Annotated in this window: 183 protein-coding genes, 1 tRNA gene and 1 riboswitch; of the genes, 100 read left to right on the top strand and 84 right to left on the bottom strand. The window is 71.3% G+C overall.

Annotated elements, in window-relative coordinates; translation table 11 throughout:
• Positions 1-117: 117 nt before the first annotated feature.
• A complete protein-coding gene (locus tag ACWGKQ_RS07550) occupies positions 118-1209 on the top strand; it encodes a SagB/ThcOx family dehydrogenase (RefSeq protein WP_453290933.1) in 1092 nt (363 codons plus the stop codon).
• Positions 1206-2450, top strand: a complete 1245-nt coding sequence (locus ACWGKQ_RS07545) for an MFS transporter (protein ID WP_453290932.1) — start codon at positions 1206-1208, stop codon at positions 2448-2450. The genes ACWGKQ_RS07550 and ACWGKQ_RS07545 overlap by 4 nt, the downstream gene beginning before the upstream one ends.
• A gap of 46 nt (positions 2451-2496) precedes the next feature.
• Here the strand turns inward: ACWGKQ_RS07545 and ACWGKQ_RS07540 are convergent, their stop codons facing one another.
• Positions 2497-4344, bottom strand: coding sequence for a BTAD domain-containing putative transcriptional regulator (locus tag ACWGKQ_RS07540; RefSeq protein WP_453290931.1), 1848 nt, complete (start codon positions 4342-4344; stop codon positions 2497-2499).
• Positions 4345-5876: 1532 nt separating this feature from the next.
• Here ACWGKQ_RS07540 and ACWGKQ_RS07535 point away from each other — a divergent pair.
• The 3 genes from ACWGKQ_RS07535 to ACWGKQ_RS07525 all read left to right on the top strand — a co-directional run bounded on the left by ACWGKQ_RS07535 (position 5877) and on the right by ACWGKQ_RS07525 (position 7490).
• Positions 5877-6320: a helix-turn-helix domain-containing protein gene (locus ACWGKQ_RS07535; protein WP_453290930.1), complete on the top strand. Its 444-nt coding sequence runs from the start codon at positions 5877-5879 to the stop codon at positions 6318-6320.
• A gap of 77 nt (positions 6321-6397) precedes the next feature.
• Positions 6398-7030, top strand: coding sequence for a hypothetical protein (locus ACWGKQ_RS07530; RefSeq protein WP_453290929.1), 633 nt, complete (start codon positions 6398-6400; stop codon positions 7028-7030).
• A 109-nt stretch (positions 7031-7139) separates the two neighbouring features.
• Positions 7140-7490, top strand: coding sequence for a DUF2516 family protein (locus ACWGKQ_RS07525; protein ID WP_453290928.1), 351 nt, complete (start codon positions 7140-7142; stop codon positions 7488-7490).
• An 89-nt stretch (positions 7491-7579) separates the two neighbouring features.
• Here the strand turns inward: ACWGKQ_RS07525 and ACWGKQ_RS07520 are convergent, their stop codons facing one another.
• From ACWGKQ_RS07520 to ACWGKQ_RS07510, 3 genes are all read right to left on the bottom strand, one after another.
• Positions 7580-8890 (bottom strand): PP2C family protein-serine/threonine phosphatase, encoded by a 1311-nt coding sequence (locus ACWGKQ_RS07520; RefSeq protein WP_453290927.1) that lies wholly within the window; start codon positions 8888-8890, stop codon positions 7580-7582.
• Positions 8891-9180: 290 nt separating this feature from the next.
• Positions 9181-10299 (bottom strand): NlpC/P60 family protein, encoded by a 1119-nt coding sequence (locus ACWGKQ_RS07515; RefSeq protein ID WP_453290926.1) that lies wholly within the window; start codon positions 10297-10299, stop codon positions 9181-9183.
• A 203-nt stretch (positions 10300-10502) separates the two neighbouring features.
• The gene (locus tag ACWGKQ_RS07510) at positions 10503-11297 is read right to left on the bottom strand and encodes a class I SAM-dependent methyltransferase (protein ID WP_453290925.1); all 795 of its coding nucleotides are present in this window, start codon (positions 11295-11297) and stop codon (positions 10503-10505) included.
• Positions 11298-11558: 261 nt separating this feature from the next.
• Here ACWGKQ_RS07510 and mshA point away from each other — a divergent pair, with 261 nt between their 5' ends.
• From mshA to ACWGKQ_RS07490, 4 genes are all read left to right on the top strand, one after another.
• On the top strand, positions 11559-12896 hold the full coding sequence (gene mshA, locus ACWGKQ_RS07505; protein ID WP_453290924.1) for a D-inositol-3-phosphate glycosyltransferase: 1338 nt from the start codon (positions 11559-11561) through the stop codon (positions 12894-12896).
• Positions 12889-13398: a YbjN domain-containing protein gene (locus ACWGKQ_RS07500; RefSeq protein WP_453290923.1), complete on the top strand. Its 510-nt coding sequence runs from the start codon at positions 12889-12891 to the stop codon at positions 13396-13398. The genes mshA and ACWGKQ_RS07500 overlap by 8 nt, the downstream gene beginning before the upstream one ends.
• Before the next feature lie 131 nt (positions 13399-13529).
• Positions 13530-15200, top strand: a complete 1671-nt coding sequence (locus ACWGKQ_RS07495; RefSeq protein WP_453290922.1) for a glycosyl hydrolase family 28-related protein — start codon at positions 13530-13532, stop codon at positions 15198-15200.
• Positions 15201-15309: 109 nt separating this feature from the next.
• Positions 15310-16116: a hypothetical protein gene (locus ACWGKQ_RS07490; RefSeq protein ID WP_453290921.1), complete on the top strand. Its 807-nt coding sequence runs from the start codon at positions 15310-15312 to the stop codon at positions 16114-16116.
• On the opposite strand, the gene ACWGKQ_RS07485 is transcribed toward ACWGKQ_RS07490, so the two are convergent.
• Complete coding sequence (locus ACWGKQ_RS07485) at positions 16109-16948, bottom strand: AraC family transcriptional regulator (protein ID WP_453290920.1); 840 nt, start codon at positions 16946-16948, stop codon at positions 16109-16111. The genes ACWGKQ_RS07490 and ACWGKQ_RS07485 overlap by 8 nt on opposite strands.
• Between ACWGKQ_RS07485 and ACWGKQ_RS07480 the strand changes: the two genes are divergently transcribed.
• Both ACWGKQ_RS07480 and ACWGKQ_RS07475 read left to right on the top strand, forming a co-directional pair.
• A complete protein-coding gene (locus tag ACWGKQ_RS07480) occupies positions 16947-17411 on the top strand; it encodes a DUF2000 family protein (RefSeq protein WP_453290919.1) in 465 nt (154 codons plus the stop codon). The two genes, ACWGKQ_RS07485 and ACWGKQ_RS07480, sit on opposite strands and share 2 nt — an antisense overlap.
• A gap of 101 nt (positions 17412-17512) precedes the next feature.
• The gene (locus tag ACWGKQ_RS07475) at positions 17513-18679 is read left to right on the top strand and encodes a hypothetical protein (protein ID WP_453290918.1); all 1167 of its coding nucleotides are present in this window, start codon (positions 17513-17515) and stop codon (positions 18677-18679) included.
• Positions 18680-18774: 95 nt separating this feature from the next.
• Here ACWGKQ_RS07475 and ACWGKQ_RS07470 read toward each other — a convergent pair whose 3' ends face one another.
• The gene (locus tag ACWGKQ_RS07470) at positions 18775-20040 is read right to left on the bottom strand and encodes an MDR family MFS transporter (RefSeq protein ID WP_453290917.1); all 1266 of its coding nucleotides are present in this window, start codon (positions 20038-20040) and stop codon (positions 18775-18777) included.
• A gap of 165 nt (positions 20041-20205) precedes the next feature.
• Here ACWGKQ_RS07470 and ACWGKQ_RS07465 point away from each other — a divergent pair, with 165 nt between their 5' ends.
• Positions 20206-20967: a phosphoglyceromutase gene (locus tag ACWGKQ_RS07465; protein WP_453290916.1), complete on the top strand. Its 762-nt coding sequence runs from the start codon at positions 20206-20208 to the stop codon at positions 20965-20967.
• Positions 20968-21194: 227 nt separating this feature from the next.
• Positions 21195-21968: a calcium-binding protein gene (locus tag ACWGKQ_RS07460; RefSeq protein WP_453290915.1), complete on the top strand. Its 774-nt coding sequence runs from the start codon at positions 21195-21197 to the stop codon at positions 21966-21968.
• Positions 21969-22179: 211 nt separating this feature from the next.
• On the opposite strand, the gene ACWGKQ_RS07455 is transcribed toward ACWGKQ_RS07460, so the two are convergent.
• Positions 22180-22398, bottom strand: a complete 219-nt coding sequence (locus ACWGKQ_RS07455; RefSeq protein ID WP_453291005.1) for a transcriptional regulator — start codon at positions 22396-22398, stop codon at positions 22180-22182.
• Here ACWGKQ_RS07455 and ACWGKQ_RS07450 point away from each other — a divergent pair.
• On the top strand, positions 22366-22785 hold the full coding sequence (locus tag ACWGKQ_RS07450) for a restriction endonuclease (protein ID WP_453290914.1): 420 nt from the start codon (positions 22366-22368) through the stop codon (positions 22783-22785). The two genes, ACWGKQ_RS07455 and ACWGKQ_RS07450, sit on opposite strands and share 33 nt — an antisense overlap.
• A gap of 394 nt (positions 22786-23179) precedes the next feature.
• Here the strand turns inward: ACWGKQ_RS07450 and ACWGKQ_RS07445 are convergent, their stop codons facing one another.
• Together ACWGKQ_RS07445 and ACWGKQ_RS07440 are read right to left on the bottom strand one after the other, a co-directional pair.
• On the bottom strand, positions 23180-23950 hold the full coding sequence (locus ACWGKQ_RS07445; RefSeq protein WP_453290913.1) for a calcium-binding protein: 771 nt from the start codon (positions 23948-23950) through the stop codon (positions 23180-23182).
• Positions 23951-24009: 59 nt separating this feature from the next.
• Positions 24010-24996 (bottom strand): AraC family transcriptional regulator, encoded by a 987-nt coding sequence (locus tag ACWGKQ_RS07440; protein WP_453290912.1) that lies wholly within the window; start codon positions 24994-24996, stop codon positions 24010-24012.
• Between the two features lie 145 nt (positions 24997-25141).
• Here ACWGKQ_RS07440 and ACWGKQ_RS07435 point away from each other — a divergent pair, with 145 nt between their 5' ends.
• Together ACWGKQ_RS07435 and ACWGKQ_RS07430 are read left to right on the top strand one after the other, a co-directional pair.
• A complete protein-coding gene (locus ACWGKQ_RS07435; RefSeq protein WP_453290911.1) occupies positions 25142-26272 on the top strand; it encodes a saccharopine dehydrogenase family protein in 1131 nt (376 codons plus the stop codon).
• Positions 26273-26303: 31 nt separating this feature from the next.
• The gene (locus tag ACWGKQ_RS07430; protein WP_453290910.1) at positions 26304-27485 is read left to right on the top strand and encodes a CapA family protein; all 1182 of its coding nucleotides are present in this window, start codon (positions 26304-26306) and stop codon (positions 27483-27485) included.
• A 338-nt stretch (positions 27486-27823) separates the two neighbouring features.
• On the opposite strand, the gene ACWGKQ_RS07425 is transcribed toward ACWGKQ_RS07430, so the two are convergent.
• The 3 genes from ACWGKQ_RS07425 to ACWGKQ_RS07415 form a co-directional block, all read right to left on the bottom strand.
• Entirely contained in the window at positions 27824-28366 is a 543-nt protein-coding gene (locus tag ACWGKQ_RS07425; protein ID WP_453290909.1) for a DUF4262 domain-containing protein, read from the bottom strand.
• Positions 28367-28458: 92 nt separating this feature from the next.
• Complete coding sequence (locus ACWGKQ_RS07420) at positions 28459-28734, bottom strand: ribosomal protein L7/L12 (RefSeq protein ID WP_453290908.1); 276 nt, start codon at positions 28732-28734, stop codon at positions 28459-28461.
• 114 nt (positions 28735-28848) lie between these two features.
• Entirely contained in the window at positions 28849-29319 is a 471-nt protein-coding gene (locus tag ACWGKQ_RS07415) for a hypothetical protein (RefSeq protein WP_453290907.1), read from the bottom strand.
• Positions 29320-29474: 155 nt separating this feature from the next.
• On the opposite strand from ACWGKQ_RS07415, the gene ACWGKQ_RS07410 reads away from it, so the two are divergent.
• Positions 29475-30218 (top strand): SDR family oxidoreductase, encoded by a 744-nt coding sequence (locus ACWGKQ_RS07410; RefSeq protein WP_453290906.1) that lies wholly within the window; start codon positions 29475-29477, stop codon positions 30216-30218.
• 82 nt (positions 30219-30300) lie between these two features.
• On the opposite strand, the gene ACWGKQ_RS07405 is transcribed toward ACWGKQ_RS07410, so the two are convergent.
• Positions 30301-30936 (bottom strand): nuclear transport factor 2 family protein, encoded by a 636-nt coding sequence (locus ACWGKQ_RS07405; RefSeq protein WP_453290905.1) that lies wholly within the window; start codon positions 30934-30936, stop codon positions 30301-30303.
• 197 nt (positions 30937-31133) lie between these two features.
• Here ACWGKQ_RS07405 and ACWGKQ_RS07400 point away from each other — a divergent pair, with 197 nt between their 5' ends.
• Complete coding sequence (locus ACWGKQ_RS07400; protein ID WP_453290904.1) at positions 31134-31772, top strand: TetR/AcrR family transcriptional regulator; 639 nt, start codon at positions 31134-31136, stop codon at positions 31770-31772.
• A 27-nt stretch (positions 31773-31799) separates the two neighbouring features.
• Here ACWGKQ_RS07400 and ACWGKQ_RS07395 read toward each other — a convergent pair whose 3' ends face one another.
• On the bottom strand, positions 31800-32114 hold the full coding sequence (locus ACWGKQ_RS07395) for a hypothetical protein (RefSeq protein ID WP_453290903.1): 315 nt from the start codon (positions 32112-32114) through the stop codon (positions 31800-31802).
• Between the two features lie 92 nt (positions 32115-32206).
• On the opposite strand from ACWGKQ_RS07395, the gene ACWGKQ_RS07390 reads away from it, so the two are divergent.
• On the top strand, positions 32207-33007 hold the full coding sequence (locus ACWGKQ_RS07390; RefSeq protein WP_453290902.1) for an aldo/keto reductase: 801 nt from the start codon (positions 32207-32209) through the stop codon (positions 33005-33007).
• Between the two features lie 191 nt (positions 33008-33198).
• Positions 33199-34191 carry an alpha/beta fold hydrolase gene (locus ACWGKQ_RS07385; protein ID WP_453290901.1) on the top strand — a complete coding sequence of 331 codons (993 nt, stop codon included), beginning with the start codon at positions 33199-33201 and terminating at the stop codon, positions 34189-34191.
• 33 nt (positions 34192-34224) lie between these two features.
• On the opposite strand, the gene ACWGKQ_RS07380 is transcribed toward ACWGKQ_RS07385, so the two are convergent.
• From ACWGKQ_RS07380 to phoU, 3 genes are all read right to left on the bottom strand, one after another.
• Entirely contained in the window at positions 34225-34476 is a 252-nt protein-coding gene (locus ACWGKQ_RS07380; RefSeq protein WP_453291004.1) for an SCO4226 family nickel-binding protein, read from the bottom strand.
• 155 nt (positions 34477-34631) lie between these two features.
• Positions 34632-34787 carry a hypothetical protein gene (locus ACWGKQ_RS07375; RefSeq protein ID WP_167391710.1) on the bottom strand — a complete coding sequence of 52 codons (156 nt, stop codon included), beginning with the start codon at positions 34785-34787 and terminating at the stop codon, positions 34632-34634.
• A 149-nt stretch (positions 34788-34936) separates the two neighbouring features.
• Positions 34937-35626 (bottom strand): phosphate signaling complex protein PhoU, encoded by a 690-nt coding sequence (gene phoU / locus ACWGKQ_RS07370; protein WP_383700691.1) that lies wholly within the window; start codon positions 35624-35626, stop codon positions 34937-34939.
• Positions 35627-35849: 223 nt separating this feature from the next.
• On the opposite strand from phoU, the gene ACWGKQ_RS07365 reads away from it, so the two are divergent.
• Both ACWGKQ_RS07365 and ACWGKQ_RS07360 read left to right on the top strand, forming a co-directional pair.
• Positions 35850-37106, top strand: coding sequence for a sensor histidine kinase (locus ACWGKQ_RS07365; protein WP_453290900.1), 1257 nt, complete (start codon positions 35850-35852; stop codon positions 37104-37106).
• Positions 37103-37783, top strand: a complete 681-nt coding sequence (locus ACWGKQ_RS07360; RefSeq protein WP_010358452.1) for a response regulator transcription factor — start codon at positions 37103-37105, stop codon at positions 37781-37783. The genes ACWGKQ_RS07365 and ACWGKQ_RS07360 overlap by 4 nt, the downstream gene beginning before the upstream one ends.
• Before the next feature lie 95 nt (positions 37784-37878).
• Here ACWGKQ_RS07360 and ACWGKQ_RS07355 read toward each other — a convergent pair whose 3' ends face one another.
• Positions 37879-38550 carry a DUF461 domain-containing protein gene (locus ACWGKQ_RS07355; RefSeq protein WP_453290899.1) on the bottom strand — a complete coding sequence of 224 codons (672 nt, stop codon included), beginning with the start codon at positions 38548-38550 and terminating at the stop codon, positions 37879-37881.
• 640 nt (positions 38551-39190) lie between these two features.
• On the opposite strand from ACWGKQ_RS07355, the gene ACWGKQ_RS07350 reads away from it, so the two are divergent.
• The 6 genes from ACWGKQ_RS07350 (at position 39191) to ACWGKQ_RS07325 (ending at position 45516) form a co-directional block, all read left to right on the top strand.
• Positions 39191-39673, top strand: a complete 483-nt coding sequence (locus ACWGKQ_RS07350) for a CarD family transcriptional regulator (protein WP_003953493.1) — start codon at positions 39191-39193, stop codon at positions 39671-39673.
• Between the two features lie 251 nt (positions 39674-39924).
• A complete protein-coding gene (gene ispD, locus ACWGKQ_RS07345) occupies positions 39925-40677 on the top strand; it encodes a 2-C-methyl-D-erythritol 4-phosphate cytidylyltransferase (protein WP_453290898.1) in 753 nt (250 codons plus the stop codon).
• Entirely contained in the window at positions 40667-41158 is a 492-nt protein-coding gene (gene ispF / locus ACWGKQ_RS07340; protein WP_453290897.1) for a 2-C-methyl-D-erythritol 2,4-cyclodiphosphate synthase, read from the top strand. The genes ispD and ispF overlap by 11 nt, the downstream gene beginning before the upstream one ends.
• 146 nt (positions 41159-41304) lie before the next feature.
• Positions 41305-42702 carry a cysteine--tRNA ligase gene (gene cysS, locus ACWGKQ_RS07335; RefSeq protein WP_453290896.1) on the top strand — a complete coding sequence of 466 codons (1398 nt, stop codon included), beginning with the start codon at positions 41305-41307 and terminating at the stop codon, positions 42700-42702.
• 99 nt (positions 42703-42801) lie between these two features.
• A complete protein-coding gene (rlmB, locus tag ACWGKQ_RS07330; protein ID WP_453290895.1) occupies positions 42802-43743 on the top strand; it encodes a 23S rRNA (guanosine(2251)-2'-O)-methyltransferase RlmB in 942 nt (313 codons plus the stop codon).
• Positions 43744-43860: 117 nt separating this feature from the next.
• Positions 43861-45516, top strand: coding sequence for a DoxX family membrane protein (locus ACWGKQ_RS07325; protein ID WP_453290894.1), 1656 nt, complete (start codon positions 43861-43863; stop codon positions 45514-45516).
• A 269-nt stretch (positions 45517-45785) separates the two neighbouring features.
• Here ACWGKQ_RS07325 and ACWGKQ_RS07320 read toward each other — a convergent pair whose 3' ends face one another.
• From ACWGKQ_RS07320 to ACWGKQ_RS07310, 3 genes are all read right to left on the bottom strand, one after another.
• On the bottom strand, positions 45786-46517 hold the full coding sequence (locus tag ACWGKQ_RS07320; protein ID WP_453290893.1) for a nucleotidyltransferase family protein: 732 nt from the start codon (positions 46515-46517) through the stop codon (positions 45786-45788).
• Between the two features lie 97 nt (positions 46518-46614).
• Positions 46615-47076: a hypothetical protein gene (locus ACWGKQ_RS07315; protein ID WP_453290892.1), complete on the bottom strand. Its 462-nt coding sequence runs from the start codon at positions 47074-47076 to the stop codon at positions 46615-46617.
• Positions 47077-47300: 224 nt separating this feature from the next.
• Complete coding sequence (locus tag ACWGKQ_RS07310; RefSeq protein WP_453290891.1) at positions 47301-48437, bottom strand: ABC transporter ATP-binding protein; 1137 nt, start codon at positions 48435-48437, stop codon at positions 47301-47303.
• Positions 48438-48658: 221 nt separating this feature from the next.
• Here ACWGKQ_RS07310 and ACWGKQ_RS07305 point away from each other — a divergent pair.
• A tRNA-Thr gene (locus tag ACWGKQ_RS07305) sits at positions 48659-48732 on the top strand.
• Between the two features lie 12 nt (positions 48733-48744).
• Here the strand turns inward: ACWGKQ_RS07305 and ACWGKQ_RS07300 are convergent.
• The 4 genes from ACWGKQ_RS07300 to ACWGKQ_RS07285 form a co-directional block, all read right to left on the bottom strand.
• Entirely contained in the window at positions 48745-50508 is a 1764-nt protein-coding gene (locus ACWGKQ_RS07300; protein WP_453290890.1) for a SpoIIE family protein phosphatase, read from the bottom strand.
• 100 nt (positions 50509-50608) lie between these two features.
• Positions 50609-53857, bottom strand: a complete 3249-nt coding sequence (locus tag ACWGKQ_RS07295) for a Tat pathway signal protein (RefSeq protein WP_453290889.1) — start codon at positions 53855-53857, stop codon at positions 50609-50611.
• 111 nt (positions 53858-53968) lie between these two features.
• On the bottom strand, positions 53969-55387 hold the full coding sequence (locus ACWGKQ_RS07290; RefSeq protein WP_453290888.1) for an NAD(P)/FAD-dependent oxidoreductase: 1419 nt from the start codon (positions 55385-55387) through the stop codon (positions 53969-53971).
• A 10-nt stretch (positions 55388-55397) separates the two neighbouring features.
• Complete coding sequence (locus ACWGKQ_RS07285; protein WP_453290887.1) at positions 55398-56054, bottom strand: rhomboid-like protein; 657 nt, start codon at positions 56052-56054, stop codon at positions 55398-55400.
• Between ACWGKQ_RS07285 and ACWGKQ_RS07280 the strand changes: the two genes are divergently transcribed.
• Positions 56053-56970 carry an aminoglycoside phosphotransferase family protein gene (locus ACWGKQ_RS07280; RefSeq protein ID WP_453290886.1) on the top strand — a complete coding sequence of 306 codons (918 nt, stop codon included), beginning with the start codon at positions 56053-56055 and terminating at the stop codon, positions 56968-56970. The genes ACWGKQ_RS07285 and ACWGKQ_RS07280 overlap by 2 nt on opposite strands.
• A 56-nt stretch (positions 56971-57026) precedes the next feature.
• Here the strand turns inward: ACWGKQ_RS07280 and ACWGKQ_RS07275 are convergent, their stop codons facing one another.
• Positions 57027-58529, bottom strand: a complete 1503-nt coding sequence (locus tag ACWGKQ_RS07275) for an MFS transporter (protein ID WP_453290885.1) — start codon at positions 58527-58529, stop codon at positions 57027-57029.
• A 204-nt stretch (positions 58530-58733) separates the two neighbouring features.
• Between ACWGKQ_RS07275 and ACWGKQ_RS07270 the strand changes: the two genes are divergently transcribed.
• The gene (locus ACWGKQ_RS07270) at positions 58734-59420 is read left to right on the top strand and encodes a pentapeptide repeat-containing protein (protein ID WP_453290884.1); all 687 of its coding nucleotides are present in this window, start codon (positions 58734-58736) and stop codon (positions 59418-59420) included.
• Positions 59421-59509: 89 nt separating this feature from the next.
• Here the strand turns inward: ACWGKQ_RS07270 and ACWGKQ_RS07265 are convergent, their stop codons facing one another.
• Both ACWGKQ_RS07265 and ACWGKQ_RS07260 read right to left on the bottom strand, forming a co-directional pair.
• A complete protein-coding gene (locus tag ACWGKQ_RS07265; protein WP_453290883.1) occupies positions 59510-64492 on the bottom strand; it encodes a hypothetical protein in 4983 nt (1660 codons plus the stop codon).
• Between the two features lie 384 nt (positions 64493-64876).
• Positions 64877-65377, bottom strand: a complete 501-nt coding sequence (locus tag ACWGKQ_RS07260) for a hypothetical protein (RefSeq protein WP_453290882.1) — start codon at positions 65375-65377, stop codon at positions 64877-64879.
• 6 nt (positions 65378-65383) lie between these two features.
• Here ACWGKQ_RS07260 and ACWGKQ_RS07255 point away from each other — a divergent pair, with 6 nt between their 5' ends.
• Positions 65384-66799 carry a M1 family metallopeptidase gene (locus ACWGKQ_RS07255; RefSeq protein ID WP_453290881.1) on the top strand — a complete coding sequence of 472 codons (1416 nt, stop codon included), beginning with the start codon at positions 65384-65386 and terminating at the stop codon, positions 66797-66799.
• On the opposite strand, the gene ACWGKQ_RS07250 is transcribed toward ACWGKQ_RS07255, so the two are convergent.
• The 3 genes from ACWGKQ_RS07250 to ACWGKQ_RS07240 all read right to left on the bottom strand — a co-directional run bounded on the left by ACWGKQ_RS07250 (position 66796) and on the right by ACWGKQ_RS07240 (position 68421).
• Positions 66796-67323, bottom strand: coding sequence for an N-acetyltransferase family protein (locus ACWGKQ_RS07250; protein WP_453290880.1), 528 nt, complete (start codon positions 67321-67323; stop codon positions 66796-66798). The two genes, ACWGKQ_RS07255 and ACWGKQ_RS07250, sit on opposite strands and share 4 nt — an antisense overlap.
• Before the next feature lie 99 nt (positions 67324-67422).
• Positions 67423-67770 carry a hypothetical protein gene (locus tag ACWGKQ_RS07245; protein WP_453290879.1) on the bottom strand — a complete coding sequence of 116 codons (348 nt, stop codon included), beginning with the start codon at positions 67768-67770 and terminating at the stop codon, positions 67423-67425.
• 21 nt (positions 67771-67791) lie between these two features.
• Positions 67792-68421 carry a Uma2 family endonuclease gene (locus ACWGKQ_RS07240; protein ID WP_453290878.1) on the bottom strand — a complete coding sequence of 210 codons (630 nt, stop codon included), beginning with the start codon at positions 68419-68421 and terminating at the stop codon, positions 67792-67794.
• Between ACWGKQ_RS07240 and ACWGKQ_RS07235 the strand changes: the two genes are divergently transcribed.
• On the top strand, positions 68350-68664 hold the full coding sequence (locus ACWGKQ_RS07235) for a DUF397 domain-containing protein (protein WP_453290877.1): 315 nt from the start codon (positions 68350-68352) through the stop codon (positions 68662-68664). The two genes, ACWGKQ_RS07240 and ACWGKQ_RS07235, sit on opposite strands and share 72 nt — an antisense overlap.
• A 70-nt stretch (positions 68665-68734) precedes the next feature.
• Here ACWGKQ_RS07235 and ACWGKQ_RS07230 read toward each other — a convergent pair whose 3' ends face one another.
• Entirely contained in the window at positions 68735-69310 is a 576-nt protein-coding gene (locus tag ACWGKQ_RS07230; protein WP_453290876.1) for a TerD family protein, read from the bottom strand.
• Positions 69311-69490: 180 nt separating this feature from the next.
• On the opposite strand from ACWGKQ_RS07230, the gene arfB reads away from it, so the two are divergent.
• Positions 69491-69919: an alternative ribosome rescue aminoacyl-tRNA hydrolase ArfB gene (gene arfB / locus ACWGKQ_RS07225; RefSeq protein WP_453290875.1), complete on the top strand. Its 429-nt coding sequence runs from the start codon at positions 69491-69493 to the stop codon at positions 69917-69919.
• Positions 69920-69982: 63 nt separating this feature from the next.
• Here arfB and ACWGKQ_RS07220 read toward each other — a convergent pair whose 3' ends face one another.
• A complete protein-coding gene (locus ACWGKQ_RS07220; protein WP_453290874.1) occupies positions 69983-70447 on the bottom strand; it encodes a GNAT family N-acetyltransferase in 465 nt (154 codons plus the stop codon).
• 64 nt (positions 70448-70511) lie between these two features.
• The gene (locus ACWGKQ_RS07215) at positions 70512-71030 is read right to left on the bottom strand and encodes a flavin reductase family protein (protein ID WP_453290873.1); all 519 of its coding nucleotides are present in this window, start codon (positions 71028-71030) and stop codon (positions 70512-70514) included.
• A 374-nt stretch (positions 71031-71404) separates the two neighbouring features.
• Between ACWGKQ_RS07215 and cdgB the strand changes: the two genes are divergently transcribed.
• Together cdgB and ACWGKQ_RS07205 are read left to right on the top strand one after the other, a co-directional pair.
• Entirely contained in the window at positions 71405-73060 is a 1656-nt protein-coding gene (gene cdgB, locus ACWGKQ_RS07210) for a diguanylate cyclase CdgB (protein ID WP_453290872.1), read from the top strand.
• A gap of 118 nt (positions 73061-73178) precedes the next feature.
• A complete protein-coding gene (locus ACWGKQ_RS07205; RefSeq protein ID WP_453290871.1) occupies positions 73179-74135 on the top strand; it encodes a carbohydrate-binding protein in 957 nt (318 codons plus the stop codon).
• Here ACWGKQ_RS07205 and ACWGKQ_RS07200 read toward each other — a convergent pair.
• The 3 genes from ACWGKQ_RS07200 to ACWGKQ_RS07190 all read right to left on the bottom strand — a co-directional run bounded on the left by ACWGKQ_RS07200 (position 74132) and on the right by ACWGKQ_RS07190 (position 77331).
• Positions 74132-75061 (bottom strand): 1-phosphofructokinase family hexose kinase, encoded by a 930-nt coding sequence (locus ACWGKQ_RS07200; RefSeq protein ID WP_453290870.1) that lies wholly within the window; start codon positions 75059-75061, stop codon positions 74132-74134. The genes ACWGKQ_RS07205 and ACWGKQ_RS07200 overlap by 4 nt on opposite strands.
• Positions 75062-75166: 105 nt before the next feature.
• Positions 75167-76297 carry an N-acetylglucosamine-6-phosphate deacetylase gene (nagA, locus tag ACWGKQ_RS07195; RefSeq protein WP_453291003.1) on the bottom strand — a complete coding sequence of 377 codons (1131 nt, stop codon included), beginning with the start codon at positions 76295-76297 and terminating at the stop codon, positions 75167-75169.
• 95 nt (positions 76298-76392) lie between these two features.
• Entirely contained in the window at positions 76393-77331 is a 939-nt protein-coding gene (locus tag ACWGKQ_RS07190) for an ROK family protein (RefSeq protein WP_453290869.1), read from the bottom strand.
• A gap of 157 nt (positions 77332-77488) precedes the next feature.
• Between ACWGKQ_RS07190 and ACWGKQ_RS07185 the strand changes: the two genes are divergently transcribed.
• From ACWGKQ_RS07185 to otsB, 3 genes are all read left to right on the top strand, one after another.
• Entirely contained in the window at positions 77489-78730 is a 1242-nt protein-coding gene (locus ACWGKQ_RS07185) for an extracellular solute-binding protein (RefSeq protein ID WP_453290868.1), read from the top strand.
• A gap of 17 nt (positions 78731-78747) precedes the next feature.
• Positions 78748-78981 (top strand): DUF3263 domain-containing protein, encoded by a 234-nt coding sequence (locus ACWGKQ_RS07180; protein WP_453290867.1) that lies wholly within the window; start codon positions 78748-78750, stop codon positions 78979-78981.
• A 130-nt stretch (positions 78982-79111) separates the two neighbouring features.
• A complete protein-coding gene (gene otsB / locus ACWGKQ_RS07175) occupies positions 79112-79963 on the top strand; it encodes a trehalose-phosphatase (RefSeq protein ID WP_453290866.1) in 852 nt (283 codons plus the stop codon).
• Between the two features lie 90 nt (positions 79964-80053).
• Here otsB and ACWGKQ_RS07170 read toward each other — a convergent pair whose 3' ends face one another.
• The gene (locus ACWGKQ_RS07170; RefSeq protein WP_453290865.1) at positions 80054-81481 is read right to left on the bottom strand and encodes an alpha,alpha-trehalose-phosphate synthase (UDP-forming); all 1428 of its coding nucleotides are present in this window, start codon (positions 81479-81481) and stop codon (positions 80054-80056) included.
• Positions 81482-81602: 121 nt separating this feature from the next.
• Positions 81603-82547, bottom strand: a complete 945-nt coding sequence (locus ACWGKQ_RS07165; protein ID WP_453290864.1) for a glucosyl-3-phosphoglycerate synthase — start codon at positions 82545-82547, stop codon at positions 81603-81605.
• Between the two features lie 157 nt (positions 82548-82704).
• A riboswitch (SAM riboswitch) is annotated at positions 82705-82867 on the top strand.
• 18 nt (positions 82868-82885) lie between these two features.
• Here ACWGKQ_RS07165 and thrC point away from each other — a divergent pair.
• The 5 genes from thrC to ACWGKQ_RS07140 all read left to right on the top strand — a co-directional run bounded on the left by thrC (position 82886) and on the right by ACWGKQ_RS07140 (position 88549).
• Complete coding sequence (gene thrC, locus ACWGKQ_RS07160; RefSeq protein ID WP_453290863.1) at positions 82886-84172, top strand: threonine synthase; 1287 nt, start codon at positions 82886-82888, stop codon at positions 84170-84172.
• Between the two features lie 43 nt (positions 84173-84215).
• Positions 84216-84491, top strand: coding sequence for a ubiquitin-like small modifier protein 1 (locus ACWGKQ_RS07155; RefSeq protein WP_453290862.1), 276 nt, complete (start codon positions 84216-84218; stop codon positions 84489-84491).
• Positions 84492-84966: 475 nt separating this feature from the next.
• Entirely contained in the window at positions 84967-85173 is a 207-nt protein-coding gene (locus ACWGKQ_RS07150) for a cold-shock protein (protein ID WP_007493268.1), read from the top strand.
• 365 nt (positions 85174-85538) lie between these two features.
• A complete protein-coding gene (gene groL, locus ACWGKQ_RS07145; protein WP_189266088.1) occupies positions 85539-87161 on the top strand; it encodes a chaperonin GroEL in 1623 nt (540 codons plus the stop codon).
• 260 nt (positions 87162-87421) lie between these two features.
• Positions 87422-88549: an NADH:flavin oxidoreductase gene (locus ACWGKQ_RS07140; protein WP_453290861.1), complete on the top strand. Its 1128-nt coding sequence runs from the start codon at positions 87422-87424 to the stop codon at positions 88547-88549.
• Between the two features lie 64 nt (positions 88550-88613).
• Here ACWGKQ_RS07140 and ACWGKQ_RS07135 read toward each other — a convergent pair whose 3' ends face one another.
• A complete protein-coding gene (locus ACWGKQ_RS07135; protein ID WP_453290860.1) occupies positions 88614-89078 on the bottom strand; it encodes a hypothetical protein in 465 nt (154 codons plus the stop codon).
• A 204-nt stretch (positions 89079-89282) separates the two neighbouring features.
• Between ACWGKQ_RS07135 and ACWGKQ_RS07130 the strand changes: the two genes are divergently transcribed.
• Both ACWGKQ_RS07130 and ACWGKQ_RS07125 read left to right on the top strand, forming a co-directional pair.
• Positions 89283-90155 carry a metallophosphoesterase gene (locus ACWGKQ_RS07130; RefSeq protein WP_453290859.1) on the top strand — a complete coding sequence of 291 codons (873 nt, stop codon included), beginning with the start codon at positions 89283-89285 and terminating at the stop codon, positions 90153-90155.
• A 110-nt stretch (positions 90156-90265) separates the two neighbouring features.
• Positions 90266-91828 carry a carboxylesterase/lipase family protein gene (locus ACWGKQ_RS07125; RefSeq protein ID WP_453290858.1) on the top strand — a complete coding sequence of 521 codons (1563 nt, stop codon included), beginning with the start codon at positions 90266-90268 and terminating at the stop codon, positions 91826-91828.
• A gap of 146 nt (positions 91829-91974) precedes the next feature.
• On the opposite strand, the gene ACWGKQ_RS07120 is transcribed toward ACWGKQ_RS07125, so the two are convergent.
• Complete coding sequence (locus tag ACWGKQ_RS07120) at positions 91975-92529, bottom strand: cupin domain-containing protein (protein ID WP_453290857.1); 555 nt, start codon at positions 92527-92529, stop codon at positions 91975-91977.
• 104 nt (positions 92530-92633) lie between these two features.
• Positions 92634-93404, bottom strand: coding sequence for an MBL fold metallo-hydrolase (locus tag ACWGKQ_RS07115; RefSeq protein ID WP_453290856.1), 771 nt, complete (start codon positions 93402-93404; stop codon positions 92634-92636).
• Between the two features lie 65 nt (positions 93405-93469).
• On the opposite strand from ACWGKQ_RS07115, the gene ACWGKQ_RS07110 reads away from it, so the two are divergent.
• A complete protein-coding gene (locus ACWGKQ_RS07110) occupies positions 93470-94114 on the top strand; it encodes a TetR/AcrR family transcriptional regulator (protein WP_453290855.1) in 645 nt (214 codons plus the stop codon).
• Between the two features lie 12 nt (positions 94115-94126).
• Here the strand turns inward: ACWGKQ_RS07110 and ACWGKQ_RS07105 are convergent, their stop codons facing one another.
• From ACWGKQ_RS07105 to ACWGKQ_RS07065, 9 genes are all read right to left on the bottom strand, one after another.
• Positions 94127-94921, bottom strand: coding sequence for an SDR family NAD(P)-dependent oxidoreductase (locus ACWGKQ_RS07105; protein WP_453290854.1), 795 nt, complete (start codon positions 94919-94921; stop codon positions 94127-94129).
• Positions 94922-95019: 98 nt separating this feature from the next.
• Positions 95020-95919, bottom strand: coding sequence for a bifunctional helix-turn-helix transcriptional regulator/GNAT family N-acetyltransferase (locus ACWGKQ_RS07100; RefSeq protein WP_453290853.1), 900 nt, complete (start codon positions 95917-95919; stop codon positions 95020-95022).
• Positions 95920-95961: 42 nt separating this feature from the next.
• The gene (locus tag ACWGKQ_RS07095; protein WP_453290852.1) at positions 95962-96537 is read right to left on the bottom strand and encodes a hypothetical protein; all 576 of its coding nucleotides are present in this window, start codon (positions 96535-96537) and stop codon (positions 95962-95964) included.
• Between the two features lie 57 nt (positions 96538-96594).
• Complete coding sequence (locus tag ACWGKQ_RS07090) at positions 96595-96846, bottom strand: type II toxin-antitoxin system RelE family toxin (protein ID WP_453290851.1); 252 nt, start codon at positions 96844-96846, stop codon at positions 96595-96597.
• Complete coding sequence (locus tag ACWGKQ_RS07085; protein WP_453290850.1) at positions 96843-97118, bottom strand: type II toxin-antitoxin system Phd/YefM family antitoxin; 276 nt, start codon at positions 97116-97118, stop codon at positions 96843-96845. Before ACWGKQ_RS07085 ends, ACWGKQ_RS07090 begins: the two co-directional genes overlap by 4 nt.
• Positions 97119-97168: 50 nt before the next feature.
• Positions 97169-98050, bottom strand: coding sequence for a hypothetical protein (locus tag ACWGKQ_RS07080; RefSeq protein WP_453290849.1), 882 nt, complete (start codon positions 98048-98050; stop codon positions 97169-97171).
• Positions 98051-98275: 225 nt separating this feature from the next.
• The gene (locus ACWGKQ_RS07075; RefSeq protein ID WP_453290848.1) at positions 98276-98647 is read right to left on the bottom strand and encodes a nuclear transport factor 2 family protein; all 372 of its coding nucleotides are present in this window, start codon (positions 98645-98647) and stop codon (positions 98276-98278) included.
• A gap of 280 nt (positions 98648-98927) precedes the next feature.
• A complete protein-coding gene (locus ACWGKQ_RS07070) occupies positions 98928-101843 on the bottom strand; it encodes a trypsin-like peptidase domain-containing protein (protein WP_453290847.1) in 2916 nt (971 codons plus the stop codon).
• 1 nt (position 101844) lies between these two features.
• Complete coding sequence (locus ACWGKQ_RS07065) at positions 101845-102162, bottom strand: trypco2 family protein (protein ID WP_453290846.1); 318 nt, start codon at positions 102160-102162, stop codon at positions 101845-101847.
• A gap of 238 nt (positions 102163-102400) precedes the next feature.
• Here ACWGKQ_RS07065 and ACWGKQ_RS07060 point away from each other — a divergent pair, with 238 nt between their 5' ends.
• The gene (locus ACWGKQ_RS07060) at positions 102401-103966 is read left to right on the top strand and encodes a subtype B tannase (RefSeq protein WP_453291002.1); all 1566 of its coding nucleotides are present in this window, start codon (positions 102401-102403) and stop codon (positions 103964-103966) included.
• On the opposite strand, the gene ACWGKQ_RS07055 is transcribed toward ACWGKQ_RS07060, so the two are convergent.
• The 3 genes from ACWGKQ_RS07055 to ACWGKQ_RS07045 all read right to left on the bottom strand — a co-directional run bounded on the left by ACWGKQ_RS07055 (position 103917) and on the right by ACWGKQ_RS07045 (position 107337).
• Entirely contained in the window at positions 103917-105326 is a 1410-nt protein-coding gene (locus tag ACWGKQ_RS07055) for a PTS transporter subunit EIIC (RefSeq protein WP_453290845.1), read from the bottom strand. The two genes, ACWGKQ_RS07060 and ACWGKQ_RS07055, sit on opposite strands and share 50 nt — an antisense overlap.
• 16 nt (positions 105327-105342) lie before the next feature.
• Positions 105343-106272: an N-acetylmuramic acid 6-phosphate etherase gene (murQ, locus tag ACWGKQ_RS07050; protein ID WP_453290844.1), complete on the bottom strand. Its 930-nt coding sequence runs from the start codon at positions 106270-106272 to the stop codon at positions 105343-105345.
• A 135-nt stretch (positions 106273-106407) separates the two neighbouring features.
• Positions 106408-107337, bottom strand: a complete 930-nt coding sequence (locus tag ACWGKQ_RS07045; protein ID WP_453290843.1) for a MurR/RpiR family transcriptional regulator — start codon at positions 107335-107337, stop codon at positions 106408-106410.
• Positions 107338-107392: 55 nt separating this feature from the next.
• Between ACWGKQ_RS07045 and ACWGKQ_RS07040 the strand changes: the two genes are divergently transcribed.
• Complete coding sequence (locus tag ACWGKQ_RS07040; RefSeq protein ID WP_453290842.1) at positions 107393-107776, top strand: hypothetical protein; 384 nt, start codon at positions 107393-107395, stop codon at positions 107774-107776.
• Between the two features lie 24 nt (positions 107777-107800).
• On the top strand, positions 107801-108070 hold the full coding sequence (locus tag ACWGKQ_RS07035; protein WP_453290841.1) for a DUF4031 domain-containing protein: 270 nt from the start codon (positions 107801-107803) through the stop codon (positions 108068-108070).
• Positions 108071-108076: 6 nt separating this feature from the next.
• On the opposite strand, the gene ACWGKQ_RS07030 is transcribed toward ACWGKQ_RS07035, so the two are convergent.
• Both ACWGKQ_RS07030 and ACWGKQ_RS07025 read right to left on the bottom strand, forming a co-directional pair.
• Positions 108077-109123 (bottom strand): GNAT family N-acetyltransferase, encoded by a 1047-nt coding sequence (locus tag ACWGKQ_RS07030; RefSeq protein ID WP_453291001.1) that lies wholly within the window; start codon positions 109121-109123, stop codon positions 108077-108079.
• A gap of 34 nt (positions 109124-109157) precedes the next feature.
• On the bottom strand, positions 109158-109823 hold the full coding sequence (locus ACWGKQ_RS07025) for an HD domain-containing protein (RefSeq protein ID WP_453290840.1): 666 nt from the start codon (positions 109821-109823) through the stop codon (positions 109158-109160).
• A gap of 47 nt (positions 109824-109870) precedes the next feature.
• Here ACWGKQ_RS07025 and ACWGKQ_RS07020 point away from each other — a divergent pair, with 47 nt between their 5' ends.
• Positions 109871-110545: a maleylpyruvate isomerase family mycothiol-dependent enzyme gene (locus tag ACWGKQ_RS07020; protein WP_453290839.1), complete on the top strand. Its 675-nt coding sequence runs from the start codon at positions 109871-109873 to the stop codon at positions 110543-110545.
• 115 nt (positions 110546-110660) lie between these two features.
• Positions 110661-111353: a copper homeostasis protein CutC gene (locus ACWGKQ_RS07015; RefSeq protein ID WP_453290838.1), complete on the top strand. Its 693-nt coding sequence runs from the start codon at positions 110661-110663 to the stop codon at positions 111351-111353.
• 6 nt (positions 111354-111359) lie between these two features.
• Here the strand turns inward: ACWGKQ_RS07015 and ACWGKQ_RS07010 are convergent, their stop codons facing one another.
• The 3 genes from ACWGKQ_RS07010 to ACWGKQ_RS07000 form a co-directional block, all read right to left on the bottom strand.
• Positions 111360-115199, bottom strand: a complete 3840-nt coding sequence (locus tag ACWGKQ_RS07010; RefSeq protein WP_453290837.1) for a WD40 repeat domain-containing protein — start codon at positions 115197-115199, stop codon at positions 111360-111362.
• Positions 115196-115627, bottom strand: coding sequence for a hypothetical protein (locus ACWGKQ_RS07005; RefSeq protein ID WP_453290836.1), 432 nt, complete (start codon positions 115625-115627; stop codon positions 115196-115198). Before ACWGKQ_RS07005 ends, ACWGKQ_RS07010 begins: the two co-directional genes overlap by 4 nt.
• 124 nt (positions 115628-115751) lie before the next feature.
• Positions 115752-117842: a HelD family protein gene (locus ACWGKQ_RS07000; protein ID WP_453290835.1), complete on the bottom strand. Its 2091-nt coding sequence runs from the start codon at positions 117840-117842 to the stop codon at positions 115752-115754.
• A 481-nt stretch (positions 117843-118323) separates the two neighbouring features.
• On the opposite strand from ACWGKQ_RS07000, the gene ACWGKQ_RS06995 reads away from it, so the two are divergent.
• Both ACWGKQ_RS06995 and ACWGKQ_RS06990 read left to right on the top strand, forming a co-directional pair.
• The gene (locus ACWGKQ_RS06995) at positions 118324-118509 is read left to right on the top strand and encodes a hypothetical protein (RefSeq protein WP_453290834.1); all 186 of its coding nucleotides are present in this window, start codon (positions 118324-118326) and stop codon (positions 118507-118509) included.
• A gap of 162 nt (positions 118510-118671) precedes the next feature.
• Entirely contained in the window at positions 118672-119784 is a 1113-nt protein-coding gene (locus ACWGKQ_RS06990) for a glycosyltransferase 87 family protein (protein ID WP_453291000.1), read from the top strand.
• Here the strand turns inward: ACWGKQ_RS06990 and ACWGKQ_RS06985 are convergent.
• The gene (locus tag ACWGKQ_RS06985) at positions 119742-121385 is read right to left on the bottom strand and encodes a DNA repair helicase XPB (RefSeq protein ID WP_453290833.1); all 1644 of its coding nucleotides are present in this window, start codon (positions 121383-121385) and stop codon (positions 119742-119744) included. The genes ACWGKQ_RS06990 and ACWGKQ_RS06985 overlap by 43 nt on opposite strands.
• Before the next feature lie 232 nt (positions 121386-121617).
• Here ACWGKQ_RS06985 and ACWGKQ_RS06980 point away from each other — a divergent pair, with 232 nt between their 5' ends.
• Positions 121618-122166 carry a hypothetical protein gene (locus ACWGKQ_RS06980; protein ID WP_453290832.1) on the top strand — a complete coding sequence of 183 codons (549 nt, stop codon included), beginning with the start codon at positions 121618-121620 and terminating at the stop codon, positions 122164-122166.
• Positions 122167-122321: 155 nt separating this feature from the next.
• Here the strand turns inward: ACWGKQ_RS06980 and ACWGKQ_RS06975 are convergent, their stop codons facing one another.
• Positions 122322-124895: a helicase-associated domain-containing protein gene (locus ACWGKQ_RS06975; protein ID WP_453290831.1), complete on the bottom strand. Its 2574-nt coding sequence runs from the start codon at positions 124893-124895 to the stop codon at positions 122322-122324.
• A 246-nt stretch (positions 124896-125141) separates the two neighbouring features.
• Between ACWGKQ_RS06975 and ACWGKQ_RS06970 the strand changes: the two genes are divergently transcribed.
• The 3 genes from ACWGKQ_RS06970 to ACWGKQ_RS06960 all read left to right on the top strand — a co-directional run bounded on the left by ACWGKQ_RS06970 (position 125142) and on the right by ACWGKQ_RS06960 (position 128731).
• The gene (locus ACWGKQ_RS06970) at positions 125142-126767 is read left to right on the top strand and encodes a PstS family phosphate ABC transporter substrate-binding protein (protein ID WP_453290830.1); all 1626 of its coding nucleotides are present in this window, start codon (positions 125142-125144) and stop codon (positions 126765-126767) included.
• A gap of 70 nt (positions 126768-126837) precedes the next feature.
• Positions 126838-127773: a hypothetical protein gene (locus ACWGKQ_RS06965; RefSeq protein ID WP_453290829.1), complete on the top strand. Its 936-nt coding sequence runs from the start codon at positions 126838-126840 to the stop codon at positions 127771-127773.
• Between the two features lie 310 nt (positions 127774-128083).
• Positions 128084-128731 (top strand): HAD family hydrolase, encoded by a 648-nt coding sequence (locus ACWGKQ_RS06960; RefSeq protein ID WP_453290828.1) that lies wholly within the window; start codon positions 128084-128086, stop codon positions 128729-128731.
• On the opposite strand, the gene ACWGKQ_RS06955 is transcribed toward ACWGKQ_RS06960, so the two are convergent.
• Positions 128704-128958: a hypothetical protein gene (locus ACWGKQ_RS06955; protein WP_453290827.1), complete on the bottom strand. Its 255-nt coding sequence runs from the start codon at positions 128956-128958 to the stop codon at positions 128704-128706. The two genes, ACWGKQ_RS06960 and ACWGKQ_RS06955, sit on opposite strands and share 28 nt — an antisense overlap.
• A gap of 188 nt (positions 128959-129146) precedes the next feature.
• Here ACWGKQ_RS06955 and ACWGKQ_RS06950 point away from each other — a divergent pair, with 188 nt between their 5' ends.
• Positions 129147-129530: a cold-shock protein gene (locus ACWGKQ_RS06950; protein ID WP_093501504.1), complete on the top strand. Its 384-nt coding sequence runs from the start codon at positions 129147-129149 to the stop codon at positions 129528-129530.
• Between the two features lie 26 nt (positions 129531-129556).
• Here the strand turns inward: ACWGKQ_RS06950 and ACWGKQ_RS06945 are convergent, their stop codons facing one another.
• From ACWGKQ_RS06945 to ACWGKQ_RS06930, 4 genes are all read right to left on the bottom strand, one after another.
• Complete coding sequence (locus ACWGKQ_RS06945; protein ID WP_453290826.1) at positions 129557-130408, bottom strand: 1,4-dihydroxy-6-naphthoate synthase; 852 nt, start codon at positions 130406-130408, stop codon at positions 129557-129559.
• Entirely contained in the window at positions 130395-131090 is a 696-nt protein-coding gene (locus ACWGKQ_RS06940; protein ID WP_453290825.1) for a futalosine hydrolase, read from the bottom strand. The genes ACWGKQ_RS06945 and ACWGKQ_RS06940 overlap by 14 nt, the downstream gene beginning before the upstream one ends.
• A 38-nt stretch (positions 131091-131128) precedes the next feature.
• A complete protein-coding gene (locus ACWGKQ_RS06935; protein WP_453290824.1) occupies positions 131129-131602 on the bottom strand; it encodes a DUF2771 domain-containing protein in 474 nt (157 codons plus the stop codon).
• A gap of 62 nt (positions 131603-131664) precedes the next feature.
• Positions 131665-133008, bottom strand: coding sequence for an MFS transporter (locus ACWGKQ_RS06930; RefSeq protein ID WP_453290999.1), 1344 nt, complete (start codon positions 133006-133008; stop codon positions 131665-131667).
• Between the two features lie 604 nt (positions 133009-133612).
• On the opposite strand from ACWGKQ_RS06930, the gene ACWGKQ_RS06925 reads away from it, so the two are divergent.
• The 4 genes from ACWGKQ_RS06925 to ACWGKQ_RS06910 all read left to right on the top strand — a co-directional run bounded on the left by ACWGKQ_RS06925 (position 133613) and on the right by ACWGKQ_RS06910 (position 140245).
• A complete protein-coding gene (locus tag ACWGKQ_RS06925) occupies positions 133613-134539 on the top strand; it encodes a DUF3027 domain-containing protein (protein ID WP_453290823.1) in 927 nt (308 codons plus the stop codon).
• Positions 134540-135074: 535 nt separating this feature from the next.
• Positions 135075-138194, top strand: a complete 3120-nt coding sequence (locus tag ACWGKQ_RS06920) for a sacsin N-terminal ATP-binding-like domain-containing protein (protein WP_453290822.1) — start codon at positions 135075-135077, stop codon at positions 138192-138194.
• Between the two features lie 168 nt (positions 138195-138362).
• A complete protein-coding gene (locus ACWGKQ_RS06915) occupies positions 138363-139286 on the top strand; it encodes a hypothetical protein (RefSeq protein WP_453290821.1) in 924 nt (307 codons plus the stop codon).
• Positions 139287-139459: 173 nt separating this feature from the next.
• Positions 139460-140245, top strand: coding sequence for a hypothetical protein (locus tag ACWGKQ_RS06910; RefSeq protein ID WP_453290820.1), 786 nt, complete (start codon positions 139460-139462; stop codon positions 140243-140245).
• A 141-nt stretch (positions 140246-140386) separates the two neighbouring features.
• On the opposite strand, the gene ACWGKQ_RS06905 is transcribed toward ACWGKQ_RS06910, so the two are convergent.
• On the bottom strand, positions 140387-142786 hold the full coding sequence (locus ACWGKQ_RS06905; RefSeq protein WP_453290819.1) for a cation-translocating P-type ATPase: 2400 nt from the start codon (positions 142784-142786) through the stop codon (positions 140387-140389).
• Between the two features lie 616 nt (positions 142787-143402).
• Positions 143403-143657: a DUF2530 domain-containing protein gene (locus ACWGKQ_RS06900; RefSeq protein ID WP_453290818.1), complete on the bottom strand. Its 255-nt coding sequence runs from the start codon at positions 143655-143657 to the stop codon at positions 143403-143405.
• Between the two features lie 112 nt (positions 143658-143769).
• On the opposite strand from ACWGKQ_RS06900, the gene ACWGKQ_RS06895 reads away from it, so the two are divergent.
• Positions 143770-145221, top strand: a complete 1452-nt coding sequence (locus ACWGKQ_RS06895; protein WP_453290817.1) for an NCS2 family permease — start codon at positions 143770-143772, stop codon at positions 145219-145221.
• Positions 145222-145243: 22 nt separating this feature from the next.
• Here the strand turns inward: ACWGKQ_RS06895 and ACWGKQ_RS06890 are convergent, their stop codons facing one another.
• Positions 145244-145438: a ribbon-helix-helix protein, CopG family gene (locus tag ACWGKQ_RS06890; protein ID WP_453290816.1), complete on the bottom strand. Its 195-nt coding sequence runs from the start codon at positions 145436-145438 to the stop codon at positions 145244-145246.
• Between the two features lie 182 nt (positions 145439-145620).
• On the opposite strand from ACWGKQ_RS06890, the gene ACWGKQ_RS06885 reads away from it, so the two are divergent.
• Both ACWGKQ_RS06885 and ACWGKQ_RS06880 read left to right on the top strand, forming a co-directional pair.
• Complete coding sequence (locus tag ACWGKQ_RS06885; protein WP_189264283.1) at positions 145621-146058, top strand: MarR family winged helix-turn-helix transcriptional regulator; 438 nt, start codon at positions 145621-145623, stop codon at positions 146056-146058.
• A gap of 29 nt (positions 146059-146087) precedes the next feature.
• A complete protein-coding gene (locus ACWGKQ_RS06880) occupies positions 146088-147446 on the top strand; it encodes an MFS transporter (protein ID WP_453290815.1) in 1359 nt (452 codons plus the stop codon).
• A gap of 33 nt (positions 147447-147479) precedes the next feature.
• On the opposite strand, the gene ACWGKQ_RS06875 is transcribed toward ACWGKQ_RS06880, so the two are convergent.
• Positions 147480-148022, bottom strand: coding sequence for a GNAT family N-acetyltransferase (locus tag ACWGKQ_RS06875; protein ID WP_453290814.1), 543 nt, complete (start codon positions 148020-148022; stop codon positions 147480-147482).
• A 59-nt stretch (positions 148023-148081) separates the two neighbouring features.
• Here ACWGKQ_RS06875 and thpR point away from each other — a divergent pair, with 59 nt between their 5' ends.
• Complete coding sequence (gene thpR, locus ACWGKQ_RS06870; protein ID WP_453290813.1) at positions 148082-148654, top strand: RNA 2',3'-cyclic phosphodiesterase; 573 nt, start codon at positions 148082-148084, stop codon at positions 148652-148654.
• 182 nt (positions 148655-148836) lie between these two features.
• Here the strand turns inward: thpR and ACWGKQ_RS06865 are convergent, their stop codons facing one another.
• The 3 genes from ACWGKQ_RS06865 to ACWGKQ_RS06855 all read right to left on the bottom strand — a co-directional run bounded on the left by ACWGKQ_RS06865 (position 148837) and on the right by ACWGKQ_RS06855 (position 151248).
• Positions 148837-149829 carry an aldo/keto reductase gene (locus tag ACWGKQ_RS06865; protein WP_453290812.1) on the bottom strand — a complete coding sequence of 331 codons (993 nt, stop codon included), beginning with the start codon at positions 149827-149829 and terminating at the stop codon, positions 148837-148839.
• Between the two features lie 59 nt (positions 149830-149888).
• Entirely contained in the window at positions 149889-150476 is a 588-nt protein-coding gene (locus tag ACWGKQ_RS06860; RefSeq protein WP_453290811.1) for a Uma2 family endonuclease, read from the bottom strand.
• An 88-nt stretch (positions 150477-150564) separates the two neighbouring features.
• On the bottom strand, positions 150565-151248 hold the full coding sequence (locus ACWGKQ_RS06855) for a GDSL-type esterase/lipase family protein (RefSeq protein ID WP_453290810.1): 684 nt from the start codon (positions 151246-151248) through the stop codon (positions 150565-150567).
• A 100-nt stretch (positions 151249-151348) separates the two neighbouring features.
• On the opposite strand from ACWGKQ_RS06855, the gene ACWGKQ_RS06850 reads away from it, so the two are divergent.
• From ACWGKQ_RS06850 to gcvH, 4 genes are all read left to right on the top strand, one after another.
• A complete protein-coding gene (locus ACWGKQ_RS06850; protein ID WP_453290809.1) occupies positions 151349-152359 on the top strand; it encodes a WD40 repeat domain-containing protein in 1011 nt (336 codons plus the stop codon).
• A gap of 154 nt (positions 152360-152513) precedes the next feature.
• Complete coding sequence (locus ACWGKQ_RS06845; RefSeq protein WP_453290808.1) at positions 152514-153056, top strand: hypothetical protein; 543 nt, start codon at positions 152514-152516, stop codon at positions 153054-153056.
• Between the two features lie 142 nt (positions 153057-153198).
• Positions 153199-154734: a cellulase family glycosylhydrolase gene (locus ACWGKQ_RS06840; protein WP_453290807.1), complete on the top strand. Its 1536-nt coding sequence runs from the start codon at positions 153199-153201 to the stop codon at positions 154732-154734.
• Between the two features lie 135 nt (positions 154735-154869).
• On the top strand, positions 154870-155256 hold the full coding sequence (gene gcvH / locus ACWGKQ_RS06835) for a glycine cleavage system protein GcvH (protein WP_453290806.1): 387 nt from the start codon (positions 154870-154872) through the stop codon (positions 155254-155256).
• A gap of 56 nt (positions 155257-155312) precedes the next feature.
• Here gcvH and ACWGKQ_RS06830 read toward each other — a convergent pair whose 3' ends face one another.
• Positions 155313-155795, bottom strand: a complete 483-nt coding sequence (locus ACWGKQ_RS06830; RefSeq protein WP_453290805.1) for a hypothetical protein — start codon at positions 155793-155795, stop codon at positions 155313-155315.
• A 167-nt stretch (positions 155796-155962) separates the two neighbouring features.
• Positions 155963-157081, bottom strand: a complete 1119-nt coding sequence (gene serC, locus ACWGKQ_RS06825) for a phosphoserine transaminase (protein WP_453290804.1) — start codon at positions 157079-157081, stop codon at positions 155963-155965.
• A 113-nt stretch (positions 157082-157194) separates the two neighbouring features.
• Between serC and ACWGKQ_RS06820 the strand changes: the two genes are divergently transcribed.
• Complete coding sequence (locus ACWGKQ_RS06820) at positions 157195-160203, top strand: FAD-binding and (Fe-S)-binding domain-containing protein (protein ID WP_453290803.1); 3009 nt, start codon at positions 157195-157197, stop codon at positions 160201-160203.
• On the opposite strand, the gene ACWGKQ_RS06815 is transcribed toward ACWGKQ_RS06820, so the two are convergent.
• A complete protein-coding gene (locus ACWGKQ_RS06815) occupies positions 160200-160691 on the bottom strand; it encodes an NUDIX hydrolase (protein ID WP_453290802.1) in 492 nt (163 codons plus the stop codon). The genes ACWGKQ_RS06820 and ACWGKQ_RS06815 overlap by 4 nt on opposite strands.
• A 40-nt stretch (positions 160692-160731) precedes the next feature.
• Here ACWGKQ_RS06815 and ACWGKQ_RS06810 point away from each other — a divergent pair, with 40 nt between their 5' ends.
• Complete coding sequence (locus ACWGKQ_RS06810) at positions 160732-161334, top strand: nucleotidyltransferase family protein (RefSeq protein WP_453290801.1); 603 nt, start codon at positions 160732-160734, stop codon at positions 161332-161334.
• Here ACWGKQ_RS06810 and ACWGKQ_RS06805 read toward each other — a convergent pair.
• Positions 161327-162541: an acyl-CoA dehydrogenase family protein gene (locus ACWGKQ_RS06805; RefSeq protein ID WP_453290800.1), complete on the bottom strand. Its 1215-nt coding sequence runs from the start codon at positions 162539-162541 to the stop codon at positions 161327-161329. The genes ACWGKQ_RS06810 and ACWGKQ_RS06805 overlap by 8 nt on opposite strands.
• Before the next feature lie 104 nt (positions 162542-162645).
• On the opposite strand from ACWGKQ_RS06805, the gene ACWGKQ_RS06800 reads away from it, so the two are divergent.
• The 6 genes from ACWGKQ_RS06800 (at position 162646) to ACWGKQ_RS06775 (ending at position 173028) form a co-directional block, all read left to right on the top strand.
• A complete protein-coding gene (locus tag ACWGKQ_RS06800) occupies positions 162646-163608 on the top strand; it encodes an AraC family transcriptional regulator (RefSeq protein ID WP_453290799.1) in 963 nt (320 codons plus the stop codon).
• 186 nt (positions 163609-163794) lie between these two features.
• Complete coding sequence (locus ACWGKQ_RS06795; protein ID WP_453290798.1) at positions 163795-164925, top strand: lipid II:glycine glycyltransferase FemX; 1131 nt, start codon at positions 163795-163797, stop codon at positions 164923-164925.
• Between the two features lie 308 nt (positions 164926-165233).
• Positions 165234-165362 (top strand): hypothetical protein, encoded by a 129-nt coding sequence (locus ACWGKQ_RS06790; RefSeq protein ID WP_453290797.1) that lies wholly within the window; start codon positions 165234-165236, stop codon positions 165360-165362.
• A 94-nt stretch (positions 165363-165456) separates the two neighbouring features.
• Positions 165457-167661 (top strand): ABC transporter ATP-binding protein, encoded by a 2205-nt coding sequence (locus tag ACWGKQ_RS06785; RefSeq protein ID WP_453290796.1) that lies wholly within the window; start codon positions 165457-165459, stop codon positions 167659-167661.
• A gap of 269 nt (positions 167662-167930) precedes the next feature.
• Entirely contained in the window at positions 167931-172559 is a 4629-nt protein-coding gene (locus ACWGKQ_RS06780) for a nucleic acid/nucleotide deaminase domain-containing protein (protein WP_453290795.1), read from the top strand.
• Positions 172560-172605: 46 nt separating this feature from the next.
• On the top strand, positions 172606-173028 hold the full coding sequence (locus ACWGKQ_RS06775) for a hypothetical protein (RefSeq protein ID WP_453290794.1): 423 nt from the start codon (positions 172606-172608) through the stop codon (positions 173026-173028).
• Between the two features lie 130 nt (positions 173029-173158).
• On the opposite strand, the gene ACWGKQ_RS06770 is transcribed toward ACWGKQ_RS06775, so the two are convergent.
• Positions 173159-174328 (bottom strand): helix-turn-helix domain-containing protein, encoded by a 1170-nt coding sequence (locus tag ACWGKQ_RS06770; protein ID WP_453290793.1) that lies wholly within the window; start codon positions 174326-174328, stop codon positions 173159-173161.
• A 153-nt stretch (positions 174329-174481) separates the two neighbouring features.
• Here ACWGKQ_RS06770 and ACWGKQ_RS06765 point away from each other — a divergent pair, with 153 nt between their 5' ends.
• The 12 genes from ACWGKQ_RS06765 (at position 174482) to ACWGKQ_RS06710 (ending at position 187826) form a co-directional block, all read left to right on the top strand.
• Complete coding sequence (locus tag ACWGKQ_RS06765; RefSeq protein WP_453290792.1) at positions 174482-174718, top strand: hypothetical protein; 237 nt, start codon at positions 174482-174484, stop codon at positions 174716-174718.
• Positions 174719-174726: 8 nt separating this feature from the next.
• Entirely contained in the window at positions 174727-174918 is a 192-nt protein-coding gene (locus ACWGKQ_RS06760) for a hypothetical protein (RefSeq protein ID WP_453290791.1), read from the top strand.
• A 352-nt stretch (positions 174919-175270) separates the two neighbouring features.
• Complete coding sequence (locus ACWGKQ_RS06755) at positions 175271-176122, top strand: hypothetical protein (RefSeq protein WP_453290790.1); 852 nt, start codon at positions 175271-175273, stop codon at positions 176120-176122.
• A 221-nt stretch (positions 176123-176343) separates the two neighbouring features.
• Positions 176344-177324: an EamA family transporter gene (locus ACWGKQ_RS06750; RefSeq protein WP_453290789.1), complete on the top strand. Its 981-nt coding sequence runs from the start codon at positions 176344-176346 to the stop codon at positions 177322-177324.
• 317 nt (positions 177325-177641) lie between these two features.
• Positions 177642-178436, top strand: a complete 795-nt coding sequence (locus tag ACWGKQ_RS06745; protein WP_453290788.1) for a TIGR03084 family metal-binding protein — start codon at positions 177642-177644, stop codon at positions 178434-178436.
• Positions 178433-180124, top strand: coding sequence for an acyclic terpene utilization AtuA family protein (locus tag ACWGKQ_RS06740; protein WP_453290787.1), 1692 nt, complete (start codon positions 178433-178435; stop codon positions 180122-180124). The genes ACWGKQ_RS06745 and ACWGKQ_RS06740 overlap by 4 nt, the downstream gene beginning before the upstream one ends.
• On the top strand, positions 180121-181719 hold the full coding sequence (locus ACWGKQ_RS06735; protein ID WP_453290786.1) for an acyl-CoA carboxylase subunit beta: 1599 nt from the start codon (positions 180121-180123) through the stop codon (positions 181717-181719). Before ACWGKQ_RS06740 ends, ACWGKQ_RS06735 begins: the two co-directional genes overlap by 4 nt.
• 8 nt (positions 181720-181727) lie before the next feature.
• Positions 181728-183572 carry an acetyl/propionyl/methylcrotonyl-CoA carboxylase subunit alpha gene (locus ACWGKQ_RS06730; RefSeq protein ID WP_453290785.1) on the top strand — a complete coding sequence of 615 codons (1845 nt, stop codon included), beginning with the start codon at positions 181728-181730 and terminating at the stop codon, positions 183570-183572.
• An 81-nt stretch (positions 183573-183653) separates the two neighbouring features.
• Positions 183654-184820 carry an acyl-CoA dehydrogenase family protein gene (locus ACWGKQ_RS06725; protein ID WP_453290784.1) on the top strand — a complete coding sequence of 389 codons (1167 nt, stop codon included), beginning with the start codon at positions 183654-183656 and terminating at the stop codon, positions 184818-184820.
• Positions 184821-184867: 47 nt separating this feature from the next.
• Entirely contained in the window at positions 184868-186463 is a 1596-nt protein-coding gene (locus ACWGKQ_RS06720; RefSeq protein ID WP_453290783.1) for a 4-coumarate--CoA ligase family protein, read from the top strand.
• On the top strand, positions 186460-187194 hold the full coding sequence (locus ACWGKQ_RS06715; protein ID WP_453290782.1) for an enoyl-CoA hydratase family protein: 735 nt from the start codon (positions 186460-186462) through the stop codon (positions 187192-187194). The genes ACWGKQ_RS06720 and ACWGKQ_RS06715 overlap by 4 nt, the downstream gene beginning before the upstream one ends.
• Positions 187182-187826: a TetR/AcrR family transcriptional regulator gene (locus ACWGKQ_RS06710; RefSeq protein WP_453290781.1), complete on the top strand. Its 645-nt coding sequence runs from the start codon at positions 187182-187184 to the stop codon at positions 187824-187826. The genes ACWGKQ_RS06715 and ACWGKQ_RS06710 overlap by 13 nt, the downstream gene beginning before the upstream one ends.
• Before the next feature lie 95 nt (positions 187827-187921).
• Here the strand turns inward: ACWGKQ_RS06710 and ACWGKQ_RS06705 are convergent, their stop codons facing one another.
• Positions 187922-189022 (bottom strand): citrate synthase 2, encoded by a 1101-nt coding sequence (locus tag ACWGKQ_RS06705; protein ID WP_453290780.1) that lies wholly within the window; start codon positions 189020-189022, stop codon positions 187922-187924.
• A 145-nt stretch (positions 189023-189167) separates the two neighbouring features.
• Here ACWGKQ_RS06705 and pdxH point away from each other — a divergent pair, with 145 nt between their 5' ends.
• The 3 genes from pdxH to ACWGKQ_RS06690 all read left to right on the top strand — a co-directional run bounded on the left by pdxH (position 189168) and on the right by ACWGKQ_RS06690 (position 192193).
• The gene (pdxH, locus tag ACWGKQ_RS06700) at positions 189168-189860 is read left to right on the top strand and encodes a pyridoxamine 5'-phosphate oxidase (RefSeq protein WP_453290779.1); all 693 of its coding nucleotides are present in this window, start codon (positions 189168-189170) and stop codon (positions 189858-189860) included.
• A 335-nt stretch (positions 189861-190195) separates the two neighbouring features.
• Entirely contained in the window at positions 190196-190657 is a 462-nt protein-coding gene (locus ACWGKQ_RS06695) for a GNAT family N-acetyltransferase (protein ID WP_453290778.1), read from the top strand.
• Positions 190658-190771: 114 nt separating this feature from the next.
• Positions 190772-192193 carry a PAS domain S-box protein gene (locus ACWGKQ_RS06690; RefSeq protein WP_453290777.1) on the top strand — a complete coding sequence of 474 codons (1422 nt, stop codon included), beginning with the start codon at positions 190772-190774 and terminating at the stop codon, positions 192191-192193.
• Between the two features lie 13 nt (positions 192194-192206).
• Here the strand turns inward: ACWGKQ_RS06690 and ACWGKQ_RS06685 are convergent, their stop codons facing one another.
• Positions 192207-192962 (bottom strand): SIS domain-containing protein, encoded by a 756-nt coding sequence (locus ACWGKQ_RS06685; RefSeq protein ID WP_453290776.1) that lies wholly within the window; start codon positions 192960-192962, stop codon positions 192207-192209.
• Between the two features lie 341 nt (positions 192963-193303).
• Here ACWGKQ_RS06685 and ACWGKQ_RS06680 point away from each other — a divergent pair, with 341 nt between their 5' ends.
• Together ACWGKQ_RS06680 and ACWGKQ_RS06675 are read left to right on the top strand one after the other, a co-directional pair.
• Positions 193304-193996, top strand: coding sequence for a metal-dependent transcriptional regulator (locus tag ACWGKQ_RS06680; protein WP_351702825.1), 693 nt, complete (start codon positions 193304-193306; stop codon positions 193994-193996).
• 569 nt (positions 193997-194565) lie between these two features.
• Positions 194566-195426 carry an alpha/beta fold hydrolase gene (locus ACWGKQ_RS06675; RefSeq protein WP_453290775.1) on the top strand — a complete coding sequence of 287 codons (861 nt, stop codon included), beginning with the start codon at positions 194566-194568 and terminating at the stop codon, positions 195424-195426.
• A 112-nt stretch (positions 195427-195538) separates the two neighbouring features.
• Here ACWGKQ_RS06675 and ACWGKQ_RS06670 read toward each other — a convergent pair whose 3' ends face one another.
• From ACWGKQ_RS06670 to ACWGKQ_RS06660, 3 genes are all read right to left on the bottom strand, one after another.
• Positions 195539-197131 (bottom strand): transporter, encoded by a 1593-nt coding sequence (locus ACWGKQ_RS06670; protein ID WP_453290774.1) that lies wholly within the window; start codon positions 197129-197131, stop codon positions 195539-195541.
• A complete protein-coding gene (locus tag ACWGKQ_RS06665; protein ID WP_453290773.1) occupies positions 197128-197901 on the bottom strand; it encodes an ABC transporter ATP-binding protein in 774 nt (257 codons plus the stop codon). Before ACWGKQ_RS06665 ends, ACWGKQ_RS06670 begins: the two co-directional genes overlap by 4 nt.
• A 288-nt stretch (positions 197902-198189) precedes the next feature.
• Positions 198190-198852 carry a bifunctional DNA primase/polymerase gene (locus ACWGKQ_RS06660; protein ID WP_453290772.1) on the bottom strand — a complete coding sequence of 221 codons (663 nt, stop codon included), beginning with the start codon at positions 198850-198852 and terminating at the stop codon, positions 198190-198192.
• A gap of 274 nt (positions 198853-199126) precedes the next feature.
• On the opposite strand from ACWGKQ_RS06660, the gene ACWGKQ_RS06655 reads away from it, so the two are divergent.
• Together ACWGKQ_RS06655 and ACWGKQ_RS06650 are read left to right on the top strand one after the other, a co-directional pair.
• The gene (locus ACWGKQ_RS06655; RefSeq protein WP_453290771.1) at positions 199127-200512 is read left to right on the top strand and encodes a transcriptional regulator; all 1386 of its coding nucleotides are present in this window, start codon (positions 199127-199129) and stop codon (positions 200510-200512) included.
• Between the two features lie 199 nt (positions 200513-200711).
• Positions 200712-202364 carry a hypothetical protein gene (locus ACWGKQ_RS06650; RefSeq protein ID WP_453290770.1) on the top strand — a complete coding sequence of 551 codons (1653 nt, stop codon included), beginning with the start codon at positions 200712-200714 and terminating at the stop codon, positions 202362-202364.
• A gap of 51 nt (positions 202365-202415) precedes the next feature.
• Here ACWGKQ_RS06650 and ACWGKQ_RS06645 read toward each other — a convergent pair whose 3' ends face one another.
• Complete coding sequence (locus ACWGKQ_RS06645; RefSeq protein ID WP_453290769.1) at positions 202416-203732, bottom strand: ABC transporter substrate-binding protein; 1317 nt, start codon at positions 203730-203732, stop codon at positions 202416-202418.
• 118 nt (positions 203733-203850) lie between these two features.
• Here ACWGKQ_RS06645 and ACWGKQ_RS06640 point away from each other — a divergent pair, with 118 nt between their 5' ends.
• Both ACWGKQ_RS06640 and purU read left to right on the top strand, forming a co-directional pair.
• A complete protein-coding gene (locus tag ACWGKQ_RS06640; protein WP_453290768.1) occupies positions 203851-204351 on the top strand; it encodes an SCO4402 family protein in 501 nt (166 codons plus the stop codon).
• 56 nt (positions 204352-204407) lie between these two features.
• On the top strand, positions 204408-205292 hold the full coding sequence (gene purU / locus ACWGKQ_RS06635; RefSeq protein WP_453290767.1) for a formyltetrahydrofolate deformylase: 885 nt from the start codon (positions 204408-204410) through the stop codon (positions 205290-205292).
• The last annotated feature ends 124 nt before the right edge of the window (positions 205293-205416 follow it).

Raw genomic sequence — 205416 nt, 5'->3', positions numbered from 1 at the left:
CTCTGATAGCCGCCCCGTTAAAAGTTCGCCGGGGGGTCCCTGCCGGCGGCCCGGTCAAACGGCACGGACGCGCGACACCGGCCGGGCCGAGCCGCCGGAGACGAGGAGTGGGGGACCGTGAAACTTCGCCTGATCGACCCGGTGTTCTTCAGTGTCCGTGCGGACGGCACCTATATGTCCAGTCCGAGGATCAAAGGACGGCTGAAGGTGCATCCCTCGGTGGCCGGGGTCCTCACCACGGCCGTGCACGGCGTCGACCCGCAGGCACTGGCGGCCGAGTCGGAGGCCGTCGCCCACGCGGTCGAAAGGCTGCGCGGACTCGGTTACCTCGTCCCGGTGGACGACGCCGGGGACGACGAGCTGCCCGGGCCCTGGCGCGAATGGGGCGCGCTGACCTGGCAGTTCCACCAGAGCATCCGCGACACGCCCTTCATCCGCCCGGAGTCCGAGGGGGTCGACGAGTACCACGAGGGGCTGCGGAACCGCGTCCGCCCGGCCAACTCCAAGAAGACGCGGCCCGATGAGGATGTGCTGCTGCTGCCGCGGGTCCGGGCGCGCATGCCGGTGTCCTTCCAGGACGTGCTCGAAGGGCGGCGCACCCACCGGGACTTCACGGGGGAGGCGACCCCGCTCGACGCGTTCGCGACCCTGCTGCACTACAGCTTCGGACCGCTCCGCTTCATCGACGCGGGTCCGATGGGTGTCCTCCAGCTGCGGGCGAACGCGTCCGGCGGCTCACGGCACGAGACGGAGGCCTACGTGGTCGCCCTGAACGTGCGGGGGGTGGAGCCCGGGACCTACCGCTACGACGGCATCCGGCACGGACTCGTTTCCGTGGGGGAGCCCGTGTCGCGCGAGACCATGGAACACCTCACCTTCCGGCAGGGGTTCTTCGAGGCGGCCGGTTTCGGGGTGTTCACCACGGCGTTCGCGACGCGGATGTCCTGGAAGTACCGCAATCCGCGCGCCTACAAGGTGCTGCTGCACAACGTCGGCCACATGGCCCAGGTGTTCTCCATGACCGCCGCGGCACTCGGCCTGGGTGCGGCGATGACGGGCGCCTTCCGGGACACCGAGGTGGAGGGTCTGCTCGGCTCGCCCGGACCGGACGAGTTCGCGACGTTCGCCCTCGCCTGCGGAAGGCCCGTGCTGGGTGACGCCGACCTGCCGGCCCGGTACCGGGTGCCCGTCGTGCCGTTTCCCACGTGAGCGGACCCCTGGCGCACGCGGCCTTCAGGACCACGGCCTGGGGCCGTACCGCCGGCTTCGTCGGCAACGGGATGGCTCCCGTGGCACTTTCCTTCGCCGTTCTCGACCTCACGGGATCCGTGACGCAGCTCGGTCTGGTGGTCGGGGCCCGTTCGCTGGCCGCGGTCGCGACCACGCTCTTCGGCGGTGTCCTGGCCGACCGGTTCCCGCGCCGGATGCTGCTGCGGGGCACGTCCTTCGGTGCGGCCGTCACCCAGACCGTGGCCGGCCTGAGCCTGCTCGGCGGGGTCGCCTCGGTGCAGCTGCTGATGCTGCTCTCCGCCCTCAACGGGGCCTTCGCGGCGGTGGAGCTGCCGACCACCACGGCCCTCGTCGCCCAGACCGTCCCCCCTGACCTGCTGCGCCGGGCCAACGCGCTCCTGCGCACGCTCACCGGCATCGCCACGGTGTGCGGAGCCGCCGCGGGAAGCGTGCTCATCGCCTGGGCGGGGCCCGGCTGGGGGATCCTGGCCGACGCCGCGTCCTTCGCTGTGGCGGGACTGTTCTTCGGCCGGATCCGATTGACGGCGACACCGCGGGGGGCCGGCCGGCGTTCGCTGCTCGGCGACCTGCGGGCCGGCCGGGAGGAGTTCTTCCGCCACCGCTGGCTGTGGACGGTCGTCCTGCACGCCTGCGCCTGGCAGCTGGTCTGGGCGGGCAGCGTTCAGGTCATCGGCCCCGCGGTGGCCGAGGCGCACACCGGGCCACGCACCTGGGGGCTGGTACTGGCATCCCAGACCGCGGGCGCCATCGCGGGCGGAGTGCTCGCGCTGCGCTGGCGGCCTCGTGCGGCGCTCGCCACCGGTGTGCTGCTGACGGCGGTGAGCGCGGCACTGCCCTGGTCCCTGGCGGCCGATCCGCACCCCGAGGCGCTGATACCGGCCGCCTTCCTGGCCGGTACGGCCATGGAGCAGGTCGGCGTTGCACTGACCGTCGCCGTCCAGGAGCGGGTCCCGCCGGGACTGCTCGCCCGGGTGACGTCGTACCAGGTCCTCGGTTCACTGGCCGCCGTTCCGCTGGGCCAGTTCCTGGCGGGCCCGCTCACCGGCGCGTACGGGCAGGGGCGGGTACTGGCCGCGGCGGGCCTCTGTATCGTCACGGTGACGCTGGCCGTGGTGGCCGTACCGGATGTCCGGTCCGTGCGAACCGGGGATCGACCCGGCATGTCTCGCGCGCAGGCACGGAACGGGCCCGCCCGTTGACCGGGCCCGCGGCCAGTGCCGCTCCTCGGCCTCGCTTCCCGGCGGATCAGGCGACGCACCCCCCCACCGGGCCGTTCGCCGCCTTGCCTGCCTCGGCCTCGGCCAGGAGTCTCGCGTACTGCCAGGCGAGAACGTCCATGTGGAGGCGGTTCGCGCCGTCGACATGGATCAGGTGCTCCGCGAACAGGGAATCGAGCATCTCCGACACCTGTGGTCGGGGCAGGCCGGTCAACCTTTCCAGGTCTGTCAGGGAGGAGGCCGGACCGGAGAGCGCGCCGAGAGCTCTGAAGAACGCCACCGCCTCGGGTCTGAGCCGTCGCACGGAAAGGGCGAGCGAGCGCTCCATCGACGAGCTCTGGTCTCCGGCGAGGGCCAGACAGTCCAGCGGATTGCCGTACCGCAGCGCCTCGGCATGGTCGGCGACGCGGCATGCGGGATGCATGACCAGGTTGGCCGCCGCGATGCGGAGCGCAAGCGGGGAGTATCCGCACCGGGAAGCGATCTCGGCTGTGGCGCGGGGCTCCGCCTGGGTGCGTTGAGCTCCGACGACCCGCCTGAGCACCTGGAGCGCGTCGTCGTGGGACAGCGGGCCGAGCTGGAGCATCGCCGCGCCCGCCTTCACCAGCAGGCCGCCCAGGCGGTTGCGACTCGTGACCACGGTGAACGAGCCAGGAGCGGGAGGCAGCAGGGGGAGCACCTGCCGCACGGACGCCGCACCGTCCAGCACGAGCAGGGCGCGGCGATCGGCGAACTCGCTGCGGTACAGCGCCGTAAGTTCGGCCAGGTCGTGGGGCAGACGGGCGGAAGAAAGCCCGTACTGGGACAGCACGCCGCGCAGGATGTCGGCCGAGGTGAGCGGTGGGCGGGCGGCGTGGCCCTGCAGGTCGACGATCGCCAGTCCGTCCGGAAAGTCGCCACGACGCCCTCGGGCCCATTCCAGGGCGAGCGCCGTCTTGCCGTTGCCGGCGGCCCCCACGACCGCGACGGTGCGGGCGTCGTCGCGAACGCTCTCGGCCAGGATCGAAAACCTGTTCAGTTCGGCAGCCCGGCCGATGAACCCGCTGGTGGAGGACAATATGGAGGTCACGGGCACGGCCGTGCGGACCGCAGGCCGGTCCCTTCTGGGCCGAACCCCCACGGTGACCGGTCCCCGCCACCGGTCACCGATCAGATCGCGCGGCCACTCCTTGCCCGTACGGTCGGCCTGCAGGACCAACTCGTGCGCACGTCGCAGCTCGGAATCGGGGTCCAGCCCGAGCTCGTCGGCCAGCCGGGCCCGTGTCTCCTCGTAGGCGGCCAGTGCCTCGCTACGCTGCCCGGAGCTGTACAGCGCCCACATGCGCAGCACGGTGAGCCGCTCGTGGTGGGGGTGTTCCCGTACGGAGTGGGCCAGTTCCTCGAGCAGGCTGTCGTGCTGACCGAGTGCCAGCCGTGCCTCTGCCCGCAGAGTGAGCGCGGAGAGGTACATCTCGTCGAGTCCGGCTCCCAGGCAGTGCACCAGCTCCGATGAGGCGTCGCTGCCCAGGATCGGGCCCTGCCACTCGTCGAGCGCGCGGTCCAGCAGCGCGGCGCACTCACCCGCACTTGAGGCCCGGTCCGCCTGGCGGACGAGTGACCGGAAATGATGGACGTCGACGGACTGGGGCGCGACGTGCAGCGCGTACCCGGCGCCGTCCGAGGAGATGACGGGTCCCTGCTCCTCGGACCTGACTCCCTGTAACAGGCTCCGGAGCCGGGACACGTGCGTGTGCAGACTGGAACGTGCACTACCGGGCACCGTCTCGCCGCTCCACAGCAGTTCGATCAGCCGGCGGACCGGGACGGTGTGTCCCACTTCGAGGAGGAGAAGCCCGAGCAGCAGTCGCTCCCGGCGCCGCCCGATTTTGACCCGCACGTCTCCAATCTGAACCTCAATACGTCCCAGTACTTGAAAATGACACCCCGTGGAAAACATACGGCGATCATGAGCCATCGCCGCAAACCTCTGCAAGCAAAAAAAATGGCTCTTCGCTTCCTTCTACGGGTTGTCGGAGACTTCTTGAGTAGGGTCGGTTATGGTCAAAAGAACTCTTCTCGGTAATGTCTCATGACATTTCGTGATCTTAGTTCAGGTGGTGCGGCCGTGTTCGGTTCCCCATCTGTTTTTCGTCCTGTAGTCAGGAGTGGCGCTGTCGGCCGTGGCAGTTACCGTCGCCTCCGTCGGCCTCGTTGGCCCAACTGGCCTCCATGGCCGCGGCGATGACGCTGAGGGGCGGTCGCGTCAGTCACCGCGACCCTGACCCTCGCGGCGCTGGGCAGGCGCGAAGAACGACAGCCGGCCGTCCCCGGTACACGCACCGGCGTAGTTCGTCGAGGACCCGCTCGGTGAAAGTCGGATAGCTCTTGCAGTGCGAATACGGGTGTCAGTTGAAGTAGGGGTTGACGGTCTTTCGGATCTCTTGGACTAATACCTCGATGCCGGGTGTGCTCTCCATCAACCAGCAGAAGTCGGCCGGGACACCGAACAGTTAGAGGGAAGACGGGATCAGGTCAGTTCGAGCATGTTCGTGTAGTAGGCGGCTTCGGACTCCGGATCGTCGTGACGGACGCTCCGCCTGAGGCCGAGGGCGTCCGTCGGACGCCGACCGGTCTTCCTGTGGAAAATACCGATCTTGTTCCTCTCCCGGCAGAGTCTCTTCGCGGCCTCGCAGGCCGCGCGGACGGCGAGGCGTCCGCGCGCCCAGACGCAGTGGCCCGGGCAGATGACGTCTTCCTGCCGGGCCCGGAAGCGCAACCGCGGCTACGCCCGGCAGCGAATCTTCCGCGGAGATGGCGCCAAGGGACCACACATCTACGACTTGGCTGTCGCCCAGCCGCCCCTCGACATCGTTTTCGATCCGCATCCGCCCGCCCATCACCGCTGGGTGATGGCGCGCCGCAGCCTGGCCCCGATGAGCTCGCCCATTGCCTGGCCTGTGCGCCCGGACCTCGTACTGGTCCTGGCCATGCTCGCGTACGCCTTCCTCGCCGCCATGACCGCGTCGCGGTCGAAAGGGGGGCGGCAGCAACGACGGAGCCGGACGGTCCCGCTCGCTATGGCTGAGGTCGGGCGTCTGCCGGCAGCTGGTGGCCCCTGGCTCGCACGGCATGGGGCCGGTGCACTGTTCTGGTCCCACTGGCGCAGGCGCCACCAGGGCATCGCTCGCGCCTGCCGCTACCGCAGACGAACCCGCCCCCGATCTCCCGTCAGCCCGCTAGGCTCGAAACTACGCCTCTGACCAGCGGTAACGGTGAAGTGCACCGAGCAGTTCCAGTGGGGAACCCGGCACAAGCACCGGGAACGGACAACACCTGTCGTGCCTGACGCTCGGCCGTCCGGGTATGGCGCGGCGCACTTTTGCAAGCAGGTGCTTGCAATTGTTAGCGGGGGTGGGGCAGGGTGGAGGCATGGCATCGCTGAACGTCGGCAATCTCGGTGAGTATCTGCGTGAACAGCGGCGCAACGCGCAGCTGTCGCTCAGGCAGCTCGCCGATGCCGCCGGGGTGTCCAATCCGTACCTGAGCCAGATCGAGCGCGGGCTGCGCAAGCCGAGCGCGGAGGTGCTCCAGCAGGTCGCCAAGGCCCTGCGGATCTCCGCCGAGACGCTGTACGTCCGCGCCGGAATCCTCGACGCCGAGCGGGATCTGAACGAGGTGGAGACCCGTGCGGTCATCCTCGCCGACCCCACCCTCGACGAGCGGCAGAAGCAGGTGCTGCTGCAGATCTACGAGTCGTTCAGGAAAGAGAACGGCTTCGGGTCGGGCGAGGAACGCGCGAGCGACACGGACACCCCCGGCGCCGAGGGCGACGACGCCGACAGCGAGACCGATCCGCGGCGGACGGCCGGATGAGCCGGCCAAGCGCGCCGGCCGCCGCGCCGCGGATCACAGAACCCTCAGTCGAACTTTAATACGGGAGGACCATCACCATGGCCATCACCGACGACCTGCGCAAGACCCTCAGCGACCCGACTCCGTTCTACTTCGCCGCCGGCACCGCCGACCTGGCCCTCCAGCAGGCCAAGAAGGTCCCCGGCCTGGTCGAGCAGCTGCGCAGCGAGGCCCCGGCCCGCATCGACGCGGTGCGTCACACCGACCCGAAGGCCGTCCAGGAGAAGGCCGCCGCCCGTGCCAAGGAGGCCGGTGTCAAGGCCAAGGAGGCGCAGGCCAACCTCCAGTCCAAGGTCAACGACTTCATCGTGTCCCTCGACGGCGACCTCAAGAAGCTCGGCGAGTCCGCCCAGGACTTCGCCCTGCGCGGGGTCGGCGTGGCCGCCGAGTACGCGGTCAAGGCCCGTGAGACCTACGAGAAGGTCGCGGAGCACGGCGAGCAGGCCGTGAAGACCTGGCGCGGCGAGGCCGCCGACGAGATCGAGGACCTGGCCATCGCCGTCGAGGGCAGGCCCGAGCCGGTCGTGGTCAAGGAGGAGGAGAAGAAGGCGGAGGCCCCGAAGGCCGCCGAGGCCAAGCCGGCCGCGGCGAAGAAGGCCCCGGCCGCCAAGAAGACCCCGGCCCCCCGCAAGGCCACCCCGGTCCGCAAGACCACCCCGCCGGCCAAGTAACCGGCCGCGGCGTCAGCAGAACGTACGAGCCGGGCACCCTTGGGGTGCCCGGCCCGTTCTACGGGTACGGTGGCCGCGTAGGGATCGGGAGAGAGCGGGCGGTGGCAGCATGCTGATGTTGGGGTTCGCAGGGTTCCTGGGACTGTTGAAGATCGTCCTGATGGCCCTGGCCGCGTTCGGGCTGGTCGACGCCGTGTTCCGGCGCGAGGACGCCTTCCGCGCGGCCGACAAGCAGAACAAGATCTTCTGGCTGATCATCCTGGCCATCGCCCTGGTCGTCAGCTACCTCTTCTCGATCCTCTCCATCCTCCCGATCGCGGGCCTGGTGGGGAGCATCGTCTACCTCGTCGACGTCCGCCCCGCGGTCAAGCAGGTGTCCGGGGGCGGTGGCGGCTGGCGAGGCCGCCGCGGCGGAAGCAGCAGCGACGGCCCGTACGGCCCGTACAACGGCGGCCGCTGAAGCGCCCCGAAGGGGCGCGGGGAACTGCGCGACCAGCCACGAACCACCCGTACCAGGCTGACGACAGCACCCCTACGGCGAGCCGCCGCTCAAACCCCCCGGTCCAGCAGCACAACGGCCACGTCATCCGTCAGCTCGCCCCCATTGAGCTGCCGCACCTCATTCACCGCCGCCCGCAGCAACGCCTCCCCGGTCAGGCCGGAGGCAAGCTGTCGGCGGACCATCTCGACCATCCCGTCCTGCCCCAGCCGCTCCCCGCCCGAGCCCACCCGGCCCTCGATCAGACCGTCGGTGTAGAGCATCAGGCTCCACTCGGCGCCCAGCTTCACCTGCATCCGCGGCCACCGGGCACCCTTCAGCAGCCCCAGCGCCGGCCCGTTGTTGTCGTACGGCAGCAGCTCGGCCGGCCGCCCGGGCCGGGCGATCAGCGGCGCCGGATGCCCGGCCAGGCACAGCCCGGCCCGGCGCCCGTCCGGCGCTATGTCGACGGTGCAGAGCGTCGCGAAGATCTCGTCGTCGGAGCGCTCGTGCTCAAGGACCTCCTGCAGCGTGCCCAGCAGCTCGTCGCCGCTCAGCCCCGCCAGGGTCAGCGCCCGCCAGGCGATCCGCAGCTCCACGCCGAGCGCGGCCTCGTCCGGGCCGTGCCCGCAGACGTCACCGATCATCGCGTGCACGGTCCCGTCGGGCGTGCGCACGGTGTCGTAGAAGTCGCCGCCGAGCAGCGCACGGGAGCGGCCCGGGCGGTAGCGGGCGGCGAACCGCAGCGAGGAACCCTCCAGCAGGGGCGTGGGCAGCAGGCCCCGCTCCAGCCGGCGGTTCTCCTGGGCGCGCAGCCGCCCCTCCGCGAGCTTGCGCTCGGTCGTGAGGGAACGCTTGCGTTCGACGGCGTACCGGATGGCGCGGCTCAGCAGCCGCCCGTCCATTTCGTCCCGGAAGAGGTAGTCCTGCGCGCCGACGCGCACGGCCTCGGTGCCGCGCTCGGCGTCACCGGAGGCGGTGAGCGCGAGCACGGCGTGCCGGGGCGCGAGCTCCAGCACGTGCTTGAGCACGGCGAGCTCGCCCTCCGTGTCCTTGCCGCCCGGCGCCGGCAGCGCCAGGTCCAGCAGGATGCAGTGGACGTCGTCGGTCAGCAGCCGCTCGGCCTCGGTGAGGTTGCGGGCGGTGCGGACGCGGATCGAGGTGCCGGACGCGTCCTGCAACTCGGGCAGGACCGGCGAACCGGCCGGATCGTCCTCGATCAGCAGCAGTGTGAGAGTGGTGCCGCCGGTGTTCGGTGCGACGGCTTCCGTGCGGTTGGCCTCTTCCTTGAGGAGGCCGCCGCCCTGTGCGGGCGCGACGGCCGGCGCCTGACCACTCTCCACGGCCGGGATCGCTCTCTGCCGCGGTACGGGTACGGGCATCGTGTCGGGTTCCTTCCCTCCCCCCGAGGGCATGGCGGGGCGAGGGACCTCGACCCACCAGACGGGGACCATAGCGGTACTGGCCGCCGCAACGGAATGGTGTGAGCCGCGTCGCTCCGTCTCAAGCCATTGGCATATGCCGCTTGCCGTACCGCAGTTGGACAAGAAGGTCGCCCGGCGGGGATGACGAAGGTCACGTGCCACCCGAGTTTGGGCGGGCGTTGGCGGTGGACTGGGTCACATGACGCAGCTCACGAAAGGGATATCACGCCCAAAGTGCCTGGTAATGCTCAGGCGTCCGGCCGTACCACCCCGAGGATCGGCATCGATCCCGCGCCGCCGATCGACACCGTCCGCCCCGGACGCGGGGCCTGGATGATCGCGCCGTCCCCGATGTACATCGCGACATGGCTGGCGTCGTCGTAGTAGATGATCAGGTCGCCGGGGCGCATGTCCTTGACGTCGATGTGCTTCAGCTGCGCCCACTGCTCCTCGGAAGTGCGCGGAATCGGCTTCCCCGCGCTCGCCCAGGCCTGCGAGGTCAGCCCGGAGCAGTCGTAAGAGTCCGGGCCCTCCGCGCCCCACACGTACGGCTTGCCGAGCTGGGCGGTGGCGAACGCGACCGCCTTCTTGCCGGCCGCGGACGCCTTGCTGTGGATCTCGTCGAGTATCCCGGTGTCCAGCCAGGCGGTCTGCGCCTTGTAGGCGGCCTCCCGCTCCAGTTCGGCGAGACGCTCCTTCTGCTTCTTCTCCAGCGTCGACTGGAGCTTCTCGGCGGCGGCGATCCGCTGCTTGATCTTCTTCTTCGCGGCGGCCTTCGCCTTCCGGCCGGCCTCCAGCCTGTTCCACTGGTCGGCCGCGTCCGCCGCGTACTGCTTCAAGTCCTGCTGGGTCTGCGTCAGTTCCCTGATCAGGGCCTTGGTGGCGCGCTCGCCCTGGAGCACCCGCCCGGCCCCGTCCAGGAACTCGGACGGGTTGTCGCTCAGCATCAGCTGGGCGGTGTCCGGCAGGCCGCCGGTGCGGTACTGGGCGGCGGCCGCCCGGCCCGCCCGCTCCTTCAGCGCGTCGAGCTTCCGCTGCCCCTCGACGATCTTCCTGGCCAGGTCGACGATCTCGGCGGACTGCTTCCGGGCCGCCTCCTCGGCGGCGTTGTACGCGTCGGTGGCGACGGCCGCGTCGTGGTAGAGCCCGTCCAGCTTCTCGCGAACCGCCTCGAGGTCCTTGTCCGCCGGGAGAGTCACGGAGGGACTGGGGGAGGCAGCGGCCGAGGTGCTGGGCGAGGGGGAGGGACTGGGCGCCGCGAACGCCGTGCCGGGTGCCGCCAGCACCGTCACCGCGCAGACCACGGTCACCGCCGTCGCCAGGATCCCGCGCCCACCCGGCCGGACGGTGTGCTTGTCCGGTCCCATGACCCGACCCCCCAAAAAAACTGATTAACCGTCAGTAACTTACGACACGTGGAGGATCGTGCCACGTAGTGCCGCAAAGTGACAGAGGTAAAGCGGCAGACGTAACGACAGGTGGGTTCCTCCCCGGTTTCCCCCCGAGCACGACGATCTCCCCGGCTTTGTGACGAACGACTCACCGAGATCGTTCCCGGCCCGCCGCCCCCTCAGGCCGTGGGCGCCAACGCCCCCCATGCCACCGTCACTTCGCCCTGCCGCCAGCGCACCGCCGAGTCCGTCACCGGCCAGTCGGCCGTCAACTCCCGTACCGCCCGCACCCACCGCTGCCGGGCGCCGTACGACGCGTAGGGCGCGGCCGCCGCCCACGCGCGGTCGAAGTCCCGCAGGAACGCGTGCACCGGCTCGCCCGGCACATTGCGGTGGATCAGCGCCTTCGGCAGCCGTTCGGCGAGGTCCGAGGGCCGCTCCAGGGACCCGAGCCGGGTGGCGAAGGTCACCGTCCGCGGCCCCTCCGCGCCGAGCGCGACCCACACGTGCCGCCGCCCGATCTCGTCACAGGTCCCCTCCACCAGCAGCCCGCCGGGCGCGAGCCGCCCGCACAGCCGCCGCCACACCTCGGCGACCTCGCTCTCGTCGTACTGCCGCAGCACGTTGGCCGCGCGGATCAGCAACGGCCGCGCGGGCACCGGGATCTCGAAGCCACCGTGCCGGAAGGTGAGCCCCTCCCGCTCGTAGGGCTTGGCCGCGACGACCCGCGCGGGCTCGATCTCGACACCGACGACCCGCGCGCGTGGCGCGACGGTACGCAACCGCCCGAGCAACTCCACAGCGGTCCAGGGCGCGGCCCCGTAACCGAGGTCGACGGCAACGGGTTCGTCGGCGCGCCGCAGTCCGGCCCCGTGCGTGGCGGCGATCCACCGGTCCATCCGGCGCAGCCGATTGGGATTGGTGGTCCCGCGCGTCACCGTTCCCACGGGGCGGGAGGCGGCGCGGGCATTCATGCCTATGAGGGTAAAGCGCCCTGAAGTGAGGCGCCCCGAAAGGGGCGCGGGGAACTGCGCGACCAGCCCCCACCCACCCGCACCCGAATCCCCAACCGAACCACCCCACGCATCCCACCCTCGAACGGTTGAGCGACATCAGGCAATGTGTCGGCAAAATCAACCCCCCTCGGAATGGGAATCCCTCCCTCCGCGTTGCACCCCGTTGGAGGGCGGCAGACGTCCTCCCACCGGCATGCCCGCACAAAGGAGGACCGCCACGTGAGCCAGTACATCGGCAGGCTCGGGCGCCACTCCCCGTCGGCCGCCTCCCGGCTCCGCCGGCCCCGTCGCCCCCGCCGCGTCGCGATGCTCTCCGTGCACACCTCACCGCTCCACCAGCCCGGCACCGGCGACGCCGGCGGCATGAACGTCTACATCGTCGAGCTCGCGCAGCGCCTCGCCGCGATCAATATCGAGGTCGAGATCTTCACCCGGGCCACCTCCGGCGGCCTGCCGCCGTGCGTCGAGCTCGCCCCCGGCGTCCTCGTCCGGCACGTCGACGCCGGCCCCTACGAGGGCCTCGCCAAGGAGGACCTCCCCGCCCAGCTGTGCGCCTTCACGCACGGCGTGATGCAGGCCTGGGCCGGCCACCGTCCCGGCTACTACGACCTCGTCCACTCGCACTACTGGCTCTCCGGCCACGTCGGCTGGCTCGCCGCCCAGCGCTGGGGCGTCCCCCTGGTGCACGCCATGCACACCATGGCCAAGGTCAAGAACGCCAACCTGGCCGACGGCGACACCCCCGAGCCCGCCGCCCGGGTCATCGGCGAGACCCAGATCGTGGCCGCCGCCGACCGCCTCATCGCGAACACCTCCGAAGAGGCCGACGAGCTGGTACGGCACTACGCCGCCGCCCCCGCCAAGGTCGCCGTCGTCCACCCCGGCGTGAACCTCGACCGCTTCCGCCCGGCGGACGGACGAAAGGCGGCCCGCGCCCGCCTCGGCCTCCCGCAGGACGCCCTGATCCCGCTCTTCGCGGGCCGCATCCAGCCCCTCAAGGCCCCCGACGTCCTGCTCCGCGCCGTGGCCGTCCTCCTCGACGAGCGCCCCGAGCTCCGCTCCCGGATCGTCGTACCGATCGTCGGCGGCCCCAGCGGCAGCGGGCTCGCCAAGCCGGAGGGCCTCCAGAAGCTGGCCGCGCGGCTCGGCATAGCGGACGTCGTCCGGTTCCGGCCGCCGGTCGGCCAGGAACAGCTCGTGGACTGGTTCCGGGCGGCCTCCGTCCTGGTGATGCCCTCCTACAGCGAGTCCTTCGGCCTGGTGGCGATAGAGGCCCAGGCGGCCGGCACCCCCGTCCTCGCCGCCTCGGTCGGCGGCCTCCCGGTGGCCGTACGGGACGGCGAGACCGGCTTCCTGGTGCGCGGGCACGATCCGGCCGACTACGCGCGAGTGCTGCGCCGTTTCGCCGACGACACGTCTTTGGCGGACCGTTTCGGCAATGCCGCCGCCCGGCACGCCCAGTGCTTCGGCTGGGACACGGCCGCCGCCGCCACCGCCGACGTCTACCTGGCCGCGACCCAGTCGCACCGCCGTCGCGTACGCTCGGCCCATGGGTGACGCTTCACAGGAACGGCAGGCCGCGCAGGTCATCGAGGAGGTCCTCAAGGACGCCGAGCTGGAGTGGGAGAGCCCCGGGTCCGGCAGTTACGTCGTGCAGCTCCCCGGCACCCGCAAGCTGAAGACGACCGTCTCCCTCCTCGTCGGCCGCCACTCCCTGTCCCTGAACGCCTTCGTCATCCGGCACCCGGACGAGAACGAACCGGCCGTCCACCGCTGGCTCCTGGAGCGCAACCTCAAGCTGTACGGCGTGAGTTACGCCGTCGACCGCCTCGGCGACGTCTACGTCACCGCCCGCCTCCCGCTCTCCTCCGTCACCGCCCCCGACCTCGACCGCCTCCTCGGCCAGGTCCTGGAGGCCGCGGACGGCGCCTTCAACACCCTCCTGGAGCTGGGCTTCGCCTCCGCGATCCGCAAGGAGTACGCCTGGCGGGTGTCCCGGGGCGAGTCGACGCGGAATCTGGACGCGTTCACGCATCTGATCGAACGCCCTGCTGACTGACTTCAGGTCCAGACCTGATTGACCCCTGCACGACTCTTTCGAGGTGTCAGGGCGTCATGGCATGCTCACCGCAGACGCAGACATGAACGTCGTTCACAACCATGAAAGCCGCCATGGGAAGGACGTACGGAATGAGCACCACGCACCACGGCATGACCGGCCCCCTGACCGGCCCCATCACCAGACGGACCCTGCTCGCCGGCGCCACGGCCGTGGCCGCGACCGTCGTGACGGGCGGCACGGCCCACGCCTCCGACGGCCAAGTGCCCTCCCTCTGGCGGGAGTTCCAGCGGACCCCCTTCACCCACCCGCAGATCCCCTACGTCGGCCGGGCCGGAGCGGCCCGCATCCGCCGCCTCCCGGTCGTCGCCGACGTCCGCGCGTACGGCGCCGTCGCCGACGGCGTCACCGACTGCGCCCCCGCGATCAACCGTGCCATCGCCGCTGCCGCCAGGGCCGGCGGTGGCACGGTCACCATCCCGCCCGGCACCTTCCGCATCGACGGCATGGTCCTGATCGGCTACGACAACGTGGTGCTGCGCGGCGCCGGCAGCGGCCGTACGACGCTGTACGCGACGAAGAACCTCACCGAACTGATCGGCCCGTACGGCTCCCGTTACGGCGGCACGAAGTCGGCGTGGTCCTGGGCGGGCGGGCTCATCTGGCTGGCCCCGAAGCCCCGTTGGGACTCCCTGGTCGCTGCGGTCAAGGCGCAGGACTGGCCCTTCGAGGGCTGGACGGGCAACAAGCGGGACGAGTGGGAGGAACTGACGCCCGTCGAACCGGCCCGCCGGGGCGACCGGACGGTCACCGTCACCGACCCCTCCCGCCTGCGCCCCGGCCGCCTGGTCCTGCTCCGGGTCGCCGACGACACCGCCCACACCCTCCTCCAGCACATGTCCGGCGGCGGCCCGGGCCCGGCGGCGTACTACTGGGAGGACAAGACCAAGCTGCTGTCGTACGTCCCCTACGAGTGGCCCGTCCGGGTCACGGCGGTGCGCGGTCGCCGGGTGACGCTGGAACGCCCGCTTCCGGTCGACCTGCGCCCCGAGTGGAACCCCCTGTTCACCACCCATGTCCGCGAACTGACCGGCTCCGGCGTCGAGGGCCTGACCCTCGACGTCATGGAGACCCCGCAGTCCCCGCACCTGCTCGACAAGGGCTACAACGGGGTCGTCCTGCAGTGCGCGTACGACTGCTGGGTGGACGACGTCACCGTCCGCAACGTCGACAACGGCTTCGGCCTGGTCGCCGCCTCCGCCTGCACCCTGCGCCGCACCCGGGTCGGCGGCCGGGGCGAGCACCACCCCTACTTCTGCCGCGAGGGCTCGCACGACAACCTCGTCGAGGACTTCACCGTCGAGCAGCGCACGGTCCCCGCCCCCGCCGACACCCAGCTGCACGGCATCAACGTCGAGGGGCTGTCCTCGCACAACGTCTGGTCGCGCGGCGAGATGCAGATGGGCACCTTCGACTCGCACCGCGGCCTGCCGTTCGCCAACGTCCGCACCGACATCACCGTGAACAACAACGGCCGGCACGGCGGCGACGCCAACGCCGGGCCGTTGTTCGGCGCCCGCTTCACCCACTGGAACGTTCGAGTGACCAACGGCCGCGCGGGCCTGATGAGACTGGACGGGCTCGCCCCGTACTCCGCCACGGTCGGCCTCAACACGGTCACCGAGTTCGACCAGATCGACGTACCGGACTTCACCGGCGACCTGAACTCCCGCCTGGAGCTGTACGACACCTGGGACGCGGTACGGCCGCGGAACCTGTACGAGGCGCAGCGGAGGCTCTAGGCGTCGTCGAGGGGCCTCGAACTGACGTCCGTCCCGCTGCTGTTAGCCTGCCGTGGCCCGGGTCCTTACCCGGCATTTACCTTCTCTCTCGTCAGTGAAGAGGTTGTGCATGCGCGCAGGCAGATCTTCCGGCTCGGCGGTGGTGCTCGCGGGGGCGCTGGCCCTGGGGGTCTTCGCGGCACCGTCCGCGGCGGCGGCCGACACCGGGATCACGGTGACCAGGATGGTCGTGAACAAGGGCAGGCCCATCGTGGTGGGCACCAGCGCGACGGTGCAGCCCGGCTTCACCTTCCGCATGACCTGGCCGTCCGGCGTCAAGCTCTCCGACGCACAGGTGCTCCCGTTCCTGTACCACGACACCACGGCCGCCAAGGGCAATGCGGACGGCGGCATCTACATCAGCTCCGTCGGCTGCGGCGAGAACGGCTCCCAGCCCGCCGACTGCGGCGGCGAGTTCTACATCGAGCCGCGCTACACCCTGGACTCCGACAACGACGCGACGACCTGGAAGATCGCGGCGGCCGCGAAGATCTGGGGCTCGGACGACAAGCTCAAGAGCCAGGAGATCCTGACCGGCCTCGGCGCCGTGCAGGTCCTGCGTGCGGCCAGGGTCACCGCCGACGCCACCCCCGAGCCCGTCACCAAGGGCAGGACGCTCACCGTGAAGGGCGCGATCACGCGCGCGGACTGGGTGAAGCACAAGTACACCGGTTTCGGCGGCAAGTCGGCCAGGCTGCAGTTCCGCGCGAAGGGCAGCAGCACCTACACGACGCTGAAGACCGTGAAGGCCGACTCGGCCGGCGCTCTGAAGACCACGGTCAAGGCGTCCGCCGACGGCTACTACCGGTGGACCTTCGGTGCCACGGCCACCACGGGCGGCGCGACCTCCGCCGGGGACTACGTCGACGTCAGGTGACGTACCGCGCGCTGTCGCGGTAACGCCCCGGGGTCACCCCCACCAGCTTCCTGAAGTGCCGGGTGAGATGAGCCTGGTCGTAGAAGCCGGTGGCGGTGGCCGTCTCGCCGGGCGGTACGCCGTCGAGCAGCAGCCGGCGGGCCCGGCCGACCCGGCGGGACATCAGGTACTGGTGCGGGGCGATGCCGTACGCGCCGCTGAACGCCCGTACGAGGTGGGCCGGGTGGGCGTGCAGCAGGCGTGCCGCCTCCTCCAGGGCGAGCCCGTCGGCGACCCGCTCGTCCAGGAGTTCACGCAGGGAGCGCGCGAGGGCCGGGTCGGAAGGCCTCTCGGTCACGAGCCGGGGGCGGAGCAGGCCCCGCAGCCGCTCACCGATGAGGGTGAGCCGGCTCTCGGCCTCCAGTTCGTCGCCGGGGCGGGCGAGGGCGGAGTGCAGTTGGCCGACGCGGCACCGCAGCAGCGGGTCCCGCAGGTCGGGTCCGTCGACGGCCGCGCCGATCAGGTCCTCCCCGAGGAGGGTCCCGTCCAGGTACACCACGCGCTTGCGGAAGCCGTCCGCCGTGGCCGGGGAGCCGTTGTGCGGGACGTGCGGCGGCAGCAGGGACACGGTGTCGCCGGGGGTGCCGTGCTCGTGCCGGTCGAGGTCGTACCGTACGGCGCCGGCGTCCACGATGAGCAGCCTCCAGGCGTCATGGACGTGCATCGGGTAGGCGTACTCGGTGAAGCGCGCGTGGAAGACCTCGGTGACGCCCGGGACCCGGGGGCGCCAGGCGGTGACTTCCTGGGGAACTCCCTGGGCGACTCCCTGAGTGACGTGCTGCCGGGCGGCCATGCAAAGAACGTACAAGACCCGGACGAACGACGCCCGGCAGTCTCGGGGCATGAGCACTTTCGACACGAAGATCGCCGTGCTGCTGCGGGCGGACCTGGAGCCCTGGCAGCGGCTGAACGTCACCGCGTTCCTGGTCAGCGGCCTGGGCGCGACGGCCCCCGAGGTGGTCGGGGAGCCCTACGAGGACGCCGACGGGGTGGCGTACCTGCCGATGTTCCGGCAGCCGGTGCTGGTCTTCGAGGGCACGAAGGAGACGCTGAAGGCGGCGCACGAGCGGGCGCTGGGCCGGGCCCTGCCCCGGGCCGTCTTCACCGCGGACCTGTTCTCGACCGGCAACGACCGCGACAACCGGGCGGTGGTGCGTGCCGTGCCCACCGCGGAGCTGGACCTGGTGGGGCTCGCGGTGTACGGGCCGCGGAACGCGGTGGACAAGGTGCTGAAGGGCGCGCGGATGCATCCGTGAGAGCGGACTCGCTGAGCCGGTAGATGGAATCACATGGCGTGACCGGGTGAGCGGATCATCGTATCTGAGCATGATCTTCGTGAATGTCGCATCTCAGAGTCATGCGATACATCAGACTCTCCAGTTCGGCCGCGGTCGCGGCGGCGGTCGTCACGTGCGTCACGGGCGGACCGGCGGCCGCCGGTGGCGGCGACGATTCCTCGACCCCCGTCGCCTGCAACACGCTTGCGCTGACCACCGCCATCCTCGGCGCCTCCCCGGGCGAGACCCTGTCGCTCTCCTCCGGTTGCATCTACGAACTGACCACTCCCATCGGCAGCTCCGGTGACGGCCTGCCGGCCATTGACCAGAACCTCACGATCCGGGGCAACGGCGCGACGATCGTCCGCACCGGGAGCCCGACCGCCACCTTCCGGATCTTCGAGGTCGTCTCCGGCGGCAACCTCCGCCTGGAGGACCTCACCGTCCGTGGCGGCAGGGCCAACGGCAACGGCGGGGGCATCCTCGTCGACGGCGGCGGCAAGCTCAGGCTGACGGGAGCCGACGTGATCTACAGCACCGCCTCGGGCAACGGGGGCGGTGTGGCGGTGTCCCCCAACGCCACGGCGATCATCCGGCGCGGCTGGCTGGCGTTCGACAACGCGAACAACGGCGGCGGGCTGTACAACCAGGGGACGCTGATCGTGGAGGACTCCGAGTTCAGCCGCAATCACGCCCAGATCGCCGGCGGTGGACTCGCCCAGGCCGGCGGCAACGCCTTCGTCCATGCCAGCGTCATCAGCCGCAACACGTCGACCTTCGGCGGTGCCGGCGTCGCCGACACCGGCGGAATGACGGAGATCAGCGAAAGCAAGATCGTGAACAACACCACCGGCTTCACGGGCGGGGGCCTCTTGAACACGGCGCGGCTGACGCTGGACAAGACGGAACTCAGCGGCAACGTCGCCGCGGCCCCGGGGGGCGACGGCGGCGGCGTCTACAACTCCACGGGCAGCGGCGTGCTCGTCCTCAAAGGCAGCAAGGTCCTCAGCAACAGCGCGAACGGCCCGAGCGTCGGCAGCAACTCGGCCCAGGGCGGCGGCATCTTCAACAACAACGGCGGATCGGTCACCCTCGACCACAGCCACGTCCGCAACAACTCCGCCACGGTGGCCCCCGGAGGCGTCTTCACGACCAACCAGTTCACGGTCAAGGCCTCGACCATCACCCGCAACACCCCGACGAACTGCGCGGGAAGCCCCACGATCGTCACGGGCTGCACGGACTGACGCGCACCGACGCGCGGTGCGGCGGCCCGGCCCCTGCCCTTCGGTTCCCGACCGACCGGGACAGGGGCCGCCCACGCACCGCACCCCCGTAGCCGTCAGGCGCCCACCCCGGCCCTGGCATCCTCCCCTTCCACGGTCCCCGTGACGGAGCCGTGCCGCTCCTCCGGCAGCCGGCGCATCAGCAGCCCGTACCCGAGCGCCGCCGCCGTCCCCAGCACCGCGCACACCCCCCACAGCCAGCGCGCCCCGAACCGGTCGATGACCACCCCGGACAGCAGCGGCGCGACGAGCGCGGCGGCGGACCAGGACAGCGTGTACATCCCCTGGTACCGGCCCCGCCCGTGCACCGGCGAGAGCCGCACCACCAGCCCCGTCTGGGTCGGGGCGTTGACGATCTCGGCGAGCGTCCACACGCACACGGTGAGCGCGAACACCCCGACCGACCCGGCCAGCGCGGTGAGCCCGAAGCCGTACCCGGCGAGGAGGGACGAGACGACCAGCAGGGAGCGCGCATCCCGGTGCTGGATGACCCGGGTCACCGGAATCTGGAGCACCACGATGAGCACCCCGTTCACGGCGATGGCCATCCCGTAGTCGGCGGGCGAGAACCCGGCCTCGCCCATCGCCACCGGCAGCCCGACCGACCCCTGCTGGAAGATCAGGGCGACGAGGAACGACAGCCCGACGACGCCCATGTAGCGCCGGTCGCGCACCACGGTCCCGAGGCTGACCTCGCGGCCCCCGACGGCCTCCGCGGCGGCGCGCTCGGGCCGCGACTCGGGCAGCCGGAGAAAGACGAGGAGGGCACAGACGGCGGTCATCCCCGCCTCGATCAGGAACCCGGCGCGGTAGCTGACCTCGGCGATGAACCCGGCGCCCATGGAGGACACGGCGAAGCCCAGGTTGATCGCCCAGTAGTTGAGCGAGAAGGCCCGGACCCGGTCCTCGGGCCGCACGATGTCGGCCATCATGGCCTGCACGGCCGGCCGGGAGGCGTTGGAGGCGACGCCGACGAGGAAGGCGACCGCGGCGATGGCGACCGGATCCCGGACGAACCCGAGCAGCGCGACGGCCCCGGCGGTGGACCCCTGGGCGAGGAGCAGGGTGGGCCGCCGCCCCAGCCGGTCGGCCAGCACCCCGCCCGCCAGCGAGGACACGACCCCGCCCAGCCCGTGCAGGGAGACGACGAGCCCGGTGTACGACGCGCTGTACCCCCGCCCGACGGTCAGGTACAGGGCCATGAAGGTGGCGACGAAGGCGCCCAGCCGGTTGACGAGGGTGCTGGTCCACAGCCACCAGAACTCCCGGGGCAGACCGGATACGGTCTCCCGGACGGCGCGTCGCAGGGCGGCGGACGGCATGACTCCCCCAGGGGCAAATGTAAGCGCTGCACGTAACGAATGGAACTTACATACCGACCGCTCGCCTGAGCCACTCAATTAACAGATGCAGTCGGCTGTCCGCCCCCTGGGACGGCCCCCGGCCGCCCGCCCTGCGCCCCGAATACGTGGATTACGCTCTGACCCATGGCCGACGCACCGTACAAGCTGATCCTCCTCCGCCACGGCGAGAGCGAATGGAACGCGAAGAACCTGTTCACCGGCTGGGTGGACGTCAACCTGAACGAGAAGGGCGAGAAGGAGGCAGTCCGCGGCGGTGAGCTCCTGAAGGACGCCGACCTGCTGCCCGACGTGGTCCACACGTCCCTCCAGAAGCGCGCGATCCGCACCGCGCAGCTGGCCCTTGAGGCGGCCGACCGCCACTGGATCCCGGTCCACCGCAGCTGGCGCCTGAACGAGCGCCACTACGGCGCCCTCCAGGGCAAGGACAAGGCGGCGACGCTGGCCGAGTTCGGCGAGGAGCAGTTCATGCTCTGGCGCCGCTCGTACGACACCCCGCCCCCTCCGCTTCCGGACGACTCGGAGTTCTCCCAGTCCGCCGACCCCCGCTACGCCTCCATCCCCCCGGAGCTGCGTCCCCGCACGGAGTGCCTCAAGGACGTCGTCAACCGGATGCTCCCGTACTGGTACGACGGCATCGTCCCCGACCTCCTGGCCGGCCGCACGGTCCTGGTCGCGGCCCACGGCAACTCCCTCCGCGCCCTCGTCAAGCACCTCGACGGCATCTCGGACGCCGACATCGCCGGCCTGAACATCCCGACGGGCATCCCCCTCGCCTACGAACTGGACACCGACTTCAAGCCGGTGACCCCGGGCGGCCAGTACCTCGACCCGGACGCGGCCGCAGCGGCGATCGAGGCGGTCAAGAACCAGGGCAAGAAGAAGTAGGGTTTGTGATCATGCCTCCCACCTGCGCGTACGGCGCGGATGGGAGGCATGGTCGTGTCTCGGGACCTGCCTCCCCGGCGGCTTGGCATGTTGGTCGCGCTGGGTGTGATGACCGACGTGCAGGTGGACAATCGGCCAAGTTGGCGTGAACGCAGTACGCTCCCTCCATCCATCGTGGTGCCTGCGGCGGGGGCTCGACCGGCAGGCCTGATTTTCCTGGGGACTACATGCGCTCAATCGCCATAGGTGCCGCTCTGTCCGGCGCCCTGGCACTAGCCGTCGCAAGCGCTCCAACGGCTCAGGCCGACGAGTCGTGGGGCGGCGACACAACGATCACCGGCGTCACGGTCAGCGGCGGCAAGCCCATCGTGGTCGGCATCTCCAACAAGGTCACCTTCTCGGCTTCGGTGACCGCCACCGATCCGGACGGCATCGAAACGGCCCGCGTGTTCGTGTGGCACGGCGGCCCCAAGGAAGAAGACACGGACATGACGGTGCCGTTCGGCCGTCCCACGTGCACAGCCGTCGACGCCACGACGAAGACCTGCGTCGTCCCCTTCACCCTCGACCCCCGCGACTTGGAGAAGAACTCCTGGGCCGGGCAGTGGAGGGTCGGCGTCGACGCCTTCGACAAGGGCAACGGCGGCATCTCCCTGGATACCTACAAGTACACGAACATCCAGCGCTACTCGAAGCTCAGCGTCAACGCTTCACCGGAGCCGGTCGCCAAGGGCAAGACCATCACCGTCACCGGCAGACTGACCCGCGCCAACTGGGAGACCCACGACTACCGTGGCTACGCCAGTCAGCCGGTCAAGCTGCAGTTCCGCAAAGCGGGAACAGGCACCTACACGACGGTCAAGACCGTGTACACCAACAGCACCGGCAACCTGAAGGCCACCACGACAGCTGCCGGCGACGGCTACTGGCGCTACTACTTCTCCGGCACCAGCACGACCCCGGCGGTCAAGACCGCCGGGGACTACGTAGACGTGCGGTAGACAGAGGCATCACGCACTGATCAAGCCCCCTCCACCAACGGGTTCTCCGCCGGTGGAGGGGGCTTGATGCTGTGCTGGGGCCGTCTCGGGGCCGTCCAACGCTGACAACAACGAGCCTGGACGGCGGTATACGGCGGCGCCCGGAAATGGCACCCGCGCACAGGTTGGACCGCAGCCAAGCAGGCGCGGGATCGAACTCCTGAAGCGGTGATCACGTGTCGGGTGTACCGGGCACGGGACGCGGAACGTCAAGGCGTAGCACGAGTGCACGTAGGGCCCGGAGTTCGGCGTCCAGGGCCTGCGCACCTTCACGGGTGAGGGTTACCCATGTTCGGGGGCGTCGACCGGCGTAGCCCTTCTCCACGGTGATCATTCCGGACTCCTCCAGCACCTTCAGGTGCCGGGAGAGATTTCCATCGGTGACGGCCAGTTGCTTCTTCAGGAAGCTGAACTCGACCCGGCGATCGGCATGGAGGCGTGGAACACCCAGGTATCGAAGGACGAGGGCGTTGATGCGGTAGCTGTCAGCAAAGACCCCGTCTTCAACGGCGAGTGCATCATCCAGGCCAAGCGCTACAGCAAGCTCGTGGGTGTCGAGTCCGTCCAAGCCCTCGCCGGAGTGGTCGAGCACAAGCGCGCCGCCAAGGGAATCCTGATCACTACGTCCTGGTTCGGCCGTGCCAGCCATGACTTTGCCCGACAGCATGGCCGACTTCAGCTCATCGAAGGGCCGGAGCTGAAGTACCTGATCAAGGAACACCTCGGCAAGGACGTGATTCCCGGCCCGGTCCCTCCGAAGCAGCGCCCCTCTCGCTGAGACTGGAGCCCTCCTGGGCCGAGATACTGGGCCGTCCGAGGCCGCTAGACAGTGGCCAAGGGCGACCAACGGCAACCACCAAGCGCACGAGCCAACGGCCCCTGCCTGTGATTTCTCCGCCGGTAGGGGCCTTGTCCGTGTGCTGAGGCCGTTCTCTGGGCCGTCAGCCGGTCGATCGGGCCGTGCTCAATGCCTGAGGAACTCCGGCTTCGGTTGTTCTCTCGTCTCCGCCTGGGCTGCCGCATCGCGCAGGGCCAGGACAGCTGCCGCCGCGTCTTCCTGAGGCACACCGTCGAACGACGTCCAGCACACGGACACCTGGGTCGGCGAGCACCACGCGGCCGACCCAGGTGTCCGCGGTTTCCCGAACTCAGGCACCTGGGGCGGGTCCTGGTTACCTCACGTCCACGAAATCGCCTGTTGCCGTGGCGGCGGGCGTGGTGGTCGTGCCCCCGAAGTAGTAGCGCCAGTAGCCGTCGGCGGAGGCGGTGACCGTTGTCCTCGCGTTGCCGCTGCCGTCCGTCCTGACGGTCTTGACGGTGCTGTACGTGCTGCTCCCGGCCTTGCGGAACTGCAGTTTGACCGACTGTCCGGAGTACCCGTGATACAGGTGGTCCTCCCAGTTCGCCCTGGTCAGCTTGCCTGTGACGGTGATCGTCCGCCCCTTGGCGACCGGCTCCGGCGAGGCGTTGACCGTGAGCTTGGAGTAGCGCTGCACGTGGGTGGTGCCAAGATTCGTCAGCTTCGCCGAGTCGCCGTCCTTGGCCTTCGCATAGGCGCCGACGTGCCAGGTGCCCGCGAAGGCGTTGTAGTGCAGGTCGTACTCGGGAACGACGGTGTACGTCGACGTGCAGGTGACCGCGGTCCCCGTCGTGCACGTGGTGCCGCTGTCCGAATCCTGGGTCCAGAAGGCGTCGGGGTCACTCCAGGTGCCGTGGTACAGGTACGTCTGCCCGGAGGAGATCCCGGCCGGGTCGGACGCCTTGAACGTGACCTTGAAGACCACCTTGTTCGTCGTGCCGACGGCGATGCCCTTGCCGCCGTTGACCACTACGTTCGAAACCTGGGTGTCGCCCACCACCGTGTCCGCGTGAGCGACCGGAGCGGTGAAGGCTATGAGTGCCAGCGCGCCGCACGAAGCGGCACCGGTGGCGAGTCTACGCATGGGTTTCCTCAGGAAAAGAGGCCTGTCGCCCGGGTAGGCGTACGGCAGGTGAACGAACCTTAAAGGATGGCCTCACCCCTGGCGCGTGAAGGCCGTTCGGTCGCGCCCCGACCGTCAGGATCTGCGGATGTCGTCTGGCGGCGGTAGGCGCCGGGGGCCAGGCCGTGTTCCCGCTTGAAGGCCGTGCTGAATGCGAACTCGGATGTATATCCGATCCGGCCGGCCACGGTCTTCAGCGGAGCATCGGAGTTGCGGAGGAGCCGGGCTGCGGTGGTCATGCGCCACCAGGTCAGGTACGACAGTGGTGGCTGACCCACCAGGGCGGTGAACCGCCGTGCGAATGCCGCTCGGGACAGCCCGGCCAGTGCTCCCAGCTCTTCCACCGTCCACGGCCGATGCGGGGCGCCGTGGATGCCTTGGAGTGCGGCGTGGACGGCCGGGTCGTGCAGGGCTGCGGTCCAGCCGGTGGTCGCATCGTGCCGGGGCCGCTCATCGAGCCAGGCCCGCATGACGTACAGCAACAGGGCGTCGAGCAGTGCGGGCAGCAGGGCGTCACTGCCGAGACGGGGCTCTGCCAGTTCGGTCGCGAGGAGTTCGGTGGCTCCGCGCAGTGACGAGTGGTGCCCCAGGCGGGCCGGAAGGTGAACGAGCTCCGGGAACTCCCCCAGCAGTGGGTGGGGCCGGGCCCGGTCCATGAGGTAGGCGCCGCAGAGCATCACGGTCCGGGACTCCGCCCCGGTGCCGTCGGGGCGATCCTCCCGGAGGGGATCGGCGAGCGGCGAGGAGGGGAGGCCGGCCACCCGCACGGCGGGATCACCGGCCACGGAGTGGGCACTGCCGTGGGGGAGAAAGGCAACGTCTCCGGCCTGGAGTTCGATCGGTTCGCCGGCCGGAGGGATCAGCCGGCTCCTGCCCTCCAGGACGAGGTGGAAGCCGGCACCGGCGAAGGGCCGGTGGCGTACCGCCCACGGCGCGTGCCGCTCGCTGCGCGCATAGTGCGGCCGCCCCATGCGCATGGCGGCGATCACGTCACTGAGCAGGTCCATTCGGTCAGCGTATTCGGATCCTCGGTGCCCGAGAGGATTGCGTATGCAGAGGAGACGCCGACGAATCAGCCGTCTCGTCCATGAGCCATACGCTGCCTTCGAAGGCCGTCGAAAGGACATCGGACATGTCGAAAGGACGTCGGACATGCGGATCGCGGTGTACGGCGCCGGTGGTTACACCGGCAAGCTCGTCGTCGCCGAGCTGGCCCGGCGGGACATCGAGACGGTGCTGGTCGGGCGGAACGTCGAACGCCTCGGTGAGGCAGCTGCCCGAGCCGGGCTCACCGGAGTCGACCGCGCCGCAATCCGGTGCGCCGCGTCCGGGGACCACGCCGCACTCGTCCATGCCTTCCAGGACTGCGCCGCGGTCATCAACTGCGCGGGCCCGTTCGTTCTGTCCGGCGAAGCGGTCGTGCGGGCCGCCATCGCCGCCGGGTGTCATTACGTCGACATCGCCGGTGAACAGCGCCACCTCGATCGGATCTTCAGCGCCTTCGCCGCGCCGGCCGAGGCGGCCGGGGTGACAGTGGTCCCGGGCGCCAACGACGACGGCCTGCCCAGCGACCTGCTCGCTCACCTCGTCGCCGAACGTGTCCGTCCGGTACGGGAACTCGTCATCGGCCTGGAGCTGGTCCGCAGTGGCGCGATGCCGTCCCGCGGCACTCTCCGGTCGGCGCTGGAGAACATCGATGCGTTCACCGGCGGCGGCCTCGGCTACGAAGACGGCCGCTGGCATCCCGATATCGCCGCACGGCGTACGGCACTCACTTTTCCCGACGACTCCGACGCGGTGCCGGTGGTGAAGTTCCCTCTGCCGGCGGTGGTCACGGTTCCCCACCACGTCGCGGCACGCAGGGTCGAGGGTGTGGTCCGTGCGGAACTGGCGGCCGCATTCTCCGACATCACCCCCGCGCTCATCGACAGCGTTCCCGAAGGACCGCCCGTGGACAGCCGCCGCACCGCGCGCTGGATCATCGTGGTCGAGGCGACCGGCGAGGATGGCCGGTACGCTCGCGGCACCGTCCAGGGCACCGACATGCAGGGGAGCACAGCAGTCATCGCGGTCGAAAGCGCGCGCCGGCTCGTTGCCGACGGCGCCAGGCCTGGTGTCCTCGCCCCGGCCCAGGCCTACCCACCCGCCGACTTCCTGGAGTTCCTCGTCCAGCACGGCGTGCACTGGAGTGTCGATGCCACGGGCGGCGCAAGCGGATGCGGCGCAGATCAGGCGCAGGACGGGAGCGCCGTCGGGAACACGCCAGCCGATGACCCTCCGTGAAGGAACGGTGACCGCTTCGTAGCATGAGCGAATGATCAGGTCAGTCGAACGGCACCCCCGGCAGCGGCGCGAGCGGCAGAAGGCGGTGGGCCGTCGCCGTCTGTTCGCCCTCGGTCTGGTCGGGACCGGCGTGGTGGTTGCCGCGGCGTTCGTGTTCCGCGCCGGCTCCGAGGACGCGGCCTCCGTCGGCTCCACCCGAACCGCCCCGCTACGGACGACCGGGACCACGATGCCGGGGCGACCCGCGCCGCCGCACCCCGCCGGCAACGTGCGGATCGCCGCCGTGGGAGACATCGTCATGGGCTCGCTGCCGGACGACCTGCCGCCGGACGACGGCGCCTCGTTCTTCGACCCTGTCGACGACCTGCTCGCAGGCGATGTGGTGCTGGGGAACCTGGAGGGCACGCTCACCACCGGCGGTTCCAGCAAGTGCGACTACATCGACGGCCCGAGCTGCTTCGCGTTCCGCGCCCCGCCGTCCTACGGCCGCTTGTTCAGGAAGGCCGGGTTCACGGTCCTGAACACGGCGAACAACCACATCGACGACTTCGGGGCGGAGGGTCGCCGCGACACGTTCGCCGCGCTGCGCTCCGCGAACCTGCTGTTCACCGGCCGCCTGGGCCAGATCACCGTCCAGCGGGTACGCGGCACCAGGGTCGCACTGGTCGGGTTCGCTCCCGACCGAGGGGCGAACGACCTCACGGACATCCCCGCGGCAAAGCGACTCACCGCACGCGCCGCGGCGATGGCGGACATCGTGATCGTCACGATGCATGCCGGCGCGGAGGGCTCGGACCGCACCCACGTCGAACCCGGCACCGAGTACTTCCTCGGTGAGGACCGCGGCGACAGCTACCGCTTCAGCCGTGCGGTGATCGACGCCGGCGCCGACCTCGTCGTGGGCAGCGGCCCGCATGTGATGCGCGGAATGGAGTTCTACAAGGGCCGCCTGATCGCCTACAGCCTGGGGAACTTCTCCGGCTACAAGGTGCTCGGCCTCGGCGGCACACTCTCGACCAGCGGCGTGCTGCACGTCACCCTCGGCGCCGACGGCACCTACGTGTCCGGGCGCCTGCACCCGACCCGGATCGTGCCGCCCGGCACACCGGAGCCGGGCGGCGACGCGATCGACCTCGTCTCCAGCATGTCGGAGGAGGACTTCGGCCCGCACGCCGCCCAGATCTCGGCGGACGGGACGATCCAGCGCCCGTAGCCGGCGCCGCCGCCGGCTCGTCACCGCCCACCCGAGCGAAGACACGATCCGCATCTCCTGAGGCGGTGCTCTGCGAAGTTGCGGCGACCCGGAGGCCACGTCTCTCGACACCGATCGCGTGGTGACGGGCCGGCCGGCACAGAGCGAGCGACTCCACCCCGAGATTGTCCTGGGATTCCACGGGCTGTGTCTGGTGAAAGCCGTCAACGACGACGACTGGTACAGGGGCAGCCTGAACGACGACGGGCATCTGGGCGTGCGGAGGTCAAGGCGCGGGGGAGTCTGCCGAACGCCGGTGCCCTCGGTGCGGTGTGCGCCGAGGGCATGACGACTGGCTGTCATCCGACCTGCGACCACGGTCCCTTGCTGTCGGACTTCGGGATCCAGAGCAGTGGTTGACTCGTGCGGCAGTAGTCATTCACGCCGTCCTCCCAGGGGAAGCGCCCGGACTTGTCGGGCCAGAACAACTGCGTGACGGGCAACGGAGGGGCTTGGTAGAAGTCGATGCCGGCACCGAAGAAGTCCCGGTACCAGCTGGGATGAACAGGCCGGACAGCGACGTCGTAGCCGTTGAGGACGTCATCCCTGCGCTGGTCCGGCTCCAGCGGAAGGCCACCGCGGATCCCGGCTCCGGCCGTGTTCACGACGGGCATTGCGACGTCGATCCGCAGACCGAAGACACAGACCTCGGGACTGCGCAGCGTGTGCCACAGCCCGATGGAGTACGCCCAATCGGCGGGTGCGTCGTCGCCGGCGCCGACACCCATGACGTGCCAGCCGAAGTCGGTGACGCTCTGGGCTATCCGGCTGTCTCGTTCTTCCCAGGCCGGGCCGTCTGCCGGTGGTTCGCAGAGGAGGCAGGAGCAGGGGGAGTCTTTCATCAGGGGAGAGTAGATCAGCGTGGGGTCCGGGGCACCGGGGGCTGACCAGTTCCTGGCAGGGCCGGGGGCTTTTGGGTCGGCCCGGCCCGTGTTCAGTGCTTCAGGAAGTCCGGCTCCGGTTGTTCTCTCGTCTCCGCCTGGGCTCCCACATCACGGAGGGCCAGGACGGCTGCCACTGCGTCCTCCTGGGGCACACCGCAGAGAATCAGGGCGGGAACCTGCGTTGCCAGAACCTTGCTGCGCCAGAGACCCAGCCCGGTCAGCCGACGCACGACCTGAGCGAGGTCCAGCACGCGGACACCAGGGTCGGTGAGCACCACGTCATGGGGCACGTCGTCGCACACCAGCAAGAAGTGCTCGTCTGCCATCGCACCCCGCCCTTCTCCGGTTCAGAGCGTACGAGCCGGCGGTCCCGGCCACCGGCCGCCCTCGACCGCGGAAGTCAGGGTCCGTGCGGCAACGACAGTTTCGGTGTACGGAGTTCAGCGCAGAGGCCGTCGCTCGTCCATCCGGCGCGTCGGTACGCCCAGGAACGCGTCAGGCATCCCGAGGCCGTAAAGGATGTTGAACGTCTCCAGCTGATAGGACCAGGCCCCGCCACAACTGCCGACGAACCGGTAGTTGATCTGCCATTGCAACCATTGTCCGGGAGCCAGGCGAACGGCAGGCGGGCGCCGATTGCGTCGTGGCATGGCGAACATGCTCACCTCTGGTGGGTCCACGCGCAGCAGTCCGTCGACCTCGCGAAGGATCACCCCGGGCATCGAGAGATCCCGTACCTGCATACGGGGCTCGAAGGAATCGGACTCCCGCATGGTGACCTCGTGGAGGGCGGAACTCACCCCCGGAGGCAGCGAGAAGACCGTAGCGGCGGCGTTTCTGCGAGCAGCTTCAGGGCCGCCGCGCGACTTCTTCGTCCACGACGTGCGTATCCGCTGAACGACAGCATCCATGAGGCGAATCATCGCCCGGGACGCCGCACGACGGCTACAGGGGTGACGTGCGGAGGGCGACGAGACCCCGCCCGTTCGTTGACAATTGCTTGCGTCGGCAAGTAATCTCGAGTCAAGTGGCCACCTCTTCCCACTGACTACAGCCGGAGAACCCCTTGAATCCCACTGGCAACACCATCTTCGTCGCCGGATCGACCTCGGGTATCGGTCTCGGCCTCGCGCTGCGGCTGCACGCGGCGGGCAACCGGGTCATCGTCTCCGGGCGTCGCGAGGACCGGCTGGCGCGGATCGTCTCGGAGCACCCCGGCATCGAGTCCGTCGTGCTCGACGTGACCGACCCGGCCTCCGTCCAGGACGCCACCGCGCAGCTGCTGCAGCGTTTTCCCGAGCTGAACGTCCTGGTGGCGATGGCCGGCATCATGTTGCCGGAGGATCTGCACGGCAACGGTTTCCTCGCCACGGCGGAGGCGACGGTGGCGACCAACCTCCTGGGGCCCATCCGCCTCGTGGCCGCTCTGACCGAGCACCTCGCCACCCGGCCGCAGGCGACGATCATGACGGTGTCCTCCGGGCTGGCGTTCGTCCCTCTGCCGATCGCCCCGACCTACAACGCCACCAAGGCCGCCGTCCACTCCTTCACCGAGAGCCTCCGCGTCCAGCTGGCGGACACTCGTATCGACGTCCTCGAACTGGTTCCCCCGTCGGTGCGCACCGCCATGATGGGGCAGGAGGACTCGGAGACGGCCATGCCCCTCGACGACTTCCTCGACGAGGTCATGGACATCCTCGGCTCCGGTGAGCAGCCGGACGAGATTCTCGTCAAGGCGGTCGAGGCGGAGCGGTTCGCCGAGGCCCGCGGCGAGTACGCCGACAGGCTGCGCATGCTGTCCGGCCGGTGACGCCAGTGGCGACCGGCTCCGGCGGGTGATGTGCGGCCGGCCGTGCCGGGCATCACCCGCCGTGGAGCGGCCGTAGAGCGACTCAGTGCTTGTTGACCGCGGAGGCCCAGTCGAGGTTCACGCCCATCTGCTGGTACATGGCCGAGTACCCGAGGAAGCAGTTGAACTTCTCGACCTTGCCGTCGTGCAGGTACCAGAAGTCGGCGGTCGGTACGTCGACCTTCGCACCGTTCGGCTTCACGGTGCCCGCCGGCGACTGGAGCGGTCCCTCGAACGTGCCCTGGATCGCCAGCTCGATGCTGACCACGTCCCCGTTCACGGTGATGCTCTTGAGGTCACGGTGTACGTCGGGGAAGAGGCCGGCCATGTAGAGCGGAACGTTGCTGAGCTCCTTACCCCGGTAGGACTGGCCGGCGACCATGTCGTTGAAGGCGCCGTCCTCGGTGAAGTCGGCGACGAACGCCTTGGCGTCCAGGCTGTTGCCCTCCGCCACGTGGTACGCGTCCAGGACGACCGCGAGGTTGGCCCTCTCGCGCTTGGTCAGGTGGCGGTTGGTGAGCGGCAGCTTCGCCAGGTCGCGCGAGGTCAGGTCCGTGTGGGCCGCCGCACCGGTGTGGGCGGGGGTCGCGGCCTGCGTCGGCGCGGCGGCGATGGAAAGACCGCCCAGGACCGCTATCGCGGTCGCTGCGGTGATCGACTTCCGGCTGAGCAGCTTCATGACGTGTTCCTCCACTTTCGTTCGGGTCGTTCTTGGCCGTGCGTGTCGTACGTGGTCCTGCGCGCTCTTGGTAAATCAAGCGCTCGCTTGACTTTATGAACGGCGGCGGCGGGATGTCAAGCGACTGTTTGAATTGTGTGTCGCGCGGCGGAGGGGCCGGTTGACAGTGAAGTCAAGCAGCTGCTTGACTTCATGCTGTGGTAGGGGCGAAGAAGACGGATCTACGCCGAGAGGCCGGTCAGCGAACCCGCGAGGGCCTGCAGACGGCCGCCCTGGAGCTGCTCGCGCAGCGGGGCCAGGAGGGCGTGACGCTCCGCGAGATCACGGATCGCGCCGGAGCCAACGTCGCCGCGGTGAGTTACCACTTCGGATCGCTGAAGGCGCTGTGCGACGCGGCGATCGAGCACGCGCTGGAGCAGTACCTGGATGCTCAGCTCCTGGCGCTCCATTCGCTCGACTCCACGTCGACGCTCCAGGACGTGGCGGCGGCGTTCGCCCGGCCGATGATGCGCGCGCTGGCGGCCGGCGGACAGGACCTGGACATGATGCGGACGGTGGCGCGCGTCGGCATCGATCCGCCCCAGGGGTGGGAGCGGCTGGACGGCAAGTTCGAGCAGAGTCGCCAGGCGGCCCTCCGGGTGCTGACGGCGAACCTCCCCGGAGTCGACGAGCAGGAACTGAACTTCCGTACGCGATGCGCGGCCGGCCTGCTGAACTGGCTCGCGCTGGCTCCCATCGGCGCCGAGCTGGCCGCGATGTCCGCCGAGCAGATCGAGCGGCATCTGGTCCCCGTGGTGACCGGGGCGTTCCGCGGGGACGCCGCCGTCGGGAGCTGACCGGAGCGTTGTGCCGTGCTGGAGCCGTCAGCGGATCGGAGGCAGCTTCCGGCGCTTGCGGCGCTTCCAGGCGGTGCGTCGGTTCCCGAGTGCGCCGTCACGGTTCAACACGAGGTATCCGACCACGCTGAGCGCCGCGGAGCAGAGGGCGAGGACGAGGCCCAGCGGTTGGCGGTCTTCGGTCAGGGAGGCCGCCGCGTGGAGCAACTGCGCCACTCCGAGGGCCAGTGCGGCCCATCCCGCCAGGGTGCGGGCGTGCCGGCGGCGTTGTCGCCGCACCAGCCACCCGCCACCGGCCAGCCAGATGGCACCGCTGACGCCGAACGTCACTGCGATGAACATTTCCCCGCCTCCGGACGGAAGAGTACCGGCCAGGTCCGTTGTTCCTGATAAGCATGCGTAGGCAAGCAAAGAAACAGGGACGGGAGCACGACATGGCGGCAGACGCGATGGACGCGGGGGTGATCTCCATCGCGGGGCGCACCGTGCCGCGCATGGGCTTCGGCGCCATGCAACTGTCCGGGTCGGTCCGGCCCGCGGCTGCCGAGGCCGTGCTGAGCAGGGCCGTCGAGCTCGGAGTCCGGGTGATCGACACCGCGTGGTACTACGGCAGCGATTCCGTCCACCGGTTCATCGCCGAAGCGCTGCGGCCCTATCCGGCCGACCTCGTGCTGGCGACCAAGGCGGGCGCCCGGGCCGACCGCAGCGGCAACCCGCCGTACCCCGACTACCGCCCCGACCAGCTGCGGGCCGGCAACGACCGCGACCGGGCCGTCCTCGGTCTGGACACCGTCCCGCTCACCCACCTGAGATGGCTCGGCCCGGGCGACGCGTACGACGGCGTGACGTTCGACAGCGCCTTCGACACGATGCTGGCGATGCGGGCGGAGGGCCGGATCGAGCACGTCGGCCTTTCGAACGTCACACTCGGCCAACTGCGCCGGGCGCACGCGCGTGGCCCGGTCGCCAGCGTGTCGAACGCGTTCGGCTACGGCCGCCAAGGGGACACCCCGACACTGGAGTTCTGTACGGAGCACGGCATCCCCTATCTGCCGTTCTGGCCGCTCGGCCGTGCCGGCGGCGCCCCGCCCGCCGAACGCGGGCAGACCGCGGCGCAGGCGCGGCTCGCCTGGCTGCTCGCCCGTTCACCCGTCACGGTGGTGATCGCGGGCACCAGCAGGATCCGGCACCTGGAGGAGAACATCGCGGCCGGTGCCCGGAGGAACCCGGTGTAGGGGGCGTCCGTACCGGGACCGGGCACCCGCCCCGGTGATCGGCGAAGGAGCGCGGGACCTTCGGAGGACCCCGCCCGGGATTTGCCGAACCGGCAAACGCGCTCGGCCTTCCGGCGCCCGGCTTCGCATGATCGGTGGAGCGCCGGCAGACCGGCGGCCCCGAAGGGCGACGCGAGCAAGGAGGAGGGCGTATGACAGCGCGGCATCGGCTGGTTTCCACGGCCGGAGGGCGGATCCATCTCGTCGAGCAGGGGACCGGGCCCCTCGTGCTGCTCGTGCACGGGTTCCCCGAGTGCTGGTACTCGTGGCGGCACCAGCTGCCGGTGCTCGCCGCGGCGGGGTACCGGGCCGTCGCCGTCGACGTGCGGGGATACGGCCGGTCCTCGAAGCCGGCCGCGGCCGACGCCTACCGGATGACCGAGCTGGTGGCGGACAACGTCGCCGTCGTGCGGGCCCTCGGCGAGGAGTCGGCGGTGGTCGTCGGACACGACTGGGGCGCGTCCGTCGCCGCGAACTCCGCGCTGCTGCGGCCGGACGTGTTCCGGGCCGTCGGGTTGCTGAGCGTTCCCTACACGCCACGCGGCGGGCCCCGCCCCAGCGACGTCTTCGCGCGGATGAGCGGGGGCGGGAGTGAGGGCGAGGGCGGGAACGAGGAGTTCTACGTCTCCTACTTCCAGGAGCCCGGGCGTGCCGAGGCCGAGATCGAGCCCGATGTGCGGGGCTGGCTCGCGGGCTTCTACGGCGCCCTGTCCGGCGACACCATGCCAGGACCCGGCGCTCCCGATCCGCACTTCGTCGGCGCGGGCGGCACCCTCAGGGACCGGTTCCCGGCCGGCCGGCTGCCCGAGTGGCTCGGCGAACAGGACCTCGACGTGTACGCGGGGGAGTTCGAGCGCACCGGACTGACCGGGGCGCTCAACCGGTACCGGAACATGGACCGCGACTGGGAGGACCTCGCCGCCTACGACAGTGCCCCGATCACCCAGCCGTCGCTGTTCGCCGGCGGCGCCCTCGACGCCTCCACCACCTGGCTGGCCGACGCCATCGAGGCGTACCCGGTCACCCTGCCGGGCCTGGTCTCCTCCCACCTCCTCGACGGCTGCGGGCACTGGATCCAGCAGGAACGCGCCGACGACGTCAACCGGCTGCTCGTCGACTGGCTCGCCGGGCTCCCCGCCACCTGAGCGTCACCGGGAGTCCGGCAGCCGGTAACGGCGCTACCAGATCGACAGCGGTACCTGGTGGACCTCGTCCGCCGGGTGGCCCGTGCGCTCGTGGACGCGCTTGACCGCATCCGCCGAGGGGGCCTCGGAGAGGCAGTAGACGTTGCCGGAGTCGGGGTCCGCCCAGGCCCGTTCGAAGTGCACGCCCTCGTCCTTCTCGACGGCGAGGTCGGCCTCGTGGGCCTCCTTGAGCTGGTCGGCGGTGATGCCCTTCATCCCGTGGTGTACGTCCATGAACTGCGGCATGGCTGCCACCTCCTGTCCTTCCCCGCGCACCGTTCCTTCCGCACCGTTCCCTCTCCATGCTGCGCCCGCGGGTGCCGTCCCGCGCGCCGCCCCTCACCAGTACGAAGGGCCCCCGACCGGAGTCGGGGGCCCTTCCACGAACCTGAAGCGTCCAGTCAGCCGCACTGGCACGGGCTGCCCGACTGGCAGCCGCAGCCGCAGCCCGAGCCGCAGCCGCAGGCGCCGATCACCAGAAGGTTCTTGATCTCGGCGGGCTGGTCGGTCTCGCGCTCCTGCGTGGGGTCGGGCGTGGTGCTGGGGGATTCGGCCATGGATCCCTCCTAGAGGTCCCTAGATGCCCTAGAGGTAGGGCCTTGCCCATTCCATGCCCATTTCGCTGGGCGCATCAACAGCGCACGGCGGCGCACAGGGGTGCCCCGCGCCCGTCCCGCACCCCGCGCGCCCCGGCCGGCCGGGAGCTTTACGCCCCCTCGGCGCCCGTCACCGGCTGGATGTCGGGCTGCAGCTCGTCCGCGTGCTCGCCGGTGACCAGGAAGACGACGCGCTTGGCGACGGCGACCGCGTGGTCGGCGTACCGCTCGTAGTAGCGGCCGAGCAGGGTGACGTCGACCGCGGTCTCGATGCCGTGCTTCCAGCGGTCGTCCAGCAGGTGCTGGAAGATCGTGCGGTGCAGCAGGTCCATCTCGTCGTCGTCCTGCTCCAGCTGCAGGGCCAGGTCGACGTCCTTGGTGATGATCACCTCGGCGGCCTTGGCCATCAGACGCTGCGCGAGCTGCCCCATCTCCAGGACGGTCGCGTGCAGGTCGTGGGGGATGGCCTGGCCCGGGTAGCGGAGCCGGGCCAGCTTCGCCACGTGCTGGGCGAGGTCGCCGGAGCGCTCCAGGTCCGCGGACATGCGGAGCGAGGTGACGACTATCCGCAGGTCGGTCGCCACCGGCTGCTGGCGGGCGAGCAGGGCTATCGCACGCGCCTCCAGGTCGTGGTGGAGCTCGTCCACCTTCTGGTCCGCCTCGATGACGCTCTCGGCAAGCTTGAGGTCGGCGTCGAGGATCGCCGTCGTGGCGCGCCCGATCGCCGATCCCACCAGCCGGGCCATGTCGACCAGGCTGTCGCCGATCGAGTCGAGTTCCTCGTGGTACGCGTCCCGCATCAGGGTTCCCTCTCCTACGTGTGTTCCATGGGGCTCCGGGGGCCGGGGCCCGTGGCCGAAACCAGCTGCGAACCCCACGCTTCCACGTTCCGGTCTCAACGCGACCGTTTCTGCCACCCCAAATGAACCAATACTGGCTCCAAGGTGAACTCTGGGCGACGAGTGTTCGAGCTCGCACGTCCATGGCTGTGGGGATGTCGTACCCCCTGCTTAACCTGTTTGCATGGACGTGAACGCGGCGGTCGCCGCAGCGGCAGCGATCGCCGGGGTGCTTACCGGTGTCATCGCCATGCTGGCGTTCCGCTGGAGCGAACGCGACCAGAAGCGACCGACCAGGACTTCTCTGCACACCGACCCCGTACTGCCCCCGGGCGTGGACACCGTACTGAGCGTGCTGCGCTCCTCCGCGGTCGTCCTCGACGAGGCCGACGCGGTCGTCAAGGCGAGCTCGGCGGCGTACGCCCTCGGACTCGTGCGCGGCGGCAAGCTCGCCATCGAGCCGATGCTCGGGATGGCCCGGGACACCCGGCGGGACGGCGAGATACGCCAGGTCGAGCTGGATCTTCCGCGGCGGGGCACCGGACGGGGCGAGGCACTGGCCGTCTCCGCCCGGGTGGCGCCGCTCGGCTCCCGGCTCGTGCTGCTCCTTGTGGAGGACCTCACCGAGGCCCGCCGCATCGAGGCGGTACGCCGCGACTTCGTGGCGAACGTGAGCCATGAGCTGAAGACCCCGGTCGGCGCACTCTCCCTGCTCTCCGAGGCCGTCATGGACGCCTCGGACGATCCGGAGGCCGTGCAGCGCTTCGCCGGTCGCATGCAGATCGAGGCCACGCGCCTGACCAACCTGGTCCAGGAGCTGATCGACCTGTCGAGGGTGCAGAACGACGACCCGCTGGAGGACGCCGAGCCGGTCCGGGTCGACGAGCTGGTCGCCGAGGCGATCGACCGGTGCCGGCACCAGGCCGGCACCAAGCAGATCACCATGGCCGCCGGCGGCACCGCCGACCTGCATGTCTGGGGCAACCGCGGCCAGCTGGCCGCCGCCCTCGGCAACCTGGTCGAGAACGCCGTGAACTACTCGCCGGCCCGCACCCGGGTCGGGATAGCCGCCCGCCGGGTCGGCGCGCCCGGCGGCGACATGATCGAGCTCGCCGTGACCGACCAGGGCATCGGCATCACCGACAAGGACAAGGAGCGCATCTTCGAGCGCTTCTACCGCGTAGACCCGGCCCGCTCCCGGGCCACCGGTGGCACCGGCCTCGGCCTCGCCATCGTCAAGCACGTGGTCGCCTCGCACGGCGGGGAGGTCACGGTGTGGAGCGCCGAGAACCAGGGCTCCACGTTCACCCTCAGGCTGCCGGAGGCGGGCGCGGCCCGCGACCGCGCGTCGCAGCACCCCGACCCCGACCTCGACGACGAGGCCGGTACCACCGAGTCATCCCCGTACGAACCGCTTCCCGCCCCGGAGGTCCTTCCGTGACCCGAGTGCTTGTCGTCGAGGACGAGGAGTCCTTCTCCGACGCCCTGTCGTACATGCTCCGCAAGGAGGGCTTCGAGGTCGCTGTGGCGGCCACGGGCCCCGATGGACTCGACGAGTTCGAGCGCAACGGCGCCGACCTCGTCCTTCTCGACCTGATGCTGCCCGGCCTGCCGGGCACCGAGGTCTGCCGCCAGCTGCGCGGCCGTTCCAACGTCCCCGTCATCATGGTGACGGCCAAGGACAGTGAGATCGACAAGGTCGTCGGGCTGGAAATAGGAGCCGACGACTACGTCACCAAGCCCTTCTCCTCGCGCGAGCTGGTCGCCCGCATCCGCGCGGTGCTCCGCCGCCGCGGCGAGCCGGAGGAGGTCACCCCGGCCGCCCTCGAAGCGGGTCCGGTCCGCATGGACGTCGACCGCCACGTCGTGACGGTCTCCGGCTCCAAGGTCGACCTCCCCCTCAAGGAGTTCGACCTCCTGGAGATGCTCCTGCGCAACGCCGGCCGCGTCCTCACCCGCATGCAGCTCATCGACCGAGTCTGGGGCGCCGACTACGTCGGCGACACCAAGACCCTCGACGTCCACGTCAAGCGCCTGCGCGCCAAGATCGAGCCGGACCCTGGTGCGCCGCGGTATCTGGTGACGGTGCGGGGGCTGGGCTACAAGTTCGAGCCGTAAACCGCTGAGCCAGCCGCTGAGCTGCGGTGACGGCGCGTACGACGAAGGGCGGCCCCCTGAGGGTGCCGCCCTTCTCGGGTTTCCGGTACGGCTGCTCAGCCCGCGTTCGTCGACTCCGAGGCCGAGTCGGTCGGGGTGGCCGACGCGGACTCCTTGTTCTTCTTGCCGGGCTTGGCGCTCTCGGAGGCCGTCGAGCCCGCGGCCGGGGAGCCGGAGGCCGACGAGGAGGCGGACGTGGAGGCCGAGGGCGAGGGCACCGCGCTCGGGCCCCAGCCCGTGAAGTAGCTCTCGGCCGGCACGACGAACGCGCGCAGGCTCACGTCACCCGTCTTGCTGAAGGTGAACGTGATCTTCTGGGCGTTGCCGTCCGTGATCGCCTCACGGCTGCTGGCCAGCACCGCGGAGGCGTTGCCCGTGCCGCCGAGGATCAGCCGGCCGCCGGCCGCGATGGTCAGCGGCTGCGACTTCGTGGCGTGCAGCTCGGCGGTCTTGCCGGTGCCGGCGACGACGATCGACTGGAGCGTCTCCGGCTCGGCGCCGGTGTTGAAGACGGTCGCGGAGACCACGGCCGGCCCGGTCGACGTGAGGTCGGGCTGGGTGATCACGGTCGCGTTCTGGATCTTGATGGTGCCGACACTCGTCGCGGCGTTGTCCGGCTTGATCTCCAGCGTCTGGGAGTTGTTGCCGGCGCCGCAGGCGGAGAGCGCGGCGACGGAGAAGGCGAGGGCGGAGGCGGCGAGGGCGCCGCGTCGAAGGCTGCTGCTCACGGCGGCGGCAACTCCTTGAACGCACGGGCGGCCCCCTTGTAAAGCCGCCCTAAGTGTCTGTCAGCGGCCTTAGGTTACCGAGCCGTTCCCGCGCTGCCGCACCCGACCCTCCCCAAGGCCCCCGCTTCCCTCTCGGCTTCCCTCGAGCAGGGGGTACCCATGGGCATCCGCAAGTGCCCCTTCGGTCACTTTGGAGCGGCGCTCGTCCGGCATTCACATAACCCGCCCGCAACACCGCGCGCAAAATTTCCGTGAAGGAATGCGCGGCCACCGGGGAAATTGATCACGTACTGCTTCAGGTGCGTCTTCACGTACCGTTCAGTCGGCCCCCGTGATCAATTCCGGAAACGGCCGGGATCCGGCTCCTGCAACCGAACGGAGTAGCGGAAGTCGTACGCTTGGAAGCGGACATATGGGGATGTTCCGCTGCATGGGTGAGCGTCCGGATGTGTGTAACGTGTGCGTTTCACCTCGCCCGGAGAGCCGCTCCGACCTGCGAATACCTGCTTCCGGACAGCCTGCGCAGCACGTTCCTGTTGCTGTTGTCAAGCCCCGAGATATGCCCTGACCTGCGAAAACGCCATTCAGAACCGCCGGTTTCCGTGTTACCCTGGATAGCCACGGAAGGGGTACCTGTCACATGACGTTCAAGGTTGGCGACACCGTGGTCTATCCCCATCACGGGGCCGCGCTGATCGAGGCCATCGAAACTCGCCAGATCAAAGGCGTGGACAAGACCTACTTGGTGCTGAAGGTCGCCCAGGGTGACCTGACGGTACGTGTGCCAGCGGACAATGCGGAGTTCGTCGGCGTGCGTGATGTGGTCGGTCAGGACGGGCTGGACCGGGTCTTCGAGGTGCTGCGCGCACCGTACGCCGAGGAGCCCACGAACTGGTCCCGTCGTTACAAGGCAAACCTGGAGAAGCTCGCCTCCGGCGATGTCATCAAGGTCGCGGAAGTCGTGCGTGACCTGTGGCGTCGTGAGCGCGAGCGCGGACTCTCCGCCGGTGAGAAGCGCATGCTCGCCAAGGCCCGCCAGATCCTGGTGAGCGAGCTCGCCCTCGCGGAGAACACGAACGAGGACAAGGCCGAGGCCCTGCTCGACGAGGTCCTCGCGTCCTGACGCAGACGCCGTCCAGCTCGGCACACTGAGAACTCCGCACACCCGAATGCCGCGGTGCCCGATGACACAGCAATTGTCGCCGGGCGCTGCGGCATCTTTGCGTACGCCCTCGGGGAACCCCCGATACTAGGCGTGCCGGGCCCGGGCTGCTGGCTCGACCAGTGTCACGGAAGGGTCCGGTCAAGGCGTCGCGCCCGGCACTTCCCAGGCCATACCCACGCCAGCCCCGCACACAAACCTGACAGGAACCGATGTCTGACGATTCGCGTCCTTCGCGTCCGGAACCGCGCACGGCGGCCGTGATTCCCGCCGCCGGCCGGGGCGTACGGCTCGGTCCGGGCGCCCCCAAGGCGCTACGCGCGCTGAACGGCACGCCCATGCTCATCCACGCGGTGCGCGCCCTCGCCGCCTCCCGCGCGGTCTCCCTGGTCGTCGTCGTGGCCCCGCCCGACGGCGCGCCCGAGGTCAAGTCCCTCCTCGCCGCGCACGCGCTCCCCGACCGCACCGACTTCCTCGTCGTCCCCGGCGGCGAGTCCCGCCAGGAGTCGGTCAGGCTCGGCCTGGACGCGCTGCCCCCCGACTACGACATCGTGCTGGTCCACGACGCCGCCCGCCCCCTCGTCCCCGTCGACACGGTCGACGCGGTGATCCAGGCGGTCCGCGACGGCGCCCCTGCCGTGGTCCCGGCCCTCCCGCTCGCCGACACGGTCAAGGAGGTCGAGCCGGCCACCACCCCCGGCGACCCGGAGCCGGTGCTCGCCACCCCGGAGCGCGCCCGCCTGCGCGCCGTGCAGACCCCCCAGGGCTTCGACCGAACGATGCTGGTCCGCGCCCACGAGACGGTCACCGACAACGTCACCGACGACGCCAGCATGATCGAGCAGCTCGGCGAGCGGGTCGTGGTCGTCCCCGGTCACGAGGAGGCCTTCAAGGTGACCCGCCCCCTCGACCTGGTCCTCGCCGAGGCGGTCCTGGCCCGCAGGAGGCTCAACGATGGCTTCTGAGATGCTCCTCCCCCGCGTCGGCATCGGCACCGACATCCACGCCTTCGAGGAGGGCCGCGACCTGTGGTGCGCCGGCCTGAAGTGGGAGGGCGAGGGCCCGGGCCTGGCCGGCCACTCCGACGCGGACGTCGTCGCCCACGCCGCGTGCAACGCCCTGTTCTCGGCGGCGGGCCTGGGCGACCTGGGACAGCACTTCGGCACGGGGCGACCGCAGTGGTCGGGCGCGTCGGGCGTGACCCTGCTGACGGAGGCCGCACGCATCGTCCGGGACGCGGGATTCGTGATCGGGAACGTCGCCGTACAGGTCGTGGGCCCCCGCCCGAAGATCGGCAAGCGCCGGGACGAGGCCGAGAAAATCCTTTCGGACGCGGCAGGGGCTCCGGTTTCCGTTTCGGGGGCCACGACGGACGGTCTCGGATTTCCCGGTAGGGGAGAGGGCTTGATGGCGGTGGCAACGGCGTTGGTCGTCAAATCGGCGTGACCGAACCGACCATCTTTTAGGGGCGCGGGGCTGAATCGATTTGCGGCTCCGCCGCGGGGCGCGCCAAGCCCCCACCGAACCGCACCCGACCACGGCGCTGCACATACCGGTGCCGCGCACTACCCTCGGCCCACTACCCTTGTCCCGTGACCATTCGCCTGTACGACACCAACGCCCGGCAGATCCGTGACTTCACCCCGCTCACCGCGGGCTGTGTCTCGATCTACCTCTGTGGTGCCACCGTGCAGGCGGCGCCCCACATCGGGCACATCCGCTCCGGTCTGAACTTCGACATCATGCGCCGCTGGTTCGAATACCGCGGCTATGCCGTGACGTTCATCCGGAACGTCACGGACATCGACGACAAGATCATCGCCAAGTCCGCCGACCAGGGCCGCCCCTGGTGGGCGATCGGCTACGAGAACGAGCGCGCGTTCAACGACGGCTACTCCGCGCTCGGCTGCCTCCCGCCGACGTACGAGCCCCGCGCGACCGGGCACGTGCCGGAGATGATCGAGATGATGCGCGGGCTGATCGAGCGCGGGCACGCCTACGAGGCCGACGGCAACGTCTACTTCGACGTGCGCTCCTACCCGGACTACCTCCAGCTCTCCAACCAGGACCTGGACAGCCTGCGCCAGCCCAGCGGCGAGGGCGAGACCGGCAAGCGGGACCAGCGCGACTTCGCGCTCTGGAAGGCCGTCAAGCCGGGCGAGCCCAGCTGGGAGACGCCGTGGGGGCGCGGCCGGCCCGGCTGGCACCTGGAGTGCTCGGCGATGGCCCACAAGTACCTGGGCGAGGCCTTCGACATCCACGGCGGCGGCCTGGACCTGATCTTCCCGCACCACGAGAACGAGATCGCCCAGGCCAAGGCGTTCGGCGACGACTTCGCCCAGTACTGGGTGCACAACGCCTGGGTCACCATGAGCGGCGAGAAGATGTCGAAGTCCCTCGGGAACTCGGTGCTCGTCTCGGAGATGGTCAAGCGCTGGCGCCCGATCGTGCTGCGCTACTACCTCGGCACTCCGCACTACCGCTCGATGATCGAGTACAGCGAGGAGTCGCTGCGCGAGGCCGAGTCCGCGTTCGCGCGGATCGACGGGTTCGTGCAGCGGGTGGTGGAGCTGGCCGGGGGAGCCGTCGAGCCCTCGGCCGAGGTCCCGCCGGCGTTCGCCGAGGCGATGGACGACGACCTGGGCGTCCCGCAGGCCCTGGCGGTCGTGCACACCACCGTCCGGCAGGGCAACTCCGCCCTCGCCGCCGACGACAAGGAAGCCGCCGTCGCCCGCCTCGCCGAGGTCCGCGCGATGCTCGGTGTCCTCGGTCTCGACCCGCTGGACCCGCACTGGTCCGGCGGCGCGGAGAAGGGCGAGGACCTGCACGGGGTCGTCGACACCCTGGTACGGCTCGTCCTCGACCAGCGCGAGTCCGCCCGGGCCCGCAAGGACTGGGCGACCGCCGACGCCATCCGCGACCAGCTGAACCAGTCCGGTCTCGCGATCGAGGACAGCCCCTCGGGCCCGCGCTGGACCCTCAAGTCCTGACCACTGGTCCATTGAAGATCGACTGTGCCGCCCGGCCCCCCGGGCGGCACACTGCATAAGACGTACGTACGAAACGAAGCTCACGGAGACGGGTAACTCATGGCAGCCAACAACCGCCGCATGTCCGGCAAGAAGGGCGCGCAGGTCGGCAGTGGCGGCCAGCGGCGCCGGGGCCTGGAGGGCAAGGGCCCGACCCCGCCCGCCGAGATGCGCAAGGGCCACAAGAAGAACCGCATCGCCACCGCCAAGGCCAAGCAGACCCAGCGCCGCCCGGTGGCGCGCGGCCGGGGCGGCAAGGGCACGTCCGAGATGGTCGTGGGCCGTAACCCGGTGGTGGAAGCGCTCCGCGAGGGGGTTCCCGCCTCCACCCTCTACGTCCAGCAGTTCATCGACAACGACGAGCGGGTCCGTGAGGCCCTCCAGCTCGCGGCCGAGCGCGGCGGCATCAACCTCATGGAGGCCCCGCGCCCCGAGCTGGACCGCATGACGAACGGCCTCAACCACCAGGGCCTGGTCCTCCAGGTCCCGCCGTACGAGTACGCGCACCCCGAGGACCTGGCCGAGGCGGCCCACGACGAGGGCGAGGACCCCCTCATCGTCGCCCTCGACGGCGTGACCGACCCGCGCAACCTCGGCGCGGTCGTCCGCTCGGTCTCCGCGTTCGGCGGCCACGGCGTGGTCGTCCCCGAGCGCCGCGCGGCCGGGATGACCGCCGGTGCCTGGAAGACGTCGGCCGGTACGGCGGCCCGTACGCCCGTCGCCCGCGCCACGAACCTGACCCGGGCCCTGGAGTCGTACAAGAAGGCCGGCATCGTCGTCGTCGGCCTCGCGGCGGACGGCGAGCACGAGATCGGCGACCTGGAGGCGCTCGGCGGTCCGGTCGTCATCGTCGTCGGCAGCGAGGGCAAGGGCCTGTCCCGACTGGTCGGCGAGACCTGCGACTACCGGGTCCGGATCCCCATGCCGGGCGGCGCCGAGTCGCTCAACGCCGGTGTGGCGGCGGGGATCGTGCTGTACGAGGCGGCGCGGCGCCGGGACTGAACAACCGTGCGCAACCTCACCTGTGCGGGGTATTTCCGGCGTCCAGGACATCCTTGACGCGGTCCGGACACATCCGGCCGGTCAAAGCAGTGTCCTAACTCCACGTCACTCGGTTAGATGAGTGTGGACACCAGAACACCCCGCACACCCACGGGGGACCGCTCGTCGGGATTCCGCTCCGGATTCACTTCCGGGCCAGACGACGCTCCCGCGCTGAGCATGGTGAAGGTGCCGAGCGATCCGGCGCAGGTCATCGTCAACCACGCGAGCTTCCGCGTGCAGCTGGGCGCATCGACACGGCGCACCCAATCCCCCCGGCTCGCACGGCACTTGAGCGCCACCGAGGACACCGCGCGCATCCCGGTCGCCGGCCCGGCGGGCAGAGCGGGCGCGGCGCCCGGCCGGCGCCGCCCAGTCGTCTGGAGCGGCCGCTCCGCGCCCGACGACACCGGCGCCCACCGGCTGCTCCAGGCCGTCCGCGGCGGCAGCGTCCGGCATGTCGAGGAGGCCGCCGAACCGGCCGGTGCGACCCAGGTCATCCCGCGCGTCGGCGACGGCTACGACGAGTTCGACCAGACCGTCGAGACCCCGATGGTCGGCCACCCGCGCTCCCCGGTCTCCGGCGAGCGGCGGCTGCTCCCGGACATGCCGGCGGTCGGCAGCGCGTACGACGACCCGGGCTACGGCGAACCGGGGTACGCCGACGACGAGTTCGAGGACTTCGACGAACCGCGGTCGGCCCGGCGGACCGTCGACGGCGACCCGGCCCGGCACGCCTACTACCCCGGCCGCCGGATGAACCTCGGGGTGGTTCTCCTTCCGCTCCGGATCTTCCTCGGCTTCATCTCCATCTACGCCGGCATGGGCAAGCTGTGCGACCCCGTCTACTTCGACGGCGGCAAGCGCGGCTCCATGGTCACCTGGCTCAACACGCTGCACCCCTGGGAGGTCGCCGAGCCGCTGCGCCAGTTCGCCCTCCAGCACCCGGTCGGCTCCGGTCTCGTCATCGCCTTCTTCCAGGTGATCGTCGGCGTCCTGACCGTCCTCGGCTGCTGGCAGCGGGTCGCCGCGGTGGTCGGCGCGCTGCTCTCCGCCGCGCTCATCGTCACCGTCAGCTGGAAGACCGTCCCCGCGTACGACGCCCCCGACATCATCTACCTCGCCGCCTGGTCCCCGCTGATCATCGCCGGCGCCCCCGTCTACTCCGTGGACGGCCGCCTCGCGGGCAGCGCCTGGCGGCGTCTCGGCCCCCACTCCGACATCTGGGACCTGCGCGCCTACGTACTGCGCCGCGGCGCCCTGGTCACGGCCGTCACCGTCGGCCTCACCCTCCTCGTCGGCTCGCTCCTGGGCGGCGCGGTCCGCGACTCCAGCCGCGTGGTCGTCCCCGGCCCCGGCGAGGCGCCCCGCAACAACCTCCCCGGCTCCCCGCTCCCGGGCGAGCCGACCAAGCCCCGCCAGAACACCCCGTCGGCCTCCACGGCTCCCTCCGGGGGTGCCACGGCGAGCCCCTCGCAGGCGGCGACCACCCCGGGTGCCGACCGCACCACGAGCGGCGCCACCACCACGACCCCCAGCGAGACCCAGGGCACCACCGGGCAGGCTCCGCCGCAGCACACCGCCCCGGCGCCGACCACCGCGGGCCCCACCTCCGGCGGTACCGCAACCGGCGGCACCTCCACCACCGGCGGCGGCACCGGCACCTCCACGGGAACCTCCGGCGGCACCTCCTCCTCCGGCCAGCCGGGCCTGGTAGGCGGCCTCCTCGGCTGACAGCCGCTGCACACTGACGCAGCCCCGCGCTTCAGAGGCGCGGGGCTGCGGCGTACCAGGGGTACCAGGCGGACCGAAGGGGCGCGATCTGCCGTCTGCCGACCGTGGCGCCGTCGTGGCTGGTCGCGCAGTTCCCCGCGCCCCTTACGGGGCGCTGCCGAACCGCCCTCGAAGGGGTCGCGGGGAACTGCGCGCCAAGCCACGGCGAACTGCGCGAACAACCCCCACCCACCCGCAGCCGACGAACCGGCCGTCACCGCCCCCTCGGCCTACCGCCCCAGCGAGGCCAGCTCCTTCGCCGCCTCCGTCAGATCCTTCGCCGTGTCGATCGCACGCCAGTACGCCCCCTGTGGAATCGGGAACCCGGCCAGCCGCCGGCTCCGGGCCAGGTGCGGGAACGTGGTCCGCTCGTGGTCCCCGCGCTCCGGGAGCATCTCGGCGAACTCCGGGGAGAAGACGTACACACCCGCGTTGATCTCGAACGCCGACGGCGGTGACTCGATGAAGTCCGTGATGTGACCGAAGCCGTCGGTCTGCACGGCGCCCCACGGAATCCGCGGACGCGCCAGCGCCAGCGTCGCCACCGCGTCCCGCTCCGTGTGGAAGTCGGCCATGTCGCGCAGCGAGAACCGCGTCCAGATGTCGCCGTTCGTGGCGTACCAGGGCCGGTCGGTGTGCGGGAGATGCGCGGCCGCGTACTTGAGCCCGCCGCCCCGGCCCAGCGGCTCGCTCTCCACCACCGTGGTGACGGACAGCGGCAGGTCGGCCGTCGCCAGCCACTTCTGCAGGACCTCGGCGAGATGCCCGCAGGAGATCACCACGTCCGTGACGCCCTCCTCGGCGAGCCACGTCAGCTGGTGGCCGATGATCGGCGTGCCCGTACCCGGGATCTCGACCATCGGCTTGGGCCGGTCGTCGGTGTACGGACGAAGCCGTGAGCCCTGGCCACCGGCCAGGACCACGGCTTGAGTGGGGCGCAACGCGGCGTTCGGATGGGTCATGCCCCGAACTGTACGACGCGCCCCGGGGTCGGCTTCCCGCCGCGGGCGGCCCCTTAAGGAGCCGTTACCCACTTCCCAACCGGCGTTAGGGCCTGCCCTAGCTGTGCGCGGCCAGCACGCCGGACGCGAAGGACGTGTCGCAGACCGGGCGGGCGTACGACTGGGCGCGCGAGGCGCCGTAGATCCGGACCGCGGCCCGGCCCAGCGCGCGGGCGATGGACGTGCAGTGCTGCGCCAGCGACGGGTGGCCGTTGACCGCCTGCTGGAGGTGGGTGAGGACCTGGCCCGGGTTCTTGTCCTGGAGCTCGGTCATCAGATGGTCGCGCAGTACGTCCTGCGGGGCCTGGGAGACGGCCTTGGAGGAGACGTGCGCGTCGGTCACGTCGGTCGCGGTGAGCACCGAGCTCCGCGGGGACCCGGTCCAGTTGACGCGGGTGACCGCGAGGGTCCCGGAGAGCACCAGGACGACGGGCAGGACAAGGGCGAGGGTGCGGCCGATCCGGCGGGCAGGGCCGCCCCGGTGGCCGCGTCGCGTCTGAGGGGTGGTGGAGTGCTTCACGCGTGTGAGGGTAGCGTGCGGTAATGATTTGGCGACATTTAGTCACCGGTTCGGGGGATGGAGAAGTGCCGTGTTTCGGGTACGGGGTTGACGCACACTGCTCGAAAAGCACCCGCTTGCCGGGGTAAATCGGGGCAACGGAAAGGGCCCCGCAGCAGGTCGCGGGGCCCTTCTCGTCAACCTGGGTGAATTCACCCTGGTCAGAGGTTTCTCCGATTGATCGCTCAGTCGGTGAGACGCTCGCCCGTGGAGGTCGAGAACACGTGGGTCTCGCCCGGCCGCGGCACGACGTGCAGCGTGGCGCCCTTCTCCGGGACCGCGCGGCCGCTGACGCGGACGACCAGGTCCTTGAGGTCGTCGCCGACCTTGGCGCTGCCGTAGACGTAGCCGTCGGCGCCGAGCTCCTCGACGACGTTCACGGAGACCGCGAGACCGGCCGGGGCGTCCTCGGTGTCCTTGGAGAGGGAGGCGGCGGCCTCGCCGTTGTGCTCGACGATGTCGAAGTGCTCGGGGCGGACGCCGACGGTCACCGTGCGGTCGCCCTTGTCCGCGGCGGCCTGGATCGCCTCGCGGTTCACCGGCACCACGCTGTTGCCGAACTTCACGCCGCCGTCGGTGATCGGAACCTCGACCAGGTTCATGGCGGGGGAGCCGATGAAGCCGGCGACGAAGAGGTTGGCCGGGCGGTCGTACATGTTGCGCGGCGAGTCGACCTGCTGGAGCAGACCGTCCTTGAGGACCGCGACCCGGTCGCCCATCGTCATGGCCTCGACCTGGTCGTGGGTGACGTAGACGGTGGTGATGCCGAGGCGGCGCTGGAGCGACGCGATCTGCGTACGGGTCGAGACACGGAGCTTGGCGTCCAGGTTGGACAGCGGCTCGTCCATGAGGAAGACCTGCGGCTCACGCACGATGGCGCGGCCCATCGCGACACGCTGGCGCTGACCGCCGGAGAGCGCCTTCGGCTTGCGGTCCAGGTACTCGGTGAGGTCGAGGATCTTCGCGGCCTCCTCGACCTTCTGCCGGATCTCCGCCTTGTTGACGCCGGCGATCTTGAGCGCGAAGCCCATGTTGTCGGCGACGGTCATGTGCGGGTAGAGGGCGTAGTTCTGGAACACCATGGCGATGTCCCGGTCCTTCGGCGGCAGGTGCGTGACGTCGCGGTCGCCGATGCGGATGGCGCCGCCGTTGACGTCCTCCAGGCCCGCGAGCATCCGGAGCGAGGTGGACTTGCCGCAACCCGACGGGCCGACCAGGACGAGGAACTCGCCGTCCTCGATCGCGATGTCGAGGCCGTCGACGGCGGGCTTGGTGGAACCCGGGTAGATCCGGGTCGCCTTGTCGAACGTGACAGTGGCCATGGCTCAGAGGCCCCCTTCTACCGGCAGGAACGTGCCGGACGATCCGTTGTAGGAAGGTGGTTGGTGTAGTCCACGAGAGTGAACTGGCTCAGGACCGTACCTGGCGTTCACCCCAAATGTCATTACCTGGAGCCCTGTGAACTTCGCGGAAATTTTCGACAGGGCCCGCCCGGGACGTGGGTACACTGCACTGGCACGTCAGCGCCACGCGCGCGTGTCAGGCCTCCTTAGCTCAGCTGGCCAGAGCAACGCACTTGTAATGCGTAGGTCGTCGGTTCGAATCCGACAGGGGGCTCTCCATCGGTTCTCAGCCGTTCCCGCGGCGTTGCCGGGCCGCGAGGAGTGCGATGTCGTCCTCGCAGATTCCGCTGGTCAGCTGGGTCAGCAGGGTGTCGACCAGGAGTTCCAGGGAGCCGCCCGCGGGCAGGCTCAGTTCGGTGAGGCCGCGGATCGCGTCGTCGATGTCCGTGTCGCGCTGTTCCACCAGACCGTCGGTGTAGAGCAGCAGGACCGCGTCCGGTTCCAGGGAGAACGTTGTCATCTCGTAGTCGCCGAGTTCCGTGCCGAGTGGCGGCCCTGCGGTGACGTCCAGGACCTCGGCGCTGCCGTCCGGGCGCAGGACGACCGGTGGCAGATGGCCGGCCGTGGACGCCGTACAGGTGCCGTTCTCGGGGTCGACGAGGACGAGCAGGCAGGTGGCGACCCGGTCGAGGCCGATCCGGGCCGCCCGGCGGTCCGCCTCGCCCAGCATCTCGTCGACCGGCAGGCCGGAGGCGGCCACGGTGCGCAGCACGGAGCGGTACTGGCTCATCGCCACCGCCGCCTGGAAGCCGTGCCCCATCACGTCGCCCATGACCAGCAGGGTGCGGCCGCCCGGCAGGGCGACCGAGTCGTACCAGTCGCCGCCGACCAACGCGCTGCGGCCGGAGGGCAGATAGCGGCTGGCCACCTCGACGCTGGGGTGCGGGCGGTCCGGCTCGGAGAGCAGGGCGCGCTGGAGCTCCAGGGTCATGGTGTGCTCTCCGGTGTAGCGGCGGGCACTGTCGATGGAGGTGGCCGCGCGGGCGGCGACGCCCTGGGCGGTGAGGACGTCGTCCTCGCTGAAGGGGGCGGAGTCGCCGCCGCGCAGCAGCATCACGGTGCCGACACTGCGGCCCGCCGTGGGCAGCGGCACGATCAGGACCGAGTGCATGCCGGCCGTGCGGAAGATCCTCACGCGTTCGGGATCCGCGGTCACCTTCTCCAGGAGTTCCTCGGAGGCCATGTTGCTCAGCCACGGCCGTCCGCTGTCCATGCAGTTGCGGGTGACCCCGCCCCGGGGAAGGTCGATGTACGGCTTCGGACCGCCGAGTTCGTGCAGGTGCAGCCGGACCTCCGGCGCCGCGGTGAGCTTCATCTTCCGCAGCCGCAGCACTCCGGGCGGCGGTGGGGGCGCTCCCAGGAACTCCTCCTCGACGATCCCCACCGCGGCCACGTCGGCCAGTGACGGGGAGAGGAAGTCGGCCAGTTCGGCGCAGGTGGTCTCGACGTCGAGGGTCGTGCCCACCCGGGTCCCCGCGGCGTCCAGCAGGGCGAGCCGCTGGTGTGCGGTCTCCAGGTCGTCGAGGTACTGGCGCAGGTTGCTGACCTCGACGCCGATGCCGCACAGGCCGACGATCCGCCCGTTGGACTCCAGCCGGTGGTAGACCGAGCGCCAGATCCTGCGCCCGACGGGCGAGGGAACCAGGGTGTTCCCGGTCACGGTCACCTCGCGCGGTTTGCCGTCGGCCAGTACCTCGATCAGGACGTCGTCGGGTGTCTGGACGTCGGGCAGCACCGAGCCGAACTTCCTGCCGACCCAGTCGGCGGCGGGGACCCCGGTGACGGCGGTCCAGGCCGGGTTCACGTAGGTGTAGCGCAGATGCTCGTCGACGATGACGACCGGGGCGGAGGTGCCTTCGACGATCTGCCGCAGAAGGCCGGACTCGGAGGGCCTGTGCACGCCGTCGACGTGGGATTGCGGTGTCATCGCCGGCGGAGCGTCCGTGGTCTCGGGGAAGAGCCACGCCGACGGGAGTCGTTCAGCTTCCACCTGTTCTCTCCTGCCCGTCCGGGCCTGGGCGGTCCCTTTCCCATCGTGTGCGGTGGGGTGGTGGGGCGCATCTCCAGACCCGGACGGTGTGACCCGTCAGTCAGGCGGTGACCGTCTTCGTCGGCTTGCTGGCCGCCGTGCCGTTCTGGTGGCCCGTGCGGCGGGCCGTGACCTTCACGGTGATCTTCTTGCCCTTCTGGGCCGCCTTCAGGGTCAGCGTGGACTTGGTGGCACCGCTGATCGCCTTGCCGTTCGCGTACCACTGGTACGTGTACGAGGTCGCCGCCGGGCTCCAGGTGCCGTGTGCCGCCGTCAGCTTCCTGCCGACCTTGGCCGTGCCACCGATCGTCGGTGCCTTGGTGGCCTTCGGCGCGGCCCCCTTCGCCACCGTCACCGCGGCCGAGGTCGCCGACCCGCTCAGCCAGCCGCTCTTCACAGCCGTCACGGTCACCGTGAGCTTCTTGCCGACCAGGGCCGCCGGGACGGTGTACGACGCGGCGGTCGCCCCGGAGATCGCCTTGCCGTCGGCCTTCCACTGGTAGGTGTAGGAGGCCGGGGTGGACGACCAGCTCCCGGTCGTGGCCGTCACCTTGGCGTCCGCCGCGGCCGTGCCGGTGATCTTCGGGGCGGCATTGCTCGCCAGTTGGGGCGAGGTCACCGTGAAGGAGCCGCTCGGGTACTCGCAGCACGTGGTGAACACGCTCGCGTTCCAGGTGCCGGCCGCCGCGCCGGTCAGGTCCAGGGTCGCGGTCACGGAGCGGTTGTCGGCGGCGACCGAGTCGGCCTTGGCGGAGACGGTCTTGCCGGCGAGGCCCAGCCTTACCTCGGTGTTCGGGCCGAGCGCGGTGCCGGTGACCGTGACCTTGACCTTCGTGCCGCTGGCCCCGGTGGCCGGGCTGATCCCCGTGACGGTCACCTTGTCGGTGCCGCAGAGGGTGGACGAGCAGGCCAGCCGGGCGCTGTAGGCGGTGCCGGACGCGGTCTCGGGCAGGCTGAGCACGAACACCGTCGGGGTGGCCCCCGAGGACGAGCCGAGCACGGCGCAGTCGTAGCCCGCGCCGTCCGAGCCGATGTACCGGGTGCAGCCGTTGCGCCAGGACGCCGGGTTGTACAGCGCCGGTACGGCCGTGGCGGTCGCGCCGGTGGTGTCCTTGATGTCGGCCGAGAAGCGGTCGAGGCCGGCGGTCGGCAGGACCGCGCAGACGGCGCTGTGCGCCTCGTCGAGGGTGCCGGTGACCGGCCCGTACCCGTACGCCACGGACGGGACCCTGGTGCACTCCGGCGCGGGGCCGTCGGCGGTCGCGATGCGCAGGGCGTCCAGGTGGTACTCGGGTGAGGCCTGCAGCGAGACCGGGGTCTGCACCAGCACCTGGTGGGTGGTGGAGCCCGTGACCGCGCAGGCGCTGTTGCGGAAGGAGCACTCGGTCCTGCCGTCGCCGCCGATCACCGCGATGTTCGCCGTGCCCAGCGCGTCCCGCACGTTGACGTGGACGACGTCGGTGGTGGCCGGGGTGGTGACCTGGACGCAGTCGACGGTGCCGGCGGCGCCGGCCGTGCCCTTCACCGAGGGGCCGCCGACCTTGGCGGCCGCGGTCTTCGTGCAGCCCGCAGAGGAGGCGGTGGCGGTGACGTCCCGGCGGGTCAGGGTGTAGGCGGCCGCCTGGTCGCGGCCGGTGACCAGCACGGTGTGGGCCGTGCCCGGGGTGAGCGAGCACACCGTCCAGCCGTTGGTGGTGGCGTAGCGCTCGCAGACCTTCTTGCCGGTGGCGTCCAGCACCGAGAACTTCGCCGGTACGTCGCCGGAGGTCGCGGTCAGCTGGAACAGCTCGGTGCCGGTGTGGGCGTCCGCCGGGATGCTCAGGCACCGGGAGAAGACGCCGTCGCCGGTGGCGAAGGTGGCCTTGGCGCCGTCGGCGGTGAAGCTGCCGGCGGGCAGGACGGGGCAGTCACCCGCGGCGTCGGTGCGGTACAGGGCGAGGGCGTAGGGGCCGGTCGCGCCCTCGGCCTGGTTCTCGGTGTGCACCAGCGCGCGGTAGGGCGCGGTGCCGGTGAGCGCGCAGTTGCCGTCCGCGATCTCCTGCGCGGTGCACTGGGCGGTGCCGTTCCGGTCGAGGACCTCGACCTCGGCCTCGACGCCGGCGGAGCCGAGCGGGGTGAGAGCGGCGATCCGGGCGTTCTGCGGGGCGGGCAGGGTCAGGCAGTCGTACTGGCCGGGCGTGCTCAGCTCGCCCTGGTGCAGGCCGTACCCGGTCGCCGTGCAGCCCGCGTCCGAGGCGCGGTCGAGGACGACCAGGCCCTGGCGGGCGGAGCCCTCGGGGATCGCGGTGTAGGTGCCGGCCGCGGGCACCCGGCACGGGTCGGTGCCAGGGTGGCACACGGTCCTGCCGTCCGTGCCGTAGACCTGGACCGAGCCGGTTGCGCGGTCCTCGTTCACGTAGTGGACGGTGTACAGGCCGGCCTTGTCGGTGGTGAAGGTGTAGCAGCCGCCGACGGTGAGGTCCTGCGGGTCCAGGGCGCCGTAGGGGCGGACGGGGGCGGTGGCGCAGCCCTGGGGGTCGTTCAGGCGGCGGGCGGTGACCGTGTAGTCGGCGGGGAAGCCGCCGTCCGTGGAGGCCACCTGGGAGATCACCCGGTAGGGGCCGCTGCCGGGCAGCACACAGCTGGTCTCGCCGTCCTCCGGGAAGTGCGGGCAGATCCGGGCGCCGGTCGCGTCGGTGAGCCAGGCGGTCGCGCTGCCGTAGACCCTGGTGACGGCGGTGAGCCGGATGCGCTCGCCGGGCCGGGCGTCGATGCCCTGGCAGTCGACCTCGATCGGGCTCACGCTGGTGCGCGTGGTGAGCGGCTGGTCCCAGTTGGTGCCGGCGGTATCGAAGCAGCCCGGCGTGGCCGAGCCGAGCGGGACGACGGTGACCTGGGCGTCCTCCGGGTCCACCCAGCCGCTGTTGACGACCGTGAGGGTGTAGGTGCCGGCCGCGGGCACCTGGCAGCGGCCCTGCTCGGAGAACTCCTCGTCGTAGCAGTCCACCTGGGTGCCGTCCGCGGCGGACAGCTGGGTGTACGCCTCATGGTGGCTGTCTTCCAGCGACACCATGTACAGGCCCGCCTCCGGGGCCGTCACGGTGAAGCAGGCCTTCTCCTGGGCCGGGACGGTCGCCCTGCCGACGGCGTCCCCGGGGTCGCCGAAGGACGCGAGGGCCAGCGGCGCGCACTCCGGGTCGTCGGCGCGGGCGGACCCGGCGCCGGTGAGGGTGAGCAGCGAGGTGAGCAGGGATACGACGAGGACCGTCACGGCGGTGAGCCGCCCGGGTCTCGCCGTTGTGCCGAAGGTGGTGCCGGTCGCTGAATGCACCGTCAATTCCCCCCTGGAATACGAATGTTGGGGCGATGGTCGCACACAGGTGCGGCACAGCCTCAACGGGTTTCCAGGGGCGCCCGTGCCCCGGGGTGCGGCGGGGCCGGGTCAGTGCCGCCCCGCCACCCGGTCCGCGACCCGGGCCAGCCGGGACGAGGTGCTGCTCGGGTTGCGGCGTTCGCGCTGGTCGGCGGCGCGGTAGGTGGCGTACATGCCCTGGACGCCGAGCCAGCGGAAGGGCTCCGGCTCCCATTTGCGGACCTTGTGGTTCACCCACGGCAGCGCGGTCAGCTCGGTGCTGCCGCCCTGCCCGGAGTCCAGCTGCACGAGGTCCCGGAGCGTGCGGCCCGCGAGGTTGGTGGTGGCGACCCCGGAGCCGACGTAGCCGCCCGCCCAGCCGAGCCCGGTCGCGCGGTCCAGGGTGACGGTCGCGCACCAGTCCCGCGGCACCCCGAGCACCCCGGACCAGGCGTGCTCGACCCCGACACCCGCCAGGGACGGGAAGAACCGCACCAGGATCTCCCGCAGCGCCTCGACGGTCGCCTCCTGCGTGCGCCCGTCGTTGTCCGTCCGCGAGCCGAACCGGTACGGCACCCCGCGCCCGCCGAGCGCGATCCGCCCGTCGGCGGTGCGCTGCGCGTACATGTACGCGTGCGCCATGTCCCCGAGGGTCTCCCGGCCCTCCCACCCCACCGACGCCCACTGCTCCGCGGTCAGCGGCTCGGTGGCGATCATCGAGGAGTTCATCGGCAGCCAGGTGCGCTTCTGGCCCTTGAGGTTCGCGGTGAAGCCCTCGGTGCAGCGCAGGATGTACGGGGCGCGGACCGTGCCGTACGGGGTGACGGCGTGCCGGGGGCGGATCTCGGTCACCGGCGTGGACTCGTGGATGTCGACGCCGAGTGCCGCCACGGCCGCGACCAGGCCCTTCACCAGCTTCACCGGGTGCAGCCGGGCGCCGTGCGGGGTCCAGGTGCCGCCCACCGCGTCGGCGACGCGGATCCGCTCCCGGGTCTCCCCGGCGCCGTACAGCTCGCGGTCCTTCTCGCCGTACGACAGCTCGTGCTCGTGGAAGGCCTTCAGGCGGGCCAGCTGGGCCGGGGTGGTGGCGACCTCCAGCACCCCGCCCTTGTGCAGGTCGGCGTCGATCCCCTCGGCCGCGGCGACCGCCACCACCTCGTCGACGGTCTCGTTCATGGCCCGCTGCAGCCGTACGGCGGCCTCGTGGCCGTGCAGGGCGGCGTACCGGTCGCGGCCGGCGATGCCGTTGTAGAGCCAGCCGCCGTTGCGGCCCGAGGCGCCGTAGCCGCAGAACTTCTGCTCCAGGAGGGTGACCCGGAGGTCGGGGGCGGCCTTCTTCAGGTAGTACGCGGTCCACAGCCCCGTGTACCCGCCGCCGACGATCACCACGTCCGCCGACGCGTCACCGGCCAGCGGCTCCCGCACCGCCGGGAGGCCGTCGTCCGCGTACCAGAAGGAGATGCCGCCGTTGACGGCACCGCTTGCCGATCTGCTCGCCGAGCTGCTCATGACCTGGACGCTAACCCTTGAGGGCGGCCAGTGTCTCCTTCGGATTCCATGCTTTTCCGCGCCCTCTGACCAGCGGATAGCAGCCGAGACCGAGCAGCGCGGCGACGAAATGCCCGAGGTCGGTGAAGGTCGGCGACTCGGTCAGCGGCAGCCCGTAGACCAGCAGGACGGCCGCGAGGTACGGGTACCGCCAGGGCGTCGCGATCCGGTACGCGAGCACCCCGATCACCCCGGCCAACGCGTAACTCACCCCGATGTCCAGGGTGTTGACCGCGGAGTGCGGGGCGATGCCGTCGTGGATGCCCTTCAGCAGCGCACCCTCGCTGATCAGGGTGGCCAGGACGTGCGCGGTCACGCACACCGCGAGCCAGCGGACGGTACCCAGCCAGCGTTCCGCCGGTGCGTGGAAGACGGTGTAGAGGAAGGCGTACGGCACCCAGTGCCCGCCCTCGATCCACATCGCGCTGGCGACCAGCACCCGCACCGGGTTGTCCGACAGCTCACGGATGTTGGTGGACCGCTGCCGCAGGAACTGCTGCTCGAACTCGGGGGACATGTTGTGCAGCGCGAAGGCCGTCACGAAGAGAATCGCCAGCCAGACGTAGGTGCCGGGGGCGCTGCGGACGTACGCCCACACGCTGCTGCCGAGGCCCCGGAAAAATCCCATGAGGCGATTCACGCACGACAGTAACGTCACATGGGTGATTGACATTCCGGATGAGCTGATCGACCGGCATGTGCGATTCGGCGGGGAGGCGGGCCGCGCCTTCGTCGCCGCGCTGCCCGGACGGGCCGAGGAGTTCCTGGACCGGTGGGGGCTGCGACCGGACGGCCCTTCGATGTGCGGCCGCTGGGCGCTGGTCCTGCCGGTGCTGCGGGCCGGCGACGGGGTCCGGGCCGTACTGAAACTCCAGGACATGGACGACGAGACCGTCGGCGAGCCGGTCGCGCTGCGGGCCTGGGACGGAGCGGGGGCGGTCCGGCTCCTCTCCGCCGACGACGACACCGGCACCCTGCTGCTGGAACGGCTCGACACGGGACGGCGCCTCGCCGACCTGCCCGACTCCCGCGAGGCGACCCTGGTCGTCGCCCGCCTGCTGGCCCGGCTGACGGCGCCCGCGGCTCCGGCGGGGCTGCGCCGTCTCGGCTCCGTCGCGGCGAGGCTGGGGGAGCGGGCCGCGGCGGCGCTGCCCGCCCACCCCGATCCGGTCGAACGGCGCCTGCTCGCGGACTGTGCGGCCGCGCTGGCCGAGGTCGCGGGCGAACCGGGCGACCGGCTGCTGCACTGGGACCTGCACTTCGAGAACGTGCTGGCCGCCGGCCGTGCGCCCTGGCTCGCCATCGATCCCAAGCCGCTCGCCGGCGACCCCGGTTTCGACCTCTTCCCGGCGCTGTGGAGCCGCTTCGAGGCCGGGGAGGTGCGGTGGCGCTTCGACGCCATGACGGACGTCCTGGGCCTCGATCCGGACCGGGCCCGCGCCTGGACGCTGGGCCGGGTCCTGCAGAACGCGATCTGGGCGGTCGAGGGCGGCGGGCGGCCCGGCGCGGAGCAGCTGGAGATCGCCCGCCGGCTGCTCGGCTGACCGGCCGGCGCGCTCCGGCACCGGAGCCTCGGCCGCCCGACCGGTTCCCGTACCGGTCAGCCGACCGGTTCCGGTATCGGGGTCTCGGCCGTGGCGTCGTGTTTCGGCGGCCTCGTCGTCACCAGCAGGCCCGCGACCAGCCCGGCCAGCAGCATCACGCCGACCGCCCACCAGATGGCGACCGTGTAGCCGTGCACGACGGCCGTCGGGACGACGGCGGCCCGCTGCGCCGGGTTGTGCAGGTGGGCGGCGAGATAAGTCGCGCTGCTGCTGGTGGCGATGGTGTTGAGCAGCGCCGTACCGATGGAACCGCCCACCTGCTGCGAGGTGTTGACGGTGGCCGAGGTGACGCCGGAGTCCTGCGGGGCCACACCCGCGGTCGCGGTGGCGAACACCGGCATGAAGGTCAGGCCCATGCCGAGGCCCATCAGCAGCAGCGCGGGCAGGATCTCGGTCGGGTAGGAGGAGTGCACCGTGATCCGGGTCAGGAGCAGCAGGCCGCAGGCGGCGAGGAGGGTGCCGGGGACCATGAGCAGGCGCGGGGCGACCCGGTGCATCAGGCGGGCGGATATCTGGGTGGAGCCGATGATGATCGCCAGGGTCAGCGGGAGGAAGCCGAGGCCCGCCCGGACCGGGGAGTAGCCGAGGATGATCTGGAGGTAGTAGGTCAGGAAGAGGAACAGCCCGAACATGGCGACGGTCGCGAGGGCCATGGTCAGGAAGCTGCCCGCGCGGTTGCGTTCCCTGACGATGTGCAGGGGCAGCAACGGGCTCGGGGCGCGCGTCTGCCACCCGACGAACGCGGCGAGCAGTACGACCCCGGTCGCGAACAGGCCGAGGACCAGCGGGTCGCCCCAGCCGCGCGGCTGGGCCTCGCTGAAGCCGTAGACGATCGCGACGAGTCCGCCGCAGCCCAGCAGCGCGCCGGGCACGTCGAGCCGGGCGCCGGTGCGGCCGGGCCGGTCGTGCAGCAGCGCGGTGGCGCCGGCGACGGCGAGGATCGCGATGGGCACGTTGACGTACAGGCACCAGCGCCAGTTCAGGTACTCGGTGAGCAGGCCGCCGACGATGAACCCGATCGCCGAGCCGCTACCGGCGAGGGCGCCGTAGATGCCGAAGGCCTTGCCGCGCTCCCGGGGGTCGGTGAAGGTCGTCGTCAGCAGGCTCAGCGCGGACGGGGCGAGGACGGCGGCGAAGGCGCCCTGGAGGGCGCGGGCGCCGAACAGCATCCCCTGGGTCTGGGCGGCGCCGCCCAGCGCGGAGGCGGCGGCGAAGCCGACCAGCCCGATGACGAACGTCCGCTTGCGGCCGACCAGATCGGCGATCCGGCCGCCCAGCAGGAGCAGTCCGCCGAAGGCCAGCGTGTAGGCGGTGACCACCCACTGCCGGTTGCCGTCGGACATGCCCAGGGCGCGCTGTGCGGAAGGGAGCGCGATGTTCACGATCGTCGCGTCCAGGACGACCATCAGCTGGGCGAGCGCGATGACGACCAGGCCCCACCAGCGGTGGGGGTCGGCCTGGCCGCCGGCGGGGGCCTCACCCGTGCGGGCGCTGCTCATTCGGTCAGAAGACCATGAATCGGGATGTACCGCATCCCGGGATGTGCTGTTCCTGGTCACGGTTCCAGGACCACCTTTCCCATGAGTTCCGTACCTCTGTGTCCCTATGACGGATCGAGTCGGCCGGAATGTGACATCGGCGGGTCGTGCGGGACGTTCTTGCAGGTCGCGGTGATTGTCAGTGGGGGCCTGCACTATGGGGGCATGGCGAGGACAGCGGCCGGCGGGGCCGGCGGGGGCAGGGTGAAGGGCGCGCGGCGGCCGGAGGTGCGGCTGCCCGCGCTGGAGCCCTGGGACGGCGGCGAGCTGGAGCCGGACGGGGACTACGACGGGCAGGAGTTCCGGGCGGCGGACTTCGTCGGCCAGGACGGGGCGGGCGCCCGCTTCATGGACTGCGCGCTGACGGACTGCGCCTTCGACGAGACGGGACTGCGGCGCGCCCGCCTGCTGGACTCGGTCCTCACCGGGGCGAGAGGCGTCGGCACCGACCTGGCCGACGCGACCCTGCGCGACGTCGAGCTGGTCGACGCCCGGCTGGGCGGCACCCAGCTGCACGGTGCCGTCCTGGAGCGGGTGGTGATCCGCGGCGGCAAGATCGACTACCTCAACCTGCGCACGGCGAAGCTCAGGGACGTGGTCTTCGAGAGCTGCGTCCTGGTCGAACCGGACTTCGGCGACGCCGTGCTGGAGCGGGTGGAATTCATCGACTGCACGGTGAAGGGGGCGGACTTCAGGGGGGTGACGATGAAGGACGTCGATCTGCGGGGCGCCGCGGAACTGGGCATCGCCAGCGGCGTGGAACGACTGTCGGGGGCAGTGATCAGCATGTCCCAACTGCTGGACCTGGCGCCGGTGCTGGCGGCACAGCTGGGGATCCGCGTGGAGGGGTGAGCAACCTCGGGATCAGCGCGCCCCGCAGGGGCGCGGGGAACTGCGCGACCAGCCCCCACCCACCCGCAGCCGCGAACCGGCCGAAGCACTCAGTCCCGTGGCCTGGGCGCGGCCTTCTTCCGCAGGCCCAGATGGTCGTCCGGGTCCTGAAGCCAGTCCGGCCGTGCGGCCGGCATGCGGCGGACCGCCGGCTCCGGCATCCGGATCACCACCGGCCGGGGCAGGGTCAGCTCCCGTACGGCGGTGCCGGTACGGCCGGAGTGCACGCGGTCGGTCACCCTCGCCACCACCCGCAGGTCCAGCGTGAACTGCACCAGGACGGAAGCGGACTTGGGCTTGTGCAGCGGCATCGAACCCGACGCGTTCACCGCCGCGTCGGCCGCGCCGCCCGCGCCACCGGCGTTGCCCATCAGCTGGTTGAGCCGGAACTCGTCGGCGTTGAGCAGGCCGGCGCCCGCCAGCCCGCGGGCCGACCTGCCGTGGTCGGCGGAGCTCTGGCCGTCCGTCTGGGTGGGCCGGGGCGCGTCCAGGTGGCTCTGCCCCACCGTCTCGAAGGTCATCTTGTCGCCGACGCCCAGCACCCGCCCGTCCCGCAGCCGCGCGTGCAGGGAGGCCCGCAGGTCCTGGCCCGCCACCCCGGTGGCGTGCACCGGCGGCAGTTCCGCCCCGGCCGAGGTCAGCAGCGGCAGCGCCGCGATCAGCCACTCGGTGGAGACGGCCTCCTGAAGGGTGTAGGCGGCGGCCTGGCCCTTGCTCCGAAAGCGGTCGCCGCCGCCCGCCTCCCGGACCGCCGAGCTGACCAGCTCCCGTACCTGCGGAGCCCCTTGGAAGCCGTTCACCTGCGCCTCCATCGGCAGCCGCACACCGCCGGAGCGCCAGGCGCCGAGCGCGGCCGGACGGTCGTCCCCCGGGCCTGCAGCAGGGGCAACCGGCTGGTGGCGGGGCGCGGTCAGTCGGCCGAGGGCGGCGAGGTCCTTCTCCGGGACGCGATGGGTCAGCGCCTGGCGGCCCAGTGAGACCAGCGCCAGCCGGCGATCGCCCCGGTGCAGTTCGAGGGTCGCCTCGATCGGCACCCGCATCCTCGACGACTTCGCGGTCTTCGCCTCCGCGACCGTCTTCATGCCGAGCTGGCCGCGGCTCGCCGCGCCGGAGCGCCGTGAGCCGCCCGAGCCGACGCCGAGTCCGGCCGCACCGCCGGTGCTCTTCAGCTGCCCGGTCCCGCCGTCCGGTTTGCCGGAGCCGGCGAAGATCCCCTCCACGCCCGTTGCCACGCCCTGGTCGTGGGAGGCGGCCTGCTGGGCGACGGCCGCGGTGATGTACTCCATGTCCCGGCCGTCGTCCGCAGCACCGTCGTAGGAGCCGTCGCCCGGTCGGCTTACCTTGAACACCGCCCAGTAGGGGGTTCTGCGGCCGTCGAACAGTTCGACGGTGACCCCGCCGTCCATCGCGCCCGACAGCAGTCCCGCGCTGCCGTCGCGGTCCAGGACCCGCAGCAGCCGTTGCACGTTGTCGTTGCGGTCCGCCAGCTGCTGCCGCGGCAGCAGGTCGTCGGCCAGGCCCTGCTGCCCGCTCTCCGCGAGACGGGTCCGCAGCCGGGCCAGCAGCGGCACGAAGTTCGGCAGGTTCTCGACCATGCCGAAGCCGAGGGGCAGCATGCGGGCGAAGGAAGGGCCGGAGCGTGGCGCGGCGGAGGAGGAACGGCCCGTCTCCGTGGCGTGGCTCCGCTCTCGTGCCTCGCGTTCGGCACCCGCCCGGGAACCCTCCGCCGCCTTGCGCTCGGTCCGGGAACCCTCCGCCGCCTGCTGTCCCGTCCGGGCACCCGCCGCCTGCTGTCCCGTCCGGGCCGGTGACATCAGGGCCGGTTCCGGGTCGAGCCTCAGCTGTCTGCGGATCGGTGCCGGCAGCTGCGCCTCCGTCAGCCACACCGCCGCCTCGGCCGGCAGGGTACGGGCGGCCGTCGCCACGTAGGGGCCGCCGCCGGTGACCTTGACCTCGGCGACCATGGTGACGAGCAGGTCGCACTGGACCAGGTACAGCGGCGCCTTCTTCGGGGTGTGGGCGTTGCGCTCGACCGTGCCGGACAGGGCCGCGGACCGGGTGTCGCCCTCGCTCGTGGTGCGGCTCCCGGAGAGGCCCTGGCCCAGCCGCCACTCGGCGCCGTTCTCCGAGCCGGTGGCGCCGAACTGCCAGGTGCTGGTGGTGCCCTGCCCCTCCTGACCGGCCGCCTGGTGCCCGCCGAGCACGAAGGTCTCGGTGCCGGGCCCGGCGCCCCGGTGCAGGAACTTCGGGTTGGCCAGCGTGAGCCGGGTGCCCACGGCCCCGTTCAGCGCGGCGAGCCGGCGCGGATGGCGCAGGTTCTTCACCACCCACCCGGAGGACGCGGCCTGCCGCAGCGCGGCCGTGATGGCCTGCGGCCCGAACCGCTCCTCGATCGCCAGCCGCGGCGCGAGCCCCTCCGTCCCCAGCGCGGGATCCTCGCGGACGTCCTTGTTGCGCGCGGCGGCCCGGGACAGCAGCTGGAAGGCGAGGTCCCGGACGGCCTGCCCGTCGCCGACCGTCTCCACCAGCTGCCAGTCCCGCAGCGGCTGCCCGACGGACGGCCGGGGCACGAGCGTGGCCAGGTCGCCGATGCCCTCGGCGGTGACGGCGTGTTCGGGTCGCGGGGCCTGCGCCCGCCGCCGGTCGCGGACCGCGTCCCGCCGCTGCCCGCCCTCCTTGTCGAGGGTGAACTCGGTCGGCGTGACCAGCCGTACGTCCTGTTCCTCCAGGTGCAGTCCCGCCATCGGTCTGACCTCCGGCGCGTCCTGGCCCGGCGAGCCGGGGGTGAGGGCGCGGCCGAGCTTGCGCTGCCGGGAGGTCATGGTGACGTCGACGTCGAGGCGCAGGGCGGCCCCGAAGGTGGCGGCCTTCTCGGAGCCGTTGGTGAGGACGTCGGTGCGGGTGGTGGGCCCGGCCTGGTTGCGGCGGGTGCCGGAGCGGTGCTTCTCGTAGCGGGCCGAGCCGGTCAGGACGCCGGGGACGAGGCGGGCCTGGCCGAGGACGAGCCCGCCGATCGAACGTGAACTGCCGCGTCCGCTCTGCGCGTTGGCGGCGACGCCGGAGTGGCTGCGCACCAGCCAGTCGTCGGTGTCGCCGAGGTAGCCGGTCTCGCGGAGCTGCCCCCGGACGCGGAGCTGCACGTCGTGGGAGTGCAGGGTGGTCTTGCGGCGCAGCCGCACCCGGATGCCGGTCGTGGTCAGCTGGTCCTTGTTGACCCGGAGGTTGGTCTCGGACAGGGCGGCCATCAGCTCGCGGTGGTTGCGCCGCTGCAGGGCGGCTTCCTCCTTGCCCGGAGCCGGAGCCATCGCGTCCGTACCGAAGGCGGGCAGATAGCCGGCCAGCCGGGGATCGGTCGCGAACAGCTCCCGCACGGCCCGCACCATGGGCCCGGTGTCCAGCTGGCTGAGGGTGACGCTGGACCCCATGGCCCCGAAGGGGAGGTGCCGTTCGACGTCGGACTCGTTGCCGTTCTCGTCGGTCCGCTTCGGCTTGTCGATGAACTCCCCGGCCTCGACACCGGGCGGCAGCGGCAGCCCGAGCGACCGCGCCTCGTCGGCACGCAGGCTCATCCACACCCGCATCGAGTGCCGGGCGACCCGGGTCCTGGGACGCAGGATCATCTCCGCCGAGCGAGGCCCTGTGCCCGCCACGGTGAACCGCACGTCCGCGAGGTAGAGCACCTTGCCGCCGCGCACCTCCGCGCCCTGCCTGCTGGACACGGTCTGCTCGGCCACGGTGAAGCGTGCCTTGCGGGCCGCCGCGACCGGCATCGCCGTGCCCCGCAGGACGGCGGCGTTCCCGACCGCCCCGACGCCGATGGCCGGACCCAGGCCGCCCATGCCGGCCCGCCCCTTGCCCGCGCTCTCGGTGACCGTGTGCTGGGTCTGCTGGTGGGTGCGCAGCTGGGTACCGCCGGTGCCCCAGGCGGGCGACATGCCGGTGATCTCGGCGTGCATGCGATAGCTGCCCACGCTGCTGCCGTCCTTGGACGCCAGGTCCTCGCCGGTGACGCCGTCGCGCAGCAGCCGGGGCAGGTCCTCCAGGACGGTCGCCGTGGCCGTCGCCTCGTGGAGCCGGGCGCGGCCGGGCGCCCCCGCGGCGGTCAGTGAGGGGTGCAGGACGGAGGCGACGGCGTCGAAGAGGCCGCCGCCGCCCTGGTGCGGGGCGGCGGTGTCGGTGACGGCGACCGGGGCCATGGAGTCGGCGAGCGAGACCCGCCGGGCGGTGTCCGCACCGACGGCCTGCGGGGCGGCGGGCGCCGCGGTCCCGGCCGGGACCAGGTGTTCGGTGGGCACGCGCTGGGTGAGGGCACCCGAGCCGTGGAAGGTCTGCGCGGCCGCTGCCCCCGGCTTCCCGACCCGTACCCCGTACCGCACCTTGCGCGGCGCCTCGACCGAGCCCTTCTCACTGCGCAGCACGCGCGGTTCGGCCACGTTGCGCTGGCTGCGGGACTCCCGGGAGGACTGCCAGGGCTGGGCGTTCGCCAGCCCGGCGCCGCCCAGCCACAGCCCCGGCGCGACGGGTGCGAGCCCGAAGGCCATGCCGCCGACGCCCTTGCTCGACCCGCCGCTCGCGGTGGTCGCGACGGTGGCGGCGGTGTTGTGCTGGACGTCGACCTTGGTGTCCTTGTCCTCGGCCTCGTCCACCGCGGCGAGCGGCGCCCCGCCCGGGTCCGGCACGGTCTCGGCGAGCAGGTCCTTGGGATGGAAGACCGGCGGCCGGTCGTCGGGAGCACGGGAGACGGTGACCGTGACGTCGTACGAGTCCTTGCCGCCCCTGCCCTGGACCGTGAAGGCGCGGCCCTGCCCGTAGAACGACTCGGGGCGCCCGGCGAGCTCGGCGGCGATGTCGGCGACCGCGCCGTCACCGTGTCCGACGACGGCGGCCACCGCGTTCCGCACGAACTCATGCCCGGTCAGCCCGTACGCCGTGGACAGCCCGGCGGCCTGGAAGTCCATCAGGTACGGAGGCAGTACGAGGCCGGGATCGGTGCGTTCCTCCGCGATAGGGGCCACGGGGGTCGCGGGCGCCACCGCCCGGCTCCGTACCGCCGACGGCCGCGCGACGCCTTTGCCCTTTCCCTTCCCCTTCGCCTCCCGTAGCGCCTGCGTGGTGGCCGCGTTCCCCGCGGTCCTCTGGAGGGCGAGCAGAGCGTGTTCCGCAGGCCCGGCGGGCCGGGCGGTGACCGGTGCCCGGGAGGACCCGGAAGAAGCGTCTATTCCGCTGTCGCCTGCCTGTCGCTGCGTCCGCACGGGGTCAACGTAGGGGCGGCCGGGACGGGCAAAACGCCTTCCGCCGACTCTCGCCGCACATGTCACTCCCGCCTCGGCGGCCGGTCAACTTCCGTACACCCAGCGGTCGTTCGCCCCACCGGAAAGGCCCGGAACGGCCGGGCCGGAATAGCCGGGCCGGAACGGCTAGGACATCCTCGGGAAGCGGGCCTGGAGGGTCCAGATCGCCGGGTTGTCGGCCAGCCCCTCGTGCATGTCGGTCAGGTCCGCGATCAGGTCGTGCAGGAAGTCCCGTGCCTCCCGGCGCAGTTCGGTGTGGGAGAAGGTGAGGGGCGGTTCCTCGGCCGGCATCCAGTCCGCCTCGATGTCCACCCAGCCGAACCGGCGCTCGAAGAGCATGCGGTCGGTGGACTCGGTGAAGTCGAGTTCCGCGTGCTGGGGCCGCGCGGCCCGCGACCCCGCCGGGTCGCGGTCGATCCGCTCCGCGATGTCGCACAGCGCCCACGCGAAGTCGAGCACCGGCACCCATCCCCAGGCTGTGGACAGTTCCCGGTCCGCCTTGGTGTCGGCGAGGTAGACGTCCCCGCAGAACAGGTCGTGGCGCAGGGTGTGGACGTCCACCCGCCGGTAGTCCGTCTGGGGCGGGTCCGGGAAGCGGTTGGAGAGGGCGTAGCCGATGTCGAGCACATGCCGATGGTGTCACGGCGCCCTACGATCACGAGCGTGCCCCGGTCCCCGCTGCTGCTCCCGTCCGCGCTGCTCTGCCTGGTGCTGGCCGCGTGCGACGGCGGAGTCCACGGCACCCCGGGCGGCGCGGGCCTCCGCGACCCGTACTTCCCGAAGGCGGGCAACGGCGGCTACGACGTCGGCCACTACGGCCTCACCCTCGCCTACGACCCGGACGGCGGCCGCCTCACCGGCACCGCCGTCGTCACCGCCCGCGCCACCAAGGACCTGACCGCCTTCGACCTCGACCTGAAGGGCCTGCACGTCGACGCGGTCACCGTCGAGGGCCGCGCCGCCCGCTGGAACCGCGCCGGCCAGGAGCTGACGATCCGCCCGCACGACGACCTCGCGAAGGGCGAGACCTTCTCCACCACCGTGCGCTACTCGGGCCGCCCCGAGACGCTCACCGACCCTGACGGCTCGAAGGAGGGCTGGCTGCGCACCGCCGACGGCGCGCTGGCGCTCGGCGAACCCGTCGGCTCGATGGCCTGGTTCCCTGGCGACGACCACCCTTCCGACAAGGCGTCGTACGACATCACGGTCACCGTCCCGGAGGGCCTCCAGGCCGTCTCCGACGGGGAGCTGAAGAGCGGGACGACGAAGAACGGCCGTACCACCTTCGCCTGGCACACCGCCGAGCCGGTGGCGACCTACCTCGCCACCGTCGCCGTCGGCCACTACACGATCACCCGGTCCACGCTCCCCGACGGCCTGCCGGTGTACACGGCCGTGGACCCCACCGAGGTGAAGGCGAGCCGCGCCGTACTGGCGAAACTCCCCGAGATCATGGAATGGGAGTCCTACAACTTCGGCCCTTACCCCTTCTCCTCCACCGGCGCGATCATCGACCGCCCGGGGGACGCCGGGTACGCGCTGGAGACCCAGAACCGGCCCGTCTTCCCCGGCGCCCCGGACACCGACACCCTCGTCCACGAACTCGCCCACCAGTGGTACGGCGACTCGGTCACCCCGAGGACCTGGCGGGACATGTGGCTCAACGAGGGCTTCGCGACCTACGCCGAGTGGCTGTGGGACGAGGACCACGGCGGGCGGACCGCCCAGCAGACCTTCGACAAGGTCTACGCCACCCCCGCGGACGACGCGACCCTCTGGGGTTTCCCGCCCGCCAAGCCGCCGAGCGCCGCGTACATCTCGGAGCGGCCCGTCTACGACCGGGGCGCGATGGTCCTGCAGAAGATCCGCCGGACGGTCGGCGACGACCGCTTCTACGACATCATCCAGGGCTGGGCCGCCACCCACCGCCACGGCAACGCGGACACCGCCGAGTTCACGGCGTACGTGGAAAAGAAGGCACCGGGCAAGGACTTCTCCCCGATCTGGAAGGACTGGCTGTACGGCGACGGGAAGCCCGCCCGGCCCTAAGGCCTGCCTGTCCCCAGCTCCTTGCGCAGCACGGCACACGGACGCCCGCGTTCCCGGTCCGGGCGATGGCCGATCACCTCGTACCCCAGGGCGGTCCAGAAGGCGAGCCCCTTCGCGTTGCCCTCCAGCACGGCGAGCCGCATGCCGCCCCGGCCCGCGGCCCGGAACCGTTCCTCGACTCCCTCCGCGATCCGCCGCCCGTACCCCTTCCCCTGCGCCCCCGCATCCACCATCAGCAGCCCGATCCACGGATCCGGGTCGGCCGGATCAGGATGCCGGGCCAGCGTGACGACCACCCCGACCAACCGCCCCTCGGCCCGCGCCAGCAACACCTCCACCTCCGGATTCGCCAACTCGTCGGCCAGCACTGTCGCCACCTGCTCCGGCCGGATGTCCTCCGGGTCCGGGAAATCGCCGCTCAGCGCCTGGAACTCCCGGTTGGAGGCGTACAGCGCGGTCAGCTCGGAGAGGACCGGGGCGGGGATGTCGTGGTCGGGGGTGAGGGGGACGGGGGCGAGGATCATGGCGGCAACCTATCCGGCCGTCAGCCGAACGTGAGCTGACGGCGACGAACAGCGCCGATCGGGGGCCTTCGGACGCCAAGGCGTACTCCAGTCTCCAGCTCACGTGCGGACTGCCCTCAGCGCCTCTTCAGTGATCGCGCTCAGTTCGCGAAGGGCCTCTTGGGCGATGACCGGATCGTCGTGCTCCAGCTCCTGCTCCGCCTGGGCACAGCGAGCGGACAGGTCTCGCCGACGGGCGATCTCGATCTCCTTGGCCCAGATCAGCACCCAGCTCTGCACCGGGCTGAGAGACTGCCACTCGACGGCTTTGGCGAAAGCCTCGTCCTTCGTGGTCCGCATCTCTTCCAGCAGGCCCGGCGCCACGACGGCGAGAGCCGAGCGCAGGGCTTCAGGAGTCTGTGCGGGGCGGGGGATCAGCTCGCCCTCGGAGACGGCCTGGGCGTTCATCGTGCCTTCCGGTCGCCTTGATCAGGGCTCCAGCGGAAGTGGGGGCTGTTCGCCGGTCCTGTCCTTATAGCGCGGCAGGTTGTCGGTCGAGATGGTCCAGTCGCCGATGGTGACGTCCTCGCCGTAGACGAAGTCCTTGCGGGTGGCGTAACGGGGGCCGTCGGGGGTGGGGTGGATGTCGGTGAGGACCGCACCGGTGCCGGTGCGGGGGTCGAAGATCGCGTAGATCGGGATGCCGATCAGGGGGTAGTCGCGGATCTTGGAGACCCAGTCGTTGTCCGGGTTGGAGCGCGAGACGATTTCCACGGCCGCGACGAGCGATCGGGGATCGAAGGAACCGTCTCCCTCCATCTCCGCATCGCTGATCACCATCACATCGGGGCGGCGCATGACTCCTTCGGGTTCGTCCTCGACGTCGGGTTCCCCCGTATGAGCCACCAGAGCATCCGGCATCACCTTCTCCAGGCGCTGCCGGACGCGCAGCACGGTGAGCTCGTGCGGCTTCGAGGGCGACATCATGTCGAGGACGATCCCTTCCTTGGTGATCTCGAACTTGCCGGGAAGGGTGTCGTCCGTGGAGTGCACGAAGTCCCGCATGGCCCGGTAGAGGTGGGAGGCGCCCTGCCGTGCGTTGTCCGGTGCGATGGTCATGGCGCTCGCTCCTCGTCTGTGCCCAGGGGCAAGGATCGTCGCTTTCATGCTAGGTCTCCTCCGGGAGAGAGCAGCTACAGCGGCGGTAACAGCGGCGAGTCCTGCCTCGAAATAGCCCCCACCCCCACCACCATCCACATCCGCGACTCCAAGTACACGCACACGCCCGCCACCCCCGGCCCCCGGCTCACCCTCGCCCCCTCCGCCTGGTCGGCTTTCCTGCCCTACGCGTCCGCGCACTGAGCTGACGCCGGAGCCCCCGGCCGCACCCACACGGCCAGGGGCTCCCGCACAGCGCAGCGTGCCGCGGGTGTCAGACGTTGACGCCGAAGTCCTGGGCGATGCCCACCAGGCCGGACGCGTAGCCCTGGCCGACCGCGCGGAACTTCCACTCGGCGCCGTTGCGGTAGAGCTCGCCGAAGACCATGGCCGTCTCCGTCGCCGCGTCCTCGGAGAGGTCGTAGCGGGCGATCTCGGCGCCGCCGGCCTGGTTCACGATGCGGATGTAGGCGTTGCGGACCTGGCCGAAGTTCTGGCTGCGGTTGTCCGCGTCGTAGATCGAGACCGGGAAGACGATCTTGTCGATGTCGGCCGGCAGGGCGGCCAGGTTGACGTTGATCGCCTCGTCGTCGCCGGCGCCCTCGCCCGTGCGGTTGTCGCCGGTGTGGACGATCGTGTTGTCCGGGGTGTTCTTGTTGTTGAAGAAGACGAAGTGGGCGTCCGAGTAGACCTTGCCCTGCGTGTTGACCGCGATGGCCGAGGCGTCCAGGTCGAAGTCCGTGCCGGTGGTGGTGCGGACGTCCCAGCCGAGGCCCACGGTGACGGCGGTCAGGCCCGGTGCCTCCTTGGTGAGCGAGACGTTGCCACCCTTGGACAGGCTTACAGCCATGGTCGGGAGTCCTTTCCCTTGTCTGCGTACGGCGGTACGACGTACGGGCTTGAAGCTACAGCTACCCGTATGAACGCCACGAGGGGTACCGAAGGTTCCATCTCGCTTTACCTTCTTTGCCAAACTGTTGGTGAACATAATCGCGTGACGTGTGCGGGTCAGTCGCGGGACCATGGGGGCATGTCCGGTCCTTACGTCATCCGCGGCTCCGTCTCGCTCCCCGAGGCCGAGCTCCTCTGGCGTTTCTCCCGTTCGTCCGGGCCCGGCGGCCAGCACGTCAACACCAGTGACTCGCAGGTGGAGCTGCGCTTCGACCTCGCGAACACCCGGGCGCTGCCGCCGGTGTGGAAGGAGCGGGCGCTGGAGCGGCTGGCGGGGCGGCTCGTCGACGGGGCCGTGGTCGTGCGTGCCTCCGAGCACCGCTCCCAGTGGCGCAACCGTGAGACCGCCGCCGTACGCCTCGCCGCCCTTCTCGCGGAGGCCACCGCGCCCCCGCCCAAGCCGCGCCGGCCGACCCGTATCCCGCGCGGGATCAACGAACGCCGGCTGCGGGAGAAGAAGCAGCGCTCGGACACCAAGCGGGGGCGGACGGGCCGCGACTGGTCGTAGCGGCGGCAGCGGGACGGTCCGGGACTCCGGGACTCCTGGACGGGAGTCAGGGTCTGTCCTGCGCTAGAGGGCCAGCACCCCTACCGGCTGGTCCCCGCTGACCTCGCCGGTCTTCCGGAAACCCAGCCGCAGATAGAACGCCTCGGGTCCGTCGGGGCCGGCATGCCAGGTGACGTACATCTCCTTGCCGGCCCGGCGGCGGATCTCCGTGGCCACGGCCTCCACCGCGAACCGGCCGTAGCCCCTGCCCTGTTCTCCGGCGTCGATGTTGAGGCGCCACAGGCCGGAGCGGAAGAGGGTGCCGTCGGCGCGCCAGTCGATGCCGAGGAAGGCCATCAGAAAGCCGACCGTGCGGTCTCCGTCGAGGATCAGGCGCGGCCAGGCGACCTCCGGCGGATGGACGTATGCCTCCGCGAGGGACTCGGCGACCGGCTCGACGTTGTGTTCCTGGTCGGGCCGGACGCGAATGCGGAGTGCCGCCGCCAAATTTGCGGTGGTTACTTCTTCGAGGCGGAGCGGAGAACGCATCCGCGCACTCTAGAAGGGCCGTTCGGGAACTGCTCGCGAATTTTCCGAAACAGACCGCGCGGTTTTATCCCAGCTGCCGGTAGCGGCCCCGGAAATACATCAGCGGGCCGCCTTCCGTGCTCGGCAGTTCGGCGGTGAGGACGCGGCCGATGACGAGGGTGTGGTCGCCGGCCGGCACCCGCTGCTCGGTGTGGCACTCCAAGGTCGCGAGGGCGCCGCCGACCAGCGGGGCGCCGCTGGCCTCGCCGCGGACGTACGGGATGTCCTCGAAGAGCAGGCGGTCGCTGATGCGGCCCTTCATCGCGAAGCGGCCGGCGATGTGGCGCTGGCTCTCGGTGAGCACGGAGATCGCCCATCGCGGCTGTTCGTCGAGGAGGTCGTCCATCCGGGAGCCCTCCCGCAGGCTGACCAGCACCAACGGCGGGTCGAGGGAGACCGACAGGAACGCGGTGGCGGTCATGCCGACGTCCTCGCCGGCCGGCGCCTGCGGGTCGTCCGGGTCCAGCGACGGCTCCCGCGCGGTCACCAGGACCACGCCGGCGGCCAGCCGGGACATGGCGGCCTTGAACGCTTCGTTGCTCACCCCCACAGCATGCCCGGTGGCTTCTGCGGCGGCGGGGGAGGGAGTCTTCAGCACGCCGGAAACGCTAGTGTCGGACCCCGCGGCGCCACATCGGCCATCGGCCCGAGCCGGGTCCTAGGACCAAGGGCGGGGCGAAGAGGCGGCCGTAACGTGCATCATGTGCACACGCCCACAAAGGCTGTGTTCAGTAAGCGCACAGGGAAAACGCAGAAACTCCACTCAATTGTTCACGTTCTCCTGTGACTTGAGTCACAAGGGGGTTGAATTGTTGACCCTGTGTACCGAGTGGGCAGCGCGCTGTGATTCAGTGGCTGGGAAAAGTAGCGCCGAAGCAGACCCTTGATTCGCTGCGAGGTCTCGGGGGGAGGGCGAGCATGGAGACCGAGTCGGAGCCCTACGTCCGTCTTGCGTCCCTGCGACAGCTGCACCAGGTCATGGCCGACATGAACACGGCCCGCAGCCTGGCGGACACATTGCAGACCGTCGCCGACGGCGTGATCACCGCTCTCGGTTACGAGATGGCCTGTGTCAACCTGGTACGCCCCGCCGAGGGCGACCTGGTCGTCGCCGCCTTCTCCGGTAACTCCGCCGCCGAGGCCCTGATCACAGGCCGCGTCGGCTCCCGGGAGTCCTGGGAGCGGCGGCTGAACATGGGCGAGAAGTGGGGCGACCTCGTCTTCATACCGCACACCGAGGGCTGGGTCCTCGACGACGACGACGTCCCGCAGTGGTACACCGACGGCCCCGCGCCCCGCTTCGAGGACGAGTGGCACCCCTCCGACCGGCTCTTCGCCCCGATGTACACGCCCGGCATATCGGGCAGCTCCTGCGGCGAACTGCTCGGCGTGATCTCCGTCGACCGCCCGCGCAACGGCCGGCACCCCGGCGCCTGGGGCCGTGAGGCCCTCCAGATGTACGCCTTCCAGGCCGCGATCGCGATCAGCAACGCCCGGCTGCGCGCCAACATGCAGCGCGCCCTGGTCCGCCTGGAACGCGAGCAGCAGGCCCTGCGCGCCAGCGAGGAGAGCTTCCGGCAGGCCTTCGAGTACGCCCCCTCCGGTATGGCGATAGCCGAGATGGGCGGCGACCAGCACGGCCGAATACTGCGCAGCAACGACGCGCTCTGTCGCCTCCTGGGCCGTCCCGCCTCCGCGATGCGCCGCTACTCCTTCTCCGACCTGGTCCACCCCGAGGACATCGGCACCCTGCTCCGCACCTCCGCGGAGGGCGGCCGCGCCGAGCTCCGCCTCGGCCGCCGCGACGGCACCTACGTCTGGGTCTCGCTGCGCAACTCCGTCGTCGCCGACGCGGCCGACGGCCCCCGCTTCCTCCTCACCCACGTCGAGGACATAGAGGAACGCAAGCGCCGCGAGCTCCAGCTCGCCCACCGCGCCTCCCACGACTCCCTCACCGGCCTTCCGAACTCCGCCGAGCTGCGCTCCCGGCTCTCCTCCCGGCTCTGCCGGCGCGCGGAGGCCGGCGGCGGCCTGGAGTCCCTGGACGCGGCCTACGGCCACCCCGCCTACGACGCCAACGGCCACGGCTTCGACTTCGCCGGGGCCACCGCGTCGTACGAGGGCTACGACCACCACGTGCACACCGTCGCCCCCGAGGAGAACCGCGACGACGGCGCCAAGGGGCTCGCGGTGCTCTTCTGCGACCTCGACGGCTTCAAGTCGATCAACGACCGTTTCGGGCACAACGCGGGCGACGCCGTCCTCATCGAGGTCGCCCGGCGCCTGTCGCGGGGGGTCCGGGACGGCGACACGGTGGCCCGGCTCGGCGGCGACGAGTTCGTGATCCTCGCCGACGGTCTCGGCAAGGCCGACGCCCAGGACCTGGCCGTACGCCTGCGCAACGAGATCATCCAGCCGATCCGCGCCGAGGGCCGGGCGGTGCGGGTGGGTGCCAGTTTCGGCATCGGATGGGCACACTGCGGCATGACGGCGGACGAAGTCCTGAAATCCGCTGACGAGCGGATGTACGTAGAGAAACGATCTCGTCCCAAAGCACACCGCCGCGCCGGATGATCCGCAGGTCATCGCGCTGATGCGGTCTGAGTCACCCGTTTGGCTCAGCCAGAGCGGGTAGGCTCGACTCTCAATACCTGTACCGCATCCGCCCGCACCTGTTGAGGAGTACCAAGGGATGACGCCCGGCGACAACGGCGCGAGCACGCCCGAGGACGACGACCCGTTCGGCTACCTGTACGCCGATGGTCAGGCCCGAGGCGCCCAGCCGCCGTCCGGCTCCGGTGGTTACGGCTACCCGAACGCCGTCAGCAGAGTGCGCTCGGTCGGCGAGCGTACGTACGGCGGCCAGCAGCAGGCGCCGCAGGCGCAGCAGTACGGCGGCCAGACCATCCCGCAGCAGCCCGGCGCGGGCTACGGCCAGCAGCCGAACGCGGCCTACCAGGCCCCGGAGACCTTCCCGGGCGGCGCCCCCACCGGCCACCAGGCCCCGCAGACCCCGGGCCGCGGCCGCGGCCCGAACACCAAGGGCCTCCTCATCGGCGCCGTCGCGGTCGTGGCCGCGGTCGTCATCGGCATCAGCTTCGCGATGATGAATGGCAACGGGGACGACAACAAGGCAAGCGGCGGCGCCTCCCCTTCCACGTCCACGTCCCAGAGCGCCTCCCCGTCCCCGTCGAGCACCAGCTCGGTGTCGGCGTCCGGCGATATCGCGCCGGTCGACGCGAAGACCTTCCACCTGGACGGCGGCGCGAGCACGGCCTCGGACGTCAAGGGCGCGAAGTCCGACGGCGGCATCTACGTCACCAACTTCAACCAGACCGGCGCCGGCGTCACCTGGACGGTCAACGGCATCCCGTCGGAAGGTCTCTACACCGTCTACGCGCACTACAGCGCCGTACAGGACGAGAGCATGACGCTGTCCATCAACGGCAAGACGTTCGGCAGCAAGTTCCCCCTGAACAACTACACGGGCCAGAGCGACCCGACCAAGGCCTGGACGACCAGCTTCACGTACCCCACCCTCACCAAGGGCACCAACGTCATCTCCCTGTCCTGCCAGAGCGGCGACAGTTGCGACGTCCTGCTGGACCAGATGTGGCTGAGGCAGGGCAAGCACACGAACAAGGACTAAGCGGCCGCAGGCCCACCGGTCACCGTGACCTGGCCGAGCAGCTTCTCGTAGGCCGCCCGGTCGAACTCCCCCGCCGCGGCGGCCCGTACGGTCGCCGCCGACAGCGCCACCGCGCGGGCCAGCCGGTCCGGCCAGGGGAGTTGTCCGACCAGGCCGGAGAGCAGGCCGGCCACCGCCGAGTCGCCCGCGCCGGTCGGGTTGCCGTGCTCGCGGGCGGGTGGGGCGGCATGCCAGCGGCCCTCCGGGGTGAGCGCCAGCAGGCCCTGCGAGCCCAGCGAGGCGACGACCGCACGCGCCCCGCGTCGGCGGGCGTCCTGGGTGGCGCGTATCGGCTCGTGGGAGCCGGTGAGTTCGGCCAGTTCGTCGGCGTTCGGCTTCACCAGGTCCGGGCGGGCGGCCACCCCGCGCCGCAGCGGCTCCCCGCTGGTGTCGAGGAGTACGGGGACACCAGCGGAACGGGCCGCCCTTATCAGTCCGGCGTACGCCCCCACCGGCACCCCCGGCGGCAGGCTGCCGCACAGCGCCACCGCCGAGGCGCCGGTGAGGAGTTCCTCGTAGTGGTCCAGGAAGGTGCCCCACTCGGCGGGCGCTATCTGCGGACCGGGCTCGTTCAACTGGGTCGTGTCGCCGGTCAGTTCGTCCACGACGGCGATGGTGCGACGGGTCGGGCCGGTGACCGTCAGCAGCGCGTCCCGCACGCCCGGTGTCTCGGCGAGGCGCTCCCGTACCGCCCGCCCGGTCGCGCCGCCCGCGAAACCGGTCACCGTCGTCTCGTGCCCGAGCGCGGCCAGTACCCGGGCCACGTTCACGCCCTTGCCGCCCGCCCGTTCGGCCACGTCGGAGACACGGTGCGAACGGTGCGGGCGCAGCGCTCCGACCCGGTAGGTGATGTCGAGAGCGGTGTTGAGTGTGACCGTGAGGATCACCGGGCCGACCTCCCTCGCATATGCCCGTGCCATCGGTGGGGAGGCACGATCATGCCAAAGAGACGGCGACCGGCCTAGTCGCCGTCTCCCAAGAGATGGTCGCGGTCAGGGCAGTTCGGGTGCGACCACCCAAGTACCCTTCCGCATCACGCCCTTCAGCGTGAAGTCCGCGTCCAGGACGAGCAGGTCCGCGTCCTTGCCGGGCTCCAGGGAGCCGACGCGGTCGTAGAGGCCCAGCAGCCGGGCCGGGTTGGCGGACAGGGCGGCGACGGCGTGCTCGACGGGGAGCCTGTCGACGGTCACCGCCCGCCGCAGCGCGCGGTCCAGCGTCAGCGTGGAGCCGGCGATGGCACCGCTGTCCGCGAGCCGGGCGACTCCGTCGGTGACCTCCACCTCCAGCGGGCCCAGCAGATAGCGGCCGTCGCCGAAGCCGGCCGCGTCCATCGCGTCCGTGATGAACGCGACCCGGTCCGGTCCCGCGTGATGGAAGGCCAACTGGAGTGCGGCGGGGTGGAGATGGGTGCCGTCGTTGATGAGCTCGACCATGACCCGCTCGTCCTCCAGGAGGGCGGCGATCGGGCCGGGGGCGCGGTGGCCGATCTGCGGCATCGCGTTGAAGAGGTGGGTGGCGACGGTGGCGCCCGCGTCGATCGCCTCGACCGTCTGCTCGTACGTCGCGTCGGTGTGGCCGACGGCGGCGATCACACCGTGCTCCGCGAGGAGCCGTACCGAGTCGATACCGCCGGGGAGTTCGGTGGCGAGCGTGACCATCTTCGCGTGTCCGCGCGCCGCGTCGAGCAGCTTGCGGACCTCCGCCGGGTCCGGGTGCCGCAGCAGCCCCTCGGAGTGGGCGCCCTTGCGGCACGGGGAGATGAAGGGGCCCTCGAAGTGGATGCCGGCGATCTCGCCCTGCTCGGCGAGCTCGGAGAGGAGACCGGCCTGACGGGCCAGGACGTCCATGTCGTCGGTGACGGTGGAGACGACGAGGGTGGTCGTGCCGTGCAGGCGGTGCGTGCGGACGCCGGTGAGGACCTGGTCCGCGGTGCCGGAGCTGAAGGAGGCTCCGCCGCCGCCGTGGTTGTGGAGGTCGACGAATCCGGGCAGGAGCCAATGGCCGGTGAGGTCGATGACCTGGGCGTTCTCGGGGACGTCGGCGGCGATTTTCGTGCCGTCGACGGCGAGTCGGCCATTTTCGACTACTCCGGTAGGGAGGACCACCCGGGCACCGGAGAGCACCAGTCCGTGGTCTGCGGGCTGCGGGTCCGTGGGGGCTGGTCGCGCAGTTCCCCGCGCCCCTGACGGGGCGCTGTCGTGCGGCTCGTTCGCAGCCATCAGGGCTTTACCTCCGGAGTGGTCGTGGCTAGTAGGTCCTGGGCGAGCAGGCCCGCCCCCAAGCAACCGGCCGTGTCTCCCAACTCGGCCGGGACGATCGCCGGGAGCTTCTGGAACGTCACCCGGTTTTCCACCGCCTCCCGCAGCGGGTCGAACAGGACGTCTCCCGCCTCCGCCAGGCCGCCGCCGATGATGAGGACCCCCGGGTCCAGCAGGGTGACGGCCGTGACCAGGCCGTCGGCCAGTGCGGCCACCGCCTCCCCCCACACTCGGACGGCGTTCGGGTCGCCGGACGTGACGGCCTTGGCGCAGTCCGCCGCGTCCGCGTCCGGGCCGCCCCCGGCCTTCGCCCACGCCTCGCTCACCGCGGCCGCCGACGCGTACCGCTCCAGACAGCCGCGCTGCCCGCACGGACAGGGGGCACCCTGCGGTCGTACGACGATGTGGCCGATCTCGCCCGCGAAGTCGTGCGCGCCCGACTCCATCCGGCCGTCCAGACCGAAGCCGCCCGCGATCCCGGTGCCGAGGGCCACGAAGAAGAAGCGGTCCGCGCCCCGGCCCGCGCCGAGCCGGCCCTCCGCCAGGCCGCCGGTGCGCACGTCGTGGCCGAGGGCGACCGGGATGCCGAGGCGGTCGGCGAGCAGGGCGCGCAGCGGGACGTCGCGCCAGCCGAGGTTGGCCGCGTAGACCGCGACGCCGGCGCGTTCGTTGACGATGCCGGGCACCGCCACGCCGGCCGCGGCCGCCGGCTCGCCGAGCTGCTGCTCGCCGTACGCCCGCAGTTCGGCGGCGAAGCCGAGGATGGCGGCGACGACGGCGTCGGGGCCGCGGTCCCGGCCGGTCGCGCGACGGTCCTGGTGGAGCAGCCGGCCGTCCGGGCCGACCAGCGCGGCCTTCATTCCGGTGCCACCCACGTCCAGGGCGATGACATGTCTCACGGGGACAGTGTGGCCCGTCGACCCGCAATAGGTCTAGTCCACTTGCGTGGTGTAGACCTTATAGGTCAGACATATTGAACGGCGAGACAGTTGGACAGGGGCAGTAGACGTGCGGCGGCGTAGGGCAGGAATGATCGCGGTGGTGTCCGCAACGGGCATGACGGCGGTTCTCGGTGGGTGTGGGACGACGGGATCCTCGGACGTCACCCTCAGACTCGTCGCCGCCGACTACGGAGACTCCGCCGCCAACAGTTCCCAGAAGTACTGGGACAAGCTGGTCAAGGCCTACGAGGCCCAGCACTCCGGGGTGAAGGTCGACGTCACCGTCTACTCGTGGAACGACGTCGACCGCAAGGTCAAGGACATGGTCGACGCCGGCCAGGCCCCCGACCTGGCGCAGATCGGCTCGTACGCCGACTACGCGGCCGCCGGCAAGCTGTACGAGGCCGGTGACCTGCTCTCCATCCCGGTCCAGGCCGACTTCCCGTCCCAGCTCGCCGAGGCCGGCCAGTGGAACCACGCGCAGTACGGCATACCTTTCGCCGCGTCTACGCGCGTCCTCTTCTACAACAAGACCCTCTTCTCCGAGGCCGGCATCACCACCGCGCCCACCACCTGGAACGAACTCGCGGCCGACGCGAAGGCGCTCAAGGCGGACGGCGTGAAGTACCCGTACGCGCTGCCGCTCGGTCCCGAGGAGGCGCAGGCGGAGACCATGCAGTGGCTGCTCAGCGGCGGCAGCGGCTACACCGACGACACCGGCACGTACACGATCGACTCCTCGCAGAACATCGACACCCTCACCTGGCTCAAGGACGAGCTGGTCGGCAAGGGCCTGACCGGCCCGGTGGCCCCCGCCAAGCTGAACCGCGCGACCGCGTTCGCCGCCTTCGCCGACGGCCAGGTCGGCATGCTCAACGGCCACCCCACGCTGATCAAGCAGGCCGAGAAGAAGGGCGTGAAGTTCGGCGCGGTTCCGATGCCGGCCCGGGCCGGCCAGAGCACCCCCACCGCGTCCATGGGCGTCGCCGACTGGATGGCGGCGTTCAAGCAGAACGGCCACGCCGAGCAGGTCGGCGACTTCCTGAACTACGTCTACAGCGAGAAGAACGTGCTCGCCTTCTCCCGCGAGTACGGCCTGCTGCCGGTCACCACGTCCGCCTCCCAGACGATGACGGACTCCACGCAGGCCGAGGACAAGCAGCTGCGCCCGTTCCTGGAGCAGCTGCCCACGTCCGAGCTCTACCCTGCGGGCAAGACCTCCTGGGCCGCGATCAGTGCCGACATCAAGAAGCGGATCGGTACGGCGGTGAGCCCGGGCGGCAGCCCGACCGGCGTGCTCACCGCGCTCCAGGCCGAGGCGGCGACGGCCGACAGCCGTACGGCGGCGGGCGGCTGAGCGCTACGGTTCTCGGCATGGACCGGCACGAACTGGGCGAGCGCGAGCAGGCCGTCCTCGCCCTCGAACGCCGGGGCTTCTCCAGCCCCGGCGCCAAGGAACGCGCGATACGCGAGGAACTGGACCTGGCTCCGGTGCGCTACTACCAGCTCCTGAACGCCCTGCTGGACGACGAGCGCGCCCTGGCCCACGACCCGGTGACGGTGAACAGGCTGCGCAGGGTACGGGAGGCGCGGCGCTCGGAACGCTGAGGCATCGTCCCGAGGCCTGCGGGCCGGTGGGGGCTGGTCGCGCCCACGCGGCGGAGCCGCATATCGGCACAGCCCCGCGCCCCTTCGGGGCGCGCCCGCTTGCGGGGCGTTGCTCGGATAGTGTCGGCTCATGGGAACCCACATCACGGAACCCCTCCCGACGCCGCGCACCTCGGCCGGTCGTGACGGTCTCGCCGCGCTTCTCGCGGAGCCCCGGTCGGCCCTCGTCGGTCTCGACTTCGACGGGACCCTCGCGCCGATCGTGGCCGACCCCGAGCAGGCCCGGGCCCACCCGGACGCCGTACCGGTGCTTGCCGCGCTCGCCCCGAAGGTGGCCGCCGTCGCCGTGGTCACCGGCCGCCCGGCCGAGGTGGCCGTCCGCTACGGCGGCTTCGACGGCGTGCCCGGCCTGGAACACCTCGTCGTCCTCGGCCACTACGGCGCCGAACGCTGGGACGCGGCGACCGGCGAGCTCACCGCACCGCCCCCGCACCCCGGCATCGCCGCCGTCCGCGCCGAACTCCCCGCCCTCCTCGACCGCGCCGGAGCCTCCCAGGGCACCTGGATCGAGGAGAAGGGCCGGGCCATCGCGGTCCACACCCGCCGCGCCTCCGACCCCCAGGCCACCTTCGAAGCCCTCCGCACCCCCCTGACCGACCTGGCCACCCGGCACGCCCTGATCGTCGAACCGGGCCGCCTGGTCCTGGAACTCCGCCCCCCGGGCATGGACAAGGGCGTGGCGCTGCGCGAGTACGCCCGCCACATCTCCGCCGGCTCGATCCTCTACGCCGGCGACGACCTCGGCGACATCCCCGCCTTCACCGCCGTCGAAAAACTCCGCGAGGAGGGCATCCCGGGCCTGTTGGTATGCAGCGGCAGCACGGAGGTGACAGAGCTGGCAGACCGCGCCGACGTGGTGACGGACGGCCCGGAGGGAGTAGTACGCCTACTGAGAAGCCTGGCAGCTCTGAGCGCCCCTTAGCCGTAGCGCCCCTTAGGGGCGCGGGGCTGCATCGATTTGCGGCTCCGCCGCGTGGGCGCGACCAGCCCCCACCGCCGCGCAGCCGAATCACTACCCGCCCAACGCCTCAAGCTGCTCAAGAAACCACCGCGCCGGCGGCAACGCCGTAGCCGCCTCGGCCAACCTCTTGCATCGCTCCGCCCGCTCCTCCACGGGCATGCCCAACGCCCGCTGCAAAGCGTCCGCCGTCCCCCCGATGTCGTACGGGTTCACCACCACCGCGTCCTCGCCCAACTCCTCGTACGCCCCCGCCTCCCGCGACAGCACCAGCACGCACCCCTCGTCCGACACCACGGGGATCTCTTTCGCGACCAGGTTCATGCCGTCCCGGATCGGGTTCACCAGTGCCACGTCGGCCAGCCGGTACGCCGCCAGCGACCGTGCGAAGTCGTCCTTGACGTGCAGCACCACCGGCCTCCAACCCGCCGTTCCGTAGGCGGCGTTGATCTCGTCCGCGACCCGCTGCACTTCCGCCGTGTAGTCGCGGTACACGGACAGGTCCTGCCGTGACGGGTACGCGAACGCGACATGCACCACCCGTTCCCGCCACTCGGGGTGGTCGTCGAGCAGCTGCCGGTACGCCAGCAGCCCCCGCACGATGTTCTTCGACAGCTCCGTCCGGTCGACCCGGACGATGGTCCTGCGCCCCTCGCCGCCGATCTCCTCGCGCAGCGCCCGCATCCGCTCGTCCACGTCCGGCTCGTGCGAACGCTTCCGCAGGAAGTCCGCGTCGGCCCCCAGCCCGTGCACCCCGATCCGGGTCTCCCCGGAGGAGGGGATCCCAGGGCCCAGCACCGCATGACAGCAGGTGACGAACGCGTCCGCCCACCGCCGGGTCAGGAACCCCGCGTGGTCGGCGCCCAGGATCCCGCTCAGCAGCTCCGCCGCGATGTCGTCGGGGAGGAGCCGGAAGTAGTCCGGCGGTGCCCAGGGGGTGTGGGAGAAGTGGCCGATCCGCAGGTCGGGGCGGAGGCGGCGGAGCATCCGGGGGGCCAGTGCCAGGTGGTAGTCCTGGATGACCACCACCGCACCCTCCGCCGCCTCCTGCGCCAGCGCCTCCGCGAACGCCCGGTTGTAGGCCTGGTACGACCCCCACTGCCGCCGGAACTCCGCGTCGAAGACGGGCTCCAGCGGGGTCTGGTAGAGCATGTGGTGGACGAACCAGAGGACCGAGTTCGCGATGCCGTTGTACGCGTCGGAGAAGACGTCCGCGTCGATGTCGAGCATCCGGACCTGCTGCCCGCCGCTGTCCTCGGCCGGCAGCCGGCCGCCCCCGGCCCGCCGTACCGCCTCCCGGTCACCGTCGCTCAGCGCCGCGCACACCCACACCGCGTCCGCGTCCGGCCCGATCGCCGACAGCCCGGAGACCAGCCCGCCGCCGCCCCGTCTGGCGCGCAGCGAACCGCCCTCGCGCAGCTCGTACGAAACCGGTCCGCGATTGGACGCGACCAGCACCTCGGCACCGCCGGTGGAAGCCATACGCCACAACCTAGCCCGGCCCGGAAACGCTCAAACGTACGGCCACCTCCGACGCGCCGCCGTATACGGCCGTACGACGAACTCACGCCACGAACTCACGCCACGGATTCACGCCACGGATTCACGCCACCTTGCGTTCGGCGTACTCCGCGATCTCCGCCATCGGCGGCCGTTCCTCCGTGTCCACGGAGTACGTGCGCGGCTCGAAGCCGTCCTCGCCGCGTTCGAACTGGGTGAGGGCGGGGCGGATCAGATGGCCGCGGGCCAGCCGCAGCTGGGCCGTGCGGTAGATCGCGGCGGACATCCGGCCGAGGGCCTGGCCGTCCTGGTGGCGGTGTTTGCGGACCCCCACGTCGACCTGCGCCAGCGCGTCGAGCCCCACCAGGTGCAGGGCGTCGACCAGCATGCCCAGCTCCACGCCGTAGCCGACCGGGAAGGGAAGCTGTTCGAGCAGGGTGCGGCGGGCCGCGTACTCGCCGCCGAGCGGCTGGACGAAACCGGCCAGCTGCGGCCAGTGCATGTTCAGCAGCGGGCGGGCCATCAGTTCGGTGACCCGGCCGCCCTGTCCGGCGGCGCCGCCGAGCGGGCGGTCGTACATCGCCTTGACCAGGTCCACGTCCGGATCGGTGAGGAGCGGGCCGACGATGCCGGTGACGAAGTCGGAGGAGAAGTCGCGCAGGTCGGCGTCGATGAAGCAGACGATGTCCCCGGAGGTGACCAGGAGCGAGCGCCACAGGACCTCGCCCTTGCCGGGGACGGCGGGAATGCGGGGCAGGATCGCGTCACGGTGCACGACGCGGGCGCTGGCCGCCGCGGCGACGGCCGCGGTGCGGTCGGTGGAGCCGGAGTCGACGACCACGATCTCGTCGACGAGCGGCACCTGCTGCATGAGGTCATGGCGGATGATCGCGACGATGTCGCCGACGGTCTCCTCCTCGTTGAGCGCGGGCAGCACGACGCTGACCGTCTGCCCGGAGGACCGTTTGGCTGCCATCACCTTGTGCAGGGGACGGTCGGTCACGGACCAGGAGCGGGTGGCCAGCCAGCGCTCGACTTCTTCCAGCACGGTCAGCGGCTCCTCACTGTCACGGTCACACGACGAGGTGTGATCCATCTCGCGGTTCGGACGACTCACTCAACTGTCCTGGCCTTCGGTTACAGTCTTGAACAACGCCGATGACCATCGCATGTCCTGGGGTCACCCGGCGTTGACAACCGCATACAGCTCATCCAGAGGGGCAGAGGGAAACGGCCCGTTGAAGCCCCGGCAACCCTCCAGTCGGTTACTCGTAGATCGCCGATCAGTGTCGATCGCTCGCGAGGCTCCCGGCTAGGGAAGGTGCCAAATCCGTCTCACGGCGAGATGCGTCGTGAGGAAGATGAGGAGAAAGGGCCTCGCCTCACATGGCTGTGCAGACTGTTGCAAGCACCACGGAATCCACCGTCGACCTCGGTCCCGCCACCGCTCTGAGCTGCCGCGAGTGCGGTCACCGGGTGCCGCTCGGCCCGGTGTTCGCCTGCGAGGAGTGTTTCGGCCCGCTGGAGATCGCGTACGACTTCTCGGCCTACGACACCGAGGAGCTCCGCAAGCGGATCGAAGCGGGTCCCGCGAACATCTGGCGCTACGCGCCGCTGCTGCCCGTCCCCGCGGACGTGGCGACCAAGCCGAACATCAACCCCGGCTGGACCAAGCTCGTCCAGGCCGACAACCTCGCGCGCGAGCTGGGCGTCGACGCCGGCAAGCTCTTCGTGAAGGACGACTCCGGCAACCCGACGCACTCCTTCAAGGATCGCGTCGTCGCCCAGGCCATCGAGGCCGCCCGTGCCTTCGACTTCACCACCCTCTCCTGCTCCTCCACCGGCAACCTGGCCGGCGCGGTCGGTGCCGCCGCCGCCCGGGCCGGCTTCCGCTCCTGCGTGTTCATCCCGCACGACCTGGAGCAGGGCAAGGTCGTCATGGCCGCGGTCTACGGCGGCGAGCTCGTCGGCATCGAGGGCAACTACGACGACGTGAACCGTTTCTGCTCCGAGCTGATCGGCGACCCGGCCGGCGAGGGCTGGGGCTTCGTCAACGTCAACCTGCGGCCGTACTACGCGGAGGGCTCCAAGACCCTGGCGTACGAGATCTGCGAGCAGCTCGGCTGGCAGATCCCGGACCAGCTGGTGATCCCGATCGCCTCCGGCTCGCAGCTCACGAAGATCGACAAGGGTCTGCAGGAGCTGATCAAGCTCGGTCTTGTCGAGGACAAGCCGTACAAGATCTTCGGTGCCCAGGCCGAGGGGTGCTCGCCGGTGTCGGTGGCCTACAAGGAGGGCCACGACGTGGTCCGCCCGCAGAAGCCGAACACCATCGCCAAGTCGCTCGCCATCGGCAACCCGGCCGACGGGCCGTACGTCCTCGACATCGCGCGGCGCACCGGCGGCGCGGTGGAGGACGTGAACGACGAGCAGGTCGTCGACGCGATCAAGCTGCTCGCGCGGACCGAGGGAATCTTCGCGGAAACCGCCGGCGGGGTGACGGTTGGAGTCACCAAGAAGCTCATTGAGAATGGGTTGATTGATCCGGCGAAGACGGTCGTTGTACTCAACACCGGTGATGGACTGAAGACGCTGGACGCCGTCGCGGGTACCGGGCTCACCGCGACCATTCGCCCGAATCTGGAGTCTTTCCGCGAAGCCGGGCTCGCCTGAGTCCCCCGAGAAATAGGGCGTTGCCCAGACCGGAGGTAAAAACGTGAGCGTCACCGTTCGCATCCCCACCATCCTGCGCACCTACACCGGCGGCCAGGCCGAAGTCACCGCCGAAGGCGCCACCCTCGGCGAGGTCATCTCCGACCTGGAGAAGAAGCACACCGGGATCTCCGCGCGCGTCCTGGACGACCAGGGCAAGCTGCGCCGGTTCGTCAATGTGTACGTCAATGACGACGACGTGCGGTTCGAGCAGGGCCTGGAGACCGTCACCCCGGACGGGGCCGGCGTCTCCATCATCCCGGCCGTCGCCGGCGGCTGACCCGCCGACCCGCTGACCTGCATGACAGGCTGATCGAATGACCGAACATTACCTTCGGTAACGCCGATCACCGAGTGTTCATCCGATTGCCCCCTCCGTGAGAGAAGTGGAGGGGGCAATTCTGTGGGGTTGAGCGCGGTAGAGTTGGGGAACGCGGTCCCGATCTCCAGGTCGGAAGCCCCGAATTCATACCGCAGGCCCGACAAGAAGTAGCCAAAGTGCACGGGTTGAATGCGGCTTTTGTGGCCTTTATAGAGCCCGACTTGCCCTGAATTCGGCCGAATTCTCGCTACATTCCGGACCGCGCCCGTCCAGAATTCTCGTCCGATTGACCTGTTGCAGAGGGCAGTTGGACAGATACATTCAGCCGCGGTCGACGCGTTCCGGCGCACGCCCCCAACCATTGGGGGGTGAGGTCTGACCCGGATCCGCGAAGTGTGGATCTGTGCAAGGGCCAGTAATAGGGGAGTTAGGCATGGCTCAGGGCACCGTCAAGTGGTTCAACGCGGAGAAGGGGTACGGCTTCATCGCGGTCGACGGTGGTGCGGATGTTTTCGTCCACTACAGCGCGATCCAGATGGACGGGTACCGCACCCTGGAGGAGGGTCAGCGAGTCGATTTCGAGATCTCGCAGGGCCAGAAGGGGCCGCAGGCGGACATGGTCCGGCTGGCGACCGGCTGAAGCACGCGCCGACTGACAGCGACGTTCTTCTGTACTTCTTCGAAGGGCTCGTGCCTCCCGGGGTACGGGCCCTTCGGCATGTCCGAGCACCTCTTCGCCACCTCTTCGGCCCCTCTTCATTCACCTCTTCGCCCGTCTCTCCGCCCCTCTCTTCGGCCCCAGTCCTCGAGAGCCGCTTGCACTCGCCTAGGGCGAGTGCTAATCATTGGCGTTAGCACTCTGAAGGTGAGAGTGACAACGAAGGACCGGGTCGGTGAGGCCCGCAGGCCGGGTGGGGCAAGGAACCCACGGGTCGGCGAGCCGTCCGTCGCGGGCGCGGGCGCGGTCCTGAAGACTCACCCCCAGTCCTGGAGGGACCACTTCACATGGCCAAGATCATCGCGTTCGACGAGGAGGCGCGGCGCGGCCTTGAGCGCGGTATGAACCAGCTCGCCGACGCCGTCAAGGTCACCCTCGGCCCCAAGGGCCGCAACGTCGTCCTTGAGAAGAAGTGGGGCGCCCCCACGATCACCAACGATGGTGTGTCCATCGCCAAGGAGATCGAGCTGGAGGACCCGTACGAGAAGATCGGCGCCGAGCTGGTCAAGGAAGTCGCCAAGAAGACGGACGACGTCGCCGGTGACGGTACGACCACCGCGACCGTGCTCGCCCAGGCCCTGGTCAAGGAAGGCCTGCGCAACGTAGCCGCCGGTGCCAACCCGATGGCCCTCAAGCGCGGTATCGAGAAGGCCGTCGAGGCGGTCTCCGGTGCCCTCCTGGAGCAGGCGAAGGACGTCGAGACCAAGGAGCAGATCGCCTCCACGGCCTCCATCTCCGCCGCCGACACCCAGATCGGCGAGCTCATCGCCGAGGCCATGGACAAGGTCGGCAAGGAAGGCGTCATCACCGTCGAGGAGTCCCAGACCTTCGGTCTGGAGCTGGAGCTCACCGAGGGTATGCGCTTCGACAAGGGCTACATCTCGGCGTACTTCGCCACCGACATGGAGCGTATGGAGGCGTCCCTCGACGACCCGTACATCCTGATCGCCAACTCGAAGATCGGCTCCGTCAAGGACCTGCTCCCGCTCCTGGAGAAGGTCATGCAGTCGGGCAAGCCGCTGCTGATCATCGCCGAGGACGTCGAGGGCGAGGCCCTGTCGACCCTGGTCGTCAACAAGATCCGCGGCACCTTCAAGTCCGTCGCGGTCAAGGCCCCGGGCTTCGGCGACCGCCGCAAGGCGATGCTGAACGACATCGCCATCCTCACCGGCGGCGAGGTCATCTCCGAGGAGGTCGGTCTCAAGCTCGAGAACACGACCCTCGACCTGCTGGGCAAGGCCCGCAAGGTGGTCATCACCAAGGACGAGACCACCATCGTCGACGGCGCCGGCTCGTCCGACCAGGTCGCCGGCCGGGTCAACCAGATCCGCGCCGAGATCGAGCAGTCCGACTCGGACTACGACCGCGAGAAGCTCCAGGAGCGCCTGGCCAAGCTCGCCGGTGGCGTCGCCGTCATCAAGGCCGGTGCCGCGACCGAGGTCGAGCTCAAGGAGCGCAAGCACCGCATCGAGGACGCCGTGCGCAACGCCAAGGCGGCCGTCGAGGAGGGCATCGTCGCCGGTGGTGGCGTGGCCCTGCTCCAGGCCTCCCAGGTGTTCGAGAAGCTGGAGCTGGAGGGTGACGAGGCGACCGGCGCGCAGGCCGTGAAGCTCGCCCTCGAGGCCCCGCTGAAGCAGATCGCCGTGAACGCCGGCCTCGAGGGCGGCGTCGTGGTGGAGAAGGTCCGCAACCTCACCCCGGGTCACGGCCTCAACGCCGCGACCGGCGAGTACGTCGACCTGATCGCCGAGGGCATCATCGACCCGGCGAAGGTGACGCGCTCTGCCCTGCAGAACGCCGCCTCCATCGCCGCGCTGTTCCTCACCACCGAGGCCGTCATCGCCGACAAGCCGGAGAAGGCCGCCGCGGCCGCTCCGGGCGGCATGCCGGGCGGTGACATGGACTTCTGAGCCTGACGGCTCGGCGGTTCCGACGCAGCACCGAGGGCGGCACTCCCTGTTCGACAGGGGGTGCCGCCCTTCGTCGTGCATTCCGTCGTGCGTTGTCGGCCTCGGGGCCGTGTCCGGGGTCACACGGCACCCGCGCGGGACCGGGAATGTGCACGACCGGGCAGGTCGTTGTGCACAGACGTGCACTCGATGCGTGTGCACATACCGTCTGGTATACGACTACCGTCTGATACACGACCTATTCACGAGGAGCCCCCCACGTGACCGTCACCACGCCCCCCGCCTCCCGCGCGGCCGAGATCCTCTCCCGTCCCATCGCCCTGAACGGGCTCACGGTCCCCAACCGGATCGCGATGGCGCCGATGACCCGCCAGTTCAGCCCCGGCGGCATCCCCGGCGAGGACGTGGTCTCGTACTACTCCCGCCGGGCCGCCGCCGGTGTCGGTCTGATCGTCACCGAGGGGACCTACGTCGGCCACGACTCGGCCGGAGGCAGCAGCCGCGTCCCGCGGTTCCACGGCGAGGAGCAGCTGGCGGGCTGGGCGAAGGTCGCCGAGGGCGTGCACGCGGCCGGCGGCACCATCGTCCCGCAGCTGTGGCACATCGGCATGGTCCGCAAGCAGGGCCAGGCGCCGGTCGCGGACGCCCCCGCCGTCGGCCCCTCCGGCATCCGCCTGGACGGCACCGAGGGCGAGGGCAGGGCGATGACCTCGCAGGACCTGGACGACGTGATCCGCGCGTTCGCCGAGGCCGCGGCCGCCGCCGAGCGCATCGGCTTCGACGGCGTCGAGCTGCACGGTGCCCACGGCTACCTGCTCGACCAGTTCCTGTGGGCGGGCACCAACCGCCGCACCGACGCGTACGGCGGCGACCCGGTCGCCCGTACGAAGTTCGCCGCGGAGATCGTGGCGGCCGTACGTGAGTCGGTGTCCCCGGAGTTCCCGGTCATCTTCCGGTACTCGCAGTGGAAGTCCGACAACTACGACGCCCGCCTCGCCGAGACCCCGGAGGAGCTGGAGGCGATCCTCACCCCGCTGGCCGCCGCCGGCGTCGACGTCTTCCACGCCTCGACCCGCCGCTACTGGGTCCCCGAGTTCGACGGCTCCGACCTCAACCTGGCCGGCTGGACCAAGAAGCTCACCGGCCGGCCCACCATCACCGTCGGCTCGGTCGGCCTCGACGGCGAGTTCCTCAAGGCCTTCGCCGGCGAGGGCTCCGCGACCAAGGGCATCGACGACCTCCTCGACAGCCTGGAGCGCGAGGAGTACGACATGGTCGCCGTCGGCCGCGCCCTGCTCCAGGACCCGGAGTGGGCGGCCAAGGTCCTCGCCGGCCGCGCGGACGAGCTCAAGCCGTTCGACGGGGCAGCGCTGCAGACGCTGAACTGACCCCGCCCGTTCGCCCTCGGGCCGGCCGGCGATCCGGCCGGCCCGAGGGCGAGCGCCTGCCCGGTCACAGCCACCCCGCGATGCTCATCACCAGGGCGACCACACCCTGTACGGGCAGGGACAGACAGCCGAAGATCAGTGCCCGGTAGCGCGCGACGTCCGCCCCCCAGCCCCGGTACCTCGCCCAGCCCCAGCTCCCGACGGCGGTCAGGAGGGGGACGAGGGCCGGCACGACATAGCCCGTCGCGAGCAGCGGGACCACGTCGAGCGCCATCAGCACCCCCACCCCGGCCCGCACGCCCCGCGCCTCGCGCGCCTGCGGCCGGCCGAGGTGCATCGCGCCGTAGATCACCGAGTGGACGAGGGCGACGAGCGTGCCGACGACGATCAGGGCCATGGCCTGGTCGCCCAGGGCCGCCAGGAAGTTCCCGAAGAGCAGGGCGTCCAGCAGGCGCGACAGGACGGGGAAGGCCAGCACCCCGGCGGTGATCAGGAGCGAGACGCGCAACTGCCTGAGCAGGCCGGTCATCGCCGTCCGACGGTCGCGTGGGCGGCGTGGGTCGCGTACTTCGTCACGGCTCGGCTCTCCGGTCGGCGGCTGATGCCCAAGGCGCGAGCCGCAGGTCCTCCCGACTCCTGACCTGGCTGAGAACCGCTGCTCCGGGTGGGTGCATTCTATGCGTCGGTCATCGGCCTCTGACGCCCCGCCGAACTCACCGGTACCGTCCCGGCCATGCGGATACTCCATCTCTCTGACACCCACCTGGACCGCACCGACGCTCCCGACAGACGGGGTGTCAACGCCACCGCGTCGCTGCGGCTGATGCTCGACGAACTGCGCCATCTCCAGGGTCTCGACGCGGTCGTCGTCACCGGCGACCTCGCCGACGACGGCGCGGTGGAGGCGTACACGACCCTGCGTACCCTGGTCGGCGCCTACGCCGAGGCCAGGAACGTCCCCGTCCTGTACACCACCGGCAACCACGACGAGCGCGAGGCCTTCGCCAAGGTGCTGGGCAGCGGCCATCTGGACGCCGACGGCACCGATCGCGCCGAGTCGGTGTTCGACTCGCAGACGCGGGCCGCCGTGAGCACGGTCGGCGGCCGGCGCTTCGTCACCCTGGATTCGCTGGTGCCGGGGAAGGTCTACGGCCGCCTCGGCGCGCCCCAGCTGGAGTGGCTGCGCGAGGTGCTGCGCACCCCGGCCGAACACGGCACGGTCCTGGCCTTCCACCACCCGCCCCTCGCCCTGGACATCTCGCCGACCCAGCAGGTCTTCGGACTGCGCGACCCCGGCGACCTCGCGGCCGTGGTCCGGGGCAGCGACGTACGGGTGATCCTCACCGGCCACTACCACCTCCAGCTCTTCGGGCTGCTGGAGTCGGTGCCGGTGTGGGTGACGCCCGGGGTGGTCAACCGGATCGACCTGACCGTGGCGCCCGGCGGCGAGCGGGCGGTGCGCGGGGCGTCGGCCTCGCTGGTGGAGCTGGACGGGCCCGCGAGCCCGATGTTCCACACCTTCCATGCGCGGGATCCACGGGCCCATGAGACGGTGTACGAGATCGACGAGGCGCAGGCCAGGGCGTTCGTGGCCCGGCACGGCTGACCTGTATTCACCCCAACGGGTGAGGGGTGTTCGGCACTCGTGCGAAGTGCCGGACGTTTCATCAGTGACCGGCCGTGAAACGGCGGCGAGCAGCCGAAAAGGTGGCGATCATGATCACGAACGAGTCCTCCGAGCACCGCGAGCCGGCTTCCGCTGCCGAGGACCCCGTCGTGCGCACCACCGCCGGTGCCGTGCGCGGCCGGCAGGAGGACGGCCTGGCGGTCTTCCGGGGGATACCGTTCGCCGAACCCCCGGTGGGAGCGGCCAGGTTCGCGGCACCGCGCCCGGCGCGGCCCTGGGACGGGACGCGTGCGGCGCATGCCTTCGGCCCGCCGCCCCCGCAGGACCTGGGCATCCAGGGACGCACGGGAGTCCTGGAGGCCCCCGAGGGCGACGACTGGCTGACGGTCAACGTGTGGACACCCGCCCCGGACCCGGCCGCCCGCCGCCCGGTGATGGTGTGGATCTACGGCGGCGCCTACAAACTGGGCCACTCCGGCAGCCCCGGCTACGACGCGCAGCACATCGCCCGCGACGGCGACGTGGTCGTGGTCTCCCTCAACTACCGCGTCGGCATGGAGGGTTTCGCCCACATCGAGGGGGCGCCGGCGAACCGGGGCCTGCTGGACCAGGTGGCGGCGCTGGAGTGGGTGCGGGAGAACATCGCGGCGTTCGGCGGCGACCCCGACCGGGTCACGGTGTTCGGCGAGTCGGCGGGCGCCGGTTCGGTGGCGTCCCTGCTGGCGATGCCGAGGGCACGCGGGCTGTTCCGGCGGGCGATCGCCCAGAGCGTCCCGGGCACGTTCTTCTCCCTCGACCTGGCCGAGGACATCGGCAGGGCTCTCGCGGCCGAGGCCGGCCTGCGTCCCACGGTGGCCGACCTGGCGGCGACCGACCCGCGCCGGCTGACCGAGGCCGGGCAGGCGCTGGCCGCCAAGATGCCCCAGCGTGTGGACCGTTGGGGCCAGATCGCGCCGACGGTCACCCCGTTCTCCCCGGTGGTCGACGGCGAGGTGCTCCCCGCCACCCCCTGGCAGGCGCTGGCGTCCGGCTCCGCGCGGGACGTGGAGCTGCTCGTCGGTCACAACCGCGACGAGTTCCGCCTGTTCCTGGTCATGAGCGGGATGTACGGCAAGATCACGGAGGAGCAGGCGACCGGCGCCCTGCGCCTGTTCGCACCGGGCGGCGCGGCAGGCGACCTGGCCTACCGCGCCGCCCACCCCGACGCCTCGCCGAGCGAGCTGTACGAACGGGTCCAGACCGACTGGCTGTTCGCCATACCGTCCCTGCGCCTGGCGGAGGCGCAGACCGCGGGCGGCGGCCGGGCCCACCTCTACGAACTGACCTGGGGAGCCCCGGGCAACGGCGGGCTGCTCGGCGCCTGCCACGGCCTGGACATCCCGCTCCTGTTCGGCACGTTCGAGGCGGACCTGGCCAACCTGCTCTGGGCGGACACCGGTGTCACCCCCGAGGCGAAGGCCCTCTCCGCCCGCTTCCGCACGGCGTGGACGTCCTTCGCGGCGACGGGCGACCCGGGCTGGCCGGCGTACGACACCGACACCCGCTCCACCCAGGTCCTGGACACCGCACCGACGGTGACGCCGTACCCGGAGGAGAAGAGCAGGCAGCTGTGGGAGGGATACGACTTCACGCCCTCACCGCTGCTCGGCTGAGCGTCTCGGGCCGACCGGGGCCAGGCGCTCCGCTGGAAGTGCCGCGATGTGCCGTCTGCCGTCTACGGCGCCGTCGTGGCTGGTCGCGCAGTTCCCCGCGCCCCTTTGGGGCGCTGCCGAACCGCAGCGGACTTCGCCGGACCCGCTTAGGCCTTGTCGGCGGGTCCGTTCAGGTCCGCTTCCTCGGGCAGGATCACCATGTCGATCTCCGGCCGCCCGAGCAGCGGGCCCAGCGCCATTCCGCGCTCCGGCGGCCAGAACCGGGGCTCCTCGCCGGGCACGGGGTCGTCCCCGCCCTCCAGCCACAGCCCCTCGCCGCCGCCGGGGGTGAAGAAGGACACCATGCGGACCTGCTCGTCGGTGAGGTTGCGGAACCGGTGCCGGGTGCCCCGCGGGATGAAGACGAAGTCACCGGCGTGCGCCAGGAAGGTCTCCTCGCCGTTCAGGAACTCGACCTCGCCCGCTATGACGTAGAAGGACTCGTCGGCGGCCTTGTGCACGTGTGCCACCGGACCGCCGCCCGGCGGCACCCAGCAGTCCGTGAAGCCCAGGATGCCGCCGGTGGAGTCGGCCGGGGCCAGGGTCGAGTAGACGTCGCCGGACATCCACTTGACCACGCCCTTCTCGGCGGGGACATGCATGACGCGCGGACGGAAGTAGTCCGCGATCTCCGTGTCGTTGTTCGGCGCTGCAGAACTCATGTCATTTCCTTGGAGAAAGTGAGGTGCATCGGTGCGCCGGGCGAGGGGGCACCGCCCGGAGGTCTGTGGTGGTGCGACGCCGCGTAGCCGAACCGCGCGGCGGGTCAGTGGACGCCGTACTCGCGTGCCAGCTGGGCAGCGGCTCCGATGCCACCGGTGAAGGGCTCGCCATGGCCGGGCAGCAGCACGCCCACCGCGGGCAGCTCGTCGAGCCGGTCGAGGGAGGCGAGCGCGGCCCGGCTGTCGTGGGTGAAGCAGCGGCAGACCAGCGTGGGCCCGGTGCGGCCGGAGAACGCGTCGGCGGTGACCAGGGCGTCGCCGGTGAAGAGCAGCCCGCGGTCGGCGAAGAGGTAAGCGGTGCTGCCGGGCGTGTGTCCGGCCAGTACGACGGCCTGCGGGGTGCCCGGCAGGTCCTTCAGCACCAGGTCGGTGTCGAAGACCCGCGCCCCCTGCACGGCGGGAGCGGTGAAGGCCCCGGAGCGGGCCAGCTGGAGCGGGAGGGCGAGTGCGGAGGGCCGGCGCAGCAGGTAGGGGAGCATCGAGCGCTCGGGCTTGGCGTGCCGGTTCACGCTCCGCGGGCCGTCGCGCAGGATGCCGGCGTCCCGCTCGTGGATCCAGATGTCGACGCCGGCCTTCTGGAGGGTGTGGGCCAGGCCGGTGTGGTCGAGATGGCCGTGGGTCAGGAGCACGGCGCGGATGTCGGCGACGGGACGGCCGAGGTCGTCCAGCAGTGCGCCCAGCTGTTCCAGGTGCGCGGGCAGTCCCGCGTCGACCAGGACGAGGCCGTCGGGGTCCTCGATCAGGTAGAAGTTGACGCCGTGATCGCCGAGGCGATGCACGCCGGGTGCCACCTGCACGGGCGCAGGACGGGACATGGGAGCCTCCGGTAACGGAGCTATATTCGATACAGCCGACTGTAACAGATTGAGGGGGTGTGCCGATGCCAGGCGAGACGCCGCGCCGGCCCTACAACTCCGAGCGCCGGCGCGAGGCCGCGCGCCGCAACCGGGCGGCGGTCCTGGAGGCCTGCCGTGAGCTGCTCTTCCAGGACGGCTTCCACGCCACGACCATTCGCGCGGTGGCCGAGCGGGCGGGTGTCTCGGCCGAGACGGTGTACAAGTCGTTCGGCGGAAAACCGGGCATGGTCAAGGCCCTGTGGGACATCACGCTGGCCGGGGACGACGAACCGGTGCCCATGGCGGACCGCCCCCAGACCCGCGAGATCCTGACGACGGCGGACCCGGTCGCCAAGCTCCGGCTCTACGCCGCCTACGTGCGCGGCATCCATGAACGGGTGGCCGCGCTGTTCGCCCTGCTGACCCAGGCCGGCCCGGACGTCGGGGAGATCCTGGCGACCGGCGAGCGGGAGCGGCTGACCGGCGTCACCTCCTTCGTCACGCACTTCGCCGAGGCCGGTGTGCTGCGTCCGGACGCGGACCCGGCCCGCCTCGCGGACGCGGTCTGGGCGCTGGCAGGACCGCAGCTGTTCACCCAGCTCACGGCGGGGCGCGGCTGGTCGGCGGCCGCCTACGAGGAATGGCTGGCCGACACGCTCACCGCCACGCTCCTGCCCCGGGAGCGGTGAGCGTGGGGCCGGTCACGGCAGGATGGAGTCGACGTATCCGCCGTCCACCCGGAGGGCGCCCCCGGTGGTGGCCGAGGCCTGGTCGGAGCTGAGGTAGACGACCATGTGGGCGATCTCCTCCGGTTCGATCAGGCGCTGCAGCAGCGACTGCGGCCGGTGCTCGCGTATGAAGACGCGCTGGGCCTCGTCCCAGGGCAGGTCGCGGTCGACGAGTTCGTAGACGAAGTCCTCGACGCCTCCGGTGTGGGTGGGACCGGCGATCACGGAGTTCACGGTGACGCCGGTGCCGGCGGCCTGCTTGGCGAAGCCGCGGCCCACCGCGAGCAGTGCGGTCTTCGACATGCCGTAGTGGATCATCTCCGCGGGGATGACGACCGCCGAGTCGCTGGCGATGTACTGGATGCGTCCCCACCCGCGTTCGGTCATGCCGGGCAGGAAGAGGCGGGTCAGCCGCACCGCGGCCAGGACGTTCACCTCGAAGTAGCGCCGCCACTCGTCGTCGCTGATCCGCAGGGGGTCCTCGGCGCCGAAGATCCCCAGGTTGTTGACGAGGATGTCGACGTCCGGCAGGACCTCGGCCGCCCGCCGGGCCCCCTCCTCACCGGTCACGTCGGCCGCGACCGGCACGAGATCGGCGCCGGGGGCCTGCTCCGCCAGCCGGGCGACGCTGTCCTCGACGCGCTTCGCGTCCCGGCCGTTGACACCCACCCGGGCCCCGGCGCGGGCCAGGCCGACGGCGATCGCCGCGCCGATGCCCTGCGTGGAGCCGGTGACCAGTGCCGTGCGACCCGTCAGATCGATCTTCATTCTGTCGAACCCCTTCCGTGTACGTGTCCCCGCTCAGGTACCCGGGCCGGCGTCACGACACAAAGGGATCGGGCGTTCAGCGCCTGGATGGCGGTGTGTCACTCCGGCGCCGCCGTGCTGATCCGCTTCTCGAACCAGTGGTGGGCGTACGGCTCGTCGTTGAAGGCGGGGACCTCCTGGAAACCGAAGGAGCGGTAGAGGTTGATCGCGGCGCCGAGCGTCTTGTTGGTGTCGAGGCGCAGGGTGCCGTAGCCGTGCCGGGCGGCCCGCGCCTCCAGTTCGGTCAGGAACCGGCGGGCGAGGCCGAGCCGGCGGGCCTGGGGGGCGACCCACATCCGCTTGATCTCCGCCGGCGCCCCGGGCGGCAGTTTCACCCCCGCGCAGCCGACGGGTTCGCCGTGCAGCCGGGCGACCAGGAACAGGCCGTGCGGCGGTCGTAGTTCACCCGCGTCGGGCAGTCGGCTGCGCGCGGGATCGAAACCGGTGTCGAAGCGCTCCTGCAACTCGGCGAAGTAGGCCAGCAGGCAGTGCCGGGCGTCGGGGTGGCCGGGGTCCACGGCGTCCAGCGTGACCGTCCCGGCGGTCAGCAGCCGGTCGACCTCGGCCATGGCCGCGACCAGCCGGGCGCGCTGTGCGGAGTTGAGCGGCTGGAGCATCGAACCCGCCAGTTCGTCACTGCGGTCGTCGAGCAGGGCGCGCTCGGCCCGCCCCTTCTCGGTCAGCCGCACGGTGCGCACCCGCCTGTCCTGGGGGTGCGGCTCCACCGCCACCAGGCCGTCGCCCTCCAGGGAGCGCAGCAGCCGGCTGACGTACCCGGAGTCGAGCCCGAGCCGCTCCCGCAGCCGTCGCACGTCCTGGCCCCGCTCGCCGATCTCCCAGAGCAGCCGGGCCTCGCCGATCGGCCGGTCGCGGCCCAGGTAGCGGTCGTGGAGCACGCCCACGCGCTCGGTGACGGTCCGGTTGAACCGCCGTACCTGCTCGATCTGCGTCCCATCCATTCTCTGACCTTAGTCAGGGAATGGGGTGCGCGCCATCAGGCGCTACAGGTTGCCGAGCGGTTCGATGTCCACGTGCACGGGGGTGCCCCACACCCGGAGCACCTCGTAGTCGGTGAACTCGTGGACCAGCCGGTAGGCCATGGCCGGCCGGGACCCGCGCCGCTGGGCGGCCAGGTACAGCTCGGCCTCCTGCCGGTCGCGCCGGGGGGTGCCGCACAGCTCCCACTCCCGGCCGTTCCACGCCTCGGGCAGCCAGCGCTGCTGGGGCTGCGGCCGGTCGCCCCGCACTCCGTACCGCGACATGGACGGGCTGACGGACTCGCCCGGAGCGGGGCGGGGCCCACCCGCGTACTCCGACCGCCGCGCGGCCCGCCGCCGGGTCTCGCACAGCAGGCACAGATCAGGAGCGCTCTCGTCCACGGGTCCCTGCGGGTGCTCGGCGCACCGGGTGGTGGGCGCGGCACTGCTGACGCTCTCCTCCAGCAGGTCGAGCGCCCGCCGCAGGTCGTCCTTGACCTCGTGCAGCTTGGCGTCGGTGGTGTCGCCGGTCAGCGCCTCCCCGTGCTCCCCGAGCAGACGAAGGGCCCGGCCCAGGGCGGTGAGCTGGGAGTGGTTCATGGGAACCAGCGTGGCATACGGCGCTGACAACGCCGCCGGAGCGTTCTGAACGTGATGTCAGGTGCTGCGGCCGACTTTGAGCACATAGACCGTCACGGTCTCGCCGTCCGGGCGGTAGAGCACGCGCCAAGTGCCGACGTGCAGGCGGTAGTACCCGGATGATCCCAGTGCGCGAGCCGCCTCCGGACGAGGATCCTCGGCAAGCGCTTGTACCGCCGCGGCAGTCGCCTTGGCGCCCACGGGGTCGATGGTCCGTAGCCGCCGGAACTCGTCCATGGCGTGGTGTTCCCACACCACTGCGTGAATCACGAAGCGACCTCTCGGCGGTCCTCGTCCTCCAATCGGGCCATGAACTCGTCGTGCGCCATCGAGGGCCCGGACGGAGAGGCTTCCCGTGCACGGGCTTCGGCGATGTCCGCATCGTCACGAAGCCGCTGAAGTTCCTCGAGCTCGCTTATGGGGATGAGCGCGGCGGCGGGCTTGCCGTACTCGGTGATCAGGATGTGCTCCTGGCCGTGCCGGACCCGGCCCACGAGCTGACCGAGCTGGTTCCGGGCCTCCACAAGCGGATACGTCTCCATGAGGAAACTGTACACACCTGCGGGTGTGTGCAGTGCGTGCGCGGGAGTGGTCATGCGGGTGTCCTCTCTCGTCGTTCGTTCATCGCGCCGCGGATCTCCGCGACGCGGGACCGGACCTCGGAAGGTGACAGGGGCGTGTTGGGGCTGCTGGGGGCGCGTTCGCCCCGGCATGCGCCGCAGATGCCGCCCGGCAGGGCCTCCGGGCGGCCCGGGGCGCCGCACTTCGCACACTCCAGGATCCGGAGAGGCGGACGAGCGGGCGGTCGTACCGGCTCGGGTGGGAGCTTGTCCGTGAGGCGTTTGCGGAGCAGGGCGGCCGGGTGGTGGACGGGGGAGGGGAGACCGCTGGTCAGGGCCTGGAGCGCGTGTTCGTCGGTGGCGCCGCGGACGAACCACTCCGTGAGCAGTGGGGCGAGGGCGGCGCAGTCGGCCTGGGAGAGCGACAGCGCGGGTGCGGTACGGCCGAGGGCCGCGAGGAGGATGTGGGCGCGGCTGCGGGTGGGGCGGGCCCGGTCGGGAGGCTGGTCCGGCTCCGGTACGGCGCCTCGCGTGAACGCCGCCCACCAGTCATCGTCGCGTGCGGTACGGGACCACCACGATCGGGTGATCCAGCGTCGGCTCCCCGAGTCGGCCAGATGTTCCCGGCCCCGCCTCAAGTGCCCGGCCCGCTGCAGGTTGTTGAGGGCGGTGCGCAGGGCGCACTGACCGTACGGGAGCTGCGTGGCCAGCGTCTTCACGGAGATGTCGGCGCCGTCGGGGAGCCGGTCGACATACGCGGCGATGGCGGCTTCGCGGGGTGGGAGGTGGGCGAAGTCGTGGGCGGTGCGACGGTGTTGGCCGGGCGCGGACCGCTTGCCGTACCCCGGGTTGGCCATGGGGTGCGAGGTGGCGTGCGCGGGCAGAGGGGCGGCACTAAGCTGGCTGTCAGCCATGGGGATCGCTTGTTCCGATCTCGTTGGTCAAGCCCCCGCAGGTGTTGGTAGCGCCTGACGGGGGCTGTTCTGTTCGTTATGCGGGCACGCTAGACGATCGTGACTGTGTGTGGCAAACCGATCGCGTGCCGTCAACTCTCAGGGTGGGAGGGCGGGTTGAGACCCTCCACCCATTCCGTGAAAAGAGGGCTCGGAGCTGGACGCTTGAGCCTCGGGGCGTAAGCCTCAGGACGGTTGAGGGACTTCGGCGACGAGGGTGTAGAGCTCGACGATGACGCCGTCCTTGCAGTGGGCGATGTCCATTCCCGTCACGACGGGCGGTTCGCCGGCCGGGCCGTAGACGAAGCCGAGGTGGCCTAGGTCGTCGAGGACGGAGACGGGGCCGGCGGGCCGGAAGACCCAGCCCGGGGTCTGCGCAAGCAGCTCTGTGGCGCGCTCGGCGAAAGCCTCGCGGCCACGGTTCACGCGGTCTGGCTCGTGCCACACCACGTCCTCGGCGTACGTCTCGGCGATGGCCGCGTTGCGGCGCTCGGCGTCCGGTTCGTTGAAGACGCCGAGCAGGTCACGGCGCATCAGGTCGGCGACGGTGCTGGTCATGGGCGGCCCTTCGGGGGGTGGCGGTCACTTCATTCCGCTACGTCCACGAAGTACGCCGGATACTTGGAGGTCGCTGCTGCCTTGCAGTTCCGCATGAAGAAGCCCCCGTCTCCAGGACTTCGTCCAGCAGCCGCGCGTACTCCGGCTGCATCCGCCGACTCCCCGCCTCCAACAGTGGGACTGTCCGGCGGGTTCGCTGGAGCCGGCGCCGCCGGAGGAGGTGCTGCGGGCACAGGTGCAACGGGTCAACAGGGCGCGGCGGCTGCCTTGTTGAGTGCGGTCAGTCCGGTCTCTCCTCGCGTGTCCTGGTGAGCAGCTCGGCGGCCTGCCGGCGGTGTCTGCGGGGGAGGGTGGGGTCGGCGACGAGTTCGCCGAGGACCGGCCGCGCTCGCTGCGGGTCGATCCCTGAGAGCCACTCCGCGGCCTCCAGTCGGTGGGCGGCCTTTGTCGCGCGGTCCAGGGCGATCTTCTCGTGCAGCGCGGTCGCGGTGTCGTGGTCGGCGTCGTGCAGAAGCCACGCCACCGTGGCGCGTTGGGTGACGCCCAAGGTGGTGTCGGCGGCGAGGGTGCGCAGGAGTTCGGCCCGACCGGGCTTGTCCAGCAGGTTCAGCACGATCACCGCCTGCATCCGGTCCGAGGACAGCGCACCGGCATCGCGGGCGAGGGCGTGCAGTCGGCGGACTGCGGTCGCGGGATCGGTCTCGGTCAGGGCCAGCGCGGCTTGCATCTGGTGCGACGCCTTGCCTCCGCCTGACGTGTCCGGGGCGAGGTCGCCGAGCAACCGGGCAGGCTGTTCCGTCGGATCGAGTCCGGCGACCGTGTTCGCCGCGAGTGCGCGGACGTAACCCCACGCGTTGGGGTCCTCGGCGATCTCCCGGAGGGCTTCCGTGCCGGCCGCCTTGTCGGAGAGGGTCAGCACCGCGGCCACCCGGAAGCGAGCGAATGCGTCGAGTGACCGATCACGGGCGAACCGGCCGAGCAGACTCATGGCGTCCCTGACCACACCCTCGGGCAGCCGGGTTCCCGACTGCACCTGCTTGATCAGGAACTGGGGGCCCTCGGCGCCCGCTCGCCGCGAGGTCATCCGGCCCAGGAACTCGGCCTTCAGCGGGTGGTCGTCCGGCGTGATGTCGAGAAGGAAGCCGCCGAACGGGTCGTGCTCGGGCGGCGCCCAGCCCTTGCCGAACCGCCGCCGTGACCGGGCGGTACGCAGGAACGTCTTCCGGAAGTCGGCCTGGAGTCGCTGCTCGTGGTCCACGGCATGGCGGGCGGCGAAGTACTCCAGGAAGGTCCGGTGGATGAAGACCAGGTCGTCCGAGCGCCGGGTCAGCAGCCCGGTGCCGCACAGGACCGATTCCAGGAACTCGCGCCAGCGCCGTTCCGGCACCGCCGCCGGCCGTTCGGCGTGCTCGTGGTCCTGTACGGCGTCGAGGACGGGCCGGGCTTCGCGTTCGTCGGCGAAGAGCAGCCGGTGGGCCAGGTCGGCGAGTATCGGCCGGAGGTTCTGGACGGTCCGTTCCGCCCGGGCCTCGGCGTCGGAGCCGTACTGCCGCACGGCGGCCCGGGCCTGTTCCACGGCGCCGGCGGCGTACTGGCGCTCGTGCAGCAGGTCCACGAACCCGCGGTAGATCTCGCCGCGCCCGCGAGGGGGTGGCTCCGCCGGGGCTTTGGCGCGGAGCTGGCAGAGCATGGACATCATGAGCGGGACCCGGGCGAGATCGAGGAGCCCGATCGCGTGGAGCGCGCCGAGGAAGTGCTGCGCGGTCCGCTCGGGTTCGGTGACGTCGAGGGCGCGGAACCAGCCGCTTGCGACGCGGTCCATCTGGTCGAAGCGGAACGGTTCCAGCTCGTAGCACGGGACCTGTGGAGCGAGGATGCCCTGCCCGGTCTCGCGCACGGGGCGGGTGGCCACGACGAACGCGTACTGGTCGCCGGCGTGGGCCACCGTCCTGAGGACGTCCTCCCGGCCGTCGGAACTCGTGATCTCGTCGAGGCCGTCGACCAGCACCAGCCAGTCGTGTCCCGGGGCCGGACGGTCCGCGAAGAAGGTGTCGGGGAGGGGAGAGGTGAGGCCGTACTGGCGGAGCTGGGCGTTGACGGTGTCGGCCAGGGCTCTGCTGAGGGGAGCACCGACCAGGGCGGCGGCGGGCACCAGGACCGGCGCGGGGGCCGTGCCGGCGGTACCGTCGAGCCACTCTGCGGCCGCGTGGGTGAGGCGGGTGCGCAGCAGGCTCGACTTGCCGCCGCCCGGTCCGCCGACGACCAGGCAGACGCCGTCACCGGTCAGGACCTCGTCGGCAGGGCGGGGCGGGGAGGCGGAGAGCAGACCGGCCGTCATGAGCCCGGCGTCGCCGGTTCCCCCCTCGGCGGGCGGCTGCTGGCTCACGACCTGCTGGCGCACGTGGATGTGGGACAGCGGCGGCATGGTGCCGGGCATGACTCCGGGGTACGGGTGCTCGGTGGCCGCCAGCCGGGCCGCCCTCAGATAGCGTTCCAGGTCGGTGCCGACCCGGCTCAGCCGGGGACGGTCCCCGCCGTGACGTTCCAGTACGTCGGCGAAACCGGGGTCGGCCGCGAACGACCGGGCAGGGCACGCGTGCAGCCGGCGGTTCCCGAACGCCTCGTCGTCGTGGATGACGACCCCGACGAGATGGTCCCGGCAGAAGACCGCGCTGCCGGAGGCACCGGACCAGGCTCTGCCGCCGTCCCCGGCCCCAGCCCCGTCCCCGTGCCCGGGATCGGCTTCCGGAGCGCGGCCCTGGTCGAGGACGTACCGGTCCTGGTCGCCGGTGCCCCCGCCCAGCACGGGCAGTTCTCCTCGCAGGTGCTCGACGGCGTACTGCCCGTTCCTCGTCGTCGCCGCGGGGAAGCCGAGCGCGTCGTAGGGGAGGGGATCGTTGCCGACCGGGTGCCCCCAGCGGACCGCGCCCGGTGCCTCGACGGAGTCGTCGAGCAGGAGCAGGGCGACATCGCCGCCGTCGGGGTGGACCCAGCAGACCCGGGCCGCGCAGCGCCGGGTGTCGTCCTGAGGGTGCCCCACGCGTACGTCGATGCGCGGCCAGGCGGCTCCCGGGTCCTCCTCGACGACGTGCCGGGCGGTCAGCACCAGGCGGGGCGCGATCAGGTACCCGCTGCCGATGCGGCGGAACCCGGTGTCCTCTCCGCCTCTGATCAGGGCGAGCCGGCGCCGGTCCACCTCAGCCCTCGTCGTCCCACGAGCCGGACCGCTGCCCGCTGATCTCGGGGCTGCCGCCACCGGTCGCCCGGTCCTTGATCCGAAGCTTCAGCGTCAGCCTGTGCGACCGGGCCGACGACTGTCCGGCGCCCGCGCCCACCGTGGCCACCCCGAACCGAAGCTTCCCGTCGCCTCTGACGTCGTCGCGCAGTTCCAGTAGCAACTCCAGCTGGGCCTCCTGGATCTCGAAGGCGAACTGCTCGCGCGTGCCCCGGTCCTGGGCCTCGTACAGTTCCTGCCGCAACTCCTCGATGGCTGCGGCCAACCCGATCGTCGCCATGGCAACTCCCCCTGCGTGCACGCCTCGTACCCGGAAGTGTGCCCTCACAGTGTCAGGGACCGCTGGAACTGGCCAATTTCTGTGTCCCGGCTGTCTCCTGACCTGGCGGTGTCAACAATCCTGGCGGCAACTCATCGACTTCACAGCAACTCTTCAGTAACCGCTGTTGCACTCATGCCCGCACGAGCCGCCTAGAGAAGAGACGGAAGTGAAGCGAGTGAAGCGCAGAACTGTGGTCATGGGGCTCACCGCGGCCGCCGCGGTTCCGGCGGTCGGGTTCGCGACAGGCGCGCAGGCCGCCGGCAGGGAGACGACGGCGAGCGGCACGGACTCGGTCACCGGTTCGGCCACGGACTCGGCCCTGGTCTTCGACCCGAGCGCCTACACCGAGCTGACCACCAGCATCACCGACACCGCGGGCACCGCCCACGATGTGACCTACCACTTCTACAAGGTCACCAGTTATGTGGCGTACCCCGTGGACGCCACGTACCAGGGGCTCAACGTCAGCGTTCCGGTGTCGGTGGACGGGGTCGCCGTCGACGCGACCCGTGCGCCGATTCTGTTCGCCAACAACGTGGGCGGCTACATGCCCTCGTCGGTGGCGAGCGCGACCGGGATCGGGGGCGGCGGGGGTGCCGGCGGGCCCGGTGGACCCGGTGGACCCGGTGGTCCGGGTGGGCCCGGCGGCGGGGACAGCGGGCCGAACCGCACGCTGCTGGCACTGCTCGCCGGGTATGTCGTCGTGGAGCCGGGTGCCCGCGGTCGTAGCCTCGTCGACGCGAACGGCGTCTACTACGGTTGCGCGCCCGCCGCCATCGTCGACCTCAAGGCGGCCGTGCGGTACGTGAAGTCCAACCGGGGGCTGATACCGGGCAACGTGGACCGGATCGTCTCGGCCGGGACGAGCGCGGGTGGTGCGCTCTCCGCTCTGCTCGGCTCCTCCGGCGACAGCCCCCTCTACGCCGAGGAGCTGGCGGCGCTCGGCGCGGCCGACGCGAGCGACGCGGTGTTCGCGAGCGGCGACTGGTGCCCGATCACCGACCTCGAACACGCCGACATGTCGTACGAGTGGTGCTGGGGCGGCAATCCGCTCGCCGACGGTTCGAGCGTCGACGCGACCGTCTCCGCCGACCTGAAGGCGCAGTTCACCGACTATCTCGCCGCCCTGCGGCTGACCGCCCCGGGCTTCGGGCGGCTGACCGACCGCAACCTCGACGACTACCTGGTCACCACCCACCTGCAGCCGTCCGCCACCCGCTACCTGGCCGCGCTGTCCGACACCGACCGGGACACCTACCTGGCTGCGAACACCTTCATCACCTGGGACGGCACCGACGCCACCTTCTCCTGGGCGGACTTCCTCACCCACGTCGGCGCCCGCAAGAAGAGCGCGCCCGCCTTCGACGCCTTCGACCTGTCGACCCCGGAGTGCAACGAGTTCGGCACCGACACCACCGCCACCCGCCACTTCACCCTCTACAGCCTGAGGCACGCGGAGGGCGACAGCGCGCGCCTCGACGCCGACATTCCCAGGAAGCGCGACCAGATGAACGCGATGTTCCACGTCGCGGAGCAGGTCAACCCGCACCGGGCCCGGCATTGGTGGATCCGCCTCGGCACGAAGGACAGCGACACCTCGCTCACCGTCGCCGCCAACTTCGCCGCCAGGCTGAAGAACCTCGGCGACGACGTCGACATCAAGTACTACTGGGACGCCGGGCACGGCGCCGACGACGACCCCGGTGACTTCATCACCTGGATCGCCGAGGTGGCGGGCCACCCGGGCTACCGGCGGGGTTGAAGCCGACGTACGTCGCCAGGAAGCCCACGGCGTAACCGGTCAGCAGGCCGCCCGCGTAGATCGCCGCCGCCAGGGCCGGGCCCCTGTTCCCCGTGAGAAGGGGGAACAGGGCCCAGCCCGAGGGGCCGATGGCGGTGGCGCCCACGCGGTCGCCGAGCACCGCGAAGAAGCCGACGAAGGCCCCGCCCGCCGCCCCGCCCGCACAGGCGGTCAGGAAGGGGCGGCCCAGGGGGAGCGAGACGCCGTAGATGAGGGGCTCGCCGACGCCCAGCAGGCCCGCCGGGAGCGCCGACCTGATCGTCGTACGCAGACGGGTGTCGTGGCGGAGACGGACGTAGACGGCGAGCGCCGCGCCCACCTGGCCCGCGCCGGCCATGGCGAGGAGGGGCAGCAGGACGGTGTAGCCCTGCTGCTGGATGAGGGTGGTGTGGATGGGGATCAGAGCCTGGTGCAGGCCCAGCATGACCAGGGGGAGGAAGAGGCCGCCGAGGACGAGACCGGCGAACGGGCCCGTGGTGGCGAGCAGCCGGTCGGCCGCGGTGCCGATGGCGGAGGAGACGAGACCGGCGGCGTACATGAGGCCGTAGAGCGTGGCCAGTCCGGCGACGAGGACGGTGACGGTGGGGGTGAGCAGGACGTCGAGGGCGTCGGGGACACGGCCCCGGCACCACCTCTCGACGCCGACGGCGAGCAGCGCCGCCGCCAGGGCCCCCAGGACCCCGCCCTGACCGGGCGCCAGTGCCACCCCGAAGGCCGTCACCTTCGCGACGCCCGGGTAGACGACGATCGCCGCGACCGCACCCCCGAGGACGGGCGTCCCGCCGAACACCTTGGCCGTGTTGTACCCGACGAAGACGCTGATCAGGGCCATGAAGCCGGAGGCGACGGCGGCGAGGGCGGGGGTGAGCCAGGGCAGCCAACCGGCGTTCAGGAGCAGCCCGTTGAGGCCGGCGAGCACCCCGCAGCCGATCAGGGCCGGGATGAGCGGCACGAAGACGTCGGCGACGCGGCGGAGGGCGGTCTTGAGGGGGGTCGCGTTGCGCCGGGCCCGCTCCGCCCGCAGCTCGGCCCCACGGGCGGCGAGCCGCTCGGCGGCCGGCTGCCCGGCGGCGAGCAGCTGTTCGAACTCGGCGGTCACGGCCACCACGGCCCCCGGCCCGATCACGACCTGAAGGGTGTCCCCGTCGGCCACCACCCCCAGCACACCCGGAACGGCCCGCACCGCCTCCGCGTCGACCTGCTCCCGGTCGGCGAGCCCTAGCCGGAGCCGGGTCATGCAGTGGGCGACGGAGGTGACGTTCGCGGGGCCGCCGACCAGGGGCAGCAGCGCGGCGGCGGTGTCGTACGGCGATCTCTGCACTCCCCGAGCGTGCGGGTCAGCCGCCCGCCGTGGCGAGTGCGGCGCGCAGATGACCGCCGGACTCCTCCAGAAGGCGGGTGGCGGTGGGCCCGTCGACGCCGGCCAGGATCACCAGGACGGCGTGCTTCACCTCGCCGTCGGTGGCGGTGAGGGCCGCTTCGATCTCCTCGTCCGAGGCGCCCGTGGCGAGGGCCACGATCCGCCGCGAACGGGCCCGCAGCTTCTCGTTCGAGGCGCGGACGTCGACCATCAGGTTCCCGTAGGTCTTGCCGAGCCGGATCATCGTGATGGTCGACAGCATGTTGAGGACGAGCTTCTGGGCGGTGCCGGCCTTGAGACGGGTGGAACCGGTGAGCAGCTCGGGGCCGACGACGACCTCGATGCCGTGCTCGGCGGCGGCCGCGAGCGCGCTGCCCGCGTTGCAGGAGAGGCCGACGGTCAGCGCGCCGAGGCCACGGGCGTGCTCGACGGCACCGACGGCGTAGGGGGTACGGCCGGAGGCCGAGACCCCGACGACGGAGTCGGCGGGGCCGATTCCGAGCGCGTCGAGGTCCGCGCGGGCCAGCTCGGCGGAGTCCTCGGCCCCTTCCACGGACGTGACCATGGCCGCAGGGCCGCCCGCGATGACCCCGACGACCTGACCGGGCCGGGTGTTGAAGGTGGGCGGACACTCGGACGCATCCAGGATCCCGAGCCGCCCGGCCGTACCGGCCCCGGCATAGACCAGCCGGCCGCCCTGCGCCATCCGGGCGGCGATGGCATCGACGGCCGCCGAGATCCGCGGCACCTGAAGAGCCACCGCACCGGCCACACCGGCGTCCTCGCTGTTCATGAGCCGGGCGATGTCGAGGGTGGGAAGCGTGTCGATCTCGGCGAGCTCCGGCCGGAAGGCTTCGGTGGTGAGCGACTCCAGCTCGGAGCGGAGGGCGCGGTGTTCGGTGGTCATGGGAAACGGTTCTTTCTGACTCGGTCGAGTGCACCCACCCAGGGGCGCGGGGCTGTATCGACATGCGGCTCCGCCGCGTGGGCGCGACAAGCCACGACGAACCGGCACGTTCCCACGATGATCAAGCCCTACGGTCTATCGAGGCACACTCCGGTGCCTGTGCGCCAACGCCTCGTACGACGCCGCCAACGCCGGCGCCGCCGCCTCGTACGTCCGCTGCGCCACCCCCACGAACAGACAGTCCACCACCAGCAACTGCCCGGTCCGCGACGACATCGCCGCCGGCCGCAGCTCGCTCTCCCGCGAGGTGGACGTCGTCAGCACGTGGTCGGCGTACTGCGTCACCGACGACCCCGGCCGCCCGGTGATGGCGACGGTCGTGGCCCCCCGCTCGAAGGCCACCCGCAACGGCTCTATGACATCCCCGGTCGCCCCGGAGTGCGTGATCGCTATCGCCACGTCCCCGGCCCGCAACTGCACCGCGTTGGTGACCGCGAGATGCGGATCGCTGTGGGCGTGCGCTATCAGCCCTATCCGCAGCAGCTTCTGCGTGAGGTCCTGGGCGACCAGCCCCGACGCCCCGATGCCGTACACATCGGTCCGCCGGGCCCCGGCGAGCGCGCTCACCGCGGCCCCCAACTGCACCGTGTCGAGGGCGGCCGCCGTGTCCGCGAGGGTCTGCTGCTCGTCGTAGGCGAGCTTCGCGACGACGTCGGCGATCGGGTCGTCCACGGCGATGTCGGTGGTGATCGCGGGCGCCCGCCCCGACTGCTGCTGCGCGGCGAGCCCGGCGAGGGCGAGCCGCAGATCGCGGTAGCCGGGGTAACCGAGCAGCCGGGCGGTGCGGACCACGGTCGCCTCGCTCGTGCCGGTCAGCTCCGCGAGGCCGGTGACCGTGAGGGCCGCGCAGCCGGCCGGGTCGCCCGCGACGGCCTCGGCGACGCGCTGCATGGAACGGGTCATGGAGGGCGCGAGGGTCCGCACCTTGGCCGCGAGGGCGGCGGGAGCCGGTGGCGCGGCACCGGCTGCGCGCCTGCCGAAAATTTCCTTCACTTCCTCGGTCACTCTTGAAAGATATTTTCGGTTCCGTCGCCCGGTCAAGACCGCGCACAATGGGACCATGGATCCCGTAAGCCCCCTGGAGCAGGCGTTGCACGCGGCCCGCGCCCTGGTACTCGCCGATCTGGTCGCCGGCGAGGTCGCCGAGGCGGACGTGGTCTCGCTGGTCGAGGACTCCGTCGTACAGCGCCGCTGGTGGGTCGAGCAGTGGCCGGAGGGCGCGGGGTACGTGGCGGGGCTGGTGGCCCAGGACGTCCAGGACGCACTCCTCGAACGGTACGGCCGCTGGCCGCTGTGCCCGGTGTGCGGCTCCGGCGACCCGCACGCGCTCGACGTCGAACCGGAACTCGGCCCCGACCCGCACTGGGTGTGCCACAAGGCGGGGGTGAAGGTCGCCTCGGTCGGTTCCCTGGGCAGCTCCCTGGGCGGGACGCCGTCCTCGTGACGGCGGACTCGTGACGGTGTCCCCATGACTGTGTACATCGACCCGCCGAACTGGCCGGGCCACGGCCGGATGTGGTCCCACCTGGTCAGCGACGTCTCGTACGCCGAACTGCACGCCTTCGCCGCGGGCATGGACGTACCCCGCCGCGCCTTCGAACGCGACCACTACGACATCCCCTCCCACCGCTACGCGGACGCGGTACGGGCCGGTGCCGTGGAGGTGGGCAGCCGCGAGGTGGTGCGGCTGCTGCACCAGGCGGGGCTGCGCAGGCGCAAGAGCGACGCGCCTCGGTGACGGCCGCTACCGCGCCCGCAGTTCGAAGGCCAGCTCCTCCTCGTCCTCGCTCACCTTGGTGAACCCGGCGCGGGTGACGACCGCCTGGGAGGGGGTGTTGGCCGTCTCTATGGTCGCGAACAGGGACCGTACGTCGTCCCGGGCGAACGCCCAGTCGGCCAGGGCGCGCAGCGCCTCCGTCGCGTAGCCGTTGCCGCGGGCGGCCTCGGCCAGGTCGTAGCCGATCTCCACCCGGCCGTCCTCGTCGGGGGCGGAGTGGAAGCCCATGCCGCCGACCGCGCGGCCGTCCTCCCGGCGGACCAGGGCGAAGACGCCGAACTCCGGCCGGTGCACGCCCCCTTCGTATGCCTTGAGGAGGAAGCCGGCGGCTTCGCGGGTGCCTTCGTAGGGGCCGCCGTCGATCCACTCGAAGCCGCCGTCGCCGCCGAGGCGCAGGTCGCGGGCCTCGGCGGGGCGGATGCCGACGAGGTCGAGGCGGTCGGCGGGGATGACGAGGTTGTTGTACCAGCGCCAGTCGGTGACCGGGGAGCGGCCGGGCAGCTCGCCGCGGCCGGTGGCCCAGAGCAGGGTCTGCCAGGCCGTCGGACCGGGCTGGACGTGCGGGAAGAGGTGGGTGAGGACGGACTCGGCGAGCTCCTCGGCGGGCCGGTAGGGGATGCCCAGGCCGGTGGCCATGTCGTGCGTGTGGAGCAGGACTTCGGCGATGCCCATGGCGGCGAAGCCCGCGCGGTCGGCGCTGCGGAAGGGGTACGGATGGAAGGCGCGGACCTGGCGGGAGGTGGTGCGGACGGTGGCGGCGAGCAGGGCGCCGGTCGTCTCGATCACGTGCAGCAGGCCCAAGTTGTCGGTGCCGTCGTCGAGTTTGAGCTCGAAGGGCACATAGCCGTCCTGGGCGCGTCCGGCCAGGTTGGCGGCGTACGCGATGAGGTCGTCGGCGACATGGACCGCCGTGTCGTGGCAGTTCCAGTCCAGCCGCCCCGCCCGCACCCCCGCCCAGTCCCGGTCCACCGCCGTCCGCAGGGCCGCCGTGCAGCCCGCGACGGCCTCTTCCACCTGGTCCCCGCCCAATTCACGCATGGGCCGCACCCTAGGACGCCGGATCCTCCGCGGTCGACAGCATTTCCAGCTCCGCGGCGAGGTTGTAGCGGGCGGTCGGCTCCCACTCGGTCCGGCCGTGGGGCGTTCTGAACAGCTGGGGCAGATCGAGGAGTTGGCGCAGGATCGCGGAACGGCCGGCGCGGAAGGCGTCGCTCGGGACGAAGTGGTACTCCTCGCGGACCTCGGCGGTGTAGGCGGCGTACGCGGCGGGCGGGGCGGCGAGGATCGCGAGGTCGGCGTCGCACAGGACCTCGCCGTTGCGGTCGCCGGGGGCCGGGTCGTGGGTGACGGTGAGCCGGACCAGGCGGGCGACCTCGGCGGTCTTCTCCGCGGAGATCCCGGCCTCGGGGAGGGCGCGTTCGGCGAGGCGGGCCGAGCGCTCCTCGTTCTCCGACCGGTCCGGCAGGTACACCGCGTCGTGGAACCAGGCGGCGAGCCTGACCAGGTCCGGGTCGTCCGCGTACTCCTCCAGTACGTCGATGCGGTCGAGGACCGCGGTGAGGTGGGCGACCGTGTGGTACCGGCGCTGGGGCTCCTGCCAGCGGCGGAGCAGCTCGTCGGCGTACGGGTCGGGGTCGGGGTGGCGCGCCTCGTCGCCGTGCGCCACGAGGAGGGCGCGCCGCCAGCGGAAGCGCAGTTCCTGGAGATCGGCCATGCGTACATTCTCCCGCCCGCCACCGACATCCCCCTAGCGTGGGACGCATGACTGCTTCCGCTGACGACGTACGTGACCCCCTGCTGCCCGGCCGTCTCCTCACCGTCGAGCGCGACGCGCTGATCCCGCTCCTGCGTGCCCGGCCGGACGCGGACTTCGCGCTGCCGACCGCCGCCTGTCCGGGGTGGACGGTGCGGGACGTGCTCGCACACTGTTCGTCCGCGCTCATCCGGGTGGTGGAGAGCCGTTTCGAGCCCGGCGTGTTCTCGCCCGAGTCGAACGACCGGGACATCGCCGAGCGCGCCGACTGGACGAACGCGCAGGTCCTCGACGAGCTGGAGCGCGGGATGACCGAGGCCGGGGAGGTGATCGCGGGGCGGCCGGACGGGGCGCTGGACCGGATCGCCCTGGGCGAGTGGGTGCACGCCGGTGACGTCCGCGACACCCTCGGCGAACCCGGCGCCTACACGGGCGCCGGCCTGCCCCACGCGCTCTTCCTGCTGGCCCGGGTGACCCGGGAGCGGGGGCAGCTGCGGCTCCAGGCCGACCTGGACGACGTGGACGAGCCGGTGCACCTGGGCGAGCCGAGCGGGTCCCGGACCCCGGCCCGTTTCATGGGCGACGCGGCGACGCTCGTACGGCTGTACACCGGGCGGTCGCCGGACGGGGCGTCGTACGAGCTGGTGGGGGCGGAGGCGGCGGAGCTCAACCTCTACGGCTGAATACGGCCGGTGTGTGACGGGGGCGGTCTCGCGGCACTCCGTGTTCCCCGCGTACCCTGGATTGGACTAGACCTCTTGCGAGGGGTACACCGGGGAACACCACGGAAGGGGCCCTATGAGCACGCGGGCAGTCCTGGAGGTGATCGCCCTCGACGCCGAGGACGCGGTCGCCGCCCAGGCCGGAGGCGCGGATCGCCTCGAACTGGTCACCGACATGGCGGCCGACGGGCTGACCCCGCCGACCCGGACCTTCACCGCGATCCGCGCCGCCGTCGACATCGACCTGCGCGTGATGCTCCGGCTGGCGGACGGGTTCGCGGCGGGTGACGTCGACCGGCTGACCGGGGTGGCCGGAGAGCTGCGGGCGGCGGGGGCCGACCAGTTCGTGCTCGGGTTCCTGGACGCCGACGGCGGGGTGGACCTGGACGCCGTGGAGCGGGTGGCGGCCGCGATGGACGGCTGCCGGTGGACCTTCCACCGGGCGATCGACAGGGCCGCGGACCGGGATGCGGTCCGCAAGCAGCTGGCGGACCTGCCGGGCCTGGACACCTACCTCACGGCGGGGGCCGCGGAGGGCGTGGACGAGGGGCTGCCCACGCTGCTGTCGGAGGCGCGGCGGGGTGGAGAGCCGGGGTACGAGCGGACGATCCTGGTGGGCGGAGGACTGCGGCTCGATCATGTACCGCAGCTCCTGTCAGCAGGGATCGACGCGTTCCACATCGGCGGCGCGGCACGGCCGAAGGGCTGGGACGGGCCGGTGTCGGCGGACGCGGTGCGGGACTGGAGGAGGGCCGTGGACGAGGGCTGAGGGGCCTCAGGTGTGGCCACACGGGGGGTTGTACCCGTCATGCGTGACGTACTCGCGCCATATTTCTCTGGTCAGCACATTGCCGGTGGAGCGGCAGATGTAGTCGCTGGCGGCCCGGGTGGTCATGTGAAGGACGCGAACCGTATACGCGCCGTCGCCGATGAAGAGGTCGCGGCCGTGGGGGGAGAACGTGATCGCGTCGATGTAATTGGGGAAATCGGCCATCGGCTCTCCGTACGGCCGCGCGTGCCCCGGGTCGTGGACATCCCACAGCCGGAGCGTTTGGTCGGTACCGCCGCTGACCATGGTCCGGCCGTCCGGGCTGAAGGCCAATGCCAGGATCCTGCCCGTGTGACCGGTCAGTTCCTGGCCCAACTGACGGGGATGGGCGGGGTCGCCGACGTCCCACAAGCGGAGTCTCGCGTCGTCGCCGGCGGCTGCGACTATGCGGCTGTTCGGGCTGAAGACGACCGAGTTGAGCCCGACTTCGCTGGGTGACAGGAGCGGGCTCGGGCTTTTGGGGTGTGCGGGGTCGGCGATGTCCCAGAGGCGCAGTTTGCCATTGTTCGACGCGGCGGCGAGTGTGCGTCCGTCAGGACTGACGGCCACACGGTTGATCTGGTTGTTCGCGCCGGTGTCCAGCGGTTGGCCCAGGGGCTTCGGACGGGACGGGTCGGCGACGTTCCAGAGGACGACTGTTCCGTCGGAATTGCCGCCGGCCAGAGTGTTCCCGTCGCGGGTGAAGGCGACGCCCAGGAAGGAGTCGTCGGCATGCCCCGGAGGGCTGCCCAGGAGTCTGGGTCTGGCCGGGTCGGTCAGGTCCCACAGTTGCACCTTCGGTCCGGTCGAGACAGCCAGAACCTTCCCACGGGGGTGGAAGGCGACCGCGTAGGGGGACTGTGACTTCGTGTCGACCCGGATCGATTTGCTGACCAGCCGGGGATCGGCCGTGTTGCTGACGTCCCACAGGCGTACGGTCCCGTCCGACGAGCCGGAGGCCAGCAGATGCCCGTTGCGGCTCAGGGCTGTGGCCAGTATGGAATCCGCGTGCCCGGTGAGGATCGTGTGCGGCATCGTCCAGACCCTGACGGTGTGGTCGTCGCCGGCGCTGGCCAGCCTGGTGCCCTCGGGGTCGAACGCGAGCCCCCATACGCTTCCGGTGTGGCCCATCAGGTTCGGTGTGAGGGGCTGGTAGTCCTTCGGGGACGCCATGTTGTCGAGCCAGACGGCGTTGTCGTAGCCGCCGTAGGCCATGAGGTCGCCGTTGCGGGAGAACGCCACCGCGTTGACTGCGGCGTTCGCGTTCGGGGAGTCGATCCGGGCAGGTTCGGCTGGATTCGAGACGTCCCACAAGTGGGTCGTCCCGTCGTTGCCGGCCGCAGCCAGCGTCCGGTTGTCGTGACGGAAGGCGACCATCTGGAAGCTGGTGCCGGCCACCGGGTCGGTCTTGCCGACGACCGACGGGCGTCGTGGGTCCGTCACGTTCCACAGCCGTACCGTCCCATCGCTCCCGCCGGACGCCAGCAGCCTGCCGTCCGGGCTGAATGCGACTCCGTACACGCTCTTGCCGGAACCGGCGCCGATGAGCGGCTTCGCGAGGGGCTTCGGGTGCCGGAGGTCGGTGACGTCCCACAAGTGGATGAGGCCGTCATCGCCCGCTGCCGCCAAGGAGTGTCCGTCAGGGCTGATGGCGAGCGTGTACAGGGCGCTTCCGCCCACCGTGATCGGGTCGCCCAGACCGGTGGGGTGCCGGGGGTCGCGTATGTCCCACCGGCGGATGGTGCCGTCCTCGCCGGCGGCGGCGAGGAAGTGTCCGTCGGGGCTGAAGACCACTCCCCACAGCGGCTTGTGGAAGCCGTGCAGCGGTTCGCCGAGCGCGGTCGGGGTGCCCGTGCCTGCGGTGTCCCACAGCCGGATCACGCCTTTGCTGTCCGCGCTCGCCAGCTCACGACCGTCCGGGCTGAAGTCCACGGTGTTCACCTGGCCCTCGTGCCCGGTCAGCACAGTGGCCAGAGGTTTGTTCTGGTCACCGAGCATGTTGACCTGGGTGGACTCGGCCGGCTTCATTCGGTCAGCCACCAGGTCCAGCTGGGCGGCCAGAGAGGCGTCCGTCGTACGCAGGTGGTCGGCTTTGCCTCTGAGCTCCCCGACGAACGCGATATTGCCTTCCTGCCGTGCCTTGGCGCTCTGCATCAGCGCGACAACGCCCATCACCGCGACGAGCACGGCCAGGACGCTCAGGCAGGCGATGAGCCCCTGCCACATCCGCCGAGCCCGCTGCCGATGCCGTACCGAAGCGGCCAGGAAACCGGACGCGACGGGACCGAGTCGTCCCTGGCCCTCGTCCTCCCCGCGTGCCAGCGCCCGCGCCTCCTCCAGCCGCCCGCCCCGGTACAGCATCCCTGGATCCCGCCCGGCCTCCTCCCAGGCGGCCGCCGCGTCCTCCAGCCGCTGCCGGGCCAGGTAGCGGACCCGGTGCTCCCGGATCCACTGCTGCAGCCGTGGCCAGGTCCGCAGTAGCACCTCATGGGTGATGGTGACCTTGTCTTCCTCCTTGGTCAGCAGTCGGCCCTTGGTGAACTTCTCGATGACCTGGGCCGCCTCCTCGGGGCGTGCGCAGTGGCTCACGAGCTCGTCGTACGGCACCGGGCGGCGCGTGTCCCTGGTTCCACTGCCGCCGAACGTGATCAGGCGCAGGAACACGGACTGCGCGGTCTGCTGGGCCGGAGGATCCAGCCGGTCGAACCAACTGTCCGCCTCGGCGGCCACACTGTTCGCGATGCCGCCGGTCGCCTCGTAGCCGTCGACGGTGAGGACATGGCCCGCGCGGCGCATCCAGGTGGCCCGCAGGGCGTGGGCGAGCAGGGGCAGGCGGCCGATCTCGTAGGCGGCGTCGTCCGGCCCGCCCTCCGGCCCGCCCAGGTCGCGCAGCAGTATCTGCACCAGCCCGGGTTCGACATCCAGCCCGACCATTTGGGCGGGAAACAGGATCGCCTCCTGTACGCCGGTCCGGGTCAGTGGTCCCACCATCAGCTGGTTGCGCTCCACCGCTTTCAGGAGACCGGGGTGGGCCGCGCACTGGGTGTAGAAGTCCGAGCGCAGACCGAAGACGACCAGGGCGGGCGGGGGCTCGCCGCCCGGACCGAGTTCAGCGATGCCCAGGACCGTGTCGAGGAAGGCCCGCTGCTCCTGCTTGTCGGGACACAGTGTGAACAGTTCCTCCAGCTGGTCGACGACCAGGACCAGCCGGCGTTCCCCGGGGCCCCTCGCGAGCGCCCGGCGCAGTGTGTCCGGCGGCAGGACGGGAGAGCCGTCGGAACCACTGCCCATCACCTCCCACAGATGGTTGCCGAGGGCCTCCATGGGATGGGACGTCGGGTTCAGCCACACCAGTGGCCAACGCGTCGAACCCGGCAGTGCGCCCCGCTCCAGCGCGGCCAGCAGCCCTGCCCTGAGCAGCGAGGACTTCCCGGCACCGGACGGGGCGACGACCACCAGCGCGCCGCCCACCGCGCGGCATCTGTCCAGCCGGACCAGCAGCCCGGCCAACACATCGTCCCGGCCGAAGAACCACTGCGACTGGTCGATGCCGAAGGCGGTCAGGCCCGGATACGGGCACTCGTCGGAGACCGACGCGGCGACCACCTGGCGCGCCCCGCGCACACCGTTGAGGAAGTGCAGATGCAGATCCCGTTCGGCGATGAACATGTCCCGCTGGGCCTGGTTGACCGTGGCCTGGTCCGAGGCGTGGACGTATGAGCAGCTCTTCTCGCCGTGACCGATCTCCTCGCTTGGGGCGGGGAGCCCGCCGAGGCCGTGTCCGCGTCGTCCGCCGGCGGGACTCATGGCTCGTGGATGTGCTGATCACGCCCGGCGACGAAGACCTGTGCGCGTCCGGAAGCCTCGACGTGGGTCTCCTGGGTCCCGGTGCGGTTGCCGCTGTCGTGGTGCACGTGTTCGTGCTGTGAGTGCGGGGTGATGTCCCGTTCGACCAGGCGGCGCAGGTCGTCCGCTAGCGCGCGATTCTCCCCCAGCAACTCGGCCAGCTGGTCCTTCCAGGCTGCGATCAGCTCCGACTGCGCGGCTGTGTCGTGTTCCCGGTGGGCCTTGAGCGCGCGCTCCCGAGACCGCTCGAGTTCCGAGTCCACGCTGTCGGCCTGCTGGGGGCGGATGCTGCGCCACCAGCTGACAAGGGCCGTATGTGCGTGCTGCCAGGCGTCGGTGGTCATCGCCCCTACCAAGGCCGTGGCCGCCGACGCTACGATCGGGTCCATCGCCATCAACCCCGTAAATTCCCCTATATGGGAATAATGTACTCACTTCGGGGCGCGGTGTCGCGTCAACGCGGTGGTGGCCACGGCGGTTCGGTTGAACGATGAAAGACCACAGGCCTGTTGGCTAGGCCAGCTGCGACGGCAGCGGGGCCGCGTGGGTCACGATCAGGCCGGACACCGCCCGGGTGAGGGCCACGTACAGGCGGCGCAGGCCGGTGCGTTCGTCCGGTTCGCCGTCGACCACGGCCCCCGGCTCGTCCAGGACCACGTAGTCGTACTCCAGGCCCTTGGCCAGGGACGCCGGGACCAGGGTGAGGCGGGTCTCGGCCGTGGTCTCCTCGCCGGGGGCCAGGTAGCCGATGCCGGCCGCCGTCAGCGCCGCCGCGAGCGCGGGCACGCGCGCGTCCGCCGCGATCAGACCCGTCGAGCCCTCGTTGCGGAGCAACTCCTCGCACGCGGCGACCACTTCGGCGGTGTCCGTGACGGGGCGCAGGGCGAAGAAACCCGGGTTCTCACGGACCGAGGCGACCGGCGCGAGACCGGGGGCGATGTGCGGGAGGAGCCGGGAGGCGTAGGTGATGACGTCGGTCGGGACGCGGAAACCCGCCGTCAGTTCCTCGATGACGCCGTCCGCCTTGCCGAGGTGGGACAGGGCCTCGGCCCAACTCCGCGTCGCCCAGGGCGTGGTGCCCTGCGCCAGGTCGCCGAGGACGGTCGCCGACCCGGTGGTGCAGCGGCGGCCGACCGCGCGGTACTGCATGGGGGAGAGGTCCTGCGCCTCGTCGAGGACGACATGGCCGAGCGAGTGCGTGCGCTGCACGAGGTCCGTCGTCTCGTCGATCAGCACCGCGTCCGCGGCCGACCACCTGGCCGACTTGACGCTGCGTACCGGCTTCGCCCAGACGATCGTCTTCTGCTCGTCCTCGTCGAGGATCCCGGCGGCGTGCTCCGCGAGGAAGTCCGCGTCCGTGAGCAGGCGCAGCACGAGTTTCGCCGGGTCGACCGGCGGCCAGATGTGCTTGACGGCCGCCTTCACCGCCGCGTTGCGGGCCACCGAGTCCTGCACGCGGTCGTCGGGCGCCTCTCCCGACCGCTCCATCTGGACCAGCACGGCGTGCGCGATGCGCTGCGGCAGGGCCTCGCGCGCCGCGCCGTACCGGATGCCCCGGTCCAGCAACTCCCGGACGATGTCCTCCAGTTCGTACGCCGGGACCCGCCAGCGGCGGGAGCCGCGCACCACCACGACCGGTTCGGTGGGCAGCGTGACGTGCGCCTGGACGGCCCGGCGCAGCACCTCCGCCATCCGGGCGTCGCCCTTGATGACCGCGGCGGGGGCGTCGTCGGTGCCGCGCACGTCGATGCCCTTGGCCACCAGGTCGTCCACCGTCGCCTGCTGCACGGTCAGCTCGCCCAGCGCGGGCAGCACCTGCTCGATGTAGTGCAGGAAGGAGCGGTTGGGCCCGATGACCAGGGTGCCGGTGCGGGCGAGCCGCTCCCGGTGGGCGTAGAGGAGGTACGCGACCCGGTGCAGGCCGACGGCGGTCTTCCCGGTACCGGGGCCGCCCTGCACGCACACCGTTCCGCCGAGCCCGCTGCGCACGATCTCGTCCTGCTCGGGCTGGATGGTCGCCACGATGTCGCGCATCGGGCCGACGCGCGGGCGCTCGATCTCCTGCTGGAGCAGCCTGCTGGTGCGGGCCGCCTCGGCCGGGTCGGAGAGGTGCTCGTCCTCGTACGCCGTGATGTCGCCGCGGGTGTACCCGAAGCGGCGGCGCAGCGCGATGTCCATCGGGTCCTTCTTGGACGCCCGGTAGAACGGCTGCGAGACCGGCGCCCGCCAGTCGATGACCATCGGGTCGCCGTCGTGGTCGTGCACGTGCCGGCGCCCGATGTAGAAGCGTTCGCCGTACGCGCCCTCGGCCTGGTCGGCGCCGGGGGCGTGCAGGTAGTCGAGGCGGCCGAAGAACAGCGGGGTGTCGCTGAGGTCGGCCAGCGCCTTGATGCGCTCGTCGATCTGGCGGGCGAGGACCTCGGCGTTGACCCAGTTCGCGGTGACGTTGCTGATGTCCAGCGACTCGACGTCCTCGCGCATGGCGCGCAGGGCGGCTCGGGACCCGGCGAGGTGGGAGCGTTCGCGGGAGAGGGGGTCGGAGAGAGGGTCGGGGAGGGGGCCGGGGTGCGGGTCCGCCGGCTGGTCGTGGGCGGGCGTGGACAAGGAGGTGCCTCCGAAGGCCTGCGGGTCGATGGCGCTCAGGTGTGGATGGCGCACAGGTGGCGATCAGCCGACCGGTTTCCGTCCGGCGAAGTATGGGCGGCCCGTAGGGCCTCGGTTGAGGGTGGTGGTGGGAGACGGGTGGGCGGCACTCCGGGGGGCGGAGGCGGGCAAGAGCGGAGATTGTAGTGAGGCGGGGGTGGGGGAGGCCAATGGATTTTCGGGAGGGGGCGGGGCAGGGGTGGGTTGCGGCGTGGGGCTGGGCAGCGCCCCGTCAGGGGCGCGGGGAACTGCGCGACCAGCCCCCACTCACCCGCACTCACCCCCACTCACCCGCACCCGCCCGCGACCCCTAGGGGGAGCGTCACCCGCAGGGTGGGTCTGAGGTCGGGGGTGGGGTCCATCGGGGGATGGACGAGGGGATGCCGGAAATTGGACCCGTGGACCGATGCCATGTTTATGCCCGAAGTTCCACCATTGGGGTATGAGCGCAGCAACCATCCACCCAGCCCCCAGCAGTCCCCCGGGCGCCACCGCCCTCGACGGAGTGCCCCACCCCCACCACCGCCTGGGCGACGCCCTGCGTGCCGTCAAGGTCTTCGTCGGCGCGGCGTTCAGCGTCGCGATACTCGGTGAGTACGGCGAGGAAGCGGGCATACGCCGCAAGTAACGGCATAGGGTCACCCCCGTGCCGAACCGGACGGTGACGTCACCCTCTGCCCCGCCCGCCTTCCCTCCTGCCCGCACTCGCCTCCCCCTCCTCCTGTCCCTCTCCCTACTGACGGTCTCTCTCTGCTCCTTCGCCGCCCTCTGCGTCCTGCTGCACGCCCCGATGGCCGATCTGCTGGTCTACCGGGCCGAGGGCGAAGCCGTGGTCCACGGCCGTGATCTGTACGGCTTCACGGTCACCGAATGGCGGCTGCCGGCGACGTACCCGCCCTTCGCGGCGGTCCTGTTCGTCCCGACGACCTGGATCCCCGTCCCGGCCCTGAAGGCAGCGTTCCTCGCGGGCAACGCGCTCCTGCTCGCACGTCTCGTCGCCCTCTCCGCCCGCCTCGCCGGCCGCACGGCACCCCTCCCGCTGCTGTGCGCGGCCACCGGGCTCGCCCTCTGGCTGGAGCCGGTCTTCCAGACGCTGCTCTTCGGCCAGGTCAACCTGGCGATCGCCTGCCTGGTCCTGTGGGACCTGACCCGCCCGCCCGGCGCCCGCGCCAAGGGCCTGGCCCTGGGCATCGCCGCGGGCGTCAAACTCACCCCGGCGGTCTTCATCGCCTACCTGTTCCTCACCGCACGCAGAAAGGAGGCAGCCACTGCGGCGGCGTCCTTCGCGGGTACGGTCCTGCTCGGCGCCCTTCTTCTCCCCTCGGCCACCGTGGACTTCTGGACGCGGCGCGTGTTCGAGACCGGCCGGGTCGGCAAGGTCTGGATCATCGACAACCAGTCGCTCCAGGGCCTGATCGCACGGGTGGCAGGCACCGGGACACCGGGCCTGGTCTGGAGCCTCCCGGCGGCCGCACTCGCGGCGGCCGGCCTGTGGCTGGCGACCCGCGCCCGCACCCGCGCCCCGCACCGCGACCGCTGGGGCATCCTGCTCACCGCGTTCACGGCCCTGCTGGTCTGCCCGATCAGCTGGTCCCACCACTGGGTGTGGTGCGTCCCGCTGCTGGCGGTCCTGCTGGCCGAGGGCCGGACGCTGCTCGCGGCCACCGCGGCACTGGTCTTCACGGCCCGCACGATGTGGCTGCTCCCCCACCAGGGCGACCTGGACCTGCACCTGCCCTGGTGGCAGCAGCCGCTCGCATCGCCGTACCCGCTGCTGGGGCTGGCGCTGCTGGCGGGGGCCGCCGCGGTCGCCCTGCGAAGGCGCGGCGCCGGGCCCGGCGCCGCGCTGCCGGGCAGTCGTCAGCCCTCTGCCAGGAGCTCGTCGGCGTCCATGATGCGGTAGGCGTAGCCCTGCTCCGCCAGGAACCGCTGCCGGTGGGCGGCGAAGTCCTGGTCGATGGTGTCGCGGGCGACGACGGAGTAGAAGTGGGCCTGGTGGCCGTCCGCCTTGGGGCGCAGCACGCGTCCCAGCCGCTGGGCCTCCTCCTGCCTCGACCCGAAGGTGCCCGACACCTGGACGGCGACCGTCGCCTCCGGCAGGTCGATGGAGAAGTTCGCGACCTTCGAGACGACCAGCACGCTGATCTCGCCCTCGCGGAAGGCGTCGAAGAGTTTCTCGCGCTGGGCGTTGGAGGTCTCGCCCTTGATGACGGGGGCGTTCAGGTGCTCGCCCAGCTCGTCCAGCTGGTCGATGTACTGGCCGATGACGAGGATCTGCTGCCCCGCGAAGCGCTTCACGATCGCCTCCGTGACCTTCCGCTTGGTCGCGGTGGTCGCACAGAAGCGGTACTTCTCCTCGGTCTCGGCGGTGGCGTACGCCAGCCGCTCGGAGTCCGTCAGGTTCACCCGCACCTCGACACAGTCGGCGGGCGCGATGTAGCCCTGCGCCTCGATCTCCTTCCACGGAGCGTCGAACCGCTTGGGCCCGATGAGGGAGAACACGTCCGATTCCCGGCCGTCCTCGCGTACGAGGGTGGCCGTCAGCCCCAGCCGCCGGCGCGCCTGAAGGTCGGCGGTGAACTTGAAGACAGGAGCCGGCAGCAGATGGACCTCGTCGTAGACGATCAGCCCCCAGTCGCGGGAGTCGAAGAGTTCGAGGTGCGGGTAGACGCCCTTCCGCCTGGTCGTGAGGACCTGGTACGTGGCGATCGTGACGGGCCGGATCTCCTTGCGCGTCCCGCTGTACTCCCCGATCTCCTCCTCCGTGAGACTCGTCCGCTTCACCAGCTCGTGCTTCCACTGGCGCGCGGAGACGGTGTTGGTGACGAGGATCAGGGTCGTCGACTTGGCCTGCGCCATCGACCCGGCCCCGACCAGGGTCTTCCCGGCTCCGCAGGGCAGGACGACGACGCCGCTCCCACCGTGCCAGAAGTTCTCCACCGCCTGCTTCTGGTACGGCCGCAGCGCCCAGCCGTCCTCGGCGAGCTCGATCGGGTGGGCCTCGCCGTCCACGTACCCGGCGAGGTCCTCGGCGGGCCAGCCCAGCTTCAGCAGGGTCTGCTTGATCTGCCCGCGCTCGGAGGGGTGCACGGCGACGGTGTCGGGGTCGATGCGGGCGCCGACCAGCGGAGCGATCCGCTTGGAGCGCAGGATCTCCTCCAGGACCGGCCGGTCGGTGGTGGTGAGCACCAGCCCGTGCGCCGGGTGCTTGCTGAGCGTCAGCCGCCCGTACCGGTCCATCGTCTCGGCGATGTCGACCAGCAGCGCGTGCGGCACCGGATACCGGCTGTACTCCACCAGCGCGTCCACGACCTGCTCGGCGTCGTGCCCGGCCGCCCGCGCGTTCCACAGCCCCAGCGGGGTCACCCGGTAGGTGTGGATGTGCTCCGGTGCCCGCTCCAGTTCGGCGAAGGGCGCGATCGCCCGACGGCAGTCGTCGGCCCGCTCGTGGTCGACTTCCAGGAGCAGGGTCTTGTCGGACTGGACGATCAACGGACCATTCACGCGCGGCACCCTTTCCCTTCGGCTCGTGCGGCCATCGCCATGGCGGCCATCGTCACGGGCCAAAGTTCCAGTGTGCCTCATGCGCGAACGATCACCTTCGTCCCTGGACGGAACGTGCACCGTCTCTGCCCGGCCTTCGCGGATGCCTGATCGTTCGGTGCAACCTTGGGTCTGTTTCGGGTGTCATGTCCCAGGGGGCCGCGGATACGCGTGGTCCGGTGGGGAGGTTGGGGTGACGTCCGTACGCATCTGGGGACCCGGCGCGGGGGCCGTGGTGGTGCTGGTGGCGGCCGGGGTGTGGGCGCGCGGGTCCAGCGCGGTCGACGCCGGTCTGTGGGACCGGGTGCGTCCCGTGATCGAGACGCAGCTGGTGGCGCAGGCGACCGGGTCCGGGTACGCGGAGACCGACGAGCCCGCGCTCAGGTCGCGGTGGTTCTGCCGGGCGGAGGCCCTGGAGCTGGAGGAGAGCGGGGGCCGGGTGCGGGCCGGCGTCGACACGCTGTGCCTGGAGTACGGCGCCCGCGGCGGCACCCTGGTGCAGTGCAGCGGCGAACAGACACCGCAGGTGGTCCGGCTGGCGCGGGATCCGGAGAACGGCGGCTTCCGGGTTCTCTCCGCGCAGGAGCCGCCGGACGGCGAGGGTTACGGGGAGTGGGAGCAGAGTCACTTCAGCCGTCACGCCGCGTCCCGCCTCGACCGGCCGATGGCGTCCACCGGCCTGGAGACCGCGGCCCGCACCCACTTCGGCCTCCCGGCCGGGGCGCCGGTACGGGACTGTTAGCCGGGCCGCCGAACTGTGAAGCGTCCCGAACTGAGGCGCCCCGAAAGGGGCGCTGGGGGTACCCCCAGCCGAAGGCTGGGGGAGGAACTGCGCGACCAGCCACGACGGAGCCGCAGCCGAACGACGGCACATCGCGGCCTCTCCAGCGGGGCGTTTCACTCCTCCGCGAGTTCTGCCACGCCCGTCACCCGGTGCAGGGGGTAGGTGCGTACCTCGTCGGCCGTGTGGTCGTAGGCCGTGACGAAGCCGCCCTCGACGCGGATGGGGGCGATGACGCGCTGGGTGGCGGTGCCCTCGGCGTTGACGTAGCCGATCCAGACGGTGTCGCCGGTGAGGACGGCGGCCTGCATGGTGGCGAGGGTCTCGGCGGGGGTGGTGCGGGGGAGTTCGCCGCCCTTGACGGCGGCGCCGGTGGACTTGCGCGGGGTGGTGGCGGCGAGGTCGCCGGCGCGGATCGCGCGGATCGCCGCCGCGAGGAGGGTGGAGTCCGGTGGCGGCGGGCCGTCCGGGACCGGCTCGGGGGCGGTGCGCGGCGGGCTGCGGTGGGCGTGGGCGCGGGTGATCAGGACGTCGCCCTCGGCGGACTCGGCGGCGGGCGCGTAACCCATCGCGCGCAGGCCCTCCAGGAGGGCGGCCGGGTCGGCCTGGGTGGCGAGCACCGTCGGGGCCAGGCGGCGCAGGCGCAGGCCCGATGCCCGCTTGTCGGCCATGATCTCGTTCAGGACGGTGTCGTCGTCGCAGCGGACGTACGCCGAGGCCGCGCCCACCCGTAGGTGGCCGTGCCTGCGGGCCACGTCGTCGATCAGGTACGCGAGCGGCTGCGGGATCGGTGTGCGGGAGTGCTCGGCGAGGAAGGCGTGCAGGTCGGAGGCGGTCCGGCCGGCGTCCAGGGCGCGGCGGACCGAGGCGGGCGTGAAGCGGTAGACGGTGGCGCCGCCCTTCGACTCCACGTCGGCGAGGACGCCCAGCGCGTCGGCGAGCGGCCGGCGCAGCGGGCCCGGCGCGACCGCGGTCAGGTCGGCCTGGAGCAGCACGTGGTCGAGGGGCTCGGGGAGGAGCGGGGCGAGCAGCCGGCCGGCGGTCGCGGCGGCGACGGCCTGTTCGGGCGGCGAGAGGGGAGCGGGGGCGAGGAGGGTGGACGCGGCGGGATGGTGGTGGTGCACGGGGAGCTTGTCGCCGGGGCCGGCCGGCTCCACGGAGGCGGACGCGGACGCGGAGGCGGATGCGGAGCCGACCGAGGCGGTCGCGGCCGGTGCGCCGAGGAGCGCGCGGCCGGGTGCCGACAGCGCCCCGCGTCCCGTCACGCCCAGCAGCTCGGACTCCGACAGGGTCCAGCGGGCCAGCCGGCCGCGCAGGTCGTCGTCGCGCTGCTGCGGACCGCGCAGCGGGCGTTCCCAGCGCAGCCGGGCCAGCACCGAGTCGGCGGCCGGGGCGGTGCCCTCCGGGAGCGCGGCGAGCAGGGTCAGCACCCGGTGCCGTACCTCGGGCGCGGCGGAGCGGTCGAGTCCGGGGCCGAGCGCCGACAGGGCGCGGTCCTTGGCGTCCCGGCCGCCGATCAGGCCGGAGGTGCGGGTCGCGGTCAGCCAGGCCTCCGCCAGCAGGGCCCAGCGCTCGGCCGGCGGGCGGTCCAGCCACTCGTCGTAGGCGGGGGTGGCCGCGTACCGCTCGTCGGCCTCGCCGTCGGAGGCGAGCAGCCCGGCGGCGTACGCCAGCTCCACCCAGAAGGCGGCGACCGGCTCGGGCAGGTCCAGGGCGACGGCCGTCCGCTTGAGGTCCCGGACGCTCAGGCCGCCGGCCCGCAGCACCGCGGGACCGCCCTCGTCCCAGTCCTTGAGCAGTTCCTCGACGGTCGCGAGGGCGGTGTACGCCTGCCCGGCCGCGGTCGCGTCCACAACCTGTGGACGGTGGGCCGCGGCCGGCTCGACGGCCGGAGGCACGGGCTCCGGTTCGCGGTGCGCCCGGCCCTCGCGCAGGTGCAGGGCGACCTCGCGGGGGAGGACCACCGTGCCGGGCGCGGTCGGCAGCAGCAGGCCGCGGTCGAGGAGCCAGCGCAGGTGGGCGGCCGGTTCCGGCGTGACCTGGCCGTACGGCGGTCCCCAGACCAGCCGGGAGAGGACCTCGCGGGACTCGGCGGGCGCGGCGGCGAGCAGCTTCGCCATCTTCCTGCGGTTTCCGAACAGCTTGGTGAGCGCGTCCACCGCGGACACCGGGTCGTGCGTGGAGGGCAGCCCGGCGGCGGCCACGATCTCCTGGATCCGGCCCGGCGACATCCCCGAGGTGGCCTCCCGCACGGTCGGGCCGAGACCGGTCGGCGAGGGGTGCTGCGGGGACGGCGCGAGCACCTCCCGCGCGGTCCGCACCAGCCGCAGCCGGTCGTCGTCGCCCCACACCAGCGCCTGGTCGCGGAGCGCGGCGACGGCACGCGGCAGCTCGCCGGTGACGACCGGGTCCTCGTCGTCCCCGGCCATCAGGCCCAGCAGCTCCTGGTACGACGCCGGGTCGCCGGCCACCGCCAGCGCCTCCGCGGTCTGCAGGGCGAACCGGTCCAGGCGTTCCAGGGCACGCAGCACCGAGGCCCGGGTGCCGGCCCGGGTGGCCAGCTGGGTGAGGTCGGTGGGGACGGGGGTGATGAGGTCGGGGCGGGCACGCAGCAGTACGGCCAGGGAGGCGTCGTCCCTGGCGCGAAGCGCCTCCGCGAGGGAACGCGGCGGGGTGGCCGGGTTGCTCATCCGACCCACGGTAGCGGGTGCGGGGCGGGCACCGGGATCACCTGTACCACCACCGTTTCTGTGGAAAGGGCGGCCGGCGGGCGAACGGAACGTTTCGCAGGTGTCCTCCGAATGAACTTCGTCGGGAGGATCGCCGCAGCCATGGCACCACCCGGCACCTGCTCGTCACCCTGGGCTCCCTGGCAACCGCGCGACGCCGGCGACGGCAACAGCGCGGCGCAGCAAGGCGATTCGGGGGATGCGGTCGTGAGAACGCTCGGCGTCGAGCTCAATTTCAACAACGTCGTCGCGATCTTCAGTGTCGTGATCCCGGTGCTGGCGTTCTTCTGGGAGTTCGTCGTCATCCGCCGCAAGCGGCTCGGCTACCGCCTCCAGATGGACACCCTGGCCACGGACACCGCGCACGCGCCGAGTGCCGACGTGCTGGCGCGGATGCGGGACGACGGCCACGAGCTGCTGGAGCCGTCGTTCGTGCTGGTGCGGATCGAGAACGCCGGCTGGCGGGAGATCGTCTCCGGCGACTACCTGACCCCGCCCGACGACAAGACCGGCATCCGGGTGCTGTTCCGGGACCGCCGGGTCGTCGGCATGGCCGTGACCGAACTCAGCCAGCCCACCCTCCGGCACTTCTTCGTCACCACCCGCGACGGCCGGACCCAGGAGACCGACGGCTTCGGCAAGGACTGGGAGGACGGCGTCGGTGTCATCCGGCTGCCCAAGGTGACGCTGAACCCCGGCGCCCACTACAAGATCCTGGCGGTGCTGGAGCGGCGCGGCGGCAGCGAGCACGCGCCCTTCCCGCCGCCGGAGTTCCAGGCCGCGGTGACCGGGGGCATGGACCACTCCTTCGCCTGGGTCCGCTGGCTGGCCCGCCTCAAGCTGGCCCGCACCGAGAGCCACACCTTCGCCTCCAGACCCGCGGTGGGCGGTCTGGCCCTCCTGGCGGCGGCGGTCCTCGTGCAGGCGAGCCTCACCCTGTTCTTCCCCGCCAAGCCCGCCCCGCTGGACTGCGTCGGCGGCACCCTGCACCTGTCCGGCTCGACCGCGTTCGCGCCCGCGGTGACGGCGGCGGCCAAGCAGTACACGAAGCTGTGCGAGGCCAAGGGGGCGGACATCCCCATCGACGACGGCACCTTCCAGAGCAGCACCGACGGCCTCACCACGCTCCAGCAGGCCGGCAGGGCCGCCGGGATCAAGGGCGACGCGGGACTCGGCGACCACATCACGTTCACCGACGGCCCGGCCGAGGGCAACCACGCCCAGCTGCTGCCCCGGCCGGTCGTCTACTCCCTGTTCACCCTCGTCGTGAACGACGCCGCCGACGTCCACAACCTCTCCCTCCGGCAGATCCGCGACATCTACACCGGCGAGGTCAAGAACTGGTCCCAGGTCGGCGGCCACGACATCCCCGTCCACCTCGTCAACCGCCACCGCGGCTCCGGCACCCGCAACGCCCTCGAACAGCGGGTCCTCGCGGGCAAGGCGGTACCGGAGGCCGACGTCAACGACTGCGCGGCGCTGAGCACGGACAAGTACGGCGTCTGCGAGGTCAACACCACCGACAGCCTGCTGGACGCCGTGAGCGCCGACCCCGGCGGCCTCGGCTACAGCGAGGTCAGCAGCGTCCCGGCCGGCAACCTCGTCAAGCTGGACGTGGGCGGCATGCCGCCCACCCTCGAAGGCGTCGAGCAGGGCACGTACCCGTACTGGCAGACCGAGTACGCCTACACGTACGGCGAACCGCCCGCCGGCTCCATCGCCGCCGCCTTCCTGCGCTACCTCACCGACCAGGGCGGCAAGGACATCCTGCGCGAGTACGGCAACCGCCCCTGTTCGGAGACCCGCTACCCGCTGGTGTGCCGGCCGACATGAGCCGTGGCCTGCGCTACCGTCGTTGCGACGGGGTAATCCAAGGCAACGCACCGGCCCCGGAGGGGACTTCGTGGGTATCGAGAGCGATCAGGTCGTCTACGAGTATCTGAGCCGCGTCGGGGACATCGCGCACCAGCGCCAGTTGTCGTCGGCCGAGCGGATGCGGCTGGTCTCCGGGCTGCGCAACGACATCGACCGGCAACGGGCGAAGGCGACCGTCGACAGCCCCGCCGCGGTACGGCGCATCCTGGACCGGCTGGGCACGCCCGACGAGGTCGTCGAGGCGGCGGGCGGTACGACACCGGCCGCCGGCCCGCCGCGACCGCCGTCGGCCGGGGTCCCGGTCCAGCGGGACGCGGGGCCCGCGGCGCCGGCCGAGGACCTGCGCCGCGTCGTTCCACGGCCGCGGCCCGCCGAGCCGGGCGACTCGGCGCCGCCGCCCGACTGGTGGCGGGTGGACAGCAGCCCGTTCGGCGACGGGGACGGCGTGCCGGGGTTCGTCGGCGGGGTGGAGATCCCCGAGATGCTCAGCAGGCCGCGGCTCCGGAAGGCGGAGCCGGAGGACGAGCCGGTGGAGGCGGTGGAGCCGGTGGCGGCCCCCGTGGTGGAGGAGGCCGCGCCGCCGGGACGACGCCGACGCCTGATCCGCGTCGTCCCCCGCCCTGCCGTCGGCTGGAGCAACCCCCTTCTGCTGCTCGCCGCCGCCGCGCTCGTCGTGGGCGCGGTGCTCGGCAACCTGGTCGCACTCCTCCTCGGCTGGCTCATCGCCTACGGCTCCCGGCGCCTCACCCCGACGGAGACGAAGCTGGCGGTGATGTGGGTACCGGGGCTGTCCGTCGCGGCCGGACTGGTGTGGCTGTGGGGGCGCAGCGCCGGGCGCTGGGGCGCCCCGATCGCCCAGGGGCACATGAGCGACGCGGTGGGGGAGACGTGGCCGTGGGTGCTACGGGGCGCTGCGCTGGCCTCGGCGGTCTTCCTGGTGTGGCGGTCACAGAGGGCGCGGTAGAGGGCGGACCGGTGCGTCGTCGGCTGCGGGCCGGTGGGGGCTGGTCGCGCAGTTCCCCGCGCCCCTGGTTGGCTGTGGTTCGGGTGTTCGAAGAGCGGTCGTGCTGGTCGCGCCCGCGCGGCGGTAGCCGCACATCAGATTCAGTCCCGCGCCCCTTCGGGGCGCGCTGCCCAGCCGTGTCTCACATGGACATAGCTGCGGGCAGGCGTGCCGCAGGGCGGCACGGGTGGGCGCGGCGGCACCCTGCCAGCGCCGGTAAGCGTCCCCACCCCCCGGCCCCAGCCCCCTCGCACCCGGCACAATGGCGCATATGACTTCTCGCAGCCCCCTCACCGTCGGCTTCGATCTCGACATGACGCTCATCGACTCCCGCCCCGGCATCCGCGCCACCTACCTGGCGCTCGCCGAGCGGACCGGGACGTACATCGACGCCGATCTGGCGGTCACCCGGCTGGGGCCGCCGCTCGCCGAGGAGCTGGTGCACTGGTTTCCGGCCGAGCGGATCGCGGAGATGAGTGATCTGTACCGGGGCATGTACCCGGAGATCGCCATCGCGGCGACTCCGGCCATGCCGGGCGCACGGGAGGCGATCGCCGCCGTGCGGGACGCCGGCGGGAAGAGCGTGGTCGTCACCGCGAAGTACGAGCCCAACGCGAAACTGCACCTCAGCCACCTCGGCATAGTCCCGGACGCCGTCGTCGGCGACCTGTGGGCCGAGCAGAAGGCGGTCGCGCTGCGCGAGCACGGCGCGGTCGCGTACGTCGGCGACCACGTCGGAGACGTACGCGGGGCACGCAAGGCGGGAGCCCTGTCGGTGGCGGTGGCCACCGGGCCTTGCGCCGCCGATGAGCTGCGCGCGGCCGGCGCCGACGTGGTGCTCGGCGACCTCACCGAGCTGCCCGCCTGGCTGGCCGGCTACCGCGAGGGCGGCTACCGGGAGGACGCCTCCCGCGCCTGACGGCGTCCGGCCGCGACCGACTGGAGCACTCCGGCGCCGGCGACCAGGAAGCCGACGCCCATGAGCATGCTCAGCAGGTACATGTACGTCGGAAAAGGCTTCGCACCGAGGAACAGCGGTATCACGGTGACGAGTGTGGCCACCGCGCCGATGAAGAAGACCACGGCACCGGCACGGACCAGTCGGTCGCCGGGCCCGGCGGAATTCGCTTGGGTTTTGTCACGCACTCGACCAGGGTAGTTCCCTGCCCGAAGGAACAACCGGGCGACGTCTTGTCACCCGCCCGAAGACCATTAGCCTTGGTACCGGCGGGTCATGGTCGACCCGCCCGAGTGCTATCAAGGCCCGTTCCAGAGCTGTTGCATTCAGAAGTTTCCCGAGCAGTTTCCGACGAGATACGAGGACGAGGACAGACGTGCCTACCGGCAAGGTCAAGTGGTTCAACAGCGAGAAGGGCTTCGGCTTTCTCTCCCGCGACGACGGCGGTGACGTCTTCGTCCATTCCTCGGTTCTCCCCGACGGGGTCGACGCACTCAAGCCGGGCCAGCGCGTGGAGTTCGGCGTCGTCGCCGGTCAACGCGGTGACCAGGCACTGTCCGTGGTCCTGCTCGACCCCACCCCGTCGGTCGCCGCCGCCCAGCGCAAGAAGCCGGACGAGCTGGCCTCGATCGTGCAGGACCTGACGACCCTGCTCGAAAACATCACGCCGATGCTGGAGCGCGGCCGTTACCCGGACAAGGCCGCCGGCGCGAAGATCGCCGGGCTGCTGCGCGCGGTCGCGGACCAGCTGGACGTGTAAGCGACGGGCGACTGTCTTAAGCGTTTTTACGGGAAATCGAGTGCGTGCGGGCCGAGGGGCGGGACGAGTCCCTCGGCCGCCGCGCGGGTGAGCAGTCCGCGGACCGCCGCGTAACCGTCCTCGCCGAGTTCCGAGGTGAACTCGTTGACGTAGAGCCCGATGTGCTGGTCGGCGACGGCCGGGTCCATCTCCTGGGCGTGGGCCATGACATACGGCCGGGAGATCTCGGGATCGTCCCAGGCCGCGTGGACGGAGCTACGGATCGAGTCGGCGAGGCGCGTGAGCGCATCGGCTCCCAGTGAGCGCTTCGCGATGATCGCGCCGAGAGGGATCGGCAGGCCCGTCGTGTCCTCCCAGTGCTCACCCATGTCGGCGAGCTTGTGCAGGCCGTAGTTCTGGTACGTGAAGCGCGCCTCGTGGATCACCAGCCCCGCGTCCACCTTCCCGTCCCGTACGGCCGGCATGATCTCGTGGAACGGCATGACCACGATCTCGCCCACCCCACCGGGAAGGGTGTCCGCGGCCCAGAGGCGGAACAGCAGGTACGCCGTCGACTTCTCGCTCGGTACGGCGACCGTACGGCCGGTGAGGTCCGCCCCGGCCTCCCGGGTCAGCACCAGCGGCCCGCAGCCCCGCCCCAGCGCGCCCCCGCAGGGCAGCAGGGCGTACTCGTCGAGGACGTACGGCAGCACGGCGTACGACACCTTCAGCGCGTCCGACTCGCCGCGCTCGGCCATGCCGTTGGTGATGTCGATGTCGGCGAAGGTCACGTCGAGCGCGGGCGCGCTCGGGATCCGGCCGTGGGCGAGGGCGTCGAAGACGAAGGTGTCGTTCGGGCAGGGCGAGTACGCGATGCGCAACGGGTCAGCGGTGGTCATGTGGGTTCCAACTCTCCAGGACGGGCGCGAGCTTCCCGAAGGCCCCGGTCAGGGCGGCCAGGGCGTCGCCGATGCGCCAGGCGGCACGGTCGCGGGGGCCGACGGGGTTGGAGACCGCGCGGATCTCCAGCACGGGCACGCCGTGTGCGGCGGCCGCCTCGGCGACGCCGAAGCCCTCCATGGCCTCGGCGAGGGCGTGCGGGTGCCGGGCCAGCAGTTCGGCCGCGCGGGTGGCGGTTCCGGTCACCGTGGAGACGGTGAGCACCGCTCCGGGCTGAGCCCCGATGGCCTGGGCTGTCACTCGTACGAGTGAATTTGGTGGACGGTGGCTGACGATTCCGAAGCCCAGTTCGGTGACCGGCAGGAATCCGTCGGCGGTCTCGGCGCCCAGGTCGGCCACGGTGATCTCGTCGGCCACGACCAGCGAGCCGACGGGTGCCATCGGCTGGAAACCGCCGGCGATCCCGGCGGAGACGACCAGCGTGTAGGGGCGGCCTTCGAGGGCGGCGGCGGTGAGGGCGCTCGCGGTGCCGGCGGCCGCCGGGGCCGGTCCGACCCCGGCGGCGAGGAGGTCGTACCCCTCGGCGGTGCGCAGCAGCGTCGCGGCCGGCAGCCGTACCTCTCGGGGGCTCGTGAACGCCCCGGCCACCGCGTCCCGTTCGGCCGGGACCGCGGTGGCCACGAGGACGCGTGCCGCGGACGTGGTCGCTCCGATGGCCGTCAGGCGTCCTTCTTGAGCTTGAAGGACCACAGGCCCAGCACCGACTTGTCGCCCTCCTTGATGGAGACGAGGGTCGAGTTGCCGGAGGCGCCGTACTGGGCGTTGAAGAACACGCTGCCCGGGATGGTGCGGTAGGTCTTGGTGCTGGAGTCGGTGAGCGCCTGACCGTTCATCAGGATCGTCCAGCCGTTGTCCGCGATCTTCGGGTCGACACCGAAGCGGACCGTGTCGTCCGGGTCCACCTTGATGGACTTGATCCCGGTGTCCTTCAGGCACTTCGTGAGGGAGGCCGTGTCCAGGGCCTTGCCGTCGTTGTAACAGGCGGCCTCGGAGTTGACCGAGTTCGTGCCGACGGTGACCGTGGCGATCGGGGTCGGCTTGTCACAGGCAGACAGGACGAGCAGTCCGGCGGAAACGGCGCCGGCGGCGGCGACGACGCGGCGGCGTCGCGAGCGGGAGTGCAGCGTGGTCATGGCCGAAGGCTATCGGGCGCTCCCGGCCGTCTCCCCATGTGGGGTACGGCGTGCCCGGTTCGTTACGCCACTCGCGGTCGGGGGTGGGTGCCGTGCCGGGCGGAGCTGAGCAGACCGCGCAGCGTGGCCAGCCAGCCGGCCGCCACGATCGCGGCGGCCACCACCAGCCCCAGGGTGCCGTTCAGCGGCATCACGATGCCCACCGCGCCCCCGAACACCCAGGCCACCTGGAGCAGCGTCTCCGAGCGCGCGAACGCCGAGGTGCGCACCAGCTCCGGCACGTCCCGCTGGATCAGCGCGTCCAGGGACAGCTTGGCCAGCGCCTGCCCGAAACCGGCCATCGCCGCCAGCACCGCCACCAGGAAGGCGCCGAAGAACAGCGCCGCGACGATCGCCGTGCCCAGCACCAGGGCCACCGCCGCCACGATGATGATCTCCGGCGCCCGGGACCGCAGCCATGACCCCACCGCCGTACCGAGCGCGTTGCCCGCCCCCGCCGCGACGCCCACTATCCCCAGCGACACGGCGGCGCTCTCGCCGGTCAGCGGGTGCTCACGGAGCAGGAACGCCAGGAAGAAGATCAGGAAGCCGGAGAGGCAGCGCAGCGCGGCGTTGGCGCCGAGGGCGTGGGTGACGGCGGGCCCGACCGTCCGCAGCCCCGGCCGCTTCGCCCCTTTCCGCAGCGGGCCGTGCAGATGCTCCTCGTCGGCGGCGAGCAGCGCCACGTCCTCACCCTTGGCCGAGTCGACCTTGGGCGGCAGCGAGAAGGAGAGAAACGTCCCGGCAACGAAGATCACGAAGGCGCCGTAGAGCGGCCACGGGTCGCCGACGGCATGCAGTCCCGCCCCGATCGGGGCGGCGACGCCGGTGGCGAGCAGCCCCGCCAGGGTGACCCGGGAGTTGGCCTTCACCAGCGAGAACCGGGGCGGCAGCAGTCGGGGCACGACGGCGCTGCGCACCACCCCGTACGCCTTCGAGGCGACCAGCACGCCGAGCGCGGCCGGGTACAGCTCCAGGCTGCCGCTGGCCACCGCGCCCGAGATGATCAGTGCGAGCAGCGCCCGGGCGAGCATGGCGCCGGCCATCGCGGCGCGCCGCCCGTGCGGCAGCCGGTCGAGCAGGGGGCCGATGACCGGGGCGAGGACGGTGAAGGGCGCCATCGTGATGGCGAGGTAGAGCGCGACGCGGCCGCGGGCCTCGTCGGTGGGCACGGAGAAGAACACGGTCGAGGCGAGCGCGACGGTGACCATCACGTCCCCCGCGCCGTTGACCGCATGCAGCTCGATCAGTTTCCCCAGCCCGGACTCGCCGGCGCCGTGCGCGTGGGTGGCCTTGCGGATGCCGCGGGCGGTGCCGGTCACCGGGAGGTGCAGGGCACGGCCGACCGAGCGGACGGCACCGCGCATCCGGCCCGCACCGCTACCGACCCCGACGGCGCGCTGGGGTGACCTCGCGGTTGCCACGTGCTTCATAGTGCCCTGAGAGTGCAGTTCCTAGTGCACTTTGTGACCAAGCGAGTCGCAGGGCCGCCGAGGGGGGTTTCGCTCACCGGCGCCGGCCGGGTACCGCCCGCGCCCACCCGTGCCGCCCTGCGGCACGACTGCCCGCGGCTGAAGAGGGACGGCTGGGGAGATACGGCGGGCGAAGCGCCCCGAAAGGGGCGCGGGGAACTGCGCGACCAGCCCCCACCCACCCGCACCCACCCCACAACCCGCCACCACCCCCAAAAAAAGGCAATCTCTCGCCCTCGGACACCCCCCGCCACCGCCCCGAAACCCACCGCCGCCCCACCCCCGCCGGCTCTCCCCGCCCGCGCAGGCACGCCGGACTGTCCCCCACCACCGGCGACGGGGTAGCGTGCCTATCTCAGCCATAGCGCAGAATGGATGGCATAGGTGCGCCCGAGCGCGATCGGACGCGGACGTCGATGCGGCCCACAGGTCCGCTCCGTCCGCCCCACCGCCGGAGGCAACCGCACTCGTGAGACGGCGTAGGAGAGAAGCGATACCTGTGAGCGCAGCGACAACGCGAAGCCGCACCCCCGACCGTCTGTGCGCCGAGGCGGTCGACCTCGCCCGTGCCGCCGCCGAGGAGGCCGCCGCGCCCGGGGTGGTCGGCGAGCACGCCGGAGCCGTCGCCGAGGGCGATCGCGTGGTCACGCACTTCTTCGAGTGCAAGGAACTGGGATACCGCGGCTGGCGCTGGGCGGTGACGGTGGCCCGCGCCTCCCGCGCCAAGATCGTCACCCTGGACGAGGTGGTCCTGCTCCCCGGCCCCGACGCCCTCCTCGCCCCCGAGTGGGTGCCGTGGAGCGAGCGGCTGCGCCCCGGCGACATGGGCCCCGGCGACCTGCTGCCCACCGAGGCCGAGGACCTCCGCCTGGAGCCCGGCTACACCGGCGAGGACGAACCGGAACCGAACTCCCCGATCTCGGAGGAGATGGAGGAGCTCGCGGAGGCGGAGGACGCCGAGGTCACCGCGGGCACCCCCGCGCACCTGCCGACGGTCCCCACCCGCGGCACGATCGCCTCGATCGCCGAGGAACTCGGCATGCGCCGCGCCCGGGTCCTGTCCCGCTACGGCCTGCACATCGCCGCCGACCGCTGGGAGGACGCGTTCGGCGCCAAGACCCCCATGGCCCAGGCGGCCCCCGCGACGTGCGTGAGCTGCGGCTTCCTCACCCCCATCGGCGGCTCCCTCGGCCAGGCCTTCGGCGTCTGCGCCAACGAGTTCTCCCCGGCCGACGGCCGGGTCGTCTCCCTCTCCTACGGCTGCGGCGGCCACTCGGAGGCCGCGGTCATGCCGAAGACCCCCCAGCCGCCCCCGCCGGTCATCGACGAGACGCGAGTCGACCCCTTCCCCCTCCGCCCCGCCTCCGACTCCGGTTCGGTACCGGCGACGGAGGACGAGACCTCCGCGGAACTCGGCCACTCGTAGCCGACCGAACGCCCCGTCAGCCCCCGGCCGCCGGACCGCTCTTGCTCTCGCGGAGCGGCAGGCCGCCCGCTGGGAGGCCGGAAATCCTGCCCGCCGAGGTACGGCAGGGCTGCCGGGCCGGCAATCGGCAAGGGGCGCCCGGCTGGACGCCCGGTTGACCGCTCGGCCGGATGTGCCGCGGTGTGTCGTCGTTCGGCTGCGGCGCCGTTGTGGCTGGTCGCGCAGTTCCCCGCGCCCCTTTCGGGGCGCTTCTGCGAGCCGCGACGCCCTCGTGCCCGCGCGGCGGTAGCCGGACATTCGATGCAGCCCCGCGGCCCTTTCGGGGTGCTTCTGTGAGCTGCGGTGCCCTCGTGCCCGCGCGGCGGTAGCTGCGCGTTCGATGCAGCCCTGCGGCCCTTTCGGGGTGCTTCTGTGAGCTGCGGTGCCCTCGTGCCCGTGCGGGGTCCTTGGTTCTCGGTCGGCCGGGGCAGGAGGGCGGATGGGTGATGCCTCGGCGCGCGGTACCTTCGTCCTCACGTCGATGAGGAGTGTGAACGTGAGCAAGTTCGTGCGGCCCGCCGCCGAGGGCGCCGACCCCTTCGGCACCGCCCGCCTGCGTCGCGGTGTCCTCGACGCCTGGGCCACCAGCCCCGCCCGGTTCCGGGAGGACGCCAACGCCGAGGAGGACCTGGTCCTCGGGGGGTACCGGGACCGGCTCGTCGTGGAGCTCGCGCAGAACGCCGCCGACGCGGCCGCCCGCGCGGGGGTGCCCGGCCGGCTCCGCCTCACCCTCCGCGACGGCGTGCTGTTCGCCGCCAACACCGGCGCCCCGCTGGACGCGGCCGGCGTCGAGTCCCTCGCCACCCTGCGCGCCTCCGCGAAGCGGGGGGACAGCGAGGGGGCCGTCGGGCGGTTCGGTGTCGGGTTCGCCGCGGTGCTGGCCGTGACCGATGAACCCGCGGTCGTCGGGCGGCACGGCGGGGTCCGCTGGGCCCTCGCCGAGGCCCGGGAACTGGCCGAGGAGACCGCCCGGCACAGCCCGGGACTGGGCGACGAGATCCGCCGGCGGGACGGCCATGTCCCCCTGCTCCGGCTCCCGTTCGCCGCCGAGGGCACCGCCCCGGACCCGTACGACACGGTCGTGATCCTGCCGCTGCGGGACACCGCCGCCACCGACCTCGCCGAGCGGCTCCTCGACGCCGTGGACGACGCCCTGCTCCTCGCCCTGCCGGGGCTGGAGGAGGTCGTGGTCGAGACCGCCGACACCGTGCGCACCCTGCGCCGCCGCACCGACGGCGCGCTCACCGTCGTAGAGGATTCGCAGGCCGGCACGACCCGCTGGCGTACCGTCGCCGCGCACGGCTCGCTCACCCCCGACCTGCTCGCCGACCGGCCGGTCGAGGAGCGGCTGCGGCCGCACTGGTCGCTGACCTGGGCGGTGCCCACGGACGGCCAGGGCGCCCCGGACCGGCCGCGCTCCGCCGCCGTCGTGCACGCCCCCACCCCCAGCGACGAACCGCTCGGCGTGCCCGCCCTGCTCATCGCCTCCTTCCCCCTCGACACCACCCGTCGGCACGCCGCACCCGGCCCGCTCACCGACTTCCTGGTGCAGCGCGCGGCCGACGCGTACGCCGAACTCCTCGCCGACTGGCGGCCGGTGGGGGAGGGGATCATCCATCTGGTGCCCGGCCCGCTCGGCAAGGGCGAGCTGGACGGCGCGCTGCGCCAGGCGATCCTGGAGCGGCTGCCGCGCACCGCGTTCCTGCCGCCCGCCGTCGAGCCCGGCGACGACAGCGAGCTCCCGGAGGCGCTGCGGCCGCGCGACGCGGAGATCGTGGAGGGGGCGGGGGCCGACACGGTCCGGGTCCTCGCCGAGGTCCTCCCGACCCTCCTGCCCGCCGGCCTGGAACGCCGCGTCGAGCTGCGGACCTTGTCCGTCGCCCGGCTGCCGCTCGCCGAGGCCGTCGACCGCCTGGCCGGTCTGGAGAAGGACCCGGACTGGTGGTGGCGGCTCTACGACAGCCTCGCCGGCGTCGACCCGGAGCGGCTCTCCGGGCTGCCGGTGCCGCTGGCGGACGGCAGGACCACCATCGGTCCCCGGCAGGTTCTCCTCCCCACCGCGGACGCGACCGCCATCGACCCCGAGGTGCTCACCCGGCTCGGCCTCAAGGTCGCCCACCAGGACGCCGCCCACCCGCTCCTGGAGAAGCTCGGCGCGCTGCCCGCGTCCCCGCGCGCGGTCCTCACCACCCCGCAGGTGCGGGCCGCGGTCGCGGCCTCGCTGGACGACGAGGGGGGCGTGAACTGGGAGGAAGACACCCTGGACGCCGAGGAGTTGGCGGACACGGTGCTGGCGCTGGCGCGGGACGCCGGTCTGGAACCGGGTGACGAGCCCTGGCTGGGCGCGCTCGCCCTGCCCGACGAGGACGGCGAGCTCGCCCCGGCCGGTGAACTGGTCTTCCCCGGCAGCGCCTTCGCCCGGCTCATCAGGGAGGACGAGCTGGCGGCCGTGGACGCCGACCTGGCCGGGAAGTGGGGCGAGGGCCCGCTCGCCGCCTGCGGGGTCCTCGCGAACTTCGCGCTCGTCCGTGCCACCGACGTCGTCCTGGACCCGGACGAACTGGAGCCCCGCGAGGGCGACTTCGCGGAACCCGACGACGCCGGCCTCCTCGACGCCGTCGACGTCTGGTGCGAGGACATCCTGGACCGCTTCCCGGACACCCCGGTGCCTCCGGTCGCCACCGAGCTGATCGCCGTCCGCGACCTCGACCTCGTCGACGAGGACCACTGGCCCGAGGCCCTCGCCCTGCTCGCCCAGCCGCCGCTGCGCGACGCCCTCACCCAGCCGGTCCGCATCCTGCTGCCGGACGGCACCCACGAGGTCGTACGGCCGTACACCGCGTGGTGGCTGCGCGGGCACCCGGTCCTCGACGGCCGCCGCCCCGCCGGGCTGCTGGCGGCCGGCGGCGACCCGCTGCTGCGCGGCCTCTACGAGGAGGCCGACGCGACCGGCTTCGAGGACGAGCAGGTGCTGCGGGCGCTCGGCGTACGGACCTCGGTGGCCGCCCTCCTGGACGAGCCGGGCGGCGCCGCCGAACTCCTCGACCGCCTCGCCGACCCGGACCGCTCCGTCACCGGCGCCCAGCTGCACGCGCTGTACGGCGCGCTGGCGGACCTGGACCCGGAGCAGGTGACGCTCCCCGACGAGCTGCGGGCGGTGATCGACGGCCGGGTGGAGGTCGTGGACGCGGCGGACGCGGTGGTCGTGGACTCGCCGGACCTCCTGCCGTTCACGGCCGGTGTCCCCTTGCTCCCGGTACGGCCGTCCCGGGCCGCCGAGCTGGCCGAACTGTTCCAGGTACGGCGGCTGAGCGAGTCGGTGACGGGGTCGGTCGACTCGGAGGGCACCGAGCACGACGTCCCCGAGCCGGTGCACGTCCTGCTCGGCCCGCGCACTCCGCGGACGTACGTCGAGCACGAGGAACTGGTGGTCGACGGCGTCGAGATCGACTGGCGCCTCACCGGGGACGGCGTCCTGCACGCCGCGACCCTGGAGGGCGTGGCGGCCGGCCTGGCCTGGGCGGCGGGGCAGTGGCCGCGCCGCTTCGAGGTGGCGGCACTGCTGGAGGACCCGTCCCGCACGGAGGAGCTGGCGCGGGACCGCTGGTTCGACTGAGCGGCTGTGCGCAAGGCGAGCCGCCGTGGGCAAGGTGAGCCGTCGTTCGCAAGGCCCTCGACAGTTTCGGCGCACAACTTTCAAATCCCGTACAACCTTTGTTCCCCTGCGGAGATCTGAACGGGGGAGTCATCCAGACTCCCCGATCACTTCCATGCAGGGGAACGCATGCGTATACGCGCCACTGTGGCCGCCGTCTCCGGTGCCCTGGCACTCTCCGCTCTCGCGCTGCCGGCCGCACACGCCGCCGGCGGCTCGACCTTCGGCACCGACGCGACGAAGCTCTTCGCGGCCGCCCACCACACGTCCGGCAAGACCGCGTTGAGCGCCACCTCCGCGGACGACGACGCTCCGTACGCCATGGACGTCACCTTCTCCAACGTCAAGATCGCCAAGGCGGTCACGGTCGGTACGACCGCCCACGTCGCCACGTCGGTCACCTACACGCTCACCCACGGCGCCGATGTCGACATCACCGCCTCGGACTTCTTCTCGGGCGCCTACATCTACAAGGGCTCCTACGACGACGAGGCCAACTTCCTGATCGGCGACGACCCGGCTAAGTGCACGGTCACCTCGGCGACCACCGCCAGCTGCAAGGGGAACATCGACATCTACCCGGGCGAGGGCGAGCTCTTCAACTCCGACGCCGGCCTCTGGCACGCCGGCGCCCTGGCCATCGCGTACAACGGCCAGGACCCGACCAGCGACGACTTCGACATCACCAAGGTCGGGTACGCCGACCAGGGCGCCCTCGGCAGCACCCAGGTCCAGCGCCTGTCGAAGCTGACGGTCAACGCCGCCCCGGAGCCGGTGAAGAAGGGCAAGACCATCACGGTCACCGGCAAGCTGTCCCGGGCCAACTGGGAGGACGGCAAGTACCACGGCTACACCGGCCAGTCCGTGCGGCTGCAGTTCCGCAAGAAGGGCTCCAGCACCTACACCAACGTCAAGGGCATCAAGACGTCCTCGACCGGCACGCTGAAGACGACCACCACGGCGACGGTGGACGGCTACTACCGTTTCTCCTTCGTCGGCACGGCGACGACCCCGGCGGTCAACGCCGCGGGTGACTACGTCGACGTGAAGTAGCAGCACCGGGAGTAATCCCAAGGAGGCGTAATCCGGTCGCAAAAGAATCAAAATCTGACCGGATTACGTCTCACCCGTACAACCTCGCTCACCCCCCGTGGATCTGATCACCCGAGTCAACAGACTCCCAAGATCGCTTGGGCCTCGCGCCCACTGTTCCCACTGGGGAATTCATGCGTATTCGTGCCACTGTGGCCGCCGTCTCCGGCGCCCTGGCCCTCTCCGCGTTCGTCGCTCCGGCCGCCCACGCCGCCGACAGCGCGCCGAACGTCACCTTCTCGAACATGAAGGTCAACAAGGGCAGCAGCATGGTCGTCGGCACGACCAAGGCGTCCTTCTCGGTCACCTACACCGTGACCCACGCGGCGAGCCTGCCCGCGAGTGACTTCGCCACCGGTCCGGTCATCTACCGCGGCAGCTCCGTGACCGCGCCGACCGACCTCTTCGCCACCGATGACCCGGGCACCTGCACCGCCGCCTCCTCGACCGTCCTCAACTGCAAGGCCACCCTCACCTTCACGGTCGGCGGGGACGCGGACCTGGACAACTCCGAGGCGGGCTCCTGGTCGGTCGGCGCCGTCGCCGCCGACGCGGACAGCAACGTGAAGTGGGTCGGCGGCCTGGGTACCACCAAGGTCCTGCGCGCCACGAAGCTGACGGTCAACGCCACCCCCGAGCCGGTCAAGAAGGGCAAGACCGTCACGGTCACCGGCTCCCTGACCCGCGCCAACTGGGACACCCACAAGTACGGCGCCTACGGCAGCCAGTCGGTCAAGCTCCAGTTCCGCAAGAAGAGCTCCAGCACCTACACCACGCTGAAGACCATCAAGTCATCCTCCACGGGTGCCCTGAAGACCACGACCACGGCGTCGGTCGACGGTTACTACCGCTACTCCTTCGCCGGCACCTCGACCAGCCCGGCGGTCAGCGCCACGGGCGACTACGTCGACGTGCAGTAGCCCCACCGGAACCGAACGGCCGCCCCACCGGTGTCCTGCCGGCGGGGCGGCCGTGTCGTTCGTCAGTCCTCGCGGACGCGGGCGCGCAGTCGACATCCTGGCAAGCCCGCCTCCGGCCCACGTCTGCCGGGCCGGAGGAGCTCACACCGGGTACTTCCGCTCCACCCACTTCCAAAGAAGCTCCAGCACCGCCGACCCCACCACCGCGATGCCGACGGCAGTCCACGGCATCACCACCCCCACCAGCTTCAACGCGAAGAAGCTCTGCAGCGCGGGCACGGCGAGCACGAAGACGAAGGCCACGCCCATCGCGGCCACCAGGACGATGCGCCACCAGGTGTACGGGCGGGCGATGATCGCCAGCACCCACAGCGAGATCAGGAACAGGGTCAGGGTCGCGGCACTGGTCTCGGCGTCCAGGGACCCGGTCCCCGTGTAGTAGTGCCGGGCGAGCAGGTACGTCAGGAAAGTCGCCGCACCGGCCACCACACCACCCGGGATCGAGTACCGCATCACCCGGCGGACGAAGTGCGGCTGTGCCCGTTCCTTGTTCGGCGCCAGGGCGAGGAAGAACGCCGGGATGCCGATGGTCAGGGTGGAGAGCAGGGTCAGGTGCCTCGGCAGGAAGGGGTATTCGACCCGCCAGCAGACCACGAGCACCGCGAGCAGCACCGAGTACACCGTCTTGACCAGGAACAGCGTGGCGACCCGGGTGATGTTGCCGATCACCCGCCGCCCCTCGGCCACCACCGAGGGCAGCGTGGCGAAGCTGTTGTTGAGCAGGACGATCTGGGCGACCGCCCGGGTGGCCTCCGAACCCGAGCCCATCGAGACCCCGATGTCGGCGTCCTTGAGCGCGAGCACGTCGTTCACGCCGTCGCCGGTCATCGCCACCGTGTGCCCGCGCGACTGCAACGCCCCCACCATGTCCCGCTTCTGCTGCGGGGTGACCCGCCCGAAGACGGTGCCCGAGTCGAGGGCCTCGGCCATCTCGGCCGGTTCGGCGGGCAGCCGGCGCGCGTCCACCGTCGTACCGCTGAGGCCGAGCTTGGCCGCCACCGCCCCGACCGAGACCGCGTTGTCGCCGGAGATGACCTTCGCGCGGACCTCCTGGTCGGCGAAGTAGCGCAGGGTGTCGGCGGCGTCCGGGCGCAGCCGCTGCTCCAGGACCACCAGCGCGGTGGGGTCGGCGCCCTGTGCCACTTCCGGGTGGTCGAGATCCCGGGCGGCGCGGGCGAGCAGCAGCACCCGCAGGCCCTCCTCGTTGAGCCGTACGGTTTCGGCCAGTGCCGGGTCGTCGGCACCGAGGAGCACGTCCGGCGCCCCCAGCAGCCAGGTGCTCAGCTCCCCGTCGCCCTCGCTGAAGGTCGCCCCGCTGTACTTGCGGGCGGAGGAGAAGGGCAGCGACTCCACGCACCGCCAGTCCTCGCTGTCCGGGTAGGCGTCGATGATCGCCTGGAGGGAGGCGTTGGGGCGCGGGTCGGACTCGCCGAGCGAGCCCAGCACCTTGCGTACGTACGTCTCGTCGACCCCGTCCAGCGACCGCAGCTCGGTGACGTCCATGCCGCCCTCGGTGAGGGTGCCGGTCTTGTCGAGGCAGACGGTGTCGATCCGGGCGAGGCCCTCGATCGCGGGGAGTTCCTGGACCAGGCACTGCTGGCGGCCCAGCCGGATCACGCCGATCGCGAAGGCGACGGAGGTGAGCAGGACCAGACCCTCGGGGACCATCGGGACGATGCCGCCGACGGTGCGGGCCACGGCGTCCTTGAGGCCGTTGTTCTTCACGACCAGCTGGGTGGCGACCAGGCCGATCGCGGCCGGGACCATCATCCAGGTCACGTACTTGAGGATGGTCGAGATACCGCTGCGCAGCTCCGAGTGGACCAGTGTGAAACGGGACGCCTCCTCGGCGAGCTGGGCGGCGTAGGCCTCCCGGCCGACCTTGGTCGCCGCGAACGAGCCACCGCCGGCCACCACGAAACTCCCCGACATCACCTGATCGCCGGGGCGTTTGACGACGGGGTCGGCCTCACCGGTGAGCAGCGACTCGTCGATCTCCAGACCGTCGGCCTCGGCGCACACACCGTCCACGACGATCTTGTCGCCGGGGCCTATCTCGATCAGGTCCCCGAGCACGATCGCGTTCGTGCCCACTTCGACGGCGGCCCCGTCCCGGCGCACGGTGGGGCGCGTCTCGCCGATCACCGCGAGCGAGTCCAGGGTCTGCTTGGCCCGCCACTCCTGCACGATGCCGATGCCGGTGTTGGCGAGGATCACGAAGCCGAAGAGGCTGTCCTGGATCGGCGCCACGAACAGCATGACCAGCCACAGCACACCGATGATCGCGTTGAACCGGGTGAAGACGTTCGCCCGCACGATCTCGCCGATCGAGCGGCTGCTGCGTACCGGTACGTCGTTCACCTGGCCGCGCGCGATCCGCTCCGCGACCTCGGCAGCCGTCAGGCCGGTCGTCCTGATCGGCACCGGCAGCGGTACGGGATGCACGGGGTCGAGCTCGGCGCCCGCGTCTATGTGCTGCATGCCTTCGACGGTACGTGCGGATTTGCCCGCCCACCTGCCGAGTGCCCGGAAGATCCGACCAGGGGAGGACCGAAGTCGTGCGCAGGTTGTAGACGCCTCGCCCACCCACCCACCCGACTCGGCCCTCCAAAAGCGCGAGCCCCCCTCCAGCCCACCCGGCACCCGGGAGCGAAGCCCGGTCTGCGATGTCTTGGGCTTCGCCCCGGCGTTCGAGGAGCGAAGCCTGGTCCGCGATCCCTTGGCCCGTCCGGTGTCCGGGGGGTGGAGGCCGGTTCGCGATCCCTTGGGGTTCGCCTGATGTCCGGGGGGTGGGGGCCGGTTCGCGATCCCTTCGGGGCCGTCCGGTGTTCGGGGGTGGGGGCGGTCTGTGATCCCTTGGGGTTCGCCTGATGTCCGGGGGGGGGGAGGGGGGAGGCCGGTTCGCGATCCCTTCGGGGCCGGCCGGTGGCCGGGAGGGAAGGTTGCTTTGTTGTGCCTTCGGGGCTGTCGGTGTTCGAGGGTGGAGATCGCTCCGCAACCCCCTCCAGCCCGTCCGGCGTTTGAGGACGAGGCCGTTCAGGCCGATATGGCGGTGCGGCAAGGAGGGGTGCGGTCTGTCCGGCCTCGCGGTGGTTCCCTACTCGGTCGTCGCGCGGAACGCCTTGATCGCCGCGTCCCGGCGCTTCACGTAGTACACGCCGATCAGGCCGAGGCCGCCGCCGGCCAGGCAGGTCCAGATCCACCAGGTGTGGCCGTGGTCGGAGTACCAGCCGTAGAAGGGGAGCTGGGCCAGGAAGAGGACGAACCAGATGATCGTGCCGCCGATGATCGTCGGGACGACAGGGCCCTCAAGGGGCTCCGGTGCCTCGTGCTGGGGGGTCCACTTCGCCATGGCGCTTAGCTTACGCACCTACACGGTCTACGCGCGGAGATAGCGATCTGGACATCATACGTTCATACTGAAACCGTTTGTGTTTGACTACTTCTGATCGTAGGAACATCCAATGTCGACCCCGGCTTCCACTCAGGCCCCCGCCCCCGAACAGCCGGGTGCGACCCCCGCGTACGGTGCGCTGGATCGTTACTTCAAGATCTCCGAGCGGGGCAGCACCCTCGCCCGCGAGGTACGCGGCGGCTTCGCCACCTTCTTCGCGATGGCGTACATCATCGTGCTGAACCCGATCATCCTCGGCAGCGCGAAGGACATGTACGGCCACCAGCTCGATCACGGTCAGCTGGTCACCGCCACCGTCATCACGGCGGCCTTCACGACCCTGCTGATGGGCGTCATCGGCAACGTCCCGATCGCCCTCGCCGCCGGCCTCGGCGTGAACTCCGTCGTCGCGCTCCAGCTGGCCCCCCGGATGTCCTGGCCGGACGCCATGGGCATGGTGGTGCTGGCCGGCATCGTCGTGATGCTGCTGGTCGCCAGCGGTCTGCGCGAGCGCGTGATGAACGCCGTCCCCTACAGCCTGCGCAAGGCGATCTCGATCGGTATCGGCCTGTTCATCATGCTGATCGGTCTGGTGGACTCCGGCTTCGTCACCCGCATCCCGGACGCCGCCCAGACCACCGTCCCGCTCCAGCTCGGCACCGACGGTCACCTCAACGGCTGGCCGGTCCTGGTCTTCGTGCTCGGCGTGCTGCTCACCCTCGCGCTGATCGTCCGCAAGGTCTCCGGCGCGATCCTGATCTCGATCGTCGCGATGACCGTGCTCGCGCTGATCATCAATGCCGTCGCCCATGTGGCGGACTGGGGGCTGACCGTCCCGAAGTGGCCCGGCAACCCCGTCGCCACCCCGGACTTCGGCCTGCTCGGCAAGGTCAGCCTGTTCGGCGGCTTCGGCAAGGTCGGCGTGCTGACCGGCATCCTCTTCGTCTTCACGGTCCTGCTGTCCTGCTTCTTCGACGCCATGGGCACGATCATGGGCATCAGCGACGAGGCCAAGCTGACCGACGCCCAGGGCTACATGCCGGGCATCAACAAGGTGCTGTTCATCGACGGTGTCGCGGTCGCCGTCGGCGGTGCCAGCTCCTCCTCCGCCACCACCTGCTTCGTCGAGTCGACGGCCGGCGTCGGCGAGGGGGCGCGCACCGGCTTCGCCAACGTCGTCACCGGCGGGCTGTTCGCCGTGGCGCTGTTCCTCACCCCCGTCGCCACGATGGTCCCCTCCCAGGCGGCCACCCCGGCGCTGCTCGCGGTCGGCTTCCTGATCCTGGCCGGCTCGGTCAAGGAGATCGACTGGGTCGACTACACGCTCGCGATCCCGGCCTTCGTGACCATGGTGATGATGCCGTTCACCTACTCGATCACGAACGGCATCGGCATGGGCTTCATCACCTTCGTGGTGCTCCGCCTGGCCGCCGGCCGGGCCAGGGAGATCCCCGCCGCGATGTACGTGGTCTCGGCGGTGTTCGCCTTCTACTACCTGATGCCGGCCCTGGGTCTGACCTGACCCTCCTGGTCGGGCTCCCTGGTCAGGTGACCTTGACCTGGTCGCCGTAGAACCTCTCCGTCTCCTCGACGGAGGCCGAGAACCGCTCGTCGAAGTCGTCCCGAATGAGCGTCCGGACCACGTAGTCCTGGACGCTCATTCCCCTTTTCGCCGCATGACACCGGAGCCGGTCGAGCAGCTCCTTGTCTATCCGCAGGCTGAGCACAGTGGTCCCCATGGATACGAGGGCGCCACATCCACGCGCCCGATGCGTCACTTTCCGGATCCAGCTCACTCGTACGGGTGACGCGATGTTTTCCGGGGGATGCCCCCAGGCCCCCGGATCCAGTGGCCGAGGTCACGGGCGTATCCGCGCGTCCGAGTGGTCCTTAGGTAGGGTAATGAGTTACTCTAAAGAACATGCCGGACCTTACCCATGGCGACGACGCGGCCGCCGTGAACTCCCTCCGCTCCGCCGTGATGCGACTCTCGCGACGGCTGAAGCACCAGCGGGTCGACGAGTCACTGAGCCCCACCGAGATGTCGGTGCTGGGCACCCTCTCCAACTGCGGCCAGGCCACCCCCGGTGAGCTGGCCCGCAAGGAGCACGTCCAGCCGCCCTCGATGACCCGCATCGTGGCGCTGCTGGAGGCCAAGGGACTGGTCCGGCTGGAGCCGCATCCGGAGGACCGGCGCCAGAAGGTCGTCACCAGGACCGAACAGGCCGAGGCGATGCTCGAGGAGAGCCGCGCCAAGCGCAACGCGTTCCTGGCCGGCCTGGTCGACGGCCTCGACGAGGACGAGTGGGCGAAACTCCGCGCCGCCGCCCCCGTGCTGGAGAAGCTCGCACACCTGTAAGACCCCGAGAGAAGAAGGAGGCGACCCGTTTGAGTACGGGACCCGGAACACCTTCCGCCCCCGCACCGACCGCCCCTACTACCCCCGCAGCCCGCAGGTCCTCGATGTTCAGCTCGCTGAAGGTCAGGAACTACCGGCTGTTCTTCGCCGGCCAGGTCGTCTCGAACATAGGCACCTGGATGCAGCGCATCGCGCAGGACTGGCTGGTCCTCAGCCTCACCGGCTCCGCGACCGCCGTCGGCGTCACCACCGCCCTCCAGTTCCTGCCGATGCTGCTCTTCGGCCTCTACGGCGGGGTCCTGGTCGATCGCCTCAACAAGCGGCGGGCCCTCCTCGTCACCCAGACCTCGATGGCCCTCACCGGCATCGCGCTCGCGCTGCTGACCCTCTCCGGGCATGTCCAGGTATGGCACGTCTACCTGGCCGCCTTCGTCGTCGGCCTCGCCACGGTCGTCGACAACCCGGCCCGCCAGTCCTTCGTCTCCGAGATGGTCGGCCCGGACCAGCTGCAGAACGCGGTCAGCCTGAACTCCGCGAACTTCCAGTCCGCCCGCCTGGTCGGCCCGGCCGTCGCCGGCCTCATGATCACCGGCGTGGGCACCGGCTGGGCGTTCCTCTTCAACGGCCTGTCCTTCGTCGCCCCCCTCGCCGGCCTGCTGCTGATGCGGGCGCGCGAGCTGCACGTCGTGCAGCGGGCGCCGAGAGGAAAGGGCCAGCTGCGGGAGGGCCTGCGCTATGTCGCCGGGCGCCCGGACCTGACCTGGACCATCATCCTGATCGGGTTCATCGGCACCTTCGGCTTCAACTTCCCCGTCTACCTCTCCGCATTCGCGGACGACGTCTTCCACGCGGGCGCCGGCTCCTACAGCCTCTTCAACACCCTGATGGCGGTCGGCTCGCTGGCCGGCGCCCTGCTCGCGGCCAGACGCGGCACGGCCAAGCTGCGGGTGATGCTCGCGGCGGCGGTGGCCTTCGGCGGCCTCGAGCTGGTGGCCGCGGCAGCCCCGTCCCTGTGGCTGTTCTCCCTGCTGATGGTCCCCATCGGCATGTTCGGCATGACGGTCAACGTCACCGCCAACACCACCGTCCAGATGGGCACCGACCCGGCCATGCGGGGCCGGGTGATGTCGCTGTACATGATGGTGTTCATGGGCGGCTCACCCATCGGCGCACCCATCGCCGGCTGGATCACCGACGCGTACGGCGTCCGGGCGGGCCTGGCGGTGGGCGGCGCCATCGCGGCCGCGGCCGCCGTGGTGATCGGCCTGGTCCTGGCCCGGGTCGGCAACCTGCGGCTGTCGGTCGGCTGGCACGGCGGCCACCCGCGGTTGCGGTTCGTGCCGAGAGAGCCGGCGGAGCAGCAGGAGCAGCTCGCACCGGCCGCGTGAGACACGTGTGACGGCGACTGGCCCGGAGGCGGACTACAGCCTCCGGGCCAGTACCTGTCCCGGCCAGCTGTCGTCGCCCTCGACGGCGACGGTGAAGGACTCGGTCGGGGTGAAGCCGTTGCTCTCGTAGAAGGCGACCAGCTTGCGGTCGTCGCCCGCGTAGCAGTCGACCCGCAGCAGCGAGATCCCGGCCCGGCGGGTCTCCGCGGCCGCGTGGGCGAGCAGCGCGGCGCCGGTGCCGGAGCCCTTGAACCGGCGGTCCGAGGCCAGTATGTGGATGTACCGCTCGGGCTCGTCCACGGGCGCGAGGTAGGGACCGGGCGAGTCGGTGAGGGTGAGGGTGGCGGCCGGGACCCCGTCGTACTCGGCGATGTACGGGCTGCCCTCGGTGAAGTACCGGTTGATCATCTCCACGGCCTTCGGATTCTCCGACCAGGGTGTGGTCCCCCACTGCCGGGTCCGGCCCTGGGACACCAGCCACGCCACGGCGCTGTCGAACATGCCGAGGACCACCGGGATGTCGTCGGCGCGGCCGTCCCGGATCCTGATCTTCCCGTTGCTCTCCGTGTTCTCCATGCAGCGATTCACGCCGTCGTACGCCCCGCGCGCAAGCGTTTTTTTGGCAGGGTTGCCCCATGAGACTCTTCGCAGCCGTGCTGCCCCCGCCGGAGGTGGCCGCCGAACTCGGCGCCGAGATCGACAGGTTGAAGCGGCTGCCGGGGTCGGACGCGCTGCGCTGGACCGGCCGGCCCGGCTGGCACTACACGCTCGCGTTCTACGGCGAGGTCGAGGACGACGTCGTACCCGGCCTGTCGGAGCGCCTCGCCCGGGCGGCCCACCGCACCCCGCCGTTCCCGCTGGCCGTCGCCGGCGGCGGGCAGTTCGGGCACGGCAGGGCGCTGTGGGCGGGCGCCCACGGCGACCTGGACACCCTCCGGCTGCTGGCCGACCGCACGGAGGCGGCGGCCCGGAAGGCGGGCGTGGACATGGGGGAGCACCGCCGCTACCGGGCCCACCTGACGGTGGCCCGCAGCCGGGACGCGGTGGAGGTACGGCCCTACCTCGCGCTGCTCACGGAGTTCACCAGCCGGAGCTGGACGGTCGGGGAGCTGGCGCTGGTGCAGAGCAACCTGCCGACGTCGGGGGTGCCGGGGGAGCAGCCGCGGTACGAGGTGGTCGGGCGTTGGGGGCTCGGAGCGGGCGGTTAGGCTCGGTGCCGTGGACCCGAAGACCCGGAACCGGATCATGGCCGGTGCGCTTGTTTTGTTGTTCGTGGTGGTGGCGGTGGCGTCTGCCATGCGGTGAGGGCGGCTGGGGAACTGCGGCCGCCGTTTTCGGCTGCGGGCCGATCGTGGCTGGTCGCGCAGTTCCCCGCGCCCCTTCGGGGCGCTTACCAGGCGAAGGCCTCCGGGGACGGGCCCGGGCCCGGGAAGATCTCGTCCAGGCCCTCCAGGAGCTCCGTGCTCAGTTCCAGCTCTACGGCCCGCAGCGCCGACTCCAGCTGTTCGGCGGTGCGCGGACCCACGATCGGGCCGGTCACTCCCGGACGGGTGAGCAGCCAGGCGAGAGCGGCCTCGCCGGGCTCCACGCCGTGCTTGTCCAGGAGGTCCTCGTAGGCCTGGATCTGGGCGCGGACGGCGGTGTTGGCGAGGGAGTCCGCGGCCCGGCCACTGGCCCGGCGGCCGCCCTCGACCTCCTTCTTGATCACGCCGCCGAGCAGTCCGCCGTGCAGCGGCGACCAGGGGATGACCCCGAGGCCGTAGTCCTGCGCTGCCGGGATGACCTCCATCTCGGCACGGCGCTCGGCGAGGTTGTAGAGGCACTGCTCGCTGACCAGTCCGATGGTCCCGCCGCGCCGGGCGGCGATCTCGTTGGCCTGGGCGATCTTGTATCCGGGGAAGTTCGAGGAACCGACGTAGAGGATCTTGCCCTGCTGCACCAGCACGTCGATCGCCTGCCAGATCTCCTCGAAGGGAGTCCGCCGGTCGATGTGGTGGAACTGGTAGACGTCGATGTAGTCGGTCTGGAGCCGCTTCAGGCTGGCATCGACCGCGCGCCGGATGTTCAGTGCGGAGAGCTTGTCGTGGTTGGGCCAGGCGTCGCCGTCGGCGGCCATGTTGCCGTACACCTTGGTGGCGAGCACGACCTTGTCGCGGTGGACGGGGCTCTTGGCGAACCAATTGCCGATGATCTCCTCGGTCCGCCCCTTGTTCTCACCCCACCCGTACACGTTGGCGGTGTCGAAGTAGTTGATGCCGGCGGCGAGCGCCGCGTCCATGATCGCGTGACTGTCGGCCTCGTCGGTCTGCGGGCCGAAGTTCATGGTGCCGAGGACGAGTCGGCTGACCTTGAGTCCGGTACGTCCGAGCTGCGTGTACTTCATGGTCACCCAGCCAACGGCGTGGAGTGCGCTCTAGGCAAGGGCGGGGGGCCGGCGCGGAGCTAGTCGGTGGGGAACTCGTCGGTCTTCAGGGTGAGACCGACGACGGTCGCCGTGAGGTCCACCTCGTCGCCGAAGCCGACCCTCGTCTCGGTCGCGTAGTCGTCGCCCTTGGGGTTGGTGTAGACGTGGACGCGGCGCTGGTAGGGGTCGGCGATCAGGTAGACGGGGACCTCGGCGACCGCGTACGCGGTCTTCTTGGGGCCGTAGTCATTGGATGCGGTGCTCTTCGAGATGACCTCGGCGACGAACTCCACGTCCTGGTGACGCCATAGCCCCTTCTCGGTCTTCACGGCGTCCTCGGCCATCACGGTCACGTCCGTCGCGAACCCGTTGAGGTGCCCCGGGTAGTCGATGCGTACGTCGGACTTGACCCGCTTCCGGGGGTACTTGGTCCGCAACTGTTCGACGATGTCCAGGATGATCTCCCAGTGGGTGTCCCGCTGTGGCGACATGAAGACGGTCCCCTCGACGATCTCGACCTTGTATCCCTCGGGGGCGGGCATCTTCTCGATCCGCTCGAACATCTCGTCGAGCGTGACCTCGTCGTCGCTCTGGGCCATCGCGATCCTGTCTTCGAGGACGGTCATCCTGGCGCTCCTCCCCGGCCGCCCTCCGCACGAGTGCGGCCGCGCGGTTCAACGATACGCACGGTGACCGGGCAACGGCGGAATTCGGTCAGTCCGTTCCGGCCTCGTACTCCTGGCCGACCCCCCACCCCTGCCACATCGCCTCCGAGAACGCCCCCGCGATCCGGTGCTCACCGCTCGCGTTCGGATGGGTGCCGTCGTAGGTGTCCGTGTGGATGTCGTACGACTCCGGCTGCGAGGCCATGAGGATCGGGGAGCGGGGCTCGTCGAGGTCGGCCGCCGTCTTCGCCAGCAGTTCGTTGAAGCGGGTCACCTGTTCCGCGAACGGCTCGTCCGACGCGGCCCGGATGTTCGGGATCACCGGCAGCAGCACGATGCGGATGCCCGCCCTGGCCGCCCGCGCGTTGGCGACGAAGGCCCGTGCGTTCTCCGCCGTCTGCTCCGCGTTCGTGTAGAAGCCCAGGTCGATCAGGCCGAGGGAGACCAGCAGGACGTCGGCGCGGCAGGAGCGCACCGCCTCCCCGATCAGCGGCGCCATGTGCAGCCAGCCCTCGCCCCAGCCGGCCAGGTGGGCGCGGGGGAAGTCGGGGTCGGCGTAGGCGTACGAGACGGGCGCGTCGGCCAGCTTGTCGTACAGCGTCTCGCGGGGGCCGACCAGCGTGAACGGGCCGCCGTACGTCCCGCACAGGTGCTGCCACATGCGGTACCGCCAGGTGTGTTCGCCCGCGCTGCCGATGGTCATCGAGTCCCCGACGGGCATGAACCTGAGCATCCGCTCATGATGGACGATCAGGGGGTGGGGTGGGGTCGGGTGTGAGGACCGACACGTCCCCTCGCGGTCGGACACAGCGCGGGATGGCAGGCTTGGGCCCATGCGTCCACGATCGCTCGCCCTCCTCGCCGGGATCCTGCTCACGGGGGCGCTGGCCTCCGCACCCGCCTCCGCCGCCGACGGCAGCGGGGGTGGCACCGGTGACAAGGGGTTCACGATCACGGATCCGCGCATCGCCGAGTCCAGCGGTCTCGCCGCCTCCCACCTGCACCCCGGCATCTACTGGACGCACAACGACAGCGGCGACGGCCCGTACATCTACGCCGTCGACAGCGCGACCGGCAAGACCGTCGCGAGGATCACGCTCAGCGGTGTCGGGACACCCCGTGACGTGGAGGCCATCTCCATCGGCCCCGGCAACCAGATCTACGTCGGCGACATCGGCGACAACCTCGACGGCAGCTGGCCGTACGTCTGGATCTACCGGCTGCCCGAGCCGAAGAAGCTGGTCGACCAGACCGTCCGGGCCACGCAGTACGTCGTCAAGTACTCGAACGGCGCGCGGAACGCCGAGTCGCTGATCGTCCATCCCAAGACCGGGCGGGTCTACATCATCGACAAGAAGGAGAACGGCGGGCACCTGTACGAGGGTCCGGCAACCCTTTCCCCGACGGGTACGAACATCTTCAAACCGGTCGCCGCCGTCGACCTCTGGGCCACCGACGCCGCCTTCTCGCCCGACGGCAGACAGCTCGCCGTACGCGGCTACTTCGGCGGTATCTACTACGACTGGAACGGCGGCGACATCAAGCGCGAGGGGCGGCTCGACGTGCCGCTCCAGAAGCAGGGCGAGTCGGTCAGCTACTCCGCCGACGGGACCAGGCTGATGTACGGGAGCGAGGGGGCCGACAGCCCGGTGCAGGCCGAGGACGTGCCAGGGGGGTCGGGCAAGGCGTCGCCGTCGTCGGCCGGCGGGAGTTCCGCCGCGGGCAAGGACGACGGCGGATTCGCGGGCGGCGGGGCCAAGACCGGCGCCATCGTGGCCGGCGTCGCCGTGCTCGCCTTCCTCGGACTGCGGCGGCTGCGGCGCCCGTCCGCACGCCGGCACTGATCCCTCTCCGCCCGTCCCTGTCCGGCACCGCACGTCACCCTTCCGGGTCACCGGCGGGGCGGACCCACGCGGGTCCGGGCAGGCTGGGAACCGTCCCGCGGGACGGGGGCGCCGACAGGGCAACCGGGTCCCGCCTCACGGAATGGGAGCACCCATGCGCCGCACCGCCCCGCGTCTGGCCGGCCACGTCTGCCTGCTCACGGCCGCCCTGAGCCTGACCGTCCCGGTGGCCGCCGGTACCGCCTCCGCCGCGCCCGCCCGGACGGCCCGGGCCGCGGCGGCAGCCGCCCTGCCGCAGGTCCGCTCGGTCAGCCTGCCGATCAGCGGCACTTTCACCGGCCCCAGTGAGAAGATCGCCGTCAAGGGCACCCTCGACGTCACCGTCATCACCCTGCCCACCGCCGCGGGCGGCGGTACCGCCCAGATCATCAGCAGCCTGGACGACACCTCCGGCACCGGTGCCACCAGCGGCGGGACGTACGACCTCGTCGGCGCGCACCGGGACAACCTGCCCTTCTCGGCGGCGGCGACCACCACGCTCAAGGTCAGGCCCGCCTTCCTGCTGATCTCTCCCGTCGTGCCGCCCAACCCGGTCGTGCCGCCCAACCCGGTCCAGCCGGTCACGGTCTCGGTCACCGTCGGCAGCACCGGCGTGATCGGCGCCGTCACCGCCACGGTCGGCACCCCCGCGCCCTGACGCGGGCCGGAGCCGACTGCCGCCGTACGTCTTGACGTGATGATGGTGTGTCAGTTTCCTGGGAGGTGCGCGGTGTATGGGAGCGCTCCCATCGAGTTCCGGGGCCGCGCCTCCCGAGTGGAACTCCGAGAGGAACTGGCACATGTTCCGCTTACGCAGCCCGCGAAGAGCGCTGTGTGCTGTAGCCGCCGCGCTCCTCCTGCCCCTGTTCGCCACTCTCGCCGGTGCGACGGACTCCGCGCACGCGGCGGACGCCCCCGGCGCCGGCTACTGGCACACCAGCGGCCGGCAGATCCTGGACGCGGCCGGGCAGCCGGTCCGGATCGCCGGGATCAACTGGTTCGGCTTCGAGACCGCCAACTACGTGGTGCACGGCCTCTGGTCGCGCGACTACAAGAGCGTGATCGACCAGATGAGGTCGCTGGGCTACAACACCATCCGGCTGCCCTACAGCGACGACATCTTCAAGAGCACGACCGTCCCCAACAGCATCGACTTCAGCAACGGCAAGAACGCCGACCTGCAGGGGCTGAACTCGCTCCAGGTGATGGACCGGATCGTGGCCTACGCCGGGCAGGACGGGCTCAAGGTCATCCTCGACCGGCACCGGCCGGACGCCGGCGGCCAGTCGGCGCTCTGGTACACCTCGGCGGTCCCCGAGTCGACCTGGATCGCCGACCTGAAGGCCCTGGCGACGCGGTACGCGGCCGACCCGACCGTCATCGGCATCGACCTGCACAACGAGCCCCACGATCCGGCCTGCTGGGGCTGCGGTGACACGAGCGTCGACTGGCGGCTGGCCGCCCAGCGCGCCGGGAACGCCGTCCTGTCCGTCAACCCCGACCTGCTGGTGTTCGTCGAGGGCGTGCAGACGTACAACGGCGTCTCGGGCTGGTGGGGCGGCAACCTGATGGGTGTCGGCCAGTACCCGGTGCAGCTGTCCGTGCCGAATCGGGTGGTGTACTCCGCCCACGACTACGCCACCAGTGTGGCCCAGCAGAGCTGGTTCAGCGATCCCACCTTCCCCGCCAACATGCCGGGGGTGTGGGACTCGTACTGGGGCTACATCTTCAAGCAGAACATCGCCCCGGTGTGGGTGGGCGAGTTCGGTACCACGCTCGCCTCGACCGTGGACCAGAAGTGGCTGGCCGCGCTGGTGGGTTACCTCCGTCCGACGTCGGCCTACGGCGCTGACTCCTTCCAGTGGACGTTCTGGTCCTGGAACCCCGACTCCGGTGACACCGGCGGGATCCTGAAGGACGACTGGGCGACCGTGGACACGGTGAAGGACGGGTATCTGGCGAGCATCAAGGCGCCGTTGTTCCCGAGCAGCGGCGGAGGCGGGAGTGGGGGTGGTGGCGGTGGCGGAGGCACGTCCGCCTCCTGCTCGGCCTCCTATGCCGTCAGCAGCGACTGGGGGGGCGGGTTCAACGCCGACGTGACGGTCACCAACACCGGTTCCACGGCGATCGGTTCATGGACGGTGACCTGGACGTGGAGCGGTTCGCAGCAGGTGACGAGCATGTGGAACGCGTCGTACACGCAGAGCGGCGGGACGGTCACCGCGGTGAACACCGCGTACAACGGGTCGGTCCCGGCGGGCGGTTCGGCGAGCTTCGGGTTCGGGGGCGCGCCCGGGGGCGGGGGTGTGCCGACGGTGACGTGCGCGGCGGCGTGATACGGCGGCCGTCACCCGGGTGGCGGACCGGGATGCCCGAAATACACGGCTCTGGGCTCCGGTGCAGCAGGCTGTTCCCGCCGGTCGCCGACAGGGGCGGCCGGACATCGCACCACGACGGTTGATGGAGCTGACATGTCCAACGTGCCCGGCGACCTCCGCTACACCGACGACCACGAGTGGATCCGCACCGAGGCCGACGGCACCATGGCCGTCGGCATCACCGACCACGCCCAGAGGAACCTCGGTGACATCGTCTTCTTCGAGCTGCCCGAAGTCGGCCGGAAGGTCGAGGCGGGTTACTCCGTCGGCACGGTGGAGTCGGTCAAGGCGGCGTCCGACATCTTCAGTCCGTTCGACGGCGAGATCGTCGCGATCAACGAGGAGGTCGCCGAGAACCCCGAGGACGTCAACTCCGACCCCTACGGGATGTGGCTCTTCAAGATCAGGACCAAGGGCGGGGCGGCGTCCAACGGGCTGCTCGACGCCAAGGCGTACGCGAAGCTCGTCGACGGGGAGTGAAGGCCCGAGGGGCGCCCGGCGCACGCGCACCGGGCGCCCCTCGTGGGGCCCGGCGCTCAGCCCCGCACTGCCCTGAGCGCGTGCAGGCGGCGTGGTTTGGGGGCGTCCAGCAGGGTGACGCCGTTGTAGACGCGGCTCCGGATGAAGAACGCGGGAGTGACGGCGAACATGACGAAGATCGAGACGACGCTGACGGGGAACAGGGTCGGCAGCGACTGACCCTCGGGCAGGGTCTTGCCGCCCTCGTGGACGGCGTAGGCGAAGGCCGCGAAGAAGGTGATCGCGCAGAGGGCGGCCAGGATGCCGAAGACGACCCTGGTCCGGCGGGTGCGGGCCTCGGTGCGGACCTCGGCCAGCAGGGACGCGTCGCAGACGGGGCAGGTGAGCTCCACGGTCTGCTTGCCGGACTGCGGCCGGCGTACCCGGAAGATGTTGTCCTTCCAGGTGATACGGCGGGTGCGGACGAGGAAGCCCGTGACCTTGTCGCTCAGGATGTGGCGCACCGCTACCTCGACGGTGCCCGGTATCGGTCTGTTCATGTACGCGTGGATCTCCTTCGTCGCATGGGGCACACAGTGTCCGGTGTGCGACGAAGGAGACTCAACTGTCCACGGCAGGTTTTGCCTTGATCATGCCTGCCGCGTAAACCAACAGCTTGTTACGGGAGTTGCTGGGCTTCTACGGCTTCTCGATCACGACTTCTTGATCACAGCTTCTCGATCACGTAGTCGACGCACTTCGTCAGCGCCTCGACGTCCGCCGGGTCGATCGCCGGGAACATCGCGATGCGCAGCTGGTTGCGGCCGAGCTTGCGGTAGGGCTCGGTGTCGACGATCCCGTTGGCGCGCAGCACCTTGGCGACGGCCGCCGCGTCGATCTCGTCGGCGAAGTCGATCGTGCCGATGACCTGCGAGCGCTTGGCCGGGTCGGAGACGAACGGGGTGGCGTACTTGCTCTCCTCGGCCCAGGTGTACAGACGGGTCGAGGAGTCCTTCGTACGGCCGGTCGAGAAGGCGAGGCCGCCCTGGCCGTTGAGCCACTCCAACTGCTGGTTCAGCAGGAAGAGGGTGGCGAGGGCCGGGGTGTTGTACGTCTGGTTCTTGCGGGAGTTGTCGATCGCCGTGGGGAGGCTGAAGAACTCCGGGACGTGGCGGCCGGACGCGTGGATGCGCTCGGCGCGCTCGATCGCGGCCGGGGAGAAGACGCCGATCCACAGGCCGCCGTCGGAGGCGAAGGACTTCTGCGGGGCGAAGTAGTAGACGTCGGTCTCGGCGATGTCGACCGGGAGGCCGCCGGCGCCGCTGGTCGCGTCCACGAGGACGAGCGCGGTCTCGTCGGCACCCGCGACCCGCCTGATCGGCATGGCGACACCGGTCGAGGTCTCGTTGTGGGTGAAGGCGTAGACGTCGACGCCCGGCTCGGCCTGCGGCTCCGGGTGGGTGCCCGGGTCGGAGGCGATCACGGTGGGGTCGGCCAGCCAGGGGGCGAGCTCGGCCGCCTTGGCGAACTTGGAGGAGAACTCGCCGAAGTTCAGGTGCTGCGACTTGGCGTCGATCAGCCCGTGGGTGGCGACGTCCCAGAAGGCGGTGGAGCCGCCGTTGCCGAGGACGACCTCGTAGCCGTCCGGCAGGGAGAACAGGGCGCTGATGCCCTCGCGGACCTGACCGACCAGGTTCTTCACCGGGGCCTGGCGGTGGGAGGTGCCCAGCAGGGACGTACCGGTGGCGGCCAGCGCGTCCAGCGCCTCCACCCGGACCTTGGAGGGACCCGCGCCGAACCGACCGTCCGCGGGCTTGATGTCAGCAGGAATCTGGATGTCAGCCACGGGGCGAGATTAGCCCGTGGAGGAAACCTGGGCGAAACCTCGTCCGTCGGGTGAGACGCGTCGGTGGCCGCCGGAGCGGGCGCCACCGCGGGACGGGCTGGTTGAGTGGACGCATGTCGGAATTCTCGGAGCTCGAGGCGGAACTGCGCGGGGCCGTCCGGGGCGAGGTCGGCTTCGACGCCACCTCCCGGGCGCTGGTCACCATGGACGCGTCCAACTACCGGCGGGTCCCGGCCGGGGTGGTGGCCCCCCGGGACGCGGACGACGTGGCGGCCGTACTGGAGGTGTGCCGGACCCGTGGCGTGCCGGTGGTCGCCCGCGGCGGCGGCACGTCGATCGCCGGGCAGGCGACGGGCACCGGCGTGGTGCTGGACTTCACCCGGCACATGAACGGGCTGCTCGGCCTCGACCCGGCCACCCGTACGGCCGTCGTCCAGCCGGGCCTGGTCCTGGACCGCCTCCAGGAGGCCGCCGCCCCGCACGGCCTGCGCTTCGGCCCGGACCCCTCCACGCACGGCCGCTGCACGCTCGGCGGGATGATCGGCAACAACTCCTGCGGCTCGCACAGCGTGGCCTGGGGGACGACGGCGGACAGTGTCCGGGAACTGGACGTGGTGACCGCGCGGGGACAGCGGCTGCGGCTCGGGCGGGACTGGGCGGGCGCGCCGGAGGGCCTGCGGGAGCTCGTGGCCGGCGACCTGGCCCGGCTGCGCACCGGCTTCCCCGACCTCCCCCGCCGTATCTCCGGCTATGCCCTGGACGCCCTGCTCCCCGAGCAGGGCGCGGACGTCGCCCGCTCCTTCTGCGGTTCGGAGGGCACCCTCGGGATCCTCACGGCGGCGACCGTACGGCTCGTGGAGTCGCCACGCGCGCGTGCGCTGGCGGTGCTGGGGTACGCCGACGAGAGCGCGGCGGCTCAGGCGGCGCCGGGGCTGCTGGGCTGTGCGCCGCTGACGGTGGAGGGCATGGCGGCCGACCTGGTGCCGTCCCCGGCCGGACTGCCGCGCGGCGGGGCCTGGCTGTTCGTCGAGACGGGCGGCGCGACGGCGGCGGAGGCACGCGCGCGTGCGGAGACGGTCGTCCGCGCGGGTGACGCGCTCGACGCCGCGGTGATCACCGACCCGGCCGGGCAGCGGGCCCTGTGGCGCATCCGCGAGGACGCGGCCGGTACGGCGACGCGGATGCCGGACGGCAGCGAGGCCTGGCCGGGCTGGGAGGACTGCGCGGTACCGCCGGCCCGGCTGGGCGGGTACCTGCGTGACTTCCGTGCCCTGCTGACGGCGCACGGTCTGCGCGGCACCCCGTACGGCCACTTCGGCGACGGCTGCGTCCATGTCCGCATCGACTTCGACCTGCTGAGCGAGGCGGGCGTGGCCCGTTTCCGGCGCTTCTCGGGGGAACTCGCGGACGTGGTGGTCGCGCACGGCGGCTCCCTGTCCGGGGAGCACGGGGACGGCCTGGCGCGGGCCGAACTCCTCCCGAGGATGTACGGCGACGAACTGGTGGCGCTCTTCGGGCGGGCGAAGGGGATCTGGGACCCCGACGACCTCCTCAACCCGGGCGTCCTGGTCCGGCCCGCCCCTCTCGATGCGAACCTCCGCTTCGCCGTCCTCCCGCGCAAGCCGCTGCCCGTCGCCTTCGGCTACCCCGCCGACGGCGGTGACTTCTCGGCGGCGGTCCGCCGCTGCGTGGGCGTGGCGAAGTGCCGTACGGCCGAGCCGTCCGGCGCGTCCGTGATGTGCCCCTCCTTCCGGGCCACGGGCGAGGAGGAGCACTCGACCCGCGGCCGGGCCCGGCTGCTGCACGAGATGCTGGCCGGCGAGCTGGTGACGGACGGCTGGCGCTCCACCGAGGTCCGGGACGCCCTCGACCTCTGTCTGTCCTGCAAGGGCTGCCGGTCGGACTGCCCGGTCGGGGTGGACATGGCGACGTACAAGGCGGAGTTCCTGCACCACCACTACGCGGGCCGGCGCCGCCCTGCCGCCCACTACAGCATGGGCCGGCTGCCGAGGTGGCTGGGCTGGGCGGCCCGTACGCGCACGGCGGGGCTGGTCAACGCACTCGCCTCGGTACGACCGTTGGCGGCGCTCGCCAAGCGGCTGGGCGGCATCGCGCCGGAGCGGCGGATCCCGCGCCTCGCGGCCGAGCCGTTCAGCCGGTGGGAGCGGCGGCGGCAGCGGCGGCGCTTGCGTGCGTGGCGGGCGGACGCGCGGGCGGGACGGGAGCCGGAACTCCCGAGGCAGCTGGTGTTCCTGTGGCCGGACACCTTCACCGAGCACCTGTCGCCGTCCGTGGGCCGAGCCGCCGTACGCGTGCTGGAGGCGGCGGGCGTGGGGGTCGTGGCACTGCCGACCCGGCCGTGGCGGGTACGGCGGTCGGACGACGGCGAATCGCTGGGCATCGGCGCGTTCCCGTGGGGGACCCGCCGGGCCCGCGCCTGCTGCGGCCTCACCTACCTCTCGACCGGCCAACTGGACCAGGCCCGCGAGGTGTTGCGCCGGACGCTGGACCTGCTGGAGCCGTTGCTGCTGCTGCCGTCGGACGTGGAGGACGACGCGGACCCGGAGTTGGACCCGGAGTTGGACCCGGACTCGGAGCCGGACTCGGAGGCGGACGACGACTTCCCGTACCCCCCGCCGTTCGTCGTCCTGGAGCCCAGCTGTGCCGCCGCTCTCCGTGCCGACCTGCCGGAGCTGCTCCCGGACGACCCGCGGGCGGCCCGCCTCGCCGCGCGGGTGCTCACCTTCGCGGAGGCGCTGGAACGCCTGGCCCCCGACTGGACCCCGCCCCGCCTGGACCGCCCGGTCACCGGGCAGACCCACTGCCACCAGCACGCGGTACTCGGCGACGCCCCGGACCGCCGCCTCCGCGAGGCCGCCGCCCTCACCGGCGACCTGGTCGGCGGCTGCTGCGGTCTGGCCGGCAACTTCGGCTTCGAGAAAGGCCACTTCGAGGTGTCGAGGGCCTGCGCGGAGGAACAGCTCCTGCCGGCGGTGCGGGAGGCCGACCCGGGCACGGTGGTCCTGGCGGACGGCTTCTCCTGCCGGACGCAGCTGGAGCAACTGGCCGGGGTGCGCGGGAGGCACCTGGCGGAGGTGCTGGCGGAGGGGCTGGATGCCTAGACGCTCAGGGCCCGGTAGTGGGCGAGGGCCTCGCGGGCGTCCGGGACGAAGGAGTCGCGGGCGGCCAGGGCGGAGAGTTCGGAGTCGGTCACCCATGCGTGCCAGGCGACCTCCGAGGGGTCGGGCCGGACCGGTCCCGTGACGAGGACCTCGTGCAGGCCCAGCCAGTAGGGGGAGATCGCGCCCTCGCACCGGAACTTGAGCACGAAGCGGGGCCTGGCCAGGACACCCAGCTCCTCGGTCAGCTCCCGAGCGGCGGCCTCCTCGTACGACTCACCGCTGTCCACGGCCCCGCCGAGCATCCAGTTGACCTGACCGGCGAAGCGGGGGTGGGTGCCGGCCCTGCGGTGCACGAGAAACCGCCCGTCGGTGTCCCGGCACACGATCGTCGCGATCCGGTGCAGCAGCCGGCCCCGGATCGCCGCACCCCGCTCCACCACACCCAGCACCTGATCCCGCTCGTCCACATGGTCGACCAGTTCACCCATGGCGACACGATGGCAGGCGCGGCCGTGGTAGGGAGGGGAAATGATCGGCCGACTGCCGCTGGACGAGCAACTCGACGCCTTCCGGGCGGTGTTGTGCCGTAACGACGTCCTCGTGGAGGTGCTGGAGCGGAGCGCGGCGCTGGGGCTGCCCGGGTGGTACGTGACGGCGGGGTGTCTCTTCCAGACCGTGTGGAACGTCGTGACCGGCAGGCCGGCGGGTGCCGGGATCAAGGACTACGACCTCTTCTACTTCGACGGCGGTGACCTGTCGTGGGAGGCGGAGGACCTGGTGATCCGGCGCGGCCGGGAGGCGTTCGCCGGGGTGGCGGCCGAGGTCGAGATACGGAACGAGGCCCGGGTGCACCTCTGGTACGAGGAGAAGTTCGGGGTGCCCTGTCCGCCGTACGGGTCGACCGAGGCCGCGATCGACAGCTTCGCGGCGACGACCTGCTGCCTGGGCGTCCGGCTGGAGGAGGGCGGCGGGTGGCGGGTGTACGCGCCGCACGGGCTGTCGGACGTGTTCGGTCTCGTCGTCCGGCCCAATCCGGTGCTCGCGCCGCGGGCCGTCTACGAGGAGAAGACCGCCCGCTGGCGTGAGCAGTGGCCCGGACTGACGGTGCTGGAGTGGCCGTCGGTCAGATGATGAACGTGGGCTGTTCGGTGATGCCCAGGAGGCTGCGCCCGTAGATCTCGCGGCCCAGGTCGGGGTTGACGACGCCGTGGCGGGAGGCGGTGCCGAGGTCGCGCCAGATCCGCTGGAGCGGGTTGGTCAGGGCGAAGGCGCTCGCGCCGGAGACGGAGACGAGGCGGTCCACGGCCTCGCGGGTGCGGATCGCGGCGACGGCCGTGTCCATGCGGACCCGGGCCCGCTCCCCGACCGTCAGCTGCCGGGCCTCGGCGGCGGCGTGGTCGAGGTCGTCGGCGGCCCGGTAGGCGTGCAGCTGGGCGGTGTCGATGAGCGACGCCGCGTCCGCGACGGCCAGCTGCACGCTCGGGGAGTCGGCGAGGCGCTCGTAGACGGTCAGGGACATGGGCTTGCGGGCCGCGGTGTCGAGGGCCAGGTCCAGGGCGGCCCGGGCCATGCCGAGCATGGGGGCGACGACGGTGAGCGCGAGCATCGAGGCGACCGCGACGGCGTTGCGGGGCTCGCCCTCGTACCGGGTGGCGTACACCCCGGCCAGGACCGCGCCCATGTCGAGCGTCCGGTGCGCCGGCACTCGCACCCGGTCGGCGACGATCGTGTTGCTGCCGGTACCGGCCATGCCTGCCACGTGCCATGTGTCCTCGACCGTCACCTCCGCCACCGGCACCAGGGCGATCACCGGTGGCCGGTCCGGGGCGCCCGGAGCGATCGCCAGGGCCACCCACCCGGCGTGGTCGATGCCCGAGGCCCAGCCCCACCGGCCCGACACGACGAGATCGCCGTCCTCGCCGTCCGCGGCAGCGACCGCGGAGCCCGACGGGGTGAGCGACGCGGCGACCGCGACATCGGGGTCCCGGCCCCAGACCTCCTGACGGGCCTGCTCGTCCATCAGCGAGGCGACCAGGCCGCCCCCGGTGTAGATGTTCGCGATCCAGGCGGCGGAGGCGTCACCGCGGGCCAGTTCGGCCGTCACCTCCATGGATGTACGCACCCCGGTCCCGAAGCCGCCGAGGACGCGCGGAGTGCCGAGGCGGAACATGCCCGCCTCGCGCAGCGCACGCGCCGCGTCGTCCGACACCCTGCGCAACTGTTCGCTCTCCTGGGCCTGCCCGGCGAGAATGGGGACGAGCTTTCCGGCCGTCGCCGTCAGCCCGGCGCGGGCGTCGGCCTCGTCGGTCGGCGTGGGGGAGGACAGGGGCAGGTTCACAGCAGGCTCCACTCAGGTGCAGGGACGTTCATCGCGCTGGCAGCAGCGTAGGAAGTGCGACACGGCGCCAAAAGGAACATCGGTGCCACGATGGGGGGACACGCGTGACACGGACGGAGCCGACCGACGCGGCACCCTGGCGGCACCGGGCGTCCATCGACGTACCGCTGCACCACCCCCACCGGCAGGACCTCCTGCACGAACAGTGGCGGCGCCGCTTCGGCCACCTCGCCCACGTACGGCAGCTGCGCCTGCCCGCCGACCGCACGGCCGGCACGCACCGTACCCGGGTGGAACACCGCCTGGTCGGCGACGTCGCCGTCAGCCGGCAGTTCAGCGATCCCATAGCGGGCGTCTCGGGCCACGGGGACGCCGACGGCCGGGCCGACCTCGTCGCCGTCCACGTCATCCGCAGCGGCAGCCTGCGCATCGAGGACACCACCCGGCGGGCCGAGCTGGGCCCCGGCACGCTCTGCATACGCGACCTGCACTCCCGCTGGCGGTTCGCCTACACGGCACCCACCGACTGCCGGGTGCTCCTCCTGCCCAGGGCCGGACTGCTCGGCCAGTTGCCCCGGACCCGGCTGCCGGCCCTGACCGTCGCCCCCGCCACCGCTCCCGAGTCCCGGCTGCTGCTCGCCCATCTCGACACCGCCTGGGCCCTCTCGGAACACCTCGGCCCGGTGGGCACCCATGCGGCGGGCGCCGCACTCTCCCTGCTGCTGACCGGACTCATCGACACCCCTGCCCCCGCCCCCGCGCAGGCACTGCGCGCCGCGGCCACGGCCTACGTCGACCAGCGGCTGCGGGACCCCGACCTCACCCCCGCCGCCATCGCCCGCGCGCTCAACGTCTCCGTCCGTACCCTGCACCGCGCCTTTGCCGACGGCGAGAGCGTCATGGCCCACGTACGCCGACGCCGCCTCGAAGGCGCCCGCAGCGAACTCGACCAGCCCGGCGGTACGTACACCGTCGCCGACATAGCGTCCCGCTGGCAGTTCGCCGACCCCAGTCACTTCCGCCGCACCTACCGCAACGCATACGGACAGCCGCCCCGCCGGGGTTAGGCGCCGGACACCCCCCCCGGCCGACACGCCCTCACCCACTCGCGCGCCGAAACGGTTCCCGGCAGGCCTGCGTCTGTTGTCCTGGATGCCTAGGCCACGGTTCCTGTCCGGCGTCCCGTCCGGTGCACGCCGTGGCCGGTGCGCATCGCCAGTGAGCCGTCGCCGACCTGCCCAGGAGCACCGCCCATGACAGCAGCAGCCCTTCGTCTCCGGCCCATCTCCCGTGCCGAGCATCTCGCCTTCGCCGGCTCCCGGCCCTCCGTCAGCCATATGCAGCTGCCGTCGTGGGGAGACGTGAAGCCCGACTGGCGGGCGGAGAGTCTGGGGTGGTTCGACGGGGAGGGGCGGATCGTCGGCGCCGGGCTCGTGCTGTTGCGGGCGGTGCCCAGGGTGCAGCGGTATCTGGCGTACCTGCCGGAGGGGCCCGCCATCGACTGGCACGACCCCGAGCTCGAACGGTGGCTCGATCCGCTGCTGGCGTACCTGAAGGGGCGCGGGGCGTTCGCGGTGAAGATGGGGCCGCCGGTCGTCGTACGGCGGTGGAGCGCGGAGGCGGTGAAGCAGGCCATCGCCGATCCGGCCGTCCGGCGGCTGGCGGACGCCGAGCCGACGTCGTACGACGCCCGTGCTGCAGGTCTCGCCGAACGGCTGCGCCGGACGGGCTGGCGGCAGGCGGAGGCGGGCGGGGAGGAGGGGTTCGCGGCCGGGCAGCCCCGGTACGTGTTCCAGGTGCCGTTCGCGGGGCGGTCGTTGGACGACATCCAGCGCGGGCTCAACCAGCAGTGGCGGCGCAACGTGAAGAAGGCGGAGAAGGCGGGGGTCAAGGTGGTCCGGGGCGGGTACGAGGACCTGCCCGCCTTCTACGCCCTGTACACGGAGACCGCCGAGCGCGACCGCTTCATCGCCCGCCCCCTCTCCTACTTCCAGCGCATGTGGACCGCGCTCACCGCCGAACACCCCGACCGCATGCGCCTCTACCTCGCCCACCACGACGGCGACATCCTCGCCGCGGCCACCATGCTCACCGTCGGCGACCACGTCTGGTACTCCTACGGCGCCTCCACCGGCCGCAAGCGCGAGGTCCAGCCCAACAACGCCATGCAGTGGCGGATGATGTGCGACGCCCACGAACTGGGCGCCGCCGTCTACGACTTCAGGGGCATCACCGACACCCTGGAGGAGTCCGACCACCTGCTGGGACTGCTCCGCTTCAAGGTGGGGGCCGGCGGCGAGGCCGCCGAGTACGTCGGGGAGTGGGACTTCCCGCTCAACAAGCTGCTCCACAAGGCGTTCGCCCTGTACATGGCCCGCCGCTGAGGCCTGCGCGGGGCCCGGCCGGCGCCTGTCCCGGGCGCACCGGGCCCCGCTTCATAAGGTGGCTCTCAGGTTCATAAGAGAACTCTCAGCTTCGGGGTCGTTATACAGCTGTTACATAGGTATTCACAGCACCTGCTTGCCGTTTGCGGGCTGACTTTGCCGTCGCTTGGGATCGGGGCCGTGTAAGTTCATCCGTGTCGGGCGGCGGGGATTGCCGAGGATGACGATCCAAAATCCCCGGACGTTGCCCCAAGAGAATTCTCGTACTATCCAGCATCACTTGCACTTCGAACTCTCAAGGAGTCGGAATGAGCCTCAAGAAGCTCGCCCCGCTGCCCCCCAAGCCCCACAAGCAGCTGCCCCCGCCGCCGCACCCGAAGCCCAAGAAGCGGGCTCCGAAGCCGGTTCCGAAGCCCATCCCGGGTCAGGACAACTAAGGCAGAAATAAAAAGGACCGACGGTGCGCCGTCGGTCCTTTTTCACTCCCTGAGTTCCAGTGATTCCGGCGTCGGAGAGCGGAGGTAGTGTGAAATGCGCGTGAAGGAGCGTGACGGCACAGAATACGAGTACGAAGTCGCGGATTCGGAATACGAGGGCGATCGCGGCGACGATGACGATGACGAGTACGAGGGCGACGAGTACGAGGACGAGTACACGCCCACCATCCCGGCCCGTGCCGCCTTCCGCCGGTTCTGGCCGCTGACCCGGGGCCTGCGCGGCTGGCTGGTGATCGTCTGGGTGTGCACGGTGATCGCCGCGCTCGCCGAGACCGAGGCCATCCTCCTCTTCAGCGACCTCACCGACAACGCCCTGCAGAAGGGCTCGCTGAGCGCCTTCTGGAGCCCGGCGGGCAAATGGCTGGCCATCGCGATCGTCGGCGCGATCGTCGCGTACGCCGGCAACTCCATGGCCGCCTGGGTCACCGAACGCTTTGTCATGCGGCTGCGCGAGCACGTCTTCGACCACGTCCAGCAGCTGCCCCCGCACTTCTTCCAGCGCCACCGCCAGGGCGACCTGCTCTCCCGCCTGACCAGCGACGTCGAGGCCATCGAGACGATGGTGGTGTCGGGCCTGGTCGGCGCCGCGTCGGCCCTGTTCAGCGCGATCTTCTACGCGGCCGCCGCGTTCTGGCTGCGCTGGGACCTGGCCGCCGCCACCTTCGTCCTGGCGCCCCTGTTCTGGCTGGCCGCGCGCCGTTTCTCCGGCTCCATCAAGGACGTGTCGAGGGAGGGCCGGGTCGCCGACGGCGCGATCACCTCCGTAGTCGAGGAGTCCCTCGGCAACATCGTGCTGACGCAGGCCTACGACCGCCGTGACGCCGAGCGCCGGCGCCTGAACGAGGAGGCGAGCGCCTGGTTCCGCGCCTCCGTCCGCTCCACCCGCCTCAACGAGGCCTACGAACAGCTCGTCCAGGTCATCGAGACCATCTGCGTCCTCGCCGTCATCGGCATCGGCGCCTGGGAGATCTCCACCGGCCGCATGACCCTCGGCCAGCTCCTCGCCTTCTCCGCCTTCCTCGGCTACCTCTACCCGCCGGTGCGCGGCCTCGCCCAGCTCGGCCTCACCGTCACCGCCGCCACGGCGGGCGCGGAACGGCTGATCGAGATCCTGGACGTGCGCCCGTCGGTCGCCGACCCCCGGCGCGGCACCGGCACCGACACCGGCCGCCCGGACGGCGCCATCGAGGTCCGCGACGTCGGCTTCCGCTACCCCGGCGCCGACCGGACCGCCCTGGAGGGCCTCTCCTTCACCGTCAGCCCCGGCGAGCTCGTGATCATCACCGGCCCCAGCGGCGCCGGCAAGTCCACCGTCTCCAAGATGCTGCTCCGCTTCTACGACCCCGACAGCGGCGAAGTCCTCCTCGACGGCGTCCCCCTCGGCGACTTCCCGCTGGCCCGGCTGCGCGAGTACATCACCCTGCTCCCGCAGGAGACCCTGGTCCTGCACGACACCGTCCGCGCCAACATCGCCTGCGGCCGGCCCGGCGCCAGCGAACAGGCCATCGAGGACGCCGCCAGGGCCGCCGACGCCCACGACTTCATCGTCCGGCTGCCCGACGGCTACGACACCAGGGTCGACCCCAACTCCGCCCGGCTCTCCGGCGGCCAGCTCCAGCGCCTGGCCATCGCCCGCGCGATCCTGCGCGACGCCCCCGTCCTCGTCCTCGACGAGCCGACCACCGGCCTGGACGCGATGGCCGCCCGCCGGGTCGTCAAACCGCTGCGCCGCCTGATGACCGGCCGCACCACCATCATGATCACCCACGACCTCAACCTCGCCCCCGACGCCGACCGCATCCTCGTGGTCGACCGCGGCCGCATCGTCGAGACCGGCCGCCACGACGAACTCCTCGCCCGCGGCGGCGCCTACTCCCGGCTGCACCGCTCCCAGAACAACGCGGTGATGGACACCGGCGAACTGCGGCTGCCGCTGTTCACGGACCAGGGCATCGCCGCCGCACCGGAGGCGATGCCCCAGACCACCTACGCGGCGGCACAGGGCGGCGGGGACGGCGGGTACGCCTACCAGCAGCCGTACGGGAACATGTACGACCACAACGTGTACGCGGCCGCGGGGCTATGGCCCCAGCCCATGTACGAGGCCCATATGGAGGTTCCCAGGGAGCCTCACATGGAGGCCGCCCACATGGACGTCGGCTACGGGGCGAACGTACCCACCACGCTCCCCGACGGCCGGCCCCTGTTCCGCGACGAGGAGCCCTGGCCGGGCATCTGAGCCGCCGTCGACGCGGACCTCCGCCGAGGCGAGGCCGGCGCCTGCAAGTCGTCGCCCGGTCTTTTCCCGGTTGCCATTTCTTCACACGAACTACATATTGTGTCGTGACCATGATCAATGCCCTGTTCGGGGTTCGGCTGCGGCGGAACCCTCTGGGCTGCCAAGTGGGCGACGGGGGGCTGTTGCCGCAGGCGGGGGATTTCGTCATGCCGTGACACGGTGTTGGTCTCGCGCTGCGCGCCTGAACAGGTCTCTTGTCCGCCTCCGCCATGGAGAAGGGCACTTCCTTGCGATTCAGACGTCCGTACAGACCCTTTCACCGCTCTCCGGCAGCCGAGCCGGAACCGGCTTCGGGGGCCTCACCCGGTAACCGGCGCGCGCGGCGACGCCGCGTCAACGGCTCCGCCGTCCCACTGCTCGTCATCACCGCGGTTCTCGGCGGACTGCTCGGTGCCCGACCCGCATTGACGGAGCCTGCCACGGCGAACGTGGCGGACAGCTACGACGGCTTCGACGCCGCGGCGGCTGAGCAACTGCGCCAGGACCAGTGCCTGATGTCCGACGCGCTGCGGGTCGGCGGCACCTCCACGGTCCCGCTGGCGCAGAACGCGCTGAACCAGAGCGCCGATCAACTGCACACCGCCGCCGACCGCGAGTACTGGAACGACACGCCCCTGTCGACCGCGTTCCAGCAGGACCGGGACGCCATCGACGCGGCGAGCGACGTACTGCCCACCCGGCTCGCGGCCTGGCAGACACCGCTCAAGGGCCTGTCCGTCCCTGCCGGCTTCGCCACCGACGCCGAGTTCTACTGGCCGCCGGGCGTCCCCTCCACCACCGACGACTTCTTCGACCAGGTGGGCTACGGGAAGTGGCTCGGCGAGCAGTGGTGGAAGACCGAGGGCGACCTCTACAAGGACCCCACCGCGCGGGCCGACGACGCCACCGTCCAGGCCGTGAAGGACCTGGGGACGCCGCTGTACGGGACGGTCGATCCGTCGCTGCCCACGCAGCAGTGGCAGCAGGCCTACGCCGAGCACCAGGCGTTCGACCAGCTGGTCAGCGGCTCCGGCGGGACCGGCGCCGACGACGCCCGGATGTTCCTGTCCTCCGGCGGCTTCCCGCGTACCGCCGCCGAACCGGGCAGTCTGGAGTTCCGGATCGCAGTCGAGGACCTGAAGGCCCGGTTCGCGGCATGCGCCTGGCGCAATCCGATCGACCCGAACAAGGTCCTGGGCCAGGAGGTCGCCACCGCCTCGGCGGAATGGCAGCAGGAACTGGCCTCACAGGCCGTCCAGCGCAACCAGATCCTCGACGCCGACACCGCCGCCACCAAGGCGCTCACCACGACCGCGCAGGCGCTCGGTGAGATGCTCGGCCAGTCCTGGATCGCCGACCACCTGGCCCGCTGGCAGGACTACTGGTCCGCGGGGGGCGCCGGCTGGATCGGTGACAGCCCGATGGCCATCCACGTCCACGGATCCTCCGACAAGTGCCTGGAGGTCGGCGGGAATTCGACCGCCAACGCCGCCATCGTGCAGATCTACACCTGCAACGGCGGTGCCGGCCAGCAGTGGCGGATCTCCGGCGACACACTGGTCAACGTCAACTCCGGCAAGTGCCTGGTGCCGAAGGCCTCCGCAAGCGCGGACGGCACGGCGCTGGTGCAGGGCTCCTGCACCGTCAGCAGCACCAGTGCCAACCGGTGGAAGTACAACCCGCACGCCACCACGCCGCTCACGAACATCGGCAACGGCAAGTGCCTGAACCTGGCGTCGTACACCAACAGCCAGGACGCCACCCTGGCGACCTGCTCCGGCGGTGCCTTCCAGAAGCTGGACATCGTCCCGGTCGGGCACAACGGCACCGACGACCTCGACTACCCGACGACGGCCCAGTTCATCGCGGCCACCAAGGGCATCGCGGACGCCCAGGCCGCCGCACAGACCCAGCTGACGCTGATCCAGAAGCAGGCACAGGCCGCCACCTCCGCCGCCACCGGCACCGACACGTCTCTCAACGCCGCCTACGCGATCGCCGACCAGGCGGGCGAGCCCCGGGGCCGGGGTCTGCTGGTCGGTCTGCAGAAGGCACAGGTGACCAAGGCGTCGGCAGCCGCGATCAACGCGATGCAGGCCGCCGCCCAGACCGCGCTCTCGGCGACCAAGGCGTCCGCGGCGGACAGTGCGACCATCGCCGCCCGCGCCGTGACCCAGGCCGCTGCCTCGACGGCGGCGTTCCGCAACGCGGCCGCCGAGGCGGCGAAGGAGCAGGCGAAGGCCGCCGCCGACGCCGCCGCGGTCCAGGCCGGCAACGCCAAGGCCGCCCGCGACACCGCCAAGGCCAAGCTGGCCGTGGCCGTACAGGCGGAGACGGACGCGAAGGCCGCCGCGGCCACCGCGCACGCCCGCCGCCTTGACGCGGAGGCCGAGGAGGCCACCGCCAAGGCGGAGAAGGAGACCGCCGCCCAGAAGCAGGCGGAGGCCGCCGAGCACAAGACCAAAGCGCAGGACTACGCGAGCCAGGCGGAGGACGCCAAGGACAAGGCCGAGGCGGCCGACGCCACCGCCACCGAGAAGCGGCAGGCCGCGGAGACCGCCTCGGACAAGGCGAAGGACCTGCGCGACGACGCCTGGGACGCCAAGCAGAAGGCGGACGCGGCGCGCGCCAAAGCCGACGCCAAGGACGCCTTCGCGCAGGCACACGAGTCCGACGACCAGGCACAGTCGTCCCGGCAGGCCGCGGACGACGCGGACGCCGCCGCCGACGATGCGGAGAGCGCCGCGGCATCGGCCCGCTCGGAGGCGGACGCGGCCACCCAGGCCGCGGCCGACGCCGACGCGGCCGCCACCCGCGCGGAGGCCGCGGCCAAGCGGGCCCACGCCGATGCCGACGCCGCGAAGGCCGCGAAGGAGGACGCGGACGCCGCCGTCGCCACCGCGACCAGCGCCGCCGCCGACGCCATCGCCGCGTCCAAGACGGCCGCCACCGCGGCGAGCGCCGCGGTGAAACTCGCCGACGAGGCAGAGGCGCACGCCGCCGACGCCAAGTCACAGGCCGACGCGGCCAACACGGCCGCCCAGACCGCGATCGCCGGCGCCAACGTCGCCTCCGGGCACGCCTACGCCGCCTCCCAGGCCGCCGTCGACGCGGGCAACGCCGCCCGCCAGGTGGCCGCTCCCGCCAACGACGCCGTCCAGCTCGGCGCCCCCTATGTCACCACCGACTCCGCTGCCGGCCTCGCCGTCCTGACGGGGCAGTCCAGCAAGACGATCGCCGAGCAGCAGCAGGCCGTCGCGGAGGCCCACGCCCAGAACGCCCAGGAGGCCGCCGCCCAGGCGGCAAGCACCGCCAACGCGGCCACCGGCGACGCCAAGGCCGCCTACACCCTGGCCGCCGAGGCCGCCGGATACGCGGCCGACGCCCGCGCCTCCGCGAAGCAGGCCCTGGACTACTCCGCCGAAGCCGCCGGATACGCCTCCCAGGCCGCCCAGTCCCTCGCCCGCACCATCGCCTACGACAAGCAGGCCACCGACGACGCCAAGGCCGCCGACGACGCCGCCGGCCGCGCCGACGGCTACGCCACGCAGGCCCGCGACTCCGCCGACGCCGCCGCCCTCGACGCCCAGGCCGCCCGCGATGCCGCCAGCCAGGCGGAACAGGCGGCCACGGACGCCCGGGCCGCCGCCAAGGACGCCGACGCCCAGGCCACCGCGGCCGAAGAAGCCGCCAAGGACGCCCAGAAGTACGCCGAATCCGCCCAGCAGGCGGCCGACGAGGCCGAAAAGGCGGCGAACGCTCAGCAGATCGAGACGGGCACAGTTCCCGACGAGACCGGTTCGCTGATCGGCGGCATGTTCTACGTCGTCGACCACTACGAGAACATCGGCGACCCGAAGGTCCTGGACAAGACCGGCGGCTGCGACGGATGGATCAACCATCTCGCCTACCGCGGTGACTGCACCATCACCGCTGAGATCGCCTACAAGGCCATCCTCGACCTCTACCTCTGCACCGACGAGGACTTGGGCGCGTCGCAGTACACGTGCCCCACCGACGACACGGTCTTCCTCGGTGAGTACCCGACCGACAAGATGACCACCAAGGTCACCCACACCATCACGATCGCCGAATACCAGGAGAACGTCGACCCGATCGACATCCTCTTCGGCAACTGGATCAAGTGCGCCCAGAAGATCAATCCGGGCGGTGCGAACGGAAGCCTGACCGGATGCGCCTGGGCCGCCCTGGACGTGGCGAGCCTCTTCGCGGGCAAGATACTCCGCCCCATCGCGGACGCCGTCCGCGCCGTGGACGCCGCCGCGCGGACCGGGATCGGCTTCGCCGACGCCTACAACGCCCTGCGCGCACTGGGCCTGCCTGAGGCCGTCGTCGCCGACGTAGGGGCCCGCGGACTCGAAGATCTCGTCGAGTCCTGCACCAGAACCGGAGCACGAGCGCTTGTCGCACCCCTGGCAGCCACGGTCGACGGCTGCCCCACGAACATCATCAGGTACAACAGCGATGAACTGAGCCGCATGGCCTACAAGTTCAGGGTCGAGTCCGGATTCTACGATGCCGACCACAATGTCGCCGTCGCGCGGGTGCCGGGATGGAACGATCCCAAAACCGGTGACCTCGTCGTTGGCAGCAGTGGCTGGAGCGGCCATTCGGAGACCGAGATTCTCGACCAGCTGGCTGCGAAGGGGTTCGACGCCAAGGACATCACCGCTCTGTACACTGAGCGATCGCCTTGTGGCGCGTGCGCCTCGGAACTGGCCGACGCTCTCAAGCCCGGCACACCGATCACTTATTCAGTCCCGTACGACCCCGCCTGGGGTAGTGCGGCGAAGGAAGTTCTGGCCAAATACGTCAAACAGGCCGGCGGCGGCGCGTGAGGCGTCGCCTGACAGGCGAAGAACAGAACGAGAGAGCGAGAAGCGAGTGAGCACGCGCGGATTCGGCATACCGCCGAAAGCATCACCGGACGTCATCGCCGCACGAAATGCACTGGCTGACAAGGTGTACCGGGAACTGGAGCGGGGCGGGCTTCCCGTCCATCGGGGCGACGTCGAAGGCGACTCGTCACCCGAGACGTCCGGCACGCGCGTGCACGTCGACCCGTCCACAGGTGGTGGCGTCTTTGTCGAATGGCGTACGGGTGAAGATCTGAGAGCCGCTGCTGTGGAGACTCTCGAAAGGGGCGACTTCTCAAGCATCCCTACGGCGCTCCGGCATTACGAAACTGTCGTCCAGTTCATGGCCGATGCTCTCGCGGGAATTCTGGACTCGGCGGGATTCGAGGTGGAAGGGGCCGATCCGTACACACACGGGAGAGCGGTTTTCGTCAAGGGCATCCACGCATGATGCGCCCCTGATTTCCGACGGCAGGCTGCCCAAGCCGAGTCCCCACGGCTTCGGCAGCCTGGCCCGCGACCGCGTTCGGCGGACTGGGCTGTTGCGTGACGGCGTCTGTGTCGAGCTTGGCTTCCTGGGGTCAGAAAGGCACGCCAGCCCGCTTGGCAAGGCGTGTCAGCCTCGGGTTGCTGCGGCGGTGCAGTGAGGTCAGCACGCGCATCAGCTCCTGGCTCGTCGGGTGGACCCGGGCCATCTCGGGGGCGATGTTCCACGCTTCTTCAAGGGCTTCGAGGGCGGAGTCCCGGTCGCCCAGGGCCAGATGCGAACGTCCCAGGTTCATGTGCAGCGGACCGATACGGGTCGCGGGCAGTGAGGTGCCTTCCCGGATGAGGTCGTCAGCCGTGTCCAGCGCTCGGCGGTGCTGGTCCATGTCGGAGTACGTCGAGATGACGTGGGTGGCGGTCTGGTCCGGCCCGAAGTGAATGCCGTGTTCGTCGGCGTCCGCGCCGTACTCCTCGGCCGTCCGCCATGCCGCCCGGATGTGCTCCCCGACGGCGGCCTCGTCCTTGAGCCGACTGGCCAGAGTGAGCCCTCTCAAGTGCAGGATGCCCAGGCCGAACGCGCGGTCGCGTCCCTCAAGTGTCGACTCAGCCTCCACGATCGCGCGGTCGACGATCGCCATTCCGCCCGCGAAGTCTCCCGAGTTGAGAAAGGTCCCGGCCTCGTCCCGGGCAGCCACCGTGGCGGCGATCGGGTGCGCGCGCTCCGAGGCCAGCCTCTGCTTCATGACGGCCAGTTCGGCCAGGTGCATCCAACGGAAGCGGGCCGCCAGCCAGTACACCACCGAATAGGTGTCGGCGACCCGGGCCCACGCGTCAGGTGACTGCGTGGCATGGGCGTAGTTGGTCGACTTCGCCAGCACCCCGGGCAACTCCTGAAGGACTGCCCCCAGCTCGGTGCGGTAGCGGAGCTCGTTCAGCCGGTCCAGTTCGCGCGGGAGGTCCTCGGGATGCGGTGGCGGGGCGTCCGGGATGTCGAAACGCCGGATGGCGTAGTTGAGGGCGGCCAGGCTCGCCTCGTCCGTCTTGGCGACGGGTTCCGTGCCCAACAGCTCGTCGAGCGTGAGCCCCATGGCCTGTGCGAGGGAGGCGGCGATGCCCTGCGTGAGGGCGCGGTCGCCGATCTCGATCTTGCTGAGCAGGGAAACCGACACGCCCGCCCGCCGGGCAAGAGCGACCTGGCTGAGGCCGCGCGCCTTGCGGCATACGGCCACGTTCGTACCGGGTCCGGGAATCCTGATCGCGCTCATCCTGTACGTCTTCCCCGCTCGACGTCCGTTGCGTCCCATCGTCTCACTCCGCCCCTCCCGCACCCGGCCGTTGTGCAAGCGCTGTGCAAGTTGGCTTCGCACGGCGGCAGTTCTCTTGGATGACACAGGCATGCCCAGGTGGGACGAGGACGCATGACACAGGTTGAGAAGCCAGCAACGGTGGTCGATCACGGCACCCTGCCGTACCCGCAGGGCACGCTCGTCGAGGACAGTGTCTCGGGACGCACCGGTGAGCTCCGGGGCGTGATCGAGGAACGTCTGAAGCAGACCGGACGGGTCATCAGCCGCACCGCGTACATCCGCCCGCAAGGGGGTGGCATCGAGTGGGACACCCCTTTGGACCACGTCCGGCGCGCCGGGACCGATTAAGCGTTCCGATGAAGCGCGCGGCCCTCGTGGTCCCCGGTGACGTGATCGGTTACGAGGGTCAGTGGCGCAGGGTGAAGACGGTGACGGGCGCCCGGGGACCGATGGGCGGACTGGCGATCGTGCTCACCTGGGAGGAGGGCGGCACCGCCCGCTTCCCCAGCGGGGACGAACTCCTCCTCGGCGAGCAGGACGCCGACTGACCCGGCCTTTCACGGGTGAGCGGTACAGACGGGCACGTCGCCGGCCGCTGAGGCGTTGTGCAGGAGCTGCCATGGGGACCGGACGCATACGGAGGCGCGGATATATAGAGGCTGACTACGGCTCGCCCGTCCCAACCACACTTCCCGGCGGCCGCCACCTGTTCTCCGCGACGAGAAGCCCTGGCCGGGCAGACGAGCCTTGCGAGTGCTGATTGCCTGTCAAAAGCATCCTGTTACACACTTATTGCACAAAGGATCTTCAAGGGTTCTCCATCCGATTTGTACGCTGCGTGGGTCCATGGCCCGGCGGGGCGAGACCCCGGCGGGCCTTTCGCGATCCCAGGAGATTCACATGCACATACGTGTCGCGGCCACCGTTCTCTCGGGCGCGGTCGTCCTGTCCGCACTCGCTGTTCCGGTGGCCGCTCAGGCGGCGGAACGTTCCGGCGCGCAGGATGGACTCGCCTCCTTCTCCGCCAAGACCGTTCACCCGGAGGACGCGCAGGGGAACATCAAGTTCTCGAAGGGCGTCGTCAATGGCGGCAAGGACATCGTCCTCGGTACCACCACCAAGAAGTCCGTCACCGCCACCTACACCGCCACCAGCGACAACGGCGTCGCGCTGACGGTGGCCGCCCTCTGGCAGGGCACCGACAGCTCCAGCGCGGCCGGCGTCACCGGCGAACTGGACACCGACGACGACCCCAACTGCGTCGAGTCGACCACCCAGACCGGCGTCTACAGCTGCAAGGCCGTCTTCAACATCGACGCGGCCACCGATCTGAAGAACAACGGTGCCGCCGGCACCTGGAAGCTGTTTCTCGGCGGCTTCGACCTCTCCGCGAACGCCAGCGTCGACGACAACGTCGCCACCACCAAGATCAAGAAGGCGTCCAAGCTGACCGTCAACGCCACCCCGGAGCCGGTGAAGAAGGGTAAGACCATCACCGTCACCGGCAAGCTGACGCGCGCCAACTGGAACACCGGCACGTACGCGGGTTACGCGTCGCAGAAGGTGCAGCTGCAGTTCCGCAAGAAGGGCAGCACCACCTACACCACCCTCAAGACCATCACCGCCGGCACCGGCGGCGCCCTCAAGACCACCACCAAGGCCACCGTCGACGGCTACTACCGCTACTCCTTCGCCACCAACGCCACCACCGGCGCCGCGACGGCGACGGGTGACTACGTCGACGTGAAGTAACGCCCGGCCGCCCCCCGGACTTCTGAAGATTCGTTTCACTGTCGTTCGGCCTCGCCCCGCACCGGGGGCGAGGCCGAACGCGTGTCGACGCCGGTGCCGGCTCCACGGCTCGGCATCTCAGCATCCAGGACAGCTCCATAAGGGGTTCACGCGCCTGTCGAAGTCCATTACCCTGGACTGATAAGTGCATCGTAGTGAACGACGAATCCCCTGGACCGCCCGTGACCACCCCCAGCACCTCACAGCAGCCGACGTCGGTGCCCGCCCCCGCCCCGGTGTCCGCGTCCGCCGCTCCCGGCGGCCCGGGCCGGTTCGGCTCGCTCGGTCCCGTCGGGCTGGTGCTGGCCGGCGGGATCTCCGTGCAGTTCGGCGGTGCCCTCGCGGTGACCCTGATGCCCCGGGCGGGCGCGCTCGGCGTGGTGACACTGCGGCTCCTCGCGGCCGCCGTGATCCTGCTCGTCGTCTGCCGGCCCCGGCTGCGCGGCCACTCCCGCACCGACTGGGGCACGGTGATCGTCTTCGGCGCCACCATGGCTGCGATGAACGGTCTCTTCTACCAGTCCCTCGACCGCATCCCGCTGGGCACCGCCGTCACCCTGGAGGTGCTGGGCCCGCTCGCCCTGTCCGTGCTGACCTCCCGGCGCGCGATCAACGCACTGTGGGCCGGACTGGCCCTGGCCGGTGTCTTCCTGCTCGGCGGCGGAGGCTTCGGCGACCTCGACCCCATAGGTATCGCCTTCGCCCTGGGGGCCGGCGCCATGTGGGCCACCTACATCGTCTTCAGCGCCCGCACCGGCCGCCGCTTCCCGCAGGCCGACGGCCTCGCCCTGGCCATGGCGGTCGCGGCGCTGCTGTTCCTCCCGCTGGGCATCGTCGAGGCCGGCAGCAGGCTCCTGAACCCGACCACGATCGCCCTCGGCTCGTCGGTCGCGGTCCTCTCCTCGGTCCTGCCCTACACCCTCGAACTCCTCGCCCTGCGCCGCCTTCCCGCCCACACCTTCGCCGTCCTCATGAGCCTGGAACCGGCCATCGCCGCCACCGCCGGCTTCCTCGTCCTCGGCCAGGCCCTGAAGGCCACCGAGGCGGCCGCCATCGCCCTCGTCATCGCGGCGAGCATCGGCGCGGTCCGCTCCCAGGTGGGAAGCCGCCGTCGGCAGCCGGCGACCGTCGCTCAGCCGGAGGGGAACGGCAGCGCGACCTGACGGCCGACGGACTGCACGTCGGCCGCCCGCCCGGGACGGGCGTGAACACCACCCCGAGGCGACCGGGCCCGGCACGCCACCGACGCCCGCCTCCGGCAGGCCGCCGACGTCCGCCTCCGGCAGGCCGCCGACGTCCGCCTCCGGCAGGCCGCCGACGTCCGCCTCCGGCACGCCACCGACGCCCGCCTCCGGCAGGCCGCCGACGTCCGCCTCCGGCACGCCACCGACGTCGACTTCCGGTCGCGGGCCCGCTGCGGACTTCCAAATTCATGCAAGCATGCTTGATTGTTTCCGGGCTCGCTGCCATGCTCCTCCCCATGTCCGACCCGACGCCCGTCATCGACGACCTGCGTGAGGAGAGTGCGGAACTCGACCGGCTGGTAGCCGAGTTGGGAGCCGAGCAGTGGACTCTCGCCACCCCCGCGCCCCGCTGGACCGTCGCCCACCAGATCGCCCACCTCGCCTGGACCGACCACTCCTCGCTGCTGGCCGTGACCGATCAGGACGCCTTCGCCCGTGAGGTCGAGAAGGCGCTGACCCAGCCCGGGGACTTCGTGGACAACGGGGCCGAGGAAGGCGCCGCCAAGCCCCCCGCACAGCTGCTGGCGGACTGGCGGGCGGGGCGCGAGGCCCTGGACCAGGCACTGCGCGCGGCGCCCGCCCGGGCGCGTTTCCCCTGGTACGGCCCCCCTATGTCGGTCGCCTCCATGGCCACCGCCCGGCTGATGGAGACCTGGGCACACGGCCTGGACATCGCCGACGCGCTGGGCGTGACCCGCACCCCCACCGACCGGCTCCGGCACATCGCCCGCCTCGGCGTCCGCACCCGCGACTTCGCCTTCGGCGTGCACGGACAGCCCGTGCCGTTCGAGGAGTTCCGCGTCGAACTGACCGCCCCCTCCGGCGAACTGTGGACATACGGCCCCGAGGACGCCGACGACCGCGTCACCGGCCCGGCCCTCGACTTCTGCCTCCTGGTCACCCAGCGCGCCCACCGCGCCGACCTCGCCCTCGAGGCCACCGGCCCGGACGCCGACCGCTGGCTGGACATCGCCCAGGCGTTCGCGGGCCCGCCCGGCCCCGGCCGCACCCCGAAGGGCGGCACCCCGTGACCCTGCGCATAGGCAACGCCTCCGGCTTCTACGGCGACCGCTTCGACGCGCTGCGCGAGATGCTCACCGGCGGCGAACTCGACGTCGTCACCGGCGACTACCTCGCCGAGCTGACCATGCTCATCCTCGGCCGCGACCGGCTCAAGGACCCCGGCGCCGGATACGCCCGCACCTTCCTGCGCCAGCTGGAGGACTGCCTGGGCCTGGCCCGGGAGCGGGGCGTGCGGATCGTCACCAACGCCGGCGGCCTGAACCCGGCCGGACTCGCCGACGCCGTACGGCAGCTGGCCGACCGGCTCGGCATACCGGTGCGCGTCGCACATGTGGAGGGCGACGACCTGACCGCCGTCCACCCCGGCAGCCTCGCCGCCCACGCCTACCTCGGCGGCTTCGGGATCGCCGAGTGCCTGCGGGCCGGCGCCGACATCGTGGTCACCGGCCGGGTCACCGACGCGGCCCTGGTCACCGGGCCCGCCGCCGCCCACTTCGGCTGGCAGCCGGGGGAGTACGACCGGCTCGCGGGCGCCGTCGTCGCCGGGCACGTCCTGGAGTGCGGCACCCAGGCCACCGGCGGCAACTACGCCTTCTTCGCCGAAGCGGCGGCCGCGGGCCGCGACCTGCGCCGCCCCGGCTTCCCGCTCGCCGAACTCCACGAGGACGGCAGCTGCGTCATCACCAAGCACTCCGGCACCGGCGGCTTCGTCGACGTCGGCACGGTCACCGCCCAGCTCCTCTACGAGACCGGCGGCGCCCGGTACGCGGGCCCCGACGTCACCGCCCGCCTGGACACCGTCCGGCTGAGCCAGGACGGCCCGGACCGGGTGCGGATCGAGGGCGTACGGGGCGAGGCACCGCCCCCCACCCTCAAGGTCGGCCGCAACCGTCTGGGCGGCTTCCGCAACGAGGTCGTCTTCGTGCTCACCGGACTCGACATCGAGGCCAAGGCCGCCCTGGTACGGGAGCAGATGGCCGACGCACTCGCCAAGTCCCCGCCGTCCGGGATCCGCTGGGAGCTGGTCCGCACCGACCGCCCCGACGCGGACACCGAGGAGACCGCCAGCGCGCTGCTGCGGCTCGTCGTACGGGACCGGGACCAGGAGACCGTCGGCCGGGCGCTCGGCGCGGCCGCCGTGGAACTGGCGCTCGCCAGCTACCCCGGCTTCCATGTGCTCGCACCACCCGGGAAGGGCGCCCCCTATGGGGTCTTCGAGGATGTGTACGTCCCCCAGGGCGAGGTGCCCCATGTGGCCGTCCTCCATGACGGGCGCCGGATCGCCGTGCCGCCGGCCCAGGACACCCTCGTACTCCAGGACCCGCCCGAACCACCGCTGCCCGAGCCGTACCCGGCCGGTGGCCCCACCCGGCAGGCGCCCCTCGGGCTCGTCGCCGGGGCCCGCAGCGGCGACAAGGGCGGCAACGCCAACGTCGGCGTCTGGGCGCGCTCGGACGAGGCCTGGCGCTGGCTCGCGCACACCCTGACCGCCGACACCTTCCGCCGACTGCTCCCCGAGACCGCCGAGCTGCCGGTCACCCGGCACATCCTCCCCGGCCTCCGCGCCCTCAACTTCACCGTAGAGGGCGTGCTCGGCGAGGGGGTGGCCGCCCAGCACCGTTTCGACCCCCAGGCCAAGGCCCTCGGCGAATGGCTCCGCTCCCGCCACCTGGACATCCCGGAGGCCCTGCTGTGACGGTCATCGAGACCACCCTCGACACGAACACCCCCGACCACCGGGCGAACCGCGAGGCCATGCTCGCCAAGCTCACCGACCTGGAGGCCGAGCACGCCAAGGCGCTCGCGGGCGGCGGCGAGAAGTACGTCGCCCGGCACCGGGGGCGCGGCAAGCTCCTGGCCCGCGAGCGCATCGAACTCCTCCTCGACCCCGACACCCCCTTCCTGGAGCTGTCCCCGCTGGCCGCCTGGGGCAGCGACTACGCCGTCGGCGCCTCGCTGGTCACCGGCATCGGGATCGTCGAGGGCGTGGAGTGCCTGATCACCGCCAACGACCCGACCGTGCGCGGCGGGGCCAGCAACCCCTGGTCGCTGAAGAAGGCCCTGCGCGCCAACGACATCGCCCTCGCCAACCGGCTGCCCTGCATCAGCCTGGTCGAGTCCGGCGGCGCCGACCTGCCCTCCCAGAAGGAGATCTTCATCCCGGGCGGCGCCATCTTCCGCGACCTCACCCGCCTCTCGGCCGCAGGCATCCCCACCATCGCCGTCGTCTTCGGCAACTCCACCGCCGGCGGCGCCTACATCCCCGGCATGTCCGACCACGTGATCATGGTCAAGGAGCGCGCGAAGGTCTTCCTCGGCGGACCGCCCCTGGTGAAGATGGCCACCGGCGAGGAGAGCGACGACGAGTCGCTGGGCGGCGCGGAGATGCACGCGCGCGTGTCGGGCCTCGCCGACCACTTCGCCGTCGACGAACCGGACGCGCTCCGGCAGGCCCGGCGCGTGGTCGCCCGCCTCAACCACCGCAAGGCCCACCCCGACCCCGGCCCCGCCGAACCGCCCAAGTACCCGGCCGACGAGCTCCTGGGCATCGTCCCCGGCGACCTCAAGATCCCCTTCGACCCGCGCGAGGTGATCGCCCGCCTGGTCGACGCCTCCGACTTCGACGAGTTCAAGCCGCTGTACGGCACCAGCCTCGCCACCGGCTGGGCGAGCCTGCACGGCTACCCGGTCGGCATCCTGGCGAACGCGCAGGGCGTGCTGTTCAGCCAGGAGTCCCAGAAGGCAGCCCAGTTCATCCAGTTGGCGAACCAGCGGGACATTCCCCTTCTCTTCCTCCACAACACCACCGGCTACATGGTCGGCAAGGAGTACGAGCAGGGCGGCATCATCAAGCACGGCGCGATGATGATCAACGCGGTCAGCAACAGCCGCGTCCCGCACCTCTCCGTCCTCATGGGCGCCTCCTACGGCGCCGGGCACTACGGCATGTGCGGACGCGCCTACGACCCCCGCTTCCTGTTCGCCTGGCCCAGCGCCAAGTCCGCCGTCATGGGCCCGCAGCAGCTCGCCGGCGTCCTCTCGATCGTCGCCCGCCAGTCGGCCGCCGCGAAGGGCCAGCCCTACGACGACGACGGCGACGCGGCCCTGCGCGCCATGGTCGAGCAGCAGATCGAGTCCGAGTCGCTGCCCACGTTCCTGTCCGGGCGGCTGTACGACGACGGCGTCATCGACCCGCGCGACACCCGCACCGTCCTCGGCCTGTGCCTGTCCGCCATCCACACCGCCCCCTACGAAGGCGCGCGGGGCGGCTTCGGCGTCTTCCGGATGTGAGGGACCACATGATTTCGACCCTGCTGGTCGCCAACCGCGGCGAGATCGCCTGCCGGATCTTCCGCACCTGCGCCGAACTCGGCATCAGGACCGTCGCCGTGCACTCCGACGCCGACGAGAACGCACTCCACGCGCGCGTGGCCGACACCGCCGTACGGCTGCCGGGCGCCACACCCGCCGACACCTACCTGCGCGCCGACCTGGTGGTGAAGGCCGCCGTGAGCGCCGGCGCGGACGCCGTGCACCCCGGCTACGGCTTCCTCTCCGAGAACGCCGACTTCGCACGGGCCGTCCTCGACGCCGGCCTGGTCTGGATCGGACCGCCCCCCGAAGCCATCGAGGCGATGGCGTCCAAGACCCGCGCCAAGGAGCTGATGGGCATCGCCCCCCTGGGCGAGGTGGCCGAGTCCGACCTGCCCGTGCTGGTCAAGGCGGCCGCCGGCGGCGGCGGGCGCGGCATGCGCATCGTGCGCCGCCTCGACGAACTGGGCGCCGCACTGGAAGGCGCACGCGCCGAGGCCGCCAGCGCATTCGGCGACGGCGAGGTCTTCGTCGAGCCCTACCTCGAACGCGGCCGCCACGTCGAGGTGCAGATCCTCGCCGACACCCACGGCACGGTGTGGCCGCTCGGCACCCGCGACTGCTCACTCCAGCGCCGACACCAGAAGGTCATCGAGGAAGCACCGGCACCCGGACTCCCCGAAGGCCTGGTGAAGGAACTGCACGCGCAGGCCGTACGAGCCGCCCGCTCCGTCGCCTACGTCGGCGCCGGCACCGTCGAGTTCCTCGTCGCCGACGGCCGGGCGCACTTCCTGGAGATGAACACCCGCCTCCAGGTCGAACACCCCGTCACCGAGGCCGTCTTCGACCTCGACCTGGTCGCGGAACAGATCCGCGTCGCCGAGGGCCACGCCCTGCCCCTCGACCCGCCACGCGCGCGTGGCCACGCGATCGAGGCCCGCCTCTACGCCGAGGACCCCGCCCGGGACTGGGCCCCGCAGACCGGCACCCTGCACCGCCTCGCCGTACCGGACAGCATCCGCCTGGACACCGGCTACACCGACGGCGACGAGATCGGCGTCCACTACGACGCGATGCTCGCGAAAGCCGTCGCCCACGCCCCCACCCGCGCGGAGGCCCTCCGCAAACTGGTCCACGCGCTCGAGAACACCACCCTGCACGGCCCCACCACCAACCGCGACCTCCTCATCCGCTCCCTGCGCCACGAGGAGTTCACGACGGCCCGCATGGACACGGGCTTCTACGACCGCCACCTCCCCGAACTGACAGCACCCGCCCCCGACCCGCACGCCCCCCTCGCCGCCGCCCTGGCCGACGCCCACGGCCGCTCCCGCTTCGGCGGCTGGCGCAACCTGCCCTCCAGGCCCCAGACCAAGCGCTACCTGATGGCCGGCGAGGAGCACGAGGCCCACTACCGGCACACCCGCGAGGGCCTCACGGCAGACGGCGTACGGGTCGTGCACGCGGACGCCCGTCTGGTCGTACTCGACATCGACGGCGTCCACCGCAAGTTCGAGGTGTCGCGATACGGCAACCAGATCCACGTCAACAACACCCCCCTCACCGCCCTGCCCCGCTTCCCCGATGCCAAGGCTCAGTTGGCACCGGGGTCCTTGCTGGCACCGATGCCGGGGACGGTGGTCCGGATCGCCGAGGGCCTGGCCGAGGGAGCGACGGTCGAGGCCGGCCAGCCCCTGCTGTGGCTGGAGGCGATGAAGATGCAGCACGTCATCGCTGCTCCAGCGACGGGAAAGCTTGAGGTCCTCCACGTGACCGAGGGCCAACAGGTAGAGCCCGGCACTCTACTGGCGGTAGTGCAAGTGCCCCTTTAGGGGCGCGGGGCTGTATTCGATATGCGGCTGCCGCCGCGTGAGCGCGAGCAACCACACACAACCCGCACTCGAAGGAGCATCGTGCCCCCCCAAATCGAAACCGACGAACACAAGGCACTCCGCGAGGCCGTAGCGACCCTCGGCAGGAAATACGGCCGCACCTACATGACCTCGGTGATCGCCGCCGGAGGCCACCCGACCGAACTCTGGCAAGAGGCCGGAAAACTCGGCTACCTCGGCGTCAACCTCCCGGAGGAACACGGCGGCGGAGGCGGCGGCATCGCCGAACTCTCCATCGTCCTGGAGGAACTGGGCGCCGCAGGCTCCCCGCTCCTCATGCTCGTGGTCTCACCCGCCATCTGCGGCACCGTGATCTCCCGCTTCGGCACCGAGGAACAGAAGCGGGCCTGGCTCCCCGGCCTCTCCGACGGCTCCCGCCTGATGGCCTTCGGCATCACCGAACCCGACGCCGGCTCCAACTCCCACCGCATCACCACCACCGCCCGCCGCGACCCGGCGAGCGGCGACTGGCTGCTCACCGGCCGCAAAGTCTTCATCTCCGGCGTCGACATGGCCGACGCGGTCCTGATCGTCGGCCGCACCGAAGACGCCCGCACCGGCACCCTCAAGCCCTGCCTGTTCATCGTCCCCACCGACGCCGAGGGCTTCCAGAAGACCCCCATCGACATGGAACTGAGCGCCGCCGAGAAGCAGTTCGAGCTCACCCTCGACGACGTACGGCTGCCCGCGGACGCCCTCGTCGGCGACGAGGACGCCGGCCTGCTGCAACTGTTCGCCGGCCTCAACCCCGAGCGGATCATGACGGCCGCGTTCGCGATCGGCATGGGCCGCTACGCGCTCTCCAAAGCGATCGAGTACGCGCGCGACCGCACCGTCTGGAAGGCCCCCATCGGCGCCCACCAGGCCATCGCGCACCCCCTCGCCCAGGCCCACATCGACCTCGAACTCGCCCGCCTGATGATGCAGAAAGCCGCGTACCTGTACGACGCCGGCGACGACATCGGCGCAGGCGAGGCCGCCAACATGGCCAAGTACGCGGCAGGGGAGGCGTGCGTGAAGGCGGTCGACCAGGCCGTGCACACCCTCGGCGGCAACGGACTCACCCGGGAATTCGGACTCGCCTCGTTGATAACGGCCGCGCGCGTGGCTCGTATTGCTCCGGTGAGCAGGGAGATGATTCTCAACTACGTCTCCCACCAGACCCTCGGCCTGCCCAAGTCGTACTGAGGTCGCACTCAGGCCGTACCGAGGCCCAAGGCCGCCTTGGAGGAACCGTGTTCCGCAGCGAGTACGCAGACGTTCCGCCCGTAGAACTCCCCATCCACGAGGCCGTACTGGGCCGGGCCGCCGAGTTCGGCGACACGCCCGCCCTGATCGACGGCACCGACGGCACCACCCTCACCTACGCACAACTGGACCGCTTCCACCGGCGGATCGCGGCCGCCTTCGCCGACGCCGGCGTCCGCAAGGGCGACGTCCTCGCCCTGCACAGCCCGAACACGGTCGCCTTCCCGACCGCGTTCTACGCGGCCACGCGCGCGGGAGCCTCCGTCACCACCGTGCACCCGCTCGCCACCCCCGAGGAGTTCGCCAAACAGCTCAAGGACTCCGCCGCCCGCTGGATCGTCACTGTCTCGCCGCTCCTGGAAACCGCCCGCCGGGCCGCCGAACTCGCCGGCGGCATAGCGGAGATATTCGTCTGCGACAGCGCCACCGGACACCGCTCGCTGATCGACATGCTGGCCGGCGAAGCCCCCGAGCCACAGGTCGACATCGACCCCGTCGAGGACGTCGCCGCACTGCCGTACTCCTCCGGCACCACCGGCGTCCCCAAGGGCGTGATGCTCACCCACCGGCAGATCGCCACCAACCTCGCCCAGCTCGAACCCGCCGTCCCGACCGGCCCCGGCGACCGCATCCTCGCGGTCCTCCCCCTCTTCCACATCTACGGCCTCACCGCCCTCATGAACGCGCCGCTGCGCAAGGGCGCCACCGTCGTCGTCCTGCCCCGCTTCGACCTGGAGACCTTCCTCGCGGCGATCCAGAACCACCGCATCACCGGCCTGTACGTCGCCCCGCCGATCGTCCTGGCCCTCGCCAAGCACCCCGCGGTCGCCGAGTACGACCTCTCCTCCCTGAAGTACGTCCTCTGCTCCGCCGCTCCCCTCGACGCCCGGCTCGCCGCCGCCTGCTCGCAGCGCCTCGGCCTGCCGCCGGTCGCGCAGGCCTACGGCATGACGGAACTCTCGCCCGGCGCGCACGTCACCCCGCTCGACGCCCTGGACCAGGCGCCGCCCGGCACCGTCGGCAAGCTCATCGCCGGCACCGAGATGCGGATCGTGTCCCTCGACGACCCGCACAAGGACATCGGCACCGGTGAACCGGGCGAGATCCTCATCCGCGGCCCCCAGGTCATGAAGGGCTACCTCGGCCGCCCCGACGCCACCGCCGACATGATCGACACCGACGGCTGGCTGCACACCGGGGACGTCGGCCACGTCGACGCGGACGGCTGGCTGTTCGTCGTCGACCGGGTCAAGGAGCTCATCAAGTACAAGGGCTTCCAGGTGGCCCCCGCCGAACTGGAGGCCCTCCTGCTCACCCACCCGGGCATCGCCGACGCCGCCGTCGTCGGCGCCTACAACGAGGACGGCAACGAGATCCCGCACGCCTTCGTCGTCCGCCAGCCCACCGCCCACGACCTCACCGAGAACGAGGCCATGCTGTACGTCGCCGAACGCGTCGCGCCCTACAAGCGCGTCCGCAAGGTCACCTTCATCGCCGGAGTGCCCCGCGCGGCCTCCGGAAAGATACTCCGCCGCGAACTGCGCGCCCTCGCCAGGACCGCGGAACCCGAGGAGGGCCCATGACGTCGATCGGACAGACACACACGCGTGCCGTCACCACCCTCAGCCTCGACGCCACCGCCACCCGGAACGCCCTGTCCGCCGCCCTCGTCACCGAACTCGCCGAGGCCCTCACCGACTGCGCCAAGGACCCCGACGTCCGCGCCGTCGTCCTCACCCACACCGGCGGCACCTTCTGCGCCGGCGCCGACCTGCGCGACCCACCCCACCCCGACGCCGTCGTAGGCCTCCTCCGCCAACTCCTCGAACTGCCCAAACCGGTCGTCGCCCGCGTCACCGGCCACGTCCGCGCGGGCGGCCTCGGCCTCCTCGCCGCCTGCGACATCGCCGCCGCCTCCACCGAATCCACCTTCGCCTTCACCGAGGTGAGGATCGGCGTCGCCCCCGCGGTGATCTCCCTCCCCCTCCTCCCGCGCGCCGACCCCCGCACCCTCGCCCGCTACTACCTCACCGGCGAACGCTTCGACCCGCCCGAGGCCGTACGCCTGGGCCTCCTCACCACCACGGCCGACGACGTCGACACCGCCCTGGCCCCCATCCTCGACGGCCTCCGCCGCTCCGCCCCCCAGGCCCTGACCGAGACGAAACAGCTGCTCACGGCTAGGGTGCTGGAGACATTCGACCGGGACGCGGCCAACCTCACCGCACTCTCGGCCCGGCTGTTCTCCTCCGACCAGGCCCGCGAGGGGATGACGGCCTTCCTCGAAAGACGGGACGCGGCGTGGGTGGTGTGAACACGGGTGCGAGCACGGGTACGGGTGCGGGTACGGCGGAACGCGCGCCGAAGCAGGACCGCAGCCGGGCCACCCGGCAGCGCCTCCTGGAAGCCGCCGTGGCCTGCCTCGCCGAACACGGCTGGACGGGCTCCACGGTCGCCGTCGTCGCCGAACGCGCCGGCGTCTCCCGGGGCGCCGCCCAGCACCACTTCCCGACCCGCGAGGACCTCTTCACGGCCGCCGTCGAATACGTCGCCGAAGAACGCTCCACAGCCCTGCGCGCCCTGTTCCCGCAGGGCGCGGCCGCCGGCGACCGCAGAGCCGTCGTCTCCGCCCTCGTCGACCTCTACACCGGCCCCCTCTTCCGCGCCGCCCTCCACCTCTGGGTCGCCGCCTCCAACGAGGACCAGCTCCGCCCCCGGGTGACAGAGCTGGAGGCCCGAGTGGGCCGCGAGACCCACCGCATCGCCGTCGACCTCCTGTCCGCGGACGAGACCCGCCCAGGCGCCCGAGAGACAGTCCAGGGACTCCTGGACATGGCGAGGGGCCTGGGCCTGGCCAACCTCCTCACGGACGACAGGGCGAGACGGGAACGAGTGGTGACACAGTGGGCGGCACTGCTGGACGAGGTGCTGGACAGCGCCCCGTGAGGGGCGCGGGGCTGTATTTGATTTGCGGCTCCGCCGCGTGGGCGCGACCAGCTCCCACACACACCCGCACCCGCCCACGCACCCCAAGAGGCAACTCAGTGGGCGATATCCGCATACCCCTCGATGTCCTGCGGCTTACGCACCCCCGGCCCCACATACTCCGCCGACGGCCGCACCAACCGCCCCGTCCGCTTCTGCTCAAGAATGTGCGCCGACCACCCCGCCGTCCGCGCACACGTGAACATCGACGTGAACATGTGCGCCGGCACCTCCGCGAAGTCCAGCATGATCGCCGCCCAGAACTCCACGTTCGTGGCCAGCACCCGATCCGGCCGCCGGTTGTGCAGCTCCTCCAGCGCCGCCTTCTCCAACGCCTCCGCGATCTCGAACCGCGGCGCCCCCAGCTCCCGCGCCGTCCGCCGCAGCACCCGCGCCCGCGGATCCTCCGCCCGGTACACCCGGTGCCCGAACCCCATCAGCCGCTCACCCCGGTCCAGCGCCCGCCTGACATACCCCACCGCGTCCCCGGTCCGCTCGATCTCCTCGATCATCCCGAGCACCCGCGACGGCGCACCCCCGTGCAACGGCCCCGACATGGCCCCCACCGCACCCGACAGCGCGGCCGCGACATCGGCCCCCGTCGAGGCGATCACCCGCGCCGTGAACGTGGACGCGTTCATCCCGTGCTCGGCAGCCGAGGTCCAGTAGGCGTCCACGGCCGCCACATGCTTCGGATCCGGCTCCCCACGCCACCGGATCATGAACCGCTCCACCACCGAGTGCGCCTTGTCGATCTCCCGCTGCGGCACCATCGCCAGCCCCTGCCCACGCGCCGACTGGGCGACGTACGACAGCGCCATGACCGCGGCCCGCGCCAGATCCTCCCGCGCCTGGTCCGCATCGATGTCGAGCAGCGGCTTCAACCCCCACACCGGCGCCAGCATGGCGAGCGCCGACTGCACATCCACCCGGATGTCACCCGAATGGACGGGGATCGGAAACGGCTCGGCCGGCGGCAGCCCCGGATTGAAGGCCCCGTCGACCAGCAGCCCCCACACGTTCCCGAACGAGACATGCCCGACCAGATCCTCGATGTCGACACCCCGGTACCGCAGGGCGCCGCCCTCCTTGTCCGGCTCGGCGATCTCCGTCTCGAACGCGACGACTCCTTCGAGCCCGGGTACGAAGTCCGACATGGGGCGGCTCCTCATGGGTGTAGGCGGAGGCAACTGCACCATAACTCGCAGTGCCAGACTTGGGGACCCCAGCGGCACTCAGTGCCACACTCCGCGCCATCCCCATCCTCCGGTGCCGCACAGAGCGATACGGCAAGATGACCGCGTGACCGATCGCGACGCCGCCGCCTCCGACGAACCCATCCTCGACCCCGCCGCGATGCGCAAGCACTACCGGGCCGAAGGACTCGAAGAGCACGACCTGGCCGCGCACCCCATGGACCAGTTCACCCAGTGGTTCGAACAGGCCGCGCGGGCCGCCGCCGACGGCATGATCTACGAACCCAACGCGATGGTCCTCGCCACCGCCGACGCCGAGGGACGCCCCAGCTCACGCACGGTCCTGATGAAGCAGTACGACACCCGCGGCTTCGTCTTCTACACCAACTACGACTCCCGCAAGGCCCAGGACCTCGCCGCGAACCCGTACGTCTCGCTGGTCTTCCCGTGGCACGCCATCGCCCGCCAGGTCGTCGTCACCGGCACCGCCCGCCGCACCGGCCGCGACGAGACCGCCGCCTACTTCCGCACCCGCCCGCACGGCTCCCAGCTCGGCGCCTGGGCCAGCACCCAGTCCTCGGTCATCTACTCCCGCGCCGAACTCGACGCCTCGTACGCCGAGCTCACCGCCCGCTACCCCGAGGGCGAACAGGTCCCGGTCCCCCCGCACTGGGGCGGCTTCCGCATCGCCCCCCAGACGGTCGAGTTCTGGCAGGGCCGCCAGAACCGCCTCCACGACCGCCTCCGCTACGTCGCCGACCCCGACGGCACCTGGCACGTGGAACGCCTCAGCCCCTGAGCCCCATACAGGCCCCGCAAACGCAGACGACCCGCGAGCTCGGGTCCCTCCGCCTCACGGCGAAGAAGCCGGCCGGACGTACCGGCGAGCTCGCGGGTCGGGTGACTGCCTGGGATTGGGCCGGCTGCACGTGTCTGTCACGTGCGGGTCCGGCACCGCACTCGGTGTGGTGACGGGCCGCTAGCCCGCAGCCACCTCACGCGTCCGGTTGTCATACATCTGCCGAACCACCTCCCTTCTCGTGTGCCTCACACCCTACGAAGCCGACGGGAAGCGCTCAAGAGATTTTTTTTCGGAGGTGACGTGCCACGCCGCCACCCCCTAGCGTCCCGGCCATGACAAAGCGGCAGGTGATTCCCAGTGGGTTTCGGGTCAGGCTCGTGGACGGGGCCGAGGCACTGGAGGAGTGGCGGTATGTGCACAACGTTGTTGTGCCGGCTGCTGCGATGTCGGTGGCGGAGGCGGGGGAGCGGGTTGCGCGGGGGTATCGGCTGGAGAACGCGTACGACGGGGATGTGCTCGTGGGGTGTTCCACGGTGCGGCCTGTCGTCGGTGGGGTGGTGACGGTGATCGCGCGGGTGTTGCCGGAGTTTCGGGGGCGGGGGTTCGGTACGGCCTTGTACGAGCACGCGCTCGGGTACGGGCGGGCGCAGGGGGCCGAGGTGGTCGAGACGTGTGTGCTGGGTGCCAATGAGGACGGGTTGCGGTTCGCCCGGCGGTTCGGGTTTGTCGAGGTGGAGCGGTATGTGCTCGACGGGGAGCGGGACGAGTGGGTGGATCTGCGGCTTGTGCTGTGAGGGGGCGGCGGGTGGTGGGTTGCAACGATTCCTTCAATCTTGCGGGAACACAGTGTGGGCTGCGTCACGTTCGAGTTGAATGAAGGGCAGTGAGTGAGCCTGATGGGGGTCCAGGTGAGTGCTTCCCGGCGTAGTGGGGCCACGGACGAGCTGGGGCCCGACGAGCCCGAGCCGGATCCGGAGCGGGATGTTCCGGAGGACTCGGGCGGCTCCGACCTGCTCGCCGCGTTGCTCGACGGCATGGACGCGGCGCTGTGTGCGTTCGATGCGGACGGCTTTGTCACGCACTGGAACCGTGAGGCCGAGCGGATTCTGGGGTGGACGGCGGCCGAGGCGGTGGGTCGGCACGGGTTCGCCGGGTGGGCGGTGCGTGAGGCGGACGCCGATGAGGTGGAGGGGCGGCTGTTGTCGGCCATGCATGCCCCGGGGCGGCAGGTGCACGAGTTCGCGCTGCTCACCAAGGACGGCGGGCGGGTCCTCGTCCGGACCCAGTCGGCGGCCGTGCGCGGGCCGGACGGGAAGCCGGCGGGTGTGTACTGCGCGTTCAGCGAGGTGCATGCGCAGATCGATCTGGAGCGGTCGATCGCGCTGAGTGAGGCGCTGTTCGAGGACGCGGCCTGGGGCGTGGTGCTCGTCGATGCGGATCTGCGGCCCGCGGTCGTGAACGCGTATGCCGCGCGGGCGCTCGGTACCGGGCGTACGTCGGCGTTGGGGCGGCCGCTGGGGGAACTGCTCGCGGTGGGCGTGGAGGACCTGGAGAGTGCGCTCACGCATGTGCTGGCCGAGGGTGCGCCGCCGGCGCCGGCGGAGATGTGGGTGAGCGTACGGACGGCGGAGGGCGAGGAGCGGCGCTGCTGGCGGTCCGGGTTCCTGCGGCTGGCGTCGCCGCTCGCGGAGGAGCCGGTGCCGTTGGGGGTCGGCTGGCTGTTCGTGGACGTGACGGAGGCCAAGCAGGCGGAGCAGGAGGCGGCGATGCTGCGCTTCCGTGCCAACCAGTTGCATCGTGCGGCCCGTGCGGCGGCGGAGTGCGAGGATCCGGCGGAGGCGGCCACCGTCCATCTGGACTTCGCGCTGGCCGGGTTCGCCGACCATGCGGTGATCGACCGGGTGGTGGGCGGTTCCCGGGCCGACGGGGAGGTGGGGGCGGTCCGGCTGGTCCGGATCGCGGCCACGCCGTCCGGGACGCCGGGGCCGAGCATGCTGACGGGCGCGGCGGGGCTGCCGGTGCGCTATGAGGAGGGGCATCCGGCGTTGCAGTGCGTGGCGCGGGCGGGGAGTGTGCGGGCGGACGCGGGTTCGGTGCCGTTGGACCGGGCGCGGGCCTGGGCGCTGGAGCGGCAGTGGCCCGGTGACGCGGTGCACGCGTTGTGCGCGGTGCTGCGCAGCCGGGGGCGGACGCTGGGTGTCGTGACGTTCCTGCGCGGGGCGGGCCGTAACCGTTTCGAGCGGGCGGACGCGACGTACGCCGAGGACGTGGCCGTACGCATCGCCACCGTGCTGGATCTGGCGCACCTCGAGAAGGATCGGCAGCAGTAGCGGTCGTGGTGCTTCAGCGCTGGTAGAAGATCCGGTCGCGGTACTCCTCGAACACGCGGGCGTTCCATTCGTGGCCGCCGTCGACGTTGCCGGAGCGCAGCAGCGGGGGTTCGGTGCCGCGGTCGGCGAGGGTGGCCGCGGTGGTGGCCAGGACCGCCTGGAGCAGGGCGCTGGTGACGACGGTGGAGGCGGGTGCGAAGGGTGCCGAGATGGTGTCGAGGGTGAGTTCGGCGTCCCCTACGGCGATCTTCGAGTCGAGGACGACGTCGCAGTGGTCCTTGAGGTAGGTGCCGGAGGCGTGCCGGGAGGTGGTCTCGGTGGTGTACGCCACCGAGGTCACGCCGATGACCTTGACGCCGCGTCGGCGTGCTTCGAGGGCCATCTCGACGGGCAGGGCGTTGCGGCCGGACAGGGAGATGATCACGAGGGCGTCGCCGGTGCGCAGGGGTGAGGTGTCGAGGACGGCGGTGGCGAGTCCGTCGACGCGTTCGAGGCGGGAGCCGAGGGTGGCGGGCATCACGTCGACGCCGACGAGGCCGGGGGCGGCGAGGAGGTTCATGAGGGCGAGGCCGCCGGCGCGGTAGACGACGTCCTGTGCGGCGAGGGAGGAGTGCCCGGCGCCGAAGGCGAACAGCCGGCCGCCGGCGGTGACGGTGTCGGCGAGGAGGGTGCCGGCGGCGGTGATGGCCTCGGCCTCCTCGTCGCGGACCCGTTGCAGGAGGCCGATGGCGGCGTCGAAGAACAGGTCGGCGGGCGTGCCGTCGCTCATGCGGGCCCCTTCGCAGCGTCACGTCAGCGTGTGTGTTGCGGATCACCCTCAGGTCTGGACCAGGTCGGTGTCAATACGGCCTGTGCTGTGCCGGGGCGTGGGGCCGGGGGCGCGGCTATGTAGCGGACGCGACTGCAGCGCCCCGTAAGGGGCGCGGGCCCCAGCCGATATGCGGCTCCGCCGCGCGGGCGCGAGCAACCCCCGCCGGCCCGCAGGTGCACGACGGCCCGCACCCCCCGTTTTTCCGGTGTCCCCCGCTTGTCAGTGGGATCCGGCAGAATTGGTGTCAGGGCCAGCGCACGCGGCCGGGGCTTCCGGCAGAGGTAAATCGAGGGGCACGTATGTCCGGACTGATCGACACCACGGAGATGTATCTCCGCACCATCCTCGAACTCGAAGAGGAAGGCGTTGTCCCCATGCGCGCCCGCATCGCGGAGCGGCTCGACCAGAGCGGGCCGACGGTGAGCCAGACGGTGGCGCGGATGGAGCGGGACGGTCTGGTGTCCGTGGCCACCGACCGCCACCTGGAGCTGACCGACGAGGGCCGCCGGCTGGCGACGCGTGTGATGCGCAAGCACCGGCTCGCCGAGTGCCTGCTGGTCGACGTGATCGGCCTGGAGTGGGAGCAGGTGCACGCCGAGGCGTGTCGCTGGGAGCACGTGATGAGCGAGGCCGTGGAGCGGCGGGTGCTGGAGCTGCTGCGCCATCCGACCGAGTCGCCGTACGGCAACCCGATCCCGGGCCTGGAGGAGCTGGGCGAGAAGGACGGCGCGGACCCGTTCCTCGACGAGAGCATGGTGTCGCTGGCCGACCTGGACCCGGGTGCGGACGGCAAGACCGTGGTCGTGCGCCGGATCGGCGAGCCCATCCAGACCGACGCGCAGCTGATGTACACGCTGCGGCGGGCGGGGGTGCAGCCCGGTTCGGTGGTGAGTGTGACGGAGTCGGCCGGCGGGGTGCTGGTGGGCAGCGGCGGCGAGGCGGCCGAGCTGGAGGCGGACGTCGCGTCCCACGTGTTCGTCGCCAAGCGCTGAGCGCCAAGCGGCGGGCGTCGGGCGCTCGGCGCCGGGCGCCCTCCGTCGATCGCCGGAAACCGAAGCGTCGTTCAACTGCGGTTGCCGGCGGGGGAGTTGAGGCCTCGCTTCGACGTCTCTCCCGTGTGTGTCGAACGCGCCGAATCCAAGATTCAGTGCGCCGAATCGCAGCGCTGGAACGTTTCGCGTGCCAGGCTGTCGCGAGAGGCATATGACCTGAGGGGGCGGGGAGGATGTGCCGGAGGCACGTACATGGACGCGGACATGGGATTGGCCCCGGCACCTTTCGGTACCGGGGCCTGTCCTCCCCAGTGCTGACCCGGAGCCCCGAGCTCTCAGGGTCATCCCCGCGGACCGTTTTCCCCGAGCGGCCCGCCCCCCGCAGAACAAATCCCCCCGGCGGCGCCGATCATGCCTGGGGAGGGGTCACTCGAATGAGGGGTGTTGTCCGCGGGAACCCGATTTTCGAATAGAGGTTCGATAGTCTCGATACTCTGCATCGGTACCGAAGCACCACGAAGCGATACGAGGCGACACTAGGCACGCGGAGCTAGGGGGGTGCCAGGCCCATGGCACGGCGCATCGACGTGACAGGAGCCGGCGGCGTACACCTCGCCGCCTGGGAGTTCGCGGACCCGCCCAAGACGGAGGATCCGGACCACTCGTCTCCCGGCGTGCTGTTACTGCACGGCCTGATGGGCCGCGCCTCGCACTGGGCGTCCACCGCCCGCTGGCTCGCCGGGCGGCACCGCGCCGTCGCCCTCGACCAGCGCGGCCACGGCCAGAGCGACAAGCCCCCGCAGGCCGCCTACACCCGTGAGGCGTACGTCGAGGACGCCGCGGCCGCCGTCGAGCAGCTGGGCCTCGCGCCGGTCGTGCTGATCGGTCACGCCATGGGTGCGCTGACCGCCTGGCAGCTCGCCGCGAAGCGCCCCGAACTGGTACGGGGCCTGATCATCTGCGACATGCGGGCCTCCGCGCTCGGCGCGGCCTCGCAGCGCGAGTGGGCCGACTGGTTCAAGTCCTGGCCCGTGCCGTTCGCCACGCTCGCCGACGTACGCAAGTGGTTCGGCGAGGACGATCCCTGGGTGGAGCGGCCGAACCCGGCGCGCGGGGAGTTCTACGCCGAGGTGATGCACGAGTGCGCCGACGGCTGGCAGCCGGTGTTCGACCCCGAGCAGATGCTGAAGTCCCGGGAGACCTGGGTGTACGACGCGCACTGGGAGGAGCTGGCCCAGGTGACGTGCCCGACGCTGGTCGTGCGCGGGGTGGACGGGGAGCTGGGGCGGGCGGAGGCGCAGGAGATGGTCCGGGTGCTTCCCCGGGGGGAGTACGCCGAGGTGGCGGACGCCGGGCATCTGCTGCCGTATGACCGGCCGGAGGCCTGGCGGGCGGCTGTGGAGCCGTTTCTCGATCGGGTGGGGGAGTGAAGAGCGCGACGGGAGGGGCGGCGATGTCGTCTCGCGGCTGCGGGCCGGTGGGGGTTCCTCGCGCAGTTCCCCGCGCCCCTTACGGGGCGCGGCGCCTGAAGGGGGCCTGTGGCTAGCCCCTGCTGACAGCGAGCAGGATCTCCGGCAGGCGGGCCGCCGTACGGGGTGCCGCCAGGCGCAGGCCCGCCCAGGTGATCCCTGCCCCGTAGGCCGCCCCCACCGGCAGCAGCAGCCATGTCCAGTCCTCGCCGCCCGCACTGACGTTCAGGGCGATCGTCAGGGCGATGACCGGGGAGCAGAGCAGGGCCGCCGAGACCATGCCGCCGAAGATCGCGATCCAGGCCAGGCCGGCCTGGCCGGGGGCGACGTTGCGGTGGCTTTCCTGGGGGATGGAGTACGGGAAGCGGGCGGAGGTCCAGGCGCCGGTCGCCAGCATCGCGCCGAGCAGGGCGAAGGAGACGCCGAGCACCTCGGGCAGCCGGGGCCAGTCGCCCAGCACGGCCGTGGTCAGGACGGTCACCAGCGTGGCGTACGGCAGGGTGATCACCAGCAGGGCCAGCGCCCGCCCGCGCAGCTCGACGTAGGCGTCCCGCGCGGACGAAATGGTCATCGCGACCATCCAGAAGGCGGAGGTGTCCTGCCCGAACTGGTTGTACATCTGGATGCCGAGCATCCCGGCTGCGAAACACGCGAAGTAGATCGACCCGGTGCCCTGCACGGCGTTGAAGACGGGCACGATCAGGCCGATGGCCAGCGAGGTCACCCAGGCGGCCTTGGTCTTCGGGTCCCGCCAGACGTAGCGCAGGCTGCGCGCCATGACCGTACCGGTGCGGCCGCCGGGCAGCCGCCGTCCGAGGCCGCCGCCGGTGGCCGAACGGCCCCGGGCCGCCGCGTCGGGTGCCTGGATCGTGGAACCGTCGGGTGAGGTCATCAGCCGGGTCAGCGTCCGCGCCCAGGCGCCGATGAGCGCCGCCGACGCGGCGAGGGACAGGACGAGTTGGAGGAGCGCCGTGCCGTACGACCCCTCGCTCGCCGAGTGCACCGCCCCGATCGCCGACGCGGGCGGCAGCCACCGCACCACGTCGGCCACCGGCGCGAGCCTGCCGAGCCCGGCCGCGCCGAGGCTCTGGGCGCCGAAGTTGACGAGCTGTGCCCCGAGGGCGATGACCAGGCCGCTCAGGACGGCCAGGTCACGCCCCTTGCGGCTGCTGAGCAGCCGTACGTTCGCGGCGGCCACGGCGCGCGCGAGGGCCACGCAGACCAGCAGGGCGAGCGGCACGGCGACGACCGCGACCGCGTAGCCGGCCGCACCGTGCGCCACCGACACCGCACAGCCCACCAGCAGCAACAGGCTGAACAGGGGGCCGATGCCGACCAGCGAGGCGGCCAGCAGGGCCCGTACCAGCGGCCGGGGCCGCAGCGGGAGCATCACCAGCCGGGTCGGGTCCAGGGTCTCGTCGCCGCTGGGGAAGAACAGCGGCATCACCGCCCACCCCAGCGCCAGCACGGCGGCCCCCAGCACCGCCACCGCGTCCGCGTGCGCATGCCCGCGCAGCAGGACCAGGCCCAGCAGTTGCGCTGCCGCGAACAGCAGCGCGAGGACCGCCGACGCGACGAACGCGGCCCGCCGGCCGCCGGACTGCCGCAGCCCGTTGCGCAACAGCGACAGCTTCAGCCGTACGACGGTGGCGGTCACGTCCGTCATCGGCCCGCCCCGCCGCCCAGCCAGTCCAGGTCGGAGACCGTGTCCCGGCCGCTCGCCCCGACGAGTTCGAGGAACGCGGCCTGGAGGGTGGCGTGCGCCCCGCGCACTTCTTCCAGCGTCCCCGTCGCGCGGATCCGCCCGGCCGCCAGCACCGCGACCCAGTCGCACAGCGACTCGACCAGCTCCATCACGTGGGAGGAGAAGACGACGGTCGCGCCGGAGGCGGTGTACCGCTCCAGCACGCCCCGGATGGTCTGCGCGGACACCGGGTCGACGCCCTCGAACGGCTCGTCCAGGAAGAGGACTTCGGGGTTGTGGAGGAGAGCGGCGGCGAGCCCGATTTTCTTGCGCATGCCGGTCGAGTAGTCGACGACGAGTTTGTGCTGGGCTCCGGCGAGGTCGAGCACGTCGAGGAGCTGGGTGGCGCGTTTGTCGACCTCGGCGCCGGGGAGGCCGCGCAGCCGGCCGGAGTAGCCGAGCAGCTCGCGTCCGGAGAGCCGTTCGAAGAGGCGGAGGCCTTCGGGGAGGACGCCGATGCGGGCCTTCACGGCCACCGGGTCCCGCCACACGTCGTGGCCGACGACCTCGACGGAGCCCTGGTCCGGGCGCAGCAGCCCGGTCACCATGGAGAGGGTGGTGGTCTTGCCGGCACCGTTGGGTCCGACGAGCCCGACGAACTTCCCGGCGGGCAGCGACAGGTCGATCCCGCCGACGGCAACCTGCTGCCCAAACCGTTTCCAGAGCCCACGAACACGCACGGCATCGGTCATGGGTGAACCCTAAGGGGGACGGCCTGGATGGGAAGGTGCGGGTGGGTGGGGGCTGAGGTGGAGGTGGGGACGCTCACCGGCGCTTGCCGGGTGCCGCCCGCGCCCACCCTCCCCCACTCTCGGCTTCGCTCGAGCGGGGGGACCCCCATCGCCCCAGCGGCACGACTGCCCGCGGCTGGGAAACTGACGCGACTGCAGCGCCCCGTAAGGGGCGCGGGGAACTGCGCGACCGGCCACGACGTCCCCGCAGCCGCCCACGGCACCGCACCCGGCAGCCCGGTAGGCGCGCTACCGGTCCCGCCCGCACGCATACGCCAACGGCGAGATCAGCTCCTCCGCATCCGGCAGCCACCGGTTCGCCGCAGTCGGCCGGCACGCCCACTGCACGGCGCCCCGCGACCCGTACCGCGTCGGCGGAGCAGGGACGTAGGCCCCCTCCCCGAGCGCCGTGAGGTCCAGCGACGCTGGCGACCAGCCCAGCTTCCGTACCAGGTCCGGCACCTTCACCGACGCCCCGGGAAGAACGAAGAACTGCATCCGGCGATCCGGGGTCAGGGTCACCGGTCCCAGCGTCAGCTCCATCCGCTCCATGCGCGCCAGCGCGAGAAACCCCGCCGTCTCCGGGACGGACAGCGCGTCGAAGGTCCGCCCCGTCGGCAGCAGGATGGACGCCGTCGGCTGCTTCTGCCACATCCGGCGCGCCACCGTCGCACTACCGGTGGCCTGCGTCGCCCAGTCCGGGCGCGCCGCGTGCGCGCCGGGCGCGCCGCACGCGACCTCCCCGCAGGAACAGCGTTGCACCCCCTCGACCGCTTCCAGCCAGGTACCCGGGAAGACGTCCCAGTGGCGCTCCTCGGCGTAGCGTACGGCGGTCTCCAGCAGTGATTCCCCGCGCTGTTTCGGAATCTGAGCGGCTTCGGTGCCCACGATCGTCTCTTCCACGCTCAACACAACTCCCGCACCCACCTGGAGTTACGGGCGTAGCGCGCGCGGGGGAGGAGCATCCTTTCCGTAACTGGGGCGCATGGATGCATGTGTGGGGGCGCGCAGGAGGATCCAGGGCGTGAGCGGGTAGTCACACGTGGGGGGTTGGTGGCGGTCGTACCCGTGATTCCGCTGCCTTTACCCGGCAATCCTCGCATGTCCCGCATTTTCGGTATGTCCGCTGGGCAGTGATCGTCAAGGCCGGATCTTTTCCCTACAGGGAGTTCGCAGGGGGTACGCCATGGCCGCAAGGCCGCTTGTCGCGCGGCAGCCGAACGAACGGTTGCAGGCGCTCATCCAGGAGGCGGGGTGCTCGAACGCCGGGCTCGCCCGCCGGGTCAACATGTGCGGCGCCGAGCACGGTCTCGACCTGCGGTACGACAAGACGTCCGTGGCGCGCTGGCTGCGCGGCCAGCAGCCGCGGGGCCGGGCGCCCGCGATCATCGCGGAGGCGCTGGGCCGCAAGCTCGGCCGTACGGTCACGATCGACGAGATCGGCATGGCCAACGGCAAGAACCTCGCGTCGGGCGTCGGTCTCCAGTTCTCGCCGACGGTACTGGGGGCCATCGAGCAGGTCTGCGAACTGTGGCGCAGTGACGTGGGGCGCCGGGACTTCCTGTCCGGTTCGTCCGTGGCCGCGTCCGCGCTCGTCGAACCCAGCCGGGACTGGCTGATCTCGGCGCCGGACGCGCAGGTCGCGCGGCAGGCGGGGCCGCGGGTGGGCCAGTCCGACGTGGCCGCCGTGAAGGCGATGACGCAGGCGCTCACCGACCTGGACCACCAGTTCGGCAGCGGGCATGTGCGCCCGGTCGTCGTGCACTACCTCAACAGCGTCGTCTCCGGGCTGCTGGCCGGCTCCTACCGGGAGTCCGTGGGGCGGGAGTTGTTCGCGGCCGTCGCCCGACTCACCGAACTGGCCGGGTACATGGCCGTCGACACCGGTCAGCCGGGGCTCGCCCAGCGGTACTACATCCAGTCGCTGCGCCTCGCGCAGGCGGCCGGTGACCGTGGTTACGGCGGCTATGTGCTCGCCTCCTCCATGAGCCACCTCGCCGCGCAGCTCGGAAACCCGCGCGAGATCGCCCAGTTGGCGCGGGCGGCGCAGGAGGGGGCGCGTGGTCGCGTGACCCCGCGTGCGGAGGCGATGTTCTTCGCGGCCGAGGCCCGCGGCCACGCCCTGCTGGGCGATGCGCGGTCGGCGCAGCTGGCGTCCGGCCGGGCGGCGTCGGCGATGGAGGCGGCCGATCCGGCGTCCGGCGACGACCCGGCGTGGATCAAGCACTTCGACGAGGCCTATCTCGCGGACGAGCTGGCGCACTGCCACCGCGACCTCGGCCAGGCCGACGCGGCGGCCAGGTGCGCGCAGCAGTCGCTGGAGGGGCACCCGGAGACCCGGGCCCGGCGCCGGGCGATCGGCTATGTGCTCCTCGCCACAGCCCAGGTGCAGCAGCGCGAGATCGAACAGGCCTGCGCCACCGGGACGAAGGCGGTGGAGCTCCTGGAGACGGTCCGCTCCAACCGGGGCGCCGAGTACCTGGAGGACTTCCAGCAGCGACTGGAGCCGTTCCGGGACGAACCGGTGGTCAGGGAGTTCGGAGCGCGCCTGGATCTCCAGGCGGCCGCATGAATTCCTGCCCCGCGGCTGCGTGAACGTGTGGGAAACCACACATTGCCGCGCAAGAAGCGGCATATACAGCGCACCGCGGGGCGGTTCCGTTACTGCTGTCGCGGGGAACAAGATCGCGCCCTTGGCTGCGTGGCACCTTGCTGAGGGGACCCGGTAGCGTGAGTCCGATTCACAAGGTCCCCCATTAGTAGGAGTCCCGGTGACGCAGAGTGGACAGGGCGAGCCCGCGCGCGAAGGCATCGTGCTGCCCTCCGACGGCGGCGAGCCCCTGCTGCCGGGTATGACGGGCAGCCCCGTCCCCGTCGCGCAGCAGCCCGCCCCGGCCGCCGCGCCGTCCGAGGGCCAGTCCTGGGGCCAGCCGTGGGGCCCCGGCCACCAGCAGAGTCCGCAGTCCCAGCCGCCCGGCCAGGGCTGGCCGCAGGCGGCCGGCCAGGAGTGGACCGCTCCGGAGGAGCCGCCGCAGCTGCCGCCGGCCTGGAACGCCCAGTCGCACGCCGCCCAGGCCCACGCGGCTCAGTCGCACGCCGCCCAGGCCTCGGCCCCCGGCGCCGGCGCGCTCCCGCCGGAGGGGGCGCCGGCCCCGTCGTACGGCGGCGGCTACGAACAGCCGTACGGCTACGGCGCTCCCCAGCCCCAGCAGTCGTACGGCGCCCCGCTGCCCCCGGCCGCCGGCCAGGACCCCTACGGCGCTCCGGGCGCCGCGCTGCCGCCCGCCGTCCCGCAGGGGGGCCACGGCGGCTACGGGGGTGCGCTGCCGCCCGCCGACGAGGGCGCCACCCAGTACATACCGCCGGTGCCCGCCGCGCCGGTGGACGACGGTGCCACGCAGTACATACCGCCGGTGCCCGCGGCGCCCGCCGACGAGGGTGCCACCCAGCTGATACCCCCGGTGGGCGCCGGTGCGCTGCCGCCGGAGATGTCCCACGGGCAGAACCCCTACGCCGGCGGGCCGGCCGCCCCGGCGGCGCACTCCGACGCCGACGCCACGCAGTTCATCGCGCCGTACCAGGCAGGCGGCCCGCAGGGCGGCGACCGGCAGCCGCCCGCCGAGTTCGACAACCTCTTCCGCAGCGGGCCGGGCGGCGAACCCCCGGCCGCGGCCACGGCCTATCTGCCGCACGTGCAGCAGCAGCCCCAGAACGCCTACCAGCAGCCGCCGGCGTACACCCCGCCCCCGACGTCGTTCGACCACGCCGACGACGGCACCGGCGACGGCCGGGGCGGTCGCGGCAGGTCGAAGGTGCCGCTGATCGCGGCCGTCGGCATCGGCATCGCCGTGCTCGGCATCGGCGCCGGTGCCCTGCTCAGCGGGGGCGGCGGGGGCTCGGACGACACCGGCAAGACGGTGGCCGCGTCCTCCTCGGCCACCGGCGGCTCCTCGGCGGCCGCGGCCGACCCCGCGAAGGCGCAGGCCGTCGCCCTGGACAAGCTGCTCGCCGACAGCGGCAGCAGCCGGGCCTCGGTGATCAACGCCGTCGCCCAGGTGAAGCAGTGCCAGAACCTGGACGGCTCCGCCTCCGACCTGCGCAACGCCGCCCAGCAGCGCGCCGAGCTGGTCACCCGGCTGTCGAAGCTGTCCGTCGACAAGCTGCCCGACAACGCCGCGCTGAGCACCGCCCTCACCAAGGCCTGGCAGGCCTCCGCGAACGCCGACAACCACTACGCGGCCTGGGCCGACCAGGCCAAGGGGAAGAAGGGCTGCCAGAAGGGCCAGGCCCGCAGCACCGGCCAGACCGCGGCCGGCAACCGGGAGAGCGGCACCGCCAGCAGCCAGAAGGTGAAGGCGGCCGCGCTGTGGAACACCATCGCGAGCAAGTACGGACTGACCCAGCGGCAGCCGACCCAGCTGTGACGGCCGGGCCGTACCCGGCTGTGCGTGGCCGCACGCGGCCGTACGCGGCGGTCAGCTGAGGTCGGCGCTCTCCAGGACCTTGGTCATGTCCAGGGCCTGCTTGTTCGCCGACTGGAGCAGACCGCCCTTGACCGTCTGGACGTTCACGTCGGCGTTGACCAGCCGGGCGAAGCCGGCCGCGGCCAGCTTGCCCTGGTAGGGCCAGGACAGGGACGGGGTCAGGCCGCCGGTGGAGACCTTCAGGCCGTCGTTCAGGGTGCGCCGCACACTGTCCGCGCTGGCCTCGCCGTCGCCGATCTTCTCCAGCGCGGCGGTGAGCACCTGGTAGGCGATCCAGGTGGTCTGCACCCCGGCGTCGGCCGGGTCGATCCGGTTGTCGCCGAAGGCCTCCTTGCTGATGACCTTCTTCATCTCGTCCCAGCGCGGGTCCGAGGCCACCGGGTACCAGCCGGTGATGTACGACCCCTCGTACGGGCCGGACGCACCGCCGGTGGAGTTGATCACCGTCTGGTCGACGCTGCCGACCTCGGCGGCCGTCTTCACCTTCCGGTAGTCCTGGCGGGTCCGCTGGAAGCTGTCCATGAAGGTGGCCGTGCGGTCACCGAGCTCGGGCACCACACAGCCCGTGTTCAGCGAGTCCGAGGTGGCGCTCTGCAGCGCCTTCTGCGACTGCTGGTCGTACTCGGTGAGGTCCTCGGCCGCGAGCTGGTCGATCGCCTTGGCGTGGCCGGCCGCCTGGAGGCCCGAGTCGAGCAGCTGGGGCAGCTGGTCGCCGGCGATGCTGTCCGGGCGGACCAGGGTGACCGGGCCGCAGGACTCGGCCAGTGCCTCCCCGAGTCCGGCCAGCAGGGTGAGCGAGCCGCCGTTGACCGGGTAGGAGACGGGGCTGGTGAACTCCTCGTTCGACGCTCCGTAGCCGCCTATGTAGGGGATCGCCGCGCCTTCCAGCGGGGCGAAGTAGGAGTCGCCGAACTGGCTGTAGGAGCCGACCACGGCGACGACGTTCTCGTCGGCCGCCCGCTGGGCGCAGTTCGCGGCGCCCACGCTGGTGTTGTGGTCGTTGCAGGTGACGAGCTCGAGCTTGCGGCCGTGGATGCCGCCCCGGGAGTTGATCCACTTGACGTAGGCGGAGGCCATGGCGGGCATGCCGGGCTTGTTGGTGGCACTGGTGCCCTGCGGAGCCCAGGTCATCACCTTGAGCGAGTCGTCCGTCGAGGTCGACGTCCCCGGGATGACACCGCAGCCGGCGGCGAGTGAGGCACAGGCCGCCATGGCCACCGCGGACAGGGCCGTGGCTCTGACGCGCCGGTGGGCCGCGGGGAGGACGCTGCTGGGGGTGGTGCTGCGTATGGGGCGCCTGCCGGTCATGGACACGCACGATTCCGTCACATCGCTAACCCGGAAGTGACCCATGGTCAACGAGGAGTGACGTGAAGGTGAATTGCGGGGGGCGGGTCACAGGTATGTGACCAGGAACGTACGATCGATGACCGTGCAAGGTTCGGAGAACTCTTCCCGTCGCGGCCGTCGCTCCTCCACCATGGGCGACATGCCACTCAATGACATGCCATGGTGGCGCTGGCGCAGCAATGTGCGCTCCGCGCTGCACATGCTCTCCGACCCGGAGTTCCAGCGGAACGTCTGGCTGGCAGGCCAGGACGGGTTCGGCGACGTGACCGACGCGGTCTACCGGCTGGTCGAGGACACCTGGCTGGACAGCTGGTCCGCGGAGAAATACGTCGGGACGATATTCCGCGACTCGCAGGAGGCGGCGCTCGTCGACACCGCCGTGCTGCGGGTGCTGCGGATCATGCACCAGGTCGGACCGGACGCGCCGGTCTCCGCCTATCTGGACCACCAGGGCTGGCCGGACGCGGTCCGGGCGGCGCGGGACGCCCACATACGCCTGGCGGCGAGCGACGGCGACGACCCGGACGCCCCGCCGCGCAGCCTGGAGGTGCTGCGGATCATCACGCGGGCGGCGTGAGTCCGCGAAGCGGACGCTGACCGGCGGGGCAGGCCGGGCATGAGATTCTGTGGTGCATGACCGATCAGCCCACCCGAGCCCAGGCCGCCCCGCCCGACCAGTACGTCCTCACCCTGTCCTGCCCGGACAAAAAGGGCATTGTGCATGCCGTGTCGAGCTACCTGTTCATGACCGGCTGCAACATCGAGGACAGCCAGCAGTTCGGGGACCACGACACCGGTCTGTTCTTCATGCGCGTGCACTTCTCCGCCGACGCGCCGGTGTCGGTCGACAAGCTGCGGGCGAGCTTCGCGGCGATCGGTGACTCCTTCCACATGGACTGGCAGATCAACCGGGCCGACGAGCGGATGCGCATCGTCCTCATGGTCAGCAAGTTCGGCCACTGCCTGAACGACCTGCTCTTCCGTGCCCGGATCGGCGCGCTCCCGGTGGACATCGCGGCCGTGGTCTCCAACCACACCGACTTCGCGGAGCTGGTGGAGTCCTACCACGTCCCCTTCCACCACATCCCGGTGACGAAGGAGACGAAGGCCGACGCCGAGGCCCGGCTGCTCGACCTGGTCCGCGAGGAGAACGTCGAGCTGGTCGTGCTGGCCCGCTACATGCAGGTCCTCTCGGACGACCTGTGCAAGCAGCTGAGCGGCCGGATCATCAACATCCACCACTCGTTCCTGCCGAGCTTCAAGGGCGCGAAGCCGTACCACCAGGCGCATGCGCGGGGCGTGAAGCTGATCGGGGCGACCGCGCACTACGTCACGGCGGACCTGGACGAGGGCCCGATCATCGAGCAGGAGGTCGAGCGGGTCGGCCACGACGTCACCCCGGACCAGCTGGTGGCCATCGGCCGCGACGTGGAGTGCCAGGCACTGGCCCGCGCGGTGAAGTGGCACGCGGAGCGCCGCATCCTGCTCAACGGCCGACGGACGGTCGTCTTCGGCTGACGGCACATTTCCGTTCGCCCGAGGGGCGGGGTGGAGCGGTTTTGTCGGCGGGTGCGGGTGCGTGGGGGCCGTTCGCGCAGTTCCCCGCGCCCCTAAAAGCGGAAAGCGGGGCGCAGCCCCGTCT

This window comes from Streptomyces sp. NPDC054770 (assembly GCF_053611985.1).
This window is presented reverse-complemented; position numbering and strand designations above follow the sequence as displayed.

What these genes read in the sequence shown, in the direction of transcription:
- thrC (WP_453290863.1), top strand. Translation starts at nt 82,886, where the DNA reads ATGGCTGTGCAGACTGTTGCAAGCACCACGGAATCCACCGTCGACCTC.
- ACWGKQ_RS07185 (WP_453290868.1), top strand. Translation starts at nt 77,489, where the DNA reads ATGACGGCGGTTCTCGGTGGGTGTGGGACGACGGGATCCTCGGACGTC.
- otsB (WP_453290866.1), top strand. Translation starts at nt 79,112, where the DNA reads ATGGGAACCCACATCACGGAACCCCTCCCGACGCCGCGCACCTCGGCC.
- ACWGKQ_RS06675 (WP_453290775.1), top strand. Translation starts at nt 194,566, where the DNA reads ATGGCACGGCGCATCGACGTGACAGGAGCCGGCGGCGTACACCTCGCC.
- ACWGKQ_RS06845 (WP_453290808.1), top strand. Translation starts at nt 152,514, where the DNA reads ATGCGCCGCACCGCCCCGCGTCTGGCCGGCCACGTCTGCCTGCTCACG.
- ACWGKQ_RS07440 (WP_453290912.1), bottom strand. Translation starts at nt 24,996, where the DNA reads ATGGACCTGCTCAGTGACGTGATCGCCGCCATGCGCATGGGGCGGCCG.
- ACWGKQ_RS07475 (WP_453290918.1), top strand. Translation starts at nt 17,513, where the DNA reads ATGCGATACATCAGACTCTCCAGTTCGGCCGCGGTCGCGGCGGCGGTC.
- ACWGKQ_RS06670 (WP_453290774.1), bottom strand. Translation starts at nt 197,131, where the DNA reads ATGACGGACGTGACCGCCACCGTCGTACGGCTGAAGCTGTCGCTGTTG.
- ACWGKQ_RS07415 (WP_453290907.1), bottom strand. Translation starts at nt 29,319, where the DNA reads ATGGATGCTGTCGTTCAGCGGATACGCACGTCGTGGACGAAGAAGTCG.
- ACWGKQ_RS07445 (WP_453290913.1), bottom strand. Translation starts at nt 23,950, where the DNA reads ATGCGTAGACTCGCCACCGGTGCCGCTTCGTGCGGCGCGCTGGCACTC.
- ACWGKQ_RS06930 (WP_453290999.1), bottom strand. Translation starts at nt 133,008, where the DNA reads ATGCGCGGTGCCGTCCGCTCGGTCGGCCGTGCCCTGCACCTCCCGGTG.
- ACWGKQ_RS07095 (WP_453290852.1), bottom strand. Translation starts at nt 96,537, where the DNA reads ATGAACCACTCCCAGCTCACCGCCCTGGGCCGGGCCCTTCGTCTGCTC.
- ACWGKQ_RS06810 (WP_453290801.1), top strand. Translation starts at nt 160,732, where the DNA reads ATGATCGGCCGACTGCCGCTGGACGAGCAACTCGACGCCTTCCGGGCG.
- ACWGKQ_RS07425 (WP_453290909.1), bottom strand. Translation starts at nt 28,366, where the DNA reads ATGAAAGACTCCCCCTGCTCCTGCCTCCTCTGCGAACCACCGGCAGAC.
- thpR (WP_453290813.1), top strand. Translation starts at nt 148,082, where the DNA reads ATGAGACTCTTCGCAGCCGTGCTGCCCCCGCCGGAGGTGGCCGCCGAA.
- purU (WP_453290767.1), top strand. Translation starts at nt 204,408, where the DNA reads ATGACCGATCAGCCCACCCGAGCCCAGGCCGCCCCGCCCGACCAGTAC.
- ACWGKQ_RS07060 (WP_453291002.1), top strand. Translation starts at nt 102,401, where the DNA reads ATGGGGCTCACCGCGGCCGCCGCGGTTCCGGCGGTCGGGTTCGCGACA.
- arfB (WP_453290875.1), top strand. Translation starts at nt 69,491, where the DNA reads ATGTCCGGTCCTTACGTCATCCGCGGCTCCGTCTCGCTCCCCGAGGCC.
- ACWGKQ_RS06830 (WP_453290805.1), bottom strand. Translation starts at nt 155,795, where the DNA reads ATGAACAGACCGATACCGGGCACCGTCGAGGTAGCGGTGCGCCACATC.
- ispF (WP_453290897.1), top strand. Translation starts at nt 40,667, where the DNA reads ATGGCTTCTGAGATGCTCCTCCCCCGCGTCGGCATCGGCACCGACATC.
- groL (WP_189266088.1), top strand. Translation starts at nt 85,539, where the DNA reads ATGGCCAAGATCATCGCGTTCGACGAGGAGGCGCGGCGCGGCCTTGAG.
- ACWGKQ_RS07435 (WP_453290911.1), top strand. Translation starts at nt 25,142, where the DNA reads ATGCGGATCGCGGTGTACGGCGCCGGTGGTTACACCGGCAAGCTCGTC.
- ACWGKQ_RS07310 (WP_453290891.1), bottom strand. Translation starts at nt 48,437, where the DNA reads ATGGCCACTGTCACGTTCGACAAGGCGACCCGGATCTACCCGGGTTCC.
- ACWGKQ_RS06645 (WP_453290769.1), bottom strand. Translation starts at nt 203,732, where the DNA reads ATGACCGGCAGGCGCCCCATACGCAGCACCACCCCCAGCAGCGTCCTC.
- ACWGKQ_RS06935 (WP_453290824.1), bottom strand. Translation starts at nt 131,602, where the DNA reads ATGACCACGCTGCACTCCCGCTCGCGACGCCGCCGCGTCGTCGCCGCC.
- ACWGKQ_RS06780 (WP_453290795.1), top strand. Translation starts at nt 167,931, where the DNA reads ATGGAGAAGGGCACTTCCTTGCGATTCAGACGTCCGTACAGACCCTTT.
- ACWGKQ_RS07250 (WP_453290880.1), bottom strand. Translation starts at nt 67,323, where the DNA reads ATGATCCTCGCCCCCGTCCCCCTCACCCCCGACCACGACATCCCCGCC.
- ACWGKQ_RS06905 (WP_453290819.1), bottom strand. Translation starts at nt 142,786, where the DNA reads ATGCAGCACATAGACGCGGGCGCCGAGCTCGACCCCGTGCATCCCGTA.
- ACWGKQ_RS07530 (WP_453290929.1), top strand. Translation starts at nt 6,398, where the DNA reads ATGGCCATCACCGACGACCTGCGCAAGACCCTCAGCGACCCGACTCCG.
- ACWGKQ_RS07495 (WP_453290922.1), top strand. Translation starts at nt 13,530, where the DNA reads ATGAGCACCACGCACCACGGCATGACCGGCCCCCTGACCGGCCCCATC.
- ACWGKQ_RS06705 (WP_453290780.1), bottom strand. Translation starts at nt 189,022, where the DNA reads ATGTCGGACTTCGTACCCGGGCTCGAAGGAGTCGTCGCGTTCGAGACG.
- ACWGKQ_RS07010 (WP_453290837.1), bottom strand. Translation starts at nt 115,199, where the DNA reads ATGAGTCCCGCCGGCGGACGACGCGGACACGGCCTCGGCGGGCTCCCC.
- ACWGKQ_RS06685 (WP_453290776.1), bottom strand. Translation starts at nt 192,962, where the DNA reads ATGAGCGACGGCACGCCCGCCGACCTGTTCTTCGACGCCGCCATCGGC.
- gcvH (WP_453290806.1), top strand. Translation starts at nt 154,870, where the DNA reads ATGTCCAACGTGCCCGGCGACCTCCGCTACACCGACGACCACGAGTGG.
- murQ (WP_453290844.1), bottom strand. Translation starts at nt 106,272, where the DNA reads ATGACCACCGAACACCGCGCCCTCCGCTCCGAGCTGGAGTCGCTCACC.
- ACWGKQ_RS07255 (WP_453290881.1), top strand. Translation starts at nt 65,384, where the DNA reads ATGGTGTCACGGCGCCCTACGATCACGAGCGTGCCCCGGTCCCCGCTG.
- ACWGKQ_RS07135 (WP_453290860.1), bottom strand. Translation starts at nt 89,078, where the DNA reads ATGACCGGCCTGCTCAGGCAGTTGCGCGTCTCGCTCCTGATCACCGCC.
- ACWGKQ_RS07500 (WP_453290923.1), top strand. Translation starts at nt 12,889, where the DNA reads ATGGGTGACGCTTCACAGGAACGGCAGGCCGCGCAGGTCATCGAGGAG.
- ACWGKQ_RS06730 (WP_453290785.1), top strand. Translation starts at nt 181,728, where the DNA reads ATGATTTCGACCCTGCTGGTCGCCAACCGCGGCGAGATCGCCTGCCGG.
- ACWGKQ_RS06875 (WP_453290814.1), bottom strand. Translation starts at nt 148,022, where the DNA reads ATGGAGAACACGGAGAGCAACGGGAAGATCAGGATCCGGGACGGCCGC.
- ACWGKQ_RS06755 (WP_453290790.1), top strand. Translation starts at nt 175,271, where the DNA reads ATGCACATACGTGTCGCGGCCACCGTTCTCTCGGGCGCGGTCGTCCTG.
- ACWGKQ_RS06960 (WP_453290828.1), top strand. Translation starts at nt 128,084, where the DNA reads ATGACTTCTCGCAGCCCCCTCACCGTCGGCTTCGATCTCGACATGACG.
- ACWGKQ_RS07320 (WP_453290893.1), bottom strand. Translation starts at nt 46,517, where the DNA reads ATGACCCATCCGAACGCCGCGTTGCGCCCCACTCAAGCCGTGGTCCTG.
- ACWGKQ_RS07110 (WP_453290855.1), top strand. Translation starts at nt 93,470, where the DNA reads ATGCCAGGCGAGACGCCGCGCCGGCCCTACAACTCCGAGCGCCGGCGC.
- ACWGKQ_RS06695 (WP_453290778.1), top strand. Translation starts at nt 190,196, where the DNA reads ATGACAAAGCGGCAGGTGATTCCCAGTGGGTTTCGGGTCAGGCTCGTG.
- ACWGKQ_RS07085 (WP_453290850.1), bottom strand. Translation starts at nt 97,118, where the DNA reads ATGGAGACGTATCCGCTTGTGGAGGCCCGGAACCAGCTCGGTCAGCTC.
- ACWGKQ_RS07220 (WP_453290874.1), bottom strand. Translation starts at nt 70,447, where the DNA reads ATGCGTTCTCCGCTCCGCCTCGAAGAAGTAACCACCGCAAATTTGGCG.
- ACWGKQ_RS07350 (WP_003953493.1), top strand. Translation starts at nt 39,191, where the DNA reads ATGACGTTCAAGGTTGGCGACACCGTGGTCTATCCCCATCACGGGGCC.
- ACWGKQ_RS06885 (WP_189264283.1), top strand. Translation starts at nt 145,621, where the DNA reads ATGCCGGACCTTACCCATGGCGACGACGCGGCCGCCGTGAACTCCCTC.
- phoU (WP_383700691.1), bottom strand. Translation starts at nt 35,626, where the DNA reads ATGCGGGACGCGTACCACGAGGAACTCGACTCGATCGGCGACAGCCTG.
- ACWGKQ_RS07130 (WP_453290859.1), top strand. Translation starts at nt 89,283, where the DNA reads ATGCGGATACTCCATCTCTCTGACACCCACCTGGACCGCACCGACGCT.
- ACWGKQ_RS06850 (WP_453290809.1), top strand. Translation starts at nt 151,349, where the DNA reads ATGCGTCCACGATCGCTCGCCCTCCTCGCCGGGATCCTGCTCACGGGG.
- ACWGKQ_RS07460 (WP_453290915.1), top strand. Translation starts at nt 21,195, where the DNA reads ATGCGCTCAATCGCCATAGGTGCCGCTCTGTCCGGCGCCCTGGCACTA.
- ACWGKQ_RS07395 (WP_453290903.1), bottom strand. Translation starts at nt 32,114, where the DNA reads ATGTTCATCGCAGTGACGTTCGGCGTCAGCGGTGCCATCTGGCTGGCC.
- ACWGKQ_RS06790 (WP_453290797.1), top strand. Translation starts at nt 165,234, where the DNA reads ATGAGCCTCAAGAAGCTCGCCCCGCTGCCCCCCAAGCCCCACAAGCAG.
- ACWGKQ_RS06795 (WP_453290798.1), top strand. Translation starts at nt 163,795, where the DNA reads ATGACAGCAGCAGCCCTTCGTCTCCGGCCCATCTCCCGTGCCGAGCAT.
- ACWGKQ_RS06715 (WP_453290782.1), top strand. Translation starts at nt 186,460, where the DNA reads ATGACGTCGATCGGACAGACACACACGCGTGCCGTCACCACCCTCAGC.
- ACWGKQ_RS07430 (WP_453290910.1), top strand. Translation starts at nt 26,304, where the DNA reads ATGATCAGGTCAGTCGAACGGCACCCCCGGCAGCGGCGCGAGCGGCAG.
- ACWGKQ_RS07325 (WP_453290894.1), top strand. Translation starts at nt 43,861, where the DNA reads ATGAGTGTGGACACCAGAACACCCCGCACACCCACGGGGGACCGCTCG.
- ACWGKQ_RS06865 (WP_453290812.1), bottom strand. Translation starts at nt 149,829, where the DNA reads ATGAAGTACACGCAGCTCGGACGTACCGGACTCAAGGTCAGCCGACTC.
- ACWGKQ_RS06910 (WP_453290820.1), top strand. Translation starts at nt 139,460, where the DNA reads ATGCGTATTCGTGCCACTGTGGCCGCCGTCTCCGGCGCCCTGGCCCTC.
- ACWGKQ_RS06745 (WP_453290788.1), top strand. Translation starts at nt 177,642, where the DNA reads ATGTCCGACCCGACGCCCGTCATCGACGACCTGCGTGAGGAGAGTGCG.
- rlmB (WP_453290895.1), top strand. Translation starts at nt 42,802, where the DNA reads ATGGCAGCCAACAACCGCCGCATGTCCGGCAAGAAGGGCGCGCAGGTC.
- ACWGKQ_RS07375 (WP_167391710.1), bottom strand. Translation starts at nt 34,787, where the DNA reads ATGGCCGAATCCCCCAGCACCACGCCCGACCCCACGCAGGAGCGCGAG.
- ACWGKQ_RS06655 (WP_453290771.1), top strand. Translation starts at nt 199,127, where the DNA reads ATGGCCGCAAGGCCGCTTGTCGCGCGGCAGCCGAACGAACGGTTGCAG.
- ACWGKQ_RS07420 (WP_453290908.1), bottom strand. Translation starts at nt 28,734, where the DNA reads ATGGCAGACGAGCACTTCTTGCTGGTGTGCGACGACGTGCCCCATGAC.
- ACWGKQ_RS07180 (WP_453290867.1), top strand. Translation starts at nt 78,748, where the DNA reads ATGGACCGGCACGAACTGGGCGAGCGCGAGCAGGCCGTCCTCGCCCTC.
- ACWGKQ_RS07020 (WP_453290839.1), top strand. Translation starts at nt 109,871, where the DNA reads ATGACTGCTTCCGCTGACGACGTACGTGACCCCCTGCTGCCCGGCCGT.
- ACWGKQ_RS07515 (WP_453290926.1), bottom strand. Translation starts at nt 10,299, where the DNA reads ATGGGACCGGACAAGCACACCGTCCGGCCGGGTGGGCGCGGGATCCTG.
- ACWGKQ_RS06990 (WP_453291000.1), top strand. Translation starts at nt 118,672, where the DNA reads ATGGCCGATCTGCTGGTCTACCGGGCCGAGGGCGAAGCCGTGGTCCAC.
- ACWGKQ_RS07405 (WP_453290905.1), bottom strand. Translation starts at nt 30,936, where the DNA reads ATGAAGCTGCTCAGCCGGAAGTCGATCACCGCAGCGACCGCGATAGCG.
- ACWGKQ_RS06975 (WP_453290831.1), bottom strand. Translation starts at nt 124,895, where the DNA reads ATGAGCAACCCGGCCACCCCGCCGCGTTCCCTCGCGGAGGCGCTTCGC.
- ACWGKQ_RS07275 (WP_453290885.1), bottom strand. Translation starts at nt 58,529, where the DNA reads ATGAGCAGCGCCCGCACGGGTGAGGCCCCCGCCGGCGGCCAGGCCGAC.
- ACWGKQ_RS07075 (WP_453290848.1), bottom strand. Translation starts at nt 98,647, where the DNA reads ATGACCAGCACCGTCGCCGACCTGATGCGCCGTGACCTGCTCGGCGTC.
- ACWGKQ_RS07100 (WP_453290853.1), bottom strand. Translation starts at nt 95,919, where the DNA reads ATGGATGGGACGCAGATCGAGCAGGTACGGCGGTTCAACCGGACCGTC.
- ACWGKQ_RS07035 (WP_453290841.1), top strand. Translation starts at nt 107,801, where the DNA reads ATGACTGTGTACATCGACCCGCCGAACTGGCCGGGCCACGGCCGGATG.
- ACWGKQ_RS07535 (WP_453290930.1), top strand. Translation starts at nt 5,877, where the DNA reads ATGGCATCGCTGAACGTCGGCAATCTCGGTGAGTATCTGCGTGAACAG.
- ACWGKQ_RS06760 (WP_453290791.1), top strand. Translation starts at nt 174,727, where the DNA reads ATGAAGCGCGCGGCCCTCGTGGTCCCCGGTGACGTGATCGGTTACGAG.
- ACWGKQ_RS07120 (WP_453290857.1), bottom strand. Translation starts at nt 92,529, where the DNA reads ATGAGTTCTGCAGCGCCGAACAACGACACGGAGATCGCGGACTACTTC.
- ACWGKQ_RS07290 (WP_453290888.1), bottom strand. Translation starts at nt 55,387, where the DNA reads ATGAGCAGCTCGGCGAGCAGATCGGCAAGCGGTGCCGTCAACGGCGGC.
- ACWGKQ_RS06815 (WP_453290802.1), bottom strand. Translation starts at nt 160,691, where the DNA reads ATGGGTGAACTGGTCGACCATGTGGACGAGCGGGATCAGGTGCTGGGT.
- ACWGKQ_RS07230 (WP_453290876.1), bottom strand. Translation starts at nt 69,310, where the DNA reads ATGGCTGTAAGCCTGTCCAAGGGTGGCAACGTCTCGCTCACCAAGGAG.
- ACWGKQ_RS06995 (WP_453290834.1), top strand. Translation starts at nt 118,324, where the DNA reads ATGAGCGCAGCAACCATCCACCCAGCCCCCAGCAGTCCCCCGGGCGCC.
- cdgB (WP_453290872.1), top strand. Translation starts at nt 71,405, where the DNA reads ATGGAGACCGAGTCGGAGCCCTACGTCCGTCTTGCGTCCCTGCGACAG.
- ACWGKQ_RS07510 (WP_453290925.1), bottom strand. Translation starts at nt 11,297, where the DNA reads ATGAATGCCCGCGCCGCCTCCCGCCCCGTGGGAACGGTGACGCGCGGG.
- ACWGKQ_RS06855 (WP_453290810.1), bottom strand. Translation starts at nt 151,248, where the DNA reads ATGCTCAGGTTCATGCCCGTCGGGGACTCGATGACCATCGGCAGCGCG.
- ACWGKQ_RS07080 (WP_453290849.1), bottom strand. Translation starts at nt 98,050, where the DNA reads ATGGCTGACAGCCAGCTTAGTGCCGCCCCTCTGCCCGCGCACGCCACC.
- ACWGKQ_RS07115 (WP_453290856.1), bottom strand. Translation starts at nt 93,404, where the DNA reads ATGTCCCGTCCTGCGCCCGTGCAGGTGGCACCCGGCGTGCATCGCCTC.
- ACWGKQ_RS07245 (WP_453290879.1), bottom strand. Translation starts at nt 67,770, where the DNA reads ATGAACGCCCAGGCCGTCTCCGAGGGCGAGCTGATCCCCCGCCCCGCA.
- ACWGKQ_RS07385 (WP_453290901.1), top strand. Translation starts at nt 33,199, where the DNA reads ATGACAGCGCGGCATCGGCTGGTTTCCACGGCCGGAGGGCGGATCCAT.
- ACWGKQ_RS07270 (WP_453290884.1), top strand. Translation starts at nt 58,734, where the DNA reads ATGGCGAGGACAGCGGCCGGCGGGGCCGGCGGGGGCAGGGTGAAGGGC.
- ACWGKQ_RS07485 (WP_453290920.1), bottom strand. Translation starts at nt 16,948, where the DNA reads ATGGCCGCCCGGCAGCACGTCACTCAGGGAGTCGCCCAGGGAGTTCCC.
- ACWGKQ_RS06890 (WP_453290816.1), bottom strand. Translation starts at nt 145,438, where the DNA reads ATGGGGACCACTGTGCTCAGCCTGCGGATAGACAAGGAGCTGCTCGAC.
- ACWGKQ_RS06665 (WP_453290773.1), bottom strand. Translation starts at nt 197,901, where the DNA reads ATGACCGATGCCGTGCGTGTTCGTGGGCTCTGGAAACGGTTTGGGCAG.
- ACWGKQ_RS07205 (WP_453290871.1), top strand. Translation starts at nt 73,179, where the DNA reads ATGACGCCCGGCGACAACGGCGCGAGCACGCCCGAGGACGACGACCCG.
- ACWGKQ_RS07365 (WP_453290900.1), top strand. Translation starts at nt 35,850, where the DNA reads ATGGACGTGAACGCGGCGGTCGCCGCAGCGGCAGCGATCGCCGGGGTG.
- ACWGKQ_RS07465 (WP_453290916.1), top strand. Translation starts at nt 20,206, where the DNA reads ATGGCCGACGCACCGTACAAGCTGATCCTCCTCCGCCACGGCGAGAGC.
- ACWGKQ_RS07065 (WP_453290846.1), bottom strand. Translation starts at nt 102,162, where the DNA reads ATGGCGACGATCGGGTTGGCCGCAGCCATCGAGGAGTTGCGGCAGGAA.
- ACWGKQ_RS07380 (WP_453291004.1), bottom strand. Translation starts at nt 34,476, where the DNA reads ATGCCGCAGTTCATGGACGTACACCACGGGATGAAGGGCATCACCGCC.
- ACWGKQ_RS06770 (WP_453290793.1), bottom strand. Translation starts at nt 174,328, where the DNA reads ATGAGCGCGATCAGGATTCCCGGACCCGGTACGAACGTGGCCGTATGC.
- ACWGKQ_RS07280 (WP_453290886.1), top strand. Translation starts at nt 56,053, where the DNA reads ATGAGGCGATTCACGCACGACAGTAACGTCACATGGGTGATTGACATT.
- ACWGKQ_RS06840 (WP_453290807.1), top strand. Translation starts at nt 153,199, where the DNA reads ATGTTCCGCTTACGCAGCCCGCGAAGAGCGCTGTGTGCTGTAGCCGCC.
- ACWGKQ_RS07025 (WP_453290840.1), bottom strand. Translation starts at nt 109,823, where the DNA reads ATGGCCGATCTCCAGGAACTGCGCTTCCGCTGGCGGCGCGCCCTCCTC.
- ACWGKQ_RS07150 (WP_007493268.1), top strand. Translation starts at nt 84,967, where the DNA reads ATGGCTCAGGGCACCGTCAAGTGGTTCAACGCGGAGAAGGGGTACGGC.
- ACWGKQ_RS06785 (WP_453290796.1), top strand. Translation starts at nt 165,457, where the DNA reads ATGCGCGTGAAGGAGCGTGACGGCACAGAATACGAGTACGAAGTCGCG.
- ACWGKQ_RS06900 (WP_453290818.1), bottom strand. Translation starts at nt 143,657, where the DNA reads ATGGCGAAGTGGACCCCCCAGCACGAGGCACCGGAGCCCCTTGAGGGC.
- ispD (WP_453290898.1), top strand. Translation starts at nt 39,925, where the DNA reads ATGTCTGACGATTCGCGTCCTTCGCGTCCGGAACCGCGCACGGCGGCC.
- ACWGKQ_RS07125 (WP_453290858.1), top strand. Translation starts at nt 90,266, where the DNA reads ATGATCACGAACGAGTCCTCCGAGCACCGCGAGCCGGCTTCCGCTGCC.
- ACWGKQ_RS06680 (WP_351702825.1), top strand. Translation starts at nt 193,304, where the DNA reads ATGTCCGGACTGATCGACACCACGGAGATGTATCTCCGCACCATCCTC.
- ACWGKQ_RS07040 (WP_453290842.1), top strand. Translation starts at nt 107,393, where the DNA reads ATGGATCCCGTAAGCCCCCTGGAGCAGGCGTTGCACGCGGCCCGCGCC.
- ACWGKQ_RS07490 (WP_453290921.1), top strand. Translation starts at nt 15,310, where the DNA reads ATGCGCGCAGGCAGATCTTCCGGCTCGGCGGTGGTGCTCGCGGGGGCG.
- ACWGKQ_RS06945 (WP_453290826.1), bottom strand. Translation starts at nt 130,408, where the DNA reads ATGACCACCGCTGACCCGTTGCGCATCGCGTACTCGCCCTGCCCGAAC.
- ACWGKQ_RS07525 (WP_453290928.1), top strand. Translation starts at nt 7,140, where the DNA reads ATGCTGATGTTGGGGTTCGCAGGGTTCCTGGGACTGTTGAAGATCGTC.
- ACWGKQ_RS06765 (WP_453290792.1), top strand. Translation starts at nt 174,482, where the DNA reads ATGACACAGGTTGAGAAGCCAGCAACGGTGGTCGATCACGGCACCCTG.
- ACWGKQ_RS07240 (WP_453290878.1), bottom strand. Translation starts at nt 68,421, where the DNA reads ATGACCATCGCACCGGACAACGCACGGCAGGGCGCCTCCCACCTCTAC.
- ACWGKQ_RS07105 (WP_453290854.1), bottom strand. Translation starts at nt 94,921, where the DNA reads ATGAAGATCGATCTGACGGGTCGCACGGCACTGGTCACCGGCTCCACG.
- ACWGKQ_RS07390 (WP_453290902.1), top strand. Translation starts at nt 32,207, where the DNA reads ATGGCGGCAGACGCGATGGACGCGGGGGTGATCTCCATCGCGGGGCGC.
- ACWGKQ_RS07285 (WP_453290887.1), bottom strand. Translation starts at nt 56,054, where the DNA reads ATGGGATTTTTCCGGGGCCTCGGCAGCAGCGTGTGGGCGTACGTCCGC.
- ACWGKQ_RS07520 (WP_453290927.1), bottom strand. Translation starts at nt 8,890, where the DNA reads ATGCCCGTACCCGTACCGCGGCAGAGAGCGATCCCGGCCGTGGAGAGT.
- ACWGKQ_RS07170 (WP_453290865.1), bottom strand. Translation starts at nt 81,481, where the DNA reads ATGGCTTCCACCGGCGGTGCCGAGGTGCTGGTCGCGTCCAATCGCGGA.
- ACWGKQ_RS06640 (WP_453290768.1), top strand. Translation starts at nt 203,851, where the DNA reads ATGACCGTGCAAGGTTCGGAGAACTCTTCCCGTCGCGGCCGTCGCTCC.
- ACWGKQ_RS07015 (WP_453290838.1), top strand. Translation starts at nt 110,661, where the DNA reads ATGAGCACGCGGGCAGTCCTGGAGGTGATCGCCCTCGACGCCGAGGAC.
- ACWGKQ_RS07005 (WP_453290836.1), bottom strand. Translation starts at nt 115,627, where the DNA reads ATGGACCCGATCGTAGCGTCGGCGGCCACGGCCTTGGTAGGGGCGATG.
- ACWGKQ_RS06860 (WP_453290811.1), bottom strand. Translation starts at nt 150,476, where the DNA reads ATGACCGTCCTCGAAGACAGGATCGCGATGGCCCAGAGCGACGACGAG.
- ACWGKQ_RS07470 (WP_453290917.1), bottom strand. Translation starts at nt 20,040, where the DNA reads ATGCCGTCCGCCGCCCTGCGACGCGCCGTCCGGGAGACCGTATCCGGT.
- ACWGKQ_RS06895 (WP_453290817.1), top strand. Translation starts at nt 143,770, where the DNA reads ATGTCGACCCCGGCTTCCACTCAGGCCCCCGCCCCCGAACAGCCGGGT.
- ACWGKQ_RS06915 (WP_453290821.1), top strand. Translation starts at nt 138,363, where the DNA reads ATGCGTATACGCGCCACTGTGGCCGCCGTCTCCGGTGCCCTGGCACTC.
- ACWGKQ_RS07480 (WP_453290919.1), top strand. Translation starts at nt 16,947, where the DNA reads ATGCAAAGAACGTACAAGACCCGGACGAACGACGCCCGGCAGTCTCGG.
- ACWGKQ_RS06820 (WP_453290803.1), top strand. Translation starts at nt 157,195, where the DNA reads ATGTCGGAATTCTCGGAGCTCGAGGCGGAACTGCGCGGGGCCGTCCGG.